Origin of the sequence: Streptomyces sp. NBC_00829, assembly GCF_045161795.1 — a bacterium.
In the GTDB taxonomy this organism is placed as follows: Bacteria; Actinomycetota; Actinomycetes; order Streptomycetales; family Streptomycetaceae; genus Streptomyces.
Map to the genome: position 1 here is coordinate 3,379,133 of NZ_CP108867.1, position 225,572 is coordinate 3,604,704.

General features: G+C 69.7%; 212 protein-coding genes, 3 rRNA genes and 7 pseudogenes (2 of these 222 running past the window's edge). 75 read left to right on the plus strand and 147 right to left on the minus strand.

What is annotated here, in order from left to right:
• On the minus strand, nt 1-240 hold the 5' end (the start) of the coding sequence (locus OG293_RS14445; RefSeq protein WP_405999196.1) for a geranylgeranyl reductase family protein. It extends 1,047 nt beyond the left edge of the window; only the first 240 of its 1,287 coding nucleotides appear in the window; the start codon lies at nt 238-240; its stop codon lies off the left edge, out of view.
• Between the two features lie 98 nt (nt 241-338).
• On the opposite strand from OG293_RS14445, the gene OG293_RS14450 reads away from it, so the two are divergent.
• Nucleotides 339-908, plus strand: coding sequence for a GNAT family N-acetyltransferase (locus OG293_RS14450; RefSeq protein WP_405999197.1), 570 nt, complete (start codon nt 339-341; stop codon nt 906-908).
• 18 nt (nt 909-926) lie between these two features.
• Here the strand turns inward: OG293_RS14450 and OG293_RS14455 are convergent, their stop codons facing one another.
• The 6 genes from OG293_RS14455 to OG293_RS14480 form a co-directional block, all read right to left on the minus strand.
• A complete protein-coding gene (locus OG293_RS14455) occupies nt 927-3,395 on the minus strand; it encodes a zinc-ribbon domain-containing protein (protein ID WP_405999198.1) in 2,469 nt (822 codons plus the stop codon).
• Nucleotides 3,396-3,729: 334 nt separating this feature from the next.
• Nucleotides 3,730-4,641 carry a glutaminase gene (locus tag OG293_RS14460; protein WP_405999199.1) on the minus strand — a complete coding sequence of 304 codons (912 nt, stop codon included), beginning with the start codon at nt 4,639-4,641 and terminating at the stop codon, nt 3,730-3,732.
• A 7-nt stretch (nt 4,642-4,648) separates the two neighbouring features.
• Nucleotides 4,649-5,344: a demethylmenaquinone methyltransferase gene (locus OG293_RS14465; protein WP_405999200.1), complete on the minus strand. Its 696-nt coding sequence runs from the start codon at nt 5,342-5,344 to the stop codon at nt 4,649-4,651.
• 79 nt (nt 5,345-5,423) lie between these two features.
• Nucleotides 5,424-6,068 (minus strand): imidazolonepropionase-like domain-containing protein, encoded by a 645-nt coding sequence (locus OG293_RS14470; RefSeq protein WP_405999201.1) that lies wholly within the window; start codon nt 6,066-6,068, stop codon nt 5,424-5,426.
• A gap of 7 nt (nt 6,069-6,075) precedes the next feature.
• A complete protein-coding gene (mqnC, locus tag OG293_RS14475; RefSeq protein WP_405999202.1) occupies nt 6,076-7,275 on the minus strand; it encodes a cyclic dehypoxanthinyl futalosine synthase in 1,200 nt (399 codons plus the stop codon).
• Between the two features lie 93 nt (nt 7,276-7,368).
• Nucleotides 7,369-9,057, minus strand: coding sequence for a protein kinase domain-containing protein (locus OG293_RS14480; RefSeq protein WP_405999203.1), 1,689 nt, complete (start codon nt 9,055-9,057; stop codon nt 7,369-7,371).
• 168 nt (nt 9,058-9,225) lie between these two features.
• Here OG293_RS14480 and OG293_RS14485 point away from each other — a divergent pair, with 168 nt between their 5' ends.
• A complete protein-coding gene (locus tag OG293_RS14485) occupies nt 9,226-10,278 on the plus strand; it encodes an alpha/beta hydrolase (RefSeq protein ID WP_405999204.1) in 1,053 nt (350 codons plus the stop codon).
• A 99-nt stretch (nt 10,279-10,377) separates the two neighbouring features.
• On the opposite strand, the gene OG293_RS14490 is transcribed toward OG293_RS14485, so the two are convergent.
• Entirely contained in the window at nt 10,378-11,253 is an 876-nt protein-coding gene (locus OG293_RS14490) for a menaquinone biosynthetic enzyme MqnA/MqnD family protein (RefSeq protein ID WP_405999205.1), read from the minus strand.
• 281 nt (nt 11,254-11,534) lie between these two features.
• On the opposite strand from OG293_RS14490, the gene OG293_RS14495 reads away from it, so the two are divergent.
• Nucleotides 11,535-11,738, plus strand: coding sequence for a cold-shock protein (locus OG293_RS14495; protein ID WP_003967102.1), 204 nt, complete (start codon nt 11,535-11,537; stop codon nt 11,736-11,738).
• Nucleotides 11,739-11,866: 128 nt separating this feature from the next.
• On the opposite strand, the gene OG293_RS14500 is transcribed toward OG293_RS14495, so the two are convergent.
• From OG293_RS14500 to OG293_RS14525, 6 genes are read right to left on the minus strand one after another with little or no spacing between them, the layout of a single operon-like run.
• On the minus strand, nt 11,867-12,661 hold the full coding sequence (locus OG293_RS14500) for an ABC transporter ATP-binding protein (RefSeq protein WP_405999206.1): 795 nt from the start codon (nt 12,659-12,661) through the stop codon (nt 11,867-11,869).
• Nucleotides 12,658-13,614: an ABC transporter ATP-binding protein gene (locus OG293_RS14505; protein ID WP_405999207.1), complete on the minus strand. Its 957-nt coding sequence runs from the start codon at nt 13,612-13,614 to the stop codon at nt 12,658-12,660. Before OG293_RS14505 ends, OG293_RS14500 begins: the two co-directional genes overlap by 4 nt.
• A gap of 5 nt (nt 13,615-13,619) precedes the next feature.
• Nucleotides 13,620-14,456, minus strand: coding sequence for an ABC transporter permease (locus OG293_RS14510; protein ID WP_405999208.1), 837 nt, complete (start codon nt 14,454-14,456; stop codon nt 13,620-13,622).
• Nucleotides 14,453-15,400, minus strand: a complete 948-nt coding sequence (locus tag OG293_RS14515) for an ABC transporter permease (RefSeq protein WP_405999209.1) — start codon at nt 15,398-15,400, stop codon at nt 14,453-14,455. Before OG293_RS14515 ends, OG293_RS14510 begins: the two co-directional genes overlap by 4 nt.
• A 7-nt stretch (nt 15,401-15,407) precedes the next feature.
• Nucleotides 15,408-17,054 carry an ABC transporter substrate-binding protein gene (locus OG293_RS14520; protein WP_405999210.1) on the minus strand — a complete coding sequence of 549 codons (1,647 nt, stop codon included), beginning with the start codon at nt 17,052-17,054 and terminating at the stop codon, nt 15,408-15,410.
• A gap of 10 nt (nt 17,055-17,064) precedes the next feature.
• Nucleotides 17,065-18,210, minus strand: coding sequence for a C45 family autoproteolytic acyltransferase/hydolase (locus OG293_RS14525; RefSeq protein ID WP_405999211.1), 1,146 nt, complete (start codon nt 18,208-18,210; stop codon nt 17,065-17,067).
• Nucleotides 18,211-18,332: 122 nt separating this feature from the next.
• Here OG293_RS14525 and OG293_RS14530 point away from each other — a divergent pair, with 122 nt between their 5' ends.
• On the plus strand, nt 18,333-19,244 hold the full coding sequence (locus tag OG293_RS14530) for a MurR/RpiR family transcriptional regulator (protein ID WP_405999212.1): 912 nt from the start codon (nt 18,333-18,335) through the stop codon (nt 19,242-19,244).
• A gap of 78 nt (nt 19,245-19,322) precedes the next feature.
• On the plus strand, nt 19,323-19,715 hold the full coding sequence (locus tag OG293_RS14535; protein WP_405999213.1) for a DUF1992 domain-containing protein: 393 nt from the start codon (nt 19,323-19,325) through the stop codon (nt 19,713-19,715).
• Nucleotides 19,716-19,844: 129 nt separating this feature from the next.
• On the opposite strand, the gene OG293_RS14540 is transcribed toward OG293_RS14535, so the two are convergent.
• The 7 genes from OG293_RS14540 to OG293_RS14570 form a co-directional block, all read right to left on the minus strand.
• Nucleotides 19,845-21,152 (minus strand): M1 family metallopeptidase, encoded by a 1,308-nt coding sequence (locus OG293_RS14540; protein WP_405999214.1) that lies wholly within the window; start codon nt 21,150-21,152, stop codon nt 19,845-19,847.
• Between the two features lie 64 nt (nt 21,153-21,216).
• Nucleotides 21,217-25,194, minus strand: coding sequence for a Pls/PosA family non-ribosomal peptide synthetase (locus OG293_RS14545; RefSeq protein ID WP_405999215.1), 3,978 nt, complete (start codon nt 25,192-25,194; stop codon nt 21,217-21,219).
• A gap of 545 nt (nt 25,195-25,739) precedes the next feature.
• Nucleotides 25,740-26,390 (minus strand): TetR/AcrR family transcriptional regulator, encoded by a 651-nt coding sequence (locus OG293_RS14550; protein ID WP_405999216.1) that lies wholly within the window; start codon nt 26,388-26,390, stop codon nt 25,740-25,742.
• 172 nt (nt 26,391-26,562) lie between these two features.
• On the minus strand, nt 26,563-26,856 hold the full coding sequence (locus tag OG293_RS14555; RefSeq protein WP_405999217.1) for a DUF4229 domain-containing protein: 294 nt from the start codon (nt 26,854-26,856) through the stop codon (nt 26,563-26,565).
• Nucleotides 26,857-26,919: 63 nt separating this feature from the next.
• The gene (locus OG293_RS14560) at nt 26,920-27,444 is read right to left on the minus strand and encodes a GNAT family N-acetyltransferase (protein ID WP_405999218.1); all 525 of its coding nucleotides are present in this window, start codon (nt 27,442-27,444) and stop codon (nt 26,920-26,922) included.
• Between the two features lie 100 nt (nt 27,445-27,544).
• Entirely contained in the window at nt 27,545-28,708 is a 1,164-nt protein-coding gene (gene mqnE / locus OG293_RS14565; protein WP_406003594.1) for an aminofutalosine synthase MqnE, read from the minus strand.
• Nucleotides 28,709-28,798: 90 nt separating this feature from the next.
• Complete coding sequence (locus OG293_RS14570; protein ID WP_405999219.1) at nt 28,799-29,254, minus strand: Lrp/AsnC family transcriptional regulator; 456 nt, start codon at nt 29,252-29,254, stop codon at nt 28,799-28,801.
• Between the two features lie 132 nt (nt 29,255-29,386).
• Here OG293_RS14570 and OG293_RS14575 point away from each other — a divergent pair, with 132 nt between their 5' ends.
• The gene (locus OG293_RS14575; protein WP_406003854.1) at nt 29,387-29,521 is read left to right on the plus strand and encodes a hypothetical protein; all 135 of its coding nucleotides are present in this window, start codon (nt 29,387-29,389) and stop codon (nt 29,519-29,521) included.
• A 46-nt stretch (nt 29,522-29,567) separates the two neighbouring features.
• On the opposite strand, the gene OG293_RS14580 is transcribed toward OG293_RS14575, so the two are convergent.
• The 3 genes from OG293_RS14580 to OG293_RS14590 are packed head-to-tail and all read right to left on the minus strand — an operon-like array spanning nt 29,568 to nt 32,605.
• Entirely contained in the window at nt 29,568-30,233 is a 666-nt protein-coding gene (locus OG293_RS14580; RefSeq protein WP_405999220.1) for a UbiX family flavin prenyltransferase, read from the minus strand.
• A gap of 21 nt (nt 30,234-30,254) precedes the next feature.
• Nucleotides 30,255-31,157: a menaquinone biosynthesis prenyltransferase MqnP gene (gene mqnP / locus OG293_RS14585; RefSeq protein WP_405999221.1), complete on the minus strand. Its 903-nt coding sequence runs from the start codon at nt 31,155-31,157 to the stop codon at nt 30,255-30,257.
• The gene (locus tag OG293_RS14590) at nt 31,154-32,605 is read right to left on the minus strand and encodes a menaquinone biosynthesis decarboxylase (RefSeq protein WP_405999222.1); all 1,452 of its coding nucleotides are present in this window, start codon (nt 32,603-32,605) and stop codon (nt 31,154-31,156) included. Before OG293_RS14590 ends, mqnP begins: the two co-directional genes overlap by 4 nt.
• A gap of 89 nt (nt 32,606-32,694) precedes the next feature.
• Here OG293_RS14590 and OG293_RS14595 point away from each other — a divergent pair, with 89 nt between their 5' ends.
• Together OG293_RS14595 and OG293_RS14600 are read left to right on the plus strand one after the other, a co-directional pair.
• On the plus strand, nt 32,695-33,090 hold the full coding sequence (locus OG293_RS14595) for a PLD nuclease N-terminal domain-containing protein (RefSeq protein ID WP_405999223.1): 396 nt from the start codon (nt 32,695-32,697) through the stop codon (nt 33,088-33,090).
• Nucleotide 33,091: 1 nt separating this feature from the next.
• Nucleotides 33,092-34,027, plus strand: a complete 936-nt coding sequence (locus OG293_RS14600) for a LysR family transcriptional regulator (RefSeq protein WP_405999224.1) — start codon at nt 33,092-33,094, stop codon at nt 34,025-34,027.
• Here the strand turns inward: OG293_RS14600 and OG293_RS14605 are convergent.
• On the minus strand, nt 33,942-34,871 hold the full coding sequence (locus tag OG293_RS14605) for a DMT family transporter (protein WP_405999225.1): 930 nt from the start codon (nt 34,869-34,871) through the stop codon (nt 33,942-33,944). The two genes, OG293_RS14600 and OG293_RS14605, sit on opposite strands and share 86 nt — an antisense overlap.
• Before the next feature lie 108 nt (nt 34,872-34,979).
• Between OG293_RS14605 and OG293_RS14610 the strand changes: the two genes are divergently transcribed.
• Nucleotides 34,980-35,429: a nucleoside deaminase gene (locus OG293_RS14610; protein ID WP_405999226.1), complete on the plus strand. Its 450-nt coding sequence runs from the start codon at nt 34,980-34,982 to the stop codon at nt 35,427-35,429.
• On the plus strand, nt 35,422-36,351 hold the full coding sequence (locus tag OG293_RS14615; protein ID WP_405999227.1) for an isopenicillin N synthase family dioxygenase: 930 nt from the start codon (nt 35,422-35,424) through the stop codon (nt 36,349-36,351). The genes OG293_RS14610 and OG293_RS14615 overlap by 8 nt, the downstream gene beginning before the upstream one ends.
• Here the strand turns inward: OG293_RS14615 and OG293_RS14620 are convergent.
• The 7 genes from OG293_RS14620 to hemL form a co-directional block, all read right to left on the minus strand.
• On the minus strand, nt 36,338-36,850 hold the full coding sequence (locus OG293_RS14620; RefSeq protein WP_405999228.1) for an SRPBCC domain-containing protein: 513 nt from the start codon (nt 36,848-36,850) through the stop codon (nt 36,338-36,340). The genes OG293_RS14615 and OG293_RS14620 overlap by 14 nt on opposite strands.
• Before the next feature lie 37 nt (nt 36,851-36,887).
• Nucleotides 36,888-37,970: a c-type cytochrome biogenesis protein CcsB gene (gene ccsB / locus OG293_RS14625; RefSeq protein WP_405999229.1), complete on the minus strand. Its 1,083-nt coding sequence runs from the start codon at nt 37,968-37,970 to the stop codon at nt 36,888-36,890.
• Nucleotides 37,967-39,664 (minus strand): cytochrome c biogenesis protein ResB, encoded by a 1,698-nt coding sequence (locus tag OG293_RS14630; protein WP_405999230.1) that lies wholly within the window; start codon nt 39,662-39,664, stop codon nt 37,967-37,969. The genes ccsB and OG293_RS14630 overlap by 4 nt, the downstream gene beginning before the upstream one ends.
• 5 nt (nt 39,665-39,669) lie before the next feature.
• Nucleotides 39,670-40,407 (minus strand): cytochrome c biogenesis CcdA family protein, encoded by a 738-nt coding sequence (locus OG293_RS14635; RefSeq protein ID WP_406003595.1) that lies wholly within the window; start codon nt 40,405-40,407, stop codon nt 39,670-39,672.
• Between the two features lie 31 nt (nt 40,408-40,438).
• Nucleotides 40,439-41,044 carry a TlpA family protein disulfide reductase gene (locus OG293_RS14640; RefSeq protein ID WP_405999231.1) on the minus strand — a complete coding sequence of 202 codons (606 nt, stop codon included), beginning with the start codon at nt 41,042-41,044 and terminating at the stop codon, nt 40,439-40,441.
• Between the two features lie 257 nt (nt 41,045-41,301).
• Nucleotides 41,302-41,985, minus strand: a complete 684-nt coding sequence (locus OG293_RS14645; RefSeq protein ID WP_405999232.1) for a histidine phosphatase family protein — start codon at nt 41,983-41,985, stop codon at nt 41,302-41,304.
• Nucleotides 41,982-43,298, minus strand: coding sequence for a glutamate-1-semialdehyde 2,1-aminomutase (gene hemL, locus OG293_RS14650; RefSeq protein WP_406003596.1), 1,317 nt, complete (start codon nt 43,296-43,298; stop codon nt 41,982-41,984). The genes OG293_RS14645 and hemL overlap by 4 nt, the downstream gene beginning before the upstream one ends.
• Nucleotides 43,299-43,570: 272 nt before the next feature.
• On the opposite strand from hemL, the gene OG293_RS14655 reads away from it, so the two are divergent.
• Nucleotides 43,571-44,146, plus strand: a complete 576-nt coding sequence (locus OG293_RS14655) for a hypothetical protein (RefSeq protein WP_406003597.1) — start codon at nt 43,571-43,573, stop codon at nt 44,144-44,146.
• A gap of 253 nt (nt 44,147-44,399) precedes the next feature.
• On the opposite strand, the pseudogene sigJ (OG293_RS14660) reads toward OG293_RS14655, so the two are convergent.
• The 3 genes and pseudogenes from sigJ (OG293_RS14660) to OG293_RS14670 form a co-directional block, all read right to left on the minus strand.
• Nucleotides 44,400-45,266: pseudogene (gene sigJ, locus OG293_RS14660) on the minus strand (RNA polymerase sigma factor SigJ); the annotation flags it as partial.
• Nucleotides 45,267-45,562: 296 nt separating this feature from the next.
• Nucleotides 45,563-46,426, minus strand: a complete 864-nt coding sequence (locus OG293_RS14665; protein ID WP_405999233.1) for an SDR family oxidoreductase — start codon at nt 46,424-46,426, stop codon at nt 45,563-45,565.
• Between the two features lie 171 nt (nt 46,427-46,597).
• On the minus strand, nt 46,598-47,167 hold the full coding sequence (locus OG293_RS14670) for a TIGR03086 family metal-binding protein (RefSeq protein WP_405999234.1): 570 nt from the start codon (nt 47,165-47,167) through the stop codon (nt 46,598-46,600).
• Nucleotides 47,168-47,229: 62 nt separating this feature from the next.
• Between OG293_RS14670 and OG293_RS14675 the strand changes: the two genes are divergently transcribed.
• Nucleotides 47,230-48,054, plus strand: coding sequence for a DUF6597 domain-containing transcriptional factor (locus OG293_RS14675; RefSeq protein WP_405999235.1), 825 nt, complete (start codon nt 47,230-47,232; stop codon nt 48,052-48,054).
• Here OG293_RS14675 and OG293_RS14680 read toward each other — a convergent pair.
• Nucleotides 48,048-48,668, minus strand: coding sequence for a hypothetical protein (locus OG293_RS14680; protein ID WP_405999236.1), 621 nt, complete (start codon nt 48,666-48,668; stop codon nt 48,048-48,050). The genes OG293_RS14675 and OG293_RS14680 overlap by 7 nt on opposite strands.
• A gap of 45 nt (nt 48,669-48,713) precedes the next feature.
• Between OG293_RS14680 and OG293_RS14685 the strand changes: the two genes are divergently transcribed.
• The 3 genes from OG293_RS14685 (at nt 48,714) to OG293_RS14695 (ending at nt 51,130) form a co-directional block, all read left to right on the plus strand.
• Nucleotides 48,714-49,298 carry a GNAT family N-acetyltransferase gene (locus tag OG293_RS14685; RefSeq protein ID WP_405999237.1) on the plus strand — a complete coding sequence of 195 codons (585 nt, stop codon included), beginning with the start codon at nt 48,714-48,716 and terminating at the stop codon, nt 49,296-49,298.
• A 221-nt stretch (nt 49,299-49,519) separates the two neighbouring features.
• A complete protein-coding gene (locus tag OG293_RS14690) occupies nt 49,520-50,383 on the plus strand; it encodes an NAD(P)H-binding protein (protein WP_405999238.1) in 864 nt (287 codons plus the stop codon).
• 12 nt (nt 50,384-50,395) lie between these two features.
• Nucleotides 50,396-51,130 (plus strand): Mut7-C RNAse domain-containing protein, encoded by a 735-nt coding sequence (locus OG293_RS14695; RefSeq protein ID WP_405999239.1) that lies wholly within the window; start codon nt 50,396-50,398, stop codon nt 51,128-51,130.
• Nucleotides 51,131-51,601: 471 nt separating this feature from the next.
• Here OG293_RS14695 and OG293_RS14700 read toward each other — a convergent pair whose 3' ends face one another.
• Together OG293_RS14700 and OG293_RS14705 are read right to left on the minus strand one after the other, a co-directional pair.
• On the minus strand, nt 51,602-52,084 hold the full coding sequence (locus OG293_RS14700; RefSeq protein ID WP_405999240.1) for a MarR family winged helix-turn-helix transcriptional regulator: 483 nt from the start codon (nt 52,082-52,084) through the stop codon (nt 51,602-51,604).
• 131 nt (nt 52,085-52,215) lie between these two features.
• Complete coding sequence (locus tag OG293_RS14705) at nt 52,216-52,791, minus strand: TetR family transcriptional regulator (protein ID WP_405999241.1); 576 nt, start codon at nt 52,789-52,791, stop codon at nt 52,216-52,218.
• 101 nt (nt 52,792-52,892) lie between these two features.
• Between OG293_RS14705 and OG293_RS14710 the strand changes: the two genes are divergently transcribed.
• On the plus strand, nt 52,893-54,350 hold the full coding sequence (locus OG293_RS14710) for an FAD-dependent monooxygenase (protein ID WP_405999242.1): 1,458 nt from the start codon (nt 52,893-52,895) through the stop codon (nt 54,348-54,350).
• An 83-nt stretch (nt 54,351-54,433) separates the two neighbouring features.
• Here OG293_RS14710 and OG293_RS14715 read toward each other — a convergent pair whose 3' ends face one another.
• Nucleotides 54,434-55,165, minus strand: a complete 732-nt coding sequence (locus OG293_RS14715) for an AAA family ATPase (RefSeq protein WP_405999243.1) — start codon at nt 55,163-55,165, stop codon at nt 54,434-54,436.
• 44 nt (nt 55,166-55,209) lie between these two features.
• A complete protein-coding gene (locus OG293_RS14720) occupies nt 55,210-55,692 on the minus strand; it encodes a hypothetical protein (protein ID WP_405999244.1) in 483 nt (160 codons plus the stop codon).
• Between the two features lie 88 nt (nt 55,693-55,780).
• Here OG293_RS14720 and OG293_RS14725 point away from each other — a divergent pair, with 88 nt between their 5' ends.
• Both OG293_RS14725 and OG293_RS14730 read left to right on the plus strand, forming a co-directional pair.
• Nucleotides 55,781-56,116: a YnfA family protein gene (locus OG293_RS14725; RefSeq protein ID WP_406003598.1), complete on the plus strand. Its 336-nt coding sequence runs from the start codon at nt 55,781-55,783 to the stop codon at nt 56,114-56,116.
• Nucleotides 56,117-56,189: 73 nt separating this feature from the next.
• Nucleotides 56,190-56,954 (plus strand): SDR family NAD(P)-dependent oxidoreductase, encoded by a 765-nt coding sequence (locus tag OG293_RS14730; protein WP_405999245.1) that lies wholly within the window; start codon nt 56,190-56,192, stop codon nt 56,952-56,954.
• Nucleotides 56,955-57,095: 141 nt separating this feature from the next.
• On the opposite strand, the gene OG293_RS14735 is transcribed toward OG293_RS14730, so the two are convergent.
• On the minus strand, nt 57,096-58,019 hold the full coding sequence (locus OG293_RS14735; RefSeq protein ID WP_405999246.1) for a DUF2637 domain-containing protein: 924 nt from the start codon (nt 58,017-58,019) through the stop codon (nt 57,096-57,098).
• Between the two features lie 899 nt (nt 58,020-58,918).
• Between OG293_RS14735 and OG293_RS14740 the strand changes: the two genes are divergently transcribed.
• Nucleotides 58,919-59,539 carry a hypothetical protein gene (locus tag OG293_RS14740; RefSeq protein WP_406003855.1) on the plus strand — a complete coding sequence of 207 codons (621 nt, stop codon included), beginning with the start codon at nt 58,919-58,921 and terminating at the stop codon, nt 59,537-59,539.
• A 30-nt stretch (nt 59,540-59,569) separates the two neighbouring features.
• On the opposite strand, the pseudogene OG293_RS14745 reads toward OG293_RS14740, so the two are convergent.
• A pseudogene (locus tag OG293_RS14745) lies at nt 59,570-59,818 on the minus strand (hypothetical protein); the annotation flags it as partial.
• A gap of 33 nt (nt 59,819-59,851) precedes the next feature.
• A complete protein-coding gene (locus OG293_RS14750) occupies nt 59,852-60,580 on the minus strand; it encodes a DUF4386 domain-containing protein (protein ID WP_405999247.1) in 729 nt (242 codons plus the stop codon).
• 132 nt (nt 60,581-60,712) lie between these two features.
• Here OG293_RS14750 and OG293_RS14755 point away from each other — a divergent pair, with 132 nt between their 5' ends.
• A complete protein-coding gene (locus OG293_RS14755) occupies nt 60,713-61,405 on the plus strand; it encodes a TetR/AcrR family transcriptional regulator (RefSeq protein WP_405999248.1) in 693 nt (230 codons plus the stop codon).
• Nucleotides 61,406-61,510: 105 nt separating this feature from the next.
• Here OG293_RS14755 and OG293_RS14760 read toward each other — a convergent pair.
• Nucleotides 61,511-61,961 (minus strand): annotated as a pseudogene (locus OG293_RS14760) (protein kinase family protein); the annotation flags it as partial.
• A 265-nt stretch (nt 61,962-62,226) separates the two neighbouring features.
• On the opposite strand from OG293_RS14760, the gene OG293_RS14765 reads away from it, so the two are divergent.
• Both OG293_RS14765 and OG293_RS14770 read left to right on the plus strand, forming a co-directional pair.
• Entirely contained in the window at nt 62,227-62,577 is a 351-nt protein-coding gene (locus OG293_RS14765; RefSeq protein WP_405999249.1) for a beta/gamma crystallin domain-containing protein, read from the plus strand.
• Nucleotides 62,578-62,987: 410 nt separating this feature from the next.
• Nucleotides 62,988-63,806: a S1 family peptidase gene (locus tag OG293_RS14770; RefSeq protein WP_405999250.1), complete on the plus strand. Its 819-nt coding sequence runs from the start codon at nt 62,988-62,990 to the stop codon at nt 63,804-63,806.
• A 106-nt stretch (nt 63,807-63,912) separates the two neighbouring features.
• Here the strand turns inward: OG293_RS14770 and OG293_RS14775 are convergent, their stop codons facing one another.
• Nucleotides 63,913-64,059: a hypothetical protein gene (locus tag OG293_RS14775; RefSeq protein WP_405999251.1), complete on the minus strand. Its 147-nt coding sequence runs from the start codon at nt 64,057-64,059 to the stop codon at nt 63,913-63,915.
• 443 nt (nt 64,060-64,502) lie between these two features.
• On the opposite strand from OG293_RS14775, the gene OG293_RS14780 reads away from it, so the two are divergent.
• A complete protein-coding gene (locus OG293_RS14780) occupies nt 64,503-64,829 on the plus strand; it encodes an SCO0607 family lipoprotein (RefSeq protein WP_405999252.1) in 327 nt (108 codons plus the stop codon).
• Between the two features lie 176 nt (nt 64,830-65,005).
• Here the strand turns inward: OG293_RS14780 and OG293_RS14785 are convergent, their stop codons facing one another.
• Nucleotides 65,006-65,635: a hypothetical protein gene (locus OG293_RS14785; RefSeq protein WP_405999253.1), complete on the minus strand. Its 630-nt coding sequence runs from the start codon at nt 65,633-65,635 to the stop codon at nt 65,006-65,008.
• Between the two features lie 98 nt (nt 65,636-65,733).
• Entirely contained in the window at nt 65,734-66,927 is a 1,194-nt protein-coding gene (locus OG293_RS14790; RefSeq protein WP_405999254.1) for an RtcB family protein, read from the minus strand.
• A 172-nt stretch (nt 66,928-67,099) separates the two neighbouring features.
• On the opposite strand from OG293_RS14790, the gene OG293_RS14795 reads away from it, so the two are divergent.
• The 3 genes from OG293_RS14795 to OG293_RS14805 all read left to right on the plus strand — a co-directional run bounded on the left by OG293_RS14795 (nt 67,100) and on the right by OG293_RS14805 (nt 70,343).
• Nucleotides 67,100-67,945, plus strand: coding sequence for a DUF3558 domain-containing protein (locus OG293_RS14795; RefSeq protein WP_405999255.1), 846 nt, complete (start codon nt 67,100-67,102; stop codon nt 67,943-67,945).
• Nucleotides 67,946-68,068: 123 nt separating this feature from the next.
• Nucleotides 68,069-68,791, plus strand: a complete 723-nt coding sequence (locus OG293_RS14800) for a DUF3558 family protein (protein WP_405999256.1) — start codon at nt 68,069-68,071, stop codon at nt 68,789-68,791.
• Between the two features lie 151 nt (nt 68,792-68,942).
• Complete coding sequence (locus OG293_RS14805) at nt 68,943-70,343, plus strand: DUF2637 domain-containing protein (protein ID WP_405999257.1); 1,401 nt, start codon at nt 68,943-68,945, stop codon at nt 70,341-70,343.
• A 246-nt stretch (nt 70,344-70,589) separates the two neighbouring features.
• Here OG293_RS14805 and OG293_RS14810 read toward each other — a convergent pair whose 3' ends face one another.
• Entirely contained in the window at nt 70,590-70,715 is a 126-nt protein-coding gene (locus OG293_RS14810) for a hypothetical protein (RefSeq protein WP_405999258.1), read from the minus strand.
• Between the two features lie 92 nt (nt 70,716-70,807).
• On the minus strand, nt 70,808-72,541 hold the full coding sequence (gene lysS, locus OG293_RS14815; RefSeq protein ID WP_405999259.1) for a lysine--tRNA ligase: 1,734 nt from the start codon (nt 72,539-72,541) through the stop codon (nt 70,808-70,810).
• A gap of 258 nt (nt 72,542-72,799) precedes the next feature.
• On the opposite strand from lysS, the gene argS reads away from it, so the two are divergent.
• Nucleotides 72,800-74,566, plus strand: coding sequence for an arginine--tRNA ligase (argS, locus tag OG293_RS14820; RefSeq protein ID WP_405999260.1), 1,767 nt, complete (start codon nt 72,800-72,802; stop codon nt 74,564-74,566).
• Nucleotides 74,567-74,616: 50 nt separating this feature from the next.
• Here the strand turns inward: argS and OG293_RS14825 are convergent, their stop codons facing one another.
• Together OG293_RS14825 and OG293_RS14830 are read right to left on the minus strand one after the other, a co-directional pair.
• Complete coding sequence (locus OG293_RS14825) at nt 74,617-75,033, minus strand: hypothetical protein (RefSeq protein WP_405999261.1); 417 nt, start codon at nt 75,031-75,033, stop codon at nt 74,617-74,619.
• On the minus strand, nt 75,024-75,230 hold the full coding sequence (locus OG293_RS14830; RefSeq protein WP_405999262.1) for a hypothetical protein: 207 nt from the start codon (nt 75,228-75,230) through the stop codon (nt 75,024-75,026). Before OG293_RS14830 ends, OG293_RS14825 begins: the two co-directional genes overlap by 10 nt.
• Here OG293_RS14830 and OG293_RS14835 point away from each other — a divergent pair.
• Both OG293_RS14835 and OG293_RS14840 read left to right on the plus strand, forming a co-directional pair.
• Nucleotides 75,211-75,420, plus strand: a complete 210-nt coding sequence (locus OG293_RS14835) for a hypothetical protein (protein ID WP_405999263.1) — start codon at nt 75,211-75,213, stop codon at nt 75,418-75,420. The two genes, OG293_RS14830 and OG293_RS14835, sit on opposite strands and share 20 nt — an antisense overlap.
• A 46-nt stretch (nt 75,421-75,466) precedes the next feature.
• A complete protein-coding gene (locus tag OG293_RS14840; protein ID WP_406003599.1) occupies nt 75,467-75,694 on the plus strand; it encodes a hypothetical protein in 228 nt (75 codons plus the stop codon).
• A 48-nt stretch (nt 75,695-75,742) separates the two neighbouring features.
• Here OG293_RS14840 and OG293_RS14845 read toward each other — a convergent pair whose 3' ends face one another.
• Nucleotides 75,743-76,012, minus strand: a complete 270-nt coding sequence (locus OG293_RS14845; RefSeq protein WP_405999264.1) for a DUF1876 domain-containing protein — start codon at nt 76,010-76,012, stop codon at nt 75,743-75,745.
• A 415-nt stretch (nt 76,013-76,427) separates the two neighbouring features.
• On the opposite strand from OG293_RS14845, the gene OG293_RS14850 reads away from it, so the two are divergent.
• Nucleotides 76,428-77,333 carry a glycoside hydrolase family 19 protein gene (locus OG293_RS14850; protein WP_405999265.1) on the plus strand — a complete coding sequence of 302 codons (906 nt, stop codon included), beginning with the start codon at nt 76,428-76,430 and terminating at the stop codon, nt 77,331-77,333.
• A gap of 80 nt (nt 77,334-77,413) precedes the next feature.
• On the opposite strand, the gene hemB is transcribed toward OG293_RS14850, so the two are convergent.
• From hemB to OG293_RS14880, 6 genes are all read right to left on the minus strand, one after another.
• The gene (gene hemB, locus OG293_RS14855) at nt 77,414-78,403 is read right to left on the minus strand and encodes a porphobilinogen synthase (RefSeq protein ID WP_405999266.1); all 990 of its coding nucleotides are present in this window, start codon (nt 78,401-78,403) and stop codon (nt 77,414-77,416) included.
• 255 nt (nt 78,404-78,658) lie between these two features.
• The gene (locus OG293_RS14860) at nt 78,659-80,323 is read right to left on the minus strand and encodes a uroporphyrinogen-III synthase (protein WP_405999267.1); all 1,665 of its coding nucleotides are present in this window, start codon (nt 80,321-80,323) and stop codon (nt 78,659-78,661) included.
• Complete coding sequence (gene hemC / locus OG293_RS14865; RefSeq protein ID WP_405999268.1) at nt 80,320-81,306, minus strand: hydroxymethylbilane synthase; 987 nt, start codon at nt 81,304-81,306, stop codon at nt 80,320-80,322. The genes OG293_RS14860 and hemC overlap by 4 nt, the downstream gene beginning before the upstream one ends.
• Entirely contained in the window at nt 81,303-82,982 is a 1,680-nt protein-coding gene (locus OG293_RS14870) for a glutamyl-tRNA reductase (protein WP_405999269.1), read from the minus strand. Before OG293_RS14870 ends, hemC begins: the two co-directional genes overlap by 4 nt.
• A complete protein-coding gene (locus OG293_RS14875; protein ID WP_355838669.1) occupies nt 82,979-83,707 on the minus strand; it encodes a redox-sensing transcriptional repressor Rex in 729 nt (242 codons plus the stop codon). Before OG293_RS14875 ends, OG293_RS14870 begins: the two co-directional genes overlap by 4 nt.
• 329 nt (nt 83,708-84,036) lie before the next feature.
• Nucleotides 84,037-84,312, minus strand: a complete 276-nt coding sequence (locus OG293_RS14880) for a glutaredoxin family protein (protein WP_405999270.1) — start codon at nt 84,310-84,312, stop codon at nt 84,037-84,039.
• Nucleotides 84,313-84,458: 146 nt separating this feature from the next.
• On the opposite strand from OG293_RS14880, the gene OG293_RS14885 reads away from it, so the two are divergent.
• The 3 genes from OG293_RS14885 to OG293_RS14895 all read left to right on the plus strand — a co-directional run bounded on the left by OG293_RS14885 (nt 84,459) and on the right by OG293_RS14895 (nt 88,063).
• Nucleotides 84,459-85,406, plus strand: a complete 948-nt coding sequence (locus OG293_RS14885) for an HAD family hydrolase (RefSeq protein ID WP_405999271.1) — start codon at nt 84,459-84,461, stop codon at nt 85,404-85,406.
• Between the two features lie 410 nt (nt 85,407-85,816).
• The gene (locus OG293_RS14890; protein ID WP_405999272.1) at nt 85,817-86,665 is read left to right on the plus strand and encodes an ECF subfamily RNA polymerase sigma factor, BldN family; all 849 of its coding nucleotides are present in this window, start codon (nt 85,817-85,819) and stop codon (nt 86,663-86,665) included.
• A 219-nt stretch (nt 86,666-86,884) separates the two neighbouring features.
• On the plus strand, nt 86,885-88,063 hold the full coding sequence (locus OG293_RS14895) for a DUF5667 domain-containing protein (protein ID WP_405999273.1): 1,179 nt from the start codon (nt 86,885-86,887) through the stop codon (nt 88,061-88,063).
• A gap of 192 nt (nt 88,064-88,255) precedes the next feature.
• Here OG293_RS14895 and OG293_RS14900 read toward each other — a convergent pair whose 3' ends face one another.
• The 11 genes from OG293_RS14900 to OG293_RS14950 form a co-directional block, all read right to left on the minus strand.
• Nucleotides 88,256-89,314, minus strand: coding sequence for a lysophospholipid acyltransferase family protein (locus OG293_RS14900; protein WP_405999274.1), 1,059 nt, complete (start codon nt 89,312-89,314; stop codon nt 88,256-88,258).
• A gap of 15 nt (nt 89,315-89,329) precedes the next feature.
• On the minus strand, nt 89,330-90,409 hold the full coding sequence (locus OG293_RS14905; protein WP_405999275.1) for an NAD-dependent epimerase/dehydratase family protein: 1,080 nt from the start codon (nt 90,407-90,409) through the stop codon (nt 89,330-89,332).
• 170 nt (nt 90,410-90,579) lie between these two features.
• A complete protein-coding gene (locus OG293_RS14910) occupies nt 90,580-90,678 on the minus strand; it encodes a 30S ribosomal protein bS22 (RefSeq protein WP_003948845.1) in 99 nt (32 codons plus the stop codon).
• 122 nt (nt 90,679-90,800) lie between these two features.
• Nucleotides 90,801-91,013 (minus strand): helix-turn-helix domain-containing protein, encoded by a 213-nt coding sequence (locus tag OG293_RS14915; RefSeq protein ID WP_014046653.1) that lies wholly within the window; start codon nt 91,011-91,013, stop codon nt 90,801-90,803.
• Between the two features lie 128 nt (nt 91,014-91,141).
• Nucleotides 91,142-91,957 carry a phosphatase gene (locus tag OG293_RS14920; protein ID WP_405999276.1) on the minus strand — a complete coding sequence of 272 codons (816 nt, stop codon included), beginning with the start codon at nt 91,955-91,957 and terminating at the stop codon, nt 91,142-91,144.
• Between the two features lie 160 nt (nt 91,958-92,117).
• The gene (locus tag OG293_RS14925; protein WP_405999277.1) at nt 92,118-93,293 is read right to left on the minus strand and encodes an acetoin utilization protein AcuC; all 1,176 of its coding nucleotides are present in this window, start codon (nt 93,291-93,293) and stop codon (nt 92,118-92,120) included.
• Nucleotides 93,244-94,494, minus strand: a complete 1,251-nt coding sequence (locus OG293_RS14930; RefSeq protein ID WP_405999278.1) for an MFS transporter — start codon at nt 94,492-94,494, stop codon at nt 93,244-93,246. Before OG293_RS14930 ends, OG293_RS14925 begins: the two co-directional genes overlap by 50 nt.
• Before the next feature lie 43 nt (nt 94,495-94,537).
• Complete coding sequence (locus tag OG293_RS14935; RefSeq protein ID WP_405999279.1) at nt 94,538-95,182, minus strand: HAD family hydrolase; 645 nt, start codon at nt 95,180-95,182, stop codon at nt 94,538-94,540.
• Nucleotides 95,183-95,245: 63 nt separating this feature from the next.
• Nucleotides 95,246-95,362: ribosomal RNA gene (rrf, locus tag OG293_RS14940) — 5S ribosomal RNA — on the minus strand.
• Between the two features lie 86 nt (nt 95,363-95,448).
• A 23S ribosomal RNA gene (locus tag OG293_RS14945) occupies nt 95,449-98,573 on the minus strand.
• Between the two features lie 300 nt (nt 98,574-98,873).
• Nucleotides 98,874-100,399: ribosomal RNA gene (locus OG293_RS14950) — 16S ribosomal RNA — on the minus strand.
• The 16S, 23S and 5S rRNA genes sit together here, the layout of an rRNA operon.
• 839 nt (nt 100,400-101,238) lie before the next feature.
• Between OG293_RS14950 and trpS the strand changes: the two genes are divergently transcribed.
• Entirely contained in the window at nt 101,239-102,234 is a 996-nt protein-coding gene (gene trpS / locus OG293_RS14955) for a tryptophan--tRNA ligase (RefSeq protein WP_405999280.1), read from the plus strand.
• Nucleotides 102,235-102,344: 110 nt separating this feature from the next.
• On the opposite strand, the gene proC is transcribed toward trpS, so the two are convergent.
• The gene (proC, locus tag OG293_RS14960; protein WP_405999281.1) at nt 102,345-103,154 is read right to left on the minus strand and encodes a pyrroline-5-carboxylate reductase; all 810 of its coding nucleotides are present in this window, start codon (nt 103,152-103,154) and stop codon (nt 102,345-102,347) included.
• 549 nt (nt 103,155-103,703) lie between these two features.
• On the opposite strand from proC, the gene OG293_RS14965 reads away from it, so the two are divergent.
• Nucleotides 103,704-104,255, plus strand: a complete 552-nt coding sequence (locus tag OG293_RS14965; RefSeq protein WP_405999282.1) for a SigE family RNA polymerase sigma factor — start codon at nt 103,704-103,706, stop codon at nt 104,253-104,255.
• A complete protein-coding gene (locus OG293_RS14970; RefSeq protein ID WP_405999283.1) occupies nt 104,239-104,862 on the plus strand; it encodes a hypothetical protein in 624 nt (207 codons plus the stop codon). Before OG293_RS14965 ends, OG293_RS14970 begins: the two co-directional genes overlap by 17 nt.
• A gap of 34 nt (nt 104,863-104,896) precedes the next feature.
• Here OG293_RS14970 and OG293_RS14975 read toward each other — a convergent pair whose 3' ends face one another.
• The 6 genes from OG293_RS14975 to OG293_RS15000 all read right to left on the minus strand — a co-directional run bounded on the left by OG293_RS14975 (nt 104,897) and on the right by OG293_RS15000 (nt 110,107).
• Nucleotides 104,897-105,634 (minus strand): ABC transporter permease, encoded by a 738-nt coding sequence (locus OG293_RS14975; protein WP_405999284.1) that lies wholly within the window; start codon nt 105,632-105,634, stop codon nt 104,897-104,899.
• A complete protein-coding gene (locus tag OG293_RS14980; RefSeq protein WP_405999285.1) occupies nt 105,631-106,440 on the minus strand; it encodes an ABC transporter ATP-binding protein in 810 nt (269 codons plus the stop codon). Before OG293_RS14980 ends, OG293_RS14975 begins: the two co-directional genes overlap by 4 nt.
• Before the next feature lie 310 nt (nt 106,441-106,750).
• Nucleotides 106,751-107,824, minus strand: coding sequence for an NAD(P)/FAD-dependent oxidoreductase (locus tag OG293_RS14985; RefSeq protein ID WP_406003600.1), 1,074 nt, complete (start codon nt 107,822-107,824; stop codon nt 106,751-106,753).
• 171 nt (nt 107,825-107,995) lie between these two features.
• On the minus strand, nt 107,996-108,895 hold the full coding sequence (gene sigJ, locus OG293_RS14990; protein WP_405999286.1) for an RNA polymerase sigma factor SigJ: 900 nt from the start codon (nt 108,893-108,895) through the stop codon (nt 107,996-107,998).
• A gap of 228 nt (nt 108,896-109,123) precedes the next feature.
• Nucleotides 109,124-109,723 (minus strand): hypothetical protein, encoded by a 600-nt coding sequence (locus tag OG293_RS14995; RefSeq protein WP_405999287.1) that lies wholly within the window; start codon nt 109,721-109,723, stop codon nt 109,124-109,126.
• A 69-nt stretch (nt 109,724-109,792) separates the two neighbouring features.
• On the minus strand, nt 109,793-110,107 hold the full coding sequence (locus OG293_RS15000; RefSeq protein WP_405999288.1) for a peptidase: 315 nt from the start codon (nt 110,105-110,107) through the stop codon (nt 109,793-109,795).
• Between the two features lie 166 nt (nt 110,108-110,273).
• On the opposite strand from OG293_RS15000, the gene OG293_RS15005 reads away from it, so the two are divergent.
• Nucleotides 110,274-112,394: a protein kinase domain-containing protein gene (locus tag OG293_RS15005; protein ID WP_405999289.1), complete on the plus strand. Its 2,121-nt coding sequence runs from the start codon at nt 110,274-110,276 to the stop codon at nt 112,392-112,394.
• 172 nt (nt 112,395-112,566) lie between these two features.
• Here OG293_RS15005 and ilvD read toward each other — a convergent pair whose 3' ends face one another.
• The 4 genes from ilvD to OG293_RS15025 form a co-directional block, all read right to left on the minus strand.
• Nucleotides 112,567-114,417, minus strand: a complete 1,851-nt coding sequence (gene ilvD, locus OG293_RS15010; RefSeq protein WP_405999290.1) for a dihydroxy-acid dehydratase — start codon at nt 114,415-114,417, stop codon at nt 112,567-112,569.
• A gap of 168 nt (nt 114,418-114,585) precedes the next feature.
• A complete protein-coding gene (locus tag OG293_RS15015) occupies nt 114,586-115,200 on the minus strand; it encodes a TetR family transcriptional regulator (protein WP_405999291.1) in 615 nt (204 codons plus the stop codon).
• On the minus strand, nt 115,197-116,027 hold the full coding sequence (locus tag OG293_RS15020) for a sugar phosphate isomerase/epimerase family protein (protein WP_405999292.1): 831 nt from the start codon (nt 116,025-116,027) through the stop codon (nt 115,197-115,199). The genes OG293_RS15015 and OG293_RS15020 overlap by 4 nt, the downstream gene beginning before the upstream one ends.
• 23 nt (nt 116,028-116,050) lie before the next feature.
• A complete protein-coding gene (locus tag OG293_RS15025; protein ID WP_405999293.1) occupies nt 116,051-116,983 on the minus strand; it encodes a Ppx/GppA family phosphatase in 933 nt (310 codons plus the stop codon).
• A 39-nt stretch (nt 116,984-117,022) separates the two neighbouring features.
• On the opposite strand from OG293_RS15025, the gene OG293_RS15030 reads away from it, so the two are divergent.
• On the plus strand, nt 117,023-117,871 hold the full coding sequence (locus OG293_RS15030) for a hypothetical protein (protein ID WP_405999294.1): 849 nt from the start codon (nt 117,023-117,025) through the stop codon (nt 117,869-117,871).
• Between the two features lie 142 nt (nt 117,872-118,013).
• On the opposite strand, the gene OG293_RS15035 is transcribed toward OG293_RS15030, so the two are convergent.
• Entirely contained in the window at nt 118,014-119,744 is a 1,731-nt protein-coding gene (locus tag OG293_RS15035) for a BACON domain-containing protein (protein WP_405999295.1), read from the minus strand.
• A gap of 504 nt (nt 119,745-120,248) precedes the next feature.
• On the opposite strand from OG293_RS15035, the gene radA reads away from it, so the two are divergent.
• Nucleotides 120,249-121,673 (plus strand): DNA repair protein RadA, encoded by a 1,425-nt coding sequence (gene radA, locus OG293_RS15040; protein WP_405999296.1) that lies wholly within the window; start codon nt 120,249-120,251, stop codon nt 121,671-121,673.
• Nucleotides 121,674-121,747: 74 nt separating this feature from the next.
• On the plus strand, nt 121,748-122,869 hold the full coding sequence (gene disA / locus OG293_RS15045) for a DNA integrity scanning diadenylate cyclase DisA (protein ID WP_405999297.1): 1,122 nt from the start codon (nt 121,748-121,750) through the stop codon (nt 122,867-122,869).
• A gap of 57 nt (nt 122,870-122,926) precedes the next feature.
• Here the strand turns inward: disA and OG293_RS15050 are convergent, their stop codons facing one another.
• Nucleotides 122,927-123,718 (minus strand): hypothetical protein, encoded by a 792-nt coding sequence (locus tag OG293_RS15050; RefSeq protein ID WP_405999298.1) that lies wholly within the window; start codon nt 123,716-123,718, stop codon nt 122,927-122,929.
• A 519-nt stretch (nt 123,719-124,237) separates the two neighbouring features.
• On the opposite strand from OG293_RS15050, the gene OG293_RS15055 reads away from it, so the two are divergent.
• From OG293_RS15055 to cseC, 5 genes are all read left to right on the plus strand, one after another.
• Nucleotides 124,238-125,146 carry an A/G-specific adenine glycosylase gene (locus OG293_RS15055; RefSeq protein ID WP_405999299.1) on the plus strand — a complete coding sequence of 303 codons (909 nt, stop codon included), beginning with the start codon at nt 124,238-124,240 and terminating at the stop codon, nt 125,144-125,146.
• Between the two features lie 184 nt (nt 125,147-125,330).
• Entirely contained in the window at nt 125,331-125,903 is a 573-nt protein-coding gene (locus tag OG293_RS15060) for a SigE family RNA polymerase sigma factor (RefSeq protein WP_405999300.1), read from the plus strand.
• Complete coding sequence (locus tag OG293_RS15065; protein WP_405999301.1) at nt 125,891-126,565, plus strand: hypothetical protein; 675 nt, start codon at nt 125,891-125,893, stop codon at nt 126,563-126,565. The genes OG293_RS15060 and OG293_RS15065 overlap by 13 nt, the downstream gene beginning before the upstream one ends.
• A 10-nt stretch (nt 126,566-126,575) precedes the next feature.
• The gene (cseB, locus tag OG293_RS15070) at nt 126,576-127,280 is read left to right on the plus strand and encodes a two-component system response regulator CseB (protein ID WP_405999302.1); all 705 of its coding nucleotides are present in this window, start codon (nt 126,576-126,578) and stop codon (nt 127,278-127,280) included.
• Complete coding sequence (gene cseC / locus OG293_RS15075; RefSeq protein WP_405999303.1) at nt 127,277-128,602, plus strand: two-component system sensor histidine kinase CseC; 1,326 nt, start codon at nt 127,277-127,279, stop codon at nt 128,600-128,602. The genes cseB and cseC overlap by 4 nt, the downstream gene beginning before the upstream one ends.
• 151 nt (nt 128,603-128,753) lie before the next feature.
• Here the strand turns inward: cseC and OG293_RS15080 are convergent, their stop codons facing one another.
• Nucleotides 128,754-130,334 (minus strand): MDR family MFS transporter, encoded by a 1,581-nt coding sequence (locus OG293_RS15080; RefSeq protein ID WP_405999304.1) that lies wholly within the window; start codon nt 130,332-130,334, stop codon nt 128,754-128,756.
• Nucleotides 130,335-130,439: 105 nt separating this feature from the next.
• Here OG293_RS15080 and OG293_RS15085 point away from each other — a divergent pair, with 105 nt between their 5' ends.
• Complete coding sequence (locus tag OG293_RS15085; RefSeq protein ID WP_405999305.1) at nt 130,440-131,000, plus strand: TetR/AcrR family transcriptional regulator; 561 nt, start codon at nt 130,440-130,442, stop codon at nt 130,998-131,000.
• 26 nt (nt 131,001-131,026) lie between these two features.
• On the opposite strand, the gene OG293_RS15090 is transcribed toward OG293_RS15085, so the two are convergent.
• A complete protein-coding gene (locus OG293_RS15090; RefSeq protein ID WP_405999306.1) occupies nt 131,027-131,710 on the minus strand; it encodes a M23 family metallopeptidase in 684 nt (227 codons plus the stop codon).
• A gap of 539 nt (nt 131,711-132,249) precedes the next feature.
• On the opposite strand from OG293_RS15090, the gene dacB (OG293_RS15095) reads away from it, so the two are divergent.
• A complete protein-coding gene (gene dacB / locus OG293_RS15095) occupies nt 132,250-133,878 on the plus strand; it encodes a D-alanyl-D-alanine carboxypeptidase/D-alanyl-D-alanine-endopeptidase (RefSeq protein ID WP_405999307.1) in 1,629 nt (542 codons plus the stop codon).
• 90 nt (nt 133,879-133,968) lie between these two features.
• Here the strand turns inward: dacB (OG293_RS15095) and OG293_RS15100 are convergent, their stop codons facing one another.
• Complete coding sequence (locus OG293_RS15100) at nt 133,969-136,494, minus strand: ATP-dependent Clp protease ATP-binding subunit (RefSeq protein WP_405999308.1); 2,526 nt, start codon at nt 136,492-136,494, stop codon at nt 133,969-133,971.
• A gap of 432 nt (nt 136,495-136,926) precedes the next feature.
• Here OG293_RS15100 and OG293_RS15105 point away from each other — a divergent pair, with 432 nt between their 5' ends.
• Nucleotides 136,927-137,502, plus strand: coding sequence for an SCO3374 family protein (locus OG293_RS15105; RefSeq protein WP_405999309.1), 576 nt, complete (start codon nt 136,927-136,929; stop codon nt 137,500-137,502).
• Here OG293_RS15105 and OG293_RS15110 read toward each other — a convergent pair.
• The 10 genes from OG293_RS15110 to OG293_RS15155 all read right to left on the minus strand — a co-directional run bounded on the left by OG293_RS15110 (nt 137,481) and on the right by OG293_RS15155 (nt 145,592).
• A complete protein-coding gene (locus tag OG293_RS15110) occupies nt 137,481-137,816 on the minus strand; it encodes an Lsr2 family protein (RefSeq protein WP_405999310.1) in 336 nt (111 codons plus the stop codon). The two genes, OG293_RS15105 and OG293_RS15110, sit on opposite strands and share 22 nt — an antisense overlap.
• Before the next feature lie 143 nt (nt 137,817-137,959).
• Nucleotides 137,960-138,481 (minus strand): amino-acid N-acetyltransferase, encoded by a 522-nt coding sequence (locus OG293_RS15115; RefSeq protein ID WP_405999311.1) that lies wholly within the window; start codon nt 138,479-138,481, stop codon nt 137,960-137,962.
• 10 nt (nt 138,482-138,491) lie between these two features.
• On the minus strand, nt 138,492-138,887 hold the full coding sequence (locus OG293_RS15120; protein WP_405999312.1) for a BlaI/MecI/CopY family transcriptional regulator: 396 nt from the start codon (nt 138,885-138,887) through the stop codon (nt 138,492-138,494).
• Nucleotides 138,888-138,989: 102 nt separating this feature from the next.
• Complete coding sequence (locus tag OG293_RS15125; protein WP_405999313.1) at nt 138,990-139,163, minus strand: hypothetical protein; 174 nt, start codon at nt 139,161-139,163, stop codon at nt 138,990-138,992.
• 14 nt (nt 139,164-139,177) lie between these two features.
• Entirely contained in the window at nt 139,178-139,783 is a 606-nt protein-coding gene (locus OG293_RS15130) for a hypothetical protein (protein ID WP_406003601.1), read from the minus strand.
• Nucleotides 139,784-140,079: 296 nt separating this feature from the next.
• Nucleotides 140,080-140,877: a type III pantothenate kinase gene (locus tag OG293_RS15135; RefSeq protein ID WP_405999314.1), complete on the minus strand. Its 798-nt coding sequence runs from the start codon at nt 140,875-140,877 to the stop codon at nt 140,080-140,082.
• Entirely contained in the window at nt 140,877-141,905 is a 1,029-nt protein-coding gene (gene nadC / locus OG293_RS15140) for a carboxylating nicotinate-nucleotide diphosphorylase (protein ID WP_405999315.1), read from the minus strand. The genes OG293_RS15135 and nadC overlap by 1 nt, the downstream gene beginning before the upstream one ends.
• Before the next feature lie 2 nt (nt 141,906-141,907).
• Nucleotides 141,908-143,605 (minus strand): L-aspartate oxidase, encoded by a 1,698-nt coding sequence (locus OG293_RS15145; protein ID WP_405999316.1) that lies wholly within the window; start codon nt 143,603-143,605, stop codon nt 141,908-141,910.
• The gene (gene panC / locus OG293_RS15150; protein WP_405999317.1) at nt 143,602-144,675 is read right to left on the minus strand and encodes a pantoate--beta-alanine ligase; all 1,074 of its coding nucleotides are present in this window, start codon (nt 144,673-144,675) and stop codon (nt 143,602-143,604) included. The genes OG293_RS15145 and panC overlap by 4 nt, the downstream gene beginning before the upstream one ends.
• Entirely contained in the window at nt 144,672-145,592 is a 921-nt protein-coding gene (locus OG293_RS15155; protein ID WP_405999318.1) for a Rossmann-like and DUF2520 domain-containing protein, read from the minus strand. Before OG293_RS15155 ends, panC begins: the two co-directional genes overlap by 4 nt.
• A 152-nt stretch (nt 145,593-145,744) precedes the next feature.
• Between OG293_RS15155 and OG293_RS15160 the strand changes: the two genes are divergently transcribed.
• The gene (locus OG293_RS15160; RefSeq protein ID WP_405999319.1) at nt 145,745-146,887 is read left to right on the plus strand and encodes a threonine aldolase family protein; all 1,143 of its coding nucleotides are present in this window, start codon (nt 145,745-145,747) and stop codon (nt 146,885-146,887) included.
• Nucleotides 146,888-147,029: 142 nt separating this feature from the next.
• On the opposite strand, the gene OG293_RS15165 is transcribed toward OG293_RS15160, so the two are convergent.
• The gene (locus tag OG293_RS15165; RefSeq protein WP_405999320.1) at nt 147,030-147,260 is read right to left on the minus strand and encodes a hypothetical protein; all 231 of its coding nucleotides are present in this window, start codon (nt 147,258-147,260) and stop codon (nt 147,030-147,032) included.
• 105 nt (nt 147,261-147,365) lie between these two features.
• On the opposite strand from OG293_RS15165, the gene OG293_RS15170 reads away from it, so the two are divergent.
• Nucleotides 147,366-148,493 (plus strand): DUF5937 family protein, encoded by a 1,128-nt coding sequence (locus OG293_RS15170; RefSeq protein ID WP_406003602.1) that lies wholly within the window; start codon nt 147,366-147,368, stop codon nt 148,491-148,493.
• A gap of 246 nt (nt 148,494-148,739) precedes the next feature.
• On the opposite strand, the gene OG293_RS15175 is transcribed toward OG293_RS15170, so the two are convergent.
• Nucleotides 148,740-149,417 carry a response regulator gene (locus OG293_RS15175; RefSeq protein ID WP_405999321.1) on the minus strand — a complete coding sequence of 226 codons (678 nt, stop codon included), beginning with the start codon at nt 149,415-149,417 and terminating at the stop codon, nt 148,740-148,742.
• 20 nt (nt 149,418-149,437) lie between these two features.
• Complete coding sequence (locus OG293_RS15180) at nt 149,438-150,637, minus strand: sensor histidine kinase (protein WP_405999322.1); 1,200 nt, start codon at nt 150,635-150,637, stop codon at nt 149,438-149,440.
• Nucleotides 150,638-150,733: 96 nt separating this feature from the next.
• On the opposite strand from OG293_RS15180, the pseudogene OG293_RS15185 reads away from it, so the two are divergent.
• Nucleotides 150,734-151,693: pseudogene (locus tag OG293_RS15185) on the plus strand (SAM-dependent methyltransferase); the annotation flags it as partial.
• A 167-nt stretch (nt 151,694-151,860) separates the two neighbouring features.
• Nucleotides 151,861-153,003, plus strand: a complete 1,143-nt coding sequence (locus OG293_RS15190; protein WP_405999323.1) for an NADH-quinone oxidoreductase subunit D — start codon at nt 151,861-151,863, stop codon at nt 153,001-153,003.
• Nucleotides 153,004-153,044: 41 nt separating this feature from the next.
• Here OG293_RS15190 and OG293_RS15195 read toward each other — a convergent pair whose 3' ends face one another.
• The 4 genes from OG293_RS15195 to OG293_RS15210 all read right to left on the minus strand — a co-directional run bounded on the left by OG293_RS15195 (nt 153,045) and on the right by OG293_RS15210 (nt 156,849).
• Nucleotides 153,045-154,112 (minus strand): hypothetical protein, encoded by a 1,068-nt coding sequence (locus OG293_RS15195; RefSeq protein WP_405999324.1) that lies wholly within the window; start codon nt 154,110-154,112, stop codon nt 153,045-153,047.
• Between the two features lie 174 nt (nt 154,113-154,286).
• Nucleotides 154,287-155,258, minus strand: a complete 972-nt coding sequence (locus OG293_RS15200) for an ABC transporter substrate-binding protein (protein ID WP_405999325.1) — start codon at nt 155,256-155,258, stop codon at nt 154,287-154,289.
• A 92-nt stretch (nt 155,259-155,350) separates the two neighbouring features.
• Nucleotides 155,351-156,031, minus strand: a complete 681-nt coding sequence (locus OG293_RS15205; RefSeq protein ID WP_405999326.1) for an ABC transporter permease — start codon at nt 156,029-156,031, stop codon at nt 155,351-155,353.
• On the minus strand, nt 156,031-156,849 hold the full coding sequence (locus tag OG293_RS15210; protein WP_406003603.1) for an ABC transporter permease: 819 nt from the start codon (nt 156,847-156,849) through the stop codon (nt 156,031-156,033). Before OG293_RS15210 ends, OG293_RS15205 begins: the two co-directional genes overlap by 1 nt.
• A gap of 140 nt (nt 156,850-156,989) precedes the next feature.
• Between OG293_RS15210 and OG293_RS15215 the strand changes: the two genes are divergently transcribed.
• Nucleotides 156,990-158,144, plus strand: a complete 1,155-nt coding sequence (locus OG293_RS15215; protein WP_405999327.1) for an ABC transporter ATP-binding protein — start codon at nt 156,990-156,992, stop codon at nt 158,142-158,144.
• Nucleotides 158,145-158,215: 71 nt separating this feature from the next.
• Here OG293_RS15215 and OG293_RS15220 read toward each other — a convergent pair whose 3' ends face one another.
• Nucleotides 158,216-159,328 carry an alpha/beta hydrolase gene (locus tag OG293_RS15220; protein WP_405999328.1) on the minus strand — a complete coding sequence of 371 codons (1,113 nt, stop codon included), beginning with the start codon at nt 159,326-159,328 and terminating at the stop codon, nt 158,216-158,218.
• Nucleotides 159,329-159,474: 146 nt separating this feature from the next.
• Between OG293_RS15220 and OG293_RS15225 the strand changes: the two genes are divergently transcribed.
• The 6 genes from OG293_RS15225 (at nt 159,475) to OG293_RS15250 (ending at nt 164,464) form a co-directional block, all read left to right on the plus strand.
• Nucleotides 159,475-161,304 (plus strand): phosphatidylglycerol lysyltransferase domain-containing protein, encoded by a 1,830-nt coding sequence (locus tag OG293_RS15225; protein WP_405999329.1) that lies wholly within the window; start codon nt 159,475-159,477, stop codon nt 161,302-161,304.
• Between the two features lie 157 nt (nt 161,305-161,461).
• Complete coding sequence (gene folP / locus OG293_RS15230) at nt 161,462-162,319, plus strand: dihydropteroate synthase (protein WP_405999330.1); 858 nt, start codon at nt 161,462-161,464, stop codon at nt 162,317-162,319.
• A complete protein-coding gene (locus OG293_RS15235; RefSeq protein WP_405999331.1) occupies nt 162,316-162,762 on the plus strand; it encodes a nuclear transport factor 2 family protein in 447 nt (148 codons plus the stop codon). Before folP ends, OG293_RS15235 begins: the two co-directional genes overlap by 4 nt.
• Nucleotides 162,763-162,953: 191 nt before the next feature.
• The gene (gene folB / locus OG293_RS15240; RefSeq protein WP_405999332.1) at nt 162,954-163,313 is read left to right on the plus strand and encodes a dihydroneopterin aldolase; all 360 of its coding nucleotides are present in this window, start codon (nt 162,954-162,956) and stop codon (nt 163,311-163,313) included.
• On the plus strand, nt 163,310-163,933 hold the full coding sequence (folK, locus tag OG293_RS15245; protein WP_405999333.1) for a 2-amino-4-hydroxy-6-hydroxymethyldihydropteridine diphosphokinase: 624 nt from the start codon (nt 163,310-163,312) through the stop codon (nt 163,931-163,933). The genes folB and folK overlap by 4 nt, the downstream gene beginning before the upstream one ends.
• Nucleotides 163,934-163,981: 48 nt before the next feature.
• Nucleotides 163,982-164,464 carry a DUF3180 domain-containing protein gene (locus OG293_RS15250; RefSeq protein WP_405999334.1) on the plus strand — a complete coding sequence of 161 codons (483 nt, stop codon included), beginning with the start codon at nt 163,982-163,984 and terminating at the stop codon, nt 164,462-164,464.
• A gap of 117 nt (nt 164,465-164,581) precedes the next feature.
• Here OG293_RS15250 and folE read toward each other — a convergent pair whose 3' ends face one another.
• The 6 genes from folE to dacB (OG293_RS15280) form a co-directional block, all read right to left on the minus strand.
• Nucleotides 164,582-165,187, minus strand: coding sequence for a GTP cyclohydrolase I FolE (gene folE, locus OG293_RS15255; RefSeq protein WP_405999335.1), 606 nt, complete (start codon nt 165,185-165,187; stop codon nt 164,582-164,584).
• Nucleotides 165,188-165,306: 119 nt separating this feature from the next.
• Entirely contained in the window at nt 165,307-167,337 is a 2,031-nt protein-coding gene (gene ftsH / locus OG293_RS15260) for an ATP-dependent zinc metalloprotease FtsH (protein ID WP_405999336.1), read from the minus strand.
• A 161-nt stretch (nt 167,338-167,498) separates the two neighbouring features.
• Nucleotides 167,499-168,038, minus strand: a complete 540-nt coding sequence (gene hpt / locus OG293_RS15265; protein ID WP_406003604.1) for a hypoxanthine phosphoribosyltransferase — start codon at nt 168,036-168,038, stop codon at nt 167,499-167,501.
• Nucleotides 168,039-168,132: 94 nt separating this feature from the next.
• Nucleotides 168,133-169,197, minus strand: a complete 1,065-nt coding sequence (tilS, locus tag OG293_RS15270) for a tRNA lysidine(34) synthetase TilS (protein ID WP_405999337.1) — start codon at nt 169,195-169,197, stop codon at nt 168,133-168,135.
• A 192-nt stretch (nt 169,198-169,389) separates the two neighbouring features.
• Nucleotides 169,390-170,538 (minus strand): zinc-dependent metalloprotease, encoded by a 1,149-nt coding sequence (locus OG293_RS15275; RefSeq protein ID WP_405999338.1) that lies wholly within the window; start codon nt 170,536-170,538, stop codon nt 169,390-169,392.
• Between the two features lie 99 nt (nt 170,539-170,637).
• Nucleotides 170,638-172,038, minus strand: coding sequence for a D-alanyl-D-alanine carboxypeptidase/D-alanyl-D-alanine-endopeptidase (dacB, locus tag OG293_RS15280; protein WP_405999339.1), 1,401 nt, complete (start codon nt 172,036-172,038; stop codon nt 170,638-170,640).
• A gap of 86 nt (nt 172,039-172,124) precedes the next feature.
• On the opposite strand from dacB (OG293_RS15280), the gene OG293_RS15285 reads away from it, so the two are divergent.
• Together OG293_RS15285 and OG293_RS15290 are read left to right on the plus strand one after the other, a co-directional pair.
• Nucleotides 172,125-172,619: an inorganic diphosphatase gene (locus OG293_RS15285; protein ID WP_108151010.1), complete on the plus strand. Its 495-nt coding sequence runs from the start codon at nt 172,125-172,127 to the stop codon at nt 172,617-172,619.
• 148 nt (nt 172,620-172,767) lie between these two features.
• A complete protein-coding gene (locus tag OG293_RS15290) occupies nt 172,768-174,420 on the plus strand; it encodes a threonine/serine exporter ThrE family protein (RefSeq protein ID WP_405999340.1) in 1,653 nt (550 codons plus the stop codon).
• A 36-nt stretch (nt 174,421-174,456) separates the two neighbouring features.
• On the opposite strand, the gene OG293_RS15295 is transcribed toward OG293_RS15290, so the two are convergent.
• The gene (locus OG293_RS15295; protein ID WP_405999341.1) at nt 174,457-175,155 is read right to left on the minus strand and encodes a DedA family protein; all 699 of its coding nucleotides are present in this window, start codon (nt 175,153-175,155) and stop codon (nt 174,457-174,459) included.
• A 186-nt stretch (nt 175,156-175,341) separates the two neighbouring features.
• On the opposite strand from OG293_RS15295, the gene OG293_RS15300 reads away from it, so the two are divergent.
• Nucleotides 175,342-175,707 (plus strand): YbjQ family protein, encoded by a 366-nt coding sequence (locus OG293_RS15300; RefSeq protein ID WP_405999342.1) that lies wholly within the window; start codon nt 175,342-175,344, stop codon nt 175,705-175,707.
• Between the two features lie 133 nt (nt 175,708-175,840).
• Here OG293_RS15300 and OG293_RS15305 read toward each other — a convergent pair whose 3' ends face one another.
• Entirely contained in the window at nt 175,841-176,599 is a 759-nt protein-coding gene (locus OG293_RS15305) for a MerR family transcriptional regulator (protein ID WP_405999343.1), read from the minus strand.
• Between the two features lie 149 nt (nt 176,600-176,748).
• Here OG293_RS15305 and OG293_RS15310 point away from each other — a divergent pair, with 149 nt between their 5' ends.
• Nucleotides 176,749-178,182 (plus strand): glutamate decarboxylase, encoded by a 1,434-nt coding sequence (locus tag OG293_RS15310; protein WP_405999344.1) that lies wholly within the window; start codon nt 176,749-176,751, stop codon nt 178,180-178,182.
• Nucleotides 178,183-178,257: 75 nt separating this feature from the next.
• Here the strand turns inward: OG293_RS15310 and OG293_RS15315 are convergent, their stop codons facing one another.
• Nucleotides 178,258-178,899: a PadR family transcriptional regulator gene (locus tag OG293_RS15315; protein WP_405999345.1), complete on the minus strand. Its 642-nt coding sequence runs from the start codon at nt 178,897-178,899 to the stop codon at nt 178,258-178,260.
• Nucleotides 178,900-178,939: 40 nt separating this feature from the next.
• Between OG293_RS15315 and OG293_RS15320 the strand changes: the two genes are divergently transcribed.
• The gene (locus OG293_RS15320) at nt 178,940-179,581 is read left to right on the plus strand and encodes a bleomycin resistance protein (RefSeq protein ID WP_405999346.1); all 642 of its coding nucleotides are present in this window, start codon (nt 178,940-178,942) and stop codon (nt 179,579-179,581) included.
• Between the two features lie 16 nt (nt 179,582-179,597).
• On the opposite strand, the gene OG293_RS15325 is transcribed toward OG293_RS15320, so the two are convergent.
• The 3 genes from OG293_RS15325 to OG293_RS15335 form a co-directional block, all read right to left on the minus strand.
• Nucleotides 179,598-180,146 carry a DinB family protein gene (locus tag OG293_RS15325; RefSeq protein ID WP_405999347.1) on the minus strand — a complete coding sequence of 183 codons (549 nt, stop codon included), beginning with the start codon at nt 180,144-180,146 and terminating at the stop codon, nt 179,598-179,600.
• 160 nt (nt 180,147-180,306) lie between these two features.
• Nucleotides 180,307-181,764, minus strand: coding sequence for an aldehyde dehydrogenase family protein (locus tag OG293_RS15330; protein WP_405999348.1), 1,458 nt, complete (start codon nt 181,762-181,764; stop codon nt 180,307-180,309).
• Nucleotides 181,765-181,834: 70 nt separating this feature from the next.
• Nucleotides 181,835-182,698: a helix-turn-helix domain-containing protein gene (locus OG293_RS15335; protein ID WP_405999349.1), complete on the minus strand. Its 864-nt coding sequence runs from the start codon at nt 182,696-182,698 to the stop codon at nt 181,835-181,837.
• A gap of 312 nt (nt 182,699-183,010) precedes the next feature.
• On the opposite strand from OG293_RS15335, the gene OG293_RS15340 reads away from it, so the two are divergent.
• Entirely contained in the window at nt 183,011-183,520 is a 510-nt protein-coding gene (locus OG293_RS15340; RefSeq protein WP_405999350.1) for an ATP-binding protein, read from the plus strand.
• A gap of 169 nt (nt 183,521-183,689) precedes the next feature.
• Here OG293_RS15340 and OG293_RS15345 read toward each other — a convergent pair whose 3' ends face one another.
• Complete coding sequence (locus OG293_RS15345; protein WP_405999351.1) at nt 183,690-183,932, minus strand: DUF397 domain-containing protein; 243 nt, start codon at nt 183,930-183,932, stop codon at nt 183,690-183,692.
• A gap of 375 nt (nt 183,933-184,307) precedes the next feature.
• Here OG293_RS15345 and OG293_RS15350 point away from each other — a divergent pair.
• Nucleotides 184,308-184,425: pseudogene (locus OG293_RS15350) on the plus strand (30S ribosomal protein S14); the annotation flags it as partial.
• A 39-nt stretch (nt 184,426-184,464) separates the two neighbouring features.
• A complete protein-coding gene (locus OG293_RS15355; RefSeq protein WP_405999352.1) occupies nt 184,465-184,932 on the plus strand; it encodes a hypothetical protein in 468 nt (155 codons plus the stop codon).
• Between the two features lie 190 nt (nt 184,933-185,122).
• Here the strand turns inward: OG293_RS15355 and OG293_RS15360 are convergent, their stop codons facing one another.
• The 4 genes from OG293_RS15360 to OG293_RS15375 all read right to left on the minus strand — a co-directional run bounded on the left by OG293_RS15360 (nt 185,123) and on the right by OG293_RS15375 (nt 188,560).
• A complete protein-coding gene (locus OG293_RS15360; protein ID WP_405999353.1) occupies nt 185,123-186,268 on the minus strand; it encodes a DUF2786 domain-containing protein in 1,146 nt (381 codons plus the stop codon).
• Nucleotides 186,269-186,376: 108 nt separating this feature from the next.
• Entirely contained in the window at nt 186,377-187,216 is an 840-nt protein-coding gene (locus OG293_RS15365) for a nitrilase-related carbon-nitrogen hydrolase (protein ID WP_405999354.1), read from the minus strand.
• Nucleotides 187,217-187,544: 328 nt separating this feature from the next.
• Nucleotides 187,545-188,195: a lipoprotein gene (locus OG293_RS15370; protein ID WP_405999355.1), complete on the minus strand. Its 651-nt coding sequence runs from the start codon at nt 188,193-188,195 to the stop codon at nt 187,545-187,547.
• Between the two features lie 98 nt (nt 188,196-188,293).
• Nucleotides 188,294-188,560, minus strand: a complete 267-nt coding sequence (locus tag OG293_RS15375; RefSeq protein ID WP_405999356.1) for a zinc-binding dehydrogenase — start codon at nt 188,558-188,560, stop codon at nt 188,294-188,296.
• Between OG293_RS15375 and OG293_RS15380 the strand changes: the two genes are divergently transcribed.
• The 3 genes from OG293_RS15380 (at nt 188,538) to OG293_RS15390 (ending at nt 193,954) form a co-directional block, all read left to right on the plus strand.
• Nucleotides 188,538-190,754, plus strand: coding sequence for a bifunctional 3'-5' exonuclease/DNA polymerase (locus tag OG293_RS15380; protein ID WP_405999357.1), 2,217 nt, complete (start codon nt 188,538-188,540; stop codon nt 190,752-190,754). The two genes, OG293_RS15375 and OG293_RS15380, sit on opposite strands and share 23 nt — an antisense overlap.
• A gap of 238 nt (nt 190,755-190,992) precedes the next feature.
• Nucleotides 190,993-191,649, plus strand: coding sequence for a M15 family metallopeptidase (locus OG293_RS15385; RefSeq protein ID WP_405999358.1), 657 nt, complete (start codon nt 190,993-190,995; stop codon nt 191,647-191,649).
• Nucleotides 191,650-192,694: 1,045 nt separating this feature from the next.
• Entirely contained in the window at nt 192,695-193,954 is a 1,260-nt protein-coding gene (locus OG293_RS15390) for an ammonium transporter (RefSeq protein WP_405999359.1), read from the plus strand.
• Between the two features lie 397 nt (nt 193,955-194,351).
• Here OG293_RS15390 and glnII read toward each other — a convergent pair whose 3' ends face one another.
• The 3 genes from glnII to OG293_RS15405 form a co-directional block, all read right to left on the minus strand.
• Nucleotides 194,352-195,371 carry a glutamine synthetase gene (gene glnII / locus OG293_RS15395; RefSeq protein ID WP_405999360.1) on the minus strand — a complete coding sequence of 340 codons (1,020 nt, stop codon included), beginning with the start codon at nt 195,369-195,371 and terminating at the stop codon, nt 194,352-194,354.
• A 155-nt stretch (nt 195,372-195,526) separates the two neighbouring features.
• Nucleotides 195,527-197,164, minus strand: a complete 1,638-nt coding sequence (gene glsA / locus OG293_RS15400) for a glutaminase A (protein WP_405999361.1) — start codon at nt 197,162-197,164, stop codon at nt 195,527-195,529.
• Between the two features lie 1,449 nt (nt 197,165-198,613).
• Nucleotides 198,614-200,299: an SWIM zinc finger domain-containing protein gene (locus tag OG293_RS15405; protein WP_405999362.1), complete on the minus strand. Its 1,686-nt coding sequence runs from the start codon at nt 200,297-200,299 to the stop codon at nt 198,614-198,616.
• Between the two features lie 715 nt (nt 200,300-201,014).
• Here OG293_RS15405 and OG293_RS15410 point away from each other — a divergent pair.
• Both OG293_RS15410 and OG293_RS15415 read left to right on the plus strand, forming a co-directional pair.
• On the plus strand, nt 201,015-202,970 hold the full coding sequence (locus OG293_RS15410) for a YncE family protein (protein ID WP_405999363.1): 1,956 nt from the start codon (nt 201,015-201,017) through the stop codon (nt 202,968-202,970).
• 209 nt (nt 202,971-203,179) lie between these two features.
• On the plus strand, nt 203,180-204,310 hold the full coding sequence (locus OG293_RS15415; protein WP_406003605.1) for a tyrosine-type recombinase/integrase: 1,131 nt from the start codon (nt 203,180-203,182) through the stop codon (nt 204,308-204,310).
• Between the two features lie 890 nt (nt 204,311-205,200).
• On the opposite strand, the gene OG293_RS15420 is transcribed toward OG293_RS15415, so the two are convergent.
• The 6 genes and pseudogenes from OG293_RS15420 to OG293_RS15445 all read right to left on the minus strand — a co-directional run bounded on the left by OG293_RS15420 (nt 205,201) and on the right by OG293_RS15445 (nt 211,050).
• The gene (locus OG293_RS15420) at nt 205,201-206,598 is read right to left on the minus strand and encodes an IS1380 family transposase (RefSeq protein ID WP_405999364.1); all 1,398 of its coding nucleotides are present in this window, start codon (nt 206,596-206,598) and stop codon (nt 205,201-205,203) included.
• A 421-nt stretch (nt 206,599-207,019) separates the two neighbouring features.
• Entirely contained in the window at nt 207,020-207,331 is a 312-nt protein-coding gene (locus OG293_RS15425; RefSeq protein ID WP_405999365.1) for an SCO5918 family protein, read from the minus strand.
• 54 nt (nt 207,332-207,385) lie between these two features.
• Nucleotides 207,386-207,771, minus strand: a pseudogene (locus OG293_RS15430) (hypothetical protein).
• Between the two features lie 46 nt (nt 207,772-207,817).
• Nucleotides 207,818-209,329 (minus strand): DEAD/DEAH box helicase, encoded by a 1,512-nt coding sequence (locus OG293_RS15435; RefSeq protein ID WP_405999366.1) that lies wholly within the window; start codon nt 209,327-209,329, stop codon nt 207,818-207,820.
• Nucleotides 209,330-209,648: 319 nt separating this feature from the next.
• A complete protein-coding gene (locus OG293_RS15440) occupies nt 209,649-209,852 on the minus strand; it encodes a cold-shock protein (RefSeq protein ID WP_405999367.1) in 204 nt (67 codons plus the stop codon).
• 412 nt (nt 209,853-210,264) lie between these two features.
• Entirely contained in the window at nt 210,265-211,050 is a 786-nt protein-coding gene (locus OG293_RS15445) for a hemolysin III family protein (protein WP_406003606.1), read from the minus strand.
• 261 nt (nt 211,051-211,311) lie between these two features.
• On the opposite strand from OG293_RS15445, the gene OG293_RS15450 reads away from it, so the two are divergent.
• The gene (locus OG293_RS15450; RefSeq protein ID WP_406003856.1) at nt 211,312-211,896 is read left to right on the plus strand and encodes a hypothetical protein; all 585 of its coding nucleotides are present in this window, start codon (nt 211,312-211,314) and stop codon (nt 211,894-211,896) included.
• Nucleotide 211,897: 1 nt separating this feature from the next.
• Here OG293_RS15450 and OG293_RS15455 read toward each other — a convergent pair.
• Nucleotides 211,898-211,945, minus strand: a pseudogene (locus OG293_RS15455) (hypothetical protein); the annotation flags it as partial.
• A 129-nt stretch (nt 211,946-212,074) separates the two neighbouring features.
• The gene (locus OG293_RS15460; RefSeq protein WP_405999368.1) at nt 212,075-212,410 is read right to left on the minus strand and encodes a MerR family transcriptional regulator; all 336 of its coding nucleotides are present in this window, start codon (nt 212,408-212,410) and stop codon (nt 212,075-212,077) included.
• Between the two features lie 916 nt (nt 212,411-213,326).
• Here OG293_RS15460 and OG293_RS15465 point away from each other — a divergent pair.
• Nucleotides 213,327-213,716 (plus strand): ATP-binding protein, encoded by a 390-nt coding sequence (locus tag OG293_RS15465; protein WP_405999369.1) that lies wholly within the window; start codon nt 213,327-213,329, stop codon nt 213,714-213,716.
• A gap of 183 nt (nt 213,717-213,899) precedes the next feature.
• Nucleotides 213,900-214,103, plus strand: a complete 204-nt coding sequence (locus OG293_RS15470; RefSeq protein WP_405999370.1) for a hypothetical protein — start codon at nt 213,900-213,902, stop codon at nt 214,101-214,103.
• Between the two features lie 72 nt (nt 214,104-214,175).
• Here the strand turns inward: OG293_RS15470 and OG293_RS15475 are convergent, their stop codons facing one another.
• The 16 genes from OG293_RS15475 to OG293_RS15550 all read right to left on the minus strand — a co-directional run.
• The gene (locus tag OG293_RS15475) at nt 214,176-214,940 is read right to left on the minus strand and encodes a hypothetical protein (RefSeq protein WP_405999371.1); all 765 of its coding nucleotides are present in this window, start codon (nt 214,938-214,940) and stop codon (nt 214,176-214,178) included.
• 110 nt (nt 214,941-215,050) lie between these two features.
• Nucleotides 215,051-216,379, minus strand: a complete 1,329-nt coding sequence (locus OG293_RS15480) for a phosphoribosyltransferase family protein (RefSeq protein WP_405999372.1) — start codon at nt 216,377-216,379, stop codon at nt 215,051-215,053.
• A 691-nt stretch (nt 216,380-217,070) separates the two neighbouring features.
• Complete coding sequence (locus OG293_RS15485; RefSeq protein ID WP_405999373.1) at nt 217,071-217,592, minus strand: hypothetical protein; 522 nt, start codon at nt 217,590-217,592, stop codon at nt 217,071-217,073.
• 10 nt (nt 217,593-217,602) lie between these two features.
• Nucleotides 217,603-218,076: a hypothetical protein gene (locus OG293_RS15490; protein ID WP_405999374.1), complete on the minus strand. Its 474-nt coding sequence runs from the start codon at nt 218,074-218,076 to the stop codon at nt 217,603-217,605.
• 74 nt (nt 218,077-218,150) lie between these two features.
• On the minus strand, nt 218,151-218,843 hold the full coding sequence (locus OG293_RS15495) for a hypothetical protein (protein WP_405999375.1): 693 nt from the start codon (nt 218,841-218,843) through the stop codon (nt 218,151-218,153).
• A complete protein-coding gene (locus OG293_RS15500; RefSeq protein WP_406003607.1) occupies nt 218,840-219,823 on the minus strand; it encodes an N-6 DNA methylase in 984 nt (327 codons plus the stop codon). The genes OG293_RS15495 and OG293_RS15500 overlap by 4 nt, the downstream gene beginning before the upstream one ends.
• 5 nt (nt 219,824-219,828) lie before the next feature.
• Nucleotides 219,829-220,464 (minus strand): hypothetical protein, encoded by a 636-nt coding sequence (locus tag OG293_RS15505; RefSeq protein ID WP_405999376.1) that lies wholly within the window; start codon nt 220,462-220,464, stop codon nt 219,829-219,831.
• Between the two features lie 83 nt (nt 220,465-220,547).
• Nucleotides 220,548-220,943, minus strand: coding sequence for a hypothetical protein (locus OG293_RS15510; protein WP_405999377.1), 396 nt, complete (start codon nt 220,941-220,943; stop codon nt 220,548-220,550).
• Nucleotides 220,940-221,296: a hypothetical protein gene (locus OG293_RS15515; protein WP_405999378.1), complete on the minus strand. Its 357-nt coding sequence runs from the start codon at nt 221,294-221,296 to the stop codon at nt 220,940-220,942. The genes OG293_RS15510 and OG293_RS15515 overlap by 4 nt, the downstream gene beginning before the upstream one ends.
• An 84-nt stretch (nt 221,297-221,380) precedes the next feature.
• Entirely contained in the window at nt 221,381-221,896 is a 516-nt protein-coding gene (locus OG293_RS15520; RefSeq protein WP_405999379.1) for a hypothetical protein, read from the minus strand.
• Between the two features lie 32 nt (nt 221,897-221,928).
• Nucleotides 221,929-222,639, minus strand: coding sequence for a hypothetical protein (locus tag OG293_RS15525; protein WP_405999380.1), 711 nt, complete (start codon nt 222,637-222,639; stop codon nt 221,929-221,931).
• Nucleotides 222,640-222,659: 20 nt separating this feature from the next.
• A complete protein-coding gene (locus OG293_RS15530; protein ID WP_405999381.1) occupies nt 222,660-223,433 on the minus strand; it encodes a hypothetical protein in 774 nt (257 codons plus the stop codon).
• A gap of 25 nt (nt 223,434-223,458) precedes the next feature.
• Nucleotides 223,459-224,142 (minus strand): hypothetical protein, encoded by a 684-nt coding sequence (locus OG293_RS15535; protein WP_405999382.1) that lies wholly within the window; start codon nt 224,140-224,142, stop codon nt 223,459-223,461.
• A 96-nt stretch (nt 224,143-224,238) separates the two neighbouring features.
• The gene (locus OG293_RS15540; protein WP_405999383.1) at nt 224,239-224,940 is read right to left on the minus strand and encodes a hypothetical protein; all 702 of its coding nucleotides are present in this window, start codon (nt 224,938-224,940) and stop codon (nt 224,239-224,241) included.
• Nucleotides 224,941-224,992: 52 nt separating this feature from the next.
• On the minus strand, nt 224,993-225,292 hold the full coding sequence (locus tag OG293_RS15545) for a hypothetical protein (RefSeq protein ID WP_405999384.1): 300 nt from the start codon (nt 225,290-225,292) through the stop codon (nt 224,993-224,995).
• Nucleotides 225,293-225,391: 99 nt separating this feature from the next.
• Nucleotides 225,392-225,572, minus strand: the 3' portion of a protein-coding gene (locus tag OG293_RS15550; RefSeq protein ID WP_405999385.1) for a hypothetical protein. Its footprint extends 92 nt past the window's final position; the window shows 181 of its 273 coding nt (coding positions 93-273); its start codon lies off the right edge, out of view — the gene reads right to left on this strand; its stop codon occupies nt 225,392-225,394.

A 225,572-nucleotide genomic window follows, 5' to 3' on the forward strand; every position in this document is an offset into this window, starting at 1 on the left:
GCCCTTGTTCCGCAGCCAGCCCGCCTCTTCGGAAATGTCGATGCCCATCGCGACCAGTTGCTTGGTGGCACGCGGTGTGAGCCCGTCGCCGCACACCTTTTCGCGGGGGAACGCCGTCTTTTCCAGGAGCAGGACGTCCAGTCCGGCCTTGGCGAGGTAGTACGCGGTCGTGGAGCCGGCCGGGCCTGCCCCGACGACGATCACATCGGCGGTGTGTTCCGCGGAGAGGGGCTCGGTCACGGCGGGTTCTCCCGAAGACTCGATATTGCGTACCGAATGGCACTGGACCTGTGCAGTCTATGGGGGCGTACTGATCCACAAACTGAAGGGCTCCCTCTATGAGCAGGCCAATGCCCGCCGTGCAACTGCGTGTGCCCACCGATGAGGACGCCCTGACGTGGCACCGGCTCTTCGCCGACCCGGAGGTCATGGAGTTCCACGGCGGGAAGGCGGCGGAGCTGTCGGTCTACGAGGAGCTGACCGCCCGGCAGCGCAGGCACGACGCCGAGCACGGCTTCTGCTTCTGGACCATGCTCGACGAGGAGGGCGAGGTCATCGGCTTCACCGGAGCGCAGCCCTGGCCGCACGCGGGCTTCGGCCCGGTGGGCGAGATCGAGATCGGCTGGCGGCTGGCGCGGAGCGCGTGGGGCAAGGGGTACGCGACGGCCGCCGCCCGCACCACGGTGGAGCGGGTGCGGGCGGCGGGGGTCGAGCGGGTGATGGCGATGGTCAACGCGCGCAACGAGCGGTCGCTCGCGGTGATCCGGCGGCTCGGGATGGAGCTGGCCGAGACCTTTGTGACCCCGTTGTCCCAGCAGAAGGGGTACCGCTTCCAGCTCGACCTCACGTCCTCGGGCTCCGAGCCGGGACCGAGGCCGGGCCCAAGGAAGGCGCCGGAGACGCTCTGAGGCGTGTCGCAACACGCCTCAGTCGACCGCGAAGGTCCTGACGGCGGTGGAGAACACCACGTCCTGGTTCGCGTCCCACAGGTCGGCGCGGCTCGCCGCGAGAATCGCGTACTCCGTGCCGGACGCGGTGACGAACGACTGGTCGATGATGTGCCGCCTCAGCCCGCCCTTGTCCGGCTCGGGGACGTGGGTGAACTCCCAGAGCGCGCCCGGCCTGCCCCGGTAGGTGTTCTGCACCAGCTGCGTGCGCCGGTACTGGGTCCCGGGGGTCTCCAGGTGCTTCTTCTCCAGGCCCAGGAAGTTCTCGTACGACGACATGGGCGTGTTCTCGATGACCCCGATCTGGAGGTACGAGCCGCCCGTCGGGGCCTCGTAGAAGATCTGGCTGCCGGACTGACGACGCTTCCAGCCCTCCATCACGCCCACGGTGAATCCGGCGGGGTCCACGCTCAGGGCCATGCCCGCGGGGAGCGTCCCGGCGCCCGCAGGGGCGCTCGGCGTGGCGGACGGCGCGGACGCGGTGGGCGAGGCGGGTCCGGTGGGTCCGGTGGGTCCGGTGGGTCCGGTGGGCGACTGCTGCACCGGGTCCCGGCCCGGCTCGGGGCCGGTCTTCGGGGACGCGGACTGTGCGGCGGCGGGCGGCCTGCTCTCCGCCGCGCCGGAGTCGTCGTTGTCCTTCTTCAGGACGAGTGCCCCGGCCGTCGCGCCGCCGCCGATGACGAACGCGGCGACGAGGGTGGCGGTCCAGACAAGCACCCTGTGCTTGCGCTCCGCCGCGGCTGCCGCGGCGGCGGGGTCGTGGACCGCCGCCGGGGCCCCGGCCGGCACGGCGCCGAGGTGCGCCGCGTGCGGGTCGGCCACGAACGGAGTGGCAAGGGCGTCGTGAGCCGTGGGAACGGCGGCCGGTGGCGTGCCGGGCGTCACCTGGGGGCTCGCGACCGGGTCGGTGGCCGACGGGACCGGGCCGGTCGTGAAGCCCGGTGTGCCGGGCGCTGCCGGGCCGTATGCGGGGAACGCGGCCGAAGGCGCGGGCCGCCGGCCCGCGAGCCGCAGCACGTACGGCCCCAGGAACGTCGCCCCGCCCACCCACAGCAGCCCGAACAGCAGCGCGTCCGGAACACTCGGCGCGAACTCCGACGTGCCCCGGCCTCCCCAGTCGCCCAGACCGCCCGCGATGTCCAGGGAAACCCCGGCGGCCCCCGTGAACAGCAGGACGAGCCCCAGCACGAAGCCGCCCGCCAGCAGTTGCTCCCGGCGGTCCGCCGAACGCTGTGCCGCCCAGACGCCGAGGGTGAGCGCGCAGACCGTGCCGAGGGCCAGCACCCCGGCGAGAGCGCCGCCTCCCCACACGTCGCCGATCTCGCCGAGGCCGAAGCTGCCGCTCTCCGCGCCGGAGCCGACCAGGCCGAGCTGCCCCTGGACGGTGAAGTCCACGGGCACGCCCCAGCTCAGCCCGAGCACCGCGAACCCGATGTTGGGCAGGATCGGCAGTGCGATCAGCAGGGCCGTGCCGTCCACGTCGTCGGCGTTCGCGTACACGATGAAGCCGACCACCGTGCAGAGCGCCACGACCGCGCCGAGCGCCCGCACCGCCGTACCCAGCGCGCGCACGGCGGCTCGGGCGGCAGGGCGCTGGGCCAGCCAGGACGCGAGGTCGTCGCGCTGGAGCACACCGCAGCCCACCGCGAGCGAGATCGCGAGTGTTCCGAGCGCGGCGAGCAGCGGGGACGAGGAGACCTCCACCCCGTCGATCTCGGGCTGTGCGAACAGCCCGAGGACCAGCACCAGCCCTGTGACCAGCAGCGCGAGCCGCACCGCGGCCTCCAGCCCGGCTCCGCGGCTGCGCAGCGTCCGCGCGCCCAGGTACAGCGCGCCGATCCACAGCAGGGTCACGGTCAGCGGCACCAGGGAGAGGGTGGCCGTGCCCACCGCGTCCATGCCGGAGTCGCCGTAGTCCGAGGGACCGCCGCCCGAGCTGCCGGAGTAGCCACCGCCGCCGAAGAGCCCGCCCGACGATCCCGAGCCGGAGTCCGAACCGGAGCCGAAGGGCGAGGAGCCACCGCTCGCCTTCATCTCGAAGCCGCCGCCGAAGCCCTGGAGCAGCATCGCGAGCGCGATCCGCAGCCGGTCGCTCCAGCCGACGACGACATCGTCGTCCTGGCCGTACGAGGGGATGGCGAGGGCCACCGCGAGCGTCACCAGAAGCCCGCCCGGCCAGGCCGCCGCCTTCAGCGAGGAGAGCCAGTCGCCGCGGAACACCCGCCCGAAGAACGCCCCGAGGGGCGAGGGATGCGCAGGAGGGGCCGGGTAGGCGGGTGTCGCGGGCGGGGCCGCGGGAAGCGCCGGAAGTCCGGCGGGAGCGGCCGGCGGAGGTGTGGCGGGCGGCGGGGCGAGCGCCGCGTCCGGCAGGCGTTCGCGCCCGCACTTCATGCAGAAGCGAGCCTCATCCGGGGATGGGTTGCCGCAGTACGGGCAGTACGACGCCATGGGGAGACACTCCGATGTGAGCGGTGGGGACGGGGAGGTGACGAGCGGCGGGATAAGGAATCCGTAAACAACTGACTCATCCTGCCCACCCGTCGGTTCCCGTCAACTCCGCCCGGACGGAGGGCTCTTGCCCCAAGGCGGAGGGCCCATGCCCGACAACCACCGGCCAGGGTTTTCGTACGCATCAGGCCGGATCGGTGAGCGGGGTCCGGCGCGGTGGATCGCAGGGCGGAGGCGGGAGGAGCGAGGCATCGCGGAGCCATACCGGCCGACGTCCACGCGACGAGGCGCGGTGCCAGGGCTCGCGAGCCCGGCAGGATCCAAACAAGAGGCCCTAGAAGACGGAGAGCCCGGTCAGCGTCGTGAAGAGGTCCAGCGCGGCCACACCCGCCACCGAGTTGCCGCGCGAGTCCAGCCCCGGGCTCCAGACGCACAGCGTGCACCGCCCCGGCACGACCGCCACGATCCCGCCGCCGACACCGCTCTTGCCCGGCAGCCCCACCCGGTAGGCGAACTCCCCCGCCGCGTCGTACGTCCCGCAGGTGAGCATCACCGCGTTGACCTGCTTGGCCTCGCTGCGGGTCAGCAGCCGCGAGTCGTCCGTCCGCAGCCCGTGGCGGGCCAGGAAGCGGGCCGCGCGCGTCAGATCGGCACAGCTCATCCGGATCGAGCACTGCCAGAAGTAGTGGTCGAGGAGCGTCGGGACGGGGTTGGAGATATTGCCGTACGAGGCCATGAAGTGGGCCAGGGCCGCGTTGCGGTCGCCGAACGCCGACTCCGACTGGGCGACGTCCGGATCGAAGGCCAGCTCCTGGTTCCCGCTCTCCTGCCGCAGGAACTCCAGGAGTTCGCTGCTGGCGTCACCGGTCAGGGTCTGCAGCCGGTCGGTGACGACGAGCGCGCCCGCGTTGATGAAGGGATTGCGCGGGACGCCGTTCTCGTACTCCAGTTGCACCAGCGAGTTGAAGGGGTTGCCCGACGGCTCGCGGCCGACGCGGTCCCAGAGGCTGTCACCGCCCTGGGCGAGCACCAGCGCGAGCGTGAAGACCTTGGTGATCGACTGGGTGGAGAAGGGGTGCCGCCAGTCCCCGACCCCGTACACGTGCCCGTCCACATCCGCTATGGCCATGCCGAAGCGGCGCGGGTCGACGGAGGCGAGCGCCGGGATGTACTCCGCGGGCCTGCCGCTGCCGATCAGCGGGGCGATGTCCTGCTCGATCCGCTCCAGGACCGCCTGGTAGTCCACGTGGGGCCTACTGGGGCTTGAAGCCGCGGTGCAGCGCCACGATGCCGCCGCTGAGGTTGCGCCAGGCGACCTGGGACCAGCCGGCCCCCTGAAGGCGCTTCGCCAGCCCCGGCTGGTCGGGCCAGGCGCGGATCGACTCGGCGAGATAGACGTACGCGTCGGGGTTCGACGATACGGCGCGGGCCACCGGCGGCAGGGCCCGCATCAGGTACTCGGTGTAGACGGTACGGAAGGGTGCCCAGGTCGGCTGTGAGAACTCGCAGATCACGACACGCCCGCCCGGCTTGGTGACCCGGTACAGCTCGCGCAGCGCGAGGTCCGTCTCCTGCACATTGCGCAGCCCGAAGGAGATCGTGACGGCGTCGAAGACCTCGTCGCCGAAGGGCAGCCTGGTGGCGTCTCCGGCGGTGAGCGGCAGCCAGGGGTGGCGCTTCCTGCCCTCGCGGAGCATGCCGAGGGAGAAGTCGCAGGGCACGACGTACGCGCCGGCGGCGGTGAAGGGGAGCGAGGACGTGCCCGTGCCCGCGGCCAGGTCAAGGACCTTCTGCGCCGGGCGGGCGTCCACCGCCTTGGCGACCTCCTTGCGCCAGCGCCGGTCCTGACCGAGCGAGAGCACATCGTTGGTGAGGTCGTAGTTCGCCGCCACGTCGTCGAACATCGAGGCGACTTCGTGCGGCTGCTTGTCCAGGGTTGCTCGGGTCACGCCCCCATTCAAGCAGCAGGGCCCGCCGTCGGCGGGGGCCGCCCGTCCGTCCACGGCCCGCAGGGGTCGCCGCAGCCGCTCAGCGAGCGCGGTGGACCAGCCGCCCGCCGACCACGGTGGCCACGCAGCACCCGGCGCCCCGGGCGACCAGGGCCGCTTCGTCCGGAGCGTCGAAGGCGGCCAGATCGGCGCGCCCGCCGGCCTCCAGCGGGCCGTTCACCGTACCGGCGAGGTCCGCTCCCGCGACGAACGGATCCAGGCCCGGCCCGCCGGCCGGGATCCGGTCCGCGGGCGGGGCGGGGACGACCGTCAGGCCCGAGCGGCGCACCGCGGTACGCACGGGGGCGGGGAAGTCGCCGGCCACCGCGGTCGTGCCGTGCGCCAGCATCCGCGCGATTCCGCGCCGTACGCTGCCCGCCCAGCGGGTCTCGTCGATCTCCAGCGCCTCAAGGGCCGAGCCGCCGATCGGCTCGGTGCCGAGCTCCGGGGCCTCGCGCGGGTCCGGGTGGTAGACGCTGATGAGGAGCGGGCCCGCGTGCCGCTGCCGGAGCCCGGGAGTGATCACACCGGGCCAGCGCCGCACCCGGGCCAGGGGGAACGCCTCCACCACGGCGTCGTACACGCCGATCGCGGCGATCCGGTCGCCGTCGACGGCGACCGCCCCGTCGTGAACGGCCGCCGCGCCGACCGGCAGAACCAGCGGCGCGGCGTGAACGGTCAGCACGACCGGCTCAGTTCGCGGCGATGATCTGCAGCTCGGGGTGGGCCGTGCCGCCCTCGATCGCCGTCGAGGAGATGTGCGAGGCCACCCGCTCGTCCACCGGGTCGTTCGCCGGGTCCTCGTGGACCACGATGTGCTCGTACGTCGTCGTCCGCTGCGCCGGCACCCGGCCCGCCTTGCGGATCAGGTCGATGATCTCCAGCCGGTTGGAGCGGTGCTTCGCGCCCGCCGAGGAGACGACGTTCTCCTCCAGCATGATCGAGCCCAGGTCGTCCGCGCCGTAGTGCAACGACAGTTGGCCGACCTCCTTGCCGGTGGTCAGCCACGAGCCCTGGATGTGGGCGACGTTGTCGAGGAAGAGCCGCGCGATCGCGATCATGCGCAGGTACTCGAAGAGCGTCGCCTGCGTACGGCCCTTGAGGTGGTTGTTCTCGGGCTGGTAGGTGTACGGGATGAAGGCCCGGAAGCCGCCCGTCCGGTCCTGGACGTCGCGGATCATCCGCAGATGCTCGATCCGCTCGGCGTTCGTCTCGCCGGTGCCCATGAGCATCGTCGACGTCGACTCGACACCGAGCCGGTGCGCGGCCTCCATGATCTCCAGCCAGCGCTCGCCCGACTCCTTGAGCGGGGCGATCGCCTTGCGGGGCCGCTCGGGCAGCAGTTCGGCGCCGGCGCCCGCGAAGGAGTCCAGTCCGGCTGCGTGGATACGCCGGATCGCCTCCTCGACGGAGACTCCGGAGATCTTGGCCATGTGCTCGACCTCGGAGGCGCCCAGCGAGTGGATCACCAGCTGGGGGTACGCCTCCTTGATGGCGGCGAAGTGCTTCTCGTAGTACTCGACGCCGAAGTCCGGGTGGTGTCCGCCCTGGAACATGATCTGTGTGCCGCCGAGTTCGACGGTCTCGGCGCAGCGCCGCAGGATGTCGTCGAGATCGCGCGTCCAGCCCTTGGCAGTGTCCTTGGGCGCGGCGTAGAACGCGCAGAACTTGCACGCCGTGACACACACGTTGGTGTAGTTGATGTTGCGCTCGATGATGTACGTCGCGATGTGCTCCGTACCGGCGTAACGGCGCTTGCGCACGGCGTCCGCCGCCGCGCCGAGCGCGTGCAACGGGGCGGAACGGTAGAGGTCGAGCGCCTCTTCGGGCGAGATCCGCCCACCCTCGGCAGCACGGTCCAGCACGGACTGAAGGTCGGCCTTCTCGGTCACCGGGCGTCACCTTTCGGTGGTGTTCTCAGAGCATCTGCGGGCCGATCCAGCCTACGCCAGGCGGATCGCCGGTCTGCGGGGGCGGTCGGCGAGTCAGTCGACGCGCTTCAGCGTGGCGTGCGGGTCACCGGCCCGGGGCTCCTGCGAGGTGTACTGAAGGCGGTCGCCGTCCAGCCGCAGTCTGACCGTGTGGGTGCCGGGCGTGCAGGTGTTGTCCTGCCCGCCGCTGGACCTGCCGTCGGCGAGCAGCTGCTTCGTGGTCGCCCCCCGCAGGACGAGGCTGTCCTTGCAGGCGAGGTTCCCCAGTGCGTCGAACTGGCTGACCGTGGCGAACTTGGCGCCCTTCTCACCCGCGCCGACGGAGACCGAGAACGTCCCTGCCTCCACCTCGCTTCCGGCGAAGTCCACCTTGAACGGGCCCTTCCAGGTGCCGATGAACGCCTTCGGCACCTCGCTCACCAGCTCACCCGGCTCGCCGGACGCAGGCTGCCGCGAGGGGGTGCCGTCGGCCGGCTCGGGGGACTCCTGCGACACGGGCGGGCCGCCGGCCGAGGGCGTACTGCCTGCCGAGTCATGGCTTGCGCCCTTGTCGGCCCCCGGCCACAGGTCCAGCAGGAACCCGGCGCCCACGGTGACCGCGGCCAGGGCCGCCGCCACCGTCAGTGTCACCGTGCAGCTCACTCTGCGGCGGCGCCCGGGCGGCGCGCTCGGCGTGCCCGCCGCGGCGTCCTGGGGCGGCGCCGCCCCGCCCGCCGGTTCGACCGGCGGCCCGAAGGTCCCGACCGCCGGGCTGCTGAACGCCACCGGCCCCGAGGCCATGTCCCCGGACACCTCGACCGGCCCCGACGCCGTCCTCCCCGGCAACGCGTCCGACACCGCCGCGCCCGACGCCTCCAGGTTCAGCAGGCTGACCGCCGACCGGCTGACCTGTTCGACCAGCGCTCCCGGAAGCCAGCCCGTGCCCACCAGCGAGGCGGCCCCGCCCTCGGCCAGCCGCGCGACGATCCGGGCGGGCTCGGGCCGGGCGGACGGGTCCTTGGCGAGGCACTCGGCGACCAGCTCCCGCAGATCACCTTCCAGGGAGCCCAGTTCGGGCTCCTCGTGGACCACCTTGTAGAGCAGCGCCGCGGAGGAGTCGCCGGGGAACGGGGCCGCGCCGGTCGCCGCGTACGCCAGCACGGCGCCCAGCGAGAAGACGTCCGCCGAGCCCGTGACGCCCTTGCCGAGGATCTGCTCGGGCGCCATGTAGCCGGGCGAGCCGACCGAGACCCCGGTGGAGGTCAGCGAGGCGGTGCCGTCGCTGGCGCGCGCGATACCGAAGTCGATCAGTCGCGGGCCATCCAGCGTGAGCAGCACATTGGAGGGCTTCACATCGCGGTGAACCAGGCCGAGTCCGTGCACGGCGGTCAGCGCCTCCGCGAGGCCCGCGCCGATGACCCGTACCGAGTGCGGCGGCAGCGGCCCGTGTTCGGCGACCGCCAGGGACAGTGCGGGACCGGCCACGTATCCGGTCGCGACCCAGGGCACGGCCGCCTCCGGGTCGGCGTCCAGGACCGGCGCCGTCCATTCGCCGCCGACCCGACGCGCCGCGTCGACCTCGCGCCGGAACCGGGCGCGGAACTCCTCGTCGAGGGCGAAGTGCGGATGGACGACCTTCACCGCGACCGTACGGCCGCCGGCGCTGCGCCCGAGATAGACGCGGCCCATCCCGCCCGCTCCCAGCCGGCCGAGCAGCCGGTACGCCCCGATGCTCTGCGGCTCGCCCGGATCCAGCGGCTGCATCTGCGCTCCCCCGATTGCCTGACCTGCTCTGGGTCTTCAGCGTAGGGCCCGGGGTGTCAGGCATCACGGGGATTCGCCCCGCTCCGGAGCCAACCGAACGGGTGGGCCCGCCATCTCCCCTTGCGGAAATCACACCGCACTGACCGAAAACACCGCGCGGAGATCCCTATGAAACGCCTGCCCAAAGCCCTCGTAGCAGCCGTCGTCCTCGGCTCCGTCGCGCTCGTCGCCGGCTGCTCGGACGAGGGCGAACCAGTCAACTTCGGCGGCCCAGCCGCCGGGTCTCCCGCGTCCGGGCAGCCGGGCGGGAGCAAGGGCAACAGCAAGGGCGGCGGCCCGGCCTCGGAGGCCGCGGCGAAGACGCTGATGCCGACCGGGCCCGCGGCGTCGTTCACCACCCAGAACACCCTGGACGACGGCACCAAGATCGGCGTCACCACGCTGGAGGGAAAGAAGTCCGGTTTCAGGGGCAAGGTGTGGGTCTGGGCACCGAAGGAGTACTTCGACCCGGCGTACGCGAACAGCGGCTTCCCGGTGCTGATAGCCCTGCCCGGCGGCAACGGCTATCCCAAGAACTACTGGATGGGCACCGACCTCGAGCTGCAGAGCAGCATCAGCAAGTGGTCGAAGAAGGGCAAGAGCCTTCCCTTCGTGGTGGTGATGCCAGTGCTGAACCCGGACAAGAAGTACTACTACGACGGAAGCGACATACCGGGGCAGCCGAAGATGGGCACCTGGATGACCGAGGACGTCCCCGACTTCGTGAAGGCCAACTTCCGTACCTTCAAGTCCCGCGACGGCTGGGCCTTCATGGGCTCCTCGTCCGGCGCGTTCGTGGGCCTGAAGTCGGTGCTACAGCACCCGGACAAGTTCAAGGCCGTCATCGCCTCCGGTCCGGACACCGTCCCCGACTCGCCGCTCTGGTCGGGCCACGAGGCCCAGCGTCAGGCCAACAACCCGGAGAAGCTGGCCAAGGCCCTGGCCGCCAAGCCCGACACCAAGGACAACGCGGTCTATCTGGCCTTCCAGGTGGGCACCAAGGAGTCCGGGGTGGGGAACGTGAAGCAGTTCGTCCGGGACTACTGCAAGGGTCCGGTCAAGGGGCACCTCCAGGTCATCCAGAACGGCGAGCACAACGCCAAGACCTATGTGAAGGGCATGGAGGACGGCTCCATCCAGTGGATCAGCCAGCACATGCAGGCCCCCATACCGGCGTCCTAGCACCCGAGTCCGGATCGGAGGCCGAGCCGGACTCCGAGGCCGCATACCCGTCCTGGTCCGAGCGCCGGTCCTGGTCCGGGTTCCCGGTCCCGGTCCCGGTCAGGAGCCGAGCAGTTCCACCCGCACATCCGCCGGGAAGCCGGTCGTCGGCCCGGTCCGGCGGGCGAATTCCCGTACGCCGGCGAGCTGCTCGGGCCCGAAGCGGAAGTCGAGGGTCCTGAAGTAGCGCTCCAGCAGCTCCGCGTCGAAGGTCTCCCAGCGCGCCGCCTGCTCGGAGACCTTGACGACCTCCTGGAGGGACAGGTCCCGCGAGGCGAGGAAGGCCCCGTGCACCTCACGCACGACCTCGGGCTCACGCGCCAGATACTCCTTGCGCGCCGCCCAGACGGCGAAGACGAAGGGCAGCCCGGTCCAGTCCTTCCACATCAGCCCCAGATCGTGGACCTGGAGACCGAGCCGGGGCGCGTCGTGCAGGGAGGCGCGCAGCGCGGCGTCCCCGATCAGGACGGCCGCCTCCGCCTCCTGCATCATCAGGCCGAGGTCGGGAGGGCAGGTGTAGTAGTCGGGCGTCACCTTGTACTGCTCGGCGAGCAGCAGTTGCGCCAGCCGTACCGACGTCCGCGAGGTGGAGCCGAGGGCCACCCGCGCCCCGTCCAGTTGCTCCAGCGGGAGCTGGGAGACGATCACACAGGACATGACCGGCCCGTCACAGCCGACCGCGAGATCGGAAAAGGCGACGAGCTGATCGGCATTGCGCAGGAATTCCACAAGAGTGACGGGCGCGATGTCGAGATCGCCACGTACCAAGCGCTCGCTGAGCTTCTCCGGGGTGTCCTTCGTCAACTCGAGATCGAGGAGAGTTCCGGTTCGTGCCAGCCCCCAGTACAGAGGAAGACAGTTGAGGAACTGGATGTGTCCGACACGGGGCCGGACGCGACGGTGGTCGGTTGCTGTGCTTTCTCCAAGACTGTCCACATCGCGAGGCTAGACCTGTGCCGTCCACGTGGATGCGCCGGGAGGTGCGCGCCCCTCCCGAGCTGGGGTTCGTCAGCCAAATAAGATCTTTTCAAACGTCCGAGTGACGTGATCTTTCCCTCTACCGCTGCGCACACGCTGCGTGCTAGGCTCGACGCAAGTTGCAGTTTGGTTTCCCTTGCAGTACAGAGCCTGCGGAGCATGTAACCCGCAGGCTTTTGTAGTTTTCAGACTTCTTGCAGGTTCTGGAGCAGGGCAACCCTTTGGCCCAAGGAGGGCTTATGGCTACCGGAACCGTCAAGTGGTTCAACGCTGAAAAGGGCTTCGGCTTCATCGCCCAGGACGGCGGCGGCCCGGATGTCTTCGTCCACTACTCCGCGATCAACGCGTCTGGATTCCGCTCCCTTGAGGAGAACCAGGTCGTGAACTTCGACGTCACCCAGGGCCCGAAGGGCCCGCAGGCGGAGAACGTCACCCCGGCCTAGTCAGCCAGGGTCGGCGATCGCGAACGACTCAGCAATACCAAGGAGCCCCGTCCTTATGGAGCGGGGCTCCTGCCTTTGTGTCCAGGGGCGCCTGGGGGGCGAAGGACGCCTGCCACGGGTCGCGTCGGTTACGCGGGCACAGCCGCCGGGTCCCAGCCGGGACGCGGCACCGAGGCCAGCAGCCGTCGGGTGTACGGATGCTCGGGCGCGGCCAGCACTCCCGCCGTCGGACCCTGCTCCACGGCCGTGCCCCTGCGCATCACCAACACCTCCTCGGTGATGTGCTGGACGACCGCCAGATCATGGCTGACGAAGACCAGAGCGACCCCGGTGTCCCGGCGGATCTCGCCGAGCAGCGAGAGGATCTGCGCCTGGATGGAGACGTCCAGCGCCGCCACCGCCTCGTCCAGGACCAGCACTTCGGGGTCCACGGCCAGCGCCCTGGCGATCGCCAGCCGCTGCCGCTGTCCTCCGGAGAGCCCGTGGGGCCGCGCCCCCGACTCCCGGGCGCCGAGGCCGACCCGGTCGAGAAGCCCGTCGGCCAGCGACTCCTCGCGGCCGTGCAGCCGCAGAGCCGTGAGCAGACACTGCCGGGCGGTGAGCCGGGGATCGAGGGAGACATACGGGTCCTGGAAGACCATCTGGATGTCCCGCGCCCTGCGCAGCCGCGCGGCCCTGCCCCGCGGAACGCGGCCGGAGCGGGTGCGCCCCGCGACCGAGACGGTGCCCGCGTCGGGCCGTACGAGTCCGACGAGCATCCGGGCGACGGTCGTCTTGCCGGAGCCGGACTCGCCGACGATGCCGAGCGAACCGCCGGGCTGGACGGTGAAGGAGATGCCGTCCGCGGCGGTGAGCCTCCCGCCGCCCGGCAGCGGATAGACCTTGCTCAGGCCCTGTACGTCGAGCAGGGGTGCGCTCGTCATCGGTGGCTCCTCTCGGCGGACGCGACGGTCTCGTGCACCGGCAGACACCGGCAGGACACGGTGCCGCCGTACGGTACGGCGACCGGTTCCGGGCGCCAGGACCCGCAGGCGGGTTCCGCCTTCGGACAGCGCGCGGCGAACTCACAGCCCGTGAAGGCGTCCGACAGGGACGGCGGCCGGCCGGGGATGGGGCGGATCTCCCGCTTCTCGCCCAGCGCGGGCGAGCAGTCCAGCAGGCCCCGGGTGTACGGGTGTCCGGGGCGGGCGAACAGGTTCTCCGCCCTCTGCTCCTCGACGACCCGGCCCGCGTACATCACGTACACCCGGTCGCAGTAGGCCGCGGCCAGATGGAGATCGTGGGTGATGAACAGCAGGCCCAGATTCCGCTCGGTGCGCAGGGTGCGCAGCAGCGCGAGGATCTCCGCCTGTGTGGTCACATCCAGTGCGCTGGTCGCCTCGTCGGCGAGCAGCAGCCGCGGCTCGGTGGCGAGGGCGCCCGCGATGACGACGCGCTGGAGCATGCCGCCGGAGAGCTCGTGCGGGCGCTGGCGCACCCGCCGTTCGGGGTCGGAGAGTCCGACCGTGGCGAGGAGTTCGACGGCGCGGGCCCGCGTGGCCCCCCTTTCCACCAGGAAGTCGCCGATCCTGCGCACCGGGTTGAGTGCGGAGCGCGGGTCCTGGTGGACCATCGCGACCGTACGGGAGCGGTGGGTCCGGAGGTCCTCGCCGGTCAGAGCGAGGACGTCGGTGCCGTCGACCCGTACCGCTCCGGAGGCGGAGACCCCCTCGGGGAAGAGCCGCAGGGCGGCCTTGGCGGTGGTCGACTTGCCGGAGCCGGATTCGCCGACCAGGCCCACCACTTCACCGCTCGCCACCCTCAGCGAGACGTCCGCGAGCAGGGGCCGGGCCGCTCCCGGGAGCTTCAGCGTCAGATGGTCGATATCAAGGAGCACGGCCTTCACCTCTTGCTGCCGAGTCGGTCGGCGGCCCAGACCCCGACGACGTTGAAGGACACCACCACGGCGGCGATGGCGAAGCCCGGCACCAGCGCCGGCAGGAGCGCGCCCTGGACCACGGCGGCCTGCCCCTCCTGCACCATCAGCCCCCAGTCTGAGCTGGGCGGCTGGGCCCCGAAGCCCAGATAGGACAGGGTCGCCAGCGACATCAGCGCCTCGCCGAAGAGCACGACGAGATAGCCGACGATCGAGCGCCCGAGGTTAGGGACGAGGTACCGCGCACAGATCCGCGCCCCGCCCATGCCCTGGACGCGGTAGGCGTCGATGTAGGGCTTGTGGCGTTCGGCGAGCGCGACGGAGCGGGTGTACTTGGCGACGGTCGGGGTGAACGCGAGCCCCAGCGCCAGCACCGACGTGGTCATGCCCGCGCCGAAGACCGCGATGATCAGGACGGTGAAGAGCAGCCCGGGGAAGGCGTACATCACGTCCGTGGTCCGGGAGACCACGGTGTCCACCCAGCCGCCGCGCCAGGCGGCGACCGTGCCGAGTGTGACACCGAGCAGCCCGGCCATCGCCAGCAGCGCCAGCGGGGCGATCAGGCTCGTCCGGGCTCCGTACAGCACCCGCGAGAGCAGGTCCTGGCCGGAGGAGTCCGTGCCGAGGAGATGGTCGCCGCCGGTGCCCACGAGCGAGGCGGAGAGATCGATCTCGTCGGGGGCGTACGGCGCGAGCAGCGGCGCGGCGACGGCCGCCAGCACCACGAGAGCGAGGAAACCGCCGGCGGCCAGGACCCCCAGGGGCCTGCGCTCGCCCGCCGGGGCGAGGGTCAGGGCCGTCATACGGCACGCTCCTTCACACGTGGGTCCAGCAGTGGATGGACCAGATCGACCAGTGTCGTCACCGCGATGTAGCCGGTGACCATGAGCAGCAGGACCGCCTGGGCGACCGGGAAGTCATGGGTGTTGATCGCGCCGACGAGCAGCGAACCGATGCCGCTGATCCCGAAGGCGGTCTCGACGACCACGGTCCCGGCGAGCATCCCGGCCATCACCAGGCCGCACATGGTGACGATCGGGCCGAGCGCGTTGCGCAGGATGTGCCGCAGCACGATCTCGCGCTCCGCGATGCCGGCCGCCCGGGCGACCTCGACATGGTCCGCCGCCCCCGCGTCGGCCATGGCCTGCCGGGTGACCCGGCTGATCAGGGCCAGCGCTCCGAGCGCCAGCGACAGGGCGGGCAGGGTGAGATGGTGCAGCGTCCCCCCGAAGCCCTCGCCGCTGCCGGTCACCGGGAACCACCCCAGCTGGACACCGAAGAGGGCCACCAGGGCGATCGCGGAGACGAACGAGGGGACGGAGGCGGCGAGCGTGGTCCCGCCGACGACCGCCGAGTCGATCCAGGTGCCGCGCCGGACTGCGGCCAGAATCCCGGCGCCCACCCCGAGGACGACGAACAGCACGGTCGCGTACAGCACGAGCGCGAGGGTCGTCGGAAAACGGGCGGCGAGCAGATCGCCCACCTGGTCGCTGTACTTGAACGAGCGGCCGAGGTCGAGGTGGACGCAGTCCCACAGCCAGCGGCCGTACTGCACGACCAGCGGCTCATCGAGGTGGTACTGCTCGCGGACGAGTTCGAGCTTCTCGGGCGTGAGCTTGTCGCGGCCTCCGGCCAGGAAGACGGCCGGGTCGCCGGGGGCCGCGTACACCGCGGCGAAGATGACGAACGAGGCGGCGAGAAGCGTGGCGACCAGGCCCGCGAGCCGCCGGGATGTCCGGGCGAGCATCAGAGCATCAGCCCTTCTTCGCGCCGAGGTCAGCGGCCCACGGGTAGTAGAGGTAGGCCATGGAGGCGGGCGCGCCGGTCAGCTTGTCGTTGACGACGAGCACGGACGGCACCTGCGCGATGGAGATCCAGACCGCCGCTTCGGTGAACATGCGCTGCACCTCGATCGTCATCCGGGAGCGGGCCGCGTCGTCGATGGTCCCGAGCGCCTGCTTCACCTTGGCGTCGTAGTCGGGGTCGTTGAAGCCGACCCAGTTGTTGGAGGAGTCGGAGAGGGCGTTGTCGTAGAAGCCCATCGGGTCGGACTTGGAGATGTACCAGTCACCGACGAGGAGGTCGATGTCGGCGCGGGCCTTCGGCTCGCTGTAGTACTCCTCGAACTGGGCGGTCGGCACGGTCTTGATCTGTCCCTTGAGGCCGATCCGCTGGAGCGCCGCGCGCACCGCGTTGGCGATGACCGTCCGCCCCTGGGTGGCGTCGGTCCCGATGACGATCGGATTGTCGGCGCTCCCGCCGGCGTCCTTCACCAATTCCTTCGCCTGCTCGATATCGGCGGCCGTCGGGCTTGCGGGCGCCCCGTCGATCGCCTGCTGCGCGGCCTGGAAGGCGGGCTTCTCGTACCCCCAGGCGCCGGCGCCGACGGGGGTTTCCCACGGCTCGACCAGTCCGCCGTATCCGGACGTGGCGATGCCCTTGCGGTCGAGCGCGAGGGAGAGGGCCCGGCGGATCTTCGGTTCCTTGAGGCCGCCGCGCTCGGTGGGGATGAGGACCAGGGCCGCGGTGGAGGGACCGTAGTGCTGGTCGAGGCCCTTCTTGCCGCGCAGCGCGGACGCGGTGTTGGTCGACTCGGCGTACGCGCCGTCGGCGGCGCCCGTGGTGAGCGCGTTGACCAGCGCGCTGTCGGCGGCCCAGTGGAATGTGACCTGGCGGGTCAGCGGCTTCTTGCCCCAGTAGTCGTCATTGCGCTGGATGGTGATCGAGTCGCCGGACTTCCAGCCGCTCAGCCGGTACGGACCCGAGCAGGCGTCGCCCTGGCCGGGCGTGCCGAACTCCTTGCCCGCCTTCTCGACCTGCTCCTTGTTCCAGACGATGCCGGCGTCGCCCGCGAGGGCCTTGGTGAACAGCGCGTCCGGCGCCTTGAAGGAGACGGTGATCTCGCGCTCGCCGGTCTTCTTGATGTCGCTCACATTGGTGAACTCGTCGCCCTGTTCCATGTCCGGGTCGGAGTGCCGCTTCAGACTCCACAGCACGTCGTCGGCGGTCAGCGGGGTGCCGTCGTGGAATGTGACGCCGGAGCGCACGGTCAGGACCAGGCTCTTGGCACCGGCCTGGGCCTTCTCCGCGAGGAAGGGCTTCACCGACATGTCGGGCTGGAGCTGGTAGAGCCGCTCGCAGACATTGGTGAGGACGACCCGGCCCGCGCTGGAGCCCTGGGTGTCGAGGTCGAGCGAGTCGGGCTCGTCCTCCAGGAGCCAGTTGACGTTGTCCACCTCGCCCTGGGCGGGTGCGGTGACGGGGTTGAGCTTGAGACCGGCCGCGAGAACGGGGGTCTTGTCCCGGGGGGTGCTCTTGGGGGCGCCGCCGCAGCCGGAGGTTATGAGCACGGTCGTGGCGACCAGGCCCGTGGCGGCGGCTCTCATGTGGGTGTTTCTCATGGCAATGCTCCTACTTGTCGTCGCCGTACGGGCCGTCGTAGAGGTTCCAGGGGAGGTGCTGGTAGTCGTGGTCGCAGGGCGTACCCGCGGTCACGTGGTAGTCGCCGGCGGTGAGGTCGACGCAGGAGGAGACGAGCGTCGTCCAGTGCTCCAGCCGCGACTGGCGTGGGTCGGGGTGGGTGCACAGCGACTCGGGGTAGCCGAGGTGATCGGACATCGCCTGTTTGATCAACTTGCGGGACTCGTCGGGTCCGGTCGACCCGCGGAGCCCCCGCAGTCCGTCCTCGGCGCGCGGGACCCGTACGAGCGAGTCGGGCGCCAGGGGGCGGTAGCCGGCGGCGAGAGCGGCGGGGATGCCCGCCTGGTAGTGATTGCCGTGAACCAGGAGACCACGGTCCGGGTACATCCAGCCGTGACCGGCCGGAGTTGTCTCCAAGTCGATAGCAAAGCCTTCCCGGCAGGTCAGGAGGGCATTGCTGGCTATGTGGGCGCGCGTGCGGCACAGCACGTCGATGGCCTCGGAGATGGTGGGCTGGTCGAGGACGCTGCGCCGTACGACGGTCTGCGGCAGGCCGACGCCGTCGTCGAAGCGACCGCCGAGGCCGTTGGCGTTGAGGGCGATTCCGGCGGAGTTGGCGCCCTGGCGGCCGATCTGCCCGGCCTCGACCTGCATGATCAGGGTGGGGCGGGGCGGCTGGACGATCCGGAGCATGACGACGGTGTCGGCGACACCTGCCCGCCAGTCCCAGTTCTGTCCGGCGTAGACATGTCCGTCGCCGCTCGCCTCTCCGTACACGGCGAAGGAGGTGCAGCCCTCGGCGGGCTCCTCGTCCTCGCGCATCTGGGCGAACGACTTGTCGTAGATGACCTCGCCACGGGCGTTGAGCGCGAGGACGTCGAGCAGGTCGACTCCCGCGCCGTCGGCAATGCCCTGCATCTCCGCGACCAGGTGCGGTGCGAAGTCGCGTACGGGGCCGAGCCACCGGGCCGCGCGGGCGGTGACCCGGTCCCAGGTGAGCCCGGAGGACCGGCCGAACGCCTCTGTGTAGTAGGCCATCGCCGCCCGCAGCTGGGGCCGCACCGCCTCGCCGTACTGGCGTCCGCGAGCGGCGGGTGAGCCGGAGATCTCGATGACCGGAAGGGAGCGGGGTGCCATTGTTCTCCTCGCGACGGAACACGTCCCGTACATGATCCTGTAACGTCTGTTCCAGGAAGTGTTCCTCTTGGAATGCCTTGACCAGGAGAGTAACGGCGATCACACGGAAGTCAATGGTTGTAATGAAAATTCCAGAATCGGAACAGGGGTCCGCCGGGCCCGAGACCGGCGTGACGCGCCTTCGCGCGGCCGTCCGCGACCAGTGGGAAGGCCTCTCCGCCTCCGAACGCGCCGTCGCCCAGTACCTGGCCAGCGCACCCGTCGAGCAGCTGCTCTACGCGGGAGCGCAGCAGCTGGGCACGGCCAGCGGCACGAGCAACGCCACGGTCGTCCGCGCCCTGCAACGCCTCGGGTACGCCGGCCTGCCCGCGCTCAAGCGGGACCTGGCCTCCGGCTTCACCACGGAGGTCGCCCCCGAGGTGCGGCTGAAGCAGCGCATCGCCCACGTGGGCCGGGACCTGGACTCGATCTGGGGCGAAGTCTTCGACGAGGCCCAGGAGCGCATCGACATCGCCCGGCGCCTCACCGAGCCGGAGACGCTCCAGCGCGCGGTCGCCGCGCTCGCACCCGCCCGCGAGGTCTTCTGCTACGGAGTCGCCGCCGCCGAACTGGCCGCCAGACACCTGGCCCTGGCGCTCGGCCGGATCGGCCGCCGGGCCCGTTTCTTCGGCGCGACCGGCTTCGCACTCGCCGACACGTTGCTCGCGCTCGGTCAGGGCGACGCCGTGGTGATCTTCCAGCCGGGCCGGTCGCTCAGCGAACTGAACATCCTTGTGGAGCGGGCCAGATCGGTCGGCGCCAAGGTCGTCCTCGTCACGGACGAGCTCGGTGAGGCCTTCGCCGGCCGGGTCGAAGCGGTGCTCACGGCCCCACACACCCCGACCGGGATCACCGCCGAGTCCCTGACCGGACTGATCGTCGCGGATGCCCTGCTGCTCGCGCTGACCACGCTGGACGAGACCCGGGCGGTGGAGTCCTCGCACCAGCTGACCGCCCTGCGCGAGCAGTTGCTCGACCCGAAGCGGAGGAGCTGAAGCGGCGAGCGGCACCTGCTGAACCCCGGCCTGGGCGCGGCCCGCCTACGATAGAGGCACGAGACGGGAGGCGCGGACGTGACCGAGCGCAAACCCCCTGGTGTGAGCTTTGAATCGTGGGTCGACAAGCAGATCCGAGACGCCTCGGAAAGGGGCGACTTCGAGAAGCTGCCGGGCTTCGGAAAGCCGCTCCCCGACGACTCGGCCCCGTACGACGAACTGTGGTGGATCAAGGGCAAGATGCACCGCGAGGGCGTCTCCGTGCTGCCGCCGACGCTCGCCCTGCGCAAGGAGGCGGAGGACGCGCGCGAGGCGGCGGCGCGGGCGGCGACGGAGGCGCAGGTGCGGCGCATCCTGACCGAGATCAACGAGAAGATCGCCGCGGCGATCCGGCGGCCTCCGCCGGGGCCGCCGCTGGGGCTTGTGCCGTTCGACGTGGATGCGGTGGTCGCCACGTGGCGGGCGGGCTGAACTTCCAGCCCGCCGGCGGCTGAGGCGCGGGTGCGGAACTGAGGCGCGGGTGGGTAACTGATCCGCGGGTGCGGGCGGAACACCAGGTGCCGGCGGAACACCGGGTGCGGGCGGAACACCGGAGAGTGATCAGCGGCGGGGCTGCGGCAGCGCCGGGAGCTTCTCCTCGTACAGCCACATCTTGAACAGACCGTCGAGCGAATGCTCGGAGTACCTCTGCGCCAGCGCGAGGAACTGCTCCGTCGTCACCACCCCGTGCCGATGCGTCGCCGTCCACTCCCTCAGCAGCGCCACGAACGCCGCATGCCCGATCGCGGTCCGCAGCGCATGCATCGTCAGCCCGCCCCGCTCGTAGACCCGGTCGTCGAACAGCCGCCGCAGACCAGGATCGGCGATCTTGATGTCCTGGCGCAGCAGCGCCAGCTTCGCCCGTGACCGGGCCGCCTGCGCCGCCGCCGACGGCCCCCCGGAGACCTCGGACCACAGCCACTCGGCGTACTTCGCGAAGCCCTCGTTCAGCCAGATGTGCCGCCAGTCGGCGACGGTCAGGCTGTTGCCGAACCACTGGTGCGCGAGCTCGTGCGCGATCAGCCGTTCGCTGCCGCGCCGCCCGTCCACATGGTTGGCGCCGAAGATGGACAGGCCCTGCGCTTCGCAGGGCACGTCCAGTTCCTCGTCGACCACGACGACCGCGTAGTCGTCGAAGGGATAGGGCCCGAAGAGGTCCGTGAACGCGGTCATCATCTGCGGCTGCCGGGCGAAGTCCCGCTCGAAGCGCCCCATCAGCGTCCTCGGCACCGCGGCCAACTGCGGGACACGTCCCGCGTGGGCCACGTCGACCAGCTCGTACGGGCCGATCTGGACGGTCGCCAGATAGGTCGCCATCGGCGCGGCCTGCTCGTACACCCAGGTCGTGGTGGAGGCGCTGATCGTGCGCGAGGTCAGCGTGCCGTTGGCGACCACGGTGTACGGCGAGGGCGCGGTGATCGCGAACCGGTACGCCGCTTTGTCGGCGGGCCGGTCGTTGCACGGGAACCACGAGTGCGCGCCGTTGGGCTGGGAGGCCACCAGAGCGCCCTCGTCCAGCTGCTCCCAGCCGATGTCCCCCCAGTCGCGGGTGCGTACAGGATGGGGGACGCCGGTGTAGCGGACCTCGACGGTGAAGGCGGACCCGGCCCGCAGTGCCTTCGCGGGCCGGATGCGCAGCTTGTCGGCCCGGTGGGTGTACCGGGCCGGCCGGCCGCCGTTCACCAGGACGCGGTTGATGCGGAACGGGCCGAGGTCCAGGGCGACCTCGGCCAGATCACGCCGGGCGACGGCTCTGATCCTGGCCCGGCCCGACAGCCGGCCGGTGTGCGGACGGTAGTCCATCTCCAGGTCGTACTCCGTGGTGCGGTAGCCACTGTCACCGTGCTGCGGCAGGTAGGAATCCCTCACCGTCGTGCGTCCTCGCGTTCCTTGCTGTGGTGCGTGTGCGTGCGCGTCTGCCCGTGGGTCCGGACTACGGCTTCCAGGCCTCGATCGGATTGCCCAGCCAGCGGGTGCCCGCGGGCACCCGCTCCCCGCGCATCACCAGTGACGCCGGACCGACCGCGGCGCGGGCACCGATCACCGCGCCGGGCAGCGCGATGCCGTGCGGGCCGAGCGTCGCGCCCGCTCCGAGGACGACATTGTCCATACGCATGATCCGGTCATGGAAGAGGTGGGTCTGAACTACACAGCCGCGATTCACGCTGGCGCCTCCGCCCACGGTGACCAGGTCGGCCTCCGGCAGCCAGTAGGTCTCGCACCACGCACCGCGGCCGACGCGGGCGCCGAGCCCCCGCAGCCACAGATTCATCAGCGGCGTGCCACCGGTCGCGCCGACCAGCCACGGCACCGCGAGGACCTCCACAAAGGTGTCCGCGAGTTCGTTGCGCCACACGAACGACGACCACAACGGGTGCTCGACCGCCTTGAAACGGCCCACCAGCAGCCACTTCGCCGCTATCGCGACGAGGCAGGCCACCAGGCCCCCGGCGAGCAGCAGCCCGCCGCAGCCGAGCACCGCGAGGCCGACTCCGACCCGGGCCGCCAGCAGCTCGAAGGCCGCGAGGGCGAGAACGGCGAGCGCGACGCCGCACATGACCGGCACGACCCGGCAGGTCTCGACGAGCGCCCGCGCCCACATCAGCCGCTTGGGCGGCTCGAACGTACGGCTCTGGTCACCCGCCTCGGCCGACCGCGGCAGCTTCATCGGGGGCATGCCCAGCCACGAGCTGCCCGCCTTGGCGCGCTTCGGCGTCGACGACAGCACGCCGACCAGGCCACGCTTGGGCACGGAGCGGCCGGCGGCCGTCATCCCGGAGTTGCCGAGGAAGGCCCGCTTGCCGATCCGCGCCTCGGCGATCCGCAGCCAGCCGCCCCCCAGCTCGTAGCTGGCGACCATGGTGTCGTCGGCGAGGAACGCGCCGTCGCCGACCGTCGTCATCGCGGGCAGCGCCAGCACGGTCGACGCCTCGACCCGGCGGCCCACCTTCATGCCCAGCGCCCGCAGCCACACGGGCGTGAACAGGCTCGCGTACAGCGGGAAGAGATGGACGCGGGCCATGTCCATCAGCCGCTCGGTGGCCCAGGCCTGCCAGGCGATCCGGCCGTGGACGGGGTGGTAGCCCTCGCGCAGGCCGATGCCGAGCAGCCGTACGCCGGTCAGGACGATCAGCCCGTAGGAGACCATCGCGACAACGGTCGCGAGCGGCACGGCGGCCAGGGCCGCCGTCAGGGCCTCGCCGAGGCCGGTGCCGCCGCGCAGAGACGCGCCCATCACCAGCAGGCCGGGCAGCGCCGCGACGGCGGGCAGCAGGCCGAGGCCGAACGAGGTGAGCGTGTAGACGGTCGTCCAGCGGCGCAGGCGCCGCGGGCGGCCCTCGGGGAGGTGCCGGTTGGCCTTGCCCTTGCGGGACGCGGGCACGCCCGACCAGCGCTCGCCCGCCGGGACGCTCCCGGTCACACCCGAGCCGGGGGCGATCTCGGCGCGCTTGCCGATCCGCGCGCCGGGGAAGAGGGTGCTGCGGGCGCCGACCGTGGCTCCCGCTCCGATCCGGATGCTGCCGATGTGCAACCGGTCGCCGTCGAGCCAGTGCCCGGACAGATCCACCTCGGGCTCGACCGCGGAGCCCTTGCCGAGGCGCAGCATGCCCGTCACCGGCGGCAGGGCGTGCAGATCTACGTCCTCGCCGATCCGGACGCCGAGCGCACGGGCGTAGTACGTGAGCCAGGCACCGGCGAGGCTGGTCGCCCCGCTGAGTTCGGCCAGGCGTTCGGCGGCCCACAACCGCACATGGACGCTTCCGCCGCGCGGATAGGTGCCGGGGCGCAGTCCGCGCAGCAGCAGCCGCGCGCCACCCGCGGCGATCACGATCCGTCCGGCCGGGCTCATGAACAGGAGCCAGCCGAGGGCGACCCACCACCAGGACACGGCCGGTGCCCAGGGCAGGGCGATCAGATTGCCGATCGAGGCGGCGATCACGCCCCAGCGCAGTCCCGCCACCGTGAACAGCGGCAGCATGAGCAGCAGCTGCGCAACGTGGGTGCGGCGCGGCACGGGGCGTACATCCCCCCGTGCTTCCCGCGCGTTCGACGAGGACGCCTCCAGCGTCCGGGCGAGCGCGCGGAGGGTCGGGTTCTGGTAGATGTCGCCGACCGATCCGGCGGCGAACCGCTCGCGGATGCGGGAGACGAGCTGCGCGGCGGCCAGGCTGCCGCCGCCGCTGACGAAGAAGTCCGCGTCGGGGCCGGTGACGGGTGCGCCGAGCAGTTCGGTCCACTGCTCGGCCAGCCACGCCTCGGTCCCGGTGAGCTCGGCCTGCGCGGTGTCCGGCGTCTCCAGGGCGGGCAGGGGCCACGGCAGGGCGTTGCGGTCGACCTTGCCGGAGGTCCGGGTGGGCAGGTCGTCCACGACGGCGAGCAGCGGTACGAGGGCGGCGGGCAGTTCCTTGCGCAGCCGGGCGACGGAGTCGGCGGCGTCGAACGCGACGACCGAGCCGTCCGTGTCAGCCGCGTCGACCGCGCCCGCCGCGTCGCCGGAGCCGTTTCTGTCAGCCGCGACGGCCGCACCGGCCGCGTCGCCTGTGGCACTCGGCACCACATAGCCGACCAGCAGCTGGTGTCCGGCGGCGGTCGTACGGACCGCGGCGGCGGCACCCGCGACGCCGGGCAGAGCCTGCAGCGCGGCGTCGATCTCGCCGAGTTCGATACGGCGTCCGCCGAGCTTGATCTGCTCGTCGGTGCGGCCCACGAAGAGCAGCCCCTCGTCCTCGGCACGGACCAGGTCGCCGCTGCGGTAGGCGCGGTCCCAGCCGAGGGCGGGCAGCGGCGCGTACTTCTCCGCGTCCTTGTCGGCGTCCAGGTAGCGGGCGAGGCCGACACCGCCGATGACCAGCTCACCGCTCTCGCCCATGGGCACGAGCTCGCCCCGGGCGTCCACGACGGCGAGCTCCCAGCCGTCGAGCGGCAGCCCGATGCGTACGGGCCCCTCGCCGGTCAGCGGGGCCGCGCAGGCGACGACCGTGGCCTCGGTCGGGCCGTAGGTGTTCCAGACCTCGCGGCCTTCGACGGCCATCCGCTCGGCGAGCTCGGGCGGGCATGCCTCGCCGCCGAAGATCAGCAGCCGTACGTCGTCGAGTGCCTCGGCGGGCCACAGGGCGGCGAGCGTGGGCACCGTGGACACGACGGTGATGCGCTGCTCGACCAGCCAGGGGCCGAGGTCGAGGCCGGTGCGTACGAGGGAGCGGGGGGCGGGCACCAGGCAGGCGCCGTGCCGCCAGGCCAGCCACATCTCCTCGCAGGAGGCGTCGAAGGCGACGGAGAGCCCGGCGAGGACACGGTCTCCGGGGGAGAGCGGCTCCCTGGCCAGGAAGATCCGGGCCTCGGCGTCGGCAAAGGCGGCAGCGCTGCGGTGGCTGACGGCGACGCCCTTGGGTTTGCCGGTGGAGCCGGAGGTGAAGATGATCCACGCGTCGTCGTCGGGGCCGGGCCTGCGGCCCGTGTCGCCGCCGGGGGTCCCGCACGGCTCGATGGTGCGTCCCGCGCCGATGACGGCGCTCACGGCGGCCTCGGAGAAGACCAGCTCGGCGCGCTCGTCGGGGTCCTCGGCGTCGACCGGGACATAGGCGGCGCCCGCGGCGAGCACGGCGAGGATCGACACATACAGGTCGGCGGTGCCGGACGGCACTCGGACGCCGACCCGGTCACCGACGCCTACCCCTTGGTCGGCGAGGCGCATCCGCAGCGCCTCGACCTCGTCGAGCAGCGTGCGGTAGGTGAGGGGAGCGTCCCCGGCGTCGACGGCTGGTGCGTCCGGGTGACAGCGGGCGCTCTCGTCGAGGATGTCGAGGAGGGTGCGTTCGGGGGCGGCGGCACCGGCGCTGAAGAGCGCGGGCGCGGGGGCCTCGTCGAGCAGCGGATCGAGAAGAGTCGGTGACTCCGGGGCCACGGTCATACAGCGCACCGATCGCCGGCCGACAGGACACAGGGAGCGGGTCTGCTGGGCAGGCATCGAGACTGGCTGGTACGCATCTCTCACTCTCCGTAGGTCGTTCGAGTGCGCTGCGAATCCCCATTCCGCGCACGGCAAACGAGGAGTTTATCCATCGTTCTCCGCACTCGCCTGTTGTGAGAGGTACGGAACGACGGCCCCGGGCGCCCGGCCCAAGCACCCCGATCACGGCATCACGCCTGCTCGGGACGGCAACAGCCACATCCCTACTCGCGGGTACGGAAAGTGCCCAGGAACCTCGGACTGTGGCGAACAGCACTCGTCCGGACACCCTGCGTTCACCGGACGGGGGCGGCACCGCCGCTGCGCCCCCGGAACCACGAGCCGTGCCGGGGCTCACCAAGACGGCCGGAAGCGCCCCGTCGCGCGCCGGCCGAGGGCTCGCCGGGGCGGCCGACGGCGGCGCCTGGGGCTTCCGGCTCCGCAGCGGCTCCCGGATCCATCCGACCGGTCGCCGGTCGCCTGCCCGAACCTCCGGTACGGGCCGTTCAGCGGGAGGGCGACCAGCGCTCCCCGACCATCAGGTTCCCCAGCCCCATCCACGCGAAGTTCATCAGCGTCCCCGCCGCCTCCTTCGCCGAGACGTCCCCGGAGTCGTTCGCCCACCCGGCGAGCGACTCGGCCGCGCCCACCAGCGCCTGCGCGAGCCCGGCCGCATCCTGGCCGGCGAGTTCCCGGTCCCGGTGAGCCTCACGCGCAGCGGCTCCGATCAGCGTGGTCACCACCGCCACGATCTGGTCCCGCATCGCCGCGACCTCGGCGGCGAACGGCTCACCGTGTGTACGCGCCTGACGGTGCAGCACCGCCCAGCCGTCCGGATTCCCGGCCGTGTGCGTGAAGAAGGCCGCCAGCCCCGCCCACAGCTGCCGGTCCGCCGCGATCCCCGGCTCGACCGCCGCCTCCACGGCGGCGATCAGCGCCCGCGACTCCCTTCTGATGCACGCCGTGAAAAGTTCTTCCTTCGAGTTCAGATACAGATAGACCAACGGCTTGGACACCCCGGCGAGTTCCGCGATCTCATCCATCGATGCTGCCCGATAGCCGCGCTGCCCGAAGGTCTGCACGGCCGCGTCCATCATCTGCCGCTCTCGGACGGCACGCGGCATGCGCTTGGCCTTCGCACCCTTCACAGCACCCATGTCAAACATCCTCCCGCCCCACACCCCAACTCCGCGGTAAGACTAACGGCCCCCGCGAAGCGGCCGTGAACACGCCGAGACGGGTGCGCGCGGACACGCCGACGCCCCGGCGGGAAGCCGCCGGGGCGTGGAGAGTCTGCGGGGTGCGCGCGACGCGCGGGTGGGACGGACCTTACGCGACGCCGTCCTCCTGCGAACGATTCGCTTCCAGGCGGGCCTTGGCCTGGCCGACCTGGACGACGAGCTGCTCGGACATCCGGTCGCGCTGCTTGCGCAGCAGGACGAAGCTGAGCGGCGCGGAGAGCACGAGCGCGAGCAGGACGATCCAGACGAAGTTGGAGTCACCGAGCCCCTTCGGCAGGACACCGAACTGGACCAGGCTGCCGACGACGGCGAAGCAGCCGATGAAGATGGCCAGGCGCAGGGTGGTGTACCGGATCGCGGCTCTCGACTTGGCGGCGGACACGGCGGGCCCTCTCTCTTCGTACGACAGGTCGTGCCTGTCCAGTGAAGCACGCCCGCCGCCGGATCAGTTCAGCGGGAGGAGCATCACGATGTCGTCGCGGTCGTCCCCCACGGCCACCCGGATCGCGCCGGGCACGCGGCCGACCTCCTTGTACCCGCAGGAGGCGTAGAAGCGGTCCACACCGGTGCCGCCGCGGCAGGTGAGGCGGATCGCCTCGATCCCCTCGAACCCGCGGCCCGCGTCGGCGACCGCGGCCATGAGGTCCCTGCCGTACCCCTTGCCCTGGTGCCCGGGGTGCACCATCACCGTGTAGAGCCAGCCCCAGTGCTGCATCAGCCGGTGGGTGTTGTACGCGAAGAAGGCGGTGGCCGCGATGACACCTTCCTCGTCGTACCCGACGAGCAGCCGGGTGCGGCCCTCGGCGATGCCGACGAGGTGTTTGACGAACTCGGGGCGCACGGCGTCGGCGTCGACCGGGGGCACGAAGCCGACCGAGCCGCCGGCGTTGGAGACGTCGACCCAGAGCGCGACGACGCCGTCCCTGAGGTGGCGGTCGATCGGCGGATCGAGCCGAAAGGTAAGGGCCATAGGGCGATGCTAGCCATTACCGGCCAGGGCGCTCAAGGAGTGTCCGGCACGCGAGAAGCCCCGGCGCCGGGCCGGGGCTTCACAGGGGGCGTACGAGAGGTCAGACCCGCATCGGCTGGGGCGACTCACGGCGCGACTCGTCCGGGCCCGGGTACTCGCGGATGATCTCGTACCGCGTGTTCCGCTCCACCGGACGGAAGCCCGCGTCACGGATCAGGTCCAGCAGATCGTCACGCGTCAGCTTGTTCGGCGTACCGTAGTTGTCCGCGTCGTGCGTGATCTTGTACTCGACGACCGAGCCGTCCATGTCGTCCGCACCGTGCTGCAGGGCCAGCTGCGCGGTCTGCACACCGTGCATCACCCAGAACACCTTGACGTGCTGGACGTTGTCGAAGAGAAGCCGCGAGACGGCGAAGGTCTTCAACGCCTCCGCGCCCGTCGCCATCGTCGTCCGCGCCTGGAGCCGGTTGCGGACCTTGCCGTCCTTCACGTCCACGAAGTCGTGCTGGTAGCGCAGCGGGATGAAGACCTGGAAGCCGCCGGTCTCGTCCTGGAGTTCCCGCAGGCGCAGGACGTGGTCGACACGGTGCCGGGGCTCCTCGATGTGGCCGTACAGCATCGTGCAGGGGGTCTTGAGACCCTTCTCGTGCGCGAGCCGGTGGATCCGCGACCAGTCCTCCCAGTGAGTCCGGTGGTCCACGATGTGCTGGCGGACCTCCCAGTCGAAGATCTCCGCGCCGCCGCCGGTCAGCGACTCCAGACCGGCCTCGATCAGCTCGTCGAGGATCTCGGAGGCCGACAGGCCGGAGATCGTCTCGAAGTGGTGGATCTCGGTGGCGGTGAAGGCCTTGAGGGAGACGTTCGGCAGCGCCTTCTTCAGCTCGCTCAGCGAGCGCGGGTAGTAGCGCCACGGCAGGTTGGGGTGGAGCCCGTTGACGATGTGCAGTTCGGTGAGGTTCTCGCCCTCCATTGTCTTGGCGAGGCGGACGGCCTCCTCGATGCGCATGGTGTACGCGTCCTTCTCGCCCGGCTTGCGCTGGAACGAGCAGTACGCGCACGACGCGGTGCACACGTTCGTCATGTTGAGGTGGCGGTTGACGTTGAAGTGGACCACGTCGCCGTTCTTGCGCGTCCGCACCTCGTGGGCGAGACCGCCGAGCCAGGCCAGGTCGTCCGACTCGTAGAGGGCGATGCCGTCCTCGCGGCTCAGTCGCTCCCCGGAACGGACCTTCTCCTCCAGCTCGCGCTTGAGTCCCACGTCCATGCGGTCGTCTCCCATACGTCTTCCAATCGGGCTCCGCCAACCGTACTCCCCCGCACCTTTGAGGCCGGGGGACCCCCGTCGAGCTGCGCGTCAGCTCTCTTCGGGCAGATCTCCGACCCGGTTCTCCCACTTGGTGGAGAGCACGATCGTGGTGCGCGTGCGCGAGACGCCCCGGGTGCCGGAGAGCCGGCGGATCGTCTTCTCCAGACCGTCCACGTCGCTCGCCCGGACCTTGAGCATGTACGAGTCGTCCCCGGCGATGAACCAGAGGTCCTCGATCTCGGCCAGGTCCTTCAGCCGGCGCGCCACGTCCTCATGGTCGGCCGCGTCGGAAAGGGAGAGACCGATGAGGGCCGTGACACCGAGACCGAGCGACCTGGCGTCGACGGTGGCGCGGTATCCGGTGATGACGCCCGCCGCCTCAAGGCGGTTGATGCGGTCGGTGACGGAGGGCCCGGAGAGCCCCACGAGCCGGCCGAGCTCGGCGTACGAGGCCCTGCCGTTCTCCCTGAGGGCCTGGATGAGCTGTCTGTCCACCGCGTCCATATGCCTGGACCCTTCCATTGTTCAGCGTTCTCGCAAGTTTACGTATAGAATCTAAGGCATGCAGGGTCAACTCCCTGCGAATCTTTCAGACGATCAACGATAATCCTTCAAAATTTCAGGAGTGAGCTCCCCGTGTACTCGATCGAGATGGCCTACGCCCACATGCGACAGCTGCAGGAGCTGGCCAACCGCTCGCGTGCCCATCAGCCAGCCGCGGCGTACCGGATCGACAAGATCCGTACCGCGCGGCGCGCCAAGAAGCGCTAGTCCCGAGCCGATCCGCCCAGTCCGGGCTAATCCGCGCTAGTCCGGGCTAATCCGTACGAGAGCCACCGAGCTCTCCCTCCCAACGGCGGTACAGCAGGTGCGGCACCCCTGCCGCGTCCAGCACCCGCCCCGCGACGAAGTCCACCAGATCCTGGATGTGCGTCGCCCCCGCGTAGAACGCCGGAGAGGCGGGCAGCACCACGGCGCCCGCCTCGTCCAGCGTCACCAGGTGCTTGAGGGTCTGTCCGTTCAGCGGGGTCTCCCGCACCGCGACCACAAGCCTCCGCCGCTCCTTGAGCGTCACGCTCGCCGTGCGTTGCAACAGGTCCTTCGAGAGCCCGAGCGCCACCCCGGCCACACACGCAGTCGACGCCGGGACGATGAGCATCCCCTTGACGGGATACGAACCCGACGAAGGTCCGGCGGCCAGATCCCCCGCCGCCCAGTGCCGTACGTCCGCCACATCCACCCGGAAGGTGTCCGGCTTCCCGTCGGCGCCCCGCGCCAGCCACTCCCGAAGATCCTCGCGCCAGTGCGCGTCGCGGAAGGCGATCCCCGTCTCGTCGAGCAGCGTCAGCCGCGAGGCACGGCTGACCACCAGGTCAACGCTCTCGCCCGCGGCAAGCAGCCCGCGCAGCACGGCGGCGGCGTACGGCGTCCCGGACGCGCCGGAGACCCCCACCACCCACGGGGTGCGCTTGGCGTCGTTCATGCCGCTGACCCTATCCGCCGGTCACACCGTGAGGCCGCGCGCCAGCAGATCGAACAGCGCGCAGCCGAACAAGGCAATGCCGATGAAACCGTTGACCGTGAAGAACGCGCGGTCGAGCCGGGACAGGTCGTGCGGCTTGACGATCGTGTGCTCGTAGACGAACGCCCCGGCGACGACCACCAGTCCGGTCCAGAAGAACCCGCCCGCCTCCGTGGCCAGCGCGTACCAGACCAGAAGAACCGTCGTCACGGCGTGCGCGGCCCGCGCCCCGTACAACGCGGCCGGAACACCGAAGCGCGCCGGCACCGACATCACACCGTGCGCGCGGTCGGCCTGGACGTCCTGGCAGGCGAAGATCAGGTCGAAGCCACCGATCCAGACGCCGACGGCGAGTCCGAGGATCACCGCGTCCCACGACCACTGCCCGGTGATCGCGATCCAGGCGCCGACCGGGCCCATGGCCTGGGCGAGCCCGAGGATGGCGTGCGGGAAGTTCGTGAACCGCTTGCCGTAGGGATAGACCACCATCGGGATCACGGCGATCGGGGCGAGCGCGAGACAGAGCGGGTTCAGCGCGGCGGCGGCGCCCAGGAAGATGACGACGGCGATCAGCGCACCGGTCCAGGCGGACCGCACCGACACCGCTCCGGTGACCAGTTCACGGTTCTCGGTGCGGGGGTTGCGGGCGTCGATCTCTCGGTCGATGATCCGGTTGCAGGCCATCGCGAAGGTCCGCAGCCCGACCATCGCGAGCGTCACCAGGAGGAGCTTGCCCCACTGGATGTTCCCGTCGAGCTGGAACATCGCGGTGAGGGACGCGATGTAGGCGAAGGGCAGCGCGAAGACCGAGTGCTCGATCATCACGAGCCGCAGGAAGCCCTTCGTCCTGCCCGGCCCCGGTACCGCGGCGGCAGAGGCGCTCACAGGCCGTACTCCTTCCAGCGGCGGTCGACCTTCGCCGCCGTCTGCGGATCGGACTCGACCATGTCCGGCCAGCCGCCGTCCCTGACGTACCCCTCCTCGGGGAGCTTCTTCGTCGCGTCGATGCCCGCCTTGCCGCCCCAGAACTGCTGGTACGACGCGTGGTCGAGATGGTCGACCGGGCCCTCCACGACCGTCAGGTCACGGGCGTAGTCCGTGTTGCCGAGGGCGCGCCACGACACCTCGTGCAGATCGTGGACGTCGCAGTCCGCGTCCACCACCACGATCAGCTTCGTCAGCGACATCATGTGGGCGCCCCAGATGGCGTGCATGACCTTCTGCGCGTGCTTCGGGTACTTCTTGTCGATCGAGACGATCGCGCAGTTGTGGAAACCGCCCGACTCGGGCAGGTGGTAGTCCACGATGTCCGGCACGATGATCTTGAGCAGCGGCAGGAAGAAACGCTCCGTGGCACGGCCGAGCGGACCGTCCTCGGTCGGCGGGCGGCCCACGACGATCGACTGGAGCAGCGGCCGTTTGCGCATCGTGACGCAGTCGATCGTCAGCGCCGGGAACGGCTCCTGGGGCGTGTAGAAGCCGGTGTGGTCGCCGAAGGGCCCTTCGGGAAGCGTCTTCCCCGGCTCCAGCCAGCCCTCCAGGACGACTTCCGCGTTCGCCGGGACCTGGAGCGGGACCGTCTTGCAGTCGACCATCTCGATCCGCCTGCCCGCCACGAAGCCCGCGAGGAGGTACTCGTCGATGTCCGAGGGCAGCGGAGCGGTCGAGGCGTACGTCACCGCCGGCGGGCAGCCGAACGCGATGGCGACCGGAAGCCGCTCACCGCGCTTGGCCGCCACCTGGTAGTGGTTGCGGCTGTCCTTGTGGATCTGCCAGTGCATGCCGATGGTGTTCCGGTCGTGCCGCTGAAGGCGGTAGAGACCGAGGTTGCGCACCCCCGACTCCGGGTGCCTGGTGTGCGTCAGGCCCAGGTTGAAGAAGGACCCGCCGTCCTCGGGCCAGGTGAACAGCGCGGGCAGCCGGTCCAGATCGACGTCGTCGCCCCGCAGGACGACCTCCTGCACCGGCGCGTCCTTCACCTTCTTCGGCGGTACGTGCACCATCGAGCCGAGCTTCCCGAAGGCCTCGCGCACTCCGACGAAGCCCTGCGGCAGCTCCGGCTTGAGCAGTCCGCCGATCTTGTCGCTGATCTCGGAGTAGGACTTCAGGCCGAGCGCCTTGAGCAGCCGGCGGTCGGTCCCGAAGACGTTCATCGCGAGCGGCATCGCCGACCCGCGGACGTTCTCGAACAGAAGTGCCGGGCCGCCTGCCTTGTTCACGCGGTCGACGATCTCCCCGACCTCCAGATACGGGTCCACCTCGGCCTTGATGCGCTTGAGGTCGCCCTCGCGCTCCAGCGCCCGGAGCAGGGAGCGAAGATCGTCGTAAGCCATGCGGTCCAGTATCCGTCAAGGACTAGGCTTGGCCTGTCACCGGGGCCCATGGCGCCCCGCCATCGCTCCCCCGGGGGGATCGCACCACCATGCTCCGGTATCTGCCCTTCCTGCTGGTTCTGGCGCTGTGGATCTACGCCTTCATCGACTGCCTCAACACCCCCGAGGAGGAGGTCAAGCACCTCCCCAAGGTGGTCTGGGTCATCATCGTGCTGCTCTTCGGCGAGGTCCTGATCGGTCCTGTCGCCTGGCTCGTCGCGGGCAAGGCGCGCGGCACCGGCTCGGGCGGCGCCGCGGGCTCACGTCGTACGCAGTGGGTCGCGCCCGACGACAACCCCGACTTCCTGAAGTCCCTCAAGGACGACGCCAATCCCCCGCAGAAGGAGAAGGACGAGGCACTCCTCAAGGACTGGGAGGCCGACCTGCGCCGCCGCGAGGAGGAGCTCAAGCGCCGCGAGGACGGCGACGAGCCGAAGCAGCCCTGACATGGAACTGCGTCTGCTGGTCACCTTCGAGAAGGTCGCCACCGTCCTCAGTTTCACCCAGGCCGCGGCCGAGCTGAAGTACGCGCAGTCCAGCGTCACCAGCCAGATCCGCTCCCTGGAGAGCTCGCTCGGCACGGAGCTCTTCGACCGGCTCGGCAGCCGCATCCGGCTGACCGAGGCGGGTGAGCGGCTGCTGCCGTACGCCCGCCGGATCATCGAGCTGAACAACGAGGCCAGGGCCGCCGTCACCGGCGCCGACGAGCACGCCGGAGCGATCAACGTCGGCACGATGGAGTCGCTCACCTCCTACCGGCTGCCCGCCCTGCTCGAACTGTTCCACCACCGCTATCCGCAGGTCAGGCTCTCCCTGCGCCCCACCCTCGGCGACGAGACCCGGCAGGCGCTGCGCCAGGGCGTGTACGACATCGGCTTCCTGATGGAGCGGGAGACCGTGCACGCGGGCCTTGAGAGCGAGGTGCTCACCGCCGAACCACTGGTCCTCGTCTGCGCGCCCGGCCATCCCCTGGCCGGGGCGGCGAAGCTCGCGACCCCCGATCTGACGGACGTGCAGCTGGTCGGTACGGAGCCCGGCTGCCCGTACCGCGACCTGTTCGAGGACGAGCTGCGCGCCTGCAACGGCGCCCCGCCGCCCTTCATGGAGTTCGGCACGATCGAGGCCACCAAACGGGGCGTGGCAAGCGGCCTCGGTGTGGCGCTGCTGCCCCGCGTGGCAGTGCGCGAGGAGTTGGTGTCGGGGGCACTCCTCGCGCTGCCATGGGAGCCGCCGTTCCAGCTGTACACCCAGGTCGCCTGGCGTGAGGGAAAGCGGCTGCCGCGTCATGTCCGGCTGTTCATCGACGAGACGATGCGACTGGTGCGGGAGCAGGAGCGGGACTCGGCGAACCGGCCGCCGTCCGCGGAGTCCCGGCAAGGGTGACCTTGAGGCCGGCGAGCACGATCAGCGGGACGCCGAGCGCCTGGACGAGCCCGATGTGGTGCCCGTACACCGCCCAGTCGGCGACCATCGCAACGGCCGGGTAGGTGAAGGCGAGCACGGCGATCTTCGCGGTGGGCAGCTTCTGGTAGGCCGAGTACATCAGGACGTACATCAGGCCGGTGTGGATGAGCCCGAGCCCGACCAGCCAGCCCCAGTCCGCGCCGGTCCCGCTCATCTCGCCGAAGTCGGCGAAGGGCAGCAGCAGCGGGATGCCGACCAGTACCTGGACGAGTGCGACCAGATGGGGCCGTACGCCGGTGACGCGCTTGGTGATCAGAGTCGACAGACCGTAGAGGAGAGCCGCGGCCATGGCCTGGCCGACGCCGATCAGATAGCTGCTGCCACCGCTGAAGTCGCCCGGTGTCACCCCGGAGACCAGGATCAGCCCGGCGAACGCCAGCGCGATCCAGCCCACCTTCGCCGCGGTGACGCGTTCGCGGAAGAGCAGGGCGCCCAGCAGCACCACGTAGAACGGCTGCGTGTGATAGACGACGGTCGCGACGGAGATCGAGGTGTTCTCGTACGACTCGAAGAGGAACACCCAGTTGAAGACTATGAAAAGCCCCCCGAGTGCTGCCAGGGCGAGCTTCTTCGGGGTGAAGCCGTGGCCCCGGAAGTAGCCGCGGGCCAGCGCATAGCCGCCCAGGGCCAGAGCACCGAACAGGACGCGGAAGAAGACGACGTTGAAGGCCGAGGCCCCCGACTCGACGACGAAGATTCCGAGTGTGCCGGACAGGACCATCGCGGCGGTCAGTTCGAGGGTGCCCCTGCTCTGTGTGTTCATGGCTCCGACGCTACGAGCGCGGCCGGGGACGGTCCACGAGCCAGTGGGGCGTCCTTTCGATGGGCCGATCGGCGCCGCCGATGGCGTACGTTGCGAGGTGTGAGCGCCATGGAACACACGGAGTTCAGGACATGGCTGGCGACGGCCTTCGAGGAGGCGCGGACCGGCCTCGCCGAGGGCGGAATCCCCGTCGGGGCCGCCCTGTACGGAGCGGACGGGCGGCTGCTCGGACGCGGACACAACCGCCGGGTACAGGACGGCGATCCGTCGATGCACGCGGAGACCGCCGCCTTCCGGGCCGCCGGACGACAGCGCTCCTACCGGGGCACGACCATGGTGACGACGCTCTCGCCGTGCTGGTACTGCAGCGGCTTGGTCCGCCAGTTCGGCATCTCCCGGGTGGTGATCGGCGAGGCGGTGACCTTCCACGGCGGGCACGACTGGCTGGCCGGACACGGTGTGGAGATCGTGCTGCTGGACGACCCCGGATGCAGGACCCTGATGAGCGAGTTCATCAAGGACCGCCCCGACCTGTGGAGCGAGGACATCGGTGACTGAACCCAGGATTCCCACCATCGACCTGCGCCCCTGGCTCGACGGGGACCCGGCCGGCCGTGCCGCGATCGCCGCCACCGTCGACCGGGCCCTGAGGAGCGCCGGATTTCTGCTGGTCACCGGCCATGGCGTCGATCCGGGGCTGCGCGGGGAGATCCGCGAGGCGGCACGGGAGTTCTTCCGGCTGCCGCATGCGGCGAAGGAGCCGTACGCGGTACGGGTCGGCGCGCGCGGCTGGCTCGGGCCCGGCGCGGAGGCCAACGGCTACGCGGAAGGCACCGAGACTCCACCCGACCTCAAGGAGTCGCTGTCCTTCGCCGCGCACGAGCCGACCGGTGACCCGGCGGTCGACGCCGAGTGGTTCCTGCCGAACACCTGGCCGGCCGAGGTGCCCGGACTGAAGGCCCCGATCGAGGCGTATCTGGCGCGGATGCGGGAGCTGTCCGACCGGCTCCTGGAACTCCTCGCCGCCGCGCTGGGCGAACCGGAGACCTTCTTCACCCGCCACACCGGGCATCCGACCTGGGGGTTCAACGTCAACTGGTACCCGGGCACCGAGACCGTCGGTCTCCCGCAGCCGGGGCAGTTCCGCATCGGCCCGCACACCGACTTCGGCACGGTCACGGTCCTGGACCGGCAGGCGGGCAAGGGCGGCCTCCAGGTCTTCACCGACGAGGGCGGCTGGGAGGACGCGCCCTACGACCCCGAGGCGTTCACCATCAACATCGGTGATCTGATGGCCCGTTGGACGGACGGCCGCTGGTGCTCGGGCCGCCACCGGGTGCTTCCGCCACCGGCGGACGTGCCCGCCGAGGAGCTGATCTCGCTGGTCTACTTCTACGAGTGCGATCCGGGCACACAGGTGCGGGGCATCGACTCGCACACCTATCTGCGGGCCCAGCTCGACGCGATCACGGCCGGCTGACGTACTCCTCCCGCAGCTCCTGCCATCGTCCCGGGGTCCAGTCCGACCAGTCCGTCATCGGCTGCCCGTCCAGCGCGGCGGCCAGCAATTCGAAGTGGTCGTGCCAGGCGGCCAGCGTGTCGAGCCGGAGCTCGTCCGTGCCCCGGAGCTCATGGGTGAGGCGGACCACGGTGGCGTCGGCGTCCGCCGGCTCCAGATGGAAGCGCATCCGGCCGTGCAGGGTGTCCAGGTCGTACTCGACGACCCGCTCCGGGTCCCATGCGGTGACCCTGCCCTCGGCGGCCACGGGGTCGGTGGCGTTCAGCCACCGCAGCGTGATCGCCCCGCCGACGTGCGGTTCGAGCACATCGGCGGCGGCGAGCCAGGTCGGCAGCCCCTCGGGCGTGGCGACGGCGGCCCAGACGCGTACCGCCGGATGGGGCAGCCGGAGCGCGAACCGCAGCAGATGAATGCTGCCGTCGCGGGTCTCGCTGGTGCCGTGGCGGATCGTCGCGTCCATGGCACCAGCCTGGCTCGCCGGGTGCGGGGGCGCTACCTCAGACGCCCGCGTAGGAGTGCTTGCCGGTGACGAAGATGTTCACGCCGTAGTAGTTGAAGAGCCAGCAGCCGAAGGCGACGAGTGCCAGGGCCGCCGCCTTGCGGCCCTTCCAGCCGGCGGTGGCGCGGGCGTGGAGATAGCAGGCGTACGCGACCCAGGTGATGAAGGACCAGACCTCCTTGGGGTCCCAGCCCCAGTAGCGGCCCCAGGCGTCGCCCGCCCAGATCGCGCCCGCGATGATCGTGAAGGTCCACAGCGGGAAGACCGCCGCGTTGACGCGGTACGAGAACTTGTCGAGGGTCGCCGCGGCGGGCAGCCGCTCCATGACCGAGGTGCGCAGGGCGCCGGGCTTCTCGCCCCGGGCGACCTTGGCCTCGTAGAAGTCGCGCAGCAGGTAGAAGAGCGTGCCGACCGCGCCGAGGTAGAAGACCGCGCCGCACAGGATCGCGGTGGAGACGTGGATCCAGAGCCAGTACGAGTGCAGCGCCGGGACCAGTTGGTCGCTGTTGGTGTACAGCACCGTGGTGGCGATGCCGAGGTCCAGCAGAACCGTGGTGACCAGCGGCAGACCGATCCAGCGGACGTTCTTCCTGGCCACAAGGAAGCCGAGGTACGCGCCGACCGCCACCGTGGAGAAGGTGATGGAGAACTCGTACATGTTGCCCCAGGGGGCACGCTGCACCGACACCGCGCGGGCGACGACACCGGCTGCCTCGACGAAGAAGGCGAGCACGGTCAGCGAGACCGCGACCCGCCCGTACAGGTCGCCCTTCTCGGTGCCGCCGGCGGCGCCGGGCCCGTCCGGGACGTCGCGGGTGCCCGCCGCGGAGCGCGTGATCACCTTCGGCCTGTCCAGGACGGCGGTGCCACCGCTCTGGGACTTGACCTGGACCTGGACCGAGGAGGCACGCGAGGGTGCGCCGGTCAGCGCGGCGGCCGTGCGGCCGACCTTGCTGCGGCTGCCGAAGGTCCATTCCGCGATGTGCGCGAAGAAGGCCAGCGTGAAGACTGCCATCGACGAATAGATCAGCACATTGCTGATGTGCGCGAGATTCTCGTTGGTTGCGGCGGCGAGAGTCACTTCTCAGCCCCTTCGGCAGCTACGTCTGAGGGATCGGGCGCCGTCGGCGCCTGCGAGTTGAGGGTCAGGGCGAGATCACCCAGTTCTTCGGGAAGCTTCGCGGACTCGCTGCGGCCGAGGCCCGCCATTTCGACGACGGTGACGCCGTCCTCCCCCGTGACCGCCCGGACCCAGATCCGACGGCGCTGGATGAACAGCGATCCGACGAGGCCCGCGATGGCGGCGATCGCGCCGGTCAGCGCCCAGCCGGAGGCGGGCTGCCGCGAGATCTGGAAGGTCGCCCACTCCTTCACCTCCTTTTCGAAGGTGATGGAGCCGGCACCGTCCGGGAGCGTCATCCTCTCGCCGGGCAGGAGCCTCGCCTTGAGGATCTGACCCTTGGAGTCCTTGAACTGGGTCAGCTTGGAGGTGTCGAGCTGGTACACGTTCTGCGGCAGACCGGCGTCGACGCCGAGGCTGCCGTGGTAGCCGGTGAGCGCGAGCACCGGGAACTCCAGACCCGGGTACTGCGAGAACATCGATCCCTTGCCGGCGCCGCCGAAGGTCGGCACGAAGAAGGCCTGGAAGCCCAGCTGGTCCTTCTTGCGCGCCTTGTCGCGGTAGCCGTCCATGATCTTGATCGCGCCGGTCGACGTGACGTTGTTGTCGATCGGCAGCAACGGCACCGCGCCGCTGAAGACGACCTTGCCCCGGCCGTCCCGGACGGTGACCACGGGGGCGTATCCGTGCCCGTTGAGATAGACCTTCGTGCCGTCGACCACCAGGGGCTTGTTCACCTGGATCGTCGACTTCCTGTCCGGGCCGCCGCCCCGGCTGTAGGTGACGGCGGCCTCGTAGGTACGCGGGGTGCCGCGCTCCGGGCCGCTCTTGGCGTACGTACCGGTGAAGCTGTCCAGCCTGAAGGTGAACGGCGTGAGCTCGTCCGTGCTGAACAGCGAACCGGACTTGAAGTCGTCGTACTGGGTGAGCGTGTTGGAGAAGCCGTCGCCCTCGACGATCAGCTTGCCGCCCTCGGACTTGAAGAGCTGCCCGGCGGCGAAGGCCACCAGCATCACGATCAGCGCGATATGGAAGAGCAGATTGCCCGCCTCGCGGAGATAGCCCTTCTCGGCGGCGACCGCATCGCCGACGGTGTGGGCGCGGTAGCGGCGCTTCTTCAGCATCGCGAGCGCTGCCTCGCGCACCTCCTCGGGCCCGCTCTCGGTGCGCCAGGCGGTGTACGCGGGCAGCCGGGTCAGCCGTCCGGGCGCGCCCGGCGGACGGCCGCGGAGCTGACCGACGAACTGCCAGGAGCGCGGCACGATGCAGCCGATGAGCGAGACGAACAGCAGGATGTAGATCGCCGAGAACCACACGGAGCTGTAGACGTCGAAGAACTGCAGCTTCTCGTAGAGGGGCGAGACCGTCGGGTGGGCCTGCCGGAAGGTCTGCACCTTCAGCTCGTCCACGCTGTTCTGCGGGATCAGCGATCCGGGGATCGCGCCGAGCGAGAGCAGGAAGAGCAGGATCAGAGCGACCCGCATCGAGGTCAGCTGCCGCCAGAACCAGCGCGCCCAGCCGATGACACCGAGGGTGGGACCGCCGATGAGCTCCTCCGTGGGCGCGGTGGAGAGCTGCGCACCGGCCGCACCGAGATCCTTGCCGTCCGCCGCGTCGCGGTCGTCCCGCTGCTCTTCGGTCTCCGTCTTGCTCATGGAACTCAGATCCCCACCGTGAAGCCGTTGGTCCAGCCCTGCATGCTCTGCACCAGGCCGTCCCAGACGCCGGTCAGCAGCAGCAGACCGGTCGCGATCATCATGATCCCGCCGATCCGCATCACCCACGCGTAGTGGCGCTTGACCCAGCCGAACGCGCCGAGCGCCTTGCGGAAGGCCACGGCCGCGAGGACGAAGGGCAGCCCGAGGCCGACGCAGTACGCGACGGTCAGTATGGCCCCCCGGCTCGCACTCGCCTCCTGGGCGGCCAGCGCGTTGACGGAAGCGAGCGTCGGGCCGATGCAGGGAGTCCAGCCGACGCCGAAGAGCGCGCCCAGCAGCGGGGCACCGACCAGGCCGGTCACCGGCCGCTTGTGGATGCGGAACTCACGCTGGGTGAGCCAGGGCATCAGCCCCATGAAGAACACGCCCAGCAGGATCATCAGCACGCCGAGGATCTTGGAAAGCGTCTCCCTCTCGCCCTGGAGGGTCGCGCCGAAGTAGCCGAAGAGCGCGCCGCCGGAGACAAAGACGGCGGTGAAGCCCAGAACGAAGAGGGAGGCCCCCGCGACCATCCGGCCGCGCTTGGCCTCGGCGAGGTCGGTGCCGCTGACGCCGGTGACGTACGAGAGATAGCCCGGAACGAGCGGCAGCACGCAGGGCGAGAAGAAGGAGACGAGTCCGCCGAGGACGGCGATGGGCACGGCCAGCAGCAGCGCCCCGCTGAAGACCGTCGCGTTCATGCCCGTGGAGGAGGCGAGAACCTGCACAGGATCACTTCTCCGCGATCAGCGGATCGATGATCTTGTGGAGTTCGTCGGCGTCGAGCGCCTTCAGCGCGCGGGCCGCGATCTTCCCTTCGCGGTCGAGCACGATGGTGGAGGGAATGGCCTGTGGCATGAGGCTGCCCCGGGGGAAGCCATTGACGATCAGCTTGCCCATCGGGTCGTAAAGACTCGGGTAGTCGATCCCGTAGTCCTCTTCGAACGTGACCGCCTGGCCTTTGTTGGCGTCGCGGGTGTTGATCCCGACGAACTCCACGCCCTTCGCCTTGGTCTCCCGGGAGACCTTCGCGAAGTGCGGCGCCTCGGCCCGGCAGGGAGCACACCACGAGCCCCAGACGTTCATCACGACGACCTTGCCCTTGAGGTCGGCGACGTCCAGCCGCCTGCCCTCCAGCGTCTCGCCGGCGAGCTTCTTGGGGGCGGTGCGCTTGCCCTTGGCGGCGGTGGAGATACCGCCGGTACCGGCGACGAAGTTGGTGTCACCGCCGCCACCGGACTTTCCGCTGTCCGCGCCGTCACAGGCCGACAGGGTGAGCGCGCCGACAGCGACCACAGCGGTCAGCACGGCGGCGCGGGAGGCACGGACAAGGCTCATGTGAAAAGTTTCGCATGGCCGTTCCACGGATCATTCCGCGCCCCCCTGATGCCCGTAGAGCGGCGGGTCCGCCATGCCCGATCCGCCCTGTCCGAGCGAGCCGCAGCCCGCGATCCCGACCGCGGCTGCGGCTCCAGGTCCCGCCCCGAACAAACCCTTCGACTGATCTCGCGCATAGCGTCCCCCTCGTGCCCTGGCAGGGGTCTGGGGACTCGCACGTGTTTTCGTTGTCAACGGTTCGGGGGACGCTTCACGGACTACGCGCCGAATGCTTTCGACTTGCCTTTCACGGGCTTTGCGCCCGCGAGCAGATGCGCCGGGACAAGATCACGGGCGGGCTCGCTGTAACCGACGGAAACAATCCGGTCACCCTGAAATGTGAACGTGGTCAGGGAGGCGAGCGTGCACTGCCGGCGGCGCGGGTCGTGCCAGAGCCGGCGCCGCTCGACGAAGCTCCGCACGATCCAGATCGGCAGCTGATGGCTGACGCAGACCGCCTCGTGCCCACGGGCCGCGTCCTTCGCCGCGTTCAGCGCGCCCATCATCCGGACGACCTGGTCGACGTACGGCTCCCCCCACGACGGGCGGAACGGATTCGTCAGATGCTTCCAGTTGGCCGGCTTGCGCAGGGCGCCGTCGCCGACGCCGAAGGTCTTGCCCTCGAAGACGTTGGCGGCCTCGATCAGCCGGTCGTCGGTGTCGAGCGTGAGGCCGTGGCTCTTGGCGATCGGGCCGGCCGTCTCCTGGGCCCGCTCCAGCGACGAGGAGACGACATGGGTGATGTCGCGGCCCGCGAGATGCTCGGCGACCCGGTCGGCCATCTGCCGGCCGAGCTCGGAGAGGTGGTAACCGGTACGGCGGCCGTAGAGCACGCCGTCGGGGTTCTCCACCTCGCCGTGACGCATCACATGGACGACGGTGATGTCCTTGTCGTCGCTCATGCCGGCACCTCTGTCGCCTCGGCCGCGGCACGGGCGGCGGCCGGCAGCGCGGCGGTGATCCGCTCGATCGCCCGCTCGTCGTGCGCGGTCGACACGAACCACGACTCGAACGCGGACGGCGGCAGATAGACGCCCTGCGCCAGCATCGAGTGGAAGAAGGCGGTGAAGCGGAACGACTCCTGCTTCTTCGCGTCCTCGTAGCTGCGCACCTGCGAGCCCGTGAAGAAGACGGAGAACATGTTGCCCGCCGTCTGGAGCCGGTGGGCCACGCCTTCCTTGGTGAGCGCGTCCGTCACCAGGGACTGGATCTCCGCGGAGACGGCGTCGACCTTCTCGTACGCGGCGTCGTCCAGCAGCCGGAGCTGGGCGAGCCCGGCGGCGGTGGCGACGGGGTTACCGGAGAGGGTGCCCGCCTGGTAGACGGGACCGGCCGGAGCGAGGTGCGCCATGACGTCCTTCCGGCCCCCGAAGGCCGCGGCCGGGAAGCCGCCGCCCATGACCTTGCCGAAGGTCATCAGGTCGGGCGCGACGCCGTCGATGCCGTACCAGCCGGCCTTGGACGTACGGAACCCGGTCATGACCTCGTCGGAGATGTACAGCGCGCCGTTCTTCGCACAGGCGGCCCTGAGTCCCTCGTTGAAGCCCGGGCCCGGCGGAACCACGCCCATGTTGCCCGGCGACGCCTCGGTGATCACACAGGCGATCTCGCCGGGGTGCGCGCGGAAGGCCTCGTGCACCGCCTCCAGGTCGTTGTACGGCAGCACGATCGTGTCGCCGGTCTGCGCGCCCGTGACCCCGGGCGTGTCCGGCAGCCCGAAGGTCGCCACTCCCGAGCCGGCCGCGGCGAGCAACGCGTCCACGTGGCCGTGGTAGCAGCCGGCGAACTTCACGACCTTGGCGCGACCGGTGAAGCCGCGGGCCAGCCGGATCGCGGACATCGTCGCTTCGGTACCGCTCGACACCAGCCGCACCTGCTCCACCGGCTCGATCCGGGACACGATCTCCTCGGCGAGGGCGACCTCGCCCTCGCCGGGCGTACCGAAGGAGGTCCCGCGGGCGACGGCGGCCTGCACGGCCTCGATGACGGCCGGGTGGGAGTGCCCGAGGATCATCGGGCCCCATGAGCAGACGAGGTCGACATACTCGCGCCCGTCCGCGTCGGTGAGGTACGGGCCGGTACCGGACACCATGAACCTGGGCGTGCCGCCCACGGCCCGGAAGGCCCGTACGGGAGAGTTGACGCCGCCGGGCGTCACCAGGGACGCGCGGTCGAAAAGCGTCTGCGAAACTGGGGCTTCGTATGAATACGCCACTTTGGTCCTGATCTGGAATCGGGTGTTCGGGGAGCCGGGACGGAGGATCTCGGCCACCGCTGAGCAGGGAGCGCGGTCTCCTCGTATTACGAAAGGGCGTCACCACGCTCGCGTCTGCGAAACTGGGGCGACACAGGGAAAGCTCACGGAATCCATGGTGTCAGAGCCCGGGACGTTCTTGCGGACGGGTGTTTCACAACACGTTCGTGGGGGAGGTCACTGTCACGATGATCGGGTTGCACGGCGGGGGCTGCGAGTGGTCGGGTGGAGATATGCATCGCGGTGGCGGACTGGGCGAGGGGACCGACGACCTGGGTCCTGAGCCTGCCCGGCGGGGAAAACACCGGCGAGGCGAATCGAGCGTGCCCGAGTCGGGAGCGCACGAACCCATGGGAAGCAGGAGCGGCCGAGTGGGGGTGACCTACAAATACTTCGGCGCACCCGACGGAGCCACGGCGGCACGGGTGCCCATCTCGATGCGCCCCGAGGAACTGGGCGGCGACGAACTCGGCATGGGCGGAATGTTCGCCAAGATCAAGCCGGAGACCATAGCCGCGATGGTGCTGACCGGAATCCAGGGCATGCCGCTGAACAAGGTGCCGCCGCTGGAGCTGGTGGTGCTCCACCCCGACTATGCGGTGGTCAAGCTTCCGATGACGGTGGTCGACCCGCTGCGGGACATCGGCGAGGAGTCGGTGGGCGCGGCGGCCTTCATATGGTCGACGGTCCCGGACCGGGGCGGTCCGCGGGACGCCTTCAACGTCTACCAACTGCTGCACGAATGGCAGGATTTCAGCCATCGTCTGCATGAGGCGGGACACCAGCCGTACTGCTTGGTGTGGCCCTGACTCGGTGTGGCACTGACCGGCGCGACCTGACCTGATGCGGCCCTGACCTGGGATTTCCCGGGTCCTGGTGGCGTTTCGGGTCACCGACGTGATCCCCGCGTCCAACAGGACCCCGCGGCGTTCCGCCGGGCGATCGACGGCGCCGGGCGAGCCGTGGAGGGCTCGCAGAGACTCCGGCCTCGGCTGACGGATCGTCACCACCGGTGCCGGCAGCGGGCGGAGACCCGGACGCCGCGCCACGCGGCCCTGAGCCTCAGTCCTCCACCGTGGTGAGCTTGTCCGGGTTGCGCACCACATCGACCGACGTGATGCGGTCGGCATCGACCGTGAAGGACACCACCGAGAGCAGCCCCTGCGCGTCGTGGACGACGAGCCCCGGCGCGCCGTTGACCTGGGCCGGACGCAGATCGCGGGGCGGTAGCCGGGTGAAGGCGAGCAGCACACGGGCCACCTTCTGCGCCCCCTGCTCGACATGGCGCAGCGCGGTGACCTTGCCGCCGCCGTCTCCGCGCAGCCGGACGTCCGGATCGAGCAGCGCGACCAGCCCCTCCAGATCGCCCTCCTGGCACGCCGCCGCGAACGCGTCCACGAGTTCCCGTTGCTGGGCCGCGGTGGGCGGGAAGCGCGGCCTGCCCTCCTCGACATCGCGCCGGGCGCGGGCGGCGAGCTGGCGCACGGCGGCCGGAGTACGGCCGACGACGCCGGCGACCTCGTCGAAGGACACGCCGAAGACGTCGTGGAGCAGAAATGCGGTGCGCTGCGCCGGTGACAGCTGCTCCAGTACGACCAGAAGCGCCATGCTCACGGACTCGTCCAGGGTGACCCGCTCGGCGGGGTCGTCCTCGACGGGGGACTCGACCAGCGGCTCGGGAAGCCAGGTCCCGACGTAGCGCTCGCGCCGGACACGGGCGCTGCCGAGGACGTCGAGGGCGATACGGCCCACGGTGGTCGTGAGCCAGGCGCGCAGGTCCCGGATCGCGCCGGGGTCGTCGAGACCGCACAGCCTCAGCCATGCCTCCTGGACGCAGTCCTCGGCCTCGGTGAGCCGGCCGGTCGTCAAATAGGCCACCCGCAGAAGGTGCGGTCGCTCCTGCTCGAAGGCGTCCGCGAGGGTGGCTTCGTCGGAGGGGGTGAGCTCGGGGCGGGGCGGAACAGCGCCGGGGGCCGACCCGTCGGCGTCGGCAGAGCCGGGGCCAGGGCCAGGGCCAGGGCCGGAGCCGGGGAGGGAGCCAGGGCCAGGGCGGGCAGCGCCGGAGCCGGAGCCGGGGCGGGGCTCACCTGCAGAGGGGCTTGGCTCATGAGCACCGGGGCCGGACCGGCGGACGCCGGAGCCGCTCGGGGACGGCCTGGGGCCGTGGCCGAGCCCTTCGTCCCGTACGGGCCGGGGCTGCGGCGACTCGTCGCCCCCGGAGTTCATCACCGCTTCCCCCTACCCCGCCGGTCCGAACGCGAAGGCTCCGAACGCGAGGACACCGGCCGCGAAGACTCCGCCGCCGGTCCGCCCGCTGATCCGGCCGCCGTCGGCCCGGCCGCCGCCCGGTCCCGCAGCCACTCCTCGAACGGCACCTTCCCCCGTACGTCCGGCCGCTCCAGCGTCGCCACACCGGCCCGCAGCCCCCGCCCCGCCTTCCCCGGCAAGGGCAACGGCAGCAGCAACGCCCGCCTGCCGGTGACCGACTTCCAGGTGCGGGCGAGTGTCCGGGCGTCGACGGTCTCGGGGCCGGTCACCTCGAAGCGTCCGCGCAACGGCGGCCTCTCGGCGACATCGGCGACGGCCCGCGCCGCCTCCGCGCACGCGACCGGCTGCACCAGCGCCTTCGGCACCGGCAGCACCTTCCAGCGCGCGCCCGCCGTGAACACCGTGTCCAGCAGGTCGTGGAACTGCGTGGCGCGTACGACGGTCCAGGGCACCGGGCCCCGCTCCACGACGCTCTCCTGCTCGGTCTTGACCTTGAAGTAGCCCATCGGCACCTGGTCGCAGCCGACGATGGACACACAGACGTGGTGGCGCACACCCGCGGCATCCTCCGCGGCCAGCAGCCGACGCGAGCCGTCGACGAGTGTGCGGGCCGCGTCCTTCGTCGACGCCCGGCTGTTGCTCGCGTCGACCACGGCGTCGCAGCCCGCGAGCGCCTCGTCCAGCCCTTCCCCGGTGGTCAGGTCGACCCGGTACTCCGGGGAGCGGCGGCTGAGCACCCGTACCTCGTGCCCGCGCGAACGCAGCTCGTCGGCGACCTGCCGACCCAGGGTTCCTGTTCCTCCGGCAATGGCGATCCTCATGCTTCCAGGACGACACAGTCTGCCGCCGTGTGACATCCGGAGCTGCGCCGGATGAGAGCGGGCCCCGCGAGGCCCGACCCGCGCGAGAGCCCGCCTGACGAGCGCCCCGCCGCGTGAGAGCCCACCACCGGAGGGGAACCGCGCCGGTGAGTGCCCCTGCCCGCCGAAGCGTCAGGCGGGCTGCCAGTGCGGGTCGCGGCCGGTCATCGCGAGCACCTTGTCGAAGCCGGGTGCGTCGTCCGGGACGGGGACCGGCTCGCCGAAGACGCCGCCCTTGCGGGCCATCGGCGCCATTGCGGCCAGCGAGGGCACCAGCTCGTCCACCACGACGGGGTCGGGCGTGAACTCCTGCCCGGTGGCCCGGGCGAGGTCCCAGGCATGCACGGTCAGATCGCCCAGCACCATGTGGCCCACGGTCCTGGCCGGCAGACCCATCGTCCCCGCGGTGCCCTCCTCGGCGCCGGGGACGGCCCAGGCCGCGACGAGCACCCCGGTCTCGTCGGCGAACCGGGACCTCCAGTCGCCGTCGGTGTAGTGCCGGACGGAGGAGAAGTCGGCTTCCTTCCGCGCTGCCAGGGCCTGGAAGTTGATCACCACCTGCATGAGGTGATCGACGAGAGTGCGTACGTCGTACTCGGCGCAGGGAGTCGGGTCGGCGAGCTGACCGTCGGTGATGCCGCGTACCACCGGTACGGCGCGCCCGGCCGCCGCTTCGAGCAGGTTGCTGATGGTGTCCGTCATGGGGCGAGGCTAGATCTGGCCGGAACCTGCGTATTGAACAAACGCGACATAGGATCCGCGGCATGGCCGGTCCTCGACGCGACACCAGGGGCATCGTCGAAGCCCGCGAACTCTTCTCGCGCGTGCACTTCCGCCGCCGCGAACCCGCGCCCGCCCTGCGCCCGTATCTCGAGCACTACTGGCTCATCGACTGGGACCTGCCGGAGCCGTACGCCTCCCACGTGGTGCCGCACCCGTCCGTGAACGTCGTCTTCCAGCAGTACGGCGACGAGCGGCCGTGGGGGGAGGTCGCGGGCATCGGCCTGGAGCTCTTCACGCAGAAGCTGGAGGGGCGGGGGCGGGTGTGCGGGGTGCAGTTCCGTCCCGGCGGATTCAGGCCGTTCGCTCCTGAGCGTCCGGTGTCGGAGTGGACCGGGCGGCGGGTGCCCGTCGCGGACGTGCTGGCGGGCGGGACCACGGCGGCCGGCCCCGTCCTGGGGCCGGAGTCGGAGGACGCGCGGGTCGCCGCGCTCGACTCGTTCCTGCTGGGCCTCGATCCGCGGGCGGACCCTCAGGCGCTGCGCGCGATGGAGCTGGTCGAACTGGTCCGCAGCGACCGTACGATCCGGCGCGTCGCCGAGCTGGCGGAGGCCGAAGGGGTCTCGGCGCGTTCGCTTCAGCGGCTCTTCGCCGCGTACGTCGGCGTCGGCCCCAAGTGGGTCATCCTGCGCTACCGCATCCACGAGGCGCTGGAGCGGGCCGAGGAGGGCGACGGCGCGGAGTCCGGCCCGGACTGGGCGGCGCTCGCGGCCGAGCTCGGCTACAGCGATCAGGCGCATCTCGTACGCGACTTCACGGCGACGGTGGGCGTGCCGCCGACCTCCTATACACGCCCGGCAGGTCAGTAGTTCCCGGTGACTCCGACGGCGCCCGTGCCATGGGCGGCGGCGTACCAGAGCACCCGCAGCGGCCCTTCCAGCAGTGTGTACGCCGCGAACTCGGGCTCGTCGCTCATGGCGGACATCCACGCGTCGACGCGGGCGAGGATCTCGGTACGGCGGGGCCCGGTGACGGCGAGCACGGACTCGACGTGCGGGAGGACGGCGCGCACCTCGGCCGCCGTCAGCAGGAAGTCGCCGAACCAGCCGGGGAGCCGGGCCGCATCCTGCGCGCCGAGGCCGTAACAGAGAGCGGTTGCGGGATCACCCTTGCGCGCCGCGGCGACGAAGGAGGCAGCTCCCTCCGCGCCGCGGAGCAGATCCATGCCCGCCGCCTTCATCGCGGCAACGGCCGGAGCGCTGGGGCCGCCGCTGCGCGCGAACGCGGCGAACCTCAGGGCGGCGCGCGTGGGCGCGGGCGTGAAGTACGGCTCACGATCGCCGCCGCCGAGCCACCACGCCAGATCCTCGGCATAGCCGGGCGGCATGACCCACGCGCCCTCCATGTCGGCGAAGCGCCCGGGCAGCGCGGCGACTTGGGCGTCGGGGACGGCTCCGGTCGCCCAGACACCGGTGATGCTCATCCTCGGGACCCCCGATTGTCGGACCCTCGTCCTACAGTGCGTGACATGGAGATCAAAGCACCGGCGGTACGGATCGAGCCATGGTCCGAGGACGACTTCGCCCTGCTCCGGGCGGCGAACGCACCGGCGTTGATGGATCACCTGGGAGGCCCGGAGACGGAGGAACAGCTGGTCAAACGCCACCAGCGCTATGTGGATCTCAGCTCGGACCGGACGGGGAAGGGCCGGATGTACCGCATCGTGCTGCTCACGGACGGGGAGGGCCCGGACGGCCGGAGCGCGGACGGCTCCGGTGTCCGGGGCGGGGAGAGCCCGGCCGCGGGCACGGTCGGCTTCTGGGAACAGACCTGGAACGGCGAGCAGGTGTACGAGACGGGCTGGAGCGTCCTCCCGGCCTTCCAGGGGTTGGGCATAGCCACGGCGGCCACGCTCGCGGTGGTCGAGCGGGCGCGGGCGGAGCACAGGCACCGCTATCTCCACGCGTTTCCTTCCGTCGACAACGGGCCGTCGAACGCGGTGTGCAGGAAGGCGGGCTTCGTGCTGATGGGCGAATGCGACTTCGAGTACCCGCCGGGCAACGTCGCGCGCTCGAACGACTGGCGGCTGGACCTGCGGGCGTCGACTCCCTGACGCCGGGGAGGACGGCCCAGAGGGAACGTCCGTCCTCCCCGGCCCGCTTGACGAGGAGGCTCTCGTCACGGATATTTATCTGCGTCGCGCAGATTCTGCGCTACGCCAGGCAATTGGGAGTTACGGCTGCGCGGGCGTGCCGCCGCGCGCCCTTGTCGCCGATGCGGCCCCGGCCGCCGCCCGAGCCCCGTCTCCCGCCAGTCCCCCAAGGAGTCACCACCATGACCAGTGCCCTCGACAGCGCCGTCCTCGTCACCGGAAGCCGCGGCCGCGTCGGCTCCGCCCTCATCTCCCTGCTGCACGCGGCCGGCATCCCCGTTCGCGCCGCGTCCGCCGCCCCCGAGAAACTCAGGCTCCCCCCGGGCGTCGACCCGGTCCGGTGCGCCCTCGACGATCCCGCGACCTTCCCGGCCGCCCTGGAATCCGTCACATCCGTCTTCCTCTACGCCGAGCCCTCGCACATCGACGCCTTCCTCGACGCGGCCGAAGCGGCCGGCGTCGAGCACATCGTGCTCCTCTCCTCCAGCTCCGTGCTCGACCCCGATGCCGCCGAAAACCCGATCGCCGCGACCCATCTCAAGGTCGAGCGGGCGCTCGCCGCCTCCCCCCTGCCGACAACCGTCCTCCAGCCCGGCGCGTTCGCGGCCAACGCCTTCCAGTGGCGGTGGGCACTTGAGTCCAGCGGTTCCATCGACCTTCCGTACCCCGGCAGTTATGGCGATCCGATCCATGAACGCGACATCGCCGAAGCCGCGCTGGCGCTGCTCACCCAGCCCCGGCTGCGCGGCAGGACCTACCATCTGACCGGCCCCGAGTCCCTCACCTTCACCGAGCAGCTCACCGTTCTCGGCCGCGCCGTCGGCCGCCCCTTCCCCTTCAACGCCGTGACGCGCGAGGCATGGAAGGCATCGATGTCCGGATACATGTCCGACGCCTTCGCGGACGGACTGCTCAACTACTGGGCCTCGACGGACGGTTCGCCCGCACCCCTCACCCGCACCGTGGAGGAGCTGACCGGGCACCCGGCGCGCACCTTCGCCGAGTGGGCCGAGGAGAACGCGGATGCCTTCCACGCCGCCCGATGACATGCTGGCGGCGTGAACGGACCGGAAATCCATCTCAGCGTCGCCCCTGAGCTGCGCCTCTTCGTCCCTTCCGAGCGGCGCCAGGGTCCTACGGCCCTGGTCACCGACGGATCGTCGACGCTCGGCCATGTCATCGAGTCACTCGGCGTCCCGCTCACCGAGGCGGGCAGGCTGCTCGTCGACGGCCGCGAGGTTTCCGTCTCCCACATCCCGCGCGCGGGCGAGAGCGTGGAGGTGTACAGCGTGGAGCGGCCCCAGCGGGTCAGCGGCGCCCCGCTGCGCTTCCTGCTCGACGTCCACCTCGGCACGCTGGCGCGGCGGCTGCGGCTCCTGGGCGTGGACGCGGCGTACGAGAACGAGGACATCGGCGACCCGGCGCTGGCCACCCTTTCGGCGAAGGAGCGGCGCGTGCTGCTCTCGCGGGACCGCGGGCTGCTGCGGCGGAGGGAGATCTGGGCGGGTGCGTACATCTACAGCGACCGGCCGGACGACCAACTGCGCGACGTACTGGAGCGGTTCGCGCCCGCACTGGCGCCGTGGACCCGCTGCACGGCCTGCAACGGCCGACTGACCGAAGCCGACAAGGACTCGGTCCAGGACCAGTTGCAGCAGGGCACGCAGCGCTCGTACGACGTGTTCGCGCAGTGCACGGCCTGCGAGCGGGTGTACTGGCGGGGCGCGCACCATGCACGCCTGGAGGCGATCGTCGAAGAGGCCCTGAGGGAATTCGGCGGCGCGGCAGCTTAGCGGGCCCCGACCGGTCCCACCCGACCTGCCGGTTCCTCGGCGCCTCTGCTCCCACCGAACCCGCCGGTCCCACCCGACCTGCCGGTTCCTCGGCGCCTCTGGTCCCACCGAACCCGCCGGTCCCACCCGACCTGCCGGTTCCTCGGCGCCTCTGGTCCCACCGAACCCGCCGGTCCCACCCGACCCAACGGCGCCTCCGGTCCTACCCCACCCACCGAACCCGCCCGTTCGCCGAGGCGCCCAGGGCGGCCCGGCCCCGGGCAGCGCCACCTGCGCCAGGGTGAGCACATCAAGCCCGTTGAGGTCCTCCCGACGAAGTCCGGGAGGACCCTTGAAGCCGCGCCCGAAGGGCGTACGGCGCGCGACGGGGGCACCCCGGCAGAGCCACCACCTCGCCGCGCGGCCAGCGCGCCCGCAGCCGGTCCGCGCTCCGCCGCGCCCCCGCGGTGCCCGGCGCCCGCGGTGCCCGCGTCAGAGCTCGCCGCTCCTCAGGCGCTCGATCTGCGCCGCGCTGAGGTCGACCGTCCGCCGCATGTGGGTGGTGAGGAGGGCGATCTCCTCGTCGCTATACGCGTCGAACATCGCGTACCAGGAGCCGTTGAGCTTCTGCCAGACCTCGCCGAACTCCGCCATCCGCTCGGGCACCAGCGTGACCAGCACGCGCCGCCGGTCCTCGGCGTCGCGTTCGCGCGTGACGTAGCCGGCCCGCTCCAGCCGGTCGACCAGCCGCGTCGCGGAGCCGGTGGTCAGACCGGTCAGCTCGGCGACGCGCCCGGTGGTGACGGGGCCCCGCTCCAGCGCCAGCAGATTGAGACACTGCAGGTCGGTCGGGTGGAGCCGCAGATGATCGGCGAGGGCCTGGTTGAACAGCGCGTACGAGGCCATGTACCGGCGCGAGGCGGAGGACAGCTCGTCCATCAGCCTGCCGCGCCCGCCCGCATTCTTCTGCGTCATGCAGATACTGTACGAGCCAAGGGCACTCGGCACTGCCCTGGGGCACGCCCGGGGAGGGGTCCGCAAAGTATCGGCGCCCACGCCAAGGGCGTCGCGGACCAAACGACCAGGCGGGACTTCGCGGACCCGGTCTAAGGGCCTTCCGCGGTCAGATACCGCTGAACCGTCGGTGCCAGCCAGGCGATCACCTCGTCCCGGCTCATGTCGACGGCGGGCGGGAAGCGCAGTACGAACCGCGTGAGCGCCATCCCCAGAATCTGCGAGGCGACGAGCGCGGCACGCCGGGGAGCGTCGGCGGGGTCCGGGCAGACACCCGCGGCGAGCGGCCCGATCTGCCCCTTGAAGATCTCGTGCGCACGCTCGGCCGCGGCCGCGTTGGTGACGCTCGCACGCAGCAGGGCGGTCAGCACCTCGTCCCGCTCCCACCGGTCGAGGAAGTGGGAGACGAGGACCGCGCCTATGTGCTTGCCGGGCAGGGCGCCCAACTCCGGCAGGCGCAGGTCGAATTCGGAGGCGGCGGCGAACAGTCCCTCCTTGTTGCCGTAGTAGCGCATGACCATCGACGGATCGATGCCGGCGTCGCGGGCAATGGCGCGGATGGTGGCGCGCTCGTATCCGTCGGCCGCGAAGCGCTCGCGCGCGGCTTCGAGGATCGCGGCCCTGGTGGCATCGGAGCGGCGGGGGCCGCCGGGGGCTTCCGTCTTCATGCCAACAACTGTAGGCCAACAAGTGTTGACATGCCAGACCCGGCGGCTCTACATTTGCCAACAAGCGTTGACCAACAAGCGTTGGCACCCAGGAGGCAGCCATGCCCGGCAAGCCCGGCACAGAAAGCACATCCCGTCCGACCGGCCGGACCCCCGGCGATCTCACCGACGTGATCGTCGTGGGCGCGGGCCCGACCGGAATGCTGCTCGCCGGCGATCTCGCCGCCGCGGGCGTCTCGGTCACCGTCGTGGAGCGCCGCCCGCACGAGACGAGCAACATGACGCGCGCCTTCGGCGTACACGCCCGGACGCTGGAGTTGCTGGACGCCCGGGGACTCGCCGACGAGCTGGTCAGGACGGGCACACCGATCACCGGTCTGAGGCTCTTCCGCCGGCTCTCGCTCGATCTGTCCCGGCTCCGCTCCCGCTTCCCGTATCTGCTCATCACCCCGCAGTACGAAGTGGAGCACCTGCTGGAGCGCCGGGCGCTCTCCACCGGCGTGTCCTTCCGGTACGGCACGGAGCTGGTCGGCCTGAGCCAGTCACCCGACGCCGACGAGGTCACCGCGGAGGTCCTTGACACCGACGGAGTGCGGAGCACACTGCGTGCCCGATATCTGGTCGGCGCCGACGGAGTCCGCAGCGCGGTGCGCGCCTCCCTCGGCCTGCCCTTCCCCGGCGTCTCCGTGATCCGTTCGATCGTCCTCGCGGACGTGCGGCTCGCGGACGAACCCGAGGACCTCCTCACGGTCAACGGCGCGGGGGACGCCTTCGCCTTCATCGCCCCCTTCGGCGACGGCTGGTACCGAGTGATGGGCTGGAAGCGCAGCCGACAGGTCCCCGACAGTGAACCCGTCGACCTCGACGAAGTACGCGAGATCGCCCGCCTCGCCCTCGGCACGGACCACGGCATGCACGACGCGCGCTGGATCTCCCGCTTCCACAGCGACGAGCGCCAGGTCCCCTCCTACCGGACAGGCCGCGTCTTCCTCATGGGCGACGCGGCACATGTCCACTCCCCCGCGGGCGGCCAGGGCATGAACACCGGCCTGCAGGACGCGGCGAACCTCTCCTGGAAGCTCGCGGCAGTCGTCCGGGGCGAGGCGCCCGACGCCGAAGCGCTGCTCGACAGCTACCAGACGGAGCGGCACCGCGTGGGCGAGATGGTGCTGCGCAGCAGCGGCGCGATCGTCCGTCTCGCCATGGCCCACACGCCGCTCCAGCGCGCCATACGTTCCCTCGCCTCCCGCTTCCTGAATGCCTTCCGGCCCGCCGCGTCCCGGGCGATGGGAATGATTTCCGGCATCGGGATCGCGTACGACGCCCCGCGCGGAGCCCACCGGCTGACGGGCAGGCGGGCCCCCGACCTCGCCCTGTCCGAGGGCCGTCTCTACGAGCTGCTGCGCGAGGGCCGGTTCGTGCTGGTGGCCCCACCCGGCGGTGTCCCGGCGGCACCGGCCGCTCCCGGCAGTGTCATACGGGCGCACTGGACGACGGACCGCAGCGACGCACTCCTGATCCGCCCGGACGGTTACATCGCCTGGGCACAGGGTCGCTGACGGTCTACCGGCCGCCCCGCGCCCACACGGCGAGCGACCGGCGAAGTGCCCCCAGGAGCCTGTGCCTTCGGATCCTGCCGGGCTCATCCCCGGCCCGCAGAAGGGCCCTGTTCGAGGATGTGCCGCAGGTAGGACTGCGGGTCGGCGAGATAGCGACGCCAGTGGTCGACGACGCCGAGGTCCCGCCAGGCGACCCGCCTCATGCCGTGCTCGCCGACCTCGACAATGTCCGCTCCCGGCAGGGCGGTCAGCAGCGGGGAGTGCGTGGCGCAGATGACCTGACCGCCCCGCCTCACCAACTGGTCGATGTGCCCGATCAGTTCGAGGCACGACGAGAAGGACAGGGCCGCTTCCGGCTCGTCCATCACACAGAGCCCCGTCTGAAGGAACTTCCCACGAAACGCCGCGAGAAAGCCCTCACCATGACTGACCGAATCCGGCGCGAACCCCTCCCGGTCCAGCGCGTCCAGCGCGGTCTCGGCCCGCAGGAAGAAGCCCTTGCGCGCCGACCAGCTGCTGACCATCCGCCGCCCGCGCGGCGCCGCGTCGAACCGCAGCCGTTCACCGAGCTGGGACTTCCCTCGGGGCGAGGCATAACGCCAGTCGTGGGAGCCCCCGTAGGAGTCCAGCCCGAAGCCCTCCGCCAGGGCCTCGACCAGGGTCGACTTCCCCGAGCCGTTCTCACCGACCAGGAAGGTCACGGGCGCGGTGAAGCGCAGTCCTTCGTCCAGCAGTTGCCGGACGCACGGCACCGACCAGGGCCATGCACCCTCGTCGTACGAGGAGAGGTGTGCGTACGCACGTTCGACAATCACTCATCCAGTGTCGCCGACCCGCCGACGATGCGCCGACGCGCCGCTCAGAAGACGTACGCGTCACCCGTGGCCGGCGCCAGCACCTTGTGCTCGTTGTTGGCCGGGTTCCTGTCGGTCGCGCCGCCGTTCCACTGGGTGCCCACCCGCACGACCACTTCGGCCGGCGTGCCGACCGTCCGCAGGTCGAGCGAGAGCGCACGGACGACGCCGCCGGCGGTAAGCGGGCCCGTCGCACACAGCACCAGCTTGTCGCCGCCCCACAGGCATCCGGCGGGCAGCGCCCGGGCACTGGACATGGCCACCGAGAACGACAGCCGCACCGTCGCGTTCCACAGGTTGGCGGGACCATGGCTCTCGGAGGCCAGCGAGACCCCGAGCCGCCCACTGGTCAAGGTGACATGGCCGTGGTGGGCGACATCCGCCTCCGGCGTGATCACCCGGTCACCCGCGCCCGCACTCGCCCCCGCGCCGACCACCATCACCACCGCCACGGACACCGCCGTCAGCATTCCGCGCATCACACACATGACCCGAAGATACCTTTTGTTAGCTTATCTTCCTGATTGCCCGTCAGTCCGGCGCGTCGTCGACGCCGTGCGTGGCAGGCTGATCCTCATGCTCGTGGTCCGCTCGATCGCCCTGTTCGTCGTCGCCGCCCTCTTCGAGATCGGTGGCGCGTGGCTCGTCTGGCAGGGGTTCAGGGAGCACCGCGGCTGGGTCTGGATCGGAGCGGGCGTGATCGCCCTGGGCGCGTACGGCTTCGTCGCCACTCTCCAGCCGGACGGCGAGTTCGGCCGCGTCCTCGCCGCGTACGGCGGGGTGTTCGTCGCGGGATCCATGGCCTGGGGCATGGTCGCCGACGGCTACCGCCCGGACCGCTGGGACGTGATCGGCGCGCTGGTCTGTCTGGCGGGCATGGCGTTGATCATGTATGCCCCACGGGGCCGCTGACACCGGACACCAGGCAGCTGCGGACGGCCGCCTATCCTGGCGGCGTATCGATCACATGCGCGAGGAGTAGGACATGACCGCCGCCGGCATCCCCGTCGCCGTCATCACCGGAGCGAGCAGCGGCATCGGAGCCGCCACCGCCCGCGGCCTCGCCGCGGCCGGGTACCACGTCGTCCTCACCGCCCGCCGCAAGGACCGCGTCGAAGCCCTCGCCGCCGAGCTCGTCACCGCGGGCCACCGAGCCACGGCGTACGCCCTCGATGTCACCGACCGACCGGCCGTCGACGCGTTCGCCGCGTCCCTCGACCGCTGCGACGTCCTCGTCAACAACGCCGGCGGCGCGCTGGGTGCCGACCCCGTCGCCACCGGCGACCCGGCCGACTGGCGCCAGATGTTCGAGGTCAACGTCATCGGCACGCTCCACACCACCCAGGCCCTCCTCCCGGCCCTGACCGCCGGTGGCGACGGCACGGTGGTGATCCTCTCCTCCACCGCGGGCCTCGCCACGTACGAGGGAGGCGGGGGCTATGTCGCCGCCAAGCACGGCTCCCACGTCCTTGCCGAGACCCTCCGCCTGGAGATCGTCGGCACGCCGGTCCGGGTGATCGAGGTCGCGCCGGGCATGGTGAAGACCGAGGAGTTCGCCACGACCCGCTTCCGCGGGGACCAGGAGAAGGCCGCCAAGGTGTACGCGGGCGTGGCCGAGCCGCTCACCGCCGAAGACGTCGCGGACACCATCACCTGGGCGGTCACCCGCCCCTCCCATGTCAACATCGATCTGTTGGTGGTCCGCCCCCGCGCCCAGGCCTCCAACTCCAAGGTGCACCGGGCGCTCTGACCCCGCCCAACGCCTCGTCGGCCCCGCAAGCGCGGGATCGGGATCAGGCGCAGCCCCGGCCGATGGGGCCGCGCAGGCTTCCGGCTTCCGGCTTCCGGCTTCCGGCTTCCGGACGATCACTCCCAGGGAATCGCTCCCGGGCTACCGGCTCGGGAAGCCGCCTCCTTCAGGCTGTCCTCGCTGACGGAACACCCCGTCGGACGCGCCCGCCGATGTGCGTGCGTCCTTGGCGTCCTTGACGGTCTGCCCGTCGGACGGGCGCCGGGCGGCCGGGACCGTGGACGGACGGTGGCGCGCGGTCGCCTGGCGCGGCGGCCTGGTCAGAGTGATCTGGCGGACGAGCTGCTGGAAGCAGGCCAGAGCCGCGAGCGACGGAAGCCCGGCCGCCGCCGCATCGGTGACCGTCCTGGGCGCCTGGACAACGCACAGCAAGGTGGCGACGCCCGAGAAGAACAGCACCACGGACCAGGAGTGCACCGCACGACGCTGGTGCAGCGCGGCGCGCAGGACCGAGAGGGAAGCGACCATCCAGGGCCCGTAGACCAGAAGCGGCCACCAGCCGACGAGGCCGTCGGGTGCACGTGTCGCGGCGATGTGCCGCAGCGGGTCCATGGCGACCATGCCGCCGAAGACGCTGACCATGGAGACAATGACCGCGGCCAGCGCGGCAATGCAGAAACTCGTCTTCTGCACCAGAGTGAACCTGCTCGTGCGCGAGGGGCGTCGCCGGCGGTGGCCGCGGGGCGTGAGCCCGGCGAAAGGGGCTTGGACGGCGGTTGCGTCCGGCGCCAGGAGTGCGTCGTCATCCTGAACCTCCGTCCGGCCAGGGACAGAAGTGACGGTGACGAAATCATGTCCACCGGTGGTCTGCAGCAGTTGCTCCAGCTCCACCGCGGGATCCCACGACGCGTCAAGGGCCGTCAGATCCATGGGAGTAATCGTCTGTTGGCCGCCCAGCGAGTAGTCGTTGACGGGGATGGTGGGATAGGAGTCCCTCCAGGTGCCGTACCCGCTCGCATCGGGGTGCGTGGCCCCCGAACCGTATGGCCCGTACTCCTCATACACGAGTGCTTCGCCCCATCCATCCGTCACTGTCGGCGGCGGACGAGAGGTGTGCCGCGTTCGAGCGCCGGTAGTACTCCGACTGAATCTGGCCGATCGCCATCAGAAGGTCCTCGAGCACCGAGGAGGAGTACCTCAACTCGATTCGCTGGTTCTCGTAGTGGAGCGTCGCGTTTCCGCCCGGTACGCACTCCGAGGAAGCGGGGGCGAAGGCCCACTCTCCCGATCGGGCCGCGTGAGCAGCGGCCACACGCCAGGCGGCGACCGCAGCTGGGGGCTGTGTTTTCGTCACGTCCCGAACAACGACCCCGGCATTAACCCCGGTGCGCGGCAATCGGGTGAGATTTGAGCTGTTTAGCCGATTTGCTCAGATACCTATCATTTCTTCCTAAAAGACGGGGCGCGCACACCGACCCACACACCGCCGCCCGACGGGCCGACCGTCCTCACCCGGCGCCCCCTGTGCCCGGCGGACGGCCGGGCACCCTTCGACGGACCACCCCTACGGACGTCCTACCGGAACCCGCTGCCGCACGCGCACCCCCGCGCGGCCTTCGCCTCCACGGCGCCTCGACGCGGTCGACCGCCTGCTCCTGCGGAGTACGGCGGGCAGTGGTACCGCAGCAGGATTCCGGAGCGTGCACCAACGCCCGTGTCGAGGCTGTCGGGCACCGGCGCCCTCGTTTCTCAGCCTCCTGAGACCCGGTTGGCGGGTACGACAACGCTGCGCCGGGGGGTAGGGGACACAAATGAATTCGCAACCGCCGCCCGGGCCGCCGATCGGTCCGCTGTCCCCCACCCCTCCGCCTGGGAATGTCCCTGGCCCGCCGGGCTCCGGCCGGGACCGGTCGAAGTGGCGCTCACGTCGGTTTCAGACATGGGTCATCGTCGGCACTCTCGTAGTGGCGGGACTCGTGGTGGGGTTGGTTCTGCTTATCGGCGGCGATTCCGGGAGCACATCGCCCGCGACGCCGAGAGAACTCGTGGCCCGGACGGCCGCGACAGCCGAAGACTGGGGAACCGGCTTCGTCGAAAACGGTGATCCCGGCGATGAGGGGGAGCTGGTGCTGCGGAGGGACTGCGAGGTGATCATCAAGGATGATCGGCCCGGCACACTCGCGGTATTGATCCGGAATGTCGCCCGGAAGGAGCCCGCCACTGAGGGGTACTCCGAATCGCGTGTGTACAACAACGTGACCACAGCCAAGAAGTACCTGGCCGACATCCAGGAAGGGATCCACCGCTGCCCGGCCCAGCATGAGGGCCAAGCACGCTACGAGGGCATCCGCGAGGCCGCCAATCCGCCGGTGTCCGGCTTCGACACAGTGGTGTCCGAGGTGGGCAGGAAGACCGTCGGTATCGATGGCGAGAAGTTGAATCAGGCCTACCTCGCCATGACGGGCCGCAAGAAGGAGGCCGTCCTGCAAGTCACGGTGTTCGGACCGGCCGAAGCGGAGGCCGAGCTCAGCCGGCTCGCAGCCCACGCGCTGCAACGTATGGAGCAGCGGCTGCCCGCGCAGTAGGGCGTTCAAGCCGACGGCCCGAACGCATTCTCCCAGGTCGCGCAGCGTCCGTACGAGGTCGAGACGTGCGACGGCATCGAGGCCGTAGCAACAGAGGCCCGCCGGCCGGGCGGCAGGCGGCAGGCGGCAGGCGGCAGGCGGCAGGCGGCAGGCGGCAGGCGGCAGGCGGCAGGCGGCAGGCGGGACGATCGCCCGGTCCGGGTAGAAACGGATGGCCGTGACCGTCAACCCGGTCCGCCGGGCCAGATCAGGACCGAGGAGAGCGTGTGCGCCGCGCATGCCCTCGCCCTCCCGCCTCCCCCTGACGGAGACTCAAGCCCCTTCGCCTGCGGCAGCCCACCACTCGTCATTTCGCCGGGAGACCCCGACCGAGGCCGGTCCGAACCCTCGGGCGATGAGCCGGACGGCGAGCGCCACCTCCCACGCGAACACCGGGACGGCCGCGACGGACCCCCACACGGAGAGCTGCGGGTAGAGCCCGAACATCACGGCAATCCCCGATGCGCAGATCAGCGTGCCACCGACCAGCCCCAGCACGGCGATGGGCCGTGGCACGAGTCCCGACCGGTACATCAGATGCGCCAGCAGCAGCGTGTTCACCCCCAGGACGAGGTCGGGCCCGAAGAGGAATGACCAGTCATGGACCGCTCCCAGCGACTTTGCGACAGTCGCGGCGGAGGTGGCGTCGGCGCCCTGAGCCTGTGCCGCGTCCTGCCGCAGGGACACGACCGACAGCACGCTGATGATTCCGACGACGATGACGGCGGCCTCCAGGAGACGACCGCAGACGTATCCGAGAGCCATGCCCTCGTTCCGTCTCTTCAGGACCGGGAACAGCGTCACCCCGGTGCCGACGACCGCGACCGCGAGGACCAGCTCGCACAGTGCCCCGAGGAACACCCGGCCGTCGGCACCGGAGCCGGTGATGTACGCGGCACTGTCCAGGGCCGGGCCGTAGAGGGCGAGCGCCCCCATCGCGGCCATCTCCGTGACCAGGAACAATCCGCCCGCGACCACAGCGGTCTTTCTTGCCGAGTCCACATGCACCCCTCTCCCTCAGCGGGTGTACGGCGTACACCACGCTGGCTCACGGTAGGTGTACGGCGTACACTCGTCAAGGGCGGGCAGCAGCTCGACGACGGACGGCGAGGAGACGGTGGGGAGACGGTGGGGATGACCGAGCGGACGGGGACGGCACGCCGGGACCCTCTGAGCAGGGAACGTGTTCTGCGCGCCGCCGTCGCCCTGGCCGACGAGGCCGGGGTCGCGTCGCTGAGCATGCGCAAGCTCGCGCAGGCACTGGGTGTCGTGCCCATGGCGCTCTACAAACACGTCTCCAACAAGGAAGAGCTCCTGGACGGCATGGTGGATGTCGTCGTGGGCGAGATCGATCCCCCCGTCCACGGGACCGATTGGAAGAGTGCCGTCCGGCAGCGGATCCTGTCGGCGCGACAGACGTTTCTGCGTCACCCCTGGGCATCGCAGGTCATCACGTCACGGACGCATCCGACACCGGTGCTCCTCGCGTACCTGGACTCGATGATCGGTGCCTTCCGGGCCGGCGGCTTCTCCGCCGATCTCACCCATCACGTGATGCACGCGATGGGCAGCCGCCTGCTGGGGTTCAGCCAGGAACTGTTCGACGACTCGGCCCCCTCCGGCCCGGAAGGGCGGGCGGAGATGCCCCCCGAGATGGCGGCGGCATACCCGCACATCGCCGAGATGGCCACGGCGGTGGCCCACGACGAGACCTCCGTGGTCGGCCAAGGATGCGACGACCAGGCCGAGTTCGAGTTCGCCCTCGACCTCCTGCTGGACGGTTGCGACAGACTCCGGCAGAGCAAGTGGACCTCGACGGGCCCCTAGGGCCTTCTCTTCCCGGTGGGCGGACCGCCGGCTTCGGCACCGTCAGCCCGGAACGGAAGGTCAGCCGCCGATCGGCGGCGTCGAGGGCACGGCCGGCTGTAGCGCTCAGCTCAGGGCTTTGCCCACTTCGTGATGGTGGGCCGCTCTTCGGGTGCATGGTTGAGCATCGCCTCGAATACCCCGCCCAGCACTCCAGCCGTGGTCACGGGCCGACGCCGGCCGTTGACGACTGCCTCTCTCAGACCCGGGCGTGGGGCGTCGTCGGGGTACTCGACTGCCCGCCGCCCGGTGGCAGAGACGAGCAACGGCGCTCCGAGGGCGTAGATGTCGGCTGCTTGCGTCGGCTCCGCTGCTCCTGCCGGAGGGACGCTACGCGAGATCTCGTGGGCCTCGTAGGGGCGAGGCAGCTGCGGAACGGGAAGTCGTACCGCTCAGCCACGTGCCCACCACGGGCCAGGGCGAGGTCGATCAGGTGCGTCCACTCGGGGCCGATGATGAAGTGAGCCGGTCGCACGTCTCCATGGGCTCAGCCCTTGGAGTGAAGGTCTGCCAGGGAATTCTCCGGGCTCGGCGTCCACCGGCGGGTCGTCGAGCGCACCTTTGCCTGACCCCATGGATTCCGACACCTCCCGTATCCGATGGGAACGATGCGACGACATCCATGAAGCGTTCCTTGGCCTCGCCACCCGCCTCATCAGCCGCCGACACATCCAACGCTTTTGTCAGGTTCTTGTAAGGATGGGAACCCATTGCCGTCGGCGTCCATCTAGGTCTGCGGCAGCACGAAACCCCCGAATTTCTTGGGAAGTTGAGGCACTCCAGTGAAGTTGAGCTTCAAGAAAATCGCGACAACCGCAACCTTGACACTCGCGCTCGGCGCGGGCATCCCCACCGCCCCCGCGTTCGCCATCAGCAGTGTGGACTGTGGAGACCATAAGGACTTTCTACGGATAACGGAGAACTACAGAACAGATCGCTGCTGGGCGAACGCGGGAGACCTCGACTTCTCGAAGCGCTTTGGCCGGGGCGGGATGTGGGTCAGCAAGATCAGCACTGGCAACAACGACATCTGGTGGAAAGCTGACGGGACGTGGCATCGCCTCGGGCGCTGGCATGAGCTGACCTTCTCCACGGTTGGCACCGTGCAGGTCCAGGCGGTCCAAATCAGCTGAGCTCGTCTCTTGGGGTCCGGTGTTGAAACGGGCCTCGAACTGAGCTGCTCACCTGGGCATTCGCCGGATGCCGAGGCGGCTTCGTCGCTTCGGGCGGCCCGGGCGGGAGCATGACCCGCTCCAGCCGGTGTCGACCCGCGGACAGCGCGGTTGCCGCGGCGCGGGCAGGGCTGCCGAGCGGCGACTCGCTCGGCCTTGCGGCGGCAGTCCCGCAGAGCCGGGCGCCTGCCGAACCGACCGATGGCCGCACTGGTCGCAGACGCGTGAGCGCGTGACGCACCGGAGGTGTCCTCCTGGAGGGCACCGTCCTTGCCGCAGGACGGCCGCGGGGTAAGCAGCCGACGCTGTCGGGATCTTGAGAACCCCGCCTTACCGAACGAACCTCACTGCACTTTAAGGAGACATCTGTCGTGCGCATCACCGCTATACACAAGCGCGCCATCACGGCACTTTCGGCAACAGCCCTGGTGTGCTCCGCGCTGTTCACCGCCGCCGGTCCTGCCGCAGCAATCCAGGGCGGCCAGCGGGCCCGGGCGGCGGACTACCCCTGGGCCGTCTCGATCACGCCCGCGTTGCTCCCGTTCTCCTTCTGCGGCGGCACGCTGATCGCCCCGACCAAGGTCCTCACCGCCGGGCACTGCGTCGACCTTTTCCTCAAGGTTCCAGGACTTCTGCAGGTGGTCTCCGGTCGCGACAAAATGTTGTCCTTGGCCGGCACCAAGACGAGCGTCGCCAGCATCTGGCGCGATCCGGGTTACGCCACCTTCACCCACAAGGGTGAGACCGGCTACACCAACGATGTCGCCGTCCTCACCCTCAAATCACCGATCAAGGCTCCGACCCTGCCCATCGCCGCACCGAACTCACGCGACCTCTATCAACCTGGCCGGACCGCTCGGATCCTCGGCTGGGGCAACACGTCCTCCGGCGCCCTCGACGGGGGAGTCCTGCGCACCGCGACCGCCCCGGTGATCGCCGACTCCTCCTGTGCGAGCGCCACCTCGTACGGCGCCGTGTACGACCCCCACCAGTACACGTGCGCGGGCAACTTCACCCACGGCGGTGTCGACACCTGCGACTTCGACAGCGGCACGCCGCTCGTGGTCAACGGTGTCCTCGCCGGCATCGCGTCCTGGGGCGTCGGCTGCGGCAAGCCGGGCTATCCCGGCCTCTACACGCGTGTCAGCGAATTCTCCTCAAAGATCACCGCCCAGCTCGGCACCAAGTGACAGGCGCCGCCTGACACCGGTCACGGAACGCCCCTCCCGCGGGAGGGGCGTTCTGCCCTTCGCCCCCCCCCCCCCCCGGCAGCCGACCAGGCCGATCACCGACTTCTCAGACCGATCGTTTCACCCGCCGCGGCTCCCGGCACGGCTTGTGGGAGCCGTCGATCGAGCAGTCGTCCATGTCGAGGAGAGCGGCCCTGCGCAGCTCGACCAGCAGGGCCTCGTGAAGGCCGGTTGCTCCACGTCCGCCAGCCACAGATTCACCCATGGGTATCTGGCAGATCGGACGTTCCCCGTGGATCTTCCACCGCATCGCTGCGACCCCTCTCGATCGACCTCCAGCACCTCAGAGCCGCGCTCAACAGAAGCAGCCTTCGGGCCGATTCGTGTCACACCGACGAGTATTCGGCGTGGAGACAAGCATCAGCAGTGGCGCACCGCATGAGCCGAACAAAGGCGTCGGTGACCTGCGCTTCGATGGTGCGGGTCAGGAAGCCGCCGCGGACGCGCCCGTTGCGGCACCCCGGCCCGTAGCGCACGGACCCGCGCCCGACACTTGTCGCACGCCCAGGGGCTGCCGTGTGTTGAGCATCGATGCGGGCGCTTTCTGAGTACGCGTACTCAGGGCTCGGCGGCTGTCGGCGGCGACAGTGGGGGCAGACCGAACGACTGGAGACAATCGTGCCTATGCCACGCAGGATGAGCCGACCCACCACCGCCTTCCGCCCCGGAAGCTCCCGTATCGCCGCTGCCGCTCTCGTGGGCGCGGCCGCATTCGTGGTCCTCACCGGCTGTTCCTCCATCGAGTACCAGGAGGACATCTGCGGGAGCGGCGAATACCCCGTCCTGTCCGTGGGAGGCACAGGCTCCGCCTGCGTCTCGGACGGGGAACAGCCTCCGGCTGGATTTGTGCGATACCCGGAGGGCAAGGTGCCGCAGCAGGTCGACGACAAGTGGGACGTGTACTGGCGTACCCACACGCTCGACAAGGACGGCAACGTCATCGACGCGCCGGACGCGGGCTGACCGGACGGCCCGCGCTCCGGGTGGCGTCCCACTGCCGAACGGTTCGAGAAAGCTCTCAGGACCGTTGTCAGCAACCCGTCCGGGGCCTGTCGACCACGTGAGTGCTGTATCTCAGCCCCTTCATGCAGATGATCTGCTTGAGCTTGGCGACCACCTGCACCAGTTCTTGCTGCCGATCAGTCGTCGAACCAGACGACCAGTCGCACATGATCGTCGCCATGCTCCGTTGCGAGCGCTTCCATCGCGTCCCAGACCGGCTTCCACTCGCCGTCCTCCCGGACCGCGTCCCGGCGGCGGAGCGTTTCGGACCTGTAGAGGGTGTCGCCGATGAGCCATTCCGTTCCCTCGGGCCAGGTCGGCCGCGGCCCGGACAGTTGCTGCTGTAGACCGACAGCCCGCGCGAACTCCGGGGACCAGCCCGACTTGCCGACAAGTCTCAGTCCGTCGGGGGTCTGCCGGTACTGGTGGATGCGGCTGTCCGGCCGCTCGGCCGGCTCATCCCAGTCGACCGCCTCCAGCTCCGCCCAGGTGATCCACGTGGTGCCGTAGGCCTGATCCGGCCACGGGGCGAGCCGGTCCAGTTCGGCCCGGACCTCCTCCGATGCGTCGACGGGCCTGCCACGCTCGGCGGCCAGCGGCCGAAAGTTGGCAAAGTTGCGCACCCCGAAGAGACAGCCGAACGCGTCGTAGTTCCGGGTGTCGTTGAGCAGGAACAGGTCGGCTGCGGCCCGCCAGACGAGGTCTCGCTCCCCCTCATCGGCACGCCACGCCCTGCACTCGACGAACCCGCTGATGTCCGTACCCACCCGAAGACCCCCCCCCCGTCGGTGAACCGCTCCACGAGAGAGAAGCCGTGGACGGCGCACGCTGTGCGCCGTCCACGACCTCTCGATGACCGGCGCCTTCAGCCCTTCACGCAGACGACCTGCTTCAGCTTCGCGACCACCTGCACCAGGTCCTTCTGCTGGTCGATGACCTTCTCGATCGGCTTGTACGCACCCGGGATCTCATCCACGACACCGGAGTCCTTACGGCACTCCACACCCCGCGTCTGCTCCTCCAGGTCCTTCGTCGAGAACCGCCGCTTCGCAGCGTTCCGGCTCATCTTCCGACCCGCCCCGTGCGAGGCCGAGTTGAACGACGCCGCGTTCCCGAGGCCCTTCACGATGTACGAGCCGGTTCCCATCGAGCCCGGGATGATGCCGAAGTCGCCACTGCCCGCCCGAATCGCGCCCTTCCGCGTGACCAGCAGGTCCAACCCGTCGTACCGCTCCTCCGCAACGTAGTTGTGGTGGCAGGAGATGACAGGCTCAAAGGTGACCTTCGCCTTCTTGAACTCCTTACGGACCACGTCCTGGAAAAGTCCCATCATGATCGCGCGGTTGTACTTCGCGTACTCCTGCGCCCAGAACAGGTCGTTCCGGTACGCCGCCATCTGCGGGGTGTCCGCGATGAAGACCGCCAGGTCACGGTCGACCAGGCCCTGGTTGTGCGGCAGCTTCTGGGCCTCGCCCATGTGGTGCTCCGCCAGCTCCTTGCCGATGTTCCGGGATCCGGAGTGCAGCATCAGCCATACCGAACCCGACTCGTCGAGGCAGAACTCGATGAAGTGATTTCCCGACCCCAGCGAACCCATCTGCTTCGTCGCCCGGTCCTGACGGAACTTGACCGCATCGGCCACCCCGTCGAACCGGCCCCAGAAGTCGTCCCACCCCTTCGTCGGGAATCCGTGCAGCCGTCCCGGGTCGACCGGGTCGTCGTGCATTCCCCGGCCGACCGGGATCGCCTGCTCGATCTTCGAGCGCAGCCGGGACAGATCGCCCGGCAGGTCGTTCGCGGTCAGCGATGTCTTCACCGCCGACATTCCGCAGCCGATGTCGACGCCGACCGCCGCCGGGCAGACCGCGCCGTGCATCGCGATGACCGAACCGACCGTTGCGCCCTTGCCGTAGTGGACGTCCGGCATCACGGCCAGGCCCTTGATCCACGGCAGGGTGGCCACGTTCTGCAGCTGCTGCATGGCACCGCCCTCGACCGTCGAAGGGTCGGTCCACATCCTGATCGGGACCTTGGCTCCCGGCACCTCTACGTACGACATATTTCCTCGATTCCCCCGAAACACCATGAAAAGTCTCAGAGCGCAAAAACTGGACCTGCGCCCGTATATCCCCCAACGGACCGGCATCCACAGCTGCGCGTGCGATAGACATTGTGTCCAGCGGCCGCCATCGCGCGGCAACCGTTTTTCCTCTCGAAGGGAGCCTGGGACCGTGCAGCGAAAGGCGTACGTACCCGGCCTCGCGGCGCTTCTCGCAGCGCTCGTCGCCGGCTGCACCGCCGACACCGGCACCGACGGCTCCGCCATCGACTCCAAAGCCGGCGGCACCCCGTCATCCATCGCGGCCCCGGGCAAGTACCGCACACTCCTCGAACCCTGCGGGTCCATCGCACGCTCCACCCTCAAGGATCTGCTGCCCGGAGCCGCGGAACTGCCCGAGGAGCAGCAGCAGAAGATCCTGCGGGGCACGTCCGCCGTCACCTATGACACCGACCGCCGTGTCGGCTGCAGCTGGAAGGCCGACTCCCCGGACGCCTCCCATCACCTCAGCGTCGACTTCGAGCGCGTCGTCTCCTACGACACGGCCATCAGCGACGACGACCGGGCCCAGGAGGTGTTCGCCCAGAAGCAGGCCGCTTCCTCCGTGCCGGCTCCGGAGAAACCCCGCGACGACAAGGTCCAGGAGTCCTCTCCGCTCCCCGGCTCGGCACCGCACCTCGCCCCGCGTGCGGCCACCCCCAAGAGCACACCCACCGCGACACCCACAGGCAGCGCCGACGCCGACGGCACGGGTGCCGGCACGCCGGACGGCCTGCAGCCCCGCTTCCTCGAAGGCCTCGGCGACGCCGCCTTCATCGACGATGTCCTCACCGGAGCGGGGGCCGGATCCACCGCCCAGCGCCGCACCGTAAGCGTGGTCTTCCGCACATCGAACGTGATCGTGACGATCGTCTACGGCGAGCAGCCCGCGCGCATCACGGAGATCCCGGACAGCAAGGAACTACAGGAAAAGTCCCAGAGTCTGGCCGCAAAGCTCGTCGACGACTTCATCGGCTGACGGGCCTTCCGGATCGATTGCGAAATGGCTTCCGTTAACGGCGACACAGGCGCGGACGCGCCGTGTCCGCGTACCGTGGCCTCGCCGACCGGACCGACCGTACGACAATCGACTGAAGGAACCATGCACCGTTCAGCCCCGCGACTCACCCGCATTCTCGCCTGTGCAGCCGTCCCGGTGATGCTCGTCGCCGCCGGCTGCTCGTCGGACTCCGACAGTGGCAAGACGTCGGGCTCGGACTCGTCCTCCTCCGCCACGTCGCAGGCCGGGAAGAAGGTGGCGGCCGTCGACCCGGCGAAGTACGCCAAGCTTCCCGACCCCTGCAAGACGATCTCCGCGAAGACGATCACGCAGCTCGTCCCGGAGACGAAGGCCAAGGGGGGCACGACCGGCAAGTCCTCGGACACCACCAGCCGCGGCAGCTGCTCCTGGAACGGTCTGGACGACGACGGCGTGAAGGGCTCGCAGTACCGCTGGCTCGACGTCGCCTTTCTGCGGTACGACTCCGAGCAGTCGCTCGGCGCCAGCGGCCAGCAGCGCGCCGAGGACAACTACGCCAAGGAGATCGCCAAGGCGCAGGCCACCGAGGGCGCGAAGAGCGTCCGGACCTCGCCCGCGGGCGGCGTCGGCGAGGCTGCCACGGCCATCGGCTATGAACTGAAGAAGACGGGCGAGGACTTCACCTACGCCACGATCGTGACGCGCACCGGCAACGTCGTGATCACGCTCACCTACAACGGCACGGGATACGCGGGCGCCAAGTCCCCCGCCTCGGCCGATCTGGTGAAGGGCGCGGTGACGGCGGCCAAGGAGGCCGCGGCCGCCGTGGGCGTCGCCAACAAGTAGGTTCCGCGCACAGCCTGTTGACGGAGCCCGCCACTCCCCGCACGAACCTCGCGGGAGGACCCGTGGGACGCCCGGAGGGACGGGCTCCGAAAGCATGTGCCAGGCTGTGCCCGCCAGATTCGAATACGGGAGGGGATCGCGGGTGGCCGCGATGCAGCTCACACGCACGCACCGCATACTCATCGGGCTCGTGGTCACGGGCGCCGTGATCATCGCCGCGATCGGCTTCGCGGGCTCGTACGCAGCCGTGCGCGAACTCGCCCTCCGCAAGGGCTTCGGCGACTTCTCCCTTGTCTTCCCCATCGGCATCGACGCGGGCATCTGTGTACTGCTCGCCCTGGACCTGCTGCTGACATGGCTGCGGATCCCCTTCCCGCTGCTCCGCCAGACCGCCTGGCTCCTCACGGTCGCCACGATCGCCTTCAACGGCGCGGCGTCCTGGCCGGATCCGCTCGGGGTCGGCATGCACGCCGTCATCCCGGTGCTGTTCGTCGTCTCCGTCGAGGCCGCGCGGCACGCGGTCGGCCGGATCGCGGACATCACCGCCGACAAGCACATGGAAGGCGTCCGCCTCACCCGCTGGCTGCTCTCCCCCGTGCCGACGTTCAAACTGTGGCGCCGCATGAAGCTCTGGGAGCTGCGCAGCTACGAGCAGGTCATCAAGCTGGAGCAGGACCGACTGATCTACCAGGCGCGCCTGCAGGCCCGTTACGGCCGCGCGTGGCGCCGCAAGGCCCCCGTCGAGGCGATGATGCCGCTGCGGCTGGCGAAGTTCGGCGTCCCGCTCGCGGACACGGCCGCCGCGGGACTCGCCGCGGCGGGCGTCGATCCGGTGCTCCTTCCGCCCGCGCCGCCCGCGCAGCACCAGCCGGAGCTGCCGCGCGCGCAGGTCAGACGGCCGGAGCAGGTCAGTGCAGCCGCTGTCGCCCCGGCCGAGGAGTGGCCTCAGGAGCACGGCGAGTACCAGCAGCAGTACGAACAGGAGCCGTACGCGCAGGAGTACGAGCAGGACCCGTACGAGCGGGAGTACGAGCAGGAGCAGTACCCGGACCAGGCCGCCCAGCCCGCCCAGCCCGCCCAGCCCGCCCAGCAGCAGACCGAGGAAGCCCCCAGCAACCACGAGAGCCCCTGGTTCGCCGCGCCGCAGGTCCCGCAGGAGGCGTACCAGGAGGCGTACGAGAGCGCCTTCAACCCGACGTACGTGGAGGGCCTGGAGCCCACGCCCGTGCGCGTGCCGGCGGGCCCGGGCCGCACCCGGCCGCTGGGCGGCGTGGTCCCCGGGCCGCGGATCGACGGCACGGCCCCCGAGGCGGTGCAGGAGGAGTTCCCCGAGGCTCCGGCCGACGCGGAGGAGTTCCGTGAGCTGGCGTATCCGGTCTTCGAGTCGTACGTGAAGGAACACAGCGACTGGCCGAGCACCGAGCAGCTCGACATACACCTCTCGGACGCGCACGGCATCCGGCACCCGCGCAGCGCTGCGCTGCTGCGGCAGTTCATGCCCGAGTTCAAGAACCGCTTCCAGTCGGACCTGGAAGCGGAACACATCGCCTAGGTTTCCGTCCCCGGAGGGTGTGGACGGTGCCGGCGGCCGGACGGTCTCGTCCGGGTCCATGACGCTGTGCCAGATGCGGTGAGTACGACGTAGGCGCCGGTCGGCCCGCAGGACGGGGTCCGCCCTGTGATCGGTACGCGGCAACGGCCGTTGCCCCGGACCAGCAGGCGGACCTGACGGCGCGAGGCCGCGTCGCCGAGCACGACCCGGGCCCGTCCACCAAGGATTCCGCGACGGCCGGGTGACCTACAGCCGACTCAGAGCCTGCATGGCTTCCCGCTCCACGCGCGCGAGATCGTGGAGGACGGCACCGGCCTGCGCGAGGTGCTTCGCGCCGCCGGATTCACCGGCCTCGGCGATCAACGCGGCCACTTCCGGCCAGGGGGTGGCCGCCGTCAGGGCCGGCAGCGCGCACCGGGCCGGAAGACGTGGCGGGCAGGGCCAGAGGCCCCGCCCGCCTCCACCTACGCTCCCAGCAGCTTCCGCACCCGGTCCGCGCCCACCGCCAGCAGCAGCGTCGGCAGCCGCGGCCCCGTCTCCCGGCTCACCAGCAGCCGGTACAGCAGCGCGAAGAAGGACCGCTGCGCGACCTTCAGCTCCGGCGTCGGCTTCACGTCGCGGTCCAGGCCCGCCATGATCTTCGGGACGCCGTAGACCAGCGTCGTCAGGCCGTCCAGGGACCAGTGCGTGTCCAGGCCCTCCAGAAGCAGCCGCAGCGATTCACGGCCCTCGTCGTCCAGCGACGAGAGCAGCTCCGTGTCCGGCTCCTCACGGACCAGGGTGCGCTGGTCCGCCGGGACCTGCGAGGTGATCCAGTTCTCGGCGCGGTCAAGCCGGGGCCGGACCTCGTCCAGCGAGGACAGCGGGTTCGACGGGTCCAGGTCGCTCAGGATCCGGATCGTCTGCTCGTCATGGCCCGCCGTGATGTCGACGACCGAGGCGAGCGTGCGGTACGGCAGCGGGCGCGGCGTCCGCGGCAGCTCGCCCGCGGCCGTCCGGGCCGCCCTGGCGTGCGCCGCGGCGTCCGCGGCGAGCACGGTCCCGTCCGCGACCTTGGACTCCAGCTTGTCCCACTCGTCGTACAGCCGCTGGATCTCCTGGTCGAAGGCGATCTTGAAGGACTGGTTCGGCTTGCGGCGCGCGTACAGCCAGCGCAGCAGCGGCGCCTCCATGATCTTCAGCGCATCGGCCGGGGTCGGTACGCCACCGCGCGAGGAGGACATCTTGGCCATGCCGCTGATGCCCACGAACGCGTACATCGGGCCGATCGGCTGCACACCGTCGAAGATCTCGCGCACGATCTGCCCGCCGACGACGAACGACGACCCCGGCGAGGAGTGGTCGACACCGCTCGGCTCGAAGATCACGCCCTCGTACGCCCAGCGCATGGGCCAGTCGACCTTCCAGACCAGCTTGCCGCGGTTGAACTCGCTCAGCCGGACCGTCTCACCGAAGCCGCACGCCGTGCAGGTGTAGACGAGCTCGGTGGTCCCCTCGTCGTACGAGACGACCGTGGTCAGGTCCTTGTCGCACTGCCCGCAGTAGGGCTTGTACGGGAAGTAACCCGCGGTGCCGCCGCTGCCGTCGTCCTCCTCGGCCGCGCCGGAGCCTTCCGCCGCCTCCAGCTCCGCCTCGTCGAGAGGCTTCTGCGACTTCTTCGGGGCGGCCTTCTTCGTCCGGTACTGGTCGAGGATCGCGTCGATCTTCGACCGGTTCCTCATCGCGTGCAGGATCTGCTCGCGGTAGGCACCGGAGGTGTACTGCTCGGTCTGGCTGATGCCGTCGTAGTCGACGCCCAGCTCGGCCAGCGACTCAAGCATCGCGGCCTTGAAGTGCTCGGCCCAGTTCGGATACGACGATCCGCCCGGCGCGGGCACGGACGTCAGCGGCTTGCCGATGTGCTCGGCCCACGACTCGTCCACACCGGCCACCCCGGCCGGCACCTTGCGGTAGCGGTCGTAGTCGTCCCACGAGATCAGGTGCCGGACCTCGTGCCCGCGCCGCCGGATCTCGTCGGCGACCAGGTGCGGGGTCATGACCTCCCGCAGATTGCCCAGGTGGATCGGGCCGGACGGCGAAAGCCCGGACGCGACGACGACCGGTTTGCCAGGCGCACGTCGCTCCGACTCGGCGATGACCTCGTCCGCGAAACGGGAGACCCAGTCGGTCTCGGTGCTGCTCTGAGCCACGATCGGCACGTCCTTGAATGCTTGGGGGTCTCTATGGGTTCTCGACAGGCGTCGTACGCCATTGTCCCAGACGGAAGGGGCCCCTCGCGGGTTGCCCGTACCACCCGGAAATCCGGCCGGAAACCAGTCGGAAAACCAGTCGGAAGACCTGCCGGGAAGCGGCCCGGCGACCGGATGGAAACCGCGAGGAAAACCTGGGAGAGAGCGGTGGCCGCCCCATGGGACACTTGACAACCGAAAGAGACCTCTCGACAGGAACGGAAGCTCATGGCCTCGGTCCCTTCCCTCGCTTCGACCGTGCAGCAGCGCCTCGCGGACGCCCTCTCGGCAGCCCTGCCGGAGGCCGGCTCCGCCGACCCGCTGCTGCGACGTAGCGACCGGGCCGACTTCCAGGCCAACGGCATCCTGGCGCTCGCCAAGAAGCTGAAGGGCAATCCGCGCGAGCTGGCGGCCAAGGTCGTCGAGGCGATCGGCGCCGACGGCGAGCTGAAGGAGATCGAGGTCTCCGGCCCCGGCTTCCTCAACATCACGGTCACCGACGCGGCGATCGTCAGGACCCTCGCGGCCCGCGCCGCCGACGAGCGCCTCGGCGTTCCGTACGCCGAGAACGCCGGCACGACCGTCATCGACTACGCCCAGCCCAATGTGGCGAAGGAGATGCACGTCGGCCATCTGCGCTCGGCCGTGATCGGCGACGCGATGGTCCAGATCCTGGAGTTCGCGGGCGAGAAGGTCGTCCGGCGCCACCACATCGGCGACTGGGGCACCCAGTTCGGCATGCTCATCCAGTATCTGATCGAGCATCCGCACGAACTGGACCACCAGGGCGGCGAGGTCTCCGGCGAGGAGGCCATGTCCTCCCTGAACCGCCTCTACAAGGCGTCACGGACGCTCTTCGACTCGGACGAGGACTTCAAGGCGCGCTCCCGTGACCGGGTCGTGGCCCTTCAGTCCGGCGACGAGGAGACCCTTGCGCTCTGGCAGAAGTTCGTCGACGAGTCGAAGATCTACTTCTACTCGGTCTTCAACAAGCTCGACTTGGAGATCCGCGACGAGGACGTCGTCGGCGAGTCCGGCTACAACGACATGCTCGAGGAGACCTGCCGGATCCTTGAGGAGACCGGTGTCGCGGTCCGTTCCGAGGGCGCGCTCTGTGTCTTCTTCGACGACGTGAAGGGCCCGGACGGCAACCCGACCCCGCTGATCGTCAAGAAGTCGAACGGCGGCTACGGCTACGCGGCGACCGACCTCTCCGCGATCCGCGACCGGGTGCAGGACCTGGGCGCGAGCAGCCTGCTGTACGTGGTGGACGCACGGCAGTCCCTGCACTTCAAGATGGTCTTCGAGACCGCACGCAGGGCCGGCTGGCTGAACGACAAGGTGCACGCGGTGCAGCTGGCGTTCGGCACGGTGCTCGGCAAGGACGGCAAGCCGTTCAAGACCCGTGAGGGCGAGACGGTGCGGCTGGTGGACCTGCTGGACGAGGCGATCGAGCGGGCGACGGCGGTCGTGCGGGAGAAGGACGTCCAGAAGCAGCTCACCGAGGAGGAGATCGCCGACCGGGGCACCCAGGTGGGCATCGGCGCGATCAAGTACGCGGACCTGTCGACGTCGGCGGCGCGGGACTACAAGTTCGACCTGGACCAGATGGTCTCGCTCAACGGCGACACGTCGGTGTACCTCCAGTACGCCTACGCCCGTATCCGGTCGATCTTCGGCAAGGCGGGCGACCGCAGGCCGGCGGCCCACCCGGAGCTCGAACTGGCCCCGGCCGAGCGCGCGCTGGGCCTGCACATCGACCAGTTCGGCGAGGTGCTGGGCGAGGTGGCTTCGTCGTACGAGCCGCACAAGCTGGCCGCGTATCTCTACCAGCTGGCGTCGCTCTACACGACGTTCTACGCGGAGTGCCCGGTCGTGAAGCCGGCGCCGCCGCTGGAAGTCGCCGAGAACCGCCTGTTCCTGTGCGACATCACCGCCCGCACGCTCCACCAGGGCATGGCACTCCTCGGCATCCGCACGCCCGAGCGCCTCTGACCCGCGGTACGGCCTACGGCGACGACTTACGGCTACGGCTACGGCTACGGCTACGGCTGGACAATCCACTCGGACTTGTCCGGCCAGTAGTCGTACACCCTCCGCCCCTCGATCGCGCTCGTACGGAACGGCTTCCCGTCGTCGTCGACGCGCACCGTCCCGCGGCGGTCCCCGCTGCTCCAGTCGACCTCCAGGTACCAGCTCACGTCGTGCCCTTCGGTGTGCAGATCGAGGTTGAGCACCTGGGGGTCGTCCGAGGCGACCTTGTACGGGAAGTCCTTGGCGGGCACCACCGTGTCGCCCTGCCGGCCGGCGACCGGTTTCGCCAGCGGATGGGCGGCGTCGAGGTCGATGTCGAAGGCCTGAGGAGTGACACCGCCGCCGCAGCCCTCGCCCATCGAGTACATCGTCCGGTCGAGGGGTTCGCTCCGCGCCACGACCCGTACATGCACCGCGGTCAGCACCACCGAGTCCACGTCCTGCCCGTCGCGGTCAGCTGGAGCAGGATGTGGCCGCCGTCGATCCCGCCCAGCGCGCGGGCCCAGCTGCGGGCATCCTGCGGGGCGGGCGGCGGCGGGACCGAGCCGGGCTCCTGGTCGAGGACGCAGTACTGGCCGCAGGGCGGGTCCCCGTTGTACGGGCTGATGCCCACCTTCAACGGCACGCCGCCGGCCGCGGGCGGCGGGCTCGCGTACGCCGAGGGGCCGGGGCGGCGACTCGTGCTCGACGAGGGGCTCGTCCCGGGACGAGCGCTCGACGGCGTGGACCGGGGCGCCGCGGTACCGGGCGGAGTGCCGGCCCCGGCGACCGTCCGGTGGTCGGCCGGGCCCCCGGCGTCCCGGGTGGCGGCATAACCGGGGACGAAGGCCGCGGGCAGGCAAGCCCCAGGCGGTCACCACGATCGCGCCAGGTGAGTCGGCGTACGCCTCGATCCTGTTGTCGCGCGCCGACGGCAGCGGCGAGAGCGGTCACACGGCCAAGCGCCTCACCGTCCACTTCGCCCCGCGCAGCGGCCCCGGCTCGACCGGCAATCCCGTCTCACTCGTCCTGCCTGCGGGCACGTACACCGACAGCGGCGCAGGCGTCGGTTACTGGCAGCGCGACATGGACGACGCGCTCGCGTACTAGGCGCTCGCCCACCGGAACCCGCCGGGCGCGCCGAGCGCGCCCGGCGCATCACATCAGCGCGTGCGACGTCCTGCCCGAGGCCTCGTCGATCTCCGTGTGTGCCTTCTGAAGCATCTGCGAAGCGATGTCCATCAGCGCCCGCGCGCCCGAGATCTCCTCGCCCACCCGCAACTGCTCGGGGTCGGAGTGGTGGCGCTGAGCATTGCCGTGCCCGCGTATTTCCGTACCGTCGCTCAGCCTCACCATGGCGGCCGCTCTCGTCCGGTCGCCCTCTTCCTGGAACTCCATCTCCACATGCCATCCGACGAGTGTCTGCATGACGGATCACCTCCAGCGGGTACCGCCGGCACCGGCGGTACCTATCCAGAGTGCGCCGCCGGGCCTGAGATCACCACATCACTGACCGGAAGATTCGTACCTGACTTATGAGTCGGTACGTGTGGACTCCTCAGCGCCGGACAAGGATCGAAAGCGATCCCGCACCCCCACTCCTTCCGGAGGAGCTCCGTCATGCCCGCGCACAAGCGCGCCGTCGCGGCCGGGCACCACGTGTTCGGTTCTGGTGGGACTGACCGGAAGACAGTTTCCGGCTGACCTGAATCCGCATTGGTCTATACCTTGACTTGATCACGTCAAGCACGCTTGAGTGGCGGCACAACCCCCCACCGCGGCCTGTCCCGAGACGTCAACTCCCCCTCGGGACAAGGCCGTTGCTGTGAAAAGGAGTGAGCGAGTGCTGAGACACCGCATCATGGCGCTGCTGGTCGCCATCCTCGTCGCAAGCGGAGTGGCGGCAGCCTTCACGCCCGCCGCGTCGGCAGCGTCGGCCGCGTCGGCAGACGCCTGTACGACCGTGCCGAACTGGTCCGCCGGTACGTCGTACGCCACCGGCAACGTTGTCAAGTACACGGACGGCACGTACTACATCGCCGAGCACGACAACCCGGGCTACGACCCGACGGTCAGCACCTGGTACTGGGACCCGTACACCTGCAGCGGCGGCGGGAACCCGTCCCCGTCCGGCTTCGTCGTGAGCGAGGCGCAGTTCAACCAGATGTTCCCGAGCCGGAATTCCTTCTACACGTACAACGGGCTGAAGGCCGCGCTGAGCGCGTACCCGGGTTTCGCGAACACCGGCAGTGACACCGTGAAGAAGCAGGAGGCCGCGGCCTTCCTGGCGAACATCAGCCACGAGACCGGCGGCCTGGTCCACATCGTGGAGCAGAACACGGCCAACTACCCGCACTACTGCGACCGGAGCCAGCCCTACGGCTGCCCGGCCGGCCAGGCGGCGTACTACGGCCGCGGTCCGATCCAGCTCAGCTGGAACTTCAACTACAAGGCCGCGGGCGACGCGCTCGGCATCGATCTGCTGGGCAACCCCTGGCTTGTGCAGAACGACGCGGCCGTGGCCTGGAAGACGGGCCTGTGGTACTGGAACACCCAGAACGGCCCCGGCACGATGACCCCCCACAACGCCATGGTCAACCAGGCGGGCTTCGGCCAGACCATCCGGTCGATCAACGGCTCGCTGGAGTGCGACGGCAGGAACCCGGCGCAGGTCCAGAGCCGCGTCAACAGCTACCAGCAGTTCACCCAGATCCTCGGTGTGTCGCCGGGATCGGAACTGTACTGCTGATCCACCCGGGAAACGGGCCGCGGACCGGGGAGAACACTCCCCCGGTCCGCGGCCGCACCATGTCAGGGCTCCGAACAGGATCAGAGTGTGCGCGCGACCTCGGTCGCCCAGTAGGTGAGGATCATCTGCGCACCCGCCCGCCGGATCCCGGTGAGGGTCTCCAGGATGGCCTTGTCCCGGTCGATCCAGCCCTTCTCGGCGGCGGCCTCGACCATCGCGTACTCGCCGCTGATCTGGTACGCGGCGACCGGCACGTCCACGGCCTCGGCGACCTTCGCCAGCACATCGAGATACGGGCCCGCGGGCTTGACCATCACCATGTCGGCGCCCTCCTCCAGGTCCAGCGCGAGCTCGCGCAGGGACTCACGGAGGTTGGCGGGGTCCTGCTGGTATGTCTTGCGGTCGCCCTTGAGCGAGGAGCCGACGGCCTCACGGAAGGGGCCGTAGAAGGCGGAGGAGTACTTGGCCGTGTACGCGAGGATCGACACGTTCTCGTGGCCCGTCTGGTCCAGGGCGTCGCGGACGACGCCGACCTGGCCGTCCATCATCCCGCTGGTCCCGACGACATGGACGCCGGCGTCGGCCTGGACCTGGGCCATCTCGGCGTACCGCTCAAGGGTGGCGTCGTTGTCGACACGGCCGTCCGCGTCCAGGACCCCGCAGTGGCCGTGATCGGTGTACTCGTCCAGGCACAGGTCGGACATGATGACGAGATCGTCGCCGACCTCGGCCTTCACGTCCCTGATCGCGACCTGCAGAATCCCGTCCGGGTCGGTCCCCGCGGTCCCGGCGCCGTCCTTCTTGGCGTCCTCCGGCACCCCGAACAGCATGATCCCCGCGATCCCGGCCTCGCGCGCCTCGACGGCGGCCTTGCGCAGGGTGTCGCGGGTGTGCTGGACGACGCCGGGCATGGCGGTGATCGGCACGGGCTCGTGGATGCCCTCCCGCACGAAGGCGGGAAGGATCAGATCGGCGGGGTGAAGTCGAGTCTCGGCGACCATGCGGCGCATGGCGGGGGTGGTGCGCAGCCGCCGTGGCCGCGCGCCGGGAAAGGATCCGTACGCAGTCATACGGGAACGGTACGCCCGCCGGGAGGGGGCACGTACCGACAGCCCGTCGGCGCGAACGGGGCGCCTGCGGCCGGCTTTGCCCCCGCCCCTTCCCGTCATCGCCGGACGGGATGGAATTCAGCCCGTCCGGCGATTGAGGACACGCCCGAAGGGCGTCCGGGGGTCCGGGGGCTTGCCCGTGCGGTTACGGGAAGGGGCGGGGTGGGGAAACAAACCCCCGCCCCGCCCCGCGCAACCCGCACCGCACATCCGGCGCTACGTCGTCCGCCGCCGCCGCCCGCCCGGACGGCGCTCGCTCGGACGGGTCACATGCTCGCCCGCCTCCACCGCCACTTCGCGGCGCCTCGCGCCGAACTCCGCCAGCGCCTCCGCCAGCTTGTGCACCGACGGCTCCGGAGACAGCACGTCCACCCGCAGCCCGTGCTCCTCCGCGGTCTTCGCGGTGGCGGGGCCGATGCACGCGATCACGGTCACGTTGTGCGGCTTGCCCGCGATGCCGACCAGGTTCCGGACGGTCGACGACGAGGTGAAGAGCACCGCGTCGAAGCCGCCGCCCTTGATCGCCTCACGTGTGTCCGCCGGGGGCGGCGACGCGCGCACGGTCCGGTAGGCCGTCACATCGTCGACCTCCCAGCCGAGCTCGATGAGGCCCGCCACCAGCGTCTCGGTGGCGATGTCCGCACGCGGCAGGAACACCCGGTCGATCGGGTCGAAGACGGGGTCGTACGGAGGCCAGTCCTCCAGCAGACCCGCGGCCGACTGCTCGCCGCTCGGCACCAGATCGGGCTTGACGCCGAAGTCGACGAGCGCCGCGGCGGTCTGCTCCCCCACCGCCGCGACCTTGATCCCCGCGAAGGCACGGGCGTCGAGCCCGTACTCCTCGAACTTCTCGCGCACGGCCTTGACCGCGTTCACCGAAGTGAAGGCGATCCACTCGTACCGTCCGGTCACCAGGCCCTTGACCGCGCGCTCCATCTGCTGGGGCGTGCGCGGCGGCTCGACCGCGATGGTCGGCACCTCGTGCGGCACGGCGCCGTACGAACGCAACTGGTCGGAGAGCGACGCCGCCTGCTCCTTGGTCCGCGGTACGAGCACCTTCCAGCCGAAGAGCGGCTTGGACTCGAACCACGCGAGCTGGTCGCGCTGGGCGGCGGCGCTGCGCTCACCGACCACGGCTATGACCGGCTGGTGGCCGTCCGGGGACGGCAGCACCTTCGCCTGCTTCAGGGTCTGGGCGATCGTGCCGAGCGTCGCGGTCCACGTCCGCTGGCGGGTCGTGGTGCCGGCGACGGTGACGGTGAGCGGGGTGTCGGGCTTACGGCCCGCCGCCACCAGTTCACCGGCCGCCGCGGCGACGGTGTCCAGGGTGGTGGAGACGACGACCGTGCCGTCGCTCGCGCCCACCTCGGTCCAGCAGCGCTCACTGGCGGTGCGGGCGTCGACGAAGCGGACGTCCGCGCCCTGGGCGTCGCGCAGCGGGACACCGGCGTACGCGGGTACGCCCACCGCGGTGGCGACACCGGGCACGACCTCGAAGGGAATCCCCTCCGCGGCGCACGCGAGCATCTCCTGACCTGCGTCGGTGTCCATGCCGGGATCGCCGGTCACCGCACGGACGACCCGCTTGCCTGCGCGCGCAGCCTCCATGACAAGATTGACCGCATCCCTGAGGACGGGGATCCCGGCGGCTGTTGACGCGTCGTCAACAACCGTCAGTTCAGGCGTGCTTACGCTTGCCCGCGCATGACTGCGTACGACGTCGAGCACATCCGGCTCGGCGATCAGCACGTCCGCGCTCGCGAGCGCCTCGACGGCACGCAGTGTCAGCAGTCCGGGGTCGCCGGGACCGGCGCCGAGGAAAGTGACGTGCCCGTGTGCCGAGAACGTCAAGGAGTTGGCGGTGGGACTGGTGGGGCTCAAAGTGCTCGCTCCCCCATAAGACCGGCCGCACCCTTGGCGAGCATCTCGGACGCAAGTTCGCGACCGAGCGCGATGGCGTCGCCGTGCGACGTGGGTACGGGACCGGTGGTGGACAGCTGCACCAGCGACGTGCCGTCGGTCGTACCGACGACGCCGCGCAGGCGCATTTCAGTGACAACCTGTCCGTCGGCCAGCAGGTCGGCCAACGCACCCACAGGTGCGGAGCAGCCGGCCTCCAGGGCGGCGAGCAGGGAACGCTCGGCGGTCACGGCGGCCCGGGTGTACGGGTCGTCGAGCTCGGCGAGCGCGGCGGCGAGGTCTGTGCCGCTTCCGGCGTGGCCGGCGGCACATTCGATCGCCAGGGCCCCCTGGCCGGGGGCGGGCAGGACGAAGTCGACCGACAGGAAGTCGGTGACCTCCTCGATCCTGCCGAGGCGGGTGAGCCCGGCCGCGGCAAGCACCACGGCGTCCAGCTCCCCGCTCCGTACAAATCCGATCCGCGTATCGACGTTGCCGCGGATCGGCACGGTCTCGATGCTCAGGCCGTGCGCGCGGGCATACGCGTTGAGCTGTGCCATACGACGCGGCGAACCGGTGCCGATCCTGGCAGGCCCCTTCCCGAGATCAGCGCCCAGCTGGTCCAGGGTCAGCCCGTCGCGCGCCACCAGCGCGTCCCGCGGGTCCTCGCGCAGCGGCACGGCCGCCAGCGTCAGATCGTCGGGCTGCGTGGTGGGCAGGTCCTTCAGGGAGTGAACGGCGAAGTCGACGTCACCCCGCAGCACGGCGTCCCGCAGGGCGGTGACGAAGACCCCCGTGCCGCCGATCTGCGCGAGATGCTCACGGGAGGTGTCCCCGTACGTGGTGATCTCGACGAGCTCGACGGGACGGCCGGTCAACTGGCGTACCGCCTGAGCCACTTGCCCGGACTGGGCCATGGCCAGCTTGCTGCGCCTGGTCCCGAGCCTCAGTGCCCTCTCGGTCATACTCGCCCTCGATTCGGGTCATTCATGTCGGCCCGGCTGACGGAGGCGACCGTCTCCGGGTCGAGGTCGAAGAGTGTCCGCAGCGCATCCGCGTACCCGGCGCCGCCGGGCTCGCTGGCCAGCTGCTTGACCCGCACGGTGGGCGCGTGCAGGAGCTTGTCGACGACGCGGCGGACCGTCTGGGTGATCTCGGCGCGCTGCTTCTCGTCCAGGTCGGGGAGGCGGCCCTCAAGGCGTGCGACCTCGCCGGCGACGACATCGGCGGCCATGGTGCGCAGGGCGACCACGGTCGGGGTGATGTGCGCGGCGCGCTGGGCAGCGCCGAAGGCGGCGACCTCGTCGGAGACTATGCGGCGCACCTGGTCGACGTCGGCGGCCATGGGAGCGTCGGCGGAGGCTTCGGCGAGCGACTCGATGTCGACGAGCCGCACGCCGCCGAGGCGGTGGACGGCCGCGTCGATGTCCCGCGGCATCGCCAGATCGAGGAGCCCGAGGCGCACGTCCCCGTCGGCCCGTACCCGGGTGACGGGGACGGGCCGGATGCTCCGTCCCGCGTTGTCGACCCAGGCACCGTGCTGCGCGAGGTCATCGGTGCGCGGCTCGTCCAGTCCCACGGGGCAGCTGTCGGCAAGGGCGTCCGGCCGCGTGTGCGCGGGGTCCGTGACGGCGTCCCCGGTGGCGTCCGCAACGGTGTTACTCACACCCGTGTCGCCGGAGGCCGTCCCGGCGAGCGAGTTGTCGGCCACCCGTCCGTCCCGGGCCGCCGCCGCGGCGAGGCGGGCCACCAGGCTGCCGTCGGGCGCGCGCAGGTCGTCGCCCGCACCCGTGTCCGCGGCCGACGGCACGACCGCGAGCGCTGCCGCGACGGACTCGGCCGTCAGGACCAGGCCCGTCGCACCGGTGCACGAGATCGCGACATCGGCACGTGTCAGCTCGTCGCCGAGGTCGGCCATCCGCACCGCGCGCGCCGCCACCCGTCCGGGCTCGTCCAGCACGGCGGCCAGTCGCTGCGCGCGCTCCAGAGTCCGGTTGGCGATGACCAGTTCGCGTACGCCCAGCCGGGCCAGTGTCGTCGCGGCCAGCGAGGACATCGAGCCCGCACCGATGACGAGCACCCGCTTGTCGGCCGCCCAGGGCGCGATCTCCGCGCCGTCGGCGAGCTGCTCCAGGCCGAAGGTGACGAGCGACTGCCCGGCCCTGTCGATCCCGGTCTCGCTGTGGGCGCGCTTGCCGACGCGCAGCGCCTGCTGGAACAGGTCGTTGATCAGCCGGCCCGCGGTGTGCAGCTCCTGCCCCAGCGCGAGCGCGTCCTTGATCTGCCCGAGGATCTGGCCCTCGCCGACAACCATGGAGTCCAGGCCGCAGGCCACCGAGAAGAGATGGTGGACGGCCCGGTCCTCGTAGTGCACATAGAGATAGGGAGTGAGCTCCTCCAGCCCCACCCCGCTGTGCTGCGCGAGCAGCGTGGACAGCTCGGCGACACCGGCGTGGAACTTGTCCACGTCCGCGTAGAGCTCGATGCGGTTGCAGGTGGCGAGCACGGCCGCCTCGGCGGCGGGCTCTGCGGCCAGCGTGTCCTGGAGCAGTTTGACCTGCGCATCCAAGGACAGCGAGGCCCGCTCCAGCACGCTCACCGGCGCGCTGCGATGGCTCAGTCCGACGACCAGAAGACTCATGCCGGCATCACGGCGGGCATGTCCCCGTCCGGTCCCTTCCGGCCGGCCGCGGCCTCGGCCTCCTCGCCGGCCTTCCGCTGCTCGTGGAAGGCGAGGATCTGCAGCTCGATCGAGAGGTCGACCTTGCGCACATCGACGCCGTCCGGCACGGAGAGGACGGTGGGTGCGAAGTTGAGGATCGAGGTGACACCGGCGGCGATCAGGCGTTCGCACACCTGCTGCGCGGCGCCGGCGGGCGTCGAGATGACACCGATCGACACCCCGTTGTCACTGATGATCTTCTCGAGCTCGTCGGTGTGCTGGACGGGGATGCCGGCGACTGGCTTTCCGGCCATCGCCGGGTCCGCGTCGATCAGCGCGGCGACCCGGAAGCCACGGGAGGCGAAGCCGCCGTAGTTGGCGAGCGCGGCGCCGAGGTTGCCGATGCCGACGATGACGACCGGCCAGTCCTGGGTCAGACCGAGCTCACGGGAGATCTGGTAGACGAGGTACTCAACGTCGTAGCCGACACCCCGTGTCCCGTACGAACCGAGGTAGGAGAAGTCCTTGCGCAGCTTCGCGGAGTTCACTCCGGCGGCGGCCGCGAGCTCCTCGGAGGAGACCGTGGGCACGGACCGCTCGGACAGCGCGGTCAGTGCGCGCAGGTACAGCGGAAGCCGGGCGACGGTGGCCTCGGGGATTCCTCGGCTACGGGTCGCCGGTCGGTGATTTCGGCCAGTTGCCACGGTGCTCCTGCGGGATGAGCGAGGCTGCAGGCGGCCAGACGTCCAAGGACCGCCCCGTCGAATGCAGGCTATGTCTTTGTGAACGCGTGCACAAAGATGGTGTCCGTTTTGTCCGTGCAAAGTGACCGGGGTCACGCAATCCGGTCGAGTGATCCCGGAACCACGATCCATGTCGTTCCGTTGAAGATCCGAGGCAGGCAAAGCCGCACACGCTCCTTAAGAACACACCCCCGAGACCGCTTACTGTGCCCTGTCGGCATCGCGTCCCGATAGAGCCGGACCCCCGGAAATACCCGGCAAATCGTCCAGGATGGTGGCCAAATTTTCCGTTACGCCCCCAGCGCGCGGCGAAGCCGCCCGGCGTCGACACGCCAGAAGGTGTGCTGCTCCCCATCGACCAGGACCACCGGAATCTGCTCCCAGTAGGCGCGGTGCAGCGCCTCGTCCCGCGTGATGTCCTTCTCCTCCCACACCGCACCCGTCTCGGCACACACCTCCTCGATCACAGACCGCGCGTCGTCACAGAGGTGACACCCCGGCTTCCCGATCAGCGTCACCACACGCTCGCCGGCCTTCTTCTTCGTACGCCGCAACACAGGACTCATGCAGCCATTCTCCGCCCGCGCCCGCGAGGCGCGGCCACCGTCCCGCGGACGGCGGATCGCCCGCTTAACAGAGCGGTCGCAGAGAGTTCACGCCATGGCATCCCGGCGTGTCGGGAACTTCCGAACAGACTGGCTATGCTCACGACATGGCCGCACTGGGATGGCTCACCCCCCGTAGGCGCTCCGCCACGGCGCGAAGCGTGCTCGCAGGCGAGGCAGCAGCCGAGGCAGCGCGCAAGTCGTCACAGCAGTTCGAGGTACTCGACGCGCTCGAGGCGAAGGACGGCACCGCCCCGGCCGAACCGGAATTCCCCGTCACCGGGGACGACCGGGCCGCCGCCTTCTTCGACCTCGACAACACCGTGATGCAGGGCGCCGCGATCTTCCACTTCGGCCGCGGCCTGTACAAGCGGAAGTTCTTCCAGCGCCGTGAACTGGCGCGCTTCGCCTGGCAGCAGACATGGTTCCGGCTCGCCGGCGTCGAGGACCCGGACCATATGCAGGACGTCCGCGAGTCCGCGCTGTCCATCGTGAAGGGCCATCGCGTCTCCGAGCTGATGTCGATCGGCGAGGAGATCTATGACGAGTACATGGCCGACCGCATCTGGCCGGGCACCCGCGCCCTCGCCCAGGCCCACCTGGACGCGGGCCAGAAGGTCTGGCTGGTCACCGCGGCCCCGGTGGAGACCGCGACGATCATCGCCCGCCGCCTCGGCCTGACCGGCGCGCTCGGTACGGTCGCGGAGTCCGTGGACGGTGTGTACACCGGCAAGCTGGTGGGCGAGCCCCTGCACGGACCCGCCAAGGCAGAGGCCGTACGCGCGCTGGCGCACGCCGAGGGCCTGGATCTGACGCGCTGCGCGGCCTACAGCGACTCACACAACGACATTCCGATGCTGTCGCTGGTGGGGCATCCGTACGCCATCAACCCGGACGCCAAGCTGCGCAAGCACGCGCGCGCCCGCGAGTGGCGGCTGCGCGACTACCGGACGGGCCGGAAGGCGGCCAAGGTCGGCATCCCCGCGGCGGCCGGCGTGGGCGCCATCGCGGGCGGCACGGCTGCCGCGGTCGCCCTGCACCGCCGCCGCCGCTGACACCTCCGGCGCGCCGAAGCGAAGAACCCGTACGGACACCGGAGCGGAGAACCGGAACGGACAGAAGGCGACACGGCGGCCACGCCCCGGACACGAGCGGCGGCCCCGGCCATTCCGTGGCCCGCGCTCCGCCCCGCCCCGGGCCAGTCCCGTTGCCTCGGCACGAGCACATGCCACCCCGCGACACGACAGAACGTGACTTGTTTCGATCGACAAGTGTTCACGTCGTGCTACTTGATGCGTCGCCGAGGCGTAACAGAAGCGACGGAAACGACGATTTGAGCAACTGGGTGTAGCACTGCCTGTACGAAGCGTTATTCTCCTCAGACGCATGACGGACTCCACCCGTCCCCACGACGAGTGAACGGTCCCGCACTGCACGTGATGGAAGCTCTGCCTCTGGGAGTCCCGTGTACCCACACGTCGGGGTTGACGCCTCGGGCCTGGCTACGCTGCGCGCAACGGTCCTCGACCACTTGCGCGGCTTCGTCCCCACCGCGTACGCCGTCCCCGCATTCGCCACACCCCGCCTTGCCGCGAGCGGCCCTGCCGCGCCCTGCTACGCACTGGCCGACGGTATCGAGAAGGTGCCGGGGCGCAGCTCCGTCGTCGAGGGGAGGCGGTCGGGTGACGGTCGGGCGGCGGGCAGACGGGCCGGCCGGGGTTCCTCCGGCGCCTCGACCACCGCCCGCCGGCCCAGCGCCGACAGCGACAGCGCCCGCATGATGGAGCTGGTCGAACGCGCCCAGGCGGGCGAGGCCGAAGCGTTCGGCCGTCTCTACGACCAGTACAGCGACACCGTCTACCGCTACATCTACTACCGCGTGGGCGGGAAGGCGACCGCGGAGGACCTCACCAGCGAGACGTTCCTGCGCGCGCTGCGGCGGATCTCCACCTTCACCTGGCAGGGCCGTGACTTCGGGGCCTGGCTGGTGACCATCGCCCGCAATCTGGTGGCCGACCACTTCAAGTCCAGCCGATTCCGGCTGGAGGTCACCACCGGCGAGATGCTCGACGCCAACGAGGTCGAGCGCAGCCCCGAGGACTCCGTCCTGGAGTCCCTGTCGAACGCCGCACTGCTCGAAGCGGTCCGCAAACTCAATCCCCAGCAGCAGGAATGCGTGACTCTGCGCTTCCTGCAGGGCCTCTCGGTCGCCGAGACGGCCAGGGTCATGGGCAAGAACGAGGGTGCGATCAAAACCCTCCAGTACCGCGCCGTGCGCACCCTGGCCCGGCTCCTCCCCGAAGACGCCCGCTGACCGACCTCAACTCACAATCGGTGACGCCTCGATGACGCACTGGTCCGATCATCCTTCGCGCGTAACCCAAGTGCCGCGACGCTCGTTGTGCGGGATGCAGGCTCCCTGTGGTCACGCCATGCCCGCAGCCACTCACTCGATCGCGTGGGTGTGCTCAAGGCGTGCAACCCTTCAGACCCCCGGGGGAGTCGATCGTCATGACGAGAGGAGGTGCCGCCAGTGATCGCGAATGTTTCGGCGCACCGGCGGGCGAGCGCCTTCGCCCAGGCCTTGGAAGATCAGGCGGCCGATCGGCCCGATGAATCGGTCGAACCGACCGGGCGCGGACGGCTGTTGGCTCTGGCGAACGGTCTCGGCGAGCTGCCGAAACCGGAGATGGATCCCGAGGCAAAAGTGGTGCAGCGAGCACAGCTCGTGGCCGCCATGGAAGCGATGTTCGCCTCGGGAGGTGCGTCCGCGGGCTCTACGGTGCCCGACCAGCGGACGGGCCGAGGTGCCCATCGGGCCTCCCCGCTCCGGAAATTGCGACCACGTTCCCGCTGGTCGAAGGGCCTGGCGGCGGGCGGCCTGACCGTCGGTGTCGCCGCTGGAGCATTCGGCGGGGTGGCCGCTGCCAGTTCCGACGCCCTGCCGGGTGACTCGCTGTACGGGCTGAAGCGCGGGATGGAGGACATCCGGCTCGGCATGGCGGACGAGGACTCCGACCGCGGCGAGCTCTATCTGGACCAGGCGTCCACACGCCTCAGCGAGGCCCGCCGCCTCATGGAACGCGGTCGCACGGGCACCATGGACCACGAGTCACTCGGCGAGGTCCGCCGTGCCCTCAACGGCATGCGGCACGACGTGAGCGAGGGCCACCGGCTGCTGCACGCGGCGTACGAACGGGACGGCTCGCTGGGGCCCATGGCGACGCTGAACTCCTTCGCCAGGTCCCACCGCGACGCGTGGAACGGACTGCGTGACCGGCTGCCGGCCCAGCTGACCGACGTCGGCGACGAGGTGAACTCCGCCTTCGACGCCATAGACGACGAAGTCGGCCCACTGGAGTCGCTGCTGCCCCGCGCCCCCGAGAAGGGCCGCGGCTCCCAGAGTCCCGGCTCCGCCACACAGGACTCCGGAAGCACCGCGGGTCCGGGCCGTACGACTCCGGCGGCGCCCGGTGCCGAGGACAACCCCCCGGGAGCCAGCGGCAAGCCGCGCCCGTCGGGCTCCGGCGCCACGGCGGACGAGGGCCTGCTCGGCGGGAACACCGGCGGCCTGTTGGACCCTCCGTCGAGCGGCACGTCGCCGTCCCCGTCCGGCAAGGTCTCCATGCCTCCGCAGCCGGACATCACCATCCCGCCGCTGCTGCCGGGCATCCTGCCGGGTCTCGGCCTCGACAGCGAGGACGAACACTAGGCTCGGACTTCGCAGGTACGGGACTAGGGTCTTTCGTTCACGGCCGAGGGCGGCCGCTTCCCCAGGGGAGCGGCCGCCCTTCTCCGTGCACCGATACCCGGCCCCGCAGAGCCGATGGACCCTGTCATGACGGATGAACCGGTTGGACCGGATGGACGCGGATAGGAAGAACGTTTCAGTAGGACAAATAGGTCAAAAAAAGACAGACCGCCGCTGCACCAGCAGTTTGTACAGAGTGTGCTGGATCTGTTCCCTCACCTGGTCCGTCAGATTGAACATCAGCATCGGATCCTCCGCCGCCTCCGGCGGATACCCGTCGGTCGGGATCGGCTCCCCGAACTGAATCGTCCACTTCGTCGGCAACGGCACCGCGCCCAACGGCCCCAGCCACGGGAACGTCGGCGTGATCGGGAAGTACGGGAAGCCCAGCAGCCGCGCCAGCGTCTTCGCGTTGCCGATCATCGGGTAGATCTCCTCGGCCCCGACGATGGAGCACGGCACGATCGGCGTGCCCGCCCGAAGCGCCGTCGACACAAAGCCGCCACGCCCGAACCGTTGAAGCTTGTAGCGGTCGCTGAACGGCTTGCCGATGCCCTTGAAGCCCTCCGGCATCACTCCGACGACCTCACCGCGCTGCAGCAGCCGTTCGGCGTCCTCCGCGCACGCCAGGGTGTGCCCTGCCTTGCGGACCAGTTCGTTGACCACAGGCAGCATGAAGACCAGGTCGGCGGCGAGCAGCCGCAGATGCCGGTTCGCCGGGTGGTTGTCGTGGACGGCGACCTGCATCATCAGCCCGTCCAGCGGCAGCGTCCCCGAGTGGTTGGCCACCACGAGCGCCCCGCCGTCGGACGGGATGTTCTCGATGCCCTTCACCTCGACGCGGAAGTACTTCTCGTACAGCGGCCGGACCATCGACATCAGGACGTGGTCGGTGAGTTCCTTGTCGTAGCCGAACTCGTCGACCTCGTAGTCGCCCGTGATCCGTCGGCGCAGGAACGCAAGCCCGCCCGCGACACGCCGCTCCCAGCCGCCGCTGCCGCCCTCCGGCTCCCCGGCGGCCCCGGGCTCCGGCACGGCCTCTCCGGAGGCCTCCAACGGCCCCTGCTGCCCCGGCAGCGGGCTGACCGGAACCTCACGCACCGCCGAGGGCTCGGCCTTGCGGCGGCTCCCCGAGGAGCGCCGCCGCCCCGCACGCTGCCCGTTGGCGCGCGAACGGTCGTCGTCGAAGGGAATGACCTTGGCGTCCGCCATCGTTGGCTGCGCTCCTTATTCGGCGTCGCTCTGAGTCGTCTGCATGGCCTTCGTACGCGCACGGCCCACGAAAGGCAGTGCGTCGGCCACCTGGTCCACCGCCTTCGCCAGGCTCTCCGGAGGCAGCAGCCCCGGACCCCGGCTGCGGGCGAAGTCCGCGAAGGCCCCCGCGGTGGAGTACTTCGGATGGAAGCCCAGTGTCTCGCGCATCTGGGCGGTGCTCACCACCCGGCCATGGGTGAGCAGTCGGATCTGCTCGGGCGAGAAGTCCGTGACACCCACCGTGCGCAGCGCGGAGCCGACCCAGGTGACCGCGGGCAGCAGCACCGGCATCGTCGGCCGTCCCAGGCGTCGCGAGCACTGCGAGAGCAGCAGCACGCCGTCGCCGGCGATATTGAACGTGCCGCTGTTGAGCGTGCCGCGCCGAGGCTCGTGCAGCGCGATCCGCAGCACGTCGATCACATCGTCCTCATGGACGAACTGCAGCCGCGGGTCGTAGCCGAAGACGGTCGGCAGTACCGGCAGCGAGAAGTACTCGGCGAGCGGCGAGTCCGCGCACGGGCCGAGGATGTTCGCGAAGCGCAGTACGCACACGGCCACATCGGGCCGGCGCCGGGCGAATCCGCGGACGTATCCCTCGACCTCCACCGCGTCCTTCGCGAAACCACCGCTCGGCAGGGACTTGGGCGGGGTGGTCTCGGTGAAGACGGCAGGGTCGCGGGGCGCGGAGCCGTACACGCTCGTACTGGACTTGATCACCAGCCGCTTCACGGTCGGCGACTTCTGGCACGCGCCGAGAAGCTGCATGGTGCCGATGACATTGGTCTCTTTGACCGTCGTACGGCCGCCGGCACCGAGTGGCGTACCGGTGACGTCCATATGGACGACCGTGTCGACGGAATGCTCGGCGAGTACGCGCCCTATCGCGGGCTGGCGGATGTCCGCGCGGACGAAGTCGGCCCCTCCGAGATGGTGCTCGGGCCCCACCGCATCAACGCCGATGACCCGCTCCACCTCGGGATCCCGCTGGATGCGCCGTACGAGTCGGCCCCCGAGTTGCCGGGCCACTCCGGTGACGAGCACGACCTTCCCCAAGATCAGCGCCTTCCCATAGCTTCGCCTAGGTCCACTCCCACGCGTCACCGTAGCGGTTCGGTGTTGCGCTGTGATGACCGCACGACGCACTTTTGGCCACGGGCCGAAAAAGCACCGCGGCCCTCCCACCGTGCTGGTGGGAGAGCCGCGGCGACACGTACAGCTGTCGCTTACTTCTTGTTGCGACGCTGAACGCGGGTGCGCTTGAGCAGCTTGCGGTGCTTCTTCTTAGCCATCCGCTTGCGCCGCTTCTTGATAACAGAGCCCACGACTACCCTCGCTCACTTCTCTTCACTCGGTGCGGGGCGTCTGGGCCCACACGACCTACGTCGGCCTAGCCTACCTGCCGCCGAGTGAGGGACGTAATCCGAGGGGAACCGAAAGGCTCCCGCTATGCGGATTCCACCCCCACGAAGGATTCGCGGAGGTACTCGTGAACCGCTTGCTCCGGTACCCGGAAGGACCTCCCCACCCGGATCGCCGGCAGATGACCACTGTGCACCAAGCGGTACACGGTCATCTTCGACACTCGCATTACCGAGGCAACTTCCGCCACGGTAAGAAACTTGACCTCATTGAGAGGCCTCTCGCTGCCAGCAGCCATGACCCACCTGTACCTTCCGCACACGACGCACACCGGCTTCCCCTCCGGTGACTCTTCGTCGCTGTGCGCTCACTCCCCAGACTAGGGGCGGGTGATGCGAGTGGGGAAGAGGAGCTGCCATCGGCCGCCTACTGTGACAGACACGCTCGATTGAGTACATAGCGTGTCAGCGGTCGGTAGTAATCAGACCGCACAGCGTCATCAAGCGGAACGGCCACGGACACGCGGCCCTCGGCCTCGCCGACGAACAGGGCGGGATCGTCCGTGTCCGCCAGGCCGATGGCCTCAATCCCCAGCTGACCTGCTCCGCAGACCCATCCGTGGTCCCCGACGACCAGCTCGGGCAGGGGTCCGCCGGCCTCCATGACACCCTCCAGGGCAGCCCGAACCGGCAGCGGCGAATGGGTGTGTGCGCCGGTATCACTGCCGGCGGACCGTGCGCCGGGTTCCCGCACCAGCGCGACTCCTCGTACGTACTCAAGGTTGTACGTACGTACGCCGAACCGGGTCGTTATGTCGATACATCGGCCCTGCGCGGGGGTGAGGACTTCGCATCCCGCTGCCGACAGAGCGTCTGCCAGACCGGCGTAGAACCCGAGCAGCCTGTGCGGATGCCCGGTCCCGAACAGCACCGCACCACGCCGGGCGGCCACATCGCCCAGCCGCTCGGCGAAGGCACCGAGCGCGCTCAGCGTCCGTTCGGGATCGATCACATCGGGCCCCGACACACACCCGGGATCGTCGGAGACCCCGCACTTGTCGGCCATCAGCGCGATGACGTCCCGCTCGCGCCACTCCCACTCGGGATCGAGCCCGAGGGTGACCCGCGGATCCCGCTCCGCGAAGAGCCGATAACTGCGCAGACTCTCCTCGCGCGACGTGGCCACGGGACCGGCCAACCGAGCGGCCAAGAGATGCGCACGCAGCGCTCCGGTACTCAACACGCTCCTGATGCTGCCGCATGGAGGAGAATCCCGGGCCAAAAGGCAGAATCCCCCGCACACTTGGCGTAATGCCGCGCACCCCGACCGCCCCGACGGACCGTCCACCCCATCCACACCGACTGCCCCGACTGCCCCGACTGCCCCGACGGACCGTCCGCCGCTACGCCAACAACCCCCGCAGCGGAAACACCGCCCGCCTCGTCGCCAGCACCGCCTGGTCCAGGCGGTCCGCCGGGTCGTAGCCTTCCTCCCACCCGCGCCACACGGGCTCCCGGCCGTCCGTCATCCGCCCGGGCCCCAGCTGCCGCGTCCGCGCGTACACCTCGTCCCGCCACGACGACGGAACGACCGACTCCGGGTCCACCGGCGCATGCCCGGCGATCCCCACCAGATGCGTCCAGGACCGCGGCACGACGTCCACCACCGCGTATCCACCGCCCCCGAGTGCGACCCAGCGCCCGCCCTCGACGTACTCGTGCGCCAGCGAGTGACATGCCTCCTGCACCAGCCGCTGCGCGTCCAGCGACACCGCCAGATGCGCCAGCGGATCCTCGAAGTGCGTATCGGCTCCGTGCTGTGTGACGAGCGCCTGCGGCCGGAAGTCCGCCAGCAGCTCCGGCACCACCGCGTGGAACGCCCGCAGCCACCCCGTGTCGCCCGTCCCCGCCGGCAGCGCCACATTCACCGCACTGCCCTCACCCGCCCCGGGCCCACCGGTCTCTTCCGGCCACCCGGTCCCGGGGAACAGCATCCGCGGATGCTCGTGCAACGAGATCGTCAGCACCCTCGGATCGTCCCAGAACGCCGCCTGTACCCCGTCGCCGTGGTGCACGTCGACATCCACGTACGCGACCCGCTCGGCCCCGAGCTCCAGCAGTCGCGCGATCGCCAGCGAAGCGTCGTTGTAGACGCAGAAACCTGACGCCGACCCCGGCATCGCATGATGAAGCCCGCCCGCGAAGTTCACGGCGTGCGCCACCCGACCGCGCCACACCGCCTCGGCCGCACCCACCGACTGCCCCGCGATCAGCGCCGACGCCTCGTGCATCCCCGCGAACGCCGGGTCGTCCATCGTCCCCAGCCCGTATGCCTGGTCGGCAGCCCGGGGATCGGCCGACGCGGCCTTGACCGCGGCCACGAAATCCTCGCGGTGCACGAGCTTCAGCGTCGAGTCCCCGGCCGGCTTCGCGGACACCACATCGAGGGCGCGATCCAGCCCGTAGGCCCGCACCAACCCCATGGTCAGCGCAAGCCGTACCGGATCCATCGGATGGCCGTCACCGAAGTCATACTTCGTTACCGCCTCGTCCCACATCAACAACCCGCGGCCGCTCATGCCCGCCACCGTATCCGGCCTGCTCCGCACCGAACGACCGGGCGTACCTCAGGGTCATCAGGACCAGCGCCATGGGGACGACCATGGCCCACCGATAGCTCCACGCGTCGCCGAGCGCCCCCACCAACGGTGAACCGATCAAGAACCCCACGTAGTTGAAGACATTCAGGCGCGCCACAGCGGCATCGCTCGCCCCGGGATCACCGGCCTCCGCCGCCTGCCGCCCCGCCGCCGCGAACGTCTGCGGCACGATCACACACAGCCCGAGCCCCAGCATGGTGAACCCGAGAATCCCCACCCACGCCCCGGGCGCCATGGCAACGACCCCGAACCCGATCCCGGCCAGCACGGTCCCGCACCGCACAACCGCCACCGCCCCGAACCGCCGCACCCCCAGATCCCCGACGGCCCGCCCGATCAGTGTCGTGACCATGTACGCGTTGTACGGAACGGTCGCCAGCTCCTCCGAGCTGCCCAGCACGTCCTGGAGATACTTCGCGCTCCAGTTGGAGACCGTCGAGTCCCCGATGTACGCAAAGGTCATGACCAGGCAGAGCGGCAGCAGAAGCGCGAACGCGACCCCGCGACCCCGCCCCTGGCGCGACCCCGTCTCCACCGCCGCCGGGACGGCCCCGCGGCGCTCCCCGTCCGCATACCACCGGCTCCCCAGCAACACCACGGGCAACAGCACGCCCGCCACCGGCAGATACGACACCAGCAGCGACAGCTGCCAGTGCGCCCCGGCCCAGGCGAGCGATGCGCCCACGATGCCGCCCAGGCTGTACGTCGCGTGGAAACCGAGCATGATGCTGCGTCCGTACGCCCGCTGAAGGCTCACCCCGAGCATGTTCATGGACGCGTCCAGGGCTCCGACCGCGAGCCCGAACAACCCGAGCGCCAGCGCCGCCTGCCACAACGCGTCACCCGCGGCGACCCCGAGCAGGGCCAGCAGCACGACGGGCTGGGCCCACCGGAGCACCACACTCGGCGGGATGGCCCGCACCAGCCGCTCGGTGCCCACACTCGCCACGCCGGCGAGCACCGGCACGGCCGCCAGAAAGGCAGGCAGGAGACCGTCGGATATCCCGTACCGGTCCTGGATGGCGGGGATACGCGTCACGAGCAGCGCGAAGGCCACTCCCTGCGCGAAGAAGCCCAACGCCAAGGAGGCACGCCCGTGCCGCAACCGCGCGTCTGTCATGGCCGCACAGCGTAGGGCGCTCCTCTACCCATGGGTAGATCGATCACGCAAGCAATGCGGGCAGTTCCGCCATGCTTCCGAAGAACCCCTTGGCCCCGCTCAGCTTCTCGGCGGCCGTCATGGCCGTGAACCCGTACACATCCATCCCGGCCGCCCTGGCTGCCGCCACGCCGAGGGGACTGTCCTCCACGACGACACACCGCTCGGGCGCCACAGCCATCCGCTCGGCGGCGTGCAGAAACAGATCGGGCTCCGGCTTCCCGCGCCCCACATCCTGCGCGCTGAAGACGACACTGTCCGGGAACCACAGATCGAGTCCGGTCTTCCGATGCCCGATCCGGATGCGCTCATGGCTCCCGGATGACGCGACGCAGTACGGCACGGAGTCGGAGACGATCTTCCCGAGCACATCCGTCACTCCTTCGACGGCCATCAACTCCCGCTCGAAGGCGGCGAAGACGCGAGCGTGCAGGGCTTCCTCGAAGTCCGCCGGCAGCACCTGACCGGTCCGCTCCAGGACCAGATCGTGCACCCGGTGCACGGCGGACCCCATGTAGTCCCGCATGGAATCCTCGTACGACGTGGGGTGCCCGAGCTCGGTGAGATAGCCGGCCAGGATCGTATTGGAGATGGGCTCACTGTCGACGAGCACACCGTCGTTGTCGAAGATCACAAGGTCGTAGCGCATAATGCTGACCCTAAACGCAGAAAAGCCCCGCACCAGAAGGTGCGGGGCTTTCCCACAATGATTGTTCGGCGGCGTCCTACTCTCCCACAGGGTCCCCCCTGCAGTACCATCGGCGCTGAAAGGCTTAGCTTCCGGGTTCGGAATGTAACCGGGCGTTTCCCTAACGCAATGACCACCGAAACACTATGAAACTGTTCACCGGAGTCCCGGCCATGGGGACTCGACAGTTCGTTGTTTCAGAACCAACACAGTGGACGCGAGCAACTGAGGACAAGCCCTCGGCCTATTAGTACCAGTCAGCTCCACCCCTTGCGGGGCTTCCACATCTGGCCTATCAACCCAGTCGTCTACTGGGAGCCTTAACCCCTCAAAGGGGGTGGGAGTCCTCATCTCGAAGCAGGCTTCCCGCTTAGATGCTTTCAGCGGTTATCCTTTCCGAACGTAGCCAACCAGCCATGCCCTTGGCAGGACAACTGGCACACCAGAGGTTCGTCCGTCCCGGTCCTCTCGTACTAGGGACAGCCCTTCTCAAGACTCCTACGCGCACAGCGGATAGGGACCGAACTGTCTCACGACGTTCTAAACCCAGCTCGCGTACCGCTTTAATGGGCGAACAGCCCAACCCTTGGGACCGACTCCAGCCCCAGGATGCGACGAGCCGACATCGAGGTGCCAAACCATCCCGTCGATATGGACTCTTGGGGAAGATCAGCCTGTTATCCCCGGGGTACCTTTTATCCGTTGAGCGACGGCGCTTCCACAAGCCACCGCCGGATCACTAGTCCCGACTTTCGTCCCTGCTCGACCCGTCGGTCTCACAGTCAAGCTCCCTTGTGCACTTACACTCAACACCTGATTGCCAACCAGGCTGAGGGAACCTTTGGGCGCCTCCGTTACCCTTTGGGAGGCAACCGCCCCAGTTAAACTACCCATCAGACACTGTCCCTGATCCGGATCACGGACCCAGGTTAGACATCCAGCACGACCAGAGTGGTATTTCAACGACGACTCCACAACCACTGGCGTGGCCGCTTCACAGTCTCCCACCTATCCTACACAAGCCGAACCGAACACCAATATCAAACTGTAGTAAAGGTCCCGGGGTCTTTCCGTCCTGCTGCGCGAAACGAGCATCTTTACTCGTAGTGCAATTTCACCGGGCCTATGGTTGAGACAGTCGAGAAGTCGTTACGCCATTCGTGCAGGTCGGAACTTACCCGACAAGGAATTTCGCTACCTTAGGATGGTTATAGTTACCACCGCCGTTTACTGGCGCTTAAGTTCTCAGCTTCGCCACACCGAAATGTGACTAACCGGTCCCCTTAACGTTCCAGCACCGGGCAGGCGTCAGTCCGTATACATCGCCTTACGGCTTCGCACGGACCTGTGTTTTTAGTAAACAGTCGCTTCTCGCTGGTCTCTGCGGCCACCCCCAGCTCAAGCAGCAAGTGCTCTCACCAGTGATGGCCCCCCTTCTCCCGAAGTTACGGGGGCATTTTGCCGAGTTCCTTAACCATAGTTCACCCGAACGCCTCGGTATTCTCTACCTGACCACCTGAGTCGGTTTAGGGTACGGGCCGCCATGAAACTCGCTAGAGGCTTTTCTCGACAGCATAGGATCATCCACTTCACCACAATCGGCTCGGCATCAGGTCTCAGCCCCATGTGTGACGGATTTGCCTATCACACGGCCTACACCCTTACCCCGGGACAACCACCGCCCGGGCTGGACTACCTTCCTGCGTCACCCCATCGCTTACCTACTACCACCTTGGGCCGGCGGCTCCGCCACTCCCCTCAACTCCGAAGAGATCAGGGCGGCTTCACGGCCTTAGCATTAATGGGCTCGATACTGGGCGTTTCAAAGCGGGTACCGGAATATCAACCGGTTGTCCATCGACTACGCCTGTCGGCCTCGCCTTAGGTCCCGACTTACCCTGGGCAGATCAGCTTGACCCAGGAACCCTTAGTCAATCGGCGCACACGTTTCTCACGTGTGTATCGCTACTCATGCCTGCATTCTCACTCGTGAACCGTCCACCACTGCCTTCCGGCGCGGCTTCACCCGGCACACGACGCTCCCCTACCCATCCACACTCCCGTTGGGGATATATGCGTGAATGACACGACTTCGGCGGTACGCTTGAGCCCCGCTACATTGTCGGCGCGGAATCACTTGACCAGTGAGCTATTACGCACTCTTTCAAGGGTGGCTGCTTCTAAGCCAACCTCCTGGTTGTCTCTGCGACTCCACATCCTTTCCCACTTAGCGTACGCTTAGGGGCCTTAGTCGATGCTCTGGGCTGTTTCCCTCTCGACCATGGAGCTTATCCCCCACAGTCTCACTGCCGCGCTCTCACTTACCGGCATTCGGAGTTTGGCTAAGGTCAGTAACCCGGTAGGGCCCATCGCCTATCCAGTGCTCTACCTCCGGCAAGAAACACACGACGCTGCACCTAAATGCATTTCGGGGAGAACCAGCTATCACGGAGTTTGATTGGCCTTTCACCCCTAACCACAGGTCATCCCCCAGGTTTTCAACCCTGGTGGGTTCGGTCCTCCACGAAGTCTTACCTCCGCTTCAACCTGCCCATGGCTAGATCACTCCGCTTCGGGTCTTGAGCGCGCTACTGAATCGCCCTATTCGGACTCGCTTTCGCTACGGCTTCCCCACACGGGTTAACCTCGCAACACACCGCAAACTCGCAGGCTCATTCTTCAAAAGGCACGCAGTCACGAGACACCAAGCAAGCTTGATGTCCGACGCTCCCACGGCTTGTAGGCACACGGTTTCAGGTACTATTTCACTCCGCTCCCGCGGTACTTTTCACCATTCCCTCACGGTACTATCCGCTATCGGTCACCAGGGAATATTTAGGCTTAACGGGTGGTCCCGCCAGATTCACACGGGATTTCTCGGGCCCCGTGCTACTTGGGTGTCTCTTAAACGAGCCGTTGATGTTTCAGCTACGGGGGTCTTACCCTCTACGCCGGACCTTTCGCATGTCCTTCGCCTACATCAACGGTTTCTGACTCGTCTCACAGCCGGCAGACCGTGAAAAAGAGATCCCACAACCCCGCATGCGCAACCCCTGCCGGGTATCACACGCATACGGTTTGGCCTCATCCGGTTTCGCTCGCCACTACTCCCGGAATCACGGTTGTTTTCTCTTCCTGAGGGTACTGAGATGTTTCACTTCCCCTCGTTCCCTCCACACTGCCTATGTGTTCAGCAGCGGGTGACAGCCCATGACGACTGCCGGGTTTCCCCATTCGGAAACCCCCGGATCAAAGCCTGGTTGACGGCTCCCCGGGGACTATCGTGGCCTCCCACGTCCTTCATCGGTTCCTGGTGCCAAGGCATCCACCGTGCGCCCTTAAAAACTTGGCCACAGATGCTCGCGTCCACTGTGCAGTTCTCAAACAACGACCAGTCACCCATCACCCCACCCCATCAGGCGAGTTCACTGGGACCGGCATCCCGAAGGACGAGCTCACGCTCGCACCCTCAGACACCCAACAGCGCGCCCGGCACGACCAGTCGAAGACACACGTTCCACGCCGAAGCAGTACTAGTGATCCCAACCAACCGTGCCGAATAGTCAACGTTCCACCCATGAGCTAACCACCGCAGAACATTCGCCTGCGTTATGGCTCTGGACCCCTTTGACAGGGCCTAGATGCTCCTTAGAAAGGAGGTGATCCAGCCGCACCTTCCGGTACGGCTACCTTGTTACGACTTCGTCCCAATCGCCAGTCCCACCTTCGACAGCTCCCTCCCACAAGGGGTTGGGCCACCGGCTTCGGGTGTTACCGACTTTCGTGACGTGACGGGCGGTGTGTACAAGGCCCGGGAACGTATTCACCGCAGCAATGCTGATCTGCGATTACTAGCAACTCCGACTTCATGGGGTCGAGTTGCAGACCCCAATCCGAACTGAGACCGGCTTTTTGAGATTCGCTCCGCCTCACGGCATCGCAGCTCTTTGTACCGGCCATTGTAGCACGTGTGCAGCCCAAGACATAAGGGGCATGATGACTTGACGTCGTCCCCACCTTCCTCCGAGTTGACCCCGGCAGTCTCCTGTGAGTCCCCATCACCCCGAAGGGCATGCTGGCAACACAGAACAAGGGTTGCGCTCGTTGCGGGACTTAACCCAACATCTCACGACACGAGCTGACGACAGCCATGCACCACCTGTATACCGACCACAAGGGGGGCACCATCTCTGATGCTTTCCGGTATATGTCAAGCCTTGGTAAGGTTCTTCGCGTTGCGTCGAATTAAGCCACATGCTCCGCTGCTTGTGCGGGCCCCCGTCAATTCCTTTGAGTTTTAGCCTTGCGGCCGTACTCCCCAGGCGGGGAACTTAATGCGTTAGCTGCGGCACCGACGACGTGGAATGTCGCCAACACCTAGTTCCCAACGTTTACGGCGTGGACTACCAGGGTATCTAATCCTGTTCGCTCCCCACGCTTTCGCTCCTCAGCGTCAGTAATGGCCCAGAGATCCGCCTTCGCCACCGGTGTTCCTCCTGATATCTGCGCATTTCACCGCTACACCAGGAATTCCGATCTCCCCTACCACACTCTAGCTAGCCCGTATCGAATGCAGACCCGGGGTTAAGCCCCGGGCTTTCACATCCGACGTGACAAGCCGCCTACGAGCTCTTTACGCCCAATAATTCCGGACAACGCTTGCGCCCTACGTATTACCGCGGCTGCTGGCACGTAGTTAGCCGGCGCTTCTTCTGCAGGTACCGTCACTTTCGCTTCTTCCCTGCTGAAAGAGGTTTACAACCCGAAGGCCGTCATCCCTCACGCGGCGTCGCTGCATCAGGCTTTCGCCCATTGTGCAATATTCCCCACTGCTGCCTCCCGTAGGAGTCTGGGCCGTGTCTCAGTCCCAGTGTGGCCGGTCGCCCTCTCAGGCCGGCTACCCGTCGTCGCCTTGGTAGGCCATCACCCCACCAACAAGCTGATAGGCCGCGGGCTCATCCTTCACCGCCGGAGCTTTCAACCCCTCCCCATGCGAGGAAGAGTGGTATCCGGTATTAGACCCCGTTTCCAGGGCTTGTCCCAGAGTGAAGGGCAGATTGCCCACGTGTTACTCACCCGTTCGCCACTAATCCACCCCGAAGGGCTTCATCGTTCGACTTGCATGTGTTAAGCACGCCGCCAGCGTTCGTCCTGAGCCAGGATCAAACTCTCCATGAATGTTTTCCCGTAATCGGGATGAACACCACAAGAGCGGAACAGCCGGTCGGAATAAGACCGACTGTTCACAGCGTCCTCGCTGTGTCAATTGCCTACCCGCCCACAAAGGGCCAAGATAGGACTTTCAAAGGAACCACGCCCTGCCGAAGCAGAGACGGGGTATCAACATATCTGGCGTTGACTTTTGGCACGCTGTTGAGTTCTCAAGGAACGGACGCTTCCTTCGTACTCACCCTCTCGGGCTTTCCTCCGGGCGCTTCCCTTCGGCCTTGCGTTTCCGACTCTATCAGACTCTTTCGCGTCCGATTCCCTGTCGGCGGGTTTTCACCCTCCGGCCTTTCGGCTTTCCGGTGATTCCGACTCTACCAGATCCTTTCGGGCCTGATTCCCGGTCGAACTCGGGCTGTCTTTCCGGCCGTTGAGCCGTTCCGACGAGTGAGACTTTAGCGAATCCTGTCCCCCGACGCTAATCGGGGTTTGCGCTCGTTCGAACGCGGATTCCTCATTTCGCAAAAGCGCACGAAAAACAGGGCGACAGTGCGTCGCTTGCTTGAAGTGTGTCTTGCGGAATGGCTGCTCGGGGACCGGCCGAAGTCGGTGCTCACATCGAACAACTCGGAGAACACTACGGACGCACGTATCCGCTGTCAACCTGGCGCCCGGACGCGTAGTCTCCCCCGTATGACTATGCGTACGTGCCCCCTTCAGTGGTGGGCCGCCTGACGGCGGCCGGCACCTACGCATGCACTCAACGGCCGCCGCTTCGGTGGCCGTTCTCGTTTCCCTCCCAGGGAGCCGCCGCTGGAGGCGGTGGCTCCGAAAAGGAGACGGAGAGCGGGATGACGCGGATCTTCAGCGGGATCAAGCCCACAGGGCATCTGACGCTGGGCAACTACCTCGGGGCGCTGCGCCGGTGGGTCGACGTCGATCAGCACCGGGCGGACGCGCTGTTCAGCGTGGTCGATCTGCATGCACTGACCGTGGAGCACGATCCGGCTCGGGTACGCAGACTCAGCCGTCAGGCGGCCACGCTGATGCTGGCGGCCGGGCTGGATCCCGAGCTGTGCACCGTATTCGTACAGAGCCATGTGGATGAACATGCGCGGCTGTCGTACCTGCTGGAGTGCACGGCCACCGACGGCGAGCTGCGGCGCATGATCCAGTACAGGGAGAAGGGGACGCGAGCGCGGGCAGCCGGGCAGAGCGTGCGGTTCTCGCTGCTGAGCTATCCGGTTCTGATGGCGGCCGACATCCTCGCCTACGGAGCCGACGAGGTGCCGGTGGGTGACGACCAGACCCAGCATGTGGAGCTGACCCGGGATCTGGCGGTGCGGTTCAACCAGCGGTACGGGCACACGTTCACCGTGCCGAAGGCGACGCATCCACCGGTGGCCGCGCGGGTGATGGATCTGCAGGATCCGACATCGAAGATGGGGAAGTCGCACGACTCCGGGGCAGGGATCGTCTATCTCCTCGATGACGCCGACGTCGTGCACAAGAAGATCATGCGGGCCGTGACGGACAGCGGGCGCGAGGTCGAGTACGACCGTGAGGCCAGGCCGGGCATCGCGAATCTGCTCGAAATCCTCGCGGCCTGTAAGGGCGGGAACCCGATCGAGCTGGCCGGTGTATACGAGTCGTACGGGGCCTTGAAGAAGGACACGGCCGAGGCGGTGGTGGAGCTGCTGAGGCCGGTCAGGGAGCGGCACGCCGGGCTGGCCGCGGATCCGGGACATGTGGACGAGGTACTGAGGAAGGGAGCCGAGCGGGCCAGGGGGATGGCCAGGCCGAGGGTGGATGCCGCCTATCGGGCGATCGGGCTGTTGCCGGCGTGAGAAAGCTGCCGCCTGTGTAGGAAAGGGGACAGGCGGTCTCCATCGCCGTGGCGTCACGGCGATGGAGGTAGTGGTGACCGTGGCTGCGCCCGGGTGCGGCCGGAGTGCCGTCAGCCGTTGCCGGAGGCGAGCTCGCGGCTGCGGTCGCGGGCCGCTTCGAGGGCGGCGATCAGGGCGGCGCGCACACCGTGGTTCTCAAGTTCGCGGATGGCACTGATGGTGGTGCCGGCGGGGGAGGTGACGGCTTCGCGGAGTTTGACGGGGTGCTCGCCGCTGTCGCGGAGCATGACGGCGGCGCCGATGGCGGCCTGGACGATCAGGTCGTGGGCCTGGGCGCGCGGAAGGCCGAGCAGGATGCCGGCGTCGGTCATGGCTTCGACGAGGAAGTAGAAGTACGCCGGACCGGAGCCGGACAGGGCGGTGGCCGCGTCCTGCTGGGACTCGGGGACGCGGAGGGTCTTGCCGACGCCACCGAAGATCTCCTCGGCGTGGGCGACGTGATCGCCGGTTGCGTGGCTGCCGGCGGAGATCACCGACATGCCCTCGTCGACGAGGACGGGGGTGTTGGGCATGACGCGGACGACAGGGGTGCCCGTGGCCAGCCGCTCCTCGATGAAGGCGGTGGTGATACCGGCCGCGGCGCTGATGACGAGACGGTCCGCGGTGAGGTGAGGGCCGAGTTCGTCGAGGAGCTTGCCCATGTCCTGGGGCTTGACGGCCAGGATGAGGGTGTCGGCTCGTTTGGCGGCTTCGGCGTTGGTGACGGGCTCGACGCCGTAGCGGGTGCGCAGCTCGGTGGCGCGGTCGGTACGGCGGGTGGTGACCAGCAGGTCGGCGGGGCGCCAGCCGGCGCGGATCATGCCGCTGAGGAGGGCCTCGCCGATCTTGCCCGTACCGAGGACTGCGACTGTCTGGGTCATGGCTCTGCTCACCTCGCCGTGGGGATACCTGCGGCCATCCTCGCACCGGGGGCGCGGTGGTGCCGTGGTGTCCGAGGGGCGGTACGGGGTGGGTCGTACCGCCCCTCGGGCACCGTGGCCTGGCGGGATCCGGTGCGATCCGCCAGGTCTGGAGAGCGCTGCGGGAGCGCCATTCGGACCAGGAGAGGTTCCAGTCCCCGTAGCCGTTTCCGGAGGCGACCTGGTCCTTGGCGTTGGTGACGCGGATGACGTCGCCCGGAATGACCTGCTCGTAGAAGCGGCGCGCGCGTCCGATGTGAGGCCAGTTCCTGTGCAGCCGCTGAGTGACAGCGCGCAGATCAGTCCGAGCGCGGCAGCGCCGATGTGTCGTCGCAGGTGACCTCGCAGGTGACCTCGCAGGATGCCCTCCCCTGGGTCGGCTGACGGTTCAGCTGTGCTGGTTCGGCTCCTGTACGCGTGAGGGCAGGGGGAGGTTGCATGAGGAACTCGGAGAGTTCCGCAAGGGAACCGCGAGGGAACCGCGAGGGACACGGGGCTGTCCTACCGCTCGTGACGGAGGAGGAATTCGACGCCTTCTACGCGGCCTCTTTCCCCCGGTTGGTGGGGCACTTGTACGCGTTGACGGGCGATCACGGCGAGGCGCAGGACGTGGTCCAGGAGGCTTTCGTGCGTGCCTGGGACCGCCGTGTCTCCTTCCTGGCCGAGGCGGCTCCCGAGGCGTGGATCCGTACGGTCGCGTTGCGCCTCGCGGTGAGCCGCTGGCGGCGGGCGAAGCGGTGGCTGGAGTTGGTGCGGCACCATCCGCCGGCGGACCGTACGGCCGGTCCGGGGCCTGAACACACAGTGCTCGTGCAGGCGTTGCGGCAATTGCCCGAGGCGCAGCGGCGGGCCGTGGTGCTCCACCATCTCTGCGACATGAGCATCGAGCAGATCGCGGCGGAGACGGGGGCTCCGGCCGGTACGGTCAAGGCGCGGCTGTCCCGGGGGCGAGCTGCGCTTGCGAAGCTGTTGTCTCCCGCCGAGCCGGCCGAGTCCACCCCGCCCGCGGACCCTGCGGGTCCGGCCGAGCGGAAGGAAGGCAGCCGTGTCCGAGCACGATGAGCACGAGTCGGACGGGCTGGACTCCGCGCTGCGGGTGCTGGCCGCGGACGGAGAGGCGCAGCCGGATCTGTCCGGCGCGCAGATCCGGCGACGGGGTGAGGCCCGCGGCCGTCGGCGTCGCACGGCGGGGGCGGCGGCTGCCGCCGTCGCGCTGATCGTAGGCGCCGCCGTCGGGGTGCCTCGGATGACGGGCGCGGACGAGGATCACCGCGAGCCGGCCGCCACGTCACCGAGCCCGTCCCTGCCGACGCCGGCGGCGCTCCCCGCCGCGAGCATCAATACCGAGAAGGGCGTGCTGATCGTCAACAAGCTCGGTGGGAGGAGTCGCCCGATCGACGTGTGGATGAAGGGCAGGCCCTTCGTCCGGATGATGGTCGAGTCGAAGTACACGGAGGCCGGGCTCACGGCCGATTTGTTCCCCGGGGACAAGTATGACTACACCGCCCGCTGGGTGATCAAGCTGACCGGGGCGGGCGACTCCCCCGTGTACATCGCTCAGGCGGCATCGAGGGCGTATCCCTCCTCGAACGTCATCTCGGTGGGATCTCGCGACGCGAAGTGGGTCTATGACCAGCTGGAGGTCGGGGACCTGGTCGTCCCCGACTAGGGTCCCTCGTTCGGATCCGATCCGAACGAAAGACCTAAGGGGTACGGCGGCGGAGTGTTGCCGCGCCCAGGGCGAGGACCAGGACGGCGCAGGCCGCGACGATCAGGACGTCGCGGGTGAAGTCGGCGGTGGCTTCCGGGTGGCCGAGGACCTGGGTCATGGCGTCGACGGCGTACGACATGGGCAGGACGTCGGAGATCTTCTCCAGGACGGGCTGCATGTTCTCGCGCGCGGTGAACAGCCCGCAGAGCAGCAACTGCGGGAAGATCACGGCCGGCATGAACTGGACCGCCTGGAATTCGGAGGCGGCGAAGGCCGAGACGAAGAGGCCGAGTGCCGTGCCGAGCAGGGCGTCGAGGAGTGCGACGAGCAGCAGCAGCCAGGGCGAGCCGATGACATCCAGGCCGAGCGCCCAGAGGGCGAGGCCGGTGGCGAGGAGGGACTGGACGACGGCGACGAGTCCGAAGGCGAGGGCGTAGCCGGCGATCAGGTCGCCCTTGCCCAGGGGCATGGCGAGCAGGCGTTCCAGGGTGCCCGACGTGCGTTCGCGCAGGGTGGCGATCGAGGCCACCAGGAACATCGTGATCAGCGGGAAGATGCCGAGCAGCGAGGCACCGATGGAGTCGAAGGTCTGCTCGCTGGCGTCGAAGACGTACCGCAGCAGGAACAGCATCACGCACGGCACGAAGACCATCAGCGCGATGGAGCGCGGGTCGTGGCGCAGCTGGCGCAGGACGCGGGCGGCGGTGGCGAGGGTGCGGGCGGTGCTCATCGGGCGTTCTCCTGGAGGGGCGCGGCCTGATCGGCCGGCTGGTGGGTGCCCTGCCGACGGGCGTCGGCCTCGTCGACCAGGTGGAGGAAGGCGGCCTCGACGGTCTCCGAACGGGTGCGGAGGCGCAGGTCGTCGGGACTGTCCTCGGCGAGGATCTCGCCGTCGCGCATCAGGAGCAGCCGGTGGCAGCGTTCGGCCTCGTCCATGACGTGGGAGGAAACGAGGATCGTCACGCCGCGTTCGTCGGCGAGGCGGTGGAAGAGGTTCCACAGGTCGCGTCGCAGGACGGGGTCGAGGCCGACGGTCGGTTCGTCGAGTACGAGCAGTTCGGGTGTGCCGAGGAGGGCGACGGCGAGGGAGACGCGGCTGCGCTGGCCGCCCGAGAGCCGGCCGGCGAGGTCGTCGGCATGGGCGACGAGGTCGACGTCGGCGATGGCACGGGCGACGTGCTCGCGGCGGGTGTCGCGGTGGCGGCGGCCGGGGTGGAGGACGGAGGCGAAGTAGTCGAGGTTCTGGCGGACGGTCAGATCGTCGTAGACGGACGGGGCCTGGGTGACGTAGCCGATCCGGGAACGCAGGGCGGGGTCGCCGGCGGGACTGCCGAGGATGTCGAGGGTGCCGGTGACGTTGGCCTGCGTACCGACGATCGACCGCATCAGGGTCGACTTGCCGCAGCCGGACGGGCCGAGGAGACCGGTGATGCGGCCGGGCGGCACGGTGAAGTCGATGCCGTGCAGGACGGTGCGGGGGCCGCGTCGGACGGTGAGGCCACGGGCCAGGACGGCCACCCCGGGGGAATTCATCATGTGATGAATAGTGCGCCCGGGGGGAGGTGGCGTCAAGACGGCGGAGGTGGCGGAGGTGGTCGGGCGCGGGGCGGCTTCCCTGCCCCCGCCCCTTCCCGGAGCAGGGGCTCGGCCTGTACCCGGGGCGGGTGGCAGGCCGACGCCCCCACGGCCCGTGCTCCCGTGTCCCGCCACCGAGGTGGTCTGCGCGGCACGACGCCGCCGCCTCAGGCGACCCGACGCGGCACAGGCGTCCGCGCCACGCCCGACGCGGACACCCCCACAGGCGCCGGAGCCTCCTGCCGACCGTGCCGTGCCGTGCCGGACCGCCCTACCCCACCCCCGGGATCAGTCTCACCGCCCACGGGTGGCGGGCCGTCAGGCGCAGGAGGCGAACGGTGGAGCGGACCACCTGCTCCTTCGTCCGGGCGGCCGGGCGGCCCGTGAGGATGTGGTTGCGCGGGGAGTCGTCGGGGCGGACGAATTGGATCAGGCCGTCGTGGCGGCCCAGGCTCACGCACTGGAGCAGGTAGCCGAAGCGCAGGGGTTCGGGTGTCCTGCCGTGGGACTCGGAAGTGATCGAGGTTGCCGCGTGGGCGCCCGTGGGGATGGCCGTCGCGCAGGACATCCGCAGCCGGCCGGCGTCCGGTGCGTGGGAGGCCGCCGCGTCGCCCACGGCGTAGATGTCCGGGTGCGAGACCGAGCGCAAGGTCGCGTCCACCTCGATGCGGCCCGAGCCCGCCGGGTCCAGTGAGAGGCCCGCCTCCGACGCGAGGGCCGTGTTCGGGACCATCGAGGCCGCCCAGACCACCACGTCGGCGTCCACCGCGTCCGCGTCCGCGATCCGCGTGCCCTCCTCGACGCGGACGCCCCGGTCCGTCAGGACGCCCCGGATGTGGGACCGGCCGCGCGGGGAGTGGCCCGCGGCCACCGGGCCCGAGGTGAGCAGGCGGACGTTCCACTGCGCGTACGCCTCGGCCAGTTCCGTCGCCATCTCGATGCCGGTCAGGCCTCCGCCCACGACGGCCAGGCTGCCCGGCCCGTCCAGCAGCCGCTTGCGCAGGGCGTCGGCCGACTCCGCGGTGTAGGCGCGTTCCCCCGCGGTCTCGGCGGTGCGGCTGCCGAGTGCGTACACCAGCCGGTCGTACGGAAGGCTGCGGCCGTCGTCCGTGGTGACCAGGCGCGCGGCCGGGTCCAGTGCGGTGGCGCGTACGGCCAGATGGCGTACGCCCGTCCCGCGCAGCAGACCGGCCAGCGGGTGCGTGACGTCCGCGCGTCCGGCCGCCAGCTCGTGCAGCCGGACGCGTTCGGTGAAGCGGTCGCTCGGGTCGAGCAGCGTGACCTCGAAGTGTGGTGCCAGGCGGAGCGCCGCCATCAGGCCTCCGTAGCCCGCCCCGAGGACGATGACCGTGCGGATTTCCTGCGCCGATGCCGTCGATGGGGTCGTTGTCTTGGTTGTCGTCGTCGTTGCCGTCGTTGGCGTCGTTGGCTTCGTTGGCTTCGTTGGCTTCGTTGGCTTCGTTGTCGTCATACAAGGGGGACGACGCACCCGGCCCGAGTGTGACGGCTGCCCCCGTCACGCCCCTTCGAGGTCGAGGAGGCCGAGGTGGCGCAGCTTGTCGGGGTTGAGGACCGCGTCGATCTCGGTGATCCGCCCCTCGCACACGGTGAACGCGAAGACCGCCGCCTGCGCGCCGACCGGATCGACGAGGACAAGCCCGGGGGCGCCGTTGACGTCCCGTACGAACACCCGCATCGAACCCGGGTCGAAGCCGCGCGTCAGTCGCTGCGCGAAGCGTGCGACCTTCTCGTCACCGAGGACCGGCAGCCGGGCCGCCGTGACCTTGCCGCCACCGTCCGAACGCCACACCACATCGGGGTCGAGGATCTCCAGCAGCCCGTCGAAGTCCCCGCCCATGACGGCGGTGAGGAATGCGTCGACGGCACGCCGGTGCTCGCCGCGGTCCACCGAGCGGCGCGGGGCCTCGGCCCGTACCCGCCGGCGGGCGCGTGAGGCCAGCTGCCGCACGGAGTCAGGCGTACGGCCCACTACCTCGGCGATCTCCGGGAACGGCACCGCGAAGACGTCATGGAGGATGAACGCGGTCCGTTCGGCGGGGGTGAGTCGCTCCAGGACGGTGAGCAGGGCGACGCCCACGGACTCGTCGAGCGTGACCCGGTCCTCGGGGTCCACCGGTCCGCCGCCCGGGCCGTCGGTGACGACGGGCTCCGGCAGCCACGGCCCGACGTACGACTCGCGGCGGGCGCGCGCCGAGCCCATCTGGTCGTAGCAGATGCGGCTCACGACGGTCGTCAGATACGCCTTCGGGTCCTGCGCCTCGCCGTCCGGCAGCCGCTGCCAGCGCAGCCATGACTCCTGGACGGCGTCCTCGGCGTCCGCGACCGAGCCGGTGATGCGGTAGGCGATACCCCACAGGCGGCTGCGCTGCTTCTCGAATTCGGCCAGCTCGGCCATGTCCCGGTCCCCTCGTCGGCTCCGCTCCGGACACGCGTTCCACAGACACCTACTGCTCCTGCTGCTGCTCCTGCAGATATGTGCTGCAGACGCGCTCTACAGAGGGGACGGTTCGGACGCGCGCACTGTGACACCGAGCTCCACGGCGTACGCCCGTGCCGGCGCCGATGCCGACGACGCGGGAGCCCTTCAGGGGCCGGTCAAACACCCATCCTCACCGGGCGGCGCCTACCTGCGCCGGGACTTGCCACCCTTTGCCTTGCGGGCGGCCGGGTTGCCCGTGCGGGAGCCGCGGCGCTTCTCGTACCGGCTGCGGGCCCTGTCGTACTCCTCGCGGTGCAGCTTCTCGCCCGGAGCCTCGGTGAGCGCGCGGAGGAAGTAGGCCAGGAGCGAGCCGACGAAGCCGATCGCCTTGAGGCTGCGCAGCGAGTCCTCGGTGGTGGAGCCGGCGGGGCGGCGGGTGAAGCCCTCCCAGGTCTTGCGGAAGGCGATGGCACTGCAGATCGCGAACATCAGGACGACCAGCGTGTTCACGAAGCCGCCGACATCGGCGATCGCCAGTCCCTGGTAGGCGAAGCGCAGGACCAGACAGCCCGCGACTGCCGCGGCGAGAGAACCGGCGGCGACGGCGGCGCGGCGCAGCCCGTAGCCCCCGTCGTGGCCGACCCAGGTCGTGCCGAAGAAACGGATGGGCTCGGGCTGCGGGCCACCGGGGCCACCGCCGGATTTCTCCGCGGCGCCGCCCGCGCCCGTGCCGGCACGGCCCGTGCCCGTGCCGGCGCCGCCCGCGCCGTCCTGCTCACTGCCGGTCTCGTTCTGTTCGCTCACGGGGTCGATTATCGCCGCTCGCGCCCGTTGTCCGGTCAGGAGCCGGCCGGAGCAGCGGCAGGAGCAGCGTCAGGAGCAGCGAATGGTCACAAATCCGTCACTGCCGGTGTGCACGTACGCGTCCGAGACGAACTGCCCGTTGGCGATGCAGTCCCACACGTTGGTGGTGCCGTACGGGCCGCTGACCCACTCGCCCGGCTTCTGGCAGTTGATCGGCACCCGGGACCCGATCGGGAGCACCTTGACCAGCCGGTAGTTGGTGCCGGGACCGCTGCGCACGTTCAGTGCGACGCCCGGCGCGACCGGGTAGCGCTTGACGTCCAGTTCCGCGTCCAGCGCCTCGACGACACCCTCGGATCCGCTCTGTACTTCTTCAACAGCCATCGAAAATTGCCCCCGTTGCCATGTCGTGCCCGCTTGTCTTGTTTCGTGTCTGGATCTGTACGTTTGACGTACGCCGCGCAGGCTAGCAAGTCAGAGCGGGATCGCACGCATCATCGACTAGGCTCCGTGCGTCGCGCGTGTGCACGAACAACACGGGGGTGGGGAGATGCCACCGCTGCGCAGCACCGGTCAGTTCCCGGAAGCGGAACAGCCGGAATATGCCGGGCAGTACCGGCTAGAGGCATGCCTCGGCACCGGCGGCATGGGCGTTGTCCATCTGGCCGCCTCTGCCTCGGGGCTACGTCTCGCCGTCAAGGTCATCCATGCCGCCCACGCCTCGGACCCCGAGTTCAGAGCCCGGTTCCGGCAGGAGGTCGCGGCTGCCCGCAGGGTGAGCGGCGCGTTCACCGCGCCAGTCGTGGACGCCGACCCGGACGCCGAACGGCCATGGATGGCCACCCTCTTCATCGAGGGTCCGACCCTTGCCGAGCGGGTGAAGCGGAACGGACCGCTCGGCTCGCAGGAGTTGCGCAAGGCGGGCGCGGGACTGGCGGAGGCGCTGCGTGACATCCATCGCGCCGGCGTGGTGCACCGCGATCTCAAGCCGAGCAATGTCCTTCTCGCGCCCGACGGGCCCAAAGTCATCGACTTCGGCATCTCCCGTCCCTCGGACAGCGATCTGCGTACGGAGACGGGCAAGCTGATCGGTACTCCGCCGTTCATGGCGCCCGAGCAGTTCCAGCGCCCGCGCGAAGTCGGGCCTGCGGCGGATGTGTTCGCGCTGGGCTCGGTGCTGGTGCACGCGGCGACCGGGCGCGGACCGTTCGACTCGGACAGCCCGTACATCGTGGCGTACCAAGTGGTCCACAACGAACCGGACTTGGCCGGCGTGCCCACGGATCTGGTGCCGCTGTTCCTGCGCTGCCTCGCCAAGGATCCGGACGAGCGGCCCACGCCGTACGAACTGATGGTGGCGCTGCGCGAGTCCTCGCCGTCGTCCGCGTACGACACCCAGGCCTACATACCGGCGGAGCGGACACCGGACCCGCGCGGGGACCTGCCGCGACCGCCCGGCACCATACCGCGGCCGAAGCTGAGCCGCACGGCGCGATGGGCGGGCGCTGCGCTCGCGCTGCTGGTCACGGCCGGAATCACGATCGCGGTGACGGCGACGGACGGCGACCGTGCAAGCAGGTCGCCCGGCGTACCGCACGCGCAGAAGGAATTCGACGGCTGGAGCGTGCGGCTGCGCGGCGGAACCGCCGAGAACAGGACGCCGGTCTGCGCGGACGCGGTCTCCGGGCTGTACTGCACCGCGCCGGGGATCAAGGCGGCCCGTCTCGACCCCGCCGACGGGAAGATCCTCTGGTCGAAGACGTCAGGCGACAGCGGGGCACAGACCGACGAGGGCCTGGCGCCGGTGGTGGCCGGAGGGCTGCTTCAGGTGGTGGCGCCCGGCGGGAGCAGACTGGAGGCGCTCGACCCCGCGACCGGGGCGGTCCGCTGGGGCCTCGACATCTCTGCGTACGCCTCGGTCCGGCGAACGGGTGACATGGTGCTGCTGGTCGCTGGCAACGGCCGGGTGCGGGCCGTCGACGCCGCGACGGGCAAGGAGCGCTGGACCCGTCAGCGGGGACGCCTCGCCCAGTGGCTCACCTCCCCGGGCGGCAGTGGGCCCGCGGTGGCCGCGACGACCTCCGCCGACGGCACGTCGACGCTGGTCTCCGCGGTCGATCCGGCCAACGGCGACCTGCTGTGGGAGAAGCGCGTCAAGGGCTCACTGAGTCCGGTACGGCTGGCGGGCGGATCGGTGTATCTGCTCTCCGCCGACCGGGACGGCTTCACCGACGCTGTCGTACGGATCGACACCACGGGCGGCAAGCGCACCGTGCGCCGTATCCCGCTGTCGGCGCCGCTGGACCAGGCGCAGGCGACGGTGGCCGGCGAGACGGTCTATCTCAGCGGCTCGGGCGGCTCGCTCCTCGCGCTCGACACGAGCGGGGCGAAGGCCGCCCAACTGTGGCGGCTGGAAACATCGGTCACCCATCTCTCGCGGCCGACAGCGGATGCCCGTGCGGTGTACGTGACGGCCGGGGACGGGCGGCTGCTGGCGGTGGACGCGGTGCGCGGGGTGCTCACCGGTCAGACGAAGCCGCGTATGGACGACGGGCGTTACACCTACGCGTCCCTGCTGCCCGCGCCGTTGGCGGTGGGCGGGAAGGTGTACGGGACGGCGCCGGACGGGTCGGTCTTCGCCCTGAACGGGAAGGATCCGGGGAACTGGTGAGGGCTCCTCGGCCCGGCTTCCGCAAGCCCGGCCGCGCCCCGGGCTCCCGCGCCTCGCGGCCCGCCGGGGCCGCGAGGCGGGCTGCCCTCGCCTTGAACGCCGACGGGGCCGAAGGCGCCATGCCCCTTCAGCCCCGTCGTGGCCGCGTTCAGCCCCGTCGTGGTCGCGTCGGTCAGCCGAGCTGCGAGACGTCCCTGACCGCGCCCTTGTCCGCGCTCGTCGCCATCGCCGCGTAGGCCCGCAGCGCCGCCGAGACCTTGCGGTCGCGGTTCTTCGGCGCGTAGAGACCGTTCAGCGCCTTCCGGCGGGCGGCCAGGTCCTCCTCGGACACGAGGAGCTCGATCGAACGGTTCGGGATGTCGATATGGATGCGGTCGCCGTCCTCGACGAGGGCGATGGTCCCTCCCGAGGCCGCCTCCGGCGAGGCATGGCCGATGGAGAGGCCGGAGGTACCGCCGGAGAAGCGGCCGTCCGTGACCAGCGCACAGGCCTTGCCGAGACCGCGGCCCTTCAGGAACGACGTCGGGTAGAGCATCTCCTGCATCCCGGGGCCGCCCTTGGGGCCCTCGTAGCGGATGACGACGACGTCGCCCTCCTTGATCTCCTTGCGGAGGATCTTGTCGACGGCCTCGTCCTGCGACTCGCAGACGACGGCCGGGCCTTCGAAGGTCCAGATCGACTCGTCGACGCCCGCGGTCTTCACGACACAGCCGTCGGCCGCGAGATTGCCCTTGAGGACGGCGAGCCCGCCGTCCTTGGAGTACGCGTGCGCCACATCGCGGATGCAGCCGCCGGCCGCGTCCACGTCCAGCGACTCCCAGCGCTCGGACTGCGAGAAGGCGGTCGCGGACCGCACGCAGCCGGGCGCCGCGTGCCACAGCTCGACGGCCTCGTCGGACGGCGAACCGCCGCGCACGTCCCAGGCCTCCAGCCAGTCCTTGATGCTGCGCGAGTGGACGGTGTGGACGTCCTCGTTGAGCATGCCGCCGCGGTAGAGCTCACCGAGGATGGCGGGGATGCCGCCGGCGCGGTGCACGTCCTCCATGTAGTACGTGCCGCCGGGGGCGACGTTCGGCGCCACCTTGGCCAGGCAGGGCACCCGGCGCGAGACGGCGTCGATGTCCTTCAGGTCGTAGTCGAGCCCGGCCTCCTGGGCGGCGGCGAGCAGGTGAAGGATCGTGTTGGTCGAGCCGCCCATGGCGATGTCGAGGGCCATGGCGTTGTCGAAGGCCGCGCGGGTGGCGATGTTGCGCGGCAGGACGGAATCGTCGTCCTCGTAGTAGTAGCGCCGGGTGATGTCGACGACCGTGCGCGCGGCGTTCTCGTACAGCGCCTTGCGGGCGGTGTGGGTGGCGAGCACGGAGCCGTTGCCCGGCAGGGAGAGGCCGATGGCCTCGGTCAGGCAGTTCATGGAGTTGGCGGTGAACATGCCCGAGCAGGAGCCGCAGGTCGGGCAGGCGTTCTCCTCGATCCGCAGGACGTCCTCGTCCGAGACGTTCTCGTTGACCGCGTCCACGATGGCGTTGATCAGGTCGAGCTTGCGGACCGTTCCGTCGACGAGCGTGGCCTGGCCGGCCTCCATCGGGCCGCCGGAGACGAAGACGACCGGGATGTTGAGGCGCAGGGCGGCCATCAGCATGCCCGGGGTGATCTTGTCGCAGTTGGAGATGCAGATCAGCGCGTCGGCGCAGTGCGCCTCGACCATGTACTCGACCGAGTCGGCGATCAGATCGCGGGAGGGCAGGCTGTAGAGCATGCCGGCGTGGCCCATGGCGATGCCGTCGTCGACCGCGATCGTGTTGAACTCACGGGGCACGGCGCCCGCCGCCAGGATCGCCTCGGAGACGATCCGGCCGACCGGGGCCAGGTGCGTGTGTCCGGGCACGAACTCCGTGAAGGAGTTGGCGACGGCGATGATCGGCTTGCCGATGTCCGAGCTCGCTACGCCCGAGGCCCGCATAAGGGCGCGGGCGCCCGCCATGTTCCGGCCGTGGGTGACAGTGCGGGACCTCAGATCGGGCATCGTCGCTCGCTCCTCGATTGGGGTAGGACTCCCATCGAGCGTACGCCGCGCCTCCAAGATCTGGACGCTTCGTCCGCTATGCGGGACGCGGGGCCCACGCTTCGGTCAGGGCGGAGGCGCGGCGGGCGGACCGGCTGACGCCTGCGGCCGGACCGGGGGCGGCCCAGCTCACGCCTCGGTCAGATACCGCTGGAGCGTCGGGGCCACCATCCGCACGATCTCCTCGGGGTCCGCCGAGGCGAGCGGCTCCACCTTGATCACATATCGCAGGATCGCGATGCCGATCATGTGCGACGCGGCGAGCTCCGCGCGGAACTTCGGATCCGGCACGTCGATCTCCCCCGAGATCCGCTCCAGCAGCCGCCGCAGCACGAAGCCGCGCAGCACCTTCGCCGCCGCCTCATGGGTGAGCGCCGACCGGACGATGGCCAGCAGCGGCCCCCGGGTCGCCGGGTTCTCCCACACCCCGATGAAGTACCGGGCGAGCCGCTCGCCGATGCCGTCCGTGCCCTGTCCCAGGATCGCCGGGACGACCAGGGCCGGCTCGAAGGAGACCTCGATGGCGGCCGCGAAGACCTCTTCCTTCGTACCGAAGTAGTGGTGCACCAGAGCCGGGTCGACGGCCGCCGCCTTGGCGATGCCTCGGACGGTCGTCTTGTCGTAGCCGCGCTCGGCGAACTCCGTACGGGCGGCCTCCAGGATCCGCTCGCGGGCACCGGGACCGCTCTCGGCCTCCGTACGGGCCGGGCGTCCGCGCCGCCGCGGAGCCGCCGCGCCGGTCATGACCCGCGCACCCGCGACGAGGTCGCCGACGCGAGGTGCAGCCGGGTGAAGGCGAGCGCCTCGGCGAGGTCGGCCTCGCGCTCTGCCGCGGACATCGCCCGCCGGGTATTGACCTCGATCACGACATGGCCGTCGAAGCCGGAGAGCGCGAGGCGCTCCAGCAGCTCGGCGCAGGGCTGGTTGCCGCGCCCGGGGACCAGATGCTCGTCCTTCGCGGACCCCTTGCCGTCGGCGAGGTGCACATGGCCGAGCCGGTCGCCCATACGGTCGACCATCGCCATCGTGTCGACACGGGAGGTCGCGGTGTGCGAGAGGTCGACCGTGAAGTGCCGGTAGTCCTCTTTGGTGACGTCCCAGTCGGGGGCGTACGCGAGCATCTCGCGGTCCCGGTAGCGCCAGGGGTACATGTTCTCGACCGCGAAGCGGACGCCCGTCTCGTGGGCCATCCGCCAGATGCCGCTGACGAAGTCCCGGGCGTACTGCCGCTGCCAGCGGAAGGGCGGGTGCACGACGACGGTCGAGGCGCCCAGCTTCTCGGCCGCGGCCTGCGCGCGCTGGAGCTTGGCCCAGGGGTCGGTGGACCAAACCCGCTGGGTGATCAGCAGACAGGGCGCGTGGACGGCGTGGATCGGCACCTGGTGGTAGTCGGAGAGACGGCGCAGGGCCTCGATGTCCTGGCTGACGGGATCGGTCCAGACCATGACCTCGACGCCGTCGTATCCCAGGCGTGCGGCGATCTCGAAGGCCGTCGCCGTGGACTCCGGATAGACGGAAGCCGTTGACAGGACAACCTTCGCATCCGGGATACGCACCACTGGTTCTGCCACGGGAGACAGGGTACGGGCCCGCACTAGGAGGCCGGGAGGTGGTCCAGGCGACGCAGAATGACCCCCTCGCGCAGGGCCCAGGGGCAAATTTCGAGAACCTGCGCCCCGAACAGATCCATCGAAGCCTCCGCGACCAGCGCTCCTGCCAGCAGTTGGCGGGCGCGGCCCTCCGAGACGCCGGGAAGGGTGCTGCGCTGCTCGACGGTCATCCCGGCGAGCTTGGGCACCCACTCGTGGAGCGATTTGAGACTCAGTTCACGCTGGACGTACAGCCCGGCGTCGGAGCGGGCGGCACCCGCGATACGGGCCAGCTGCCGGAAGGTCTTGGACGTCGCCACGATGTGGTCCGGCTTGCCGAACCGGCTGAACTCGCCCACCGTACGGGCGATTTCGGCCCGCACACGGCGGCGCAGGGCCTTCACGTCGTGGGGGTCGGGCGGGTCGCCGGGCAGCAGTCCTGCCGTCAGCCGGCCCGCGCCGAGCGGCAGCGACACGGCCTTGTCCGGCTCCTCGTCGATGCCGTACGCGATCTCCAGCGAGCCGCCGCCGATGTCCAGGACCAGCAGTTTGCCCGCGGACCAGCCGAACCAGCGGCGCGCGGCCAGAAAGGTGAGCCGGGCCTCCTCCTCGCCGGTCAGCACCTGCAGATCCACGCCGGTCTCCTGCTTGACCCGGGCGAGCACCTCGTCGGCGTTGCTCGCCTCCCGCACGGCGGAGGTCGCGAACGGCAGCACCTGCTCGCAGCCCTGGTCCTCGGCCGCCTGGACGGCTCCGCCAATCGTCTCGATCAGACGGTCGATACCCGCGAGGCCGATGGCTCCCTCGCCGTCGAGAAGTTCGGCGAGCCGAAGCTCCGCCTTGTACGAATGGGCGGGAAGCGGACGCGCGCCGGGGTGGGCATCCACCGCCAGCAGGTGCACTGTGTTCGAACCGACGTCGAGGACTCCGAGTCTCATGGACCGAACGCTACTGCGATCGCGGCATACGCTTGTCCTGTGCCAAAGACGAAAAAGGCGAAAGCGGGCAAAGCCAAGCCCCCGAAGCAGCTCAAGCGCGACGAGCTCACGCGCGATGAGCTGAAGCGCGACGAGAAGGGGCTGGACTTCGCGCGGGCGTGGGTGGAGTTCCCGGACCCCGCCGACGACGAACAGGTCTTCCGCTGCGATCTGACCTGGCTCACCTCCCGCTGGACGTGCATCTTCGGCAGCGGCTGCCAGGGCATCCAGGCGGGCCGCGCGGACGACGGGTGCTGCACGCTGGGCGCGCACTTCTCCGACGAGGACGACGAGAAGCGCGTCGCCGAGCACGTGGCGCGGCTCACGCCCGAGCTGTGGCAGTTCCATGACGTCGGCACGGAGACGGGCTGGGTCCAGCACGACGACGACGGCGAACGTCAGACGCGGCGGTGGGAAGGCTCCTGCATCTTCCAGAACCGTCCGGGTTTCGAGGGCGGGGCGGGCTGCTCGCTGCACATTCTGGCGCTGCGGGAGGGCAAGGAGCCGCTGGAGACGAAGCCGGACGTCTGCTGGCAGCTGCCGGTGCGGCGCACGTACGACTGGATCGAGCGGCCCGACGACACGAAGGTGCTTCAGGTCTCGATCGGGGAGTACGACCGCCGGGGCTGGGGCCCGGGCGGCCACGACCTCCACTGGTGGTGCACGTCGGCGACGTCGGCGCACGGGGCGGGGGAGCCGGTGTATGTGACGTACCGGCCGGAGCTGACGGAGCTGATGGGCAAGGAGGCGTACGACGTGCTGGTGGGGCTGTGCGCGGCGCGCCTGGCGTCCGAGCTTCCGCTGGTGGCGCCGCACCCGGCGGACCCGACGGACGCGACGAAGGGGTAAGGGGGCCGCGTGCCCCTTACCCGGGCGCCGCTCCGGGCCCTGCGCCTTGAATCGCCCGACGGGCTGATCTGCGGCAGCCCGCGCACAGGTCTTCCCGTGCTCCGCCCCGGTTCCGGGGAGGGGCGGGGTGGGGGGACACTCCTCAGCCCGACGGCGACGGCTCACCCGCCGACGGCGGATCCGAAGAGTCCGACCCCGACCCCGACCTTGACCCTGCCCCTGACCCCGGCCCCGGCCCCGGCTCCGTCGAGGGCGAGTCCGCCGGCGAGGGATCAGCGTGCGGCGGAGTCGGCGACGGATCCGTCGGCGCAGTCGTAGGCGTGGACGGCGGGTCCGAGGGCACCGGTGTGGACGATTCCTGTGGCGGATCCGAGGGCGTCGGAGCCGCCCCGTACCCGTCGATCTCCACCACCATCCCCGACGGATCCACGCCCACCCGCGCACTCCACGCCCCCACCGGCTCCCGCCCGTGATCCACCGTGACGTGGAGCGTGACCGATTCCCCCGGCCGCAGTGTCCCGGACGTCCGGCTCACATACAGCCAGGGCGCGTCCGTCCATGCCGACCATGTCACCGGGGAGCCTCCCGAGGCGCGGAGGGTGATGCGCGTCGTGTCGCCGGAAGGTTCCGCCTCGACCGTGATGCGGCCGGGGCCCGGCATGCCCGGGCGGGTCGGCGGGGCGGGGGCGCCGGAGCCGATGACCTCGACCGAGACCTCCCCGGAGCGTGGGGCGGCCGTGAACCGGGGGTCCGCTTCGGCGCGCGCGTTGCCCGCGTTCTCGTAGTGGTCGTACGGCTCACGGCCGATACCGCCGGGCCCGTCCGCCTCGCTCGCGGTGACCGCGGAGCCGTCGTGCCCCTCCCCCGTCACCGGCGCGCCGCGGTACGCCGCCCACAGCGCGAGCGCGGGCGCGGCGACCACCGTTGCCACGACCGTCGTCGTCACGGCGCGCGCCCGCAGCCGGTCGCGTCGGGCGGCGTGGTCCTTGGGGTCCAGCGGAAAGCCGCCGCGGCCGAAGCGCGGTGCGCCCGCCCGGACGCGGGGAACATGCAGCATCGCGACGTACGCCGCCTCCCGCGGCGCGGTGACCAGCGGCAGCGCGGACGGCGTGACGGACGACCCCGGCCACGGCCCGCCCGCACCGGCACGCTCGGCGGCGCGGCGGCAGCGCGGGCAGTCGTCGACGTGACGGACGAGCTCCTGTCGCAGGGCGGCGGAGAGCAGCACCCGGTGGTCTCCGGTCAGGCGTGCGACGGCCGGGCAGTTGCCCGTCTCGACGACCGCGAGCGCGGCCCGGGTGCGCTCGAGCTCGCACGCGGCGGTGGCCAGCAGTTCGCGCGCCGCGGCCACGTCCAGGCTGAGGACGGAGGCGACCTCACGCGGCCCGAGCCCGTGCCGGATCGCCAGTTCGAGCGCTTCTCGCTGTTCGGGCGTGGTGCCGGCCGCCTCGGGCCAGGCCAGCAGCGAGAGTTCGGCGCGACGGCTCTCGGCGGACTGGTCCGCGCCCCCCGGCCTGTTCTCGGAGGCGGGCGCGGGGGCGGGACGCCCGCTGTGCGCCCCCTGCCGCCTGCGCCGCCGCTCGGCCAGCCGGCGCAGGCAGGCCCACCGTGCGAGCGCGTACAGCCAGGCCTTCCGCTCGGACTCGCCGGACGGGCAACGCCCGTGCTGCCGCTCGGCGATGGCGAGCACATCGCCGAGCAGTCCGGTCGCGGCGTCGTGGTCGCACAGGACGGAGAGGCAGTAGGTGAACAGGCCGTCGAGGTACGGCTCGTAGCGCGCCGGCGGCTGCGCGGCGGACGGGCGCGGCGCACGCCGGTGCGCCCGGTGTGCGCCGGTTGTGTGTGTGGGTGGCTCCAGCCTGCTGCTCGTCACGCGGCGACCGTAGGCGGAGAAACACATCCACTTCGTACCTCTTGAACACTTTTAATCCCTACGGGTGAACAGTTCGCTCGAAGGGGGACAGGAATCGTTAATTCCGCCCCTACCGGTCCACCTCACGGCGACGCGTTCCCGGGGCCGGGGCGGTCAACCTGACATGAGCAATGCGATCTCGGGTATGTCCATGTCACTGGACGGCTTCGTCACCGCTCCGGACGGCACCCGCGCCGACCGCGGGCGTGGGCGGCCTACGCCTGCGCCGTTGGGTCCGGGAAACGGCGGGACCGACGCCAAGGGCAAGCGGCCGTTCGACGGCATCGGCCGGCCCGTCGAGCCCGGACGGCTGTGGTCCCTCACGTCCTCGGACGCCATCCACCTGCGCTTCGAGGTCCTGATGCGCCCTGCCGGCGGCCTGACGGACTCTCGCGGCGGGCCCGGAACGGTCCGCCGGGACAGGAGGTGGTCGGCACTGTCAGTGGGCACCGCTACGGTTTCCGCATGGCTGCCCGTACGAAATCCGCGAAGGACCGGCCGTCCTACCGCTGCACCGACTGCGGCTGGACGACCGCCAAGTGGCTCGGCCGCTGCCCGGAGTGCCAGGCCTGGGGCACGGTCGAGGAGTACGGCGCGCCCGCGGTCCGCACCACCGCCGCCGGCCGCGTCTCCACCGCGGCGCTGCCGATCGGCCAGGTCGACGGCCGTCAGGCCACCGCCCGCTCCACCGGGGTGGCGGAGCTCGACCGTGTGCTCGGCGGCGGCCTCGTGCCCGGCGCCGTCGTGCTGCTCGCGGGCGAGCCGGGCGTAGGCAAGTCCACCCTGCTCCTGGACGTCGCCGCGAAGGCCGCGAGCGACGACCACCGCACGCTCTATGTGACGGGCGAGGAGTCCGCGAGCCAGGTCCGCCTGCGCGCCGACCGGATCAATGCCCTGCACGACCACCTCTATCTCGCCGCCGAGACCGATCTCTCCGCGGTCCTCGGCCACTTGGACGCGGTCAAGCCGTCCCTGCTGATCCTCGACTCGGTGCAGACGGTCGCCTCCCCGGAGATCGACGGAGCTCCCGGCGGCATGGCGCAGGTGCGCGAGGTCGCAGGCGCGCTCATCCGCGCCTCCAAGGAGCGGGGCATGTCCACACTCCTGGTCGGCCATGTCACCAAGGACGGCGCGATCGCCGGACCGCGGCTGCTGGAGCACCTGGTGGACGTCGTGCTCTCCTTCGAGGGCGACCGGCATGCCCGCCTCCGGCTTGTACGCGGCGTCAAGAACCGCTACGGCGCGACGGACGAGGTCGGCTGCTTCGAGCTCCACGACGAGGGCATCACCGGCCTGGCGGACCCCTCGGGCCTCTTCCTCACCCGGCGGGCCGAGGCCGTCCCGGGCACCTGCCTGACGGTCACCCTCGAAGGCCGCCGCCCCCTCGTCGCCGAAGTGCAGGCGCTGACCGTCGACTCGCAGATCCCCTCTCCACGGCGCACGACCTCGGGCCTGGAGACGTCCAGGGTCTCGATGATGCTCGCCGTGCTGGAACAGCGCGGCCGGATCACCGCCCTGGGCAAACGCGACATCTACAGCGCGACGGTCGGCGGTGTGAAGCTCTCCGAGCCCGCCGCGGACCTCGCGATCGCGCTCGCCCTGGCCTCGGCCGCAAGCGACACCCCACTGCCCAAGAATCTGGTCGCGATCGGAGAAGTGGGCCTCGCAGGCGAGGTCAGAAGGGTGACGGGTGTCCAGCGCAGGCTCGCCGAGGCACACCGGCTCGGCTTCACACACGCCCTCGTCCCCTCCGATCCCGGCAAGACTCCGGCGGGCATGAAGGTCACGGAAGTGGCCGACATGGGGGACGCACTCCGGGTCCTTCCGCGCGGCCGTTCGAGAGCCTCGGACAGGGGTTCGGAGGGGGCTGCGGCGAAAGAGCGTACCTAGGCCCCACGGGCGGAGGACAGGCGCCGGTAGACTTTGCCCTGGTCTCGCCCATCCGTACGAGCCGGAGGAGTGCAGTGGCAGCCAACGACCGGTCAGCACCCGGAAAGTCCGGCGGAGGCTCCGGCAACGAAGCACTGATCCGCGCCGCCCTGAGCGCGGTCGCTCCCGGCACCGCGCTGCGCGACGGCCTGGAGCGCATTCTCCGCGGCAACACCGGCGGCCTCATCGTCCTCGGCCTGGACAAGACGGTCGAATCGATGTGCACGGGCGGTTTCGTCCTGGACGTGGAATTCGCCGCGACCCGGCTCCGCGAGCTGTGCAAGCTGGACGGCGCGCTCATCCTCGACAAGGACATCGGCAAGATCCACCGGGCCGGTGTGCAGCTGGTCCCGGACGCGTCCATCCCGACCGAGGAGACCGGTACCCGCCACCGCACGGCGGACCGGGTCTCGCGTCAGTGCGGCTTCCCCGTCGTCTCCGTGTCCCAGTCGATGCGGCTGATCGCGCTGTACGTGAACGGGGAGCGCCGGGTCCTGGAGGAGTCGGCCGCGATCCTCTCCCGCGCGAACCAGGCGCTCGCGACCCTTGAGCGGTACAAGCTCCGCCTCGACGAGGTCGCGGGCACGCTCTCCGCGCTGGAGATCGAGGACCTGGTGACGGTCCGGGACGTCACGGCCGTGGCGCAGCGCCTGGAGATGGTGCGCCGGATCGCCACGGAGATCGCCGAGTACGTCGTGGAGTTGGGCACCGACGGCCGCCTTCTCTCCCTCCAGCTCGACGAGCTGATCGCGGGCGTGGAGCCGGAGCGCGAGCTGGTCGTACGGGACTATGTGCCGGAGCCGACCCCCAAGCGGTCCCGGACGGTGGACGAGGCGCTCTCCGAGCTGAACGACCTCACCCACTCCGAGCTTCTCGAACTGCCCATAGTGGCAAGGGCGTTGGGATACAGCGGCTCTCCCGAGACGCTTGACTCCGCGGTCTCGCCGCGGGGCTACCGCCTGCTGGCGAAGGTGCCCAGGCTGCCGGGCGCGATCATCGAGCGGCTGGTCGAGCACTTCGGCGGACTGCAGAAGCTGCTCGCGGCGAGCGTCGACGATCTGCAGACGGTCGACGGTGTGGGCGAGGCACGGGCGCGGAGTGTGCGCGAGGGTCTGTCGAGGCTGGCGGAGTCCTCGATCCTGGAGCGGTACGTCTAGGGTCTTCCGTTTGGATCAGGCCGGATGAGTGAGCGGCCTGATCCGCAAGATCAGGACTTAGTCCTTCTCCAGGCGGAACGAGGCCGGCGGCACCGCCGCCCCCCGGAACTCCGCCTCCACCAGATACGTCCCCGGACCCACCGCCCCCGCCGGCGGCGTCGCGCACTGCGGTGCGCTGCGCTCGCGGTTCCATTCCACGGTGTGCGTGACGGTCCCGCTCCCGGGCACCCTCAGCAGCAGGCTTCCGGCCGGCCGCGGGCAGTCCTTCGAGGACCACACGTCGTCGTCCTTGTCGTCGGTGACGGTGAGCACCGCCGCCTTGGGCCCGAAGTCCGCCTTGCACGTCGTTGCCGACGAGTTGGACACGACCAGCTGGAACGCCGGCTTCTGCGCGGGCCCGTAGGCGACTTCGACGCTGCGCAGCGTCAACTTCAGTGCGCCCGGCGCGCAGTCGGGGAGGCTCGACCCTGCCGGGACCTGCTGGCCGCCCGCGCCGCCGCTCGACGCGCCGCCCGCCCCGTTGTCGCCGTTCTTGCCCCCGTCACCGCCGGAGTCGCCCGTGCCCGATCCGTCGCCGGTTCCGTCTCCGCTTCCGGACTCGCCCGACTCGTCACGTCCGCCCGGCTGTTCACTGATCACCGGACCGGACTGCGAGGGTCCGGGGGTGATGGAGGGCGCGGGCGTAGCACCGTTGGCGCTGCCGTCGTCCTTGTCCCCCTTGCCGTCACCAGAACTGACGACCCATACGGTCAGCAGCGCGAGCAGCGCGACCAGAGACGCCGCGACTGCCCTCCGTCGCCAGTAGATGGAGGAGGGGAGCGGCCCGATCGGATTGCGCAGAGATCCCACGGCCCAAACTCTACGAGAGATCGGGACCAACTCCCCTCCCACCCGCCGCCCGACTTTGCACGTTCTGCTGATCATCATCACGGACGGCCCGTCGCGAACGCTCAACTTTCGTCGGGGGCAGGCCCGGACGGTCGCTACGGGTGACCGTCGTCCCGTTCTGGGCACCGTCCGTGATCACGAGCGGCAGCCTCACCTGTCGTCTCCGGCGATGCGCTCTGCAACGACGCGTTTCCTGGCGACGCGTTTCCTGGCGACGCATATTCCGGCGACGCGTTTTCAGGCGACGCGGTCCCCACCCTTGAGGTCACCCCCTGGAGCACTCCACCGTGACGTCACCGGCGGTTCCCCACCCCACCCGGCTGATGTCACCGAGCGGATTCGGCGGACGACGAGCAGCTCCGGTGCCGTGGGGGGCGTCGTGCTCGGCTTCGCCGAACCGGGCACCGACTGGGAGAAGGCCTCGCCGTCACGGAGCGTATACAGCGTGCGCACGCCAGGACGTGTCAGGATCGGAGTGCCATGACTGACACCACCACAGACCTTGCATCGGCTGACGCGGCGTCCTTCCACACCCCCGTCATCGCCTGGTTCGACGAGCACGCCCGCGATCTGCCCTGGCGCCGCCCCGATGCGGGGGCCTGGGGTGTGATGGTCAGCGAGTTCATGTTGCAGCAGACCCCGGTCAGCCGGGTGCTGCCCGTATACGAGCAATGGGTGGCCCGCTGGCCGCGTCCCGCGGATCTCGCGGCCGACGCGCCCGGCGAGGCGGTCCGCGCCTGGGGGCGGCTCGGCTATCCACGCCGTGCGCTGCGCCTGCACGGAGCCGCCCAGGCGATAACGGAGCGGCACGGCGGGGATGTGCCGAACGACCATGCGCAGTTGCTCGCCCTGCCCGGGATCGGCGAGTACACGGCCGCCGCGGTGGCCTCCTTCGCGTACGGCCAGCGCCACGCCGTGCTCGACACCAATGTGCGTCGTGTCTTCGCGCGCGCCGCGTCCGGCATCCAGTACCCGCCGACCGCGACGACGGCGGCCGAGCGCAAGCTGGCCAGGACGCTGCTGCCCGACGACGAGGCGACCGCGGCGCGCTGGGCAGCCGCCTCCATGGAGCTGGGCGCGCTGGTGTGCACCGCGAAGAACGAGGACTGCGCGCGCTGCCCCATCGCCGCGCACTGCGCCTGGCGGCTGGCCGGGAAACCGGCGCACGAGGGCCCTGCCCGGCGTGGCCAGACATACGCCGGGACGGACCGTCAGGTGCGCGGAAAGCTCCTCGCGGTGCTGCGGGAGGCCATGACACCGGTGCCGCAATCGGCGCTGGACGCGGTCTGGCACGACCCGGTGCAACGCGCGCGTGCCCTGGACGGACTGGTCGCCGACGGCTTGGTGGAGCCTGTGGAGAACGGCCTCTACCGACTTCCGCAGAGCTGAGCCCCGCCCGGTCCGGGATGCCGTTTCCCACCCGAACCGGGCCTGAAACATCTCCTGTTACACAACCGATGGATGGCCGTGCGCCCTCCGACGGCTGGACCGCACAGGCCCGTGACAACACCTCCGTAGCTTCATGTGGCGTAAGGGAACGGCAGTGTTTGTCACGGGGACGGAGGCGGTTGAAATGGCGCACGGCGAGGTGCTCGAGTTCGAAGAGTACGTACGTAACCGGCAGGAGGCTCTGCTCCGCAGCGCCCGGCGTCTCGTCCCCGACCCGATCGACGCCCAGGACCTGCTGCAGACCGCTCTGGTCCGCACGTACGGCCGTTGGGACGGTATCGCCGACAAGTCGCTCGCCGACGCCTACCTCCGGCGCGTGATGATAAACACGCGTACCGAGTGGTGGCGTGCCCGCAAGCTCGAAGAGGTCCCGACCGAGCAGTTGCCCGACGCGCGCATCGAGGACGGCAGTGACCAGCGCGCGGACCGCGCCCTGCTGATGGATGTGCTGAAGGTGCTCGCACCCAAGCAGCGCAGCGTCGTCGTGCTGCGCCACTGGGAGCAGATGAGCACGGAAGAGACGGCTGCCGCACTGGGCATGTCTGCGGGTACGGTGAAGAGCACGCTGCACCGGGCGCTCGCCCGGCTCCGCCAGGAGCTGGAGAGCAGGGACCTGGACGCCCGCGCCCTGGAGCGCGGCGAGACGCAGCCTGACCGTGAGCGCGACGGATGGGGGCAGGAGCGGTGCGCGGCCTGAACGGCAGAGGCGGCTTCAAAAGCCTGGCGGCGAGCGGCGCGGCAATGGCCGGCCTCGCCGCCTTCGGCGTGTTCACCGCGGCGTGCTCCACGGGTGGCGGCGGGCTGCAGGACGAGGGCGCGGCTCACGCCGACCAGGTGGCCAAGTCCACCCCCTCCCCCGGCCCGAGCCCCACCACCGGATCTCAGATGACCGAGAAGATCAGCGCGGTGAAGCTGATCATGAACGATCCAAAGGTCAGCGCGCGGGTCAAGTCGGATCTCAAGCCCTGCTCCAAGGACGCCTACCCGGTGGACACGGCCTTCGGGAACCTCACCGGCGGAACCGCGCCCGATGTGGTCGTCAACGTACTGACGTGCGGTGACGCGGTCGGCATGGGCACCTATGTGTACCGCGAGAACGGCGACAAGTACGAGAACGTCTTCGCGGCCGAGGAGCCGGCGGTGTACTCCGCGATCGACCGGGGGGACCTGGTGGTGACCAAGCAGGTGTACTCCGAGGGCGATCCGGTCTTCTCCGAGCCCTCGGGCGAGGAAGTGACGACGTATCACTGGTCGAGCGGGAAGTTCGTCCAGCAGTACTGGGTACGCAACGAATTCAGCAGAACGGTCGGTGAGGGCGAGGCAGTCGTCCCCGAACCGCCCGCATCCAACGAGAACTGAGAGCATCGGGATGGCCGAGACCCATGTCCTGTTCGTCGAGGACGACGACGTCATCCGCGAGGCGACGCAGCTGGCACTGGAGCGCGACGGCTTCAGGGTCACCGCGATGCCCGACGGGCTCCAGGGCCTGGATGCCTTCCGGGCGAACCGCCCGGACATCGCACTGCTCGATGTGATGGTGCCGGGCCTGGACGGTGTGAGCCTGTGCCGCCGCATCCGGGACGAGTCGACCGTACCGGTCATCATGCTGTCGGCCCGCGCGGACTCCATCGATGTCGTACTCGGCCTGGAGGCCGGAGCGGACGACTATGTGACCAAGCCCTTCGACGGCGCGGTGCTGGTCGCCCGCATCCGCGCGGTGCTGCGCCGCTTCGGCCATGCGGGCGGGTCGCAGCGCGGCGAATCCGTCTCCGACGACGACCCGCGGGGCCCTCTGCTCGCCTTCGGCGAACTGGAGATCGACACGGAGGGCATGGAGGTGCGCAAAGGGGGTGAGCCGGTGGCGCTGACACCGACGGAGATGCGGCTCCTGCTGGAGTTCTCCTCGGCGCCGGGCACGGTCCTCTCGCGCGACAAGCTGCTGGAGCGGGTCTGGGACTACGGCTGGGGCGGCGACACCCGTGTCGTGGACGTCCATGTCCAGCGCCTGCGCACCAAGATCGGCCAGGACCGGATCGAGACGGTCCGCGGCTTCGGCTACAAGCTCAAGGCATGAGGCGGCTCGTACTGCGCACCGGCGTCCGATGGAAGATCAGCATCGCTATCGCGGGCGTCGGCGCACTGATCGCCATGGCGCTGAGCCTCGTGGTCCACAACGCCGCACGCGTCTCGATGCTCGACAACGCCCGCGACGTGCAGATGGACCGGGTGGTCCTCGCCCAGCGCTGGTACGAGACGTCCAAGAACAAGGACCCGCGCTTCAACACCAAGATCAATGACCCGACGCTGCCCAAAGCGCTCCAGAAGCTGATGCGCGAGAAGCGGCGGGGCACCTATGTGGCCGAGGACCACGGCGGCGCGCCCGACATCTGGGCCGCCGTCCCCCTCTCCAACGGCGATGTGCTCTCCCTGCACACCCAGTTCGCGGGCCGCAGCGCCACGATCATGAAGGACCTCGACCGGGCGCTGGTCATCGGCTCGGTCTCGGTGGTCTTCGGCGGCTGCGCCCTCGGTGTGCTGATAGGCGGGCAGATCTCGCGCCGGCTGCGCAAGGCCGCCGCCGCAGCCCGGAACGTCGCGCAGGGCAACACCGAGGTCCGGGTCAGGGACGCCATCGGCGGCCTCGTACGCGACGAGACCGACGACCTCGCCCGCGCCGTCGACGCCCTCACCGATGCCCTGAACGAGCGCATCGAGGCGGAGCGCCGGGTCACCGCCGACATCGCGCACGAGCTGCGCACCCCGGTCACCGGGCTGCTCACGGCAGCCGAGCTGCTGCCCCCCGGGCGCCCGTCCGAGCTCGTACGGGACAGGGCCCAGGCCCTGCGGACGCTCGTCGAGGACGTCCTGGAGGTGGCCAGGCTCGACAGCGCCTCCGAGCGGGCCGAGCTCCAGGAGATCGCGCTCGGCGAGTTCGTCAGCCGCCGGATAGCGACGCTGAACCCCGATGTGACGGTCCGGGTCGTGCACGAGTCGTGGGTGAGCACCGATCCCCGGCGGCTGGAGCGCATCCTGCTCAATCTGCTGACCAATGCCCGCAAGTACGGCAGGCCCCCGGTCGAGGTCACGGTCGAGGGCCGCGTGGTGCGGGTACGCGACCACGGTCCCGGCTTCCCGGAGGACCTGCTGCGCGAGGGCCCGAGCCGATTCCGTACGGGCGCCAGCGACCGCGCGGGGACCGGCCACGGCCTGGGTCTGACCATTGCGGCGGGCCAGGCGCGGGTGCTCGGGGCCCGGCTGACCTTCCGCAATGCCGCGCCGGAGGGCATGACGACGCCGCTCGGCCAGTCGGGCGGGGCGATCGCCGTGCTGTGGCTGCCGGAGCACGCGCCGACGAACACCGGCAGCTTCCCGATGATGGCTCCCACCGACTACTGAGGGACACGGCCCAGGGCCCGTCTGCCGGATCGGGCCACGCCGGCACGCGCCACTGACCATGGCCCCCGGTGTGCGCCGGGGGTCATGGTCAGTGGTCCGTTCGGAAGGCCCGGAGCCCGGTAGGCCCTGAGGCCCCTGGCGGGTCCTGACGTCAGACCGTTTCGGCCACCTTGTCGGCGGTCCGTTCGGCCGCCGCCGCGGGACCCGCGCCGCGCAGCGGCACCTCCTTGACGAAGAACGCCGCCAGGAAGCCGACGACCGCGACGGCCGCGCCGAGCAGGAAGGCCGCATGCGTCCCGGAGGCCACGGCGAACTCGTACGCCTCGCGGACCGGGTCCGGAAGCTTCGCCAGGCTCGCGGCGTCCAGCTGCGCCGAATGCTCGGTGATCTGCGAGCCGCCCCGGGCCGCCATCTCGTCCTGCACCCGGCCGGTGAACAGCGCGCCCATGATCGCGACGCCGAAGGAGCTGCCGAGCGTACGGAAGAGGGTGGCCCCGGAGGATGCGACACCCATGTCCTTCAGCTCGACGCTGTTCTGCGCCACCAGCATGGTGACCTGCATCAGGAAGCCCATGCCGGCGCCGAGCACCGCCATGTACAGCCCGGACGTCGTCCGCGAGGTCTCGGTGTCCATCGTCGACAGCAGGAACAGGCCGGCCATCATCAGCCCGCCGCCGATGATCGGGAAGAGCCGGTACTTGCCGGTGTTGGTGGTGACCCGCCCCGCGATCATCGAGACGACCAGCATGGACAGCAGCATCGGCAGAAGGAGCAGGCCGGAGTTGGTCGCCGAGGCCCCCTGGACCGACTGCTGGAACAGCGGGAGGAAGAGCACCGCGCCGAACATCACGAAGCCGGCCAGGAAGCCGATCACGGACATCAGCGTGAAGTTGCGGCTGCGGAAGATGTGCAGCGGCATGATCGGTTCCGCGGCCTTGGTCTCGACGAAGAAGAAGCCGGTGAGCGCGGCCACGCCGACCGCTATGAGCTCCATGATCACGGCCGAGTCCCAGGCGTACTCCGTACCGCCCCAGGTGGTCATCAGCACGATCGAGGTGATGCCGACCGTCAGCAGCCCCGCGCCCAGATAGTCGATGCGCGCCTTGGTGCGCTCCTTCCTGGGCAGGTGGAGCACCGCGGTGACCATGGCGAGCGCGACGGCGCCCAGCGGCAGGTTGATGTAGAAGCTCCAGCGCCAGCCGAGGTGGTCCGTGATGGCCCCGCCGACGAGCGGTCCGCCGATCATCGCGACGGCCATGACGGCCGCCATCATGCCCTGGTACTTGCCCCGCTCCCGCGGGGGCACCAGTTCGCCGATGATCGCCATGACGCCGACCATCAGACCGCCCGCGCCCAGTCCCTGGATCGCGCGGAAGCCGATCAGCTGACCCATGTCCTGGGCCATGCCGCTGAGCACCGAGCCGATCAGGAAGATCACGATCGAGGTGAGGAAGATGCCCTTGCGGCCGTACATGTCGCCGAGCTTGCCCCAGATCGGGGTGGAGGCAGCCGTGGCCAGGGTGTATGCGGTGACCACCCAGGAAAGGTGCTCCAGACCGCCGAGGTCGCCGACGATGGTCGGCATCGCGGTGCCGACGATCATGTTGTCCAGCATGGCCAGCAGCATGGCGATCATGAGCGCGAGGATGACGACCCGCACACTGCGCGGCTGCGGCTCGGCCTGGTCGCCCTGTTGTTCCGGCTGCTTCTCGACGTTTGCCCTACTGGCCATCGCTCCCACTCCCCGACACTTACTTGTCGCCCGGCTAGTTGACTACACTAGGGAAGGTAGACGCGTAACTAGCCGGGCGTCAAGTAAGTTTCCCAGGAGAGCCACATGGCCAGAGGCAACACCCGCCAGCGCATCCAGGACGTGGCCCTCGAGCTCTTCGCCGAGCAGGGCTACGAGAAGACGTCGCTGCGCGAGATCGCCGAGAGGCTCGACGTCAGCAAGGCGGCCCTGTACTACCACTTCAAGACCAAGGAAGACATCCTGGTCAGCCTCTTCCAGGACCTCACGAGGCCCATGGACGAGCTCATCGAGTGGGGACAGACGCAGCCCCACACACTGGAGACCAAGAAGGAGATCCTGAGCCGCTACAGTGCCGCGCTCTCGGGCGCGGCCCCGCTCTTCCGCTTCATGCAGGAGAACCAGGCGACGGTACGGGACCTGAGCGTCGGCGAGACCTTCAAGGACCGCATGCTCACGATGCTCGAACTGATCAAGGAGCCCGAGGCCGCGCTGCCCGACCAGGTGCGGTGTTTCAGCGCGCTCTTCACGATGCACGCCGGGATGTTCCTGCTCAAGGACGTCGAAGGCGACCCGGAGGACAAGCGCAGGGCCGTCCTCGAGGTCGCCATCGATCTGGTGAGCCAGGCCCACGGCGTCACGGGCTGACGCCGGGGTGCTTCCGGTGCGGTGCGTCAGATCGTGACGCCGACACCGCGGAGGAAGGACACCGGGTTGAGCGCGGAGCCGTAGTTCGGGGTCGTACGGATCTCGAAGTGCAGGTGCGGGCCGGACGAGTTGCCGGTGTTGCCGGAGCGGGCGATGTTCTGGCCCGTCTTCACGGACTGGCCGATGTGGACGTTGATCTTCGACAGGTGGGCGTACTGCGAGTACTTGCCGTTGCCGTGCTTGATCACGATGGCGTTGCCGTACGCGGGACCGTCGCCGCCGCCGTTCGGGCCGGCCTTCACGATGACACCGCCGTGGGTGGCCTTGACCGGGGTGCCGACCGGGACGGCGAAGTCCTGGCCGGAGTGCTTGTGCGACCACATGGCGCCGCCCTGGTTGAAGCTCGCGGACAGCGTGTAGCCGGCCACGGGCTTGACCCAGGAGACGGCCTTCTTGGCGGCCTTGGCCTTGGCGGCCTTCGCCACGGCGGCCTTGACGGCCTTCGCGTTCGCGGCGGCCTTCGCCTGGGCGCCGGCCTGGGCGGAGACAGCGGCGGCGGGGCTCGCGACTGCCGCCTTGCCCGTAGCGGCAGAGGCGACACCCGCACCGGCTCCGACGACCATCACGGCGCCGAGTCCGGCGGCCACGACGGCGCCACGGCTACGGAGCACGGACGGGCGGAGACGGTGGTTGATGACGCTCTTCGACATACGGGGTGAACCTCCGGGGCATGAATGGACCCGGCGCACTCGCACCGGGCTGGCCATCCCTTGGTATCCGACGCGCCCACTTCGCCTCAAACACCCCATCTACGACATTGCGTCGTAGCCATAGCGCCGGAATTACGAGTCTTGACACCTTTCTGGAGCGATCGGGAACTGCGTCGGAGAGCGGTGGAAATATCCCGGCCGAGACAGGTTTAACCGCATGTACGGCCAAGGCGAGGCCGCCATCGGACCCAGATGGGAACAAATCGCCCACCAATGGACCAAAGGTCCTGGCGCACCCGAGGCCGAAACCCCCCGGCGAGGGTGGAACGTTGCCCCTATCTCGCCTAGTAGGGCCAATTGGGCCTGTGTGCCTTGTCACCAGCCGAGGGCTCCCGAAGGCCCCTGGATGTTGCCCACGACACACCAACACCCAAGCCCTGATTGCCCGTTTCGCCCGAAATCGCACGTTCGTAAGGCGGGTCCGAACGGCCGATCCGCCTCCTTTCCGCCCGCAGGTGGCTCAGGGATGCTCCTGAGCCATGAGGAGACCCCTGATACGCACTGACAGGCTGATACGCACGGACCGGCCCGCGAGGCGCCCCCGGGGCGCCCGGCGCCTCGTCCGGCCCCTCGTCCTGGGCCTCGCCTGCATGCTCACCTGGAGCGCGCCCGCCGGGGCGGGCCCCTCCGACACCGGGCTCAAGGGCGCCATCGACAGGATCCTTGCGGACGCCCGCATGGACGGCGCAGCCGCGAGCGTGGTGATAGCCGACGCGGCCACCGGGGAGCGGCTCTACCGGCGGGACGGCGGCGACCGGCTCATGCCCGCCTCCAACACCAAGCTCGCCACCTCCGCCGCCGCGATGGCGTTACTGGGCCCCGGCTACCGCTTCCGCACGGACGTCCTGTCCACCGGCCGCCGTCACGGCTCCACCCTCCGCGGGGACCTCTTTCTGCGCGGCGGCGGCGATCCCACGACCCTGGCCTCGGACTACGACCGCCTGGCCGCCGATCTCGCGGCGACCGGCATCCGGCGCGTCAGTGGCCGTCTCGTCGCCGACGACACACGCTTCGACACCCAGCGCCTGGGCCGTGCCTGGGCCGCCGACAACGAATCCTCCTACTACTCCGCGCAGATCTCGGCCCTCACCGTCGCGCCCGACACCGACTACGACTCCGGCACGGTCATCGTGGAGGCCGCTCCAGGGGCCGAGGCCGGCGACAGACCGCAGGTGAGGCTCACCCCGCCCACCCGCTACGTACGCCTCGACGTCCGGGGCACCACCGTCCCGGCCGGAGGGGCCGACACTCTCGCCGTCGAGCGGCAGCACGGCACCAACACCATCACCGTCAGCGGCGACATCCCCCTCGGCGCGAGCGCGGCCAAGGAGTGGGTGACCACCTGGGAGCCCACCGGCTACGCCGCCGCCGTCTTCTCCGACGCGCTCGCCCGGCACGGCGTTCACGTGTCCGGCAGCCCCCGGACCGGCCGCGCCACACCGCCCGGCGCCACGCTGCTCGCCTCGCACGACTCCATGCCGCTAAGGGAGTTGATGCTGCCGTTCATGAAGCTCTCCAACAACATGCACGCCGAGACGCTGACCAAGACGATCGGCCACGAGACTTCGGGCCGCGGCACCTGGGCCGCCGGACTCACCGCCATCGGCGGCTACTTGGCGAAGGAGGGCGTGCAGACCTCCACCGTCCGCCAGCTCGACGGCTCCGGCCTGACCCGGATGAACCTCTTCCCGGCCGAGCAACTCGCCACCCTGCTCCTGTCCGTACGCGACGCCCCCTGGTACGCCGACTGGTACGCCTCCCTCCCCGTGGCCTGCAATCCGGACCGCGCCATCGGCGGCACCCTCCGCTCCCGGATGTGTGCCACGCCCGCCGCTCTCAACGCCCGCGGCAAGACAGGCTCGTTGACCGGCGCCTCGGCCCTCTCGGGATACGTCACCGATACCGGTGGTCGCGAGCTCGTCTACAGCGTCGTCCTCAACAACTACCTGGCGTCCTCGGTGAAGAGCATCGAGGACGCGATCGTGGTGACACTGGCGGGCTCGGACACGGGGGCGGGTCCGGTGAGGGCCGTCCCGCCGAAGGCCGCGCGCACCGATGAGCTTCCGTCCGGCCTCGAATGCTCCTGGCAGAAGCCGAAGTCCTGCTGAACCGGTCACCCTTGCCCCCGCCGGAACGGCGAAAAGGGGCTGCCCCGGACCCTGAGGTCCGGGGCAGCCCCTTTTCACGCACGCGGATGCTTACGCGTCCTTGGACAGGTTCGGCCCGGCTCCGCCGGCGGCCTGCTCGATCGGCGGGACGTCCGGCAGCGCGGACTTCTCCTCGCCGCGGAAGGTGAACTTCTTCTCCTCACCCTCGCCCTCGGTGTCCACGACCACGATGTGACCGGGGCGCAGCTCGCCGAAGAGGATCTTCTCCGACAGGATGTCCTCGATCTCGCGCTGGATCGTCCGGCGCAGCGGCCTGGCGCCCAGAACCGGGTCGTAGCCCTTCTTGGCGAGCAGCGACTTGGCCGTGGGGCTGAGCTCCAGACCCATGTCGCGGTCCTTCAGACGCTCGTCCACCTTGGCGATCATGAGGTCGACGATCTGGATGATGTCTTCCTCGGTCAGCTGGTGGAAGACGACCGTGTCGTCGACACGGTTCAGGAACTCGGGCCGGAAGTGCTGCTTCAGCTCCTCGTTGACCTTGACCTTCATCCGGTCGTAGTTCGACTTGACGTCGCCCTGAGCCGCGAAGCCCAGGTTGAAGCCCTTCGAGATGTCCCGGGTCCCGAGGTTGGTCGTCATGATGATGACCGTGTTCTTGAAGTCCACGACGCGGCCCTGGGAGTCGGTCAGGCGACCGTCCTCCAGGATCTGCAGAAGGGAATTGAAGATATCGGGGTGGGCCTTCTCGACCTCGTCGAAGAGGACGACGGAGAACGGCTTCCGGCGCACCTTCTCGGTGAGCTGGCCGCCCTCTTCGTAACCCACGTATCCGGGCGGGGAACCGAAGAGGCGGGAAACCGTGTGCTTCTCGCTGAACTCCGACATGTCGAGAGAGATCAGCGCGTCCTCGTCGCCGAAGAGGAATTCGGCGAGCGTCTTGGAGAGCTCGGTCTTACCGACACCGGACGGGCCGGCGAAGATGAACGAGCCGCCGGGGCGCTTCGGGTCCTTCAGACCCGCTCGCGTACGGCGAATGGCCTGCGAGAGCGCCTTGATGGCGTCCTTCTGGCCGATGACGCGCTTGTGGAGCTCGTCCTCCATGCGCAGCAGACGCGAGGACTCCTCCTCGGTCAGCTTGAAGACGGGAATGCCGGTCGCCGTGGCGAGGACTTCGGCGATGAGCTCGCCGTCGACCTCGGCGACGACATCCATGTCGCCGGCCTTCCATTCCTTCTCGCGCTTGGCCTTCGCGGCGAGCAGCTGCTTCTCCTTGTCGCGGAGAGAGGCCGCCTTCTCGAAGTCCTGGGAGTCGATGGCCGACTCCTTGTCGCGGCGGACGCCCGCGATCTTCTCGTCGAACTCGCGCAGGTCCGGCGGCGCGGTCATCCGGCGGATGCGCATCCGGGAGCCGGCCTCGTCGATCAGGTCGATCGCCTTGTCCGGCAGGAAGCGGTCCGAGATGTACCGGTCGGCCAGTGTCGCGGCCTGGACGAGCGCCTCGTCCGTGATGGAGACGCGGTGGTGGGCCTCGTAGCGGTCCCGCAGACCCTTGAGGATCTCGATCGTGTGCGGCAGCGACGGCTCCGCGACCTGGATGGGCTGGAAGCGGCGCTCCAGCGCGGCGTCCTTCTCCAGGTGCTTGCGGTACTCGTCCAGCGTGGTCGCACCGATGGTCTGGAGCTCGCCCCGCGCCAGCATCGGCTTGAGGATGCTGGCGGCGTCGATCGCGCCCTCGGCGGCGCCCGCACCCACCAGGGTGTGGAGCTCGTCGATGAACAGGATGATGTCGCCCCGGGTGCGGATCTCCTTGAGGACCTTCTTCAGGCGCTCCTCGAAGTCACCGCGGTAGCGGGAGCCCGCGACCAGCGCGCCGAGGTCCAGGGTGTAGAGGTGCTTGTCCTTGAGGGTCTCGGGCACCTCGCCCTTGACGATGGCCTGCGCAAGGCCCTCGACGACCGCCGTCTTGCCGACGCCGGGCTCGCCGATGAGCACGGGGTTGTTCTTCGTACGGCGGGAAAGCACCTGCATGACCCGCTCGATCTCCTTCTCGCGCCCGATGACCGGGTCGAGTTTGGACTCACGAGCGGCCTGGGTGAGATTCCGGCCGAACTGGTCCAGGACGAGCGAGGTCGAGGGCGTGCCCTCGGCCGGGCCGCCTGCGGTGGCGGCCTCCTTGCCCTGGTAGCCGGAGAGCAGCTGGATGACCTGCTGTCGCACCCGGTTGAGATCGGCGCCCAGCTTCACGAGGACCTGGGCGGCGACGCCCTCGCCCTCGCGGATCAGGCCGAGCAGGATGTGCTCGGTGCCGATGTAGTTGTGGCCCAGCTGAAGAGCCTCGCGGAGCGACAGCTCCAGGACCTTCTTGGCACGGGGCGTGAAGGGAATATGACCGGACGGGGCCTGCTGGCCCTGGCCGATGATCTCCTCCACCTGCTGGCGGACCGCCTCGAGCGAAATCCCGAGGCTCTCCAGGGCCTTAGCGGCGACACCCTCACCCTCGTGGATAAGGCCCAGGAGGATGTGCTCGGTGCCGATGTAGTTGTGGTTGAGCATCCGGGCTTCTTCCTGAGCCAGGACGACAACCCGCCGCGCGCGGTCGGTGAACCTCTCGAACATCGTTAATCGCTCCTCAGAGCGGTCAGGCAGTAAGGGGTCGGTCCCCTCCCTGTCCTTCCGCAGCTTAGTCCCGCAAGCGGGGACCGCTCATTCCAACTGCCGACACCCGTCTGTGGCCTCCTGACCCCTGAACGCCGACAACTGCTCCAACCCGATGGTGCGAGACGATGTTCCCGCAGGCCAGGCAGTTACCCTCACCATCACTACGCCGATGGCGAACGTGAGACGGCCTTGCGAGCGTGTCGCCCCTCCCCACTAGGAATGTCTTACCCGTAAGCACTGACACTCCATGCGGCGCGCACCTGGTTCCCTCAGCTACGGGCGAACAACCTTGCGCCCTCGAATGCGCTTTTCCGCCCTCAACCCGGACACTGTGTGCAATCGACTCCCCACTCTGCGTAACTCGGGGGGTGGGTCGGCAGTTCCCGGAGTATGGCCTTCACCGTTCCGCTTCCCCGCACGCCCGCCGACGGCAGTGCCGCTCAGTGGTACGAGAACGAGCTCGGCTGGGCGACCGCCGAAGGCTCTCCGGTCCGGCTGCTGACCGGGCTTCGCTTCGATGTGCTGGAGGTCCCCTCGGACGCCGGTGCGGCCGCTCTGCGCCGGACGGGGGCATCTGGGCCCGTGGCCGTGATGGGGCGCCGTATGCGGCTGCTGGTGGCCGCGGGATGCGCCGACGAGCTGCCCGGACTGCTCGACTGGCTGCAGTGGGGCGGGATCGCGCTCGATCTGACCGCCATCGGCGCGGGCGGGTTGATGACCGCCCCGCCGCCGCCCGGACGGCCTGGCTCGCGGGGGGCCGCCTTATGGCTGCGACCCCCCGTGCCGGGGCGCGAGGTGGAGCCGACGCTGCCGGCCCTGACGCCTTTCGGACGCGGGCCCGGAACAGGCGGGGGGATCAGCCCCGATCTTGTACGTCTTGTGGACGCGGTGGCGACGGAGTGCCACCGGGCCCGATTGCTGCGTACGAATACGCCACGTACGAATCAGCCGTTGGCCTTCTCGTAAGCCTCGCGAACCGTGGCCGGAACGCGGCCGCGGTCGTTCACCTCGAAGCCGTTCGCCTTGGCCCAGGCGCGGATTTCCGCGGTGTCCTTGTTGCCACCAGCGGCAGGACGCCCCTTGCCACGGCTGGACGCCGCACGGCCGCCCGTGCGCCGGCCACTCTTGGCGTACGGATCGAGGAGACCACGGAGCTTGTCCGCATTGGCGGTGGTGAGGTCGATCTCGTAGGTCTTGCCGTCCAGAGCGAACGTCACCGTCTCGTCCGCCTCGCCGCCGTCGAGGTCATCGACAAGAAGGACCTGAACCTTCTGTGCCACCGGATTTCCTTTCATCGAAAATGCAGTACGCGGAAAGGAAACCGCTTTTCCCTGGAAAACACAAACCCTTGGCAGAGGTTCAGAACCTCAAGAACGCGGGAAACATGCGCGATTCGGACATAGGGTTCCGCCTCTTGCGGTGATCACAGGTGCAGAAGCATCCGGCTGTTGCCCAAGGTGTTCGGCTTCACTCGTTCGAGCCCGAGGAACTCGGCGACGCCCTCGTCATAGGAACGCAGCAGCTCACTGTAGACATCTCCGTCGACCGGCGTCTCACCGATCTCGACGAAGCCGTGCTTCGAGAAGAAGTCGACTTCGAAGGTGAGGCAGAAAACCCGTCGCACCCCGAGCCTGCGCGCCGTCTCCAGCAGCTCGCCCAGGACGTGATGGCCGACTCCGGTGCCCTTGAACTCCGGATCGACGGCGAGAGTGCGTACTTCGGCGAGGTCTTCCCACATGACATGCAGAGCGCCGCAGCCGACCACCCGGCCGCCCTCACCGTGTTCCGCGACCCAGAACTCCTGGATGGCTTCGTAAAGGGTGACCGTTGCTTTGTCGAGCAGGATGCCTTCACGCACGTACGGATCGACGAGTCGGCGGACCTCGGACACATCGCTGGTCCTGGCCCGCCGGACGGTGATGGCATTTGCCGCGGCATAAGACATGGCCCCGACGCTATCGCTCCGGCCGGGTACCGCCCTCGGCGGGCTCGTCCCCCTGAGCGATGCGGACGGCGGCTTGCAGGGACTCGCGCTGCTCCGCCGACATCATGCCGAAGAAGGCGACAAGCGCGGCTGCGGGGTTGTCACTCTTCGACCAGGCTTCGTTCATCAGTGCGGCCGAGTAGGCGGCGCGGGTGGAGACCGCCGTATATCGATAGGCGCGGCCGTCGACTTCCCTGCGGACCCAGCCCTTCTGATGGAGATTGTCCATTACGGTCATGACCGTGGTGTAGGCGATGGACCGCTCCTGCTGAAGGTCTTCCAGGACTTCCCGGACGGTGACCGGCCGGTTCCATTGCCAGACGCGTGTCATGACGGCGTCTTCCAGCTCTCCCAATTGGCGGGGCACGTCGCCACCATAGTGCGAGTTGCGCCAAAATGGCTGGTAATTGACGTAGCAAAAAGGACGTACGGCGGGAAATCCACCGTACGTCCTGGATGCAGAAGCGCGTCAGTCGTCCCGGCCGGCCTGCCGGGCGGACGCCGGACCGGCGAGCGCGGCGTCCACGACCGCGTCCTCCTTGGCCTTGTTCGGGCCGCCCTGGCTCTTGACGATCGTCACGACCAGGCCGATGAAGAAAGCGGCCATCACCACGGGGGGAAGGAGCGCGGATACGTAGTCCATGGCTCCCAGAGTAGCTATCCGGCCGCGCACCGGTCCGGCGGGGGCACGGGCCTGCGCCGGGGCGGGAACACCTCGGAGGGCTTGGGCACCGGACGGTCGGCGGGCGCGGGCGCCTTGGGCTGCGGCTCCCGCTGCGGTTTCTCCTTGGGCCTCTGCTGCGGCTTGGGGGCGTCGTCGGCACGCCCGCCGGGAAGCGCCAGGAGCCGGGTACGAGGGCCCGGAGTGGCCGACCCGGCGCCTCGCACCGGATGGCCCGCCAGCCGGGCGCGTACGGACTGCTCGGAGAGCGTCTGGCAGCGGTTGAGCACGGCGGCGCCGGCCGGATGGCCGCGCAGGGTGCGCAGCGCGGCCAGATCCTCCGGGCGCGGGTCGTAGCCGGCGGCCAGGGCGTCCTGGAGGAGCTCCAGATATCCGGCCGCGGAACCGGGGAGCGCTTCGCGGTAGCGGGCGAGGTCGGCGAGGAGGAATGTACGCAGCCGGCCGGCCTCGCGCACCGCCTCGTCCAGGGAGTCGGCCAGACGCAGGCAGTCCTGGATGTCCTCGTCGGCGAGAGAGACGGGATGGAGGGCGATGGCGAGGGCGCGTCGGAGCACACGCAGCTCGTCTGCGCTGAAGGCCATGCCGCCGCGGGATCCGTATGGCGTGGGCATGGGCCGACGATACGTGCGACTTGGACAAAATCGGGTTAATTGGACGCACCGGGCGCGGCGGGGCGGAGTCAGGGCCCCGCGGGTCCCGCCCCGCCGGCCGCGTGCCCTGCGGGGACGGCGAACGCGAGGTGCGGCCCCGCCGGGGGCCCCCGGGCGTCGGCGAGGCTGACGCCCCGGCCCCGTCGGCAACCGCTGCGCGGTCCGGGTGAGGGAAGGTCCGCACTGCGAGTACGGGCGGCCGTGCGCCACTCGACGGCAACCGTGCGCTACATACGGGAGACGTTCCGCTCGTACACCAGGCGCAGGCCGATCAGGGTCAGCCACGGCTCGTGCTCGTCGATCGCCGCAGCCTCGCCCAGCACCATGGGAGCCAGGCCGCCCGTGGCGATCACGGTGACCTCCTCCGGGTCGTCGGCCAGTTCGCCCTTCATCCGGCGGACCACGCCGTCGACCTGGCCCGCGAAGCCGTAGACGATGCCCGACTGCATCGCCTCGACGGTGTTCTTGCCGATCACCGAGCGCGGTCGGGCCAGTTCGATCTTGCGGAGCTGGGCTCCCTTGACGCCGAGGGCCTCCACGGAGATCTCGATGCCAGGGGCGATCACCCCGCCCGCGTACTCACCGCGCGCGCTGACCGCGTCGAACGTGGTCGCCGTACCGAAGTCGACGACGATCGCCGGGCCGCCGTACAGGTCGACCGCCGCGACCGCGTTGATGATGCGGTCCGCGCCGACCTCCTTCGGGTTGTCCATCAGGATCGGCACACCGGTCTTGATGCCCGGCTCGACGAGGACCGCCGGGACGTCGCCGTAGTAGCGCCGGGTCACCTCGCGCAGTTCGTGCAGGACCGAGGGGACCGTGGAGCAGATGGCGATGCCCTCGATGCCGTCGCCCAGTTCGTCGCCGAGCAGCGGATGCATCCCCATCAGGCCCTGGAGCAGGACCGCGAGCTCGTCGGCGGTGCGCCGGGCGTCGGTGGAGATGCGCCAGTGTTCGACGATCTCCTCGCCGTCGAACAGACCGAGGACCGTATGGGTGTTGCCGACGTCGATGGTGAGCAGCATCAGATGCCTGCCTCACGCAGGTCGAGACCGATGTCGAGGATCCGCGAGGAGTGCGTGAGCGCGCCCACCGCGAGGTAGTCGACGCCCGTCTCGGCGTACGCGCGCGCGGTCTCCAGGCTGAGCCGGCCGGAGGATTCGAGGACGGCGCGGTGCGCGACGACCTCGACGGCCTCCGCGGTCTCGGCCGGCGTGAAGTTGTCCAGCAGGATCAGGTCGGCGCCCGCGTCCAGGACTTCGCGGACCTGGGCGAGGGTGTCCACCTCGACCTCGACGGCGAGGTCGGGGAACGCGTCCCGTACGGCCTTGAACGCCTCGGCCACACCACCGGCCGCCACCACGTGGTTGTCCTTGACCAGCGCCGCGTCCGACAGCGAGAAGCGGTGGTTCACGCCACCGCCGCAACGCACCGCGTACTTCTCCAGGGCGCGCAGCCCCGGTGTCGTCTTGCGGGTGTCGCGGACCTTGGCGCCGGTGCCTTCGAGCGCATCGGCCCACGCGCGCGTGGCGGTCGCGATGCCGGAGAGACGGCACAGCAGATTGAGCGCGCTGCGCTCGCCGGTGAGCAGGTCGCGGGTGTTGGCGGTGACGGACAGGAGCTTCTGCCCTGCCTCCACCTGCTCGCCGTCCTCGACGTGCCGCTCGACCTCGAACTCGTCCTGGCAGACGATCGACAGGATGGCCTCGGCGATCCGCAGGCCCGCGACCGTGCCCGCCTCTCGTGCGGTGAAGTCGCCGGTGGCGACGGCGTCCGCGGGGACGGTCGCGACGGTCGTGACATCCACACCGCCGTCGAGGTCCTCGGAGAGCGCGAGGTGGGCGATGTCCTCGACCTGTACGGGGTCGAGGCCGGCGTCGGCCAGCAGTTGGGCGAGGCCTGGGTCGAGGCCGCACTCCAGCTCGTCGTACCCCTCCCCCTCGCCTGCGCAGCCGCAGGCGTCCCCGCAGCCGCCCGCGGAGGACACGGCGGGTGCGCCGATCTGGATCAGCGGTACGTCCACGGGGCGCGGACGTTCTTCGGGCGTGCTCACGGTTACGGCTCCCTGGGGGCGTCGGGGACGGTCGGGGCGAATGCGGTGTTCTCGGTGCGGCGGACGCTGATCGCGCGGTCGGGAGTGATGCGGACGACGAGGTGGCGGTGCCACCTCTCGTCGTCGCGGTCGGGGCGGTCCTCGCGCCAGTGGCAGCCGCGGGTCTCCTCGCGCTCCAGCGCCGCCGTGGTCAGCACGCGGGCCACGCACAGGAGGTTCGACGTCTCCCAGGACTCGACGCCGGGTTCGGCGGTCTTGACCGAACCCGCCTGATCGTGCACGGCGTTGCGGTGCACCGCGTCAAGCGCGGCGGCGGCGTCGGTGAGACTCTGCGCCGAGCGGAGCACACCCGCGCCCTTCGACATGATCCGCTGGATCTCCGCCCGCTCCTCGGGGGCGATCAGCGGCAGTACGGACGGGCTCTCGGGCGCCGCGGGCGCGTCGGCCGTGCGCGGCGCACGCGAGGCGATGTCGGCGGCGATCCGCTCCGCGAACACCAGGCCCTCCAGCAGGGAGTTGGAGGCCAGCCGGTTCGCGCCGTGAACTCCGGTGCAGGCCACCTCGCCGCAGGCGTACAGCCCCGGGACCGTGGTGCGGCCGTGCAGGTCCGTGCGGACACCGCCGGAGGCGTAGTGGGCGGCCGGGGCGACCGGGATCGGCTCGGTGACCGGGTCGATGCCATGGGCGCGGCAGGCTGCCAGGATCGTCGGGAAGCGCTGCTCCCACATCTCGGCGCCGAAGTGGCGGGCGTCGAGATACATATGGGCCGCGCCCTGTTCCTGCATCCGGCGCATGATGCCCTTGGCGACGATGTCGCGCGGGGCGAGCTCGGCCAGTTCGTGCTGTCCGAGCATGAATCGGGTCCCGGACGCGTCGACGAGATGGGCGCCCTCGCCCCGTACCGCCTCGGAGACCAGGGGCTGCTGGCCCTCGGAGTCCGCGCCGAGGAAGAGCACCGTCGGGTGGAACTGCACGAACTCGATGTCGCTCACCTCGGCCCCTGCGCGCAGCGCGAGCGCGACGCCGTCGCCGGTGGAGACCGCGGGGTTGGTGGTGGCGGAGAAGACCTGGCCCATACCGCCGGTGGCCAGGACCACGGTGGGAGCGTGGACCGCGCCGACGCCGTCGTGCTGGCCCTCGCCCATGACATGCAGGGTGATGCCGGCCGTACGGCCTGCGGAGTCGGTCAGCAGGTCGAGCACGAGGGCGTTCTCGATGGTGCGGATACCTCCGTCGCGGACCGCCTCGACCAGTGCGCGGGAGATCTCGGCGCCCGTCGCGTCGCCTCCGGCGTGCGCGATACGGCGGCGGTGGTGGCCGCCCTCGCGGGTGAGCTCGATCTCGCCGGCCTCGGAGGTGTCGAAGTGCGCGCCGGTGGCGATCAGCCGGCGGACGGCGTCGGGGCCCTCGGTGACCAGGGTGCGGACCGCCTCCTCGTCGCACAGGCCCGCGCCGGCGACCAGGGTGTCGTCCAGATGCTGCTCGGGGGTGTCGCCCTCGCCCAGCGCTGCGGCGATGCCGCCCTGCGCCCAGCGCGTGGAGCCGTCGTCCAGGCGCGCCTTGGTCACCACGACCGTGCTGAGCCCGGCGGCGGCACAGCGCAGCGCCGCGGTCAGTCCGGCGACGCCGGAGCCGACCACCACGACCTCGGCGTCGATGGCCCAGCCGGGGGCGGGGGCGTTCAGCCGTATTCCGGTCACTGGGGCGCTCCGAAGGTCAGGGGAATGTTGTCGATCAGCCGGGTGGTGCCGACGCGGGCGGCGACAGCGAGGACCGCCTCGCCCGTGTGGTCGTCGGGGGCCTCGGTGAAGTCGGCGGGGTCGATGAGTGCCAGGTAGTCCAGGTCCAGCGGCGGGGTGGCGCGGGCCGCTTCGTCGAGGACGGCGCGGGCGGCTGCCCGTACGGCGTCGGCGCCGCCGGGGCCCGCCTGCGCCACGGCGTGCGCGTCGGCCGCGGCGCGGGCCTCGCCCAGCTTGGACAGGGCGGCGGCACGCGACTGCGACGCGGGCAGCGACGCGGCACGCGCGCGCAGCGCCTGCTGGGCCGAGAGCCGGTCGCGGGCCGCGAACAGCGCGCCGGACAGTGCGAGGGCGGTGCGGCGCTCGGCGGCCGAGAGGTAGCGGTTGCGGCTGGAGAGCGCGAGGCCGTCCGGCTCCCGGACGGTGGGCACGCCGATGATGTCGACGGGGAAGTTCAGATCGCGGGCCATCCGACGGATCAGGGCGAGCTGCTGGGCGTCCTTCTGGCCGAAGAAGGCGACGTCGGGGCGGGTGAGGTTGAGCAGCTTGGCGACGACGGTGAGCATGCCGTCGAAGTGGCCGGGGCGGATCTCGCCTTCGAGGCGGCTGCCCATGGGGCCCGCGCTGATGGTGACCTGCGGTGCGCCACCCGGGTAGACCCCGTCGACGGAGGGGGCGAACACCACGTCGGCACCGGCCGCTTCGGCCGTCTTGAGGTCGGCGTCGAGGGTGCGGGGATAGCGGTCGAGGTCCTCGCCCGCGCCGAACTGCAGCGGGTTGACGAAGACCGTGACGATGACGAAGCCCTCGCCGCCGACGTGCTCGCGGGCGGTACGGATCAAGGTGGCGTGGCCCTCGTGCAGGGCGCCCATCGTCATGACGACGGCGGTGCGGCCGGGGGCCGCCGCTCGGTCGCCCGTGCCTGCCCGGTGGTTGCCGGGGGCGGCCTGCTGGTCGCCGGTACCCGCCCTCCGGCCGAGGACGCGGGTCAGATCGTCCCGGGTCGGTACGAGTTCGAATGCGCGGCTCATCGCTGGTCCCCCTCCGCGAGAACGCCGAGCAGATCCTCCGCGAGCTCCGGCTTGAGCAGGCCGTGGGCAAGGGCCCGGTCGGCGGTGGTGCGGGCCATCGCCAGATAGCCGGCGACGGTGCCGGGGGCGTGCTTGCGCAGCTCCGCGACATGGGCGGCCACGGTGCCCGCGTCGCCGCGGGCGACCGGGCCCGTCAGGGCCGCGTCTCCCGACCTGAGGGCGTTGTCGAGCGCGGCGCCGAGCAGCGGGCCGAGCATCCGGTCCGGTGCGGCGACACCTGCCTTGCGCAGCAGCTCCATCGACTGGGCGACCAGTGTGACCAGGTGGTTCGCGCCGAGGGCGAGCGCCGCGTGGTAGAGCGGGCGGGCGTCCTCCTCGATCCACTCGGGCTCGCCGCCCATCTCGATGACGAGCGCCTCGGCGGCCAGCCTCAGCTCGTCGGGTGCGGTGACCCCGAAGGAGCAGCCCGCCAGCCGCTGGACGTCGACGCTCGTCCCCGTGAAGGTCATCGCGGGGTGCAGGGCGAGCGGCAGCGCGCCGGCGCGCAGAGCGGGATCGAGCACCTTCGCGCCGTACCGCCCGGAGGTGTGCACCAGCAACTGGCCCGGGCGCACCGCGCCGGTGTCGACGAGGCCGTCGACGAGCGCGGGCAAGGCGTCGTCCGGGACGGTCAGCAGGACGAGGTCGGCGCGGGCGAGGACCTCGGTGGGCGGCACGAGGGGGACGTCGGGCAGGAGCGCGGCGGCCCGGCGGACGGACGCGTCCGAGACGCCGGAGACGGCGACGGGGCGGTGCCCCGCGAGCTGCAGCGATGCCGCGAGAGCCGGACCGACACGGCCCGCTCCGACAACGCCGATGCTCAGGCGGGCGGGGCGGTCCCGCGGGTCGAGCGGTTCCTGTGGTGCTGTGGCATTCACGCGGCGGGGCCTTCCGTTCCAGTCCGCGGGGGGTACCGGACGATTTCTGGTCATGCTACGCCAGCGCGTATCTCGCCCATTCCCGTTCCCGTCCGTTCGTATCCCGCCGCCCACAGCCTGTTTGTCCACAGGCTGTGGGTGATGATCGGGGCATGGCTGAACTGAGCGAGCACGACGAGCGGCGGCGCAGGCTGGCGGCCTGGCGGGCCTGTGACCGGGTGCTGTGGCGGGCGTCCGCGGACCGTCGCATCGGCGAGCGGCTGACGGCGCTGACGGCGGACGCGGGGACGGTCTGGAACCTGGACGAATGGACCGACGTGTACGGCAACGGGGTCGTCGCCGAGCTGGAGCAGCGGGTGGCAGGACTGCTCGGCTTCCCGGCGGCGGTGTACTTCCCGACCGGGACGATGGCCCAGCAGGTGGCGCTGCGGAGCTGGGCGGGACGCACGGGGAACGCGACGGTCGCCCTGCATCCGATGGCACATCCGCAGGTGCACGAACGGGGTGCGTTCGCCGCGGTGAGCGGGCTGCGTACGGTCCACCCCACGAGTGAGCCCCGGCAGCCGACCGCTGACGACGTCCGGGACTTCGAGGAGCCCTTCGGGGCGCTCATGCTGGAACTGCCCCTGCGGGACGCGGGCTTCGTGCTGCCGGAGTGGGACGAGCTGGTGGCGGTGGTGGACGCGGCCAGGTCACGCGACGCGGTGGTGCACTTCGACGGGGCGCGCCTGTGGGAGTGCGTCTCGCACTTCGGCCGCCCGCTGGACGAGATCGCGTCGCTCGCGGACAGCGTGTACGTGTCGTTCTACAAGTCGCTCGACGCGCTGTCGGGAGCGGCGCTGGCGGGGCCCGTGGACCTGATGGACGAGGCCCGCGCCTGGCGCCACCGGTACGGCGGAATGCTCTTCCAGCAGTACCCGGCGGCACTGTCGGCCCTGGTGGGTCTGGAGAGGGAGCTGCCGCGGCTGCCGTCGTACGTGGCCCACGCGAAGACCGTCGCGTCGGGGCTGCGGGAGGGCCTGGCGGCCTCGGGCCTCCCGTGGTTCCGCGTCCACCCGCGCGAGCCCCAGACCCACCAGTTCCAGGTCTGGCTCGCGGGCGACGCGGAGGCTCTGGACGAGGCGGCGCTGAGCCAGGCGGAGGAGACGGGAGTGACGTTGTTCCGCCGCTGGTTCACGGACCGGTGCCCGCCGGGGATCGCGGTGACCGAGGTGACAGTAGGGGCGGAGGGGCTGGAGTGGACGGAGGAAGACGTGGTGGAGGCGGTGGGGGAATTCGTGCGGAGGGTGGGGTAGGGGCGCGAGCGTCGGCGCGACGCCCCCGGCCGGTCCCCGAGCCCGACGACCGTTCCCCGGCCGGGAACCGGCGTCTTCCGGTGAAAACCCCCACCGCCCCACCGCCTCCACCACGTCTTCCTCCGCCCCACCGCCACCTCGGTCACCGGCGTCCCGCTGCCTTCCCCGCGCCGGGCCGCCCCGGAAGCCGTCGCGTCAGGGCCCCGCGGAGACGGCCATGGACCGGGCGGGACAGGAGCAGACGGCGCAGCAGGTGGCGGTCGCGGATCTCCCGGACCACCTGCCAGTCGTGCAGGCCGGGCTGCGGCGGAGACTGGTCGCCGCGCCGGGACGCGCGGTAGTTGTCGAGCATGTACTGATGCATGGCGTTCATGCCTTCACGCTGCGCCGGACTCCGCAGCCCCGTCCCGCCGATTGACGAGCGCCGTCAACCGGCGCGGGTGACACGTCCGCACCCCGCACCATGGAGGGCGTGAGCGTGAGCATCGACATCGCCGGGCTGGCCCCCGAACGCATCGTCTTCGAGATTTCCCCACTCGCCGAGCTGGGCGTGGCGCTGCATGCGCTCGCCGAGCCCGCGCACCATCCCGGTCTGCACGGCTGGGCGACGGCCACCGCCGCCGGACTCAAGCCCGATCTCGCCGACCGGCTGCACGAGGCCGACTTCCTGTGGCGGTCGGCGTTCTCGGACGTGTTCATGCCGTTCGCCGGGCTGCCTGCCTCCGCCGGCGGGCAGCCCGGCGGCAGGACCGGCGCGACCCTCGGCGAAGATCTGGACCTGCTCGACCGGCTCGACGACGAGCGATTCGTCTCGGCCGCGCTGGAGTTCACCTGCGCCAGTACGTACGGGATCGGCGCGCCATCCGCCCTCACCGACCCCGTCCGCCGCGAGCGAGCGCTCGAACTGGCCGCCACCCGCGGCCCCAAGCAGCTCGACTTCACCCGGCGGCTCCTCAACGACCCCGCGTCCGTGCGGGCTTGGGTGCGCCGACTCTTCGAGGACTGCGACCAGGCGTTCTTCGCCGACACCTGGCGCCGGGTGTCCACCCAGCTCGCCGCCGACGCCCGCCACAAGACGGATGTGCTGCGCCGCAAGGGCCTCGCCGAGGCGCTGCACGCCGTCTCGCCCGCCCTGGCGCTGGACGAGGACGGCACCCGTATCAGCGCGGACAAGCTCGCCGATGGACGTACCACCGCCGTCGATCCCGATGTCGGCGCGGGCCTCTCCCTCGTCCCGTCCAGCTTCGGCTGGCCGCATCTGATGGTGCTCCACGCGCCCGGCTGGCGGCCGGTGATCCACTACCCGGTGGGCTCTCCCTCCCTGCCGGGCCCCGCCCCCGTCGAGCTGCTGAAGCTGCGGATGGAGGCACTGGCCCACCCCATGCGCATGCGCCTGTGCCGCAACCTCGCCCGCGCCCCGTACACGACGAGCGAGCTGGCGGACGCGTTCGGCATCACCGCTCCCGAGGTGTCGCGCCACCTCTCCGTGCTCAAGAAGGCGGGACTGATCTCCACCCGCCGCCGCGGCCGGTACGTCCTGCACCAGCTGGACGTCAGTGCCGTCGCCCGCCTCGGCAGCGACTTCCTGGAGACGGTTCTGCGCTAGGGCCCCGTCTCGTGGATCAGGCCGGACTGCTGGAGCGCAGGGGCCAGGTCCCGCACCTTGTACACACCCTGCCGCCGGGCCGGCAGGTGGCTGGACGTCCCCGCACAGCGGCAAGCGGCATCCGGTGCGGACCGGAGCCGACATGTTCGGGGCCGCATATCTTGCTCCCCGGCAGCCGGCGCTTCAGCTCGGGCGCGGCCGGGCCCCGCCGCCCCCGAAGGGGCCGTTGATCCAGAGCGGCACCGGTCAGTTCGCCGCTCCACCACCGGCCCGCACCAGTCCGGTCTCGTACGCCAGGACCACCACCTGCACCCGGTCCCGCAGGCCCAGCTTGGTGAGGATGCGGCCCACATGGGTCTTGACCGTTGCCTCGGAAAGGACCAGGCGCGCGGCGATCTCACCGTTCGACAGGCCCTGCGCGACCAGCAGCATCACCTCGCGCTCCCGCTCGGTGAGCCGCTCGATCTCCTTGTGCTGGGGTTCGCTGACACTGCTCGGCAGCATCGCCGAGAAGCGGTCGAGCAGCCGGCGCGTGGTGGAAGGGGCGACGACGGCATCACCACTGTGCACCGAGCGGATCGCGCCGAGCAGCTCGGCGGGCGGCACGTCCTTGAGCATGAATCCGCTGGCGCCCGCCTTCAGGCCGGAGAAGGCGTACTCGTCCAGGTCGAAGGTGGTCAGGATCAGCACTTTCGGCGCGTTCGGCTCGGCGCAGATCCTGCGCGTGGCCTCCACACCGTCGAGACGTGGCATTCGCACGTCCATCAGGACCACGTCCACAGCCGTGGAGCGGAGGTTCTCGATCGCCTCGGCTCCGTCGCCCGCCTCCGCGACGACCTCCATGTCCGGCTGGGCGGCGAGCACCATGCGGAACCCGGTGCGCAGCAGCACCTGATCGTCGACGAGCATCACACGGATCGACATGTCAGTCGGTTCCTCGGTCTCTAGTGAGCGGGCTTGAGGGGAAGAAGGGCGCTGATCCGGAATCCGCCGCCGGGCCGCGGCCCCGCGTCGAGCGTGCCGCCGACCATACCGACGCGCTCGCGCATCCCGATCAGACCGTGGCCCTTTCCGTCGGCGCCGCCGTCCTCGTACAGCTCGTGCGACGCGCCACGGCCGTCATCCTCGACCAGGAGGCCGAGGCCGTCGTCGAAGTAGACCAGCCGCACACTGGCGCCGACCTCGGGACCGCCGTGCTTACGGGCATTGGTCAGGGCCTCCTGCACGATGCGGTACGCGGTGAGCTCGACGCCGCTCGGCAGCGGCCGGGGCGTCCCCTCGATCCGGAAGTCCACGGTCAGGCCCGCACGGCGCACCTGCTCGACCAGGTCCTCGATCTGCTGCACATCGGGCTGCGGGACGTACTCCCCGCTCTCCGGGGCGTCGCCGGTGCGCAGGACGCCGAGCAGCCTGCGCATCTCCGCGAGCGCCTGACGGCCGGTGGTGGAAATGGTCTGAAGCGCCTGCTTGGCCTGGTCGGGCGCGGCATCCAGGACATAAGCGGCGCCGTCCGCCTGCACCACCATCACCGAGACGTTGTGCGCGACGACGTCATGGAGCTCGCGAGCGATCCGGGCGCGCTCGGCCGCGACCGCGACCTTCGCCTGCGCCTCGCGCTCCCTCTCCAGCCGGGAGGCCCGCTCCTCCAGCTGGGCGAAGTACGCCCTGCGTGTGCGTATGGAGTCGCCGAGCACCCAGGCGAGGGCGAACGGCACGCTGAGAACGATCGCGAGGAAGATCCTGCCGCCGGGTCCGGAGCTCGCCTCCGGCCACCGCCACTGCGCCAGGCTGGCCGCGCACAGCCCGCCGACCAGGGCGAAGCGGGACGCCCAGCGGGGGCCGTCATGGGCTGCGACGGTGTAGATGATCACCAGCATGGCGAAGTCGCCCGGGTTGACCGGGATGTCGAGCGCCAGTTGGGCCACACCCAGCGCCGCCGCGAGGATCAGCATCTTCTCGGGCATACGGCGGCGCAGCGCCACGACCAGACTCAGCAGCAGCACGATCAAGGCCGCGATCCACCGGGTCCCGACCCCGTCGGGAACCGACACCGTCCACAGCAGAGCGAAGCCGAACAGCACGACAGCCCAGAAGGTGTCGACGCCCGTCGGGTGTCTGCGGATGAAGTCATAGAGGCGCTGCACGTAACCCAGCGTAGGGACACGCGAAAGGTGCAGGGGTCAACCGAAGGGGCGATCCGGTGGGCGGAACCGTACTCCGCAAGGTGGAGACTGGGGCCCGTGGTGGATGAGACCAGTCAGTGGCGCGGTTGGCGGGATGCTGTGGAGACCGCGCTGTACGGGCCGGAGGGCTTCTACCTGCGGCCCGAGGGACCGGCGGGGCACTTCCGTACGTCGGTGCACGCCTCGCCCCTCTTCGCGGCGGCGATCGCACACCTCCTGCGGACGACGGCCGCGTCGTACACGCTGGAGGAGGTGGCACTCGTGGACATGGGGGCGGGCCGCGGCGAACTCCTCACCGGCGTACTGGCCGCCCTCCCGCCGGGCTTCCCGGTCCGTCCGTACGCCGTCGAACGCGCCCGGCGGCCCGCGGGCCTGGATCCGCGCATCGAGTGGGCCGCCGAGCCCCCCGTGGGCGTGAGCGGGCTGCTGTTCGCCAACGAGTGGCTGGACAACGTCCCGGTGGACGTCGTCGAGGTGGACCCCGAAGGGGTGGCGCGCCATGTCCTCGTCGCGCCCGACGGCACCGAGCTCCTGGGCGCCCCCGTCACGGGGGCGGACGAGCGGTGGCTGGCGCGTTGGTGGCCGCTGAAGGAGCCGGGCTCGCGGGCGGAGATCGGCCGCCCGCGCGACGAGGCGTGGGCCGCTGCTGTCGGCACCCTGGACGCGGGCCTCGCCGTGGCGGTGGACTACGCACACACCCGGGAGGCCCGCCCGCCTTTCGGCACACTGACCGGCTTCCGAGCAGGCCGGGAGGTGCGCCCGGTCCCGGACGGCGGCTGCGACATCACCGCGCATGTGGCGCTCGACGCCTGCGCGCTGCCGGGCGCGGAACTGACCACTCAGCGGGAGGCACTGCGTGACCTGGGGGTTCGGGGCGAGCGGCCCCCACTGTCACTGGCCTCGACGGACCCGGCGGCCTACATCCGCGCCCTCTCCTCGGCGGGCGAGGCGGCGGAACTGACGGCTCGGGGCGGCCTGGGCGACTTCGGCTGGCTGATCCAGCGGGTTCCGCGCAGGGCGACATCAGGTCCGGCAACGGGTCGAGGGCCCTCGAACTCCTCGGCCCGTCCCGTGACCGAGGAGCACGGGCCGGGCTCCGGCCCGAACCGGGAGCCGGCCTCAGCCCCGAACCGGGAGCCGGGGCAGGGCCCCGGCCACGGATGTCACGAGGGATACTGGCGCGCATGACGGAGACGACGGTCGGCATCGGCGGCGCAGCGGAAAGCACCGACATGGTGCTCAACATCGGCCCCCAGCACCCCTCCACCCACGGCGTCCTCCGCCTCCGTCTCATCCTGGACGGCGAACGCATCCAGCACGCCGAGCCGGTCATCGGCTATATGCACCGCGGTGCCGAGAAACTCTTCGAGGCCCGCGACTACCGCCAGATCGTGATGCTGGCCAACCGCCACGACTGGCTCTCGGCCTTCTCCAACGAGCTCGGCGTCGTCATGGCCGTGGAGCGGATGCTCGGCATGGAGGTCCCGGAGCGCGCGGTGTGGACGCGTACGCTCCTCGCCGAGCTCAACCGGGTACTGAACCACCTGATGTTCCTTGGGTCGTACCCCCTCGAACTGGGCGGTATCACCCCGATCTTCCACGCCTTCCGTGAGCGCGAAGACCTCCAGCACGTCATGGAGGAGGTGTCCGGCGGCCGGATGCACTACATGTTCAACCGGGTCGGCGGTCTCAAGGAGGACCTCCCGGCCGGCTGGCTCGGCAGGGCCCGGCACGCGGTCGCCGAGCTCCGCTCGCGGATGGACGTGTACGACCGGCTCGTGCTCGGCAACGAGATCTTCCGCGGACGCACACGCGACGTGGGCGTTCTCTCGGCGGAGGCGGTGCACGCGTACGGCGTGAGCGGCCCCATCGCCCGCGCCTCCGGCGTCGACTTCGACCTGCGGCGCGACGAGCCCTATCTGGCCTACGGGCAGCTGCAGGACACCCTCAAGGTGGTCACCCGGGAAGAGGGCGACTGCCTGGCCCGCTTCGAGGTGCTTCTGGAGCAGACGCACAACGCGCTGGAGCTCGCGGACGCCTGCCTCGACCGGATCGCCGAGCTGCCGCCGGGGCCGATCAACCAGCGGCTGCCGAAGGTGCTGAAGGCCCCCGAGGGCCACACCTACGCCTGGACCGAGAACCCTCTCGGCATCAACGGCTACTACCTGGTCTCCAAGGGCGAGAAAACCCCGTACCGGCTGAAGCTGCGCTCGGCGTCGTTCAACAACATCCAGGCGCTGACGGTGCTGCTTCCGGGCACGCTGGTCGCCGACATGGTGGCGATCCTCGGATCCCTGTTCTTCGTCGTCGGCGACATCGACAAGTAGAGCCCGGCCCGGTCACGGAACGGGCTCAGGAACCCGAGAGGTCAGGAGCTGACGGCGTTGCGCAGCTCGCCCACGTCGAACTGCTCCGTCTCGTCGTGCTCGGTCAGGTCGATGACCTTGCCGGCCGGGCGTTCCTCGGCCGTAAGCTCCTCGGTCTCGGCCAGCGCTTCCTCGGTCTCGGCCAGCGCCTCGCCGGCCTCGGCCGTAAGCTCCTCGGCCTCGGCCAGCGCTTCCTCGCCCACCACATCGGCGAGATCCGCCTTCTGCGCGGCCTCGATCGCCTTCCGCCGGCCGCCTTCGCCGCCCTCGTCGTGCGTGCCGAAGAAGTCGAAGCCGCCCTCGGGGCGCCTCGCGGGGCGGCGCTGCGGCCCGTAGGGAACGATCGCGGCCGCTGCAGGGACGGGACGCCTGGCGGGGACGGCGGACGACGGACGGCTGTGCTGCTCGCCACCGGCGACCGCCGCGTGCTTCCCCTTCGGCTCGTCCCCCTCACGGGCCCGCTCCGCCAGATCGCGGGCGCGAGCCTCTTCGACGGTTCGTTTCGCCTCCTGCGCGGCGGCGTTGCGCGAGAGGTCGTCCAGCGCCTTGTTGGCGCGCAGGAACGTCGCCGGGCTGGGCGTGGCGCCTGCCGGGGGCAGCGCCCTGACCGGGGAGGCAGCCTCCAGCGCGAGCTGGCGACGGTCCTCGAGCACGCCGGCCCGCTCGGTCTCGGCCGTGGCGTACCGGCGCAGCAGCGCGGCATGCTCTCCGCGCAGCCCGGCCAGCTCGACGCGTTTGGCGCGCAGCCTGGCATCGAGTTTGGCGCGCAGTTCGCGTGACTCCTCGATGTCGTTCTCGAGCTCGGCGATGCGTTCCTCGGTCTTCCAGGCGTCGCTGGCACGGCCGCGGGTGAGCTCCGCTACGCGGCGCCCGGCGGCCCGGTCCCAACTGCGCATCAAGACCGCGCCGGTGACAGCCGCGGCGGTCGCCGCGGTGACCAGCGTACGGAGCATGACGGGCTCCGTCAGAAACCACGCGCCGGCGGCACACAGCACCGACGCTCCGGCGACCGCGGAAGGCGGCAGCAGCCTGTGAAGGGGCGGGGAATGACGGTGGCGTCCACGTGGCATGGCCTGAAATTTACCGTGCGTAGACGCCAAATGGGGGTGTCGGCCCGGCAAATCTCTCGTTCAAGAACGCCGGGCCGCTCGACCTCCCCTTCCCGGACCGCTCCACCTCCCCTTCCCGGGCCGGCCTTCGCCCCTTCCCGGGCCGGCCTTCGCCCCTTCCCCGGGGGGCTTTGCCTACTTCTTGAGCAGGCCCTTCGACTCCAGATAGGCCTTCGCCGCGTCCTCGGGCTTCGCACGCTCGGCGTCCACCTTGCGGTTCAGCTCCGCAAGATCCTCGGTGGTCAGCACCTTGGTGAGCCTGGCGAGGGCGTCGGCTATCTCCGGGGAACCCGCGTCCTTGGCATTGACCACCGGCAGGACGTTGTCGGCGTTCTGGAGCTTCTTGTCGTCCTCCAGGAAGACAAGACCGTCCAGGACGGCGTCCGTGGTCGTGGTCAGCACCAGTTGGTCGGCGCCGTCCTTGACCGCCTGCTTGGACTGCGGGGTGCCCACGCCCTTGGGGTCGATGCCGGCGACGTCTATGCCGTACGTCTTCTTCAGACCGGGTGCGCAGAACGGCCGCACCTCGCACTCGTCGCCCGCCGCGATCTTCACCTTGAGCTTGGACTTCCCAAGATCGGACAGCGTCTTGAGCTTGTTCTTCTCGGCGAATTCCTTGCTGACCGCGAAGGCGTTCTGGTCGACGGCCGCGCCGGCCGGAAGCACCTTCAGCCCGCGCGGCTCGGCGAGCTTCGTGAGGCCCGCGACAGTGGCGGTGACATCGCCGGACGCGACCGGCTTCTCCTCGGGCGCCTTCGGCCCGTTCACCTTCGCGTTCAGGAATTCGGCAATCGTCGCCGCGTATTCCGGTACGACGTCGATCTCGCCCTTCTCCAGGGAAGGTTCGTACAGCTCGCGGTTCTTCACCGTGGTGATCGACGTCTTGTATCCGGCGTCACCGAGAATCTGCGCGTACAGCTCGGCGAGCACCTTGGATTCGGTGAAGGCCGCCGCGCCCACAACGAGGGTGCCCTTCTTTCCCGACCCTCCGGCCGCGTCCGAGCCGCCCTTCTCCTTCTCCAGGCTGTCGCCGCCGCAGGCGGCGAGAGAACCCGTCAGGGCCACCACACCGAGTACCGCTCCCGCGATGCGCGAGGTCTTGCTCATCAGGTTCTCCGTCCACAACAAGGATCAAAGGGTCGATAGAGGGGTTACAAGGGATATATGGGCTTAAATGGTTCGGTTGTGAGTCGATGCCTTCACCGGGACGGCACGGCCGTCCCGCGGAGGGGGTTCAGCAGCCGGTCGGCCGCGACCAGCACGCCTTCCACGACCAGCGCGAGGAGCGCGGCGAGCAGAGCGCCCGCCACCACCTGCGGGGTGTTGTACGTGTTGAAGCCCGCGGTGATGATCCGGCCCAGTCCGCCCTGGCCCACCATCGAGGCGATGGTGGCCGTGGCCACCACCTGCACGGCGGCCGACCTGAGCCCCGTCATCAGCAGCGGGTAGGCGAGGGGCAGTTCGACACGGTAAAAGAGCTGGCCGCCCGACATCCCCATCCCCCGCGCGGCCTCCACCACCGCACGGTCCACCTCCCGCATGCCGACATAGGCGTTGGTCAGCAGCGGCGGAACGGCGAACAGCACCAGCGCGATGATGGTCGGCAGATAGCCTGCACTGCGCAGCGGAGTGAGCATGAAGAGGGCGAGGACCGCGAAGACGGGGATCGCCCGGCCGGCGTTGGAGACATTGACGGCGAGCGCGCCCCCCTTGCCGAGATGCCCCAGCCACAGCGCGATCGGCAGCGCGATCGCGCAGGCCAGCGCCAGGGACACCCCGCTCACATACACATGCTCGCCCAGCCGGTGCCAGGCTCCGCTCTCCCCCGACCAGTTGGCGCCCGTCGTGAGCCAGCTCCACGCGTCGGCGAGCACGCCCATCAGCCCGTCACCTCCACCTTCACCGTGCGCGGGCCGCCGCCCGAACCGGCCGTGCCCGTGCCCGGCGTGCCCGTGCCGCCCGTGCCCGAACCGGCCGAGGAGCCGGTCGTGTCCGTGCGCGTCGCATCCGTGCGGTTCGCTCCGGTGCCGCTGCCTATTCGGGTCCACGGCGTCAGCAGACGCTGGAGTCCGAGCAGCAGCAGATCAGCGACGGCGGCCAGCACCACACAGAGAACGGAGGCGGTCAGCACCTGTGCCTTGAAGGTGGTCTGCACCCCGTCGTCGATGAGATTGCCCAGCCCGCCCTTGCCGACCAGCGCACCGACTGTCGTCAGCGCGATCGTCGAGACGGTCGCCATGCGCAGCCCCGCCATCAACGCGGGCAGCGCGAGAGGCAGTTCGACCTCCCACAGCAACCGCCCCGAGCCGTACCCCATCCCCCGCGCGGCTTCCCGCGCCTCGGTGGGCACCGCGTCCAGCCCGGCCATGATGTTCCGGACGAGGATGGTGAGCGAATAGAGCACGAGTCCCGTCACCACCAGCCCGGCCGACAGGCCGAAGACCGGCAGCAGCAGGGAGAACATCGCCAGCGAGGGAATCGTGTAGAGCAGGGTCGTCAGCCCGAGGACCGGGCCCGCGAACCGCGGCTTCGCACGGGCGAGCAGCGCCAGCGGAAACGCGACGGCGAGCCCGATCAGCACGGACACCACGGTGATCCACACATGCTGAACGGTCGCGTCCGTCAACTCCTGGCCGCGGCTGCGGAGGTACTCGCCGCAGATCCAGTCATTGGCCGCCAGACAGCTCTGCGCGGCCAGTTCCGTACTCATGCACCCCCACCTCCCCACCCATGCCGAACGTATGTCTGGCGACCATATCCCTGACCACTGACAATCGCCGAGGGCCGCCACAGTGCAGCAACATGGCCTTCACACAACACCCGTCACAATGGGGAACCATGATCCGATTCGAGCAGGTCAGCAAGCGATACCCGGACGGAACGACGGCGGTCGACAACCTCTCGTTCGAAGTCGCCGAGGGAGAACTGGTCACGCTCGTCGGACCGTCCGGCTGCGGCAAGACCACCACCATGAAGATGGTCAATCGCCTCATCGAGCCGAGCAGCGGCCGGATATTCCTCGACGGCGACGACATATCCGCCATCGACCCCGTCCAACTGCGCCGCCGTATCGGCTATGTGATCCAGCAGGTGGGTCTCTTCCCCCACAAAACGGTCCTGGAGAACACCGCGACCGTTCCCCATCTCCTCGGCTGGAAGCGCGGCAAGGGCCGAAAACGTGCCGCCGAGCTCCTCGATCTGGTCGGCCTCGATCCATCCGTGTACGGCGACCGCTACCCCGAGCAGCTCTCCGGCGGCCAGCGACAGCGCGTCGGCGTCGCCCGTGCGCTGGCGGCCGACCCGCCCGTGCTGCTGATGGACGAGCCGTTCGGCGCGGTCGACCCGGTGGTGCGCGAGCATCTGCAGAGCGAGTTCCTCAGGCTCCAGTCCCAGGTCCGCAAGACCGTGCTCTTCGTCACGCACGACATCGAGGAGGCGGTACGCCTCGGCGATCGCATCGCCGTGTACGGCCAGGGCAGGATCGAGCAGTTCGACGCTCCCGCAGCGGTCCTCGGCACCCCGGCGACGCCGTACGTCGCGGACTTCGTCGGTGCGGACCGCGGGCTCAAGCGGCTCTCGGTCACCCCCATCGAAGAGAGCGATCTGGAGGAGCCGCCCGTCGTACGTCTCGACGACCCGCTGCCGAAGGAGCTCGGCGCGCGCTGGGCCGTCGTCCTGGACGAGTCGGGCGATCTGCACGGCTGGATCTCCGCCGAGCAGGCGCGGCAGAAGGGGCGGGTGCGCGAGCACGCCCGCCGCATGGAGGCATGGCTGCCCGTCGGCGCCTCGCTCAAGCAGGCCTTCGCCACCATGCTCCAACACGACGCGGGCTGGATCGCGGTCATCGACAAGGAGGAGACCGGGCGTTTCCTCGGAGTCCTCACCCCTGCCCGGCTGCACGAGGCGTTGCGGCGATCGATCGACGCGGACGCGCAGGACATTCCCCGTACCGAGGTCGACCTGGAGTCGATCGAGACGGTGAAGACGCTCTGAGCCCTCCGGCCGGCGCCGACGCGGCGCACGGCCGGAGGGGGCGCGCTCCAGGACGCGCTCCAGGACGCGCTTCAGGACGCGCTGAGCCTGCCGCTGATCCACTCCAGGGCCGGCGGAATCTCGCGTCGCCAGGTGTTGAAGTTGTGCCCGCCACTGTCGAGCATGATCGACGAGACGCGCGCGGGCGACTTCACCTTCTTGATGAAACTGAGCGTGTTCTTGAGGTTGCCCTCGCCCGCCTTGGAGCTGGTCACCAGGAACGACGACTTCCCCTGCGCCAGATGGTCCAGGCTCCACAGCAGATTGGCCCGGTTCTTCTCCTTCTTGTCACCGTGGAAGAGGTCGCCGGTCGTCGGATCGTCGGCCGCCTTGTAGTACGCCGAAAGGCCCACGCCCGCACCGAACTGCTCCGGGTGATGCAGCGCGATCTTCAGGGCGCAGTAGCCACCGGTCGAGTTCCCCATGAAGCCCCAGTTCCGGGCCTTGGTCCCGACGCGGTACGTCTCCGAGATCGCCTTCGGCAGGTCCTTGGCGAAGAAGGTCTCGGTCTTCGGTCCGTTGGGTATATCGACGCACTCGGTGTCCCGCGGCGGCGCGACCGTCGGGCGCATCATCACGAGGACCATCGGCTGCATCTTGCCTTCCCGCGCCTGCATGAAGGCCGTCCGCGGGTACTTGAGGCCCTTGAGCAGGTTCTCGGCGGTGCCCGGGTATCCGGTCAGTACGAGAGCCGCGGGAAAGGTACTTTTCGCGTATTTCGGCTGGAAATACTCGGGCGGGAGATAGACATACGCCGGACTGTCGATCCTGGATTTCTCACCCGCCACCACGATCTTCTGTATCTGACCCCCCGTGGACGGGCGGGCGCCGCCCGGGACATCCAGCTTCTTCGTCTCGACGACCTTGATTCTTTCTCCGCCGGCCGAGTGATCCACCACCACTCCCATCTCCTGTTCCTGGCCGAAGAGGTCGGACCAGGAGCCGTAGAAGAGAAAAGAGTTGTTCGCTGCCAGCCCGACCGCAGCGAAGAGCGCGAACTGGGTCGCGAGCAGCAGGCCGATCCTGCCGGTCACCGCCCCCCAGCTGCGGCGCGCCAGCCGCGGCCAGAGCCAGACCGTGACGGCGAACAGCACCGCGGCCACGAGGACGGCCAAGGCCAGAACTTTGTTACTGGTCAGACCCATGAGTCGCGAGCACTTTCTTCCTTGAGAATTTCCCGTGAGTGAGTGAACCCGCCTCCCGAAACTGCCGTCATAGAGAACGCACACGGTCCGAAGCCGCCGTTCGGCGGCCCGCGGCCACAGGATCTCTCGCGAAGTCACGGGAAGCGATGTCTGCAACGGTAGATGGGGACAAATCAGGATTGGTTCCGAATCGGGTACGGCGCGTCATGCGCGGCCCCCGTTCGGAAACAGTCCCTACGCTGGTCGGTACGGCCTGCACACTCGTCGGCCTGATCGACATTGCCGCGGGGGTCTTCCCCCGGTTCCGACACAGCCGCATGCACTCGCTTGCGGAGGTGCTGCCGGGGTCCACCGGGCCCTTCGCCGCGGCGCTCTCGCTCAGCGTCGGCGTACTGCTCCTGCTGCTGGCCCACGGGCTCAAGCGGCACAAGCGCCGCGCGTGGCGGGCCGCGGTCATCCTGCTGCCGGCGGGGGCGGTGGGGCAGTTCGTCTACCGTCACTCGGTCATCGGCGCCCTGGTCTCGCTGGTGCTGCTCACGCTCCTCCTGCGCCACCGGAGTGAATTCGCCGCGCTGCCCGACCCGCGCAGCCGCTGGAAGGCACTCGCAAACTTCATCCTGATGGGCGCGGGCTCCCTGGGTCTCGGCCTCGTCATCGTCAGCGCGCACCCCGGCAGGGTCGTCGGCAACCCCGGCCTGACGGACCGTCTGGAGCACGTCATGTACGGGCTCTTCGGCTTCGAGGGACCCGTCGACTACTCGGACGGCGTGTCCTGGACCGTCGGCTACTCCCTCGGCGCGCTCGGCCTGCTGACCGCCGTCACCACGATCTATCTCGCCTTCCGTCCGGAGCACCCGGCGGCCCGCCTCACCGAGGACGACGAGCTCCGGCTGCGCGACCTGCTGGCCAGGCACGGCCGCCGGGACTCACTGGGGCACTTCGCGCTCCGCCGCGACAAGGCGGTCGTCTTCTCCCCGAGCGGCAAGGCCGCGGTCACCTACCGCGTGGTCTCCGGCGTGATGCTCGCCAGCGGCGACCCGATCGGTGACGTCGAGGCGTGGCCGGGCGCGATCGAGCGCTTCATGGACGAGGCGAAGGCCCACTCCTGGACCCCGGCCGTGATGGGCTGCTCGGAGACCGGCGGCGAGGTCTGGACCCGGGAGACCGGCCTGGACGCGCTGGAGCTCGGCGACGAGGCGGTGGTGGACGTCGCGGATTTCTCGCTCACCGGGCGCGCGATGCGCAACGTGCGTCAGATGGTGAAGCGCATCGAACGCAATGGCTACGAAACCCGGGTGCGGCGCGCACGTGACCTCTCCGACGAGGAGCTCGAGGCCATCCGTCTGGCCGCTGCGGCCTGGCGGGGCACCGACACCGAGCGGGGCTTCTCGATGGCGCTCGGCCGCATAGGCGACCCGGCCGACGGCGACGCGGTCATCGCGACGGCCCACAAGGAGGACCCTGACTCCCCGTACGGCGACCTGAAGGCGATCATCCACTTCGTGCCGTGGGGTACGGACGGAATGTCCCTGGAGCTGATGCGGCGCGACCGCTCGGCCGACCCCGGCATGAACGAACTGCTGATCGTGGCCGCGCTCCAGGCGTCGCCGCAGCTGAAGATCGAGCGCGTCTCGCTGAACTTCGCGATGTTCCGCTCGGCACTGGCCCGTGGCGAGAAGATCGGCGCGGGTCCGGTGCTGCGGATGTGGCGGGGGCTGCTGGTGTTCCTGTCCCGCTGGTTCCAGATCGAGTCGCTGTACAAGTTCAACGCCAAGTTCCAGCCGCGCTGGGAGCCGCGCTTCGTGGTCTTCCGCAACACCAGCGACCTGCCGCGGATCGGCTTCGCGGCGATGCAGGCGGAGGGCTTCGTGAACGTAGCGCTCCCCCGCCTCTTCCCCCGCCGCCGCCCGCCGCGCCAGCCCCGCCCGTGCGCCCACATCGCGCACTCGCCGGAGCACGAGATCCGCGTGGCGTAACGAGGCCCGGGCAGACACGGGGGTGCCCGCGCCCCCGTCATCGGACCGCCGGTGGGTGGGAACCCCCTCCCACCCACCGGCACGACTTCCGGCCCGCTCCTCCCGCCCGCTCCACGGGCCAGGGCGCGATCCAAAAAACAGGCCCTAGGCTGAGCGTATGAGTACGTTGCGCGGACGAGGCACGGCCGACGGTCTGCCGGAGTGGGACCGCTGTGCGGTCATGGGAGTCGTCAATGTGACGCCCGATTCCTTCTCCGACGGCGGTCGCTGGTTCGACACCACCGCCGCGGTCAAGCGCGGCCTCGATCTCGTCGCCGAGGGCGCCGACCTCGTGGACGTCGGCGGCGAGTCCACCCGGCCCGGCGCCAGCCGGGTCGACGAGGCCGAGGAGCTGCGCCGCGTCATCCCCGTCGTACGCGGCCTGTCCTCCGAAGGCGTCGCCGTCTCCGTCGACACCATGCGCGCCTCCGTCGCCGAGCGGGCGGTCGCCGCCGGCGCCCTGCTCGTCAACGATGTCAGCGGCGGCCTCGCCGACCCCCTCATGGTCCCCACCGTCGCCGCCACCGGCGTCCCCTTCGTCGTCATGCACTGGCGCGGCTTCAGCCAGGACATGAACACCCGCGCCCTCTACACCGACGTCGTCGCCGAGGTCGTCGCCGAGCTGCGCCGCCGTATGGACGCCGTCGTGGAGGGTGGCATCGCCCCTGAGCGCATCGTCATCGACCCGGGTCTCGGCTTCGCCAAGCAGGCCGAGCACGACCTGGCCCTCGTCGCCCATCTCGGCGACCTCCGCGCCCTTGGCCGCCCCCTGCTCGTCGCCGCCTCCCGCAAACGGTTTCTCGGCCACGTACTGGCCAAGGAGGGCGCTCCGCCTCCGGCCAGGGAACGGGACGCCGCCACCGCCGCCGTGTCCGCCATCGCGGCACACGAGGGTGCGTGGGCCGTCCGCGTCCACGAGGTGCGCGCCACCGCCGACGCCGTCCGTGTCGCCCGGGCCGTCGAGGGAGCCCGGTGAGCCGTACCGACGTAGAGCTGGTCGAAGAGGCCAACACCACCTTCTACGAGACGATGGAGCGCGGTGACTTCGAGGAGCTCTCCACCCTCTGGCTGGACGAGGGCATCTCCTGCATCCACCCCGGCTGGCCGGTCCTGACCGGCCGCGGCGAGGTGATGCGCTCGTACGCCCTGATCATGGCGAACACCGAGTACATCCAGTTCTTCCTCACCGATGTGAAGGTGAGCCTGTCCGGCGACACCGCCCTGGTGACCTGCACGGAGAACATCCTCAGCGGCGGCCCCGCCGAGGAGGGCGGCGAGCTCGGCCCGCTGGTGGGGCAGCTCGTCGTCGCCACCAATGTGTTCCGTCGCACATCGGACGGTTGGAAGATCTGGTCACATCATGGATCACCCGTTCTGACGGAAAGCGACGAGGAAGAGGACGAGGAGTCCCCCTCGTAAGTGGGTAAGCGCGCCTTGGAGGTTGGAAAACCGGTACCCGGGTAGGGGCGGCTACCAGCCTCTCGGAGGCCCCCCTCCACAGCCCCCGAGGGCGAGCACTGTCGGTGCCCGCAGGTAGATTCGATGGTGGACATGGCGCCGCCCGCACGCGGCGGGTGCCCGCAGGACCAACGACAGCAGGAGTGATTCGCGTGGATCGTGTCGCGCTGCGCGGCCTCAAGGCCCGCGGGCACCATGGCGTCTTCCCTCGGGAGCGCGAAGAGGGCCAGACCTTCATCGTGGACCTGGTGCTCGGCCTCGACACCCGTCCCGCGGCGGCCGGCGACGACCTGGCCAAGACCGTGCACTACGGCGTCGTGGCAGAGGAGGTCGTGGCGGTCGTCGAGGGCGAGCCCGTCGACCTGATCGAGACACTGGCGGAGCGGATCGCCCAGCAGTGCCTCAAGCACGACGGCGTCGAATGGGTCGAGGTGGTCGTGCACAAGCCGGATGCGCCGATCACGGTGCCTTTCGACGACGTGTCCATCACGATCACCCGGAGCCGAGTATGACCGTTTCTTCGTCGTCCTCTTCGAACTGGGCGCAGAGCGACCCGACCGTGCAGCCGGTGCCCGCCTCAGTGGTGGAACAGGTCGACGCGGCGGACATCACGCTCTCCAATCCGAAACGTGCCGTGATCTCCCTCGGGTCCAATCTGGGCAACCGCCTGGAGACGCTCCAGGGTGCCATCGACGCGCTTGAGGACACCCCCGGCCTGCGGGTCAAAGCCGTCTCCCCGGTGTACGAGACGGAGCCGTGGGGCGTCGAACCGGGCAGCCAGCCCTCGTACTTCAACGCGGTGGTCGTGATCAAGACCACGCTCCCGCCCTCGTCCCTGCTGGAGCGCGGCCAGGCCATCGAGGAGGCGTTCGACCGGGTCCGGGAGGAGCGCTGGAGCCCGCGCACGATCGACGTCGACATCGTGACGTACGCCGATGTGGTCTGCGACGACCCGGCGCTGACGCTGCCGCACCCGCGCGCCCACCAGCGCGCGTTTGTGCTCGCGCCGTGGCGCGACGTGGAGCCGGAGGCCCAGCTGCCCGGCCGCGGAGCGGTCGCCCAGCTACTGGAGGGCGTCAGCCAGGAAGGCGTGTTCGCACGCGCCGACCTGGAACTCCGTCTGCCCGAGTAGTCGTTAGGCTCTTCGGACACGCAGGACAGGTGAAGGGCGGCGCTCTCGGTGAAGCAACTACGGCTCGGCGTACTGGCCGGTCTCTTCGCCGCTGCGGGCGTGCTCTCCTGGGGCGCCGCCCGCCTGTGGGAGGCCTTCGGCACCCTGCCGAGCGTGCCGCTGGCCGCACCGATCGTGCTGGCCGCGATCGCCGTGGTCCTCACGGCAACCGCACTCTCCCTCCGCGCCCGCCTGCGCGCCCAGCGCGAACGCCGCCCGGGCGCCAAGGGCGTCGAGCCCCTGATGGCGGCACGCGCGGTGGTCTTCGGCCAGGCGAGTGCGCTGGTCGCGGCCCTGGTCTCGGGGATGTACGGCGGTACGGGCGTCTATCTGCTCGGCTCCCTGGACATCCCGGCCCGCCGGGACCAGGCGATCTACGCCGCCTTCTCGGTGGTGGCGGGTATCGGCGTGATCGCGGCGGCGTTCTTCCTGGAGCGGGTCTGCAAGCTCCCCGAGGACGACGACGAGGGCAAGGGCGCGGCGCACGCGTAGCCGTAGCGCACACTCCCCTGCCGCAACCGTCGGTTGCCGCGGGGGAGTCGGACGGCATCAGCTCAGTGCCCAGCCCCAGACTCAGACTCAGACTCAGACTCAGACTCAGACTCAGACTCAGCGGGCCATGATCAGGCTCATCGCCTCGTTGCGGGTCGCGGGATGGCGCAGCTGCCCGCGGACCGCCGACGTTATGGTCTTGGCTCCCGGCTTGCGCACGCCCCGCATGGTCATGCACATGTGCTCGCACTCGACGACCACGATCACGCCGCGCGGCTCCAGGATCTCCATCAGAGAGTCCGCGATCTGCGTGGTGAGCCGTTCCTGCACCTGCGGCCTGCGGGCGTAGACATCGACGAGGCGGGCCAGCTTGGACAGCCCGGTGATCTTTCCCTCGACGGACGGGATGTAGCCGACGTGCGCCACACCGTGGAACGGCACCAGATGGTGTTCACACGAGGACATGACCTCGATGTCCTTCACAAGAACCATCTCGTCGTGTCCGAGGTCGAACGTCGTCGTCAGGACCTCCTCCGGCTTCTGCCAGAGCCCCGCGAAGATTTCCCTGTACGCGCGGGCGACACGGCCCGGAGTCTCGCGCAGGCCCTCGCGGTCCGGGTCCTCCCCGACCGCGATGAGGAGCTCGCGAACGGCATTCTCGGCCCGCTTCTCGTCGAACTCGCCGATCGTGCCCTCGCCGTCCAGCGTCACCGGGTCGGTCATCTGTGCCTCGTTCCTCTTGCTCTGGCATGCGCGCATACGAGAATGCCGCGTCCCCCAGGCTAAAACCTGGGGGACGCGGCATTCATTCCGGGCCCTGCATGGTTACAGAGCCGGATCGATCAGCTCTCCGGACGGTCCTCCGGGACCGACTCGACAGCCGGGGTGGCGTCCGTCGGCGCGGAGCCGTTGGAACCGACGGCGCCGTTGGTCAGCGCCAGCTCCTTCGGCGAGAGCACCGGCGGGCGCGTAGACGGCGTGCGCCGCGAGGAGCCGGTCCACGCCGGGCGGGCCGGGCGCCTCACGATCGGCGCGAAGATCTCGGCGATCTGCTCCTTGCCGAGGGTCTCCTTCTCGAGGAGCTGGAGGACCAGGCTGTCGAGAACGTCGCGGTTCTCGACGAGGATCTCCCACGCCTCGTTGTGCGCGGTCTCGATGAGCTTCTTGACCTCTTCGTCGACGAGCGCCGCGACCTCTTCGGAGTAGTCACGCTGGTGACCCATCTCACGTCCGAGGAAGGGCTCGGTGTTGTCGCCGCCGAACTTGATCGCGCCGAGCCGCTCGGTCATGCCGTACTGCGTGACCATCGCGCGGGCCGTGGCCGTGGCCTTCTCGATGTCGTTGGCAGCACCCGTGGTCGGGTCGTGGAAGACGAGCTCCTCGGCCGCGCGCCCGCCCAGCATGTACGCCAGCTGGTCGAGCATTTCGTTGCGGGTCGTGGAGTACTTGTCCTCGTCCGGCAGGACCATGGTGTAGCCGAGGGCGCGGCCACGGGACAGGATCGTGATCTTGTGGACCGGGTCGGAGTTCGGTGAGGCCGCCGCGACCAGGGCGTGACCGCCCTCGTGGTACGCGGTGATCTTCTTTTCCTTGTCCGACATGATCCGGGTCCGCTTCTGCGGGCCCGCCACGACGCGGTCGATCGCCTCGTCCAGGGCGTGGTTGTCGATCAGCTTCTTGTCGCCGCGCGCCGTGAGGAGCGCCGCTTCGTTCAGCACGTTCGACAGGTCGGCGCCGGTGAAACCGGGCGTGCGCCGGGCAACCGCGCCCAGGTCGACGTCCGGGGCGACCGGCTTGCCCTTCTGGTGGACCTTGAGAATCTCCAGACGGCCCTGCATGTCCGGACGGTCGACGGCGATCTGCCGGTCGAACCGGCCCGGGCGCAGCAGCGCCGGGTCGAGGATGTCCGGCCGGTTGGTGGCGGCGATCAGGATGACGCCGCCCTTCACGTCGAAGCCGTCCATCTCGACGAGCAGCTGGTTGAGCGTCTGCTCGCGCTCATCGTGACCGCCGCCGAGGCCCGCACCACGGTGCCGGCCGACTGCGTCGATCTCGTCGACGAAGACGATCGCCGGGGCGTTCGCCTTGGCCTGCTCGAAGAGGTCACGGACTCGGGAGGCACCGACACCGACGAACATCTCGACGAAGTCGGAACCGGAGATCGAGTAGAACGGGACGCCCGCCTCGCCCGCGACGGCACGCGCCAACAGGGTCTTGCCCGTGCCGGGCGGGCCGTACAGCAGCACACCCTTCGGGATCTTGGCGCCGACCGCCTGGAACTTGGCCGGCTCCTGCAGGAACTCCTTGATCTCGTGGAGCTCCTCGACCGCCTCGTCGGACCCGGCCACATCGGCGAAGGTCGTCTTCGGGGTGTCCTTGGTGATGAGCTTGGCCTTGGACTTCCCGAAGTTCATGACTCGGGAGCCGCCGCCCTGCATCTGGTTCATCAGGAAGAGGAAGACCACGACGATGAGGACGAAGGGCAGCAGCGAGAGCAGCACCGATACGAACGGGCTCTGCTTCGACGGCGAGACGGTGTAACCCTTCTCGATGTCGCCCGCTTCGTACTTCTTCTGCAGCGTGGCGGAGAGATCAGCGCCCTGGCTACCGATGTAGCTGGCCTGGATCTTGTCGCCGCCGCCGTACTTGGACTTGTCGGCGCCGTCCTTCAGCTCGACCTTGATGATCTGTTCGTCGCCGGTGGTGAGCTTGACCTGCTCGGCCTGATTGTCGTCGATCGCCTGGACGACCTTGCCGGTGTCCACCGTCTTGTAGCCGCCGGACGAGCCGACGACCTGCATCAACACGACCACGGCGAGGACGGCCAGCACGATCCACATGACCGGCCCACGGAAGTATCGCTTCACGTCCATCCATACGGAGCGGAATCGCCCCGTCCCTCCTGCCCGTAGGTAAATGCTGCTGTGAGATTAAGACTGTTCTTCGGACGGTACCCCAGCATTGTCACCCGTGGCCGTCTTCCCTTGCTCCAACGGCGAGAGGGCGGCCAGGGTTCCCGTGCTTCTGTGGGGCTTCAGCCGCCGTACACGTGGGGTGCAAGCGTGCCGACAAACGGCAGATTGCGGTACTTCTCTGCGTAATCGAGGCCGTATCCGACAACAAACTCGTTGGGAATGTCGAAGCCGATCCACTTCACGTCGATCGCGACCTTCGCGGCATCCGGCTTACGCAACAGGGTGCAGACCTCCAGGGAGGCGGGTTCGCGCGAGCCGAGGTTCGACAGCAGCCACGACAGCGTGAGGCCGGAGTCGATGATGTCCTCGACGATCAGGACGTGCTTGCCCTTGATGTCGGTGTCGAGGTCCTTGAGGATCCGCACCACCCCCGAGGACTGGGTGCCCGCGCCGTAGGACGACACCGCCATCCAGTCCATCGTGACGGGGCTGGACAGGGCGCGCGCCAGGTCCGCCATCACCATCACGGCGCCCTTGAGAACACCGACGAGGAGCAGATCCTTGCCCGCGTACTCCGCGTCGATCTTCGCGGCCACCTCGACCAGCTTCGCGTCGATCTCTTCCTTGGTGATGAGTACCGACTGAAGGTCGGCGCCCATGTCCTTCTCGTTCACGCGGTCGCTTTCTGTCTGCCGGGGGTCCGGGGTTGGGTCCCCCGGGTGAGCGCAGCCGCCGTGTTTCGCCGCGACTGCCTCAGCCTTGCCGAATGACCAGTCTGCCACCCTGCCGACGCGCCTCGACGCGCCCGGGCAGATTGATGGCTCCCTGGCCGCGCCAGCCGGTGATCAGCCGGTCGACTTCCTCGACGTGTCGGGCGAAGAGGGAACCGGCGGGCGCACCGGCCTGGATGACGGCCCGGCGCAGCACCCGGCGGCGCACGGCGGGCGGCAGGGCGTACAGCTTGGCGCACTCCAGACGGCCCGTGTCGTCGCGTACGGAGGCGTCCGCGTCCGCCGCCCAGGTGTCCAGGGCGTCGGCGTCGTCGCGGGAGAGCTGGGCGGTACGGGCCAAGGCTTCGACGACGCCCTTGCCGAGCGCCTTCTCCAGCGCGGGCAGGCCCTCGTGGCGCAGCCGGGAGCGGGTGTAGGCGGGGTCGGCGTTGTGCGGGTCGTCCCAGACGGGCAGCGACTGGACCAGGCAGGCCTTGCGGGCGGTCTGCCGGTCGAGCTGGAGGAAGGGGCGGCGGTAGCGGCCGGCCGCTCCCGAGACGGCGGCCATCCCGGAGAGCGAGCGGGTGCCGGAGCCACGGGCGAGGCCCAGCAGGACGGTCTCGGCCTGGTCGTCGCGGGTGTGGCCGAGCAGTACGGCCGCGGCGCCGTGGCGCTCGGCGGCATCGTCCAGGGCGGCGTAGCGGGCGTCGCGGGCCGCGGCCTCGGGGCCACCGCCGCGGCCGACGCGGACAGCGATGGCTTCGACGGGGTCGAGCCGCAGCGCGGTGAGCCGTGCGGCGACCTCGCAGGCGCGCAGGTCGGAGCCGTCCTGGAGGCCGTGGTCGACGGTGATGCCGCCGGCCCGGACGGAAAGTTTGCGGGCCTCGAAGGCGAGGGCGGAGGCGAGGGCCATGGAGTCGGCACCGCCGGAGCACGCCACAAGGACGAGCGGCTGCTCGTCTGCGCATGCGGGACGGAGCGAGGAGGAGCGTGCGGGGGCCGCGTGGCCCACGGAGCGCGCGAGGCGGTCGGAGTGTTCGGTGAGTACGTCGTGGAGTACGCGGCGGACCGCCAGGCGTATCGCCGCGACCGCAGGATGGGGACCCATGTCCGGTGCCCTTCGTGAAATGTTCGGGGGGGGGTGCCTCGGTCGGAGTCGGGACGGAAGTTCCGTCACGCAGAGTGCGTCGATGGTGACAGAACCGAGCCGTTTCCCCGAGCATTGCACGCCTACCCATGGACTACGGTCCCTCGGATGGGTGATTACGGGGGCGTCCTTCTGCCGTCGGCCGCCCCTTGCTCACGACTCTGCTTTACGGTGCACCCTCGCGACCCAGTCCGCCGGTTTGGCGATCTCCGCCTTGGTGGGGAGGGTGTTCGGTGACGTCCATACCCGGTTGAATCCCTCCATTCCGACCTCCTCGACCACCGATCGCACAAAGCGCTCGCCATCGCGGTACTGCCGCAGCTTGGCGTCGAGGCCGAGCAGCTTGCGCAGCGCCAGGTCGAGGCGGCTCGCGCCACGGGCCCTGCGCTGCTGGAACTTCTCCCGGATCTCGCCCACGGAGGGCACGACATCGGGCCCGACACCGTCCATGACGAAGTCGGCATGCCCCTCCAGGAGAGACATGACCGCGGTCAGCCGGGCGAGGATCTCGCGCTGCGCGGGGGTCTGTACCAGCTCGACGATGGAGCGGCCGCTCTCCTCCTGCTCGCCCTCGGGGCGGGCACCGGCGAGTGACTGGGCGGCCTCTCTGAGGCGCTCAAGGACCGTCATCGGGTCGACATCGGTCTCGCCGAGAAATGACTGGATCTCGCCTTCGAGGTGGTCGCGCAGCCAGGGCACGCCGGTGAACTGCGTGCGGTGGGTCTCCTCGTGCAGGCAGACCCAGAGCCTGAAATCGTGCGGATCGACGTCGAGTTCGCGCTCCACGTGGACGATGTTCGGGGCGACGAGCAGCAGCCGGCCGCCGCCGTTGCCGACCGCGCCGGACGGGTCGCCCGCGGGCAGTTCGCGGGTGGCGGGGGCGAAGGTCTCGTACTGGCCGAGGACCCGCGAGGCGAGGAAGGACAGCAGCATGCCCAGTTCGACGCCGGTGACCTTGCCGCCGACCACGCCGAGCATCGCGCCGCCGGTTCCGCCGGAGCGGCGCTCCTGCATCTTGTCCAGCAGGGGTTTCAGCAGTTCGCGGAAGCCCGCCACGTTCGCCTTGACCCAGCCTGCCCGGTCCACGACGAGGACGGGTGTGTCCTGTGGTTCGTGGCCCTCCGGAATCATCCGGGTGTAGGCCCGCACATGTTCCTCGGAGGCCTTGGCATGCCGTCGCAGCTCGGCGACGACGGCGCGGGCCTCCTCCCGGGTCACGTCGGGTCCGGGCCGCACGAGGCGGGTCGCCGTCGCCACGGCGAGGTTCCAGTCGACCATCTCGGCACCACCGATGCTCGTCATGCGTCAACGGTACGTGGTCGGCTCCGGCGGCGGTCAGGTCCGGGAACCGCTCCGTTCGCCGTGGACGGCACCGGGCGGGCGCGTCGGCCCGCGCCCGGGTCAGGAGGCCAGCGCTGCCGCCAGCCGGTCCAGAGCGGGCTGGGCGGCCTCTCTGGACGGGGTGTTGCCCGCGAGGAAGGCGAAGGCGAGCAGACGGCCGTCCGGGGCAACGACCGTGCCCGCGAGCGTGTTGACACCGGTGAGGGTGCCGGTCTTGGCGCGTACGAGACCGGTGCCGGGCGAGGTCGATCCGTAGCGGGTCTCCAGGGTGCCGCTGAAGCCGGCGACCGGAAGGCCGGTGAGAACGGGCCGCAGCTCGGGGTGGCCCGGGTCCGCGGCGCGGGCGAGCAGCGCGGTGAGCAGGCCGGCGGAGAGCCTGTCCGCGCGGTCGAGACCGCTGCCGTCGGCGAACCGGGCGCCGGTCAACGGGAGCTTCAGCCGCTTCAGTTGTCCGGCGACCGCCCGCCCGCCGCCCTGGAAGCTGGCCTCTTCCCCGGTGGCGAGGGCGGTCTGGCGGGCGATGGCCTCGGCGAGGTCGTTGTCGCTGTGGGTCAGCATCCGCTCGACCAGGGCCGACAGGGGCGGGGAGAGCACCTTGGCGAGGGGGGCGGAGCCGGCGGCGGGCCGGCCCGGGGCGGGTGCCCCGGCGGTCGCGATGCCGCGGTCCTTCAGCAGCCGCCCGAAGGCGCGGGCCGCGTCGCCCGCCGGATCCTCGCTGCGGTCGACGGGTCCGGTGCTCCGCTCGTCGTACCGGCCCTCGCCGACCATCAGCGCGCTGACGGGCGCGATGTTGCGGTCGCGGCCGATGGGGTGCCGCCAGGGGCCCTTGAAGAGCGAGGTGTCGTACGCGAGACGGACGGAGGTCACCCCGCGGTCGCGCAGGGCGCGCGCCGTACGGTCCGCGAGGGTGCGCAGTCCCGCCGAGTCGAGGCTCGCGTCGCCGCCGCCGACGAGCGTGAGCCGCCCGGCGTCCTTCGAGGCGACGACGGTGGTGGGGATGCGGTGGTCCGGGCCGAGTGCCGACAGGGCGGCGACCGAGGTGGCGATCTTGATGGTGGAGGCGGGGGTCATCGGGGCCGACGCCCCCTTGCCGTACAGCTGCCGTCCGGTGGCGAGATCGACCACCGAGGCGGTGCGGACCGTGCCCAGACCAGGGTCGGCGAGGAGCGGGGCGAGCACCTCGCCGAGGTCGGCGGAGAGGGGCCTGGGGGCGCCGGTGGCGGTCGCGGGAGCACCCAGGGCGGCGAGCACGCCGGGCGCGCTGGGCGCTGGTACGGGACGCTTCGGCAGCGGTTTTTCGTGATGTGCACCACCCGGAACCCTCCGCGCGGCGGCCCAGTCCTTCTCGGCCGTACGCTGACCGGAGTCCCATGGACCGGCCGCGGCCACCGCCCCGGCAGCGAGGGCGAGACCGGCCACGGCGGCGCCCGCGGTGAGCTGCCACGTCCTGACCTCTGGCACCTCGCACCAGCCCCTTTCGCGATCACACACCTGCGTGAGGGACACTTAACCACCAGACGTATGTGTTGATCATGGAGGAGCCACCCGTGGAGTTCGACGTCACCATCGAGATCCCGAAGGGTTCGCGGAACAAGTACGAGGTGGACCACGAGACCGGTCGGATCCGCCTTGACCGTCGACTCTTCACCTCGACCAGCTACCCGGCCGACTACGGCTTCGTCGAGAACACCCTCGGCGAGGACGGCGATCCGCTGGACGCCCTGGTCATCCTCGACGAGCCGACCTTCCCCGGCTGTCTGATCAAGTGCCGCGCCATCGGCATGTTCCGGATGACGGACGAGGCGGGCGGCGACGACAAGCTGCTCTGCGTGCCGGCCTCGGACCCCCGGGTCGAGCACCTGCGCGACATCCACCACGTTTCCGAGTTCGACCGCCTGGAGATCCAGCACTTCTTCGAGGTCTACAAGGACCTGGAGCCCGGCAAGTCGGTCGAGGGCGCGAACTGGGTCGGCCGCACCGAGGCCGAGGCCGAGATCGAGGCCTCCTACAAGCGCCTTGAGGCGCAGGGCGGCGCGCACTGAGCACACGGCCTTTGAGCTGGGACGGGCGGGGCACCGAGGGTGCCCCGCCCGTCGTGCGCCCCCGGCGCACTCCCCCGTCGTGCGGGTAGCCGCGTGCCCATGCCCATACTGGGCTGCACGGCGACACGAGAGGGAGCGAGGGCAGCACGTGGTGGCGGAACAGGAGGATCCGGACGACCGGAAGCCTCAGTCCGACGAGGCGCACAGCGCCTTCACCTCACCGCCCGGGGTGGGACAGCCGGACGTCCACGAAGAGGACCATCCCTCCTCGGAGTTCGCCGTTCCGGCCGGGATCGGCACCGAACCCTCGGGCGAGCCGGAGGGTTCCGCTTTCGCCCCACCGAGCACCTACAGCGCCAAGAACTCGCCCCCGGCGTTCACGCCCGCGCACGGCATCCCGGTGGTCCGGCTGACCAAGGACGCTCCCTGGCAGGACCGGATGCGGGCGATGCTGCGGATGCCGGTCGGCGAGCGGCCCGTGCCCGAGACCGTGCAGCGCCACGAAGAGGGCGGCCCGGCCGTCCCCCGCGTGCTCGACCTGACGCTGCGTATCGGCGAACTCCTGCTCGCGGGCGGCGAGGGCGCGGAGGACGTCGAGGCGGCGATGTTCGCCATATCGCGCAGTTACGGACTCGACCGCTGCGAGCCGACCGTCACCTTCACGCTGCTGTCCATCACGTACCAGCCGTCTCTGGTCGACGACCCGGTGACGGCGAACCGGACCGTGCGGCGGCGGGGCACCGACTACACCCGCCTGGCCGCCGTCTACCGCCTCGTCCACGACATCAGCTCCGAGGACGACGACGTCTCGCTGGAGGAGGCCTACCGGCGTCTCGCGGAGATCCGCCGCAACCGTCACCCCTACCCGGGCTGGGCGCTCACCCTGGCCGGCGGTCTGCTGGCCGGCGCGGCCTCCACGCTCGTCGGCGGTGGTCTGCTGGTGTTCGTCGCGGCCGCGATCAGTGCGATGCTCGGCGACCGGCTGGCCTGGCTGTGCGCGGGCCGCGGGCTGCCGGAGTTCTACCAGTTCGTCGCCGCCGCCATGCCCTCTGCCGCGATGGGCGTCGCGCTGACACTGACGCCTCTGGAGGTACGCGCGTCCGCGGTGATCACCGGTGGGCTGTTCGCACTGATTCCCGGGCGGGCTCTGGTGGCCGGCGTGCAGGACGGCCTGACCGGCTTCTACATCACTGCGGCGGCCCGGCTGCTGGAGGTCGGCTATCTGGTGGTCGGCATCGTCGTCGGCGTACTGAGCGTGCTCTATCTGGGCCTTGCGCTGGGCGCCGTTCTCAACCCGGAGACGGCCATCCACAGCGTCGACCGGCCGGTGATCCAGACGCTGGCGGCGATGGCGCTGTCCATGTGTTTCGCCGTGCTGCTCCAGCAGGAGCGGAACACCGTGCTGCTGGCCACCTTCAACGGCGGCGTCGCCTGGGTGGTGTACGGAGCGCTCGCGAACACGGCGGACGTCTCGCCGGTCGCCGCCACGGCCGCCGCGGCGGGTCTGGTGGGCCTGTTCGGACAGGTGCTCTCGCGCTACCGGTTCGCGTCCGCGCTGCCCTACGTCACGGCGGCCATCGGGCCGCTGCTGCCCGGTAGCGCCACGTACTTCGGGCTGCTGGAGATCGCGCGGAACGATCTGAACTCGGGGCTCGCCTCCCTCACCAAGGCCGCGGCCCTGGCGCTGGCCATCGCGATCGGGGTGAACCTGGGAGGGGAACTGGCCCGGCTGTTCTTCCGCGTGCCGGGGATCGAGGCCCCGGCGGTACGGCGCGCGGCCAAGCGCACCAGGGGCTTCTAGGGTCCGGCCGCCGGGTCCGGGCGCCGGAGGACGGCGTCAGCGCTTGGCGTGGCGGCCGCGCGGGCCCTGCGGCATCTCCGTGGCCGGGGCACCGGACACGGCAGCTTCCTTCTTGCTCCTGGAACGCGCCCGCAGGAACTCGATCGCGATCGGGACCACCGAGATCAGCACGATGAGGATCAGGATCAGCTCGATGTGCTTGTGGACGAAGTCCACCTTGCCGAGCGCCGCGCCGATCAGGGTGACGCCCGCGCCCCACAGAGCGCCGCCGATGATGTTGTACGTGATGAACGAGCGGTAGTTCATCCGGCTCACACCGGCGATGATCGGCGTGAACGTCCGCACGATGGGCACGAAGCGGGCCAGCACCAGCGACTTGGGACCGTACTTCTCGAAGAAGTCGTGCGCCTTCTCCACGTTCTCCTGCTTGAAGAGTCTGGAGTCCGGGCGCTTGAAGAGCGAGGGACCGACCTTGCGGCCGAAGAGATAGCCGACCTGGTCGCCGACGACGGCCGCGAGTACGACGAGTGCGCACACCGCCCACAGCGGGAGGTCGTCGAGCTTCCCTGTCGTCACCAGCAGGCCGGTGGTGAACAGCAGCGAGTCGCCCGGCAGGAAGAAGCCGATGAGGAGGCCGGACTCGGCGAAGACGATGAGCAGCACACCGATCAGGCCGAACGTGGTGATCAGATAGTCCGGGTCCAGCCAGCTCGGTCCGAGCGCAAGGGTAGTCACGAGGTCCGGGCTCCTGAGTCGTCAGTCGGTCGATCGTCGATTCGGCCGTCGAATTCGGCGTGGTCGGCCGCCCAAAGCTATCAACGCATCGCGGTTGCTCCACGTTCCCTCCGCCCGCCCAGGATGCACTGTGCCCACTCTGGGACAAAGCTGTGCGTCACAAGCGCGTACGGAAGGTGGACTCAGATGGGCATCGAGGATTACGGCGGCGGGCAGGTGCCGCAGTCGGACGTACTGGTCGTCACCACGAACGACGTGCCCGGTTTCCAGGTGCAGGAGGTCATCGGCGAGGTCTTCGGCCTCACCGTGCGCTCGCGTCATCTGGGCAGCCAGATCGGCGCCGGCCTCAAGTCGATGATCGGCGGTGAGCTGAAGGGCCTGACGAAGACCCTGGTCGAGACCCGCAACCAGGCGATGCAGCGCCTCACCGAGCAGGCGCGCTCACGCGGCGCCAACGCGGTGCTGATGTTCCGTTTCGACGTGTCGGAAGCGGCGGACGTCGGCACGGAGGTCTGCGCGTACGGGACGGCAGTGGTCCTGGCCCGGACCTGAGCGCCGGGCTGTCGGCCTGGGCCGGGGCAGGACCACGAGCGCCGGGCCGGCCCGAGCGGCGGACGGGGACGGGACCCGGCCACCGGCGCCGGCCCCGGGCACCCCGCCCAGCGGCTGCCGGGCGGGGACACGATCAGCTGTTGCGCACCGCGTTGGCGAGGATCGCGTCCCGCAGGTGCTCGGCCAGCCCCGGCCGCATGGCCTCGTAGTACGCACGGAACCGCGTCTCGGCGACGTACATCTCGCCGAGACCCGTGTGGATCTCGTACGTGCACTCGTAGAACCACGTGGTGATGTGCTGCCGGTGCTCCTCGGCCAGATCCATCGCCCGCTCGCCGGCCGGCGGGACGCCGTCAGCCATCAGGGCGTCGTAGCGGGCGCCCCAGTCGGCGACCTCGTCCTGCATGCGCTTCCAGTCGTCCTTCGTGTAACGCGTGGCCCGCCGCTGGGACTCGGCGTACTCCCGGCCGCCGCCCCAGCGCTGCTCGGCCTCCTCGGCCCACTGCTCGGGGTCCTTGTCCCCGAAGACCTCGAACCTCTCCTCGGGCGTGAGGTTGATGCCCATCTTCTTCGCCTCCATGGCTCGTTCGACGGCGGCGGCCATCTCCTGCAGCTCGGTGATCCGGGCGCTCAGCAGTACGTGCTGTCTGCGCAGGTGGTCCTGCGGGTCCGCGTCCGGGTCGTCGAGCAGCGCCGCGACCTCGTCGAGCGGAAAGCCGAGCTCCCGGTAGAACAGCAGTTGCTGCAGCCGGTCGAGGTCCCCGTCGTCGTAGCGCCGGTGACCCGCGTGGCTGCGGCCACTCGGACGGAGCAGCCCGATCTCGTCGTAGTGGTGCATCGTGCGCACGGTCACTCCGGCGAATGCGGCGACCTGTCCCACGGAGTAGCTCATCGCCTGCCGCTCCTTCGTTGTTCGGTACGCGCCCCAGCCTGGGTCCTCACGTCGCGTGAGGTGCAAGCACGATTCCGCCGACAAGCCAATTGCACCTTTTGCCCGTATCGTCGCGCTGAGAGTGAGAGCTGAGGAAGGCGGCGACAACGATGCCACTCCACAAGGGACACACCGGCGCCGGAGGTTCCCCGGACGACGAGATGCAGCTGCGCAGGCTCTCCCTCAATCCGTTCTTCGGGGCGGCCGACCCCGTCAGCGGTATGGAGTCCGCCCCGGCCACACACCGGCTGCCCGACGGGCCGCTGCCGCCCGCGACGGCGTACCGCCTCGTCCACGACGAGCTGATGCTGGACGGCAACTCCCGGCTCAACCTCGCCACCTTCGTCACCACCTGGATGGAGCCGCAGGCCGGGGTGCTGATGGCGGAGTGCCGGGACAAGAACATGATCGACAAGGACGAGTACCCGCGGACGGCCGAGCTGGAGCGCCGCTGCGTGGCCATGCTCGCCGACCTGTGGAACGCCCCGGACCCCACCAACACGGTCGGCTGCTCGACGACCGGTTCCAGCGAGGCGTGCATGCTCGCCGGCATGGCTCTCAAACGCCGCTGGGCAGGGCGCAACGCCGACCGTTACCCCGCGACCGCCCGGCCGAATCTGGTGATGGGCATCAACGTCCAGGTCTGCTGGGAGAAGTTCTGCAACTTCTGGGAGGTCGAGGCACGCCTGGTTCCCATGGAGGGCGACCGCTTCCACCTCGATCCCCAGGCGGCGGCCGAGCTGTGCGACGAGAACACCATCGGTGTCGTGGCCGTGCTGGGCTCCACCTTCGACGGGTCGTACGAGCCGGTCGCCGAGGTCTGTGCGGCCCTGGACGCCCTGCAGGAGCGCACCGGCCTGGACATCCCCGTCCATGTAGACGGAGCCTCCGGCGCGATGGTCGCCCCCTTCGTCGACCAGGATCTGGTCTGGGACTTCCGGCTGCCGCGGGTCGCGTCCATCAACACCTCGGGGCACAAGTACGGCCTGGTCTATCCCGGGGTCGGCTGGGCGCTGTGGCGTTCGCCCGACCTGCTCCCCGAGGAGCTGGTCTTCCGGGTCAACTACCTCGGCGGGGACATGCCCACCTTCGCCCTCAACTTCTCGCGACCGGGTGCTCAGGTCGTCGCGCAGTACTACACGTTCCTGCGGCTCGGCAGGGAGGGTTACCGGGCCGTCCAGCAGACCTCGCGGGATGTGGCCCGCATGCTCGCGGACCGGATCGGCGCCATGGAGGAGTTCCAACTCCTCACCCGTGGTGACGAATTGCCCGTCTTCGCGGTCACCACCGCGCCCGAGGTGAAGAACTTCGACGTCTTCGACGTCTCACGGCGGCTGCGCGAGCACGGCTGGCTGGTTCCCGCGTACACCTTCCCCGCCAATCGGGAGGACCTCTCCGTCCTGCGGTTCGTGGTCCGCAACGGCTTCTCGGCCGACCTCTGCCGGCTGCTGCTCGAGGACCTGGACCAGCTGATGCCGGAACTGCGCCGCCAGTCGCACCCGTTGAGCAAGGAAACCGGAGTGCCGACCGCCTTCCACCACTGAGGCGGGCCACCCGGGGCCGGGCCCCGCAGCGGGTCTCCCGAGGCCGGCCGGCCTCGCGATCGGCCGCCCTCGCGGTCAGTCGTCGTCGCCGGCGTGCGGCTCGCCCGTCGCGTAAGGATTCTCCTCACCCTCGGCGAGCACCCCCACAAAGGGATCACCTTCCCCGGCGAAGGTGTACGCCCCGCCCTCGATCCGCGCGATCAGGCCCCGCGTCCACGCGGCCCCGGCGTCGGAGGAGTGCACCCACATGTTCATGATCTCGCCGATGTGCCCGATCGACTCGGGACCGTCCTCGGGCGTGTAGTACTCCGTCACCGAGGTGCGCCACTCCTCCAGGCCGCGCACCCGCTCCTTCAGCAGCGCCACGGCCTCCTCCCGCTTCAGGTCGACCATGAAGCCGATGCCCGCCGAGAGCACGTCCGCCTTCTGGTCGTAGCTCGTCAGGGACTCCCTCAGCAGCTGGAAGTACTCCTCGGTGCCCCGCTGGGTCATCTCGTACTCGGTGCGCGGCGGGCCGCCGGCCGTGGACGGAGCGATCTCGTGGGCATGCAGCAGCCCCTGCTTCGCCATCTGCTTCAGCGCGTGATAGATCGAGCCGGGCTTGGCGTTGGACCACTCGTGGGCGCCCCAGTACTCCAGATCGTTGCGGACCTGGTAGCCGTGCGCCCGCCCGTGCTGGCGTACGGCCCCGAGGACCAGCAGCCGGATCGCTGACATCCGCATTCCTTTCTATTCAACTTTGACTAGAGTGCCCGGCATGGCCGAGAAGACGATTCCGATCCTGCCCTGCCAGAGCCTCCAGCCGGTCCTCGACTTCTACACCGCCCTCGGTTTCGAGGTGACCTTCCTCCAGCGGAGCCCGTACGCCTACGCCGTCGTCGAGCGCGGCGGCATCCAGCTCCAGTTCTTCGCGATGAGGAAGTACGACCCCGCGGGCTCCTTCAGCACGTGCTACGTCTTCACCGACGACGTGGACACGCTGTACCGGTCCTTCCGGGCCGGGCTGAAGTCAGCGTACGGAAAGATCCCGGTCCGCGGTCTGCCGCGGATCGGCAAGCTCCAGGACATGAGCTACGGCGTGCGCCAGTTCCTGATGACCGACCCCGGCGGCAACTGCGTCCGGGTCGGTCAGCAGATCAGCGAGGATCTGCACCACGGTCCGGTGCCCAAGGAGACCTTCGCCCGCGCGCTGCACCTCGGGACGCTCTTCGCCGACTCCAAGCAGGATCTGACGGGTGCGGCGAAGATCGTCGACCGGGCGCTCGCGCTGGAGGACGAGCGGCCCGCACCCGGACAGCTCGTCCGGCTCCTGGAACTGCGGGCGGAAGTCGCCGAGCGGCTCTTCGACGACGAAACGGCGGCCCGTCTGCGAGAGAGGGCCGCCGAGGTGGAGCTGTAGAGCCGGGCTGTCCGGGCTATCCCCGGCTCTGGCCGCTCTCCAGGGCCACCAGGTCGAACGCGCCCTTGCCGTCGAGCGATTCGCGGATGATGTCCGCGTGGCCCGCGTGCCGGCCGATCTCCTCGACGAGGTGCAGCATCAGCCAGCGCATGGACACCGCGCCGTCCTTGGGGAACCACGGCTGGGCGGGCAGCGGGAAGGTGTCGTCGAGGCTGGGCACCGAGCGGATGAACTCCTCGGTCTGCTTGGCGACCGAGTCCCAGAAGGCCAGCATCTCCGGGACGGTCTCCTCGCCCACCAGGCGGAAGCTGTCCCCCCAGGTCTCCTCGGTGCGCTGCTTCTCGTTCGGCCGCTGCTGCGCCATCCGCAGCCAGTTGAGCTCCGTCTCCGCGACATGCTTCAGCAGTCCGGAGAGCGAGAGCTCGCTGGCGCTGGGACGGCTCGCCGCCTGCTCCTCGGTGAGCCCCAGCACCGAGCGGCGGATCGCGCCGCGCTGCGCCTCGACGAAGGAGATGAGTGCGCCGCGCTCGTCGCCCTGAGCCTCAGCGGGAACGTGAGTGACCATGATGTCCGCCCTTCCGGGTGCTTCACGGAGTGGCTGTCCGCCCTCCTGACACCCCTCACGCTACGGACCCTTGCGGTCAGTTTCCGTCCGCAAGGGTCCGTGGCACGAGAGAATCCGGGGCACGAGAGAATTCAGATCGGGGAAGCGGGGATTCGGGCACTCAGAACGGGAAGCGCGAGCGCCCGTACTGCACGGAGATCCACTTCTGGGTGGTGAACGCCTCGATCATCGACTCGCCGTTCAGCCGGCCGCTGCCCGAGTGCTTCTCGCCGCCGAACGGAACGATGGGCTCGTCGTGGACCGTGCCGTCATTGATGTGGATCATCCCGGTGTTGATCCGCTGGGCGATCCGCACACCGCGCTCGATGTCCCCAGTGTGCACCGCACCGCTCAGGCCGTAGGGAGTGTCGTTGGCGATCCTGACCGCCTCGTCCTCGCCGTCGAAGGGCACGATCAGCGCCACCGGGCCGAAGATCTCCTGCTGGAGCACCGGTGAGTCGGCGGCAAGGCCCGTCAGCACCGACGGCTGGACCAGATTGCCCTCGGAGCCACCGTGCAGCAGCGCGGTCGCACCGGCCTCGACGGTCTGGTCGACCAGCGCCGTGACCGCTTCGGCCTGCGTGGAGTTGATGAGCGGGCCTATGTGGGTGGCCGGGTCCGCCGGGTCGCCGACCTTCAGGGTCCTGACCTTGGCGACGAACTTCTCGGTGAACTCCTTCTCCACCGCGCGGTCCACCAGCACACGGTTGGCGGCCATGCAGACCTGGCCCTGGTGCACGTAACGGCTGAAGACAGCCGCGTCGACGGCGTAGTCGATGTCCGCGTCCTCAAGGACGATCAGCGCGCTGTTGCCGCCCAGTTCGAGGATGGCGCGCTTGAAGCTGGCCGCGCAGACCGTGGCGACATGCCGCCCCACCTTGTCGGAGCCGGTGAAGGAGATCGCCTTCGGCACCGGGTGCTCCAGCAGCGCGTCACCTATCTCGGCTATGTCGGTGATGACGACATTGAGCAGACCGGCGGGCAGTCCCGCGTCCTCGAAGACCTTGGCGACCAGGGAACCGCCGCAGATCGGGGTGTTCTGGTGCGGCTTGAGGACCACCGCGTTGCCCAGCGCCAGCGCCGGGGCGACCGACTTGATCGACAGCAGGAAAGGGAAGTTGAAGGGGCTGATGACACCGACGACGCCGACCGGCAGGCGGTAGACGCGGTTCTCCTTGCCGTCGACCGGCGAGGGCAGGATGCGGCCCTCGGGGCGCAGCGAGAGCTGAACCGCCTCGCGCAGGAACTCCTTGGCGAGGTGGAGCTCGAACGCGGCTTTGAGGTGGGTGCCTCCCAGCTCCGCGATGATCGTCTCGGTGATCTCCTGCTCGCGGTCCTCGATGATGCGCAGGGCGCGCTCGAAGACAAGGCGGCGGGCGTACGGGTTGGTGTCGGCCCAGGGCTGCTGCGCACGCTCCGCGGCGCGGTACGCCTGGTCGACCTCGGCGGCCGTGGCCACGGGGATGGAGGCCAGCTTCTCCCCGTCGTACGGGTTGAAATCGATGATGTCCCAGGAGCCGCTGCCCGGCCTCCACTCGCCATCGATGTACTGGTGGGCCAGCTCGGTGAAGAAGGACATGTGATCCGGTTCCTTACCGCAGAAGACTGCTGGGAGCAGATGCCTGATGTCACGTCATCGTACTGGCGTTTCAGATGAGTTGGAGGAGACCACGGAGAAGATCCCGGCTCTCGGCCGGATCGGGGCTGTCCTCCTGCAGACGCCGCATCACCCGTTCGTACTGGCCCACTTCCTCGCGTTTGTCGAGGTAAAGGGCGCTGGTGAGCTGCTCCAGATAGACGATGTCGGAGAGGTCCGACTCGGGGAACCGCAGCATGGTGAAGGAGCCACTCTCGCCCGCGTGGCCGCCGAAGCTGAACGGCATCACCTGGAGCGTGATGTTCGACTGCTCGGAGATGTCGATCAGATGCCTCAACTGGCCCTGCATGACAGCGCGGTCGCCGTACGGCCGGCGCAGCGCGGCCTCGTCGAGGATGGCGTGGAAGCGCGGGGCACGCTCGGACACGAGCACCTTCTGGCGCCCCAGACGCAGCGCGACACGGCGGTCGATCTCACCGCGGGGAGCGTTCGGGATGCCGCGGGCGACGACGGCATGGGCGTACGACTCGGTCTGGAGCAGGCCGTGCACGAACTGCACTTCGTAGATCCGGATAAGCGACGCGGCACCCTCCAGGCCGACATATGTCTGGAACCAGCCGGGCAGTACGTCACCGAAGCTGTGCCACCACCCGGCGACATTGGCCTCCTTGGCGAGGCCGAGCAAGGACCCTCGTTCCGCTTCGTCGGTGACTCCGTAGAGCGTCAGCAGATCCTCGACGTCCCTCGCCTTGAAGCTCACCCGGCCCAACTCCATGCGGCTGATCTTTGATTCGGAGGCGCGGATCGAGTACCCGGCGGCCTCTCGGGTGATGCCGCGCGATTCACGCAGCCGTCTCAGCTGCGAGCCCAACAGGATGCGCCGCACCACGGAACCGCTCGACTCGCCTGCGGTCACGACTCCAACCCTCCCCATCGACTCATAGGTGTGTTGTACCGGAGCACCCCCGAGCCCCGAGACCCGGGATTCTGCCACCAAAACGCTTCAGCCCGTACTCATTCGATTACGGAAATGAGACGCCCTTGGGGAGGGAGCGAAAGAGATTGGTGGAAGAAATGAGCAAGAACCACCACGGGGCCGGACAGGTCCGGCGCGTGCACGTGCATCTGCCCTTGCATCTGCCCTACGCATTGGGAACCATGGTCCTCGCGCACCTGCATGCTCGTTCGTGTTGTAGCGTCACAGCCGCGATTCCCGGGAGTGCCTCGCATGGGGATGAATGGATCGACCATGCTCGAGCCGTTACGGCAGGGGCTTCCCCCTATCGATCCCGCAGCGGTCTCCAGCTCCGCCTCGTGCGCCCTGCCCGCCCGCTTCGAAGCGGTGCGTGGGGCACGGCAGTTCACCAGGACGACGCTCGGCCAGTGGGATCTCAGCGACCGTTTCGACGATGTCGCACTCGTCGTCTCCGAACTCGTCACCAACGCGCTGCGGCACGCGCTGCCCGCGGAGTCCCCGCGGGAGAGCCACGAACCTCCCGTACGGCTGCATCTGATGCGCTGGACGAGCCGGCTCGTCTGTGCCGTACGCGACCCGAGCCACGACAGCCCGGGTGCGGCCGGCGAGAGCGGTGACACCGCTTTTCCCGACCCCAGTGGCGCGGCCGAGTCCGGCCGGGGCCTGTTTCTTGTGGACTCCTTCAGCGACAGCTGGGGCTGGCACCCGCTCGCCGGTTCGCTGCACGGCAAGGTGGTCTGGGCCCTCTTCCGGCTCGGCTGAGGGCCTTTCGTTTGGATCAGCGCTAGTCCGGCCTGATCCAAACGAGAGGCCCTGGATGCTCTCTCGCGGGTTGAGCGGCCCCTGCTGGGGCCGGCTCCCCTCGTTTCGGAGACCAGGGCCCAGGGACGCGCCCTTCGGATCTTGCGGGGCTCGACCTCAAGGAAAGGCCCTAGCTCCCCGCGATCAGATGATCGAATTCACCGTCCTTGACGCCCAGAAGCAACGCTTCGATCTCCGCAGGCGTATATACGAGTGCGGGGCCGTCGGGGTGCCGTGAGTTGCGCATCGCCACGTCTCCGCCGGGAAGCTTGGCCAACTCCACGCATGATCCTTGGGAGTTGCTGTGCCTGCTCTTCTGCCAGACGACACCGTGAAGCTCCGTGGCCGCCATGCCGTTGTACACGTGGTGCACAAGTCGCTCCCGGGGTGCAAGGTGCAGGTGTCAACTATCCCGGATCATAGCTCTGTTCATATGTCGATGCATGAGCAGACGCATGAGCAGATGCACGTGCACGCGGGGTGGTCTTTCGATTACAGCTTCTCGGGCTCCTGCCAGAGCCTCTCCGGCGTCGCGCCCAGCGCCTGGAGGACCCGCGACCGCCGGCCGCCGCCCGTGATCGGGCGGGCCACCATCCGGGCCGGGTCGTCGGTGTCGAATCACCCGTGCACAAGGAAGAGACGTATCCCGCGCCATTCCGGCTCCAAGGTCCATTCGGGCCCGTCCACCGCGACTCCGGCCACCGCGACTCCCGGCCGCCGTGAGCCAGCCCCCGATAGAGCCGTTCCGGACGGAGGGGACGGCCGGCCTCGGGGCCATCGGCGGAAGTTCGGCCCTGTCACGGGTGCGGCTGCGCGCACAGGCGCACGCCGGGTTCGCTCCGGGCGTGCGCACGTCCTCCTGGTAGCTTTGCGCGGTCTTGGCAACCGACTAGGGGGACCGATAGGTGCACAAGCGCGTACGTGTGTCAGTCGCCGCGGCGGGGCTCGTCGCCGCGCTCGCACTGACCGGCTGCGGCAGCAGCGACAGTGATGACGCCACCAAGGACAAGGCCTCGGACGCGCCGACGAGCGCGGGCCAGGACGGCAGCTCCGGCGGCGCCCAGCAGAGTGCCGAAGGCGCGTGGTCCGGCGTCAGCAACGGCAAGGCCGTCGCACTGTCCGTCGCGGGCAAGACCGCGGTGGTCGTCGCGGACGGCCACGTCTGCACGGGCGCGGTCGCGGACATGAGCGGCAAGCCGATGCTGTCGATGAAGTGCGCGGACGGGAACACCGACCGCACGATGGGCTCGATCGTGTCGAACGACGGCAAGAAGCTGGTGGTCTCGTGGGACGCCGGCGCGAAGGACACGCTCACGAAGACGGAGCCCGGGAAGCTGCCGAAGGGACTTCCGACCAGCATCCCCATGCCCTGAGGACGCCGTGAGGCGCTGAGGCGCTGAGGCGTGAACGAGCAGACAGCGGGCCGCGAACCCTCGGGGGTTGGCGGCCCGCAGTTCTCGCGAGGCGGAGGCACGGGGCCCGTCTTGCGGGGCGGAGGCGCCGGGCGCGCCGGGTACACGAGCTGCCGGTTCCCGCCCTGACCACCACGCCACGGCCGTGGATTCACGGCGCGAGCCGTCCCCGCTCCCGCGCCAGGTGCGCATCGTCCGCCGCGGCCCGGCCATGGGTCCAGCCCGCCTCGTCCGTTGCTCCGCGGACGCGTGTCGTCGTCGTCCGGGGGAACATCTCCTCCGTGCGGTCGGTGACGGCGACGTCCCGCGCGGCCAGCACCGGCAGCAGATCCCCCGCGTCCGCGTCCGCCGCCGTGACCGCGTCCGTCGCCGCCGTGAGGCGTTCGCCGAGGCGGGCCGCGTACGCCATGAGGAACGACTGACGGAAAGTCTTCGTCCGCTTGCGGCCACCCGCACGCTGGCCCGCCTCCGAGCGGGTCATCGCCGCTGTGCCCTGGACCAGCAGCGAAGTGTGCAGCAGCTCGACCGCCTCCAGGTCGCCCTCGAAGCCGACCACCGTCGAGAAGCCGAAGGCGCTGTTCCACACCGCCCGGCAGCGGTTCGCCGAGGCGACCGCGTCGAGCAGGATCGCCTTGGCCGTCTCGTACGGCGGATCCACGCCGATCCGGCAGGCCGCCGGCACATCGGGGCGATGGGACCGCGCGGCGAGCATCGCCTCGTCCAGGCTGTGCCGGGCCATCAGTTCCTGCGCCTTTGCGGTGAGCGCCTCGGCCTCCTGCGGAAAGCCGGTCGCCTCAGCCTTCGCGAGCAGCGCCCGGATCCGGCCGAGCATGCGCGGCTCGTGCGGCGAGGGCTCCGCGGACAGGGGTGCGCCCGGGACGGGCCCGACCGGTTCGATCGCCGGGAGCCTGACCAGCAGGCGGTACAGCTCCAGCACGGCGGTCGCGTACGAGAAACGGTCCGCCCGGCGGGGCTCCCGCGCCAGTTCGGCCAGGTCGGCCACTTGTGCCGTCCAGCGCGGGGCGAGGTGCTCGTACCGCTCGCCCTCCGTCGTGATCAGGGCTGCGACCAGCCGCTCGTGCACCTCGTCGAGGTCACTCCGAACGATGCGTACGACATCGGCCGGCTGCCAGCCGCGCTCCCAGGCCCGGCGCACGAACTCCTCGCCGCGCGCCCTCAGCTCCTCGTCGGCCGCCGGATCCGCTGCCAGCAGGGACGCACCGGTGTCGAGCCCGTCGTGGCCGTCGGCGTACAACGCGACGGCGAGCGCCTTCTCGACCGTGCCGACCGTGCTCACGGGTCAGATGATCCCACGGGACCCTCGGGGGCCGGACCTACCCCGACGGGCCCACGGGCCTTTGTCGCGGTGCCAGGGCACGCGAGCCCGGCAAGATCCAGACGAGAGCTAGCTGTCCCCGCCCTCGTCTATCAGCCTGCGCACCTCGCGGTCGATCACTCCGAGGCGCGCCTCCGCCACCAGCGGCACCGCCCGCCGCTGCCGCCGCGCCTCGTGGACGTCGATGTCCACGGTGACGAGCGCGGGCTCCCATTTGGGTGCCTGCGCCACCACGTTCCCGCGCGGGTCGACCACCCGTGAGCCGCCCCAGAACGACGCCCCGTTCTCGCTCCCCACCCGGTTCACGAAGACGACCCAGCACTGGAGCATCCGGGCGGTGTAGGAGAGCAGGCTGTCCCAGTAGAGCCCGGTGTCCATCGCCTCGGGATCGAGGCTCGCGGCACTGTTCGCCGGTACGAAGACCACCTCGGCCCCGTCCTGGACGGCGAGCCACGGCAGCACCGGCTGCCAGGCGTCGTTGCAGATGAGCGTGGCCGCCCGGCCCACCCCGCGCGGCAGGTCGTACGCGCGCAGCAACTGGCCGGGGCTGACGTGCTTGCGCTCCTCCCAGGCCAGATAGTTGGGCAGATACAGCTTGCGGTGGGTGTGCAGGAGTTCACCGCCGCTGTAGTACGCGCAGGTGTTGTGCGCCCGCAGAGCGCTGTGTTCGTGGAACCCGACCAGTACGTCCGCGCCGTGCGTTCCAAGGTCCAGCAGCCGTGGATCACGTGCCTCGACCGAGGTGTCCCCGCGCAGCGCGCCGAGGTGGTAGCCGTGCAGGCTCAGCTCGGGGAACACGACGAGGTCGGCTCCCTGAGCGACGGCCTGCTCGATCTGCTCCCGGGCCGTCGCGACATTGCCGTCCACGTCGCCCAGTACGCAGTCGGTCTGCGCCAGTGCCACTCGCATGCACCGAGCCTCGCACGCGCGAGGGCGATCGGGCACCTCGGGCGGCCTGGTACGGAGACAGGCCTCCCGGGCTTGTGCGCATGCACAGGCGCGCACAGGCGTACGCAGCAGGCATGCGCATGTTCACCGGCCGCCGCACAGGCACGGGCATAGGCACAGGCACGGGTACGGGTACGGGTACGGGTACGGGTACGGGTACGGGTACGGGCTACGCACCCAGGGAATGCGCGGCCCGGAGAGGAATCCGCGCGCCCGGAGAGGAATCCGGGCCCGTGGGACGTACCGGCCGCAGAGCCGGAGGGCCCGCGCGGGCACGCCCGTCCCCCCGTCAGGCGGCGCGCACGCTCTTCTTCGCCAGTTCGTACGCCGGGAGCATCCCCTTGTGCTCCTCGTTGTCGAGCCCGCCGAGATGCACGACGACCAGCCCCTTCGGCGTCTTGAGGGCGAACGCCCGCTCGTTCTTGGGCGCGTCCAGGACCTCGTCGGTGTTGACATAGGTGACCTCGGTCGCGGCGAACTGCCCCGCCTTCGTCTGTGTGTACGCCACCTTGTCCCGACTCGCCGTCTCCTTGGCGACGAACGCTTCGAGGGCCGCGCGCGGATCGGTGTGCCCGGCTGCCTCGGTCCAGACGCGGATGAAGCCGATGTTCCCGGCGGGCTTCGCGTCGATCTCACAGACAAGGGTGACGGGCCCCTGCTTGGTCAGCCCGAACGTCGGGTCGTCCTTGACGGCCTGCGGCTTCCAGCCCGCCGCGAGGTCGAACGAGACGGGCAGGGCGCACGGCGACCCCGTGCCTCCGACCGTTCCTGCCTGCTTCGCGACCGGGGTCCCCTCCCCCTGCGCGGCGGGCGACTCCCCCTTCGCGGCGGGCTTCGCGCTCGCCTTTCCCCCGTCGGCGGGGCTGTCCGGCTCCGACTCCGACGAGCAGCCGGACAGTACTCCCACCAGCAGCACGGCCGGGACCAGCCCGGAATTCACGCCGCGTATCAGACCTCGTACCACGATTCCCCACCCCTGGGTCCATTCGATCAGCAGTGATCGATCCTAGAGGTGGCCCGGAAGGCCGTCGCCCCGGTTCATCCCTGGGACGGAATGATCACCAGCTTGCCCCGCTCATGGCCCGTCTCGCTCAGCGCGTGCGCCTTGGCGGCCTCCTCCAGCGGGAAGACCTCGGCGACCGGGATGCTGAGCCGGCCCTCTGCCGCCAGCCGGACGTGCTCCGCCAGAGCGATCTCCCCAGGCTCCGTACCGCCCGCCGAGAACGTGGCGACGGGCAGCGCGGCGGCTGCCGCCCAGCCGAGGCCCGCGGGCTTGGACGAGGTGATCCGCCAGCCTCTCGGCAAGATCCAGCCGCGGCTGTCCGAGGCCCTGAACGGGCTCGTCCCGCATCTGGCCGCGGCGGAGCTGTCCACACACTGCGCGCACTCCCCGTTCAAGACGTACGGCGAGCAGGCCCTGGCGGGGCGGATCACCCCGGCCGACCTGCATCCGCTGGTCTGCACGGCGCCGCGGGCGTGGTCGGCGCTCCGTGGCAAGCCGGTCGAAGTGGCTGGTGACCAGGTCCCGCAGGGCCTGTGCGACGGCGGCGTCCGGCGCGGCGACTGCACTGTGCCATCCAGCCGTAGCGGATCTTGTAGTCCAGCGGATCTCGCCCGTGGGCACCGCAACCGGGTGATCGCACAGGAGCTGCACATCAGCGAGTCGACGGTGAAGTTCCATGTCGCGAACATCCTGACCAAGCTGGGCGTTGCCTCACGAGGCGAGGCGTCGGCGCTCTTCCACGCGGTGGCCCGACGGCCGGGGCTGCGTCGATCGGGGCCGTTGTCGGACCCGGCTGCGACACTCGCTCCCATGAGCGAACGATGGGCTCTGGCTGCGGCGGAGGGCGACGGCGCACGGCTCGTCCCCCTCGGGCCCGACGGACTGCCCGCCGGGCCCCTCCGGTACGAGCCCGATCTCGCCGAGGCAGTTCGCTCCCGACCCGACGTCGGCCGCTGGGTCTGGCGCTCCACCGCCGAGATCTACCCCCGGCTGCTGGCCGCCGGGGTACGTGTCGAGCGGTGCTACGACATCGAGGACGCGGAGCAGCTTCTCCTCGGCCACGAAGGACGGCTCGGGGAGCCCCGCTCGGCGGCGGCGGCCTGGGCCAGACTGCACCATGCGCCGGTCCCTCCCGACCCGCCGCAGCGCGCGGCCGAACCGGGCTCGCAGTCCTCGCTCTTCGAACCTCAGCCCGTGGCCGTACCGCTCGAATCGCTTCTGGAGGTCTACGCCGAACAGCAGCGGCGCCACGACGCCGCGGAGCATCCGGGGCGGATGCGGCTGCTGACGGCCGCCGAGTCGGCGGGCATGCTGGTGGCCGCGGAGATGAACCGCGCGGGGCTGCCCTGGCGGGCGGACATGCACCGGGACGTACTGCACGAGCTGCTGGGCGAGCGCTATGCGGGCGGCGGCGAACCACGGAGACTGGCCGAGCTGGCGGACGAGGTGTCGGCGGCCTTCGGCCGGCGGGTGCGGCCCGATCTCCCGGCGGACGTGGTCAAGGCGTTCGCGCAGGCAGGGATCAGGGTGAAGTCGACCCGGCGCTGGGAGCTGGAGGAGATCGGCCATCCGGCGGTGAAGCCGCTCATCCAGTACAAGAAGCTGTACCGCATCTGGACGGCGCACGGCTGGAGCTGGCTCCAGGACTGGGTCCGGGACGGCCGCTTCCGCCCCGAGTATCTGCCCGGCGGCACGGTCTCGGGCCGCTGGACGACCAACGGCGGCGGGGCGCTCCAGATCCCGAAGGTGATCCGCCGGGCGGTGGTCGCGGACGAGGGCTGGCGTCTGGTGGTCGCGGACGCCGACCAGATGGAGCCTCGGGTGCTGGCCGCGATCTCCCGCGACCCGGGCCTGATGGAGGTCGCGGGGCATGACGGCGATCTGTACTCCGCGCTGTCCGACCGGGCGTTCTCGGGCGACCGCGACCACGCCAAGGTAGCCCTGCTCGGTGCGATCTACGGCCAGACCTCGGGCGACGGCCTGAAGAACCTGGCGATGCTGCGACGCCGGTTCCCGCTCGCCGTGTCCTATGTGGACGAGGCCGCACGGGCGGGCGAGGAGGGCCGCCTGGTGCGCACCTGGCTGGGCCGCACCAGCCCGCGGGCCGCCGGGTCGGGGGAGGACGAGGAGGCGGGAATCCCCCAGGAGAGCGACGAATCCCCCTCCACGGAGACGGAGTTCACACCCGGCTACGCCTCGTCGAACGCGCGGGCGCGAGGCCGCTTCACCCGTAACTTCGTGGTGCAGGGCAGCGCGGCGGACTGGGCCCTGCTGATGCTGGCCGCGCTGCGGCAGGCGACCGCGGGCATGCGCGCGGAGCTGGTCTTCTTCCAGCACGACGAGGTGATCGTGCACTGCCCGGCGCAGGAGGCGGACGCGGTCGCGAACGCGATCCGCGCCGCCGGCGAACTGGCCGGGCGGATCGCGTTCGGACAGACGCCGGTGCGGTTTCCGTTCACGACGGCGGTGGTGGAGTGCTACGCCGACGCGAAATGAAACACCGGCTTTCCTCCACGATCCTGAGGAAGGCGGCGTTGTCTTCGACCTGGCCCGCACGGCCACCGTGCCCGCGTTCATCGCGTCGGCGGTCTCCTCGATATCGCCTGCCGCCGCCTCCTCGGCGACCGCGCCTGGGACGCCCTGGTGGGCCGCATGTACCGCTGACCGCGGCCACGACGGTCCCTGAGCGCGCGTCAGGCGCCGGTGCGGACTGCGGCGGGGAGATGATCCCTCCATGAATAAGATCATCCTGATGTCCGATCCTCTCGTCGCCGCAGCGACCGTCCGGGAGTGCGGTGAGCCTCTCGTCGACGTCCGCTCCACCGAAGCGCCACTGCTGGTGGACGCACGCAAGAAGGACGAGGCAGGGGCCTTCTCCCACGTCCGGGAAGGGCTCCTGAGCCGACTGCTCCACGCACAGACACTGCTGCCCCAGGGGCTGCGCCTGCTGTTCGTGGAGGGCTACCGGCCCCCGGCGGTGCAACGCCACTACTTCGAGGAGTACGCGGACCAACTGCGCGCCGCGCACGCCGAGTGGAGCGACAGCGAGATCTATGTGGCCGCCAGCCGCTACGTCTCTCCCCCGGAGATCGCCCCGCACAGCGCCGGAGCGGCCGTCGACCTGACGCTCGCCGACGAGGACGGCCGCGAACTCGATCTCGGCACCCGCATGAACGCCGATCCGGAAGAGAGCGCGGGCGCCTGCTACACCCACGCCGACAACATCAGCGCCGCCGCTCGCGCCAACCGGGAGATCCTGGGGGCGGCCCTGGCCGAAGTCGGCCTGGTGAACTATCCGACGGAGTGGTGGCACTGGTCCTACGGAGACCGCTACTGGGCCATGACGACGGGGGCTGCCGCCGCGGTCTACGGCCCGTGGGACTTCGACTGAGCCCCGCCCGGCCGACTCCGACCTAAGGCGCTCACGGGCGGGGCCGCTGGAACCCGTCTGCCGCACGGCGCGGGACGGAACCACAGCCTCCCGCGCTCAGAGGGCCGGGAAGAGCAGCGCGAAGAAGAGCCAGAGCAGCACGGTCCAGAAACGCCGCCGCAGCCAGCGAGACAAGATGGGAACTGCGCCGCCTCCGCACCAGGAACGGGAAGAGCACCAGAGCGGCCCAGTAGCCTGCCACGTCGATGGAGATGCGGGCGGCCTCGCCAAGGGTCCCGGCCCGCCCTGCGGCGAGGTGGCGCAGCGGTCGCCGGGAGGCGAAACCGTACAGGCCGAAGGCGACGGGGAAGAACCACAACGGGGTGAGCTGGAGGACTCCGCGAGACGAGATCCGGTTTCCTGCGAGCGGGGCCGCAGGACCGTCCTCCGGGCTGCGGGCACGCTGCGGCGCCCTTCCTGAAGAGGTCCCCGGCAGGCCGTCACGACACCCCTCACACGGAGGCTGCGCGCCGAAGCGTTGGGGCACCACGTCCTGGCCTGGGTGGACCGAAACCGAAAGGTTTTGCTGCGCCGGACCGTGACGTGATGGCGGAACTTCGCCGTACCGAAGGGTCCTACGGGTGCGATACCGAAGTCTTTGCCCGGAGCCGCGGTGCTGGGTTGTGAAGTCGTAGCCGCGCTTGATCACATAGGGCTTCGGGGGTTCGGCTGGCGGCTGGTCGCCGACGCCTCTTCCGCCGAGCGGGAGAAGGACTCGACCGGCACGTGCGGCTTCAGGCCTGGAGCCATCAGCGGCAGGGCGCAATCGCCGGACGGCGATCACTCACGTCTCTCACCGACCAGAGCGACGAGGTGGGCCACCGACTGCGGCACGTGCGCGGACACGAGAGCCGGGCCTGACGCCACGGTCTGAGCCGATGCGATTCCCGCCGGTCGCGCACGAGTCGCGCACCGGCGGTTCCGCTCGGACCCACGCCACCGAAGATTCACGTATCACCGTCCCCGAGCGATCCAGGACGGTGCGATCCACGAGGAGTCACAGGCTTTGAATGGCGCAGATACCGCCTTCGTATTGATCAGTGCCGCGCTCGTCATGTTGATGACGCCCGGCCTCGCATTCTTCTACGGCGGCATGGTGAGGGTGAAGAGCGCCCTCAACATGCTCATGATGTCCTTTATCTCGCTCGGCATCGTCACCGTGCTGTGGGTGCTCTACGGGTACTCGCTCGCCTTCGGTGACGACCTCGGGGGCGGGCTGTTGGGCAACCTCGACCACATCGGCCTCAAGGGAATCACTGCCGAGACGCTCACCGGTGGCAAGGAGGGCATCCCGGTCTTTGCCTTCGTACTGTTCCAGCTGATGTTCGCGATCATCACCCCGGCGTTGATGAGCGGGGCAGTGGCCGATCGCGTGAAGTTCAGTGCCTGGGCGCTCTTCATCACCCTGTGGGTGTCGCTGGTGTACTTCCCCGTCGCGCACTGGGTGTGGCAGGCCGACGGCTGGCTGTTCAAGCTCGGGGTGATCGACTTTGCGGGCGGCGCAGCGGTCCACATCAACGCGGGTGTCGGGGCGCTCGCCGTGGTGCTCGTGGTGGGCAAGCGGATCGGGTTCAGGAGCGAGCAGATGCGCCCCCACAGCCTGCCCCTGGTGATGCTGGGCGCGGGTCTGCTGTGGTTCGGCTGGTTCGGATTCAACGCCGGCTCCGCCCTCGCGGCCAACGGCACGGCGGCCAACATGGCACTGAACACACAGGTCGCCACAGGTGCCGCGATGCTCGGATGGCTGGCGTACGAGCGGATCCGGAACGGGGCCTTCACCACGGTGGGTGCCGCGTCCGGGGCGGTCGCCGGCCTGGTGGCCATCACCCCCTCCGGCGCGCACGTCAACGCCTTCGGCGCGATCCTCATCGGTGTCGTGGCGGGTGTGCTGTGCTCCTGGGCGGTGAATCTCAAGTACAGGCTGGGTTACGACGACTCGCTGGATGTCGTCGGTGTCCACCTGGTGGGCGGTCTGGTCGGCACCCTGCTCGTGGGCGTCCTGGCCATCGACGGCCTGGGTGGTCTGGCGCAGCTGGGCAAGCAGGCGGTCGGTGCGTTCTCCGTGATGGGGTTCTCCTTCGTCGTCACCTGGATCCTGGCGAAGATCGTCGAAGTGACGATCGGATTCCGGGCGGTCGAGGACGACGAGACCTCCGGTGTCGACCAGGCCTTCCACGCCGAGACCGCCTACGACTTCAGCGCGGCGGGCAGCTCCTCGGCCGAGCACACCGTGGTTCCCGCCTCCGGCACGATGGTCAATGCGTGAGCTCACCACGGCGGTTGTGGACGTGTTCCCCGTGATCCGCATCGGTGAACGCGGACCCGGCGCTCTCTGAAGCCGGAACAACCCCAAGCGCCCGGCACCGGGCTCGGGTGAACCAGGATGGTGCCCGGTACGGCCATGACATCGGCCGTACCGGGCACCACTTGCGTTTCGTTCGTCTGGAGCCCGGTTCGTACCGGGGACGTCCACGGTGCGCTCGCTGTGCCACAGGCCGCCGCCAAAGGCGCCCCGTGCCGGTAGCGGGAGCACCGCGGTGCGGCCCCCGCCAGGGAAGTCACCCTCGCACCGGCCACGGGTCGTGCACGGATACGCCCCACAACTGCCAAGGGCCGCCCCGGCGTTGATGCCGGGGCGGCCCTGGTGGTTCGGAACTGGCAGGTCAGACCTGGCCGGCCTTCTCCAGTGCGGCGCAGCAGGTGTCGACGATCAGGCGTGTGACGACATACGGGTCGACGTTGGCGTTCGGACGGCGGTCCTCGATGTAGCCCTTGCCGTCCTGCTCGACCTGCCACGGGATACGGACCGAGGCGCCGCGGTCCGAGACGCCGTAGCTGTACGCGTCCCACGGGGCCGTTTCATGCAGGCCCGTCAGGCGGTCGTCGATGCCCGCGCCGTAGTTCTTGACGTGGTCGAGCGGCTTGGAGCCCTCACCCAGCGAGTCGCACGCGGTGATGATCGCGTCGTAACCCTCGCGCATCGCCTTGGTGGAGAAGTTGGTGTGCGCACCGGCGCCGTTCCAGTCGCCCTTGACCGGCTTGGGGTCGAGGGTGACCGAGACGCCGAACTCCTCGGCGGTGCGGTAGAGCAGCCAGCGGGCCACCCACAGCTGGTCGGCGACGTCCAGCGGGGCGAGCGGGCCGACCTGGAACTCCCACTGGCCGGGCATGACCTCGGCGTTGATGCCGGAGATGCCCAGCCCCGCGGCGAGGCAGCGGTCGAGGTGCTTCTCGACTATCTCGCGGCCGAAGATCTCCTCGGCGCCGACACCGCAGTAGTAGCCGCCCTGCGGGGCCGGGAAGCCGCTCTCGGGGAAGCCGAGCGGGCGGGCTCCGTCGAAGAAGGTGTACTCCTGCTCGATGCCGAAGATGGGTGCCTGCGCCGCGAAGCGCTCGGCGACCGGGACCAGCTCGGCGCGGGTGTTGGACACGTGCGCGGTGCCGTTGGTGTTGACGACCTCGCAGAGCACCAGCACGTTGTCGCCGCCGCGGATCGGGTCCGGGCAGGAGAACACCGGCTCGAGGACGCGGTCCGAGGCGTGGCCCTCGGCCTGGTTGGTGCTGGATCCGTCGAAGCCCCAGACGGAGGGCTCCGCTCCTTCGGCGAGGATCTTCGTCTTGGAACGGAGCTTGGCGGTCGGTGAGGCACCGTCGATCCAGATGTACTCAGCGCGGTAGCTCATGGCTCATTTCTTTCCTGGAGGGTCCGGGGCAGGAAGGCCCTGTCCCGTTGTGGTGGGGGTGATGGCCGGCTCGGATCCGCCGGGACCTTTCAGTACGGCGGATTCCTGCAGCGCGGCTGGTCGGTGGGTACGGATTCGTCCGGAATCCGTGGGGGTCAGGCGGTCTGCTTGCCGGCCCGGGGAGTTGCCACGGCGGCGGGATCGGCCGCCCGCCTCAAAGCCTCGATGACCGTGGTGTGGCGGCCACTCTCCGCGTCGCTGAGAGGAGTCCCGCCCCACCGGTCTGTGGCTGCCAGGTCGGCGCCCTGCTCCAACAGATAGGTGACGACGTCGAGATGCCCCTCGGAAGCTGCCAGGTGGAGGGCTGTACGACCGTCGTAGTCGCTGGAGGAGGATGCGACTCCCGACGCCAGACAGGCACGTACTCCGTCGGCGTCGCCCTTGCTCGCCGCCCAGAGGAGCTGGATCGTTCCCTCGATCGCCGTCTGGTTCTTCTGCAGCCGCGGGTCGCGCTTGCCCTGCCGGTCGTCTCCTACGAGGGAGTCGTACACGTGGAAGTTGTACTTGGCAACCAGTTGCTTGCAGAACTCGATGCCGCGTACGGAGTTTCCCAGCGCGTCGAGGCGGGGCGACCAGATGGCGATCCCCATGACCTGCGGGATGACGAGCATGAGGGCCCCGGACACCCCGCTCTTGGCCGGCAGGCCGATGGTGAAGGCGAACTCACCGGAGTAGTCGTACATGCCGCAGGACGACATGAGGGAGAGGCACTTCTGAACGGTGCCGGTCGAGAAGACCCGGTCGCCGGAGAGGGGCACGACGCCGCCGTTGGCGAGGGTGGAGGCCACGGAAGCCAGGCCAGCGGCGTCGAGTTCGACCGAACAGCACTGGAAGTAGAACTCCAGCGTCTCGATCAGGTTGACGCCGGCCGGGAAGGCGCCGTGCTCGCGCATGAAGTAGCCGAGGGCGAAGTTGCGGTCGGCCGTCTGCCGCTCGGAGAGGTAGACGGCGTTGTTGAATCCGACGGGGCTGCCGCCCGACAGCCGCCGCCAGGTGTCCGCGACGTAGTCGAATCGGTCGGCGATGTCGAGTGACGCCTCGATGAGCGAACAACTCATGATGGCACCGGAGTTGATCATCGGATTGTGGGGGAGACCGTTCCCGTTGACCGACAGTTCGTTGAACCCGAGTCCGCTCGGCTCCCGTCCCACGTGCTGGTGGACCACCTCGGCACCGTGCCCCTCCAGCGTGAGGCAGTAGTTGATCGGTTTGCAGACCGACTGCACGCAAAAGCTCTCGCCGAAGTCGCCGAGCGTGAACCGCTGCCCGTCCACCGTGCAGACCGCGATGGCGAACTGGTCCGGCGGCACCCGCTTCAACTGGGGAATGTAGTCAGCCACATGGCCGCGCTTGTCGGGCAGCAGACTCTCGTAGATCTCGGTGATGTCGGCCACCAAGGAGGGAAAGTCCGGGATGACGAGCTCACCGGTGATGGCACGGGCCAGCAGCCGTCGGTTCCGCTGGCACAGCTTGGTGAACCGTGCCAGGTCCAGCCGTTGGTCGTCGCCGTCCGACGCCTCCAGCGAGGCCCAGATGTCCCTGATGCGCGGATCTTCGGGAGTGATGCCCGCCTGTCGGAGTCGCTCCATGATCTCGACGCGCGAGATGCACCCCTTGGCATCCTTCTTGAAGGAGTCGAACAGCTCCCGCACTCCGCCGAGTTCGTCGTCTGTACTCTTCCCCGCCGCCCGCCGCACGGCGTCGGTATCAGGGGTGCTGCTGGAGCTCCTCACTTTGGCTTCGCTCCCCGTTCTCCCCATGGCGTACCTGCTTTCGTTCGCATGCGCTGCTTGCTCCCCCTGGAGTGGCCCGAGCGGCTGGACCATGGCGGCAACGGGACGACGCGCACGAATGCGCAGGAATTCCCCGAAATGCAGCCTGGAGCGGCGCTGTTGCCGACAGCGAGGGGATTGCCTTCCAGCTGTCCGGGGAAGCGCTGTTGATGGATCTCACTTCATCAACGTCGGCGCGGTACGTGCAAGCCAGAAACCACCGTGCGGCCAAACCCTTGGGTGTCCCGGTCGACACCCCGGTCAACACCCTCGGTAGGCACCCTCTGCGGGCACCCGGTCCCCTTCGGTTCGTCCGGGGACCGGTGACACGCAGTAACTCGGCACCTCTGAGCATTTGGACTTTCCAGCACATATGCCGAGCACTGCCTGCCCGCCACCACGGAGCGTCACCATCGGTGCAAAAACCGGTACGTGACGGCAGGTCACCCTGACCACAGTGGAGGGCAGTGGTTGGTGAAGCAAGACAACGGGGCGACGACCGTGCTGCTTGGACGAAAACGAGACACGCCGCACCACCGGGTGAGCCGACCCGAGCTGCCGCCCCCGGAACGGCGGTGATCGTGCGCGGGGCCGGCCGGATGGCCGGGCGGACGTGCCGCCCTGGCGCTCCGAGGCCGCGCGGGCCCATGCCTCCCTGAACTCACTCTCGCCCAGGCGTGGGGCTACCGGAGTTCACCGGGGTGGCACTCCGCGCTCGTGGAGTCATCACGGGGGGCTCTGCGGGCGTGGGATTCCCCTCTGGGGTGACACGCTGGGCACAGACAGGGCTGCCAACAGCGCACTGAACATCACCCGCTGAGCCGTAGTGACAGCCGCTCTACACAGCACTGCCATGCGAGCACAGCGCGCGGCGGCAGATCTACTGAAGTCATACGTGTCTCTGGCTCTAGCAAGGAGCCCGAACAATCCAGTCCTGGCCAGTGACGCGGTGGCTGTGAAGACCTTGGTTGCCCGCCAAGTCGAGGAGGCATACAGGGCCGCCCTCCCGTCGGAGTTGCAGTTCGCCCTAGCGGACCCGTCCAGTGACGTGGTTTGGCGCCCACGCCCATACGAGCCCGCCGGATACGGCTCGTATCTATTCCGGTGGGAACCATGCCCGGCCTGCCCAGCCTGGGGAGACATGTACGGGCACCTGGAATCTGGCGGGTGCAGCGATGAGGAGTGCACTAAGGCCGGATCTTCCTGCTGGGAACACGATGAGGAGCCGCCAACTACGGCACACTCACAGGCGTTCACGTGCCCGACGCGCTGCCTGGCGCTGGTCACCGAGCAGGAGTTGGAAGCGGCCTCGGTACGGATCTTCCGGAGACAGTGGCCGCCGTGTACCGCTGCGCGCGGGCGTGGCCGACCGACGCCGTGGGCCAGGTGGGCCTCCGAGGCGCCTCAGGCTCACAGGCCGTGTTCGTCCATCAGCCGCATCAGGTTCCGCTTGCGTTTCTGGGCGGTGCGCAGGGCGGTGACGTACGCGGTGAACTCGTCCTTCGGTGTGCCCAGGAGGCGGTGGCAATCGCGGATGCTCAGCAGCAGGCTGACAAGCTTCTCGTAGAACGCGTTGCCGGTCTGCTTGGTCAGCGGCTCGGCCAGCCGCAGGTAGACCCCGAGCGCGTCGGCGGGACGGGTGGCACGCGCCTGGTCGGCGAGAGTGAGCCACTGCCGGTCGTGGGCGCCGGCTTCGCCGACTGCCCGCCAGGCGGCGTCGACGTCCTTGTCGTCGAGCAGGGCGTCGACCAGGACGGAGCCGCCGTACCAGCCTTCCTGCCGCCGCCCCGCGTCTGCGCGCAGCAGGGCCAGTGCGCCCTCACGCTCGGCAGGCCAGCAGTCCGCGGCCCGGGCGGCGGCGCGCAGCTGCTGGTACGCGAGCAGGGTGCGGCGGGCGCCGAAGTTGTCGCGGCGCAGGGCGACGGCATCGGGAAGCCGACCGCCTTGCGCGTAACGGTCGCAGAGGTAGTCGACGAGGGCGGTGTCGACGGCGGAGAGTTCCCGGGCGTCCCTGGCTTTCCCTACGCCGCGTTCCGCCCAGCGCAGGGCCTCGTCGGGGCGCCGGGCGGTGTCCAGCTCGCGGGCGATGACCAGATGTGTGTGGCCGTTCGGTGAGAGGTCGGCCGCGTGCACGGCGATCACCGCGTCGATGTCGCCTCCTGCCTTCGCCAGGCGTTCCATCAGGTGCTTCTCCGCCCAGCTGCGGCGGTTGCCCCGCCACGCCTCGACTGCCAGCTTCCGCAGGACGGCCATCCCCTCTTCGCCGAGAACGTCCTCGTAGTCGAGCGGATCGATGTCGGTGAGGCCGTCCAGGTCGCCGAGCGCATGGCCGACCAGCCAGCGCGCGAGCTCCTCCGGGTCGGAGCGCGCCGCGCGGCACGCGTCGAGATGAGCGTCGGCGAGGTCTGCGCCCACCTGTCCGAGCCAGCCGTCGGAGTCGTCGACGCTCTCCACCGCCTGGCCCAGTAGCCGCATCGCCTCCCTCGACAGGGTGATCGCGTCACCGGCCCGGGCCGAGCCGGTCAGCCCGCAGATCGCGGACACCGCCTCCCCGGCCTGGTCGGCGAAGGCGCGGGCATCGGCGTACTCGACGTATCCGTACTGCGCGTACGCGCCGATGTCGAGCAGATCGCGGATACGGGCCCTGACCGCGGCGAAGTCCCCGCGGGCGCTCGCGGCCCTCAGCTCCAGACGGCGCCGCAACTGCCGGTCCTCGCCGATCTGTTCCCGTAGCAGGGCGAGCAGCTCGGCCTTGGGCAGGGCGGACAGCCACGCCTCCAGGTTCTGTGTTCGCCCCCGGGCCGCCTTCCGCTGCTGCGGCAGGCTCTCCCGCTGGGCGAGCACCGTCAGGCCGAGGGCGACGAGATGCTTGCAGAAGTTGCCCTCCAGGCCGTAGGGGCAGTCACACTCGCCGGACAACCCGCCGGGCCCGTCCAGGGCCAGCTCCACCTCGTACCGCTCGGTGCCGTTGACGCTCGCGGTGACCCAGCCGTCACCGACCTCGACGCCGGATACCGCATCGAGATAGCCGAGCCCGCGCTCGTAGGAACGGGGTCCGGCCAGCGTCTTGAGGTTCGCCTCGGTGAGGCCGCGCATACTTTCTTTCCGCCCTGCTGGGGTTGTGCACTTGACGTGCTGTCAGCCTAGTGGCGGCCAAGGGGGCGGAGCGACGACTTCGACGGGTTTGACCTCCAACTCGTCCAGTGCCAGGGGTGGTCAGCCGGTCACGCTGCCCTCCCCAGATCCCCCGGTCAACCGTTTGTCCCCTCCACCACGCGGTGCCCATCGACTGTCACGTAGCGGGGCGAGGAACCGGACGTGCGCCCGGCAGACGGCGCCGCAGCAGCCGCCGACGTACTGAACCCGAGAACAGCGGCAATGCCTCATACGACAGCCATGTCGGACAGGGCTCTTGCTGTACGCATGCGCGTTATCCCTTCCGTCGGGTGCCCGGGTCGTCGAACCGGGCAGCGGAACACTAGTTCGATATCACTGGCATGCGGGGTGCTCCCTGCGGACATGACCAGAACGCGTCAGCCTCACCTGCACGGGCGTCACCTTTCGACTCAAAAGAGCCAGGGATCGGTGGTCACGGCACCCTGGACACAGAGCGGTTTCAGCCCGTCCGGTTGCGGCGCCTCCGGACCGCGGTGCGGAGGCGCCGGCCGGGGGTGTCGGTGGCATGACTTACTCTTCACTTACTCGCCACACGCGGCGCACGAGTCATGCACAACAGCCGTTGCTCTGCTGCCAGTTGCGCGCGGTGGCACCCATATCTCTCTCGTTCCGGGGGTTCGAAATCAGCGTGCGTATGCGCACTCTCCCTGCCGCCACAGCACTGGCGGTCCTCTTCAGCTCTGTCGCGCTCACGGTCGCACCCGCGTCCGCGGACACCAACGGGCCCATCGCCGTCTCGGATGCGGACGACACGGTCGTCGACGGCGTCCACCACCGGCTGTACTTCAGCGACAGGTACCAGGACAAGATCGTCGTCACCGACTACAACGGCAAGGTCGTCACCTCGCTGACCGGTCTTGCTCAGGTCCGGGACCTCGAACTGAGCCCGGACTCCGGCACGCTGTACGCGGCGCTCTACGGCGCCGACAAGATCGTCGCCTTCGACACGGCGACGCTGACGCAGACCGCCGAGTACCCCACCGGCGACAAGACCATCCCCTCCCGGCTCGCCCACACAGACGGCAAGCTGTGGTTCGGCTACGGCGACCAGTGGGACTCCGGACTCGGCGTGATCGACCTGACCGCCCAGAAGCCCACTGCGAAGCTTGACCTGGCGGCCGGTCACGACTGGGCCAGCCCGCCCATGCTCTACGCCGACCCCGACAACCCGGGAACGCTGCTCGCACTCGACGGGCACATCAGCTCCGCCCCGATCGTCGTCTACGACGTCTCCTCCGGCACACCCGTCATCCGCGTCTCCGCCAACAAGGGCGGCTTCTACAAGGACGCGGCCCTCACCCCGGACGGCCAGTCGGTCGTCGTGGCCGGGCCCGGGAACCGGGCGCTCACCGAGTACCGGCTCTCCGATCTCAAGCAGGTGCGCACCTACCCCGTGGCCGACGAGCCGGAGACGGTCAGCGTCGCTGCGGACGGTACGGTCGCGGCAACCGTGCTCGATACAGGCGACCTCGGCGACACCTACGTCTTCACCGGCGGCCCCGACCAGCCTCCCAGCGTACGCAACCTGTCGCGCACCTGGATGCCCTGGGGCGGGCACTCGACGAACTGGTCGCCCGACGGCTCAAAGCTGTTCGTGCTGAGCGAGTCCCGCGAATTCACTCAGTTCCATGCCGTCGACGAGCCCCGCAAGTATCCAGGCACGCTGGAGGTCGACGCCCCCACCCGCGCCACCCGCGGCAAGGCCCTCACCGTCAAGGGCACGCTCGCCTCCACCGTGCCACTGCCCGCCGGGACCTCGCTGACCGTCACCCGCACCGACATGGAGTCGCCGGGGGGCACCTCGCTGGACACCAAGCCCCTTGGCACCGGCGGCACGTTCTCCTTCACCGACACCCCGCCGGCCGGCGGCCAGGTGACGTACAAGGTGAGCTACGCGGGCGACGCGACGCACACCCCGGAGACCGCCTCCGACACGGTCGCGGTCTCCCGGGCCACCCCGGTCCTGACGCTGAACAACAACGGCAAGGTCTACCCCAACGGGACCAAGGTCACCTTCACCGCGCACCTCGGCCCCACGTACAAGAACCGCACGGTCGAGATCTGGACCGACCCCTTCGGCGACGACGCCCCGAACAAGCTGGTGAAGACGGGCACGGTCAACTCCAGCGGCAACCTGTCGGTCCCGGTGGCGATGTTCCGGAACACCACGGTCACCGCCGTGTTCAAGGGCGACGCACGGTATGCGGGCAAGACCCTCAAAGTCGCGGCGCAGGCCCGGGTGAGGCTTGCGACATCGCTGTCCAACCACTACAGGACCGGCAAGATCGGTTCCACGACCTACCACTACTTCCGCAAGAACAAGAACGTCATCTCCACGACGACGATGAGCTACTACAAGGGCCGCAGGCAGCAGCTCGAACTTGAGGTGTACTTCCAGGGCAAGTGGTACGACGGCGCCACCGAGTACTTCACGCTCGCCGCCAACGGGAAGTCGGCCGTGAACCTGGGCAAAGCCGGCAAGGCAGGCGTCCGCGCCCGGGTGCGGTCGTCGTACATCAATGGCGACCTGGGGGACAGGGCGAACGCCACGACCATCGGCGCCTGGAAGTACATCTACTTCACCAACTAACCAGGTGCGACAGGCCGAACCAGGCAGGCCCCCGCACATGCGCGGGGGCCTGCCCCTTTTATGAATTCCCAGGTGCCAGACGTTGAGGTTCCGGGGCCAGCGACAACCGCGGCCCGCCACACGTTTCTACGCTGTGGTTCCGTAGCCGTCAGCGACCTGCCGCCGACCAAATGGCCACGCCCAGGGCTGCCACCCCGGTGAGCGTACTGATGGTGGGGAGCGGCCACCTGGCTCGTTCGAGGGCCGTGACGCGGGCGTCGAGTTCTTCGAGTCCTCGGCACGGGCACTCCGGCCCGTGCCTCGTTCGCCCCGTAGCGGGGCTGGCCTCCGCGGCCGGGCCGCTCCCCCGCGAACCCGGCCGCAGAATCTGTCTACGCCCAACGGGAATCGGCCGGGCCGGCGGTATCGCCCTGCCCACTGATCCCGCGGGAACCGTCCCAGTTCGGGTCCCCGGGTGCCGCCCCCCAGTTCGGATCACTCTGCACTGTTGCCGCTGCCGACGACCGCGGGAGTCACTGCCACTCCAGCCGCCAGCCGGTCCCGGCTCAACGCCAAGCGCTGAAGCCGGGCCGGCTGAGAGAGACGAGCTTCCGCAATCACAGCGGCTGTCGATCCTTGCCTGGCGCCCCGAACACACCGGCCAGTTCCTCGACTCCGCCGTCCACGACCGGCTCTACCCCCTCTGGCACCTCATCGCCTTCCACGGCTTGCGCCGCGGCGAGTCGTGTGCCCTGTCTTGGGGCGAGGTAGACCTCGACGAAGGCATCATCCACATCACTGAGCAAATCGTCGCCGTCACGTACGAGCCGTACGAGGACACCCCGAAGACCGACCAGATCCGCGACATCACCCTCGACCAGGACACCCTCGACCTGCTGCGCTGGTGGAAGGCCCGCCAGGAAGCCGAGCGCGCAGAGGCCCTGGAGAACAACAGGCCCTGGGAGAACTGCGGGCGGGTCTTCACCCGCGAGGACGGCACGGTCTACCACCCGCAGTTCTTCTCCGACCGCTTCGAGCGGCCCTACAAGAAGGCCGACCTGCCCCCGATCCGCCTGCACGACCTCCGCCACGGCGCCGCTACCATCGCCCTCCTGGCCGGCGTCCACATCAAGGTCGTCCAGAAGAAGCTCGGCCACTCCTCGATCAAGGTGACCGGCGACATCTACACCAGCGTCCTCGAAGAGGTCGAGAAGGAAGCCGCCGAAGCCACCCTCGCCGCCGTCCCCCGAGCACGAAAGAAGATCCTCCGGGAGCACGAGGAGGACGACAGCACGACCGAGGAAGCCGCGGAGGAAGAGCAGACCGACGGGGACGAAGGCACGGCCGCGGCAGCCGCCTGACGTACCCGCACACAGCCGACGGGCGAACCCAGGACCTCACATCCTGGGCTCGCCCGTTTCGTATGCCTGCTGGCGTCAAAGCTGGTCGCCGGGGCCTCCCGGCACACAACGGCCTAACTCGAGTCCCGCGACGCTCCCAGCCGCGACGAGACCGTCATGAGCGGTCTGCTGATGCCATCTGCACGGCGGCGGCTGGCACTTGACCTGCCGCTCCCAAAACCGCATCCGGTGATCGTTCCGCGCCGCGTCCCCGGTACGTCCCCGGAAGACACGCTTCGCTCACGCAAGAGGCTCTGTGACCTCACAGCCGCAAGCTCCCGAAGATCACGAAAAAGCAAAAGCCCCAGGTCACGGCGAGTGAGTCCTGGGGCTTCCACAGAGCCGCCTTCGGGATTCGAACCCGAGACCTACGCATTACGAGTCAGCACGTGATCATCACGATCTTGATCAACATGACCTGATTCTCGGGAACGTTGCAGGTCAGGGTGGGTGCGGGTGGCCGCCCTCGCTCGGCCTTGCCGCATCGTTCCCGATCCTTCCGTTCCCACCAGGTTCCCATCCGTTCCCGTGCGCCGGGCCCAGGAACGTGATGAGCGGCAGCGTCGCTGGTCGGAGTGGGGGCCGAACTGGGGAGCTTCGCACCGGCATCGAGATGAACGCGGGCTCGCTTCCCCTACGCCCGAGGTCGAGCCAGTGACCGTTTCGCAGGTCAGCCGCGCACCGGTAGCTTAGCCTCGATCCACCGACGTGTTTTTGGAAGTGATCTCCTGACCGGTTTCGGGCCGCTTTCGGGTCGGCGCTTGGGCGTGGGCGGGTGGTAGCCGCTGGTCTGCCCAGCTTTTCCACGTTCGGTTCCGGTTGGCCCTGGCGGGCGGGATGGGCAAGGACTGTCAGGCCGGTGCGGGTGGGCCGTGGACCGTGTCGAACAGGTGCGTCCAGGCGTGTTGCCAGGGCCAGTTGTTCGGTAGGTGCAGGGTGATGCGCCGTGCGGAGCGGGCGATCCGGGCCGGAATCTGGACCAGGTGGGCGCGGAGGGTGGCGGTGGTGGCCTTGGCATGGAAAGCGGAGGTCAGCGAGCCGGTGGCCCGCAGCAGGTTGTAGGTCATCGCCCACAGGGTGAGCCAGGCCGCGTTGGCGTTGAAGTGTCCGGAGGGCAGGTGGGCCAGGGCGGAGGCTTTGCTGTCGGCGATGACCTGCTCGACGACGGCGTGGTGGCGGTGTTCGCGTTCGGCCTGGAGGGTCGGTGCGGGCTGGTCGGTGAAGAACGGGTGGTGGCGCCAGACGGGGAACAGTTCGCCCTGCTTGCCGATCACCGGGGGTTTGGCCAGGTCGCGGACGCGGCGCACGATCAGCCGGGCGGTGACCTGTTCGCTCTTCTTGCGGCCGGCGAAGGCGGTGTAGGCGGGTATCTCGGCGACTTCGGCGTCAAAGATGAGCTCTCCGGTGTCGGGATCGGGCACAGCGGTGGGGTAGGTGATCTGCTGCCATGCGGTGTCGGGGATGCTGTGAACGGCCCGTTTGACGGACGGGTTCATGCCGCAGGTGAGGGAGAAGCGGGCACCGGCCCGGCGGCAGGCGGCGATGACCCCGGCGTTGTAGAACTGGGAATCCGCGCGCAGGATGCGCAGGCCGGTGCAGCCCGCTTCCACCGCGGTGGCCAGCGCCTCGCTGACGTACTTCGGGGCGCCGCGGGAATCGGCCGCTTTGCCGCGGCGCATCCGCACGGTGGCGATCACCGGCCGCGAGTGCGGGGTGCAGATCGTGGCGAGCAGGGGGTGCAGGGTGCGGATGCCCTTGAACCGGCCGTACTCGGCGCCCTGCTTGGTACGGCCGTAGACGCGTTTATGGGTGGAGTCGACGTCGATGAACGCCTTGTCGCCGGCGCCGGGCAGCAGCGGGGTGTGCGCGGCCAGCACGGCCAGGAACCTGCGGTGCACGGCATGGAGCTGGAGGGCGTGACCGTGGGTGAACGCGCGCAGGAACGTGCCCAGCGTGGACGGGGCACGGATACCGCCGAACAACACGGGCATCGCCCCGTGCCGCAGCACGTCCAGGTCGTCGATGCTGTCCGCACCCGCGACCATCCCGGCCACAATGCTGGTGACCTTGGCGTCCGCCCCCGCACCCGCGCCGTTCTTCGCCCCGGTCAGTTTCACCTTCTCCGTCACCAGCCGGGACAGACCGCACCGCTCGGCCAGCCGCATCACCGGGACCAGCCCGGCATGCGCGATCAGATTCGTGTCATCGAACGCGGCGGACACCGCCGAAGCGGCATGGGAAGATTGCATCTCGCGGATGTTCTCTTGCTCTGTGGATATGGAACCGTAGGAAGTCCCATCATCCCAGCTCAGAGGGCATCCGCGTCTTCATGTCCAAGCCCTGGACCGGCTATTGCTCGGTGGATCGAGGCTTAGCGTGCGCATACGAGAGTTGTGGCGGGTGCCACAGGAGCCACGTTCGGAGCGGCGACGTCAATGTGCCTCGGAAGGGGCGGCTGCCCGCGAGGGCGCGGTGGGGATCCCGGAGACGGGCGGGATGTACCGCGTGGCGATCGAGGACGTCAGTGCCTGGACCATGGGCGACTTCAGCTACTCCGATCACTGACCCCCGCCGCGTCGAGAAGCCGCCGGTATGCGGTGAGGGTCCGACCGGCGTATTCCGGTCGGGCCCTCATCGCTGTTTTGGTGGCGGCTCGCGCCTGCCCGTCGGTCAGGCTGCCGCGGGGGCGCCGAGCATCGCGGAAGCCTGTTGGAACGGGTTGAGGACGCGCGTGGGCGCGGCGGCCTGGGGAAGGCCGCGGCAGGTGAAGCCGAGCTGGGTCATGGCCCGGAGGACTTCGCCGGCGCTGAAGTCGCGGCGGTCCTGGCGTGTGACGACCTGGCCGACCTGCTTGACTGGGTAGGTGCGGCGGCCGATGATCACGGACTCGCCGAAGACCTGCTCGGGCCTGATGCCCTTCATCGATTCCAGGACGCCGCTCTTGGTGAGGTCGAACGGGAAGCGGGCGATGACACAGCGCATGATGCCTCACAAGGAGAAGAACGAAGGGGGATGGTTCTGCCGCGGTGAGGCGGTTCAGCCGGCAAGGGCGAGGACGCCCAGAGCACTGCCTTGTTCGTCGACGACAGGCGAGGCATCGAGGCGGCGGCCGCGGCCATCGTGGTCACGGGCGAGGTGAACGGCCGGCGGTCGCCGAGGATGTCGCGCAGCTGGACCCGGTCCGTGTACGCGGAGCTGTCGCGGACTGCGGCGAGCTGGGCCTGGGTGACCAGTTGGGTGCACAGGCCGTCGTTGTCGCAGACGAGCAGGTACCCGGTGCGGGCGCTGTCCATGACGGACAGGGCGACCTCGATGGTCATGTCGTCGCAGACCCGCGGTGCGCCTGTGTCCATGGCGTCGGCCGCCGTCCTGTGTACGGGGGTGGCATTCGCCGAGCGGGGCTGCATCTGAACCAGCGTCAAAACGTGCCTCCTGCAGAGATGGGTCAGTTTCCTGATCACGAAGGTTCTAGGCCGCCGCATCGAAGGAGGACTGCCGCACGGTCACGCGCCGGGCAGCCGATGCGGGGCTGCGTCGGCCGCGTGAGGCCGCGCTGCGCTTACGCCGTTCGGCCACCGGCGCGGTGATCGTCACGGGGATGCCGGAGGGGGTCTGGGCGCCGGTGATCCGGCTGAGTGTCTCTTCGCCGGAGCGGACCTGGGTGGTCTGGGGCACGATGCCGGCGGCCGTCATGAGGCGGGTCATGTCGCGGCGCTGGTTGGGGGTGACCAGGGTGACGACGCTGCCGGACTCGCCGGCCCGCGCGGTACGGCCGCCGCGGTGGAGGTAGTCCTTGTGGTCGGTCGGCGGGTCGACGTTGACGACGAGGTCGAGGTTGTCGACGTGGATGCCGCGCGCCGCGACGTTCGTCGCGACGAGCACGGTGACGTGGCCGGTCTTGAACTGGGCCAGGGTCCGGGTGCGCAGCGGCTGCGACTTCCCGCCGTGCAGGGCGGCGGCCCGGACACCGCTGTTCAGCAGGTCCTGCGTCAGCCGGTCGACGGCGTGCTTGGTGTCCAGGAACATGATCACCCGGCCCTCGCGCGCCGCGATCTCCGTCGTCGTCCGGTGCTTGTCGGCGCCGTGGACGTGCAGCACGTGATGCTCCATCGTGGTGACCGCGCCTGCGGACGGGTCGACGGAGTGGACGACCGGATCGGTGAGGTAGCGGCGGACCAGCCGGTCGACGTTGCGGTCGAGGGTGGCGGAGAACAGCATCCGCTGGCCCTCGGGGCGGACCTGGTCCAGGAGTGCGGTGACCTGGGGCATGAAGCCCATGTCGGCCATCTGGTCGGCCTCGTCCAGGACGGTGATCGCGACCTGATTGAGTCGGCAGTCGCCGCGGTCGATGAGGTCCTTGAGGCGGCCCGGCGTCGCGACGACGACCTCGGCGCCGCCCCGCAGCGCACTGGCCTGCCTGCCGATCGACATTCCGCCGACGACGGTGGCCAGGCGCAGCTTCACCGAGCGGGCGTAGGGGGTGAGTGCGTCGGTCACCTGCTGGGCCAGCTCACGCGTCGGCACGAGGATCAGGGCCAGCGGCTGGCGGGGCTCGGCGCGCTGCCCGGCGGTACGGGCCAGCAGGGCTAGGCCGAAGGCGAGGGTCTTGCCGGAGCCGGTGCGCCCGCGTCCCAGGGCGTCGCGGCCCGCGAGGGTGTTGGGCAGGGTCGCGCCCTGGATCGGGAACGGGACGCTCACGCCTTGCGCGGTGAGCGCGGCCAGCAACTGCTCGGGCATGTCGAGGTCCGCGAACGCCTCGACCGCGGGCAGCGCGGGAGTGATCGTCTTCGGCAGGGCGAACTCGCCCTGGACCGCTGCGGGCCGCCGGCCGTGGCCGCCAGAGCGGACCGGAGCGCCTGAACGGCTCGGGGCGGGCGAGCCGAAGCGGCCGCCCCGCCCCGAACGGGCGCCGGAGCCGAAAGCGGGGCCGTCGGTGCGGCGGGGGCGGGAGGAGCGGCCGTTCGTACGTGTGGGATTCATTGAGAACCTTCCTTGATACGGCACGCATCAAGGAATTCCCGCAGCGGAAGAGCAGCGCGGGGAATCACAAGAACGGGCCGAATAGAATGCGAATCTGGTTTGCAGTGAACCCAGTGCGGGATGCAGGCAATGAAATGGGTGACATCATGTGGACGTGAAATCCCGGACGTCGACCGGTACAGCTCCGGAAAGGCGCGCATCCCTGAGCATGGGGCTGCGGGCAGAGTTGTCCCACAGGTGACACCGCTGTGGGAAATGTCCGTAGCTGGGGCCCGCACCCCGAGGGATGCGGGCCCCAGCTACGAAGTCCGCGTCAGCGTCAGGCGGGAGCGATGTTCTCGGCCGTCGGGCCCTTCTGGCCCGACGCGATGTCGAAGGTGACCTTCTGGCCTTCGAGCAGCTCACGGAAGCCCTGGGCGGCGATGTTCGAAAAGTGGGCGAACACGTCGGCGCCCCCGCCGTCCTGCTCGATGAAGCCGAAACCCTTGGCCGCGTTGAACCACTTCACGGTGCCTGACGCCATGTCATATCTCCTTTGGGGCAGTACGCCGGGACCCGCGATGCGCGGATACCGGGTCGCCGCGATGATGCCCCGTCCGGAAAGAGACCGGCAATACAAAAAGCTTCCAGTTGCCGGAAAATACCGGCGAAGGAGCTCGAGATTTTTTGGGAACCACAACTGCAACTGAGATCGACAGTAGCATGCGGTAGCGGCCCATGTGCGGTAAATAACTCCACTCCGTTGGTTGCCATAAAAACACTCCCCGCACTGCGCGTTAAACCCTCATCTCGCGGTCATAGATATTGCCCCACCCGGACCGTAGCGTTTCAGGAAAGGCGGGCGCCGCTCAGGGCTCGGAGGCACAACTGCTCCGGTGGCACCATCTCGCCCGGCGTCGGCCCGTAGCCGGTCTCGACACAGATCGGGGGCGCGGTCAGGAGATGTTCAGGAAGATGGCGATGTAGTGCGCGGTGAAGGCTGCCACGGTCAGCGCGTGGAACACCTCGTGAAAGCCGAACCAGCGGGGTGAGGGGTCGGGGCGCTGGAGGGCGTAGACGACTGCGCCCGCGCTGTAGAGGAGACCGCCGGCCACGATCAGGGTGAGTACGGCCGCTCCGCCGGTATGCAGGAAGTCGGGCAGGTAGCGCACCGGTGCCCACCCCAGGGCCAGGTAGCACGGGGTGTACAACCAGCGCGGAGCTCCGACCCACAGGACCCGGAACGCGATGCCGGCCAATGCGCCCGTCCATACGATCCACAGCAGCATGGACCTCTGGTCCGGCGGCAGGAGAAGCACAGCCAGGGGGGTGCAGGTGCCGGCGATGATCAGGAAAATGTTGGCGTGGTCCAGACGTCGCAGAAGAGCCTCTCCGAGCGGTCCCCAGGTGCCGCGGTGGTAGATGGCGCTCGTTGCGAACAGCAGCCAGGCGGTGACCGCGTACACGGCGCAGGCCCAAGTCGCCTGCGGGGTGCCGGCCAGGCAGATGAGTACGATGCCTGCGATCAGCGCGGTGGGGACCATTCCGGCATGGAGCCAGCCACGCAACCTCGGCTTGATCGGTTCTGCCAGGTCGGCCGCCTGCTCCACCAGAGCGGCAACCGAGTGACCCTTTTCTCCTGCATCGTCACATCGTGGCCCGGGGGCCAGCCCGACTTCGCGGTGTTCTCCACACTCTGAGGCGACGTGGCCACATTCGACCTCAGCGGCGTCACGGCACATGGCTTCCCGTCCTCCCCCGGACTCCTGGGCGTCACTGGCAATCATGCGCTCATGCTAAGAGACCTCACAGGACAGCCCTTTCGAGAGGCCGGCCTGAAATCCGGGCCCAAGTCGCCGGGCCTGGACTGTCTCTCCGCCGTGCGGACTCCGGTCCCCTTGGTCCCGCCGATGGGCCCCCGAGGCCGAGTAGACCGGCCGATCGTGGGAAAGATCAGGGCTTCCGAACGGGCACCACTGCTCGCCTACCCGCAAGGATCGCCGATGCTTCCTGAAGTCCGCCCCCACGTATCCGCCCCCCTCACAGACCAGTTGGAACACCAGTTGGGTCTGGCTCCAGACCTCGAAGCCAGCCATCTCGATGCGGAGCGCGTAGCCGGCATCGCAGTCGTCGCAGCTGCTCACTCCGGTGGCTACGCGGCCATCGGCCATCTCCTCGGGCTGCTGGCCGCGCTCCCTGCCCCCACCGCGGCAGGTGAGCACTTCTGGTTGGAACTGTGGAGGTCCTCGGGCACCGCCTACCTGCTACCTGCCAACATGAAGGCTGAGGTGCTGCAATCCCTGGCAGGCGAAGGAACCGCCCTGGCCCGACAGATCCTCTCGGCTGTCGATGAGATGACCCCGCCCCAACGCGTCGCGGCCGGGGAGGTGATCGGTCAAGCCCTCGCCGAGTCCGATCATCTTCCCGACCTCAAGACACAGGTCATCGGAGAACTATGGCTCCGAGATCTCGAACTCACCGCCTGGCGCGTCCTGCACGCCGACGGCAGGTCGGACGATCTGGACGGAAAGCCTTCCTCGAAGCCTGGACGAGTGTCTGAACGTCTGTTCCGCCGTCCTGCGCGATGAAGCTGAAGCTCTTGTCCTCGTTGAACCACTTCACCGTTCCCGTAGCCATGTCTCATGCCTGCCAGCCGATGTACGCCTCCCGCAACGTGCGGGAGGCAGAGGTGATCGCCTTGATTCCTGTGGCACGGCACAGCAGAACGCCCACGCCGTAGACGTTGGCGAAGGCGGGCGCGCTGCCTCAAGCCACGGGCGGTTTCGCTGATTCGGCGGCGCGGCGGTATTCGGCGTTGATGCGCTGGGCTTCTTCGAGCTGGTCTTCGAGGATGACGATGCGGCAGGCGGCCTCGATGGGGGTGCCCTGGTCGACGAGTTCCCGGGCGCGGGCGGCGATGCGCAGTTGGTAGCGGGAGTAGCGGCGGTGTCCGCCCTCGGAGCGCAGCGGGGTGATGAGGCGGGCTTCGCCGATGGCGCGGAGGAAGCCCTGGGTGGTGCCGAGCATCTCGGCGGCCCGGCCCATGGTGTAGGCGGGGTAGTCGTCGTCATCGAGACGGCTGAGCGAGTCGTCTGCTGTCATTGCACCTCTCTGTGGAACGCGTGGAGGGGCCCTGGTGCCGTATGGCACCAGGGCCCCGAAGGAACTGCTACACCATCTGCCGGCCCTGGTACTGCGCCGGCCTTCTGTGTCCGCACGTCCACCCGGGAGAGGGCGGGGAATGCGGGGATCGCGGTTGCTTGACCGAAGACCACCTCACTATCGATGTCCTGCGGTACCCGGGCTCAAGACTTCCGCCCGGGCGATCCTGATGGCGCGGGGCTCCTCCGTTCTTCCCTCGGTGATCAACTGCTTACCAAACGGGGGACTGCGTACTGCTGGTACTGCTCTACTGCGTACTGCTGGTGATGCGAACTGCTCAGTGGCCTGCGACAGCACCACTCTTCGGCAGCCAGCCCCGTCGCCCGTCCTGCGTCTGCTCTGGCTTAGAACCCCACTGCCGAACTTCCCGGTGCGCGCGCCCGCAGCCGACGCCTTCACCGAGGTGCTGCTCACTGACTTCACTGCTGGGTACTGCGAACTGCACTTACGGGTACTGCACTTGCGTTAACTGCGGTCTTGCTCACGGCGGCCCCTGATCACTGCGGGCCACCCGGTCCGGTCGTCAGTCCCGTCGCCGTCCTGCAACAACCCTGGCTTCGGAACTCCACCACCGCACCGTCCTGCGCACTGCAACTGCGTGTACTGCTGCCCGGCAGTTCGTCTCTGCCAGGCCTGCTGTCTCTCTGGGCTACGAGAGAAACCATAACCACACCACCGCCCAATGTCTACTCCGGTCGACATAGATTTCCGCGTGTTCGACCGTGAGGTAATCGACCTCGAACAGCGACGAGGGCAGGCGCAAGGCCGTCACTGCCGACGGGTTAACGGGCCGCAGGCCGGGGCAGAAGCCCGGGCAGACAGGACCGGCATTGACGACAGAGACCAGGGTGACCTGATGGACACGATGAGCGTCAACGTCGCAACCGTCCGCTCCGCGACATCCGTCGCCGGCGCACGCGAGAGCACCCGGGATTTCCTCGAAGGTCTCGTACATCCGATCGCAGCCGAGGCTGCCGACACCGCGGTCCTGGTGGTCTCGGAGCTCGTCACCAACGCCCTGCGCCACGGCGGCGGCACCTGCACCCTGGACCTGACCGCTCACCCGGACAGCATCGAGGTGGCCGTGCACGACCCCAGTCCGCAGTTGCCGCGCATGCGCACCCCCGACCTGAACGGCGGCACCGGAGGCTTCGACTGGCCCATGGCCAACCGCCTCGCCCGCGCCACCGCGGTGACCCGCCACACGGCCGGCGGCAAGACCGTAAGCGCCCTCCTCACCCGGTAGGGCCAAGGCGCCGGCGCCGACCGGGGTGATCTGCGGCCTCCCCAAGGTCAATCTCACCGATGACCGCTGTACCGACAGCCGTGACGGCTGCCTGTAGAGCCGGTTTTCGTTCCGATGTTCCCATCCACACCGCAGGGGTGACGGCCACTGTTCCGGGACCGGGCGCGGTGGGAAACTGCGGCGGTGTCGGGATTCACGACGGATACGAAGGACTACGGCGACCGTCTCGTGTACGAGCCGCTGGAGAGCAAGTGGGGCCGCTACCACGCGACCCACTGCGGGTGCGGGCAGGACTGGCCCACCGTCCACGCCGTGCCCGCGGGCTTCACCGTGATCCCCCGGGGCAAGACCGGCTACTACGGCCTGGTGGGCCCCGAGCTGACGTAGGGCGTGGACGAGTCGGCGCTGACGGCCAACGCGCTGTGGGAGGCGGTCACCGGCAAGCCCGGCACCCAGACCTCACACAAGGGCGTGCACATCACCTGCCGCAGTCCGGAGTCGGAGGCGAAGCGCAAGGCGGACAACGACGAGTACTACGGGCGGATTCGTGAGGAGAGCGCGAAGCGGAAGGCCGCGGCGAAGAAGGAGCCGATCACGCCCGCTCAGCTGAAGTACCTCACCAGCCTCGCGGTCGCGGATCCGTTCACCGGCGCTCTTGAACGCCTGCAGGTCACTCGTCGTTACGGCGCGTACGAGATCCTGAATCGCCTTTGCCAGCACGGCGTTTCCCCCCTCGGCGGCGAGTCGTACGGCCTCGAAGAGGTTGGCGTTCTTGTTCGCGCTGCTGATGGAGTCCCCGGCGCCCATGACCTCGTCGAGCGTCTTGCAGGCAGGAGCAGCGGCGCCACCGGCGCCCGTCGGCGGGACGGCGGAGGGGGGTTGGGGCGTGGCTGTCGTCGTAGGGACCGCCAGTCCCGTAGTCACCACGGTGACGGCCAGAAGAGCGGCCAGCCCGAGCACAGCGCGCTGCCGACGGGAGACGGGCACGGACACCGGCGGCGTCCCGGGGATTCGGCGCCGCGCCCACCACGAACCGGCCGCCGCGGCCGCCCCGGCGCCCACGACGGCGCTCGCGGTACCGGCCACGACGATGCGCAGCAAGGTGTCGCGTACGAAGGAAACCTCGAGGCTCATCGCGCAGGGGCCGGGCACCAGAGCGAACACGTCCCAGCAGCCGCCCAGCACGGTGCCGCCGAAGAGGGCCACCGTCGCCAGCAAACACATCCGCAACGAACTCCGATAACTCACCCCGGAGCCGTTCCACCTGCCCGAGCTTCATACCGACCAGACCACCATGCCCCCGACCAGGCAAGGTCGGCAGAGGAAACGAAGCACTAGGCCAGGTGCCTGCTGAACCAGTCCGTGGCCAGCTCGGTGACCGATTCCAGGGTGCCGGGTTCCTCGAAGAGATGAGTGGCACCGGGGACGATGGCCAGCTGATGCTCGCAGCTCAGGCGCGCAGCGGCCTGCCGGTTGAGGTCCAGCACCAGGTGGTCGCGACCCCCGACAATGAGCAGCGTCGGAGCCTTCACCTCCGGCAGCCTGGGGCCGGCCAGGTCCGGCCTGCCTCCGCGGGAGACGACTGCCGTGACGTCCGCGGCGGGCTCCGCCGCGGCCCACAGCGCGGCGGCGGCGCCTGTGCTGGCACCGAAGTAGCCGAACTCCATGCCCTGGGTGTCGGGCTGCTCACGCAGCCATTCGGTCGCCTGGGTCAGGCGGCGGGCGAGCAGCGCCGTGTCGAACACGTTGTCCCGGTTCACCGCCTCGGCCTCGGTGAGCAGATCGAACAGAAGGGTGCCCAGACCGGCGCGGTTCAGCCCGGTGGCGACGAATCGGTTGCGCGGGCTCTTCCTGCTGCTGCCGCTGCCGTGGGCGAAGAGGACGACCCCGGGGGCACCGCGGGGCACCGTGAGCCGCCCGTCGAGCGCAGCGCCTCCGGCCGGTATCCGGACCGACCTGTCATAGGGCAGGGAATCATGCTCCGGGGAGGCGCTGCCCGCGGCCGGCGGCGCGTCGGACGTGGCGTGCGCCACGCGGTTGTGCTCCAGGCAGGCGATGACCTCCGCGTCGCTCGTCTGCCCGAAGTCCGCGTAGAACTCACCGATCGCGTGGAACTGCCGGGGGGTGTGCAGACAGACGCCTTCGTCCGCCTCGCCTCCGAGGCGGGCCGACCAGTCGTGCGGCGCCACGGGAACCGCCAGCACGATCCGCGACGCGCCGCGGGCGCGCGCAATCCGGCAGGCCGCCAGTGCCGTGGAGCCGGTCGCCAGACCATCGTCCACCACCAGAACCGTCTGTCCCTCGTACCGGGCCGGCTGCCGCTCGCCCCGATAGCGGCGGGCGCGTTGCTCCAGGACGCCGCGCTCGTGTTCCTCCACCGCCGCCAGATCACGGTCCGTCACACCCATGCCCCGCACCACCGGTTCATTGACGACGCGCACGCCTTCCTCGCCGATGGCGCCCATGGCCAGCTCCGGCTGGAAGGGCACCCCCAGCTTGCGTACGAGGCAGACGTCGAGCGGAGCGCCCAGGGCCTCTGCGATCTGCGCAGCGACCGGGACGCCGCCGCGGGGAAGTCCCACGACCACCAGGTCTTGGCCCTTGAGGTGGTTCAGCCGGGCGGCGAGTCGCCGGCCCGCGTCGGTTCGGTCTGTGAAGTACATGGTCGCCTCCCGAGTGAGGTGAGGTGAGGTGAGGCCCTCGAGTCCCGACTGCCCGTTGTGCGCGCCGGGCGGCCGTTGCTGACAGATCTCGCCGATGCCACCGGGCTTAACGGCGCCTTCACCGCTGCGCTGCGTCGGCTTCGGCCTCGCGAAACCCAGATCATCGGCCAGCGCAAACGTGCCACTCAGAGCGAAACGGCACATAAACGAATAGACATCGCATCTAATGTTCCCAGAGTGTTCCCATCAGGCACACAAAAGGCCCTCCGTGATCTCTCACGAAGGGCCTTGGAGCCTCTGACCTGGGCTTTTATGAGCCGGCTTCGGGATTCGAACCCGAGACCTACGCATTACGAGCAGTAACGGGTACCGAACGCGATCACGGGGCCCATCTGCGGCTTCGAGGATCCGAACCCCCGCCGCGCCACTGACCTGCGGCTATGCCAGCCCTCGGGTTCCCTATCGGTCCCCGTCGCTCCTGGTCCCTCTCGAACACTCTGCCCCCGGGGTGTCCCCGTGGGTCCCGTTGTCCCCGGAGCGTCCCCGATGGTCCCGCATGGAACCGGGGGCGATGACCTGCCGGGAAGGGGTCCCGACGAAGCCGCAGCTGTCGGGCGTGGCTCGGTTCTCGGGGCCTACGCACTGCCACTCGGGCGCTGCGTACGTCTCTGTCCCCGGAAGCCTGCGCGTATCAGTCTGCCCCAACTGGCCTCTTCGTGGGGCGGATGTCGCCGAACCAAAGGTGGCAGTACGTCCGGCGGAGCTGGTTGAGGTCGCCGGTGACCGCCAGGCCGAGGGCGTCGGTGACGAGCGCGTGGAGATTGCTGCGGGCGAGCTGGGCGGCGGCCCAGGAGAGTACGAGTTCCTGGCGGGGCTTGTAGGCCACGAGGGCGTTCGTGAGGCGCGTTGAGGCTCGAAGGACGAGATCCGGTTTGCCATTGTTCTGGAGGATTTCCGGGCCGTTCGCATTCAGCCAATCTTGGGCGTGCTCGGCGTGCCAGATGAAGTAGGCGTCGGCTTCGGCGCCTTGGACTGCTTCGGCGTCTCCTTCGTGGGCGATCTCGAGGGCTGCGACGCGGGAGTCGTCGCTGTCGACGATGAGGAAGGTGACACTGTCCTCCTCGTAGTTGGCCTTGATGACGCCCCAGGGTCCGGGGATGGTCTTGTCGCGCAGGGCTTTGATGGCGGCGTACGGGTCGTTGGTGGTGGGCATGCCGGGCTCCTCAGGCGGTGGGCGTGGGGGCGAGGTAGCCACGGCAGCCGCAGTACTCGTAGCAGCGGGAGTCTTCGGGGACGGAGGGGTGCGGGACGCCTTGGTGGATGCCGCGGGCGTGGCCGCAGCCGGGGCGGGCACAGTGAGGGTGGTGATGGTTGTCGTGCCGGTGGGCGGAGAGGCCGACTTCGTGGATGGTCTGGCCGGTGCCGCGGGTGGGTTCGGTGTCGGCGTAGCAGCCGCCCCAACCGCAGTCGTGGTTGAAGGCGAAGGTGCCGGCGAAGGCGAGTGCTCCGCAGCGTCCGCAGCGGTATTGCTCGGAGCCGTTCTCGCTGCGCGGGATGGGTTCGCCTGTGCAACAGTCGATCTTCAGGGATTCGCGGAGTGCGGCGTAGCGGGTGGCGCGGGCTGCTGCTTGTTTTTCGCGGGTTGAGGTTCGTTCGTGGGCTGCTTGGTATTCGCCGAAGAGGTCGAATTGTGTCATGACAGTTATCCGTCTTCCCTACATGTCGTGGGTACGGGGCGGCGTTGGTGCGCCCCGTACCCAGGGCCGTGCGGTCAGTTGGTGCTGGTGGTCTCGGTCTGCTGTGTCTTCGCGGGGCGTGGTTTCGCCGCCGTCTTGGTGGCTGTGGTTGTGGCGCGGCGGGGCTTGGTGGGTGCCGCTGTCTTCTTCGTGGTGGGCTGCGCCTTCGTACTGCGTCCGCTGGGGGTCTTGGCCGCGGCTGTCTTGGCCGGCGGGTTCCCCCGGGGCTGGGGCTTCGGCTTGGCTGCCTTCGTCGTCTTCGTGTTCGAGCCCGTGGTGGTCTTCTTTGCTGCGGGGCGGGCGCGTTTGCGGGGGAAGGCGCGCAGAGGCGGGCGTTCGCCTTCGAAGGCGGGCAGCAGCCGGGCGCGGATGGCGTCCGCGGTGGCCTTGGCGGGCGGGTTGGTAGTGAAGGCAACGCCAGTGTTGTAGCGGATGCCAGGGGTGAGGTGTTCGAGGCTGTCAGCGTAGGAGGTGGTGTCGTTGTCGTCGGTGAACTCGCGTCGCGGTGCGTCAATGGCCCAGGTCTGGACGGCTTCTCCGCGCCAAAGGTGTCTGATCCCGATGCGGCGGCCGTCGGTGTGGGTGAGAAAGGCGGTGAGGCCGGTGGGTTGTTCTTCGTCGAGGGTCCAGCCGTCACCGAGGACTTCGAGGATCGCGTTGATGAATGGTCCGAAGTCGGCGGGGAACAGACGCTGCGGCTTGTTGGTGGTGGAGTCGGTGGAGGTCATGCGGCTGCTCCCTCGAAGAGCTGGTCGAAGGCGTGGAGGATTCGTCGCGTCCTGTGCTCGAACCGGGCCTGTTCGACGACGGTGTTGCGGTGCTCGATGACTGCGGTGCGTTCGGCGAGGGCCTTGGTGAGGCCGTTCTCCTCGAAGGTGTTGCCGCACCAGATGGCGACTTGGGGGCCGAGGTCCCAGTAGATGGCGTTGACTGCGGCGCAGGCGGCGGAGAGGCGGTCGATGTCGTTGCCAATCCACGTGTAGTCGTGGGGGTTGAGGTTGCGTTCGTGGAGGAGGTGGGCGACGGAGCGGAACATGCCGCCGCTGCCGATGGCTGGTTCCCGGATCGTCAGCCCGTCGTTTGCGTCGAGGAGGATGTTCGCCATCAGGTCCGAGACGCAGGGTGGGGTGTGGTACTCGCCGCGCCATTTTTTGTCGCTCTTGTGCCGTAGTCCGGTGAGGAGCGCGCTGAGGATGTCGGCGCGCGTTCGCGTGTACGGGTCGTCGTGGCCGGTGAGGTCGAGGAGTCCGGTGTTCACGGCCGTGTGGACGACGGCTTGGACGGCGCGGAGTTGCTGGTCGTGGGGGTCTTCTTCGATCCAGTTGTGCAGGGGGCGTGCGCATTCGATGAGGTCGGGGCGGTAGTACCACTGGACGCCCCAGATTTCCCGCAGCAGCGGTAGGAATTGCGGGGGTTGGAGGGTGAGGAGCCAGTCGCCGGCGAGGGGTTCGCGGAAGAAGGTCAGGGCGGCGACGGTGCCGAGGGGGATGTCCATGCGGCTGCCGCCGTAGTGGCTGTACCAGGCGTCCATCACGTTCTCGGCGATCTTGTGGGCGTGCTGGTGGGGGTCGCGGGGCGCTGCGTACTTCTTGCGGCGAAGTGCGTGGCGGGGCTTGGCGGCTTCCTCTTCACGTTGTTCGGCTTCGCGTTGTTCGGCGCGGGTTTCGAGCTTCTTCTCCACCTCGCCGAAGAGGTCGAACTGGACCATCGTGATCACCGCTCTCCGGTCTCGGTGGTGGCGAACGGGTGCGGTGGTGCGCTCGCGGGCGCCGGGACGGGGCCGGCCTGGAGGATTGCCGTGGCGTGGTCGGCGCGGTCGATGTAGTAGGCGCGGTCGCGGCTCAGGCGTTGCATGCGTTGCTCGTACTCCGCGATCAGTCCGCCGTACCGGCTCAGGGAGCGGGGCGCGCTGTGGTGCTCGTGGGCTCGGCGCAGTTCCGGCGTCCAGGGCTGGGCGAGCCAGTGCCGAAGGAGGGCGTTGACGATCTCGGTGGCCCGGCGGGCGGTGCCCTTGGGGGCGCGGACGGGTGCCGTGACGAGGAGACGGTACGGGTGTAGACGCAGTTGCCCGGTGTCGACGGTCCGGCGGGGGAAGCACTCGCTTCCGGCGAGCGTGACGCCGAAGAGGACGGGGGCTTCGGTCATGTCGAAGCCGGCTGGGCCTGTGCCGTAGGCGACTTGGAGGTTCTCTTCGGTGGGCGGGTGGTCGGCGTCGGGGTGCCAGTCGGGGTTCCAGCCGAGGGTGAAGGCTCCGATGCCGGTGATGCGGTAGACGGCCTGACCGGTGTCGAAGTCTGCAAACTCCTTGGTCTCGAGGGCCGATCCGCCGCCGACGGTGAAGGTGAGCACGAGGGGTGCCTTTCGGGCGTTGGGGCATGGGTGGGGCCGGGGCCGGCCTGGTGGGCGCGGCCCCGGTGGTGTGCGGTGGGTGGTCAGCCGTGTTCGGCGTGCCAGCCGGTCACGTACGCGCCGACTTCCTCGGCGAGCGGTTCGAGGGCGAGGTGGCCGGGCGGGTCGCCTTCGGGGGTGGTGGTGTCGTAGATGACCTTGGCTGTGCCGTAGGTGTTGTCGATGTGGACGGCCTTCCAGCCGCCGAGCTCGCTGCGGTCGTCGTGCCAGGGGAGGGAGTCGCGGCCGGCGATGGCGACGTACTGCTCGCCATCGTCGGTGAGTTGGATGGTGATGTTCAGCTCGTTGCCGCACCAGTCCACGCCGACGTCGGTGCAGTGCTGTTCGAGGGCTTCGATGACGTCGGCGTACAGGGCGCGGGCTTTGTACTCGTCTGCGCGGCGCAGCAGTTGGACTGCGCTGAGGTGGGTGAGGGTCATGGCTTCGCCTCGGGGTCGGGCGTGTGCCGGCCGCAGACGAAGGACAGGGGCTCGCCGTCCTGCGGGAGGTCCAGGTCGATGTCCTCGGGCTGCTCGCACAACAGGCAGGGCAGCGTGACGGTGCGGAGCATGTGGCGGGCGCGCACCTGGGTGTTGGCCGGCAGGTGCAGTTGGATCCCGGGGAGGGAGATGCGCAGGAGGGCGAGTTCGGAGGAGACGTCCGTCCTGCTGACGGCTGTGACCGCGAGTGGCGTGGTCGGGGCGTCGGGGAAGGTGAACACATCGCCGGGGCGGAGCTCGTGGACGTACACGGCTCTGGTGAAGGGGAGGGTGATCACGGCGTAACTGCCCATGGGGCGGCTCTCTTTCCGCTGTGTGGATGGTGTGGTGTGGTCGGGTCCGCCGGGTGGCCGCCTCGCACGCGGCATGGTGAGCGGTCAGTCGTCGGCGAGGTGCACGCCGGTGTCGAGGGGGCCGCGGTCGAGTTCGGCGGCGATGTGCGTGGGGACGCGCGGGACTTGGGTGGCGTGGAGGGTGATCTCGCCGCCTCCGAAGTCGATGGCGACGGTGCCGTCCGGTTCGATGCGGGTGACGCGTCCGTACACGGGCTGGTCGGGGTGGCGCACCCAGTCGCCGGTGGCGAGGGGCGGCAGGTGCTGGGGGCACAGGCCGGGGTCGCGCAGGGAGAGGTGGGAGGCTGCCGGGTGCCAGCAGGGCTGGCCGTCGGGGCGCGGGTGTTCGCAGCCGCGGGTGGGCTGGCCGTAGCCGTCGCAGCGGATGAGGATCGGGTGGGGCCAGGGTTCCTTGGCGCGGACGATGGCGAAGGTGACCGCGCCGTGCTGGCCCTGCTCGTGGAAGGCGACGTATTCGATGGTCAGGCCGACCGTCAGGGGCCAGGACTTGAGGACGTTGGAGGCGATGGCCTGGACGTGTTGGGCCGGGACGGCGGGCATGCGCGACCTTTCATTAGTCAGGTGCATGACATTCAGATCTGGGTCGGCGTCGGGAGAACGAGGATCGCCTTGCGGCCTTCCGGGGTGTCGATGGGCAGCAGGTGCTGGGCGCGCAGGTGCGGGAGAGCACGGATCTGGGCGGCGAGCGCGGCGATCTGACGTTCGGTCTCGACTGGCCACAGCGGCAGGTACGGCAGGGCCTGGATGGGCTCTGTGGTGGCGCCGGACTCCGCGATGTCCGCGCTGGTGAGGTCCAGGACGTGGGCCGGGTCGTCGGTGAAGTCGACGGTGAGCAGGATCGCGTGGGGGTGGTGGGCGCGGGCGAGTTCGGCGATGCGGCCGGCTCGGTCGTACGGCGGGAGGTCGAGGACCCACTGCGCTTCGCCGGCCGATTCGGGGCGTACAGCGCTCCAGGCGGCGGAGTTGAGGCCGGCGAGTGCGTCGGTCAGGTCGTCGGCGAGTTCGTCGAGGTCGAGGGCGGGTGTACTGGCGGTGGCGTCGAGGATCTGCCTCTGGGTGCCGTCGGGGCCGGTGGTGAAGAACCCCCGCAGGTCGAGCTCTCGCGAGCGGGAGTAGTGGACGAACGTGAGGTGTGTGGTGTCCGGGAACGCCGCACGGATGCGGGCGCTGACGTGGTCGAGGACGGCGATCTCGTACTGGGCCTGGACTTTGTTGAAGGCGGTGACGGCCACGTTGCGGTGGTGCAAGGTCGCGGCGATCGCGTTCAGTCTGCGGTCGGTCATCGAGGTGGTGTCCTTCCGGATCACGGGGCCACGGGGCCAGGGAGGGGGCGCGGGGTGGGCTCGAAGTGCGGGAAGGGGAGGATCCACAGCTGTTCGCCATGCTCGGACTCGAGGTCCACGCACGGGTTGAGGTGGCGGCTGCGCAGGTGCGGGAGGGTGTAGAGCTGGCCGAGGACTGCGGCGAGCTGGTGGGAGATGTCGTGCGGCCACAGGCTGTCGGCTGTGGCCGGCGTACAGCGGGGGCACGGGATAGTGATTCTCTCGCCGTCGGCGCGGATGACCTGCTCGAAGCCGACGGCGATGCGCCCGTGGCTGGCATCGAAGAGGCAGATCAGGGAGACGGCGTCGGGGACGTAGCGGCGGACGATGCCCGCGATGTGGGCGGCCCGGTCGGCGGGCGGGAGGGTGATCCAGCGGCGGTCGCGGTGCTGGTGGTCGGGGTGAGGCTCGGCCAGTCCCCACTGGTAGAGGTACGGGCCGACCAGGACCCGTCCGAGATCGTCGACAAGTTCGTCCAGGTCCAGCGGGCCGTCCTGCACGGCGGTGGAGTCGGGGGCGCGCAGGAGGCGGCCGGTGCCGGATCCATGCACCGGGGCGCTCCAGATGCCGTGCAGTTCGACGTCGCCGTCGGCGTCTTCGCTGACTTCGAGGTGCTGGGCGTCGGGGTGGGCGGCGCGGACGCGGGCGGCGATGTCGTCGTGGATGGCGAGGTAGAGCGACTCGGCCGCCTGGATGTAGGTGATGGCAAGGTCGTTCAGAGGCTCTTGGGTGGGTCGAAATGGCTGTTCGTTCACAGGTGTTGGCTCCTTGGGGATCGGGTCAGGACTGGCGGCGGAGTACGACGGCGGTGGCGTTGTCGGATGCGTGGAGGCCAGCGGAGTCAACGAGGAACTGCGCGGCGTCGTTAGGGTCGGGCGTGGTCAGGGCGCGCAGGATCACGTGGTCGGCGAGGAGTTGGCTGACCCCGTCGCTGCACAGCAGCACGCTGCGGATGGTGCGGGCGGGCAGAGACGTGGTGACGAACTCGTGGCGCGCGACGGTGCGGGTGACCTTTCGGTCGTAGAGCTCCAGCGGGCCGCACCGGTTGGTGTGGCGGCGGATGCGCTCGCCGAGTAAGTGGTCGCAGGTGGCGCGCTGAAGTTGGCCGTCGTCGGTGAGCGCATAGGCGCGGCAGATTCCGGCCCAGGTGATCGCGATGCGGCTGTGGTCGGGGTCGAAGAGGGCGGTGACGATCGACGCGTCCGCCAGGTTGCCGCTGGCGGCGAGGTGTTCGCGGGCGGCGGTACAGCCGGCCTCGGTGGTGGCGGTGAGCGTCGCGTGAGCGGCCGCGTCGGCGGCGAGTTGGGCGGCTTCGGCTGCCTCGGCGGTGTCGCCGATGCCGTCGGTGACGCAGGCGGCGATGCGGCCGGTGGCACGGTCGCCGCCGACGGCGAAGGCGTCGGCCTGGACCTCGCGGTGGCCTTGGCGTTGGGCGCCGCCTACGCGCCAGGGGGTTGGTGGCATGTACTTGTGCTCCTTCTGTACGACGGTGGTGGGTGGGTCCCATCCGGGGCCGGGCCTCTCCCACCCGGCGCGGCCCCGGACGGGGGCTCGGATGCTCTACGGCACAGGCACGGGCATAGGTGTGAGCGTGGCGGTCGGGAGGTCGGCCGCCGAGGTGATGAACTGCGGGCAGGCGCCGAAGCGTTCGTGAAGGGTGTGCTCGCCCTCCCACTGTGCGCACCGGACACAGACGGGCCGGGCGCGCTTGGGGGCGGGACGGGCGATGTAGGCGCCGGGCAGGTCGTCGTAGGTGAAAACGATGACGCCCGTGGCCTCCTCCAGGCTGGCGGCGCCGGGGCTGGTGATGGCGGCGCGGAGTGTGGTGCGCAGGAGCGCGCCGGACCAATCGAAGCCGGTACTGATCTCCGCCTTGGGGTCGTCATAGGTGACCCGGTAGGCCGTGAACCCCGCCTCGGCCGGGTCGGTCAGGGGGCGGGCCCAGAACTGAACAGGCCGGTCGTCGTCGCGCAGTTCGGGCTGGGCAGCGATGGCGGAGACGATCCGCGTGATCAGGTCGCCGTCGTCGCCGAGCCCGGACTGCTGGGCGGCCTTGGCGCACAGTTCCTCGAAGCCCGCGACGCCATAGCCAGCGAGCCACCGGTCGGGGGTCAGCTCCCCACCGAAGTTGGTACGGAAGTCCTCGCGGTCGCGACGCTGCACGGCGGCGACAATGTCGACCGCGCGGTGGATCTGGGCTGGGCTGACACCGTGTTTGGCTGCCTCCGCGTACAGGAGCTGCTCGCGTGTGGACTGGTCCACTTCTCTCTCCCTCTGTGGGCGCCTGGCCCCGGCCGGGGCCAGGCGGGGGCGGCTATTGGGCGGTGGGGCGCTGGGTGAAGTGCTCGACGGCCTGGGCGTGCAGAGCGTCAAGGCGTGAGGACAGGCGCTTGCCGAGGGTGCGGCCCACCGTGTTGACGCCGTGGTTGTCGGTCACCGTCTCCAGCCGCCACCGGCGGTGGCCGTCGTCGAGGATGAAGTCGCAGACCTGGCCGAACCGCTGGCCGCGCAGGCTCAGCACGCGGACGGTGACCCCGCCGGTCTCCCGGCGCTCGGTGGGTGCGCCGAGGACATGGGCGGCGACGACTACCGCGGCTATCTGGGTGATGTTCATCGTGCTCCTCGCACTCTGGTCGTGAGCTCACCCGGCACACGCCGGGGAGTCATCGCATTGCCTCCACACATGTCAGAGGCGGGAAGAAGTACGCGCAGGTCAGAGCGCGTCGCCGTACAGATCCGGGCGGCCGGTGACCTCGCGCATCGCGCACACCAGCAGTCGGCCGGCGCCCTCGACGCCGAGGACGTCGCGCACGAAGTCGAGCGGCTTGACGGGGCGGCCGAGGACGTCACCGTAGGCGCGAGCCAACCGCTCACCCATTTCCTTGGCGAGCGTT

Bases quoted from the DNA above. Each gene is read 5' to 3' on its own strand.
- OG293_RS14450 (WP_405999197.1), top strand. From the start codon at position 339: ATGAGCAGGCCAATGCCCGCCGTGCAACTGCGTGTGCCCACCGATGAG.
- OG293_RS14455 (WP_405999198.1), bottom strand. From the start codon at position 3,395: ATGGCGTCGTACTGCCCGTACTGCGGCAACCCATCCCCGGATGAGGCT.
- OG293_RS14480 (WP_405999203.1), bottom strand. From the start codon at position 9,057: ATGCAGCCGCTGGATCCGGGCGAGCCGCAGAGCATCGGGGCGTACCGG.
- OG293_RS14485 (WP_405999204.1), top strand. From the start codon at position 9,226: ATGAAACGCCTGCCCAAAGCCCTCGTAGCAGCCGTCGTCCTCGGCTCC.
- OG293_RS14495 (WP_003967102.1), top strand. From the start codon at position 11,535: ATGGCTACCGGAACCGTCAAGTGGTTCAACGCTGAAAAGGGCTTCGGC.
- OG293_RS14500 (WP_405999206.1), bottom strand. From the start codon at position 12,661: ATGACGAGCGCACCCCTGCTCGACGTACAGGGCCTGAGCAAGGTCTAT.
- OG293_RS14510 (WP_405999208.1), bottom strand. From the start codon at position 14,456: ATGACGGCCCTGACCCTCGCCCCGGCGGGCGAGCGCAGGCCCCTGGGG.
- OG293_RS14515 (WP_405999209.1), bottom strand. From the start codon at position 15,400: ATGCTCGCCCGGACATCCCGGCGGCTCGCGGGCCTGGTCGCCACGCTT.
- OG293_RS14520 (WP_405999210.1), bottom strand. From the start codon at position 17,054: ATGAGAAACACCCACATGAGAGCCGCCGCCACGGGCCTGGTCGCCACG.
- OG293_RS14525 (WP_405999211.1), bottom strand. From the start codon at position 18,210: ATGGCACCCCGCTCCCTTCCGGTCATCGAGATCTCCGGCTCACCCGCC.
- OG293_RS14530 (WP_405999212.1), top strand. From the start codon at position 18,333: ATGAAAATTCCAGAATCGGAACAGGGGTCCGCCGGGCCCGAGACCGGC.
- OG293_RS14545 (WP_405999215.1), bottom strand. From the start codon at position 25,194: ATGACCGTGGCCCCGGAGTCACCGACTCTTCTCGATCCGCTGCTCGAC.
- OG293_RS14550 (WP_405999216.1), bottom strand. From the start codon at position 26,390: ATGGGTGCTGTGAAGGGTGCGAAGGCCAAGCGCATGCCGCGTGCCGTC.
- OG293_RS14560 (WP_405999218.1), bottom strand. From the start codon at position 27,444: ATGGCCCTTACCTTTCGGCTCGATCCGCCGATCGACCGCCACCTCAGG.
- mqnE (WP_406003594.1), bottom strand. From the start codon at position 28,708: ATGGACGTGGGACTCAAGCGCGAGCTGGAGGAGAAGGTCCGTTCCGGG.
- OG293_RS14570 (WP_405999219.1), bottom strand. From the start codon at position 29,254: ATGGACGCGGTGGACAGACAGCTCATCCAGGCCCTCAGGGAGAACGGC.
- OG293_RS14580 (WP_405999220.1), bottom strand. From the start codon at position 30,233: ATGAACGACGCCAAGCGCACCCCGTGGGTGGTGGGGGTCTCCGGCGCG.
- OG293_RS14590 (WP_405999222.1), bottom strand. From the start codon at position 32,605: ATGGCTTACGACGATCTTCGCTCCCTGCTCCGGGCGCTGGAGCGCGAG.
- OG293_RS14595 (WP_405999223.1), top strand. From the start codon at position 32,695: ATGCTCCGGTATCTGCCCTTCCTGCTGGTTCTGGCGCTGTGGATCTAC.
- OG293_RS14600 (WP_405999224.1), top strand. From the start codon at position 33,092: ATGGAACTGCGTCTGCTGGTCACCTTCGAGAAGGTCGCCACCGTCCTC.
- OG293_RS14605 (WP_405999225.1), bottom strand. From the start codon at position 34,871: ATGAACACACAGAGCAGGGGCACCCTCGAACTGACCGCCGCGATGGTC.
- OG293_RS14610 (WP_405999226.1), top strand. From the start codon at position 34,980: ATGGAACACACGGAGTTCAGGACATGGCTGGCGACGGCCTTCGAGGAG.
- OG293_RS14620 (WP_405999228.1), bottom strand. From the start codon at position 36,850: ATGGACGCGACGATCCGCCACGGCACCAGCGAGACCCGCGACGGCAGC.
- OG293_RS14630 (WP_405999230.1), bottom strand. From the start codon at position 39,664: ATGAGCAAGACGGAGACCGAAGAGCAGCGGGACGACCGCGACGCGGCG.
- OG293_RS14635 (WP_406003595.1), bottom strand. From the start codon at position 40,407: ATGAACGCGACGGTCTTCAGCGGGGCGCTGCTGCTGGCCGTGCCCATC.
- OG293_RS14640 (WP_405999231.1), bottom strand. From the start codon at position 41,044: ATGAGCCTTGTCCGTGCCTCCCGCGCCGCCGTGCTGACCGCTGTGGTC.
- OG293_RS14645 (WP_405999232.1), bottom strand. From the start codon at position 41,985: ATGAGCGACGACAAGGACATCACCGTCGTCCATGTGATGCGTCACGGC.
- OG293_RS14655 (WP_406003597.1), top strand. From the start codon at position 43,571: ATGCATCGCGGTGGCGGACTGGGCGAGGGGACCGACGACCTGGGTCCT.
- OG293_RS14665 (WP_405999233.1), bottom strand. From the start codon at position 46,426: ATGAGGATCGCCATTGCCGGAGGAACAGGAACCCTGGGTCGGCAGGTC.
- OG293_RS14670 (WP_405999234.1), bottom strand. From the start codon at position 47,167: ATGACGGACACCATCAGCAACCTGCTCGAAGCGGCGGCCGGGCGCGCC.
- OG293_RS14675 (WP_405999235.1), top strand. From the start codon at position 47,230: ATGGCCGGTCCTCGACGCGACACCAGGGGCATCGTCGAAGCCCGCGAA.
- OG293_RS14680 (WP_405999236.1), bottom strand. From the start codon at position 48,668: ATGAGCATCACCGGTGTCTGGGCGACCGGAGCCGTCCCCGACGCCCAA.
- OG293_RS14685 (WP_405999237.1), top strand. From the start codon at position 48,714: ATGGAGATCAAAGCACCGGCGGTACGGATCGAGCCATGGTCCGAGGAC.
- OG293_RS14690 (WP_405999238.1), top strand. From the start codon at position 49,520: ATGACCAGTGCCCTCGACAGCGCCGTCCTCGTCACCGGAAGCCGCGGC.
- OG293_RS14700 (WP_405999240.1), bottom strand. From the start codon at position 52,084: ATGACGCAGAAGAATGCGGGCGGGCGCGGCAGGCTGATGGACGAGCTG.
- OG293_RS14705 (WP_405999241.1), bottom strand. From the start codon at position 52,791: ATGAAGACGGAAGCCCCCGGCGGCCCCCGCCGCTCCGATGCCACCAGG.
- OG293_RS14710 (WP_405999242.1), top strand. From the start codon at position 52,893: ATGCCCGGCAAGCCCGGCACAGAAAGCACATCCCGTCCGACCGGCCGG.
- OG293_RS14720 (WP_405999244.1), bottom strand. From the start codon at position 55,692: ATGTGTGTGATGCGCGGAATGCTGACGGCGGTGTCCGTGGCGGTGGTG.
- OG293_RS14725 (WP_406003598.1), top strand. From the start codon at position 55,781: ATGCTCGTGGTCCGCTCGATCGCCCTGTTCGTCGTCGCCGCCCTCTTC.
- OG293_RS14730 (WP_405999245.1), top strand. From the start codon at position 56,190: ATGACCGCCGCCGGCATCCCCGTCGCCGTCATCACCGGAGCGAGCAGC.
- OG293_RS14755 (WP_405999248.1), top strand. From the start codon at position 60,713: ATGACCGAGCGGACGGGGACGGCACGCCGGGACCCTCTGAGCAGGGAA.
- OG293_RS14780 (WP_405999252.1), top strand. From the start codon at position 64,503: ATGAGCCGACCCACCACCGCCTTCCGCCCCGGAAGCTCCCGTATCGCC.
- OG293_RS14790 (WP_405999254.1), bottom strand. From the start codon at position 66,927: ATGTCGTACGTAGAGGTGCCGGGAGCCAAGGTCCCGATCAGGATGTGG.
- OG293_RS14800 (WP_405999256.1), top strand. From the start codon at position 68,069: ATGCACCGTTCAGCCCCGCGACTCACCCGCATTCTCGCCTGTGCAGCC.
- OG293_RS14805 (WP_405999257.1), top strand. From the start codon at position 68,943: ATGCAGCTCACACGCACGCACCGCATACTCATCGGGCTCGTGGTCACG.
- argS (WP_405999260.1), top strand. From the start codon at position 72,800: ATGGCCTCGGTCCCTTCCCTCGCTTCGACCGTGCAGCAGCGCCTCGCG.
- OG293_RS14835 (WP_405999263.1), top strand. From the start codon at position 75,211: ATGCCCACCTTCAACGGCACGCCGCCGGCCGCGGGCGGCGGGCTCGCG.
- OG293_RS14845 (WP_405999264.1), bottom strand. From the start codon at position 76,012: ATGCAGACACTCGTCGGATGGCATGTGGAGATGGAGTTCCAGGAAGAG.
- hemB (WP_405999266.1), bottom strand. From the start codon at position 78,403: ATGACTGCGTACGGATCCTTTCCCGGCGCGCGGCCACGGCGGCTGCGC.
- hemC (WP_405999268.1), bottom strand. From the start codon at position 81,306: ATGACCGAGAGGGCACTGAGGCTCGGGACCAGGCGCAGCAAGCTGGCC.
- OG293_RS14870 (WP_405999269.1), bottom strand. From the start codon at position 82,982: ATGAGTCTTCTGGTCGTCGGACTGAGCCATCGCAGCGCGCCGGTGAGC.
- OG293_RS14880 (WP_405999270.1), bottom strand. From the start codon at position 84,312: ATGAGTCCTGTGTTGCGGCGTACGAAGAAGAAGGCCGGCGAGCGTGTG.
- OG293_RS14885 (WP_405999271.1), top strand. From the start codon at position 84,459: ATGGCCGCACTGGGATGGCTCACCCCCCGTAGGCGCTCCGCCACGGCG.
- OG293_RS14900 (WP_405999274.1), bottom strand. From the start codon at position 89,314: ATGGCGGACGCCAAGGTCATTCCCTTCGACGACGACCGTTCGCGCGCC.
- OG293_RS14915 (WP_014046653.1), bottom strand. From the start codon at position 91,013: ATGGCTGCTGGCAGCGAGAGGCCTCTCAATGAGGTCAAGTTTCTTACC.
- OG293_RS14925 (WP_405999277.1), bottom strand. From the start codon at position 93,293: ATGAGCGGCCGCGGGTTGTTGATGTGGGACGAGGCGGTAACGAAGTAT.
- OG293_RS14930 (WP_405999278.1), bottom strand. From the start codon at position 94,494: ATGACAGACGCGCGGTTGCGGCACGGGCGTGCCTCCTTGGCGTTGGGC.
- OG293_RS14935 (WP_405999279.1), bottom strand. From the start codon at position 95,182: ATGCGCTACGACCTTGTGATCTTCGACAACGACGGTGTGCTCGTCGAC.
- trpS (WP_405999280.1), top strand. From the start codon at position 101,239: ATGACGCGGATCTTCAGCGGGATCAAGCCCACAGGGCATCTGACGCTG.
- proC (WP_405999281.1), bottom strand. From the start codon at position 103,154: ATGACCCAGACAGTCGCAGTCCTCGGTACGGGCAAGATCGGCGAGGCC.
- OG293_RS14975 (WP_405999284.1), bottom strand. From the start codon at position 105,634: ATGAGCACCGCCCGCACCCTCGCCACCGCCGCCCGCGTCCTGCGCCAG.
- OG293_RS14980 (WP_405999285.1), bottom strand. From the start codon at position 106,440: ATGATGAATTCCCCCGGGGTGGCCGTCCTGGCCCGTGGCCTCACCGTC.
- sigJ (WP_405999286.1), bottom strand. From the start codon at position 108,895: ATGGCCGAGCTGGCCGAATTCGAGAAGCAGCGCAGCCGCCTGTGGGGT.
- OG293_RS15000 (WP_405999288.1), bottom strand. From the start codon at position 110,107: ATGGCTGTTGAAGAAGTACAGAGCGGATCCGAGGGTGTCGTCGAGGCG.
- OG293_RS15005 (WP_405999289.1), top strand. From the start codon at position 110,274: ATGCCACCGCTGCGCAGCACCGGTCAGTTCCCGGAAGCGGAACAGCCG.
- ilvD (WP_405999290.1), bottom strand. From the start codon at position 114,417: ATGCCCGATCTGAGGTCCCGCACTGTCACCCACGGCCGGAACATGGCG.
- OG293_RS15015 (WP_405999291.1), bottom strand. From the start codon at position 115,200: ATGACCGGCGCGGCGGCTCCGCGGCGGCGCGGACGCCCGGCCCGTACG.
- OG293_RS15025 (WP_405999293.1), bottom strand. From the start codon at position 116,983: ATGAGACTCGGAGTCCTCGACGTCGGTTCGAACACAGTGCACCTGCTG.
- radA (WP_405999296.1), top strand. From the start codon at position 120,249: ATGGCTGCCCGTACGAAATCCGCGAAGGACCGGCCGTCCTACCGCTGC.
- OG293_RS15055 (WP_405999299.1), top strand. From the start codon at position 124,238: ATGACTGACACCACCACAGACCTTGCATCGGCTGACGCGGCGTCCTTC.
- OG293_RS15060 (WP_405999300.1), top strand. From the start codon at position 125,331: ATGGCGCACGGCGAGGTGCTCGAGTTCGAAGAGTACGTACGTAACCGG.
- cseB (WP_405999302.1), top strand. From the start codon at position 126,576: ATGGCCGAGACCCATGTCCTGTTCGTCGAGGACGACGACGTCATCCGC.
- cseC (WP_405999303.1), top strand. From the start codon at position 127,277: ATGAGGCGGCTCGTACTGCGCACCGGCGTCCGATGGAAGATCAGCATC.
- OG293_RS15080 (WP_405999304.1), bottom strand. From the start codon at position 130,334: ATGGCCAGTAGGGCAAACGTCGAGAAGCAGCCGGAACAACAGGGCGAC.
- OG293_RS15085 (WP_405999305.1), top strand. From the start codon at position 130,440: ATGGCCAGAGGCAACACCCGCCAGCGCATCCAGGACGTGGCCCTCGAG.
- OG293_RS15090 (WP_405999306.1), bottom strand. From the start codon at position 131,710: ATGTCGAAGAGCGTCATCAACCACCGTCTCCGCCCGTCCGTGCTCCGT.
- dacB (WP_405999307.1), top strand. From the start codon at position 132,250: ATGAGGAGACCCCTGATACGCACTGACAGGCTGATACGCACGGACCGG.
- OG293_RS15100 (WP_405999308.1), bottom strand. From the start codon at position 136,494: ATGTTCGAGAGGTTCACCGACCGCGCGCGGCGGGTTGTCGTCCTGGCT.
- OG293_RS15105 (WP_405999309.1), top strand. From the start codon at position 136,927: ATGGCCTTCACCGTTCCGCTTCCCCGCACGCCCGCCGACGGCAGTGCC.
- OG293_RS15115 (WP_405999311.1), bottom strand. From the start codon at position 138,481: ATGTCTTATGCCGCGGCAAATGCCATCACCGTCCGGCGGGCCAGGACC.
- OG293_RS15125 (WP_405999313.1), bottom strand. From the start codon at position 139,163: ATGGACTACGTATCCGCGCTCCTTCCCCCCGTGGTGATGGCCGCTTTC.
- OG293_RS15130 (WP_406003601.1), bottom strand. From the start codon at position 139,783: ATGGCCTTCAGCGCAGACGAGCTGCGTGTGCTCCGACGCGCCCTCGCC.
- OG293_RS15135 (WP_405999314.1), bottom strand. From the start codon at position 140,877: ATGCTGCTCACCATCGACGTCGGCAACACCCATACGGTCCTCGGTCTG.
- panC (WP_405999317.1), bottom strand. From the start codon at position 144,675: ATGAGCCGCGCATTCGAACTCGTACCGACCCGGGACGATCTGACCCGC.
- OG293_RS15160 (WP_405999319.1), top strand. From the start codon at position 145,745: ATGGCTGAACTGAGCGAGCACGACGAGCGGCGGCGCAGGCTGGCGGCC.
- OG293_RS15165 (WP_405999320.1), bottom strand. From the start codon at position 147,260: ATGAACGCCATGCATCAGTACATGCTCGACAACTACCGCGCGTCCCGG.
- OG293_RS15175 (WP_405999321.1), bottom strand. From the start codon at position 149,417: ATGTCGATCCGTGTGATGCTCGTCGACGATCAGGTGCTGCTGCGCACC.
- OG293_RS15190 (WP_405999323.1), top strand. From the start codon at position 151,861: ATGACGGAGACGACGGTCGGCATCGGCGGCGCAGCGGAAAGCACCGAC.
- OG293_RS15195 (WP_405999324.1), bottom strand. From the start codon at position 154,112: ATGCCACGTGGACGCCACCGTCATTCCCCGCCCCTTCACAGGCTGCTG.
- OG293_RS15200 (WP_405999325.1), bottom strand. From the start codon at position 155,258: ATGAGCAAGACCTCGCGCATCGCGGGAGCGGTACTCGGTGTGGTGGCC.
- OG293_RS15205 (WP_405999326.1), bottom strand. From the start codon at position 156,031: ATGGGCGTGCTCGCCGACGCGTGGAGCTGGCTCACGACGGGCGCCAAC.
- OG293_RS15215 (WP_405999327.1), top strand. From the start codon at position 156,990: ATGATCCGATTCGAGCAGGTCAGCAAGCGATACCCGGACGGAACGACG.
- OG293_RS15220 (WP_405999328.1), bottom strand. From the start codon at position 159,328: ATGGGTCTGACCAGTAACAAAGTTCTGGCCTTGGCCGTCCTCGTGGCC.
- OG293_RS15225 (WP_405999329.1), top strand. From the start codon at position 159,475: ATGTCTGCAACGGTAGATGGGGACAAATCAGGATTGGTTCCGAATCGG.
- folP (WP_405999330.1), top strand. From the start codon at position 161,462: ATGAGTACGTTGCGCGGACGAGGCACGGCCGACGGTCTGCCGGAGTGG.
- folK (WP_405999333.1), top strand. From the start codon at position 163,310: ATGACCGTTTCTTCGTCGTCCTCTTCGAACTGGGCGCAGAGCGACCCG.
- folE (WP_405999335.1), bottom strand. From the start codon at position 165,187: ATGACCGACCCGGTGACGCTGGACGGCGAGGGCACGATCGGCGAGTTC.
- ftsH (WP_405999336.1), bottom strand. From the start codon at position 167,337: ATGGACGTGAAGCGATACTTCCGTGGGCCGGTCATGTGGATCGTGCTG.
- hpt (WP_406003604.1), bottom strand. From the start codon at position 168,038: ATGGGCGCCGACCTTCAGTCGGTACTCATCACCAAGGAAGAGATCGAC.
- tilS (WP_405999337.1), bottom strand. From the start codon at position 169,197: ATGGGTCCCCATCCTGCGGTCGCGGCGATACGCCTGGCGGTCCGCCGC.
- OG293_RS15275 (WP_405999338.1), bottom strand. From the start codon at position 170,538: ATGACGAGCATCGGTGGTGCCGAGATGGTCGACTGGAACCTCGCCGTG.
- OG293_RS15300 (WP_405999342.1), top strand. From the start codon at position 175,342: ATGGGCATCGAGGATTACGGCGGCGGGCAGGTGCCGCAGTCGGACGTA.
- OG293_RS15305 (WP_405999343.1), bottom strand. From the start codon at position 176,599: ATGAGCTACTCCGTGGGACAGGTCGCCGCATTCGCCGGAGTGACCGTG.
- OG293_RS15310 (WP_405999344.1), top strand. From the start codon at position 176,749: ATGCCACTCCACAAGGGACACACCGGCGCCGGAGGTTCCCCGGACGAC.
- OG293_RS15315 (WP_405999345.1), bottom strand. From the start codon at position 178,899: ATGTCAGCGATCCGGCTGCTGGTCCTCGGGGCCGTACGCCAGCACGGG.
- OG293_RS15320 (WP_405999346.1), top strand. From the start codon at position 178,940: ATGGCCGAGAAGACGATTCCGATCCTGCCCTGCCAGAGCCTCCAGCCG.
- OG293_RS15325 (WP_405999347.1), bottom strand. From the start codon at position 180,146: ATGGTCACTCACGTTCCCGCTGAGGCTCAGGGCGACGAGCGCGGCGCA.
- OG293_RS15330 (WP_405999348.1), bottom strand. From the start codon at position 181,764: ATGTCCTTCTTCACCGAGCTGGCCCACCAGTACATCGATGGCGAGTGG.
- OG293_RS15340 (WP_405999350.1), top strand. From the start codon at position 183,011: ATGGGGATGAATGGATCGACCATGCTCGAGCCGTTACGGCAGGGGCTT.
- OG293_RS15365 (WP_405999354.1), bottom strand. From the start codon at position 187,216: ATGCGAGTGGCACTGGCGCAGACCGACTGCGTACTGGGCGACGTGGAC.
- OG293_RS15385 (WP_405999358.1), top strand. From the start codon at position 190,993: ATGAATAAGATCATCCTGATGTCCGATCCTCTCGTCGCCGCAGCGACC.
- glnII (WP_405999360.1), bottom strand. From the start codon at position 195,371: ATGAGCTACCGCGCTGAGTACATCTGGATCGACGGTGCCTCACCGACC.
- OG293_RS15405 (WP_405999362.1), bottom strand. From the start codon at position 200,299: ATGCGCGGCCTCACCGAGGCGAACCTCAAGACGCTGGCCGGACCCCGT.
- OG293_RS15410 (WP_405999363.1), top strand. From the start codon at position 201,015: ATGCGCACTCTCCCTGCCGCCACAGCACTGGCGGTCCTCTTCAGCTCT.
- OG293_RS15415 (WP_406003605.1), top strand. From the start codon at position 203,180: ATGGTGGGGAGCGGCCACCTGGCTCGTTCGAGGGCCGTGACGCGGGCG.
- OG293_RS15420 (WP_405999364.1), bottom strand. From the start codon at position 206,598: ATGCAATCTTCCCATGCCGCTTCGGCGGTGTCCGCCGCGTTCGATGAC.
- OG293_RS15425 (WP_405999365.1), bottom strand. From the start codon at position 207,331: ATGCGCTGTGTCATCGCCCGCTTCCCGTTCGACCTCACCAAGAGCGGC.
- OG293_RS15435 (WP_405999366.1), bottom strand. From the start codon at position 209,329: ATGAATCCCACACGTACGAACGGCCGCTCCTCCCGCCCCCGCCGCACC.
- OG293_RS15440 (WP_405999367.1), bottom strand. From the start codon at position 209,852: ATGGCGTCAGGCACCGTGAAGTGGTTCAACGCGGCCAAGGGTTTCGGC.
- OG293_RS15445 (WP_406003606.1), bottom strand. From the start codon at position 211,050: ATGTGCCGTGACGCCGCTGAGGTCGAATGTGGCCACGTCGCCTCAGAG.
- OG293_RS15450 (WP_406003856.1), top strand. From the start codon at position 211,312: ATGCTTCCTGAAGTCCGCCCCCACGTATCCGCCCCCCTCACAGACCAG.
- OG293_RS15460 (WP_405999368.1), bottom strand. From the start codon at position 212,410: ATGACAGCAGACGACTCGCTCAGCCGTCTCGATGACGACGACTACCCC.
- OG293_RS15465 (WP_405999369.1), top strand. From the start codon at position 213,327: ATGGACACGATGAGCGTCAACGTCGCAACCGTCCGCTCCGCGACATCC.
- OG293_RS15475 (WP_405999371.1), bottom strand. From the start codon at position 214,940: ATGTGTTTGCTGGCGACGGTGGCCCTCTTCGGCGGCACCGTGCTGGGC.
- OG293_RS15480 (WP_405999372.1), bottom strand. From the start codon at position 216,379: ATGTACTTCACAGACCGAACCGACGCGGGCCGGCGACTCGCCGCCCGG.
- OG293_RS15485 (WP_405999373.1), bottom strand. From the start codon at position 217,592: ATGCCCACCACCAACGACCCGTACGCCGCCATCAAAGCCCTGCGCGAC.
- OG293_RS15490 (WP_405999374.1), bottom strand. From the start codon at position 218,076: ATGACACAATTCGACCTCTTCGGCGAATACCAAGCAGCCCACGAACGA.
- OG293_RS15495 (WP_405999375.1), bottom strand. From the start codon at position 218,843: ATGACCTCCACCGACTCCACCACCAACAAGCCGCAGCGTCTGTTCCCC.
- OG293_RS15500 (WP_406003607.1), bottom strand. From the start codon at position 219,823: ATGGTCCAGTTCGACCTCTTCGGCGAGGTGGAGAAGAAGCTCGAAACC.
- OG293_RS15510 (WP_405999377.1), bottom strand. From the start codon at position 220,943: ATGACCCTCACCCACCTCAGCGCAGTCCAACTGCTGCGCCGCGCAGAC.
- OG293_RS15515 (WP_405999378.1), bottom strand. From the start codon at position 221,296: ATGGGCAGTTACGCCGTGATCACCCTCCCCTTCACCAGAGCCGTGTAC.
- OG293_RS15520 (WP_405999379.1), bottom strand. From the start codon at position 221,896: ATGCCCGCCGTCCCGGCCCAACACGTCCAGGCCATCGCCTCCAACGTC.
- OG293_RS15525 (WP_405999380.1), bottom strand. From the start codon at position 222,639: ATGACCGACCGCAGACTGAACGCGATCGCCGCGACCTTGCACCACCGC.
- OG293_RS15535 (WP_405999382.1), bottom strand. From the start codon at position 224,142: ATGCCACCAACCCCCTGGCGCGTAGGCGGCGCCCAACGCCAAGGCCAC.
- OG293_RS15545 (WP_405999384.1), bottom strand. From the start codon at position 225,292: ATGAACATCACCCAGATAGCCGCGGTAGTCGTCGCCGCCCATGTCCTC.